The sequence below is a fragment of the Dyadobacter sp. SG02 genome (assembly GCF_900109045.1).
Taxonomy (GTDB): domain Bacteria; phylum Bacteroidota; class Bacteroidia; order Cytophagales; family Spirosomataceae; genus Dyadobacter.
This window is the reverse complement of the sequence record NZ_FNYL01000010.1, coordinates 57,672-288,357: the sequence shown is the minus strand read 5'-3', so window position 1 is coordinate 288,357 and position 230,686 is coordinate 57,672. Positions and strand designations below refer to the sequence as shown.

Below are 230,686 nucleotides of genomic sequence, written 5' to 3'. Positions count from 1 at the left end.
TAGCGGCCGAATTTACGGTCTTTGTAAGCAAGAAGCGGTTTTTCAATGTAGTTATACGAAAAAGTAGCCACTGCTACCGAGCCGATAAAGCTCAGCACATACAGTACCGCCTGATAACCCGCACCACGCCAGCCGGGCGCGTACATTTCAAAGAGATTAATGACGACTACGATCACCGCGACGTGGTACAGGTAAAGACCATAGGTGACCTTGCCCAGGTGGTTCATCACCGGGTGGCCAAGGCTCACGATCGTATTGGGGTTACACGAAACATTCAGCACGAAAAAGGCGAAGAACACGGCATATACTTCAAGAAAGCCGAAGAAGTGCACGCCTGAAAAGAACAATGCAAGCATGATTGCGTAAGCGGCTATTTGAATGTCTTTCCTGAAAACGAAGTTCAGTATCTGTGTTTTGTCCTTATAAACGAGCCACGCGCACAAGCCGCCCAGCGCCATTGTCTGAATGCGAAACTGCCCGAGGAACGTCGTGATCATCGATTTGCGGGTCTCTTCCGAAGGATTAACCATTTCAAGCCCCAGGTAAAGCAGGCCGGCCGTTAATGCGAGGAAGAAGATGAATATCGGAATGCGCCTTTTCGGATATTTGATCAACCACGGCCAGAGGTAATAAAACTGCTCTTCCACGCCGATAGACCACGTTTGCGCACACCAGTAGGGTAGGTCGTAGAGGACAAATGCGAAGTTAGGCAATACCAGTAACAGCAATGTAAGCCGTTCGGGGAGGTCTACGGTCAGTTTTTCCTCGATTCCGGGATAGTCAAAAATAGGTATGTGCGGAAAAACAAAAAAGGACAACCCGATGATGATGAAGTAAACAGGCCAGATCCGGAATACCCGGCGCAGATAGAATTTTTTGGCATCGACATCGCCGAACCGCCCGCGCTCTTCCAATAGCAAATAGGTGATCAAAAAGCCGCTCAGTACAAAGAACAGCCCCACGCCAAGCCGCCCGGCATGTTGGATAATGGGCATATCGTACACATTGGCAATGCCCAATGCATGTTTGGCCTGTTCGAGGTGGTGAAATACCACCAGTGTTGCGGCAATGGCACGGATACCGTTCAGATTCGGGAAATAGCGCTTTTTCTTATCCACTACCAAGTTTTTTATTCAAACCAGGCCATCCATTTTCCCTGCGCTTTCATGACCTGTTCGATCAGGTCGCGGACCGCGCCACGTCCGCCGTTTTTCGGGGAAATATAATCGGCGATTGCCAGGATCTCGTCGGCGGAATCGGCCGGGCATGCGCCCATGACGCTCGTGCGCATGACCTCGTAATCGGGCAGGTCGTCGCCCATGAATACGATTTCGTCTTCGGTAAGGCCGGTTTCTGCAAGGTATTTTTTGAAAACGGGCAGTTTGCCGTCGGGAGAAGTTCCTATGAAAATATCGGTGACGCCGAGGTATTCGAGCCGTTTGCGAACGCCTACCTGGCTTTGCGCCGAGATGATCGCCACGCGGTAGCCCATTCTGATCGCCCGGTTGATGCCGTAGCCGTCGCGCACATTGAAAATGCGGGGTTGCTCGCCGGTCTCGAGGGCGATGACGCTGCCGTCGGTCATGACGCCGTCGATGTCAAAAATGAAGGTGGTAATGCGTTTAAAACGTTCCGTTAAAGTCGAATTCATGAATAGCAGAATTGTGAATCCCGCAAATATAGCCGAACTTTTTTCGTGACGGTGCGGCTACTTATTATTTTGAAATGTAGAGGTTACGGATCTTGTCGGTGAGCAGGCGGTATATTTCCGTGTAATCCTCATTGGTTTCCTGCAAATATTCCAGATGGCGGGCCGTGGTTTTCCAGTCTCCGCGCCGCGCCGGGCCCGTTTGGCCGATGGAAGGGTCGTCGGAAGACAGGGCTTTGTAAATGGTGGTTTGGATGAGCGGTTTCAGGAGATCGAAGTCGAGCTGCTCGCGTTCGAGGAGATCGTGGGAGATCGTGAGCATGTAATTGGTAAAATTGCTCGCAAAAACGGCGGCCACGTGCAAAATAAAGCGCTCGTCGGAATCCATCCGGGTTACATTATTACTTACGCTCGATGCGAGCTGCATTAGTTTTCCTTCAATGAGCTCGTTTCGTGATTCAATGCAAAAGGGAAGTTCGCTGTAATCCATTTCGACATCCTTTGTGAATGTCTGTAAAGGATAAAACACACCCGTGTGGACATATACGTCGCTGTAAATCTCCACAAGTTTCTGAAATTCAGCAAGCGAGCGGGTGCCCGATGTATGCACGAGGATCACACCCTCAGGTAGCACAATGCGCTGGATCACGCTCTCGATCGCGTCGTCGGTCACGGCGATCACGATCACTTCGGCTTCGCTATCGGAAAAATTGAGGTCGGGCTGAATATTGGTATCATATAAAGACGATGCCAACTGACGCGCTTTCTGCGTGTCGCGGCTGTACACCTCGCAAATCCAATGCCCGGCGTCCTCAAACGCCTGTGCCAGATGCCAGGCGACGTTACCAGCGCCAATGAAGGAGATTTTCATACCTAAAAGATTGAAACCTTCACAAGATATTGGGAGAACAGCAACTTCCCAAATCACTCCACCACCGGCGCGACCTGCTCTGGCGTGGTAATCCCGCCCGGCAGCTCCATAATCCGCATATTCCTGAAATGGATCTCGGCGCCTTCGGCTTCGAGGCAGATGTAGCCTTTCTTGCGTTGGGAGGCGCGGAGGCCATTGACGAATTTGCCGTTGACGGAGAGTTTCACGGTACCGTCCACGGCTACGACCACATACTTATTCCATTCGCCTTTGCCTTTGCAGCGCTTTTCGAGCGATTTGCTACGGATGCCGCGTGGGTTGTCGGGGATGGCGGTCATGCCCATGGTAGGGAATAGCTCACCGTGTACGTAGTCGTCGGTCGCATTGTGCTGCGGGGCGTATTCCAGTTCGAGCATTTGGACCTCGATGGCTTTCGTGAGCGGGTCGTGCTCCTGCGGGGTGCCTTCACTCCATATAAATACACCCGAGTTGCCGCCGGCTTCCATATGCTTCCACTCTACTTCGAGGATGAAGTTTTCATATTGCCTGTCGGAGCGCATCACGCCGATCGGCTTGCCGGAGCATATTAAGGTGCCGTTTTTGACTTTCCAGGTTTCTTTGGAGGTATTAACATCCACCCAGCCGTTCAGGTTTTTGCCATTGAAGAGCGGTACGAATCCCAGCCGTTCGCCTGTTTGGGCATACAAACTGCCGATAGATAACCAAAACAATAGCATTATAGCCACTTGTAAACGCCTGAGGCGCGAATTCTTATGGGGATCAGTTATTATTGTGGGGAAGACGCTTCTGGTCGGTTTCCTATTCACATTCATCATCTAACTATGGGTTCAGCAATGAAAATTTTAAAAGGACTGGTTCTCATTTTATTACTGAATACCACTTTCACACACGCTCAATACACTTCCCCGATTGCTGGCGGTGTGGATGTCGGTACCGGTATTGGCAGCAATTCGTGGGCTCCTTCCATTATGTATCACGAGGAAATCGGTTCTCAGAAGCTGCCGTGGCTTCGGTTTGGGGTCGGTTTCAGGGCGTGGGGCTATTACGCGGGCAGGACCAATCTTTACACCGAACGCATTGCGGGAATCGAGGATTACCTGGAATTTCGGGATGTGTCGGTCAATGGGCTGAGCGTTCTCGCGAGCGTGAACGTGAGTTTCTGGAAGTTGGATATCGGTGTCAATACCGACCTGCTGGGCCTCACCTACGGTTCCAGGCGACATGGATATTACGAGAAAGCAGGCCGTCCGTCGAACGGCACCGGGAAGCCTTATTACGATTCATGGATAGCAGCTAAGCCTACGCTGTTCAATGCATTGCCACTGGCACTTCGCAGGAATACCGGGATGTCGGAGGCGTTCGTGCGCTTTAAGGCTGGCCGGAACGTGGGCGTGAAGCTCGGTTATACCTATGGACGGCTTACTTACACGACCAAAAAGATCGACGGGTTCAATGTTTACCTCGATAACAGCCAGCGACATGTGACCAGGGTTTACGGCCTTCCGTACGTCGCATTGGCCTTTGCGGTAGGGGATTGACAAATGAATTTTACAAACACACTTGTAATTCAATTTGTTAAACTCTATATTTGCACTCCCATTTTGCGATGGACTGTCTTGTTACAGTGTAAATTATTGAAAATCAATTAAATTTTTTGTTAATCGTGGATACGTTAAGCTACAAAACCATCTCGGCGAACAAAAACACAGTAAACAAGGAGTGGATTGTTGTGGATGCTGAAAATGCAATTCTTGGTCGTTTGGCCAGCGAAGTTGCCAAAATTATCAGAGGCAAACACAAAGCAAGCTACACTCCTCATGTGGATTGTGGTGATAACGTGATTGTTATCAACGCCGATAAGATCAAGTTGACAGGTAAGAAAATGACGGACAAAATTTATGTTCGCCACACAGGTTACCCGGGAGGTCAACGTTTTCAAACTCCCCGCGAGTTGCTCGAAAAACACCCTGAGCGTGTGATCGAGAAAGCCGTAAAAGGCATGCTTCCAAAGAACCGTTTGGGACGTCGTTTATTTACAAACCTGTTTGTTTACGCTGCCGCAGAACACCCGCACAGCGCTCAGCAACCAAAGCAAATCCAATTGTAATTCATGGAAGTGATCAACACAATAGGTAGAAGAAAAACAGCCGTTGCTCGTATTTACCTTACACCAGGTAAAGGCGACATTAAAGTTAACGGTCGTGATTACAAAGAATATTTTCCGTTTGAAGTACACCAGATCGTTCTGCAACAACCGTTCGCGACAATCTCAGGTGGAAATGGTTACGATATTAAAGTGAATGTTAGAGGTGGTGGAATCTCAGGTCAGGCGGAAGCGATCCGTATGGCGGTTTCACGTGCACTGGTTCAATACAACGGCGAATTCCGCGGCGCATTGAAAAAAGAAGGATTCCTTACCCGTGACCCACGTATGGTTGAGCGTAAGAAATACGGACGCGCTAAGGCTCGCAGAAGGTTCCAGTTCTCGAAACGTTAATAGAAAATGGTCATGTGTGGTCATTGAAAGTCAAGAATGGTCATGTGTTGTATTTTATTACTTAAAAACAATACCTGGCTACAAATGACAACCTTTGACAACCAATAGACCTGGAAATTGTCCAGACGTCGCTTATCGTGCCCGATGCTTCGTGCTGCGTAACAAGTCTAAAAAATATTTTTAAATCAAATTTGGCAATGGCACAAATAGAATATAAAGAACTATTGGATGCAGGTGTCCACTTTGGTCACCTTACCCGCAAGTGGGATCCACGGATGGCTCCATATATCTTCATGGAGAAGAACGGGATCCACATCATTGACCTGAACAAAACTTTGAGCTGCCTTAACGAAGCGGAAGCTGCGTTGAAACAGATTGTTCGTTCAGGACGTAAGATCATGTTTGTTGCTACTAAAAAACAAGCGCAGGAAATCGTAACGGAAGAGGCGAAACGCCTTAAAATGCCTTACGTGACCGATCGTTGGTTGGGTGGTATGCTGACAAACTTTGGCACAATTCGCAAGTCTTTGAAAAAAATGCAGACTCTCGAGAAGATGCTGAAAGACGAAGCCACGGTTAGCAATATTGCGAAGAGAGAACGCCTGATGCTTACACGTGAAAAGGAGAAACTGGAAAGAGTACTAGGTGGTGTAGCGGACCTTACTCGCCTTCCGGCAGCACTTTTCATCGTTGATGTAAAACGCGAGCACATTGCGGTAGCAGAAGCAAAAAGATTGAACATCCCTATTTTTGCGATCTGCGATACCAACTCAAACCCTGAATTGGTTGACTTCCCAATCCCATCGAACGACGATGCTTACAAAGCGATCTCGTTGATCACACTGGCGATCGGTAAGGCTATCGAAGAAGGTTTGATGGAACGCAAACAAGATAAGGACGATCAGCGCCTGGTAGAGGAAGAAGAAGCTAAACGCGCAGCTGACAAAGGTGAAGAGGCGGCCCCTCGCGCCGAAGTTGCAGCAGAAGCAGAAGTTGCTGAATCTGACGAAGAGTAAAAAGGGCAATATGGCGTAGTTTTCAAATGATTCGCCATACTTGACATATACGGTAGCCCATAGCCTCTTGCTATGGGCTACATTTTTTTAAAATTCTCCGAAACGGGATTCCTTAACCAATTGATAATCTCCGGTTAAAGCCCCTTTCAATACAAAACATTAATACATAATATTTATCACGATCATGGCAATTACCGCACAAGATGTAAACAAACTCCGCCAGATGACCGGCGCGGGCATGATGGATTGTAAAAAAGCCCTGCAGGAAGCAGATGGCGATTTCGACAAAGCCGTTGATATTCTCCGTAAACAAGGACAGAAAGTTGCTGCAAAACGTGCCGACAACGCCGTATCAGAAGGAACTGTCCTGATCAACATCAGCGAAGACGGTACCAACGGTAAACTCGTTGCGCTGGCTTGCGAAACGGAACCCGTATCGAACGTGGAAGATTTCAAAAACCTTGCGCAGTCTATCCTTGACAAAGCAGTAGCGGATAATATCGCTGACAAAGACGCGCTTCTGGCTGCAACTTTGGCTGACGGTCGTCCGGTAGCCGAGCACATGGTAGAACTGACAGGTAAACTGGGAGAGAAACTGGAAATCAGTGCTTACGAGAATGTTTCTGCTGACAAAGTAGTGCCTTATATCCACTCAAACGGCAAATTGGGCGTATTGGTAGCATTTGCCGGTGTAAACGGAACGGATGTTGCTGAGCTTGGCAAAGACGTAGCCATGCAGATTGCCGCTATGAAGCCGGTCGCTTTGGACAAAGACGGTATCGACGCTGCTATTATCGAGCGCGAAATCGAAGTTGGTAAAGAGCAGGCTCGCGCGGAAGGCAAGCCTGAGGCAATGCTTGAGAAAATTGCTCAGGGTAAATTGCAGAAGTTCTACAAAGACAGCACCCTGTTGAATCAGGAATTTGTGAAAGATTCTTCACTGACTATCCGTCAGCTGCTTGAGAAAACTTCAAAAGGTTTGACAGTGACCTCATTCAAACGTGTAGCGATCGGCGGATAAGCCTTTTTTGCAACAAATATATTGACAACGCCTGGTATCTAATTTGTATACCAGGCGTTGTTTTTTCATATTTACAGAAAGTTAAATGCAATTTAATTTTCAGCACACGCTATCGGCGGCTTTTCATCAGGCACAATGGTTGATTTACGGAGCAATTCCTGTTCGGAGCATAATTCGACAGATGAAGAATTAGTTAGACTATTTCTCGAATCAAGGGACAATCGTCACTTCCGGGAACTTTACGAGCGCTACGCTTTAAAAGTTTACCAAAGATGCCTCACACTCACGAAAGACGCCACTCGCGCCGAAGACATTATGCACGATGTCTTTCTCAAACTCATCCACAAAATGGGTTCCTTCAAGACCGGCGCTAAATTCTCCACCTGGCTTTTTACCATTACCCACAACCATTGTATGGACCTCGCTCGCGGGAGCAAGCGCAAGGTCATCCTCGTCCATGAGGCCGAAATGCCCGGTTGCGTCGGAAAAGAAGAGTTTAGTTTGCAAGGGCTTTTCGAAGAGGACGTGAATCTCGTAAAGCTAAGGGCGGCACTCGATCTGCTGGGCCTGGAAGACAAGGCGATGATTTATCTCAGATATCTCGACGACCGCAGTATCCGCGACATCGCAAATCTCTTCCGGACGACCGAAAGTGCCGTCAAAATGCGGCTGTTGCGGTCGCGCAGGAAGCTCCGCAAGTGGTATCATAAACTTTCTGAAGAGCGCAAATTTTTTTGAAAGCATCAGAAATTGCTTTACTTTGACCGCTACCTCCTCATTTGTTAGTTATTAAACGGTCCAAAATCAGATGAGTACGGTCCACTAAACACATTAGAAATGAATCAAAAACATCAACTCAAATCCTTTATTGCTCTAATTTTACTTGCACTTCTCACATTCCCGGCCGTTTCCCAAAATAAAGTGGATCTTTCCAACTCGATCAACTCCGGCCGGTTGAAAACCGCAAACGATACCGCCTGGCATAAGATAGAGTTCGGGGCTAACCTGAACCAGGGTTCTTTCAGCTCCAACTGGACGGGTGGTGGCGTCAACTCCATTGCATTGGGCCTCTTCCTGAATGCATTGAGTGAAAAGAAGGTCGGCAAGAACTCGTGGAGGAACGACTTCCAGGGCCAGTATGGTATCGTCCGTAACAAGGGGCAGCAAAGCCGCAAGAACGTCGATCGGATTTTCTTCGATACTAAATATAACCGCGAGCTGACGTCAAAATGGAGCCTTTTTGCGAATGTTAACTTCCTGTCGCAGTTTGGTAACGGTTATGAATATTCTGATACCAGTGAGGTCAAGAAAAAGGTATCAGGCATTCTTGCTCCGGCATACCTGACCGAGGCGATTGGTATCGAGTATCGCCCTGTTCCATATTTCTTCGTAGACCTTGCGCCTGGCGCGTTACGGCAGACGATCGTGATTGATGAGGATTTGTATGTCAACACGCCGGATCAGAAGAATTACGGTGTGCCCATTGGCAAAAAGGTGCGCACAGAAGCGGCGCTGATCCAGTTGGTTGCCAATTTTGACAAGGATATCGCGAAGGACGTGAACCTGAAATTCCGTTACCTGATGTTTTCCAGCTTCAAACATCCTCTGAATATAGATAACCGCCTGGATGCCCAGCTGACAGCCAAGATCAACAAATATGTCAATGTCAATCTCGGTGCCATTATGGTTTACGATGAAGACCAGAGCAACAAAATCCAGTTTGCTCAGGCTCTCAGCATAGGCTTTTTGTTTGCTTTTTAATCTATCAACTAACCTCATCTTGTTATGTTAAAGGAATTCAAGACCTTCATTGCCCAGGGCAACGTACTGGACCTCGCTGTCGGTGTCGTCATAGGTGCGGCATTTGGAAAAATCACTACGTCGCTCGTGGAGGACATTCTGAACCCGATTCTGGGCCTGATCCTCGGCGGAGTGGATTTTACGCAACTTAAAGTTGTGCTGAAAGAAGCTGTCGGCGAAACGCCGGAAGTAGCGATCCGATACGGCAACTTTATTCAGGTCCTCATCCAATTCCTGCTCATCGCCTGGGTGATATTCCTGATCGTGAAAGCGGCCAACAGATTGAAATTATCGGAATCGATGAAGAAAGAGTAGAACTAGTTAATTGTCCATAAATAGTAATCGAGAGGCATATTTCCTGTGCCTCTTTTTTTATCCGTGTTATTGGGAGGGCATTAAAAAAAGTTTTCGGCAAAAGATTTACCTTCGTGGTTAATGCAGATTGTTCAACGTTTTAATTCGATTCTTGTGCAAAAAAAGGTGACGATACTGGGTGGCGGAGAAAGCGGTGCGGGAGCTGCGATTCTTGCGAAATCCAAAGGTTTTGAAGTTTTTTTATCGGATAAGGGCCAGTTGCATCAGAAGTACGCAGACATTCTGAACAGTGAAAATATTCCATTTGAACAGGGACAGCATTCGGAGGAGCGCATTCTCGAAAGCGACCTGGTGGTGAAAAGTCCGGGTATCCCCGACAAAGTGCCTCTGATTGTTGCATTGAAGGAAAAAGGCATTCCCGTCATCTCCGAAATCGAGTTCGCCTCGCGCTATACGGACGCGAAGCTGATCGCGATTACCGGCAGCAACGGCAAGACAACGACCACGTTACTGACGTACCATTTGCTTAAAACCGCGGGCCTGAATGTAGGCCTCGCCGGCAATATCGGCGACAGTTTTGCCTGGGCCGTAGCTGAAAAGCATTTCGATTATTATGTATTGGAAATCAGCAGCTTCCAGCTGGATAATATCATCGATTTTCATCCTTATATTTCCGTTCTGCTGAATATCACTCCCGATCACCTGGATCGTTATGGGTATGATTTTCAGAATTATGTGAATTCCAAGTTTAATATCATTCGTAACCAGACGGCCTCGGATCATTTCATTTATTATAAAGAAAGTGAAGTGATTGAAAAGGAGCTCGAAAAGAAAAATTCGGCGGTGGGTAAGGTGGAAGTGTCGCTGGAAAATGTACTGGAATCAGGTTCATATCTTGATAACGGACAATTGATTTCCAATATCAGCGGCAATGCATTTGAACAGGCATTCGTTGAGTTGCCTATCAAAGGTCCCCATAATGCGATCAATGCACTGGCGGCGATTTCGGTGGCTCAGTTGCTGGGTATCGGTGCAGAAGAGATCCGGGAGGGTTTGAAATCGTTCATCAATGCACCTCACCGGCTTGAACAGGTGGAGGTGATCGGCGGGGTGACTTATATTAATGATTCCAAGGCTACCAATGTGGATTCCGTGTACTACGCGTTGGGTAGTTTCGATCAGCCGGTGATCCTTATTGCCGGTGGTGTGGATAAAGGGAATGATTATTCACAAATTGAAGGACTGGTTAAGGAAAAAGTAAAAGGACTGATCGTTCTCGGGAAAGATCCCTTGAAACTTGAAACCTACTTTTCGGGCAAAGTCCCGCAAATATATGCGACCGAGGATGTCCAGGACGCCGTCAACAAAGGACGGGAATGGGGCGTGCCGGGGGATATCGTTCTGCTTTCACCCGCCTGCGCGAGTTTTGATTTGTTCAAAAACTACGAGGATCGCGGTGACCGATTCAAAGCTGCCGTCAGAAACCTCATCCAATGACCATCCCTGACAATTCTGAACTATACCTGACAACAAATTCTTAGCCGCCAGATAATATGGATTTCCTGAACAAAACAAGGGAAGATACCCAGGCATGGTTTAGCAAAAACCTCAAAGGCGATCCCTGGATTTGGGGCATATGCATTATCATGCTCATGTGGAGCATTGTGGTGGTGTACAGCGCTTCCGTGAAGGACGCTTACAGCCAGATGGACGGTAACACCGAATATTATCTCTACAAACATGCATTGTTGTGTGTGCTGTCGCTGGGCGTGATGTATTTCGTGCACCGGGTGCCGTATATCAAATTCGTGTACGTGACGCGCCTGGCCGTTTGGAGCTCCATTCTGCTTTTGATATTCACGATGTTTTTCGGGACGTCGGTGAACGACGCCGCCCGCTGGATTGAGATACCCGTGCTCGGACAGCGTTTCCAGCCTTCGGAATGGGCCAAGGTAGCATTGGTAGCGCATTTGTCGCTGATACTGGCGAGGCATATCAAAGGCGGCTGGAATACCCGTGAACTCTTCATGGAGCCGCTCGCGCTCGTGGGCGTCGTGTGCGGGCTGATTTTCGTGAGTAACGTTTCGACGGCGGTGATGTTGGCCGGCATTTGTTTTTTGCTCATGTTCGTGGGCAAAGTACCGCTGCATTACCTTGCATTTACGGCGCTCGGCCTCGTGTTTTTCGCGACCATCGCTATTTTACTTAACTCCACACAACGGTCGGGAACAGCGCAGAGCCGCATTTCGACCTTTTTTGACAAGGACGTCGTCGTTTACCAATCCCAGCAATCCTACATGGCCATGGCCCGCGGCGGGTTGTATGGGGAAGGCGTTTCCAAAAGCCGCCAGCGCCGCTTCCTGCCCGAGCCGCAGAAGGACTTCATTTTTGCCGTGGCGGTGGAAGAATATGGCACCCTGGGCGGTACCGCATTGATTATCCTTTACCTGATCCTGCTATACCGCGGCCTGAAAGCCATCGAAGCGACCAAGCGACCATTCGGCGGGTTGCTATCGGCCGGGCTGACATTCATCGTCGTGAGCCAGGCGTTTTCAGCGATGGCGGTAACGGTGGGCCTGGTGCCGGTGACGGGACAAACGCTGCCGTTTTTTAGTCAGGGTGGAACGTCGCTGCTTTTTACGGGTATTGCAATGGGCATGATCCTCAGCGTGAGCCGGGGCGAGATCGTCGAGGAAAAACGCATTTAACATGGCAAAAAGAATCATTATCAGCGGAGGAGGCACCGGCGGGCATATTTACCCGGCCATCGCCATTGCCAATGCATTGCAGCATAGGGAGCCGGAGACGGAGATCCTCTTTGTGGGTGCTTTGGGTAAAATGGAGATGGAAAAGGTACCCCGTGCAGGTTATAAAATTGTGGGACTGCCTATTGCGGGGATTAAAAGAAGCCTTTCACTGGAAAACCTGACACTACCATTCAAAATGTTCCGAAGCCTGATGAAGGCAAAAGAGGTGATTAAGGACTTCAAACCTGACGTAGCCGTGGGCGTAGGCGGTTTTGCCAGCGGGCCGTTGCTCATGATGGCTTCCTTGGCGGGTATCCCGACGTTAATTCAGGAGCAAAATTCCTACGCAGGCATTACCAACAAGTTTTTGGCAAAAAAAGCAGCCAAAATATGCGTCGCTTACCCCGGTATGGAAGCATTTTTCCCGAAAGAGAAAATCACCATGCTTGGTAATCCGGTGCGGAGCGACATTACTTATGTGCATTTGAAGCGTGCCGCCGCATTGGAACATTTTGAATTAAATGAAGGCTCGAAAACACTGTTCGTAATGGGCGGTAGCCTCGGCGCACGCTCGATAAACGAAAGTATTACCGAGGGATTGAGCAAGCTGGTGGAAGCCGGGTACCAGGTATTATGGCAAACCGGTAAGAACGATATCGATAAAGCAAAAGCGGCCATCGAAAAGCTCGGTACGGACCGTGTGAAGGCTTTTGACTTTATCTATACCATGGATCTCGCTTATGCGGTAGCAGACGTGGTGGTTTCCCGCGCCGGTGCATTGTCGGTATCGGAGCTTTGCCTTGCGGCGAAGCCGGCCATCCTCGTGCCATTCCCGTATGCCTCGGAAGACCATCAGACGAAGAATGCGATGAATCTGGTCGATAGCAATGCCGCCATTCTCGTCAAAGACCCGGAAGCGCGCGAAAAGCTGGTGGACCAGGCATTGGCCTTGCTCGACGATGTGACACGCCAGCGCGAGTTGCAAACGAATATCAATAAACTGGCTCGTCCCAGCGCGGCCGACGACATTGCCGCGGAAGTTTTTAATTTGATTCAGTAACCCCAAGATTTGAATATGATGTCATCCTCTGTGACAAACTGGAAATATATCTATTTTGTAGGAATAGGCGGGATCGGAATGAGTGCGCTTGCCCGCTGGTTTAATGCCAATGGTTTCGAAGTGGCCGGTTACGACAAAACTATGACCCCGCTCGTAGGCAAGCTCATTGAGGAAGGCATTCCGGTAACGCTGGAAGACGACATTTCGACCATTCCGGCAGCATTTACCGCCGATCCGCAGCAAACGTTGGTGATTTACACGCCCGCCGTTCCGGTGCAGCATCAGCAAATGCATTATTTCCGGGATGAAAACTTCCTGATCCTGAAACGCTCGCAGGTATTAGGCATTCTGACCCAAAACCTGAGAACGATCGGCGTCGCGGGTACGCATGGGAAGACGACCACATCCTCGCTCGTAGCGCACATCCTGCGCCACGCGCATGTGAACAGCACGGCGTTTTTGGGTGGTATTACCCAAAACTACGGTACCAATCTGCTGCTCAATGAGCCTACCGACAAGCTGGAAGAGGTTTTCTGTGTAGTAGAAGCCGACGAATTCGACCGCTCGTTCCTGACATTGTTTCCCGAAATCGCAATCGTAACTTCCACGGACGCCGACCACCTCGATATTTACGGCAAACACGAAGCTGTGCTCGAATCTTTTCGCGATTATGTAAGCCAGATCGACGAGAACGGTGCATTGTTTATGCGAGAAGGTCTGGAAATAGCGGACAGCAGCAAGGCGAAGGTATTTACCTACTCGCTAAATAGCGGCCCGTATCATGCGGCAAACATCCACATCGAGAATGCCCGCTTCGTATTCGACCTGATCTATCCAGGCGGCGTGATCGAAGGCATTGCGATGAAAATACCGGGTTACCACAATATCGAAAACTCGATTGCGGCCAGTGCGGTAGCATTATATATAGGTGTTGAACCTGCGAGGATCAAGGAAGCGCTGGAAAGCTACGGAGGCGTGAAGCGCCGTTTTGAATACCAGGTAGAGGAAGAAGGGAATGTGTATATCGATGATTACGCGCACCATCCGACGGAAATCGAGGCATTTCTTTCGTCGGTGAAGGGATTGTATCCCGGCCGCCATGTGACGGCGATCTTCCAGCCACACCTTTTCACGCGCACACGCGACTTTGCAGATGGATTTGCAGAAAGTTTGTCATTGGCCGACCGCCTTTTGTTGCTGGATATTTACCCTGCACGCGAATTGCCCATCGAGGGCGTCAATTCGGAAATGATCCTGGGTAAAGTGACCTCGAATGATAAACAACTGGTTGCAAAAGAAGAAGTTTTACAACTTTTAAAGGAATTAAATACAGATATTGTAGTCACGATCGGTGCCGGTGACATTGATACTTTGGTAGGGCCGATCCGCGATTTGCTGCAAAATCCAGTTGCGAATAATTAGTCATAGCATTTTTAATATTACTAAGATGTTACGTAAATTTGACTATTCATGGACTTTGTTGAAGCGTAGTTTGTGGCTTATTCTGCCCATTGCCGGCATCGGTATGGCAGAAAGCAAGCTGGGTCAACAGCGTTGTACAAATCTCGTAATATCGATCCAGGGCGATTCGGGTACAAGATTCCTGAATCAAATGGATGTACAAATGCTGCTGACGGAGAACGGCGGCGATCCGCTGATCGGGAGCAGGCTCAGAGATGTGGCCCTGCACGATCTGGAAAATCGCGTGAGCCGTAACAAGCTGATCAAGAAATGTCAGGTTTTTCGTGACCTCAGGGGCAATATAGTAGTCGAAGTAGAGCAGGAGAAACCGCTTGCACGCTGGATTAACACTTCGGATAATGGGGAAATGCGGAACACATCGGGATACTATATCAACCATGAGGGCGTTTTTTTTCCTCTATCAGAAAGTTATTCAGCAAGAACGTTACTGGTTTCAGGGGCGTATTTTCAGAACCCTCAAAAGCTGAGGTCCGAAAAGGGCGCTCAGGTTTTGGAGTTATTGCGTTTTCTGAACACGGACCCGTTCTGGAAAGCACAGGTTACGGAAATGAATGTGGATAAGGATGGTGAGGTTGACCTCACGACATTGCTGGGCGACCAACGGGTCGAGCTGGGAATGGCGGAGGATTTCGAGTCGAAATTCAAAAAGCTGCGCATCTTTTATGATAAGGTGCTGAGCAAAGATTGGGGTAGGTATAAAAGGATTAGTGTTAAGTTTCAGGATCAAATAGTTTGTGAATAATAATTCACCATCAGCATGGCACACGATAAGATTGTAGTTGGGGTAGATATTGGAAGTACTAAAATAACGGTCGTGGCTGCGCAAGGCTCAGCGACGCGCCGGAACAATATCGAGATTTTGGGCTTCAGCGAAGTCCCTGTGCCAGCGGGAGCAGTGGTAAACGGCTCCGTTGAAAACATTAAACAGGTTGGCAGCGCGATTAAGGAAGCACTGGCGGAAGCCGGTTCACGATCGGATCTCGATATTGGAATAGTCAATGTAAGCTTTGGCGGCACGCACGTAAAAGTGAGCCCGCAAACCGACGGGGTGATCAGGCCGTCGGCATCGTCGGGCGAGGAGGTAACGCAGCGGGATGTAGACCAGTTGGTCGACGATATGTACCGTGCGAAAATCGAACCGAACTTCGATGTGCTGCATGTGCTGCCGATGGACTTTACGGTTGATAACTCGACGGGCGTGCGCGAGCCGGTAGGCCGTACGGGTATTAAGCTGGGTGGTAACTTCCTGGTGGTTTCTGCCAACAGCCAGTCGGTATTGCGTACCAAGAAGAGTCTGGCCGAAGCTGATCAGGCATTGAAATGCGACAAACTGGTACTGGCCCCGCTGGCGACCAGCCTGGCCGTATTAACCGATAATGAAATGAAAGCCGGCATCGCGATGGTGGATATCGGCGACCATACCACGGACGTGATCATTTACCACGACCGCATCGTGCGTCACATTGCTTCGTTTCCGATTGGGGGACGGCACATTACCTCAGACCTCGAAGTAGGCTGCGGCATTCAGTTCGAGAATGCGGAGCATTTGAAAAAAGAATATGGTGTGGCAGTTTCCGCGGATGTTCCCTTGAATGTGGAAATCCTGATTAATTACCTCGCAGGCCGTCAGCCGAAACCGGTTTTGAAAAAGAATGTCGCATTGATCATCGAAGAGCGTCTGAAAGAAATCGCGGCGATGGTTTATGCGGAAATCATTAAATCGGGTTATGCCGACAGGCTGATCGGTGGGCTCGTACTCACCGGAGGCTCGGCGAATATTCCGGAAATCGAAGCATTGTTCGAAAGGGTTACCGACATGTCGGTGCGCGTGGGCTATCCCGAAAACCTCGACCGCACCGCGAAAGCCGATGCGGTAAGCAATGCCTCGTTCAATACCGCCATCGGACTGGCATGGGCGGGATTGAAATTGGTTGATCCGCGGGTGAAATCGGTTTGCAAGCCTGCCTCGGCATTCAATACGGGTAATGTGGTTCAGAAAGAGCCTGTGAAGGAAACAAAAGAGACGCCGAAACGTAATGGAACGTTTTGGGACAACATTACCGGCATTATTGGTAAAAAAGACGAGAGTCTGGGAGACTATTAACAGGAATATCATCACGCATACTCAACCCCGGAAAGAATATGAACAATAGCTTGTTGCACGCATTAGACCAGGACTATATAGTGAACGAAATCATCAAAGACCCAAACGGAGAGGGCCACGGTGAGCCGGCTATCATCAAGGTGATTGGAGTCGGCGGGGGTGGTAGCAATGCTGTGAACTACATGTTTGAGAAGAAGATCAAGGATGTGGAGTTTGCGGTTTGTAATACCGACAGGCAGGCGCTTGCCAATAGCCCTGTACCTGTCAAAATCCAGTTGGGTGCGACTTTGACACAAGGCCTGGGAGCCGGTACCGATGCTACGAAAGGCAAGGAAGCGGCTTTGGAGACAATCGAGGAGATCAAAGGCCTCCTGGGAGGCTCTACACAGATGGTATTTATCACCGCCGGTATGGGTGGTGGAACCGGAACAGGTGCAGCGCCGGTGATCGCGCAGTTGGCCAAGGAAATGGGCAAACTGACCGTAGCCGTCGTAACCGCGCCTTATACCTGGGAAGGACTTGACAAGAAAGAGCAGGCGCTCGAAGGGATTGAGCAGCTAAAAGAATATAGTGACACCGTCCTCGTGGTTTTGAACGATAAGCTCGAAGAACTCTACGAGGATATGACATTGACGCAGGCTTTCGCGGAAGCGGACGGCATTTTGCTCAATGCAGTGAAAAGTATCTCCGAGATCATTACCACCAACGGTAATATCAACACCGACTTCAAAGATGTGGAGAAAGTGTTGAAAAGCGCCGGGCAATCGGTAATGGGAACCTCGGAATCTACCGGAGCCGACCGCGCACAGAATGCGATCAAGGAAGCGCTGGATTCGCCACTTCTGAACGACCGCGACATTCGCGGCGCGAAAAGGATCCTCGTAACGCTTGCTACCAGCAAGAAGAAAGAGGCTACCATGAGGGAGCAACGCGAAATCTGGCAATATGTACTTTCCCAGGTGGGCGGCGAAGCTCGCATGTTCAAGCTGGGTACGATCACCGACGATTCGCTAGGGGATAAACTCCGGGTGACCGTTGTGGCGGCCGGTTTCGACAGCATTGAATCGCCAATCCCCGGTATTCAGCTGAAAGGAGTCAAAGGACAGCCTCAGCCGGCCCCTGTGGTGGTGGAAGAGCCGAAAGAAGAACTTCCTCCTGTTGCAGTGGAAGAAGAAGAACTGGTATTGACAGGAGAACTGGAAGAAAATACCCCAACGGGCTCGATCGACCTCGTTCTGGACGATGAAAGGGTTACGCACGGATTCGAACCGATCAATATTTCATTGACGGAAGTAGAGCCGACGAACGACTGGACTGATGAAGACGCCCTGAAAATGGAAATGATGATCAAATCATTCCGCGACGGGCTGGTGAAATATTCCGACCTCGAAGGCCCGGCTTACCGCCGGAGCAGGGTAGAGCTTTGGAAGCGGCCCGCCATTCCGGCACATGAAATGGAACAGCATTGGCTGAAATAGCAAAAGGGAGCGATGAGCTCCCTTTTTTAATGTTCTAGAAATGGATGATCTGCCCGGCCTGTATTTCGAGCAGCTCTTTGTATAATGCGTTAGACATCACATTGTCGGCGTAGTGCGAGCGTATCTGCCCGAGCTTCACGCGCATCGCCAGCGTGTTCATGCCCAAGTAGCTGAAAACGTCGTTCAAATGGCTTAATGCAATAGTAGCACCTTGCGGATTTGACGACAAGCCTACCAATGCGGCCTTTTTATTCGAAAAACTATTTGGGTAAGGCAGGCCATCGATAAATGCTTTCAACACACCGGGGTAGGAGCCATTGTACTCGGGCACGATGAATACGAACTTGTCGGTTTGTTCCAGTAAGGATTTCAGATTGTTGAATGATTCGTTTTTGCCGGTATTGGCATACAATGCAGACACCGTGAAATCGTCGGGCAGATTTACCAGATCCAGGATAATGCTGGTGGCGCCGAGTTGATGGAGAATACCCTGGTAGTAGTCAGCAATTTTTCTGGACATCGAGTTGGGCCGGTTGGTGCCAACGATAATGACTATGGGCGACGTGGATGAACTCATTTGAAAACCCTGTTTGCACAGCTCAAAGCACTGCACCGGTTAATGTTAGTTATCATTAGTAACAAATAATGAATAGAATTGTTCTAATGTGGCATTTATGGCGACAAAACTAACCGTCAAACCGACACGTTACCAGGCAGTTTTCATGATACACAACAATTATTCTTATATTTGAGCCCGTTATTCATCTTGAAATCCAATTAATGGTCTGATTTTCAGATTGTTATATATAAATCAACCCACATACAAATATGTCCTGGTTTATTCGCAAAGAAAAAGGTATCAATACACCGACTGAAATGAAGCGCGAAGCGCCGGACGGTTTGTGGTATCAATGTCCTAATTGCAAAAAAATCACTCCTACCAGGGAACATAAGCAAAATGCTTTTACCTGTCCGCATTGCAACTACCACGAGAAAGTGGGGTCGGATGTGTATTTCAACCTGCTTTTCGATGACAATGAATTTATCGAGCTCGATGCCAACCTTGTTTCCGGCGACCCGCTGGGTTTCGTAGATACCAAGGCTTATCCCGACCGTATCAAGTCGACGATGAAGAAAACCGGCTTGAAAGATGCGGTTCGCACAGGTCATGGTAAAATGAATGGACTCGACCTCGTGATCGCTTGTATGGATTTCAGTTTCATCGGCGGTTCGATGGGTTCGGTGGTAGGAGAGAAAATCGCCCGCGCGATTTCTTACTCGCTCGAAAAGAAAGTCCCTTTCCTGATGATTTCGAAGTCGGGAGGTGCGCGTATGATGGAGGCAGGATTTTCGCTGATGCAGATGGCCAAGACCTCTGCGCGCCTGGCACAATTGTCGGAAGCTAAGATACCCTATATTTCACTGTTAACGGACCCTACAACCGGCGGTGTGACAGCATCTTACGCTATGCTGGGCGACTTCAACATTTCGGAGCCCGAAGCTTTGATCGGTTTCGCAGGTCCGCGCGTAATCCGTGAAACAATCGGTAAAGACCTGCCAAAAGGCTTCCAAAGCGCTGAGTTCGTGCTGGAACACGGTTTCCTCGACTTCATCGTCGATCGCAAGGATTTGAAAGATAAATTGACAAGCTTGCTGAGTATGCTCAAATAGGCAATACTATTTAGCAAAGCGGCCCGTCAGGTTATCTGGCGGGCCGCTTTGCTGTTATAATGTTGAATGCATTCAGAATGCCGGGTGCATTGGTCACGGGCAGGCGTCTTTCCGGCGGGTATCGGTAATGTCGTTAATCTTCCAGCCCGAGCTGGTTTTGATCAGATTGAAAACGTTCACGCCGCAATGCGAGAACTTCTCGCCGAGGTGAAACTTGTAAGGCGCCCATACGACTGCCATTGGGCCGTCGACCCAGACCTTGACGTCGTAAATGCGTTCGTCCCATTGCTCTTTATGCGGCGTTCCTACGGCTTTCACAAAGCCATCGACGCTGCCTTTGTGCGTGACGGTAGAATCTGCGGCGTTTTTAGAAATGGAGGTCAATGCGGCTGTTTTCGTAAATACGCTTCTGACGGCCGTTGAATCGCCATTGCGCATGCCGGTAAACAGTTTATCGACAGTCGCCCGTGCGTCCGCTGCTTGTGCATGTGCGCGATTTGCCGCTGATGCAGTGATCGTAATGAGTAATGCAAGTGTCAGGAAATGGCTAATACGTTTCATTGGTATAGTTTTAACAAAAACTTAATTTTGAGCCCCTTTGTAAAATTTTGGGAATCGATATGTCGGAAAAAATAGTTAAAAAAGTAGATATAAAGAACAGACGGGCTTCATTCGAGTACTTCTTCCTGGAAGAGTTCACGACCGGTATGGTGCTTACTGGTACAGAAATCAAGTCGATCAGGCAGGGTAAGGTCAATTTTCAGGACGCTTACTGTCTGTTTATGGATGGAGAGCTCTTTATCCGCAGCCTGCACATTTCGCCTTACACGGAAGGCACGCATTACAACCACGAGCCCATGCGCGACCGCAAGCTGTTGATTACCAAGCGCGAGCGCAAGAAATTGATAGAGGGTTTGAAGGATGTGGGCCTTACGATTATACCTGTCCGGTTGTTTACCAGCGAGCGTGGCTTAGCCAAGCTTCATATTGCATTGGCGAAAGGTAAAAAGCTTTACGACAAGCGCGACAGCATTAAAGAGCGCGACGTGAAGCGCGAGAACGATCGGGCAGGTTACTGAGCAAACGGTCGGTTTGGGTTGCAAATGTGCTAATACGGTGATCCTCGGGCTTTTCCGATGAAGCTTTTTGACAATATTTGAAAATACCGGAGCGTTTTTTCTGGTAAAATATTGTTATATTGTGGGAATTAACTACCACAGGGCTCATGGGTAAAGTACTGGTTCTGAATCAAGATTATAGCGCATTAAGTGTTTGCACAGTTCCGAAGGCGTTTCTGCTGGTTTATATGAAGAAAGCGGAAATGCTCGCTGAGTCTCAACTGGAGCATCTCAGGACTGTCAACGACAGGTATCCCATGCCGGTCGTGATACGTCTCCATCGCTACATACACATACCTTACAGGGGCGTAGTCATGACCAGGCAAAACCTCTTCAAGCGGGACGGCAACAGGTGCCAGTATTGCGGAACCCACGATAATCTGACCCTGGACCATGTGATGCCCAAAAGTAGGGGAGGGAAAACCACCTGGGATAATTTGGCCACCGCATGTAAAAGATGCAACTCCCGCAAAGGAGACCATACGCCGGAAGAGGTTGACATGCCGTTAAAGCAGCGACCGTTCCGGCCTTCTTTTTTAATGTTCATCCGTGATTTTTCAGGCATGGCCGATGACGAGTGGCTGCCGTATCTCGGATCGAAAGAGCGGTCGTGTTAATTGGTATCTTATCCACTGATTGTCAGGCATTGTCATTTGTTGTCAAGTGTTGTCAGGAGGTTGAAAAAATAATGTCAGGTACGGTCATTAATTGTCAACCTTACTCTGCAACATCTGATCAAATTCTTCTCCAATTTATCTTCCTGACCATCTCCTGACTACACCTTGCAACTTCCTGACCGCACCTGACTAGCCCTGACCATTTTACGCCGATTCGGCACCATAACTCCTCAGCGTAAAATTAAATCGCCTAACCGTTCGGATATTGCCACCGAATCGCGTAATTTTGCGTCCTAATTTTTCAAAAATACTTGTTGAACTAATTTTCAGCCGATTAGCTCGGCGGCTGATGTATCGAAGAGCCATTATTCCTATTTATGTCTAAGGAAAAACAAAATCAACCACTTCCCGAATTCGATTGGGATAAAGCATCAGACAAAGGTTTCGGAACCGCTTATTCATCTGCCGACCGTACCCGTCTGGAACAAATGTATGAGACTACCCTTTCTCCGGTTTCGGAAAAAGAAGTAGTTAAAGGTGTTGTAGTAGGTATTACAGACCGCGAGGTGATCCTGAACATCGGTTTCAAATCCGATGGTATCGTTTCATCCAATGAATTCCGCGACCTGCCAGGTTTGAAAATCGGTGACGAAGTGGAAGTTTACGTAGAGAACCAGGAAGACGCACAAGGTCAGCTGGTACTTTCACGCAAAAAAGCGAAAGTTATCACTGCATGGGATAACATCCAGAAATCATTCGACGAGGATGTTGTTATCGATGCAAATGTTAAGAGAAGAACCAAAGGTGGTCTTATCGTTGATATTTTCGGCATTGAAGCATTCTTGCCGGGTTCACAGATCGATGTGAAACCCATCCGCGACTTCGACGTATTTGTCGGAAAGCGTATGGAAGTAAAAGTTGTGAAAATCAACTACGCTAACGATAACGTAGTAGTATCTCACAAAATCTTGATCGAAAAAGATCTTGAAGCACAACGTCAGCAAATCCTGAACAACCTTGAAAAAGGTCAGGTATTGGAAGGCGTGATCAAAAACATGACCAACTTCGGTGTGTTCATCGACCTTGGTGGTGTTGACGGTCTGTTGCACATTACAGATATTTCATGGGGCCGTATCAACCACCCGTCTGACCTCCTTTCACTGGATCAGAAACTGAACGTGGTTGTTCTCGACTTCGACGAAGAGAAAAAACGTATCTCTTTGGGTCTGAAACAACTTCAATCTCACCCATGGGATTCTCTTGCAGAAGAAATCCAGGTTGGATCGAAAGTTACAGGTCGCATCGTTAATGTTGCTGACTACGGCGCTTTCCTTGAAATCAAACCGGGTGTTGAAGGTTTGATCCACGTTTCTGAAATGTCATGGTCTCAGCACCTGCGCAATCCACAGGAGTTCATGAACGTGAACGACGAGATCAGCGCTGTTGTATTGACGCTTGACCGTCAGGAGCGCAAAATGTCTTTGGGTATCAAACAATTGACCGAAGATCCTTGGACTCAAGGTTCATTGAAAGAGAAATATGCGATCGGTACCCGCCACAAAGGAGTAGTTCGTAACCTGACCAACTTCGGTCTGTTCATCGAACTCGAAGAAGGCATCGACGGTCTGGTACACGTTTCTGACCTTTCATGGACTAAGAAAATCAAGCATCCTTCCGACTTCGTGAAAGTAAACGACGAGCTGGAAGTAGTTGTACTTGAACTGGACGCGGACAACCGTCGTTTGGCTTTGGGGCACAAGCAGCTTGAAGAAAACCCATGGGATACTTTCGAAAGCATCTTCGAAGTAGGTTCGGTACACAAATCTACCATCGTTGCGAAAGGTGATAAATTCGCTACACTCGAACTTCCTTACGGAATCGAAGGTGTTGCTTCTATCAAAAACCTTGCGAAAGAAGACGGAACGTTTGCTGAAGTAGGTGAGAGCCTTGACTTCACTGTTCTTGAATTCCTGAAAGACGAGAAGAAAATCGTTTTGACTCACTCTAAAGTTAAAGGCGTACCGGCCGAGGAGAAAAAAGAAGCGAAAGCTCCGAAAGCTCCTGCTGCTGAATCAACGAAACAGGAAGTTGAGAAATCGACTTTCGGTGACCTGAGCGTTTTGTCTGCATTGAAAGAGCAGATGGAAGAGAGCGAGAAGAAAGGAAAAAAGTAAAATAAAATATGGTGCGGAAGAATTTTTTAATACTTTTGCACCCGGATTAGCTGCCAGCCTCGCGCAGGCAGCTAATCTTTAAAAAATGGTTCCGTGGCCGAGTGGCTAGGCAGAGGTCTGCAAAACCTCGTACAGCGGTTCGAATCCGCTCGGAACCTCCCCTTAAATTGTGGCCTTTTTCCCCGGATTTGGGACACAATAAAATGCCTGAAAAATACCATTTGGATCAAGCTTTTTTAACGAGCTCCAAATGGTATTTTTTTTGCTATTTACTTGAAAATCAGACTTAAAATATTTTGTAACCCTTGTTAATTTAGGGCTATAAATTAGACAAATTATAAATAAGAAGGTGGGGTAAAATATCCCTTAAATACTTTTGTGGATAAAAAATCGTGAGCTAGTTTTGTCTGTTGAAGAATAATGAATAGTTGATTATGAATATACCATTCCGAATGGACGCTAAGTTTTGTTCCTTCTTTAATTACTCAAAAACCTTTGTAGCTATCCTCTTAGCTATCTTATTAAGCGTACCTACTTTAGTATCTGCGCAGGATAGCACTGCGACTGCTGCGGCGCCTGCCGGCGGCGGAGACGCTGCGAAAGGTGAGTCGATCTTCAAAAACAACTGCGCCCAGTGCCACGCACCTACTGATGAGCGTGTAGTTGGTCCGGGTCTGAAAGGCGCAAGTTCCCGTCATGATTTTGCCTGGTTGTCGAAATGGGTACGTAACTCTTCGGCAGTGATTGCCTCAGGTGATGCTTACGCTGTTAAAATTTACAACGAATATTCGAAAGCTCAGATGACGAGCTTCCCGAACCTTTCGGACGATGATATCAAAGCGATCTTCGCTTACGTAGACCAGGCATCTGCTGCTCCCGCAGCGGCGGCGGCTGGTGCTGCCGGAGCTCCTGCGGCTGCTGCCGGAGATGCTAAGGGCGGTGCTCCTTCCGATCTGTTCGTGATCGTACTGGTTGCATTGGTAGTAGTAATGGTACTGGTGCTAGGCGTGTTGCTCGTTATCGTATCGCTTCTCTCCAAGGCTGTTAAAGGCGGAGGTGCTGAAACTGAGGCTCCTGCCGGTGAAGGTTTTGGCGGAATCCTTAAGAGACTGACTGTTGATCCGGCGATCCGCTCCGCGACGCTCTGGATCTTCGTTCTCCTCGTTTTGAAATCTACTTTGGACGGTGCGTTCAGTGTAGGCGTTCAGCAGGGATATGCTCCTAAGCAGCCTATTACATTCTCGCACAAATTGCACGCAGGCGAATACAAAATCGACTGTAACTACTGCCACACCGGCGTTAATCGTGGTAAATCGGCGCACATCCCTTCCGCTAACATCTGTATGAACTGCCACGGTGTTATCAAAAAGGAATCTCCTGAAATTCAAAAGATTTATACTTCTATCGAGAACAACCAGCCAATCGAATGGGTGCGCGTCCACAACCTGCCCGACCTGGCGTACTTCAACCACGCGCAGCACGTGAACGTGGGTGGATTGGAATGCCAGAACTGCCACGGCGAAGTTGAGAAAATGGAAGTAATACAGCAACGTTCGTCACTGACGATGGGATGGTGTATTGATTGTCACCGTAAAACGGAGGTTAATACCAAAGACAATCAGTACTACGATAAGCTGGTACAGTTGCACGCTTCTGAAAGCAAAGAGGCTTTGAAAGTAGCGGATATTGGTGGTTTGGAATGTTCTAAGTGCCACTACTAATCAAGAAATTAATACCGGATACAACTCATTGTATTGAATAGTTTTATGGAAAATACTAATAAAAGATACTGGCGGGGACTTGAAGAGCTGAGGAATGATGAGAAGTTTGTAAAAGAAGCAAGTTCAGAGTTCCCTGGCGCACCGACCGAAAGTCAGTATGAAAGCCTGGTGGATGGCGTAGGCACCCATCGTCGTGATTTCCTTAAAGTTCTGGGTTTTGGAATGGCGGCGGTATCCCTGGCTGCCTGCGAAACTCCGGTTAAGAAAGCCATCCCTTACGTTAATAAGCCCGAAGGCGAATTTCCGACCATATCTAACTGGTATGCATCCACTTACGCGGAAGGTGGAGATTACGCAAGTATCCTGGTCAAAACCCGCGAGGGCCGACCTGTTAAAATAGAAAGCAATTCCCTTTCAAAAGTATCCTGGGGTGTGAGCTCACGCGCACATGCTTCGTTGCTCGGCCTGTACGACAATGAGAAACTGAAAGGCCCCAAAAAAGGAGAAGATACCAAAGTAAGCTGGGAAACTGTTGACAAGGAGATCGGTGATCAGCTTGGACAGATCGCAGCAAAAGGCGGAGCGATCCGTATCCTTACTTCTACTGTATTGAGCCCGTCGACCAAGGCGGTAATCGCAGACTTCACTGCAAAATATCCAACCACTACCCACGTGGTTTACGATGCCAACTCCTCTTACGCGCTTGTAAAAGGTAACGAGTTGTCATTCGGTAAAGCCGTTATCCCTTCTTACGATTTCAGCAAAGCGAAAGTAATCGTAGGCATCGACGGCGACTTCCTCGGAACATGGCTTGCGCCCGATACATTCTCGAAACAGTTTGCCGAGACCCGTCGCGTAAGCAGCGATCATGACGGCAACAAGCAAATGTCCCGTCTATATCAGTTTGAATCTACGCTCTCACTGACCGGTGCCAATGCGGATTACCGTACTGCGGTGAAGCCTTCGCAAATCGGTCTGGTTGCAGCTGCGCTTTATAACAAAGTAGCTGCGAAGTTGGGCGGAGCTCCTGTTGCAACACCTGCATTGACCATCGATCACCTGGACAAAGCTGCTGCGGACCTCGTTGCGGCGAAAGGACAGGCATTGGTTGTTTCAGGGATCAACGATCCTTCGGTACAAGTAGTAGTGAATGCGCTGAACAGCTTGCTGGGAAGCTACGGTTCTACTATTAACCTTGACAAACCTGTAAACTACCGCCAGGGTAACGATATCGCTACCAACCAACTGATCGACGAGATCAAAGGCGGCAAAGTTTCTGCATTGATTTTGTGGGGTGCCAACCCGGTTTACGATCACCCACGCGGTGCCGAACTGGCAGGCGCATTGCCACAGGTTTCATTGAGCGTGTCGTTCAACGACCGTGCAGATGAAACATCATCTCTTTTGAAATACATCCTTCCTGCACCACACTACCTCGAATCATGGGGTGATGCGGAACCTGTTGCAGGATCATACAGCTTGATACAGCCGGCGATCAGTCTGATTTTCAGCACCCGCCAGGCACAGTCTACCCTTTTGAAATGGGCAGGCGCATCCGCTGACTACCACGAGTACGTAAAAGCATACTGGAGAAAGAACATCTACCCGCAAAGCGCAGGTGGAGATTTCGAGAAATTCTGGATTAAATCTCTGCACGATGGCGTGTTCGACGTAGCCTCGGCTGCTACGGGTGCTGGTGCTGCATTCTCCGGAAATATCGCTGCTGCTGCTGCCGGTATTGCAAAAAGATACAAAGCATCTTCATCAGGCCTGGAACTTACGCTGTTCGAAAACGTAGGTTTGGGAACCGGTTTCGCTGCAAACAACCCATGGTTGCAGGAAAACCCTGATCCGATCACAAAAGCTTGCTGGGACAACCACGCTGGTCTTTCACAAAAAACGGCAACTGAACTCGGCCTTGCGCAGGGTGATGTAGTTAAAATGGATCTGAAAGGCAAAACAGTAGAGTTGCCGGTGATCATTCAGCCAGGTCTTGCACAAGGTACGGTAGCGGTTGCTGTCGGTTTCGGTCGTGAGAAAGCTGGTAAATCTGCTAATGGTGTAGGTAAAAACGTTTTCCCGTTTGCTACGTTCGTCGAAGGCTTCCTGAACTTCACTCCTGGCGAAGTAACCCTGTCGAAAACAGGTGATACCCGCGAGATCGCTTCAACTCAGACGCACGGTACGGTGATGAACCGTAAGTCGGTTCTCCAAGAGACTGTATTGTCGCACTTCCAGAAAGATCCGATGGCCGGACGCTTTGTTCCGAAAATTCAGACTTCGGAAGGAGAAGTTGATGCAACTGACTTGTCGCTTTGGAACGGACACAAATACAAGAACCACTCGTGGGGTATGGTGATCGATTTGAACACCTGCTTCGGTTGCGGATCTTGTGTGATCAGCTGCCAGAACGAGAACAACATTCCGGTTGTAGGCCGTCAGGAGATCATCAACTCACGTGAAATGCACTGGCTGCGTATCGACCGCTATTACAGCAGCGATGCGGATGTTGAAGATCTTCGTGGTTTGGAAATTGCTTCTGAAAATCCGGAAGTTACATTCCAGCCGATGCTTTGCCAGCACTGTAACAATGCTCCTTGCGAAACGGTATGTCCTGTATTGGCAACCACCCACAGCTCCGAGGGCTTGAACCAAATGACTTATAACCGTTGCGTAGGTACAAGATATTGCGCTAACAACTGCCCATATAAAGTACGTCGCTTCAACTGGTTCAAATATTTTGATAACGACAACTTCGATTACGCATTCAACAATGACCTTGGTAAAATGGTCATTAACCCTGACGTAACAGTACGTTCAAGAGGGGTTATCGAGAAATGCTCGATGTGTGTCCACAGAATCCAGGAGGCTAAGCTTACTGCGAAGAAAGAAAGAAGACGCATTGTCGACGGTGAAGTAAACGTGGCTTGTGCATCTTCATGCCCTACCGACGCGATTACTTTTGGAGATATGAACGATCCGGAAAGCCGCATTTCGAAAATCCTCGAAGTCGAAAGAGAAGGACGTGCATTCCACATGCTGGAAGAAATCAACGTTCGTCCGCAAATCTCTTACCTCACCAAAATCCGTAACAAGGATGCAGCTGCCAAAGCTGAGAAGGTTGAGAAAGAGCACGCTTAATATCAGAGTTTAGAATTATTGACGATCCAATCATTATAAATAAATAGTAGTATGCATGTTACTTCACCTGTAAGAGAACCGCTGATTCAAGGTGGGAAAACGTACGCGGACGTAACGGAAGACATATGCCGCCACGTGGAGGCGACTCCAACGAAAGAATGGAAGATTGCTTTCGGCCTTTCGCTCATCGTGCTGGCGTACGGATCTGTGTGTCTTGCTTGGACCTGGTGGGAAGGCCTCGGAGTTTGGGGTTTGAATAAAACAGTAGGTTGGGCCTGGGACATCACCAACTTCGTATGGTGGGTAGGTATCGGTCACGCGGGAACGCTGATCTCCGCGATCCTCTTGCTCTTCCGTCAGAAATGGAGAACTTCCATCAACCGTGCAGCGGAAGCGATGACGATCTTCGCCGTTATTTGTGCTGCTTCTTTTATTTTGATGCACATGGGTCGTCCGTGGATGGCTTACTGGGCTCTTCCATTGCCAAACGCATTCGGTTCACTTTGGGTTAACTTCAACTCGCCACTCGTTTGGGACGTATTTGCGATCAGTACTTACTTCTCCGTATCGTTGGTTTTCTGGTACATCGGTCTTATCCCTGACCTTGCTACCATCCGCGACCGCGCTACCAGCAAAGTTTCGAAATTCATGTACGGAACATTTGCAATGGGCTGGGACGGTTCAGCAAAAACCTGGGCTCGTTACGAATACATCTCATTGATCCTTGCAGGTCTTTCTACTCCACTTGTACTTTCGGTACACACCATTGTAAGTATGGACTTTGCTACCTCGGTAATTCCGGGATGGCACACAACCATCTTCCCTCCGTACTTCGTTGCGGGTGCGATCTTCTCCGGATTTGCGATGGTACAAAACCTGATGCTTATCACACGTGTAGTTTACAAACTGGAAGACTACATTACATTGGAGCACATCGAGACAATGAACAAGGTAATCACGCTGACCGGTTCGGTCGTGGGTGTGGCCTATATCACTGAGTTCTTCATTGCATGGTACGGAGGTGTTGAATACGAATACTACGCATTCTTCAACCGTATGACCGGTCCTTACTGGTGGGCATACTGGGCGATGATGACGTGTAACGTAATCTCTCCACAGCTTTTCTGGTCAAGAAAACTGCGTCGCAGCATCACTTTTACATTCTTCATTTCTGTTGTGGTAAATATCGGTATGTGGTTCGAGCGTTTCGTAATTATCGTAACCTCCCTGCACCGTGACTATATTCCTTCAAGCTGGGCAATGTTCTCGCCTACGAGATACGATATCGGGGACTACATTTTCTCCTTCGGTTTGTTCTTCACTTTGTTCCTCCTGTTCTCGAAATACCTGCCGGTAGTAAACATGGCGGAAGTAAAAGCGGTATTGCGTTCAACATCTGCGCAATTGCCTGCTAAAATCGCCGGAGTTGCGAAAGTAAGACAGCGTGGAACTGCTGAGCCCGTATACAACAAGGATCAGGAATAAAAGCATAGCGAAAAAGCGAATTATAGAGATTATAATTAAGTAATAGTATGGCAGAATTATCTGGTAAATATTTGGTCGGAGTTTACGACGATGACGATACTGTTCTTCACGCGGTTCCCAAGCTGAGAAAGGCCGGTGTGAAAATTAAAGAAGTATACTCTCCATTCCCTATCCACGGGTTGGACGAAGCACTTGGACACCCAAGAACGCGTATCGGTATCGCTGCCTTTATGTTTGGAGTGACAGGATGCTGCGCCGTGCTCACCCTGATGATCTGGACAATGGGATATGACTGGCCGATGATCATCGGTGGTAAAGATCCTATCTCGATTCCTAACTATATCCCCATTACATTCGAAGGAACAGTACTTTTCACTGCATTCGGTATGGTGACTACCTTCTTGATTTCGAATGGACTCGGACCTGGTACACATTTCCACCCGAGGTTTGACGTACGCGCCACAGACAACAAGTTTATCATGGCGATCGAGATGAGCAGAAACTCAATGAGCGAAGAAGAAATATCGAGAGCGTTGAAGGATAGCGGCGCGGAAGAAGTCAACATTAAGCAATTCTAATGGCGTTTAAAGCAATGAAATTTAAAAGTTTATATAGATCTCTATTGGTTGCTGCCGTATTGCTTACCGCTGCTGCTGGTTGTAAGAAAGATCCTAACAACCCCGGAAAGGAATATGCACCAAACATGTACCTGCCAGTAGGTTATGAACCTTACAAACAGGAAAAAGCCAACCCGATCAACCCACAGGGATTGACCATGCGTTTGCCGGTGGCTGGTACCGTTGCGCGTCGTAACTATCACACGAGCTTCGGATCTTCGGATTCGGCGGTTGTTGACCTGATGGTTTACAACATCCCTGCGGACAGCATCGAGATCGCAGAAAGAGTACTTAAAAATCCGGTTCCTCTTAATGAGAAAACATTGGCGGAAGGAAAAGTACTTTACGACAGATATTGCCAGCATTGCCACGGCGCTACCGGTGCCGGTGACGGAAAAGTGGGAGCGATGTATAAAGGTGTTCCCAACTACGCGAGCGATGCTTACAAAAACCTGAATGAAGGACATATTTTCCACGTGATCACACACGGGAAAGCACGCATGTGGCCTCACGGATCCCAGATCAACCCTGAGGAACGCTGGAAGATCGTACATTACGTACAGAAATTGCAGAAAGGGGCTTAAGTACAATTTTGAAAACAGAGAAATAATTTAAATAATGGCATCAGGACATTCGATTCCTTCTATTGAAGAACGGTTTGAATTTACATCGGGAGCTAAGAGAAGTTTGCTCATTGGTGGCGGTGTAGGACTGGCTCTTGTACTATTAGGAGCATACCTCGCAGCCAATGGCGGTGGTGGTCATGAAGTGGCGGCGCACGGAGCAGAACATGCTGCGGCAGCTGGCCACGCGGCTGCTGAGCACGGTGCTGCTGCTGCGGCACATGGCGCGGACGCTCACGGCGCTGCGGCAGAAGGCGGTCACCATGCAAAAAGTTGGGTGGCACGCATTTGGGCCAACCTTTGGGTAAATGGTGTATATTTTACCGGAATGTCCGTTGTGGGGATGTTCTTCCTTTCTTATAACTACCTGGCGCAAGCGGGCTGGTCGGCGGTATTCAAAAGAGTACCTGAGGCGCTTCCTGCGTTTCTTCCTTTTACGGGAGCTGTGCTTTTGATTACTTTCCTTTTGGGCGGACACGACTTGTTCCACTGGACGCACAAAGGGCTGTACGAAGTAGGTGGTGCGGAGTATGACAAGATCATCGCCGGTAAACAGGGATATTTGAATACACCTTTTTTCCTCGGACGCCTTGTTATCTATTTCGTAGTTTGGTACCTGATGTGGAAAAAGCTTCGTAACCTGTCATTGCAGGAAGACGAGATCGGCGGAACTGAATTCTACGAAAAATCAATCCGTCTCGGGACTGCATTTCTCGTTGTATTTGGGGTTACTTCTTCTACCTCTGCATGGGATTTTGTGATGTCAATCGATACGCACTGGTTCAGCACCATGTTCGGTTGGTATACTTTGGCAAGCTGGCACGTAGCTGGTTTGGCGGTAATCACCCTGACTATCGTATTGCTTCGCGAGAGAGGTTACCTGAGAGCGGTTAATTCAAGCCACTTGCGCGACCTTGGCAAGTTTGTATTTGCATTCAGTATTTTCTGGACCTATGTGTGGTTCGCACAATTCCTTCTGATCTACTATGCTAACCTTCCGGAAGAAACGATCTATTTCATCGAGCGTTTCCGCGGACACGGTGGTTTCTACAAGGCGCCTTTCTTCATCACATTGTTCTTGAACTTCTTCTTCCCGTTCCTCATTCTGATGACCCGTGATGCGAAGTTCACGCATTCAATCCTGAAAGTAGCTTGCTGGAGTGTAATTGTCGGACACTGGTTCGATTTCTACACCAACGTTATGCCTGGAACAGTCGGTGCAGAAGCTTCGATTGGTCCATTGGAGTGGGGCTTCTTCCTGATCTTCCTTTGCGCATTTGCATATACCATCGCAAATCAGTTGACCAAGGCAAATCTGATCCCGAGAAATCACCCGATGTTGGAGGAATCACTGCATCACGATATCGCCTAATTGCAAAACCAGTAAATCATCATGTATATTATTATCGCATTAGTTGCTCTTGTATTTATTGTCCTCACCGGGGTTGTGATATCCAGGCTGCAGGGTGTTCTGAAGAGTATCAACAAAACCGATTCAGACGAGGTTGAAACATCTGGTAATAAAGTAAACGGTGCCATGTTTATCGTGATCCTGATCGGAGGCGCTGTTTCCATTACCTGGTCTTACCTGCATGCACGGGAGTTTTTCCTTCCCGAAGCATCTTCCATACACGGTAGAAGAACAGACGACCTGTTCTGGTTCTCGATGGGAATCCTGACAATTCCGTTTATTCTTGTAAACTTCCTGGTATTCTATTTTGCATGGAAATACCAGCATAAGAAAGGACACAGAGCTACATTCTATCCGGAAAACCATAAGCTTGAATTGGTTTGGACTATCATCCCTGCTATCGTAATGGCATTGCTGGTATTCACAGGCTGGAAAGCATGGTCGGATATCACTGCCGAGGCGCCACGCGATGCGGAAGTGATCGAAATCACTGGTAAGCAGTTCAACTGGATCGCCCGTTACGGTGGTGTCGATAATAACAAGCTGGGTGATTACAACTATAAGCTGATTGATGCACAAAACGAGGTAGGTATCGATTTGTCGGACGAGAATTCATTCGATGACTTTACCAACCCTTCTGAAATGCACATTCCGGTAGGCCGTCCGGTATTGTTGAAAATCCGCGCCCGCGACGTATTGCACAGCGTATTTATCCCTCACATGCGTGTGAAAATGGATGCGGTACCAGGAATGCCGACCAAATTCTGGTTTGTACCGGACAAGACAACTGCAGATATGCGTGCCGAAACCGGTAACCCGAAATTTGACTACGAGATTGCTTGTACGGAGGTATGTGGACAAGGTCACTTTTCAATGAAAATGAGATTGATCGTAGACGACGAGGCTACATACAAAAAATGGGTTTCAGAGCAGGCAACTTTCTTGTCGACTTACCCAGAGTATCTTGCGAAAGTTCCTGAGAACCTGAAAGCGAAGGCGATGAAATATGTGCCTGCCGAAGCAGCGACGCCTGCGGCCGATAGCTCAGCAACATCAGCTGGCGGTGCCGGAGCAAGTTCTAGTCTACGATAATTCTATTAATTAAATTACAATAAAAGTATATGTCAGCTATTGAAGGATTGGAAACAGCTCACCACCACGCAGACGAGCATGACCACCACCACGAAGCACAAAGCTTTTGGCAGAAATATATATTTTGTGAAGATCACAAGGTAATTGCCAAGCAGTATCTGATCACGGGTATTTTGTGGGCTGTTATCGGGATTACCATGTCGGTGATCTTCCGCATCCAGCTCGGTTTGCCCGATTCTAACCTGTCCTGGTTGAAGCCTGTTTTGGGTGGATGGATCAGCGACGCAGGCAAGCTTGATCCTAACTTCTACCTGGCTTTGGTTACAATGCACGGTACCATCATGGTATTCTTTGTATTGACGGCCGGTTTGAGCGGTACCTTCAGTAACTTCCTCATCCCGCTTCAAATCGGAGCGCGCGATATGGCGTCAGGCTTTATGAACATGCTTTCGTACTGGTTCTTCTTCCTGGCCAGCGTGATCATGTTCGCTTCGTTGTTCCTGCAACAGGGACCTGCTGCCGGTGGTTGGGTAATTTATCCTCCATTGAGCGCGTTGCCGCAAGCACACCCCGGCTCAGGCATGGGTATGACATTGTGGTTGGCGAGTATGGCGTTCTTCATCGTTTCGCAGCTGTTGGGTGGTATCAACTACATTACTACCGTTATCAACCTGCGTACAAGAGGTATGTCTTTCGACCGTCTTCCTCTGACGATCTGGTCGTTCCTGATCACTGCGGTATTGGGTCTGATCTCCTTCCCAGTATTGCTTTCGTCTGTATTGCTGCTGATCTTCGACCGTCACTTCGGTACCAGCTTCTATCTTTCCGACATTTATATCAATGGTGAAGCGCTGCCAAACGTGGGTGGTAGCCCGATCCTGTTCCAGCACTTGTTCTGGTTCCTTGGTCACCCTGAGGTATACATCGTACTCTTGCCGGCTTTGGGTATCACATCTGAGGTAATCGCGACAAATTCACGCAAGCCGATCTTCGGTTACCGCGCGATGATCGCTTCCATGCTCGGTATTGCATTCCTCGCGTTTATCGTATGGGCGCACCACATGTTCGTAACAGGTATGAACCCATTCCTCGGATCGGTCTTCATGTTCCTGACGCTGATTATCGCGGTACCTTCTGCGGTGAAAGGCTTTAACTACATCACAACACTCTGGAAAGGTAACATCGTATTTACCCCGGGTATGTTGTTTTCGATCGGTCTGGTATCCCTGTTCGTATCAGGCGGTCTTACCGGTATTATCTTGGGTAACAGCGCATTGGATATTCAATTGCACGATACTTACTTCGTAGTAGCCCACTTCCACCTGGTAATGGGTGCTGCATCGGCATTCGGTCTGTTCGCCGGGGTTTACCACTGGTTCCCTAAAATGTTCGGCCGTATGATGAACACCACATTGGGTCAGATTCACTTCTGGATGACATTCATCGGCATTTACCTGGTGTTTATCCCAATGCACTACGTAGGTATCGCGGGCTTCCCTCGTCGTTACTACCAGTTCACCAGCTACGATTTTACGCATAAGTTCATGGATATGAACATGTTTATCTCTATCGCAGCGATATTCACGTTCCTTGCGCAGTTCATATTCCTTTGGAACTTCTTTTACAGCATTTTCAAAGGAAGAAAGTCCCCGCAAAACCCATGGCGTTCAAACACGCTCGAATGGACTGCTCCTATTATTCCGGGTCACGGAAACTGGGAAGGCGAAATTCCTGCAGTATATCGTTGGTCATATGATTACAGTAAACCGGGTGCGAAAGAGGACTTCATCCCTCAGAACATCCCGTATTCTCAAACACCTGAATCGAACTTCCCTCATGAGAATGAGCTGATCGCGATCGAAAAGGTGATTGAGTCACAAAACTTCAATGACCAGTTCAAAACACATCATTGATCTTAAAGCGAATCGCCGGTTCCGGCGATTCGCTTTAAATACGCTCATTTCGCTGTACCTGGTAGTGATAGCAGGCGGCGTCGTGAGAAGCACAGGCTCAGGAATGGGCTGCCCCGACTGGCCTAAATGCTTCGGCAGATGGGTCCCTCCTACCGAAGCATCACAACTTCCTGCCAATTACAAGGAGATTTACGGTGCGAAGCTGAAAGGAGAAGTCGAGTTTAATGCGACGAAAACCTGGACCGAGTACGTAAACAGGCTTGTAGGAGCGCTCACAGGCATCATCATTTTTTTAATGCTGCTGGCCTCCATACCTTTTCTGAAATCGGGAAACAAGCAAATATTCTTTTGGAGCCTCGCGGCTTTCTTGTTGACGGGCTTCCAGGGTTGGCTCGGTGCGAAAGTGGTTTCTTTCGAATTGCATCCGCTGATCGTCACAGTACACATGCTGCTCGCCATAGTGATTATTTTCATCGTGCTTTACGTGTTTACGTGGGCCGGATATGTGGGGAAGGTACTCACATTGCGTGAAGGGAGCGAGAAAGTACTCAGTGGAATAGGGATCGTGGTAATGGCGCTGTCGTTGTTCCAGATTCTGCTCGGAACGCAGGTTCGTGAAGCGATGGATGTAGTGATCATGAAGCTCGGTTACGGTGCGCGGTCGCAATGGATCGATGAACTGGGAGCTAATTTTTACATACACCGGTCATTTTCAATTCTGGTCTTTGTTGTGAATGCAACCTGGATCAACAAGGTTTTGAAATCCGGCAACCAGGGAACGGTAGCTGGCAAAATTGCCAAAGCCTGCTTCTGGATATTGATAGCGGAGATCGCAACGGGGGTGATCATGGCATATTTCGGGGTTCCGGCATTTGCACAACCCATTCACCTGACATTCGCCATCCTTTTGATCGGCTTGCAGTTTATCGTCTGGCTGGTTGTGAATGGTAAGAAGTATTTAAAATATGAAGGCGTGGCCGCGACGGTCGGAAGCCGGTTTTAGAATTTTCAATTTCTGTAATAATGATTTCAGTAGAGGAAAGTGCCAGCGGGGTTGGGAAGATCAGAGAGAGAATAGGAGTTTTATTTGAACTATTGAAATTCCGGTTGGCGTCGTTGATCGCTTTCTCGGGCGCAATGGGATATTGCCTGGGCTCACGGGATGTCAAAGCCGGCGACATGGTGCTTTTCGTGCTGGCGTCGATCGGTATCACGGGTGCTGCCAACATTATCAACCAGATCCTGGAAAAGGACCTGGATAAAATGATGAAAAGAACGGCTTCACGGCCGTTGCCAAGCGGAAGAATTACCGTGGAGCAAGCTGCTGTCTGGGCAGTAATCCTCGGAGTAGCTTCGCTTGTGATATTTGTAACAGTATTTAACCTGACAACCGGGCTTATTTCCCTGTTGTCGCTTGTGCTTTACGGCTTTGTTTACACCCCGTTAAAGCGCGTCGGTCCGATCGCGGTGTTTGTGGGGGCATTCCCCGGGGCATTTCCTCCGATGATCGGCTGGGTAGCGGCTACCAACCATTTTGGTCTGGAACCTGGTATCCTGTTTGCGATCCAGTTCTTTTGGCAATTCCCGCATTTCTGGGCCATTGCATGGGTGCTGGACGAAGATTACAAAAGAGCAGGTTTCAAATTGTTGCCAGCCAATGGTTTGAAAGACTCAGATACGACATTGCAGATCATGATCTACACCTTGTTCCTGCTTCCGATCGGCTGGTTGCCGTACGAACTGGGAATGACGGGCATTAATTCGGCATTCATTGCGACGATTTTCGGGGTATTATTCCTTGCGCAGACGTTCCACCTCATGCGCACCTGTACGGACAAGACCGCGAAGCAGCTGATGTTCGGATCGTTCATTTACCTGCCTATCGTTCAGATTGCTTTTTTGTTGGATAAATTGTGATATTGAATCGGGAGAAAATGGAAAACGTTCAGCAATATAAATTGGAAAGAGGGCCACAGGAGACGCTGGCAATGGACCCGAAGAAGTTTATTCTTTGGCTTTTCCTGGTCACGATCATCATGCTGTTCGCTTCTCAGAGCAGTGCGTACCTCGTGCGCCGCGCAGAGGGCAACTGGCTCGAATTTGAAATGCCGCAGATTTTCTGGTATAGCACGGTGGTGCTCATAATGAGTAGCGTAGCGATGCAATGGGCCTATTTCTCGGCAAAAAAAGATCAGTTCCAACAATTGAAAATAGCAATTTCTATTACTTTTGTACTCGGCCTGATCTTCCTTTATATGCAATTTCAGGGCTGGAAAGAGCTGGTGGCGATGAATGTGTATTTTGTAGGAAACCCGTCCGGCTCGTTCTTTTACGTGTTCACAGGGCTTCACGGCTTCCACATCATTACCGGCCTGATTGTTTTGGTATTCGCGCTGGTTTCGGCATTCAAGCTGAATGTGCATTCCAAAAATCTGAGAAGAATTCAGATCAGTGCTACTTACTGGCACTTTTTGGATATACTCTGGTTATACCTTTTTGTTTTTTTATTGACCTTTAATTAAATAATTTCTTTTATCAATGGCGGCACATGTAACAACACCCGGCGCGGTAGAACCCAAAATGTGGTTGGGGGGTATTGAGCCTATGAAAGCGAGTTACGGTAAACTGATGATGTGGTTCTTCCTCATCTCGGATACCTTTACTTTCTCTGCCTTGCTGGTGGCATATGGTACAGCCCGGTTTAGTTTCCCTGCATTCACCGGAAAACACGAAGATTTTACCTTCTCCAACGCGTACTGGCCGGTACCTGAAAGGGTTTACGAATCCGTACCATTCCTGCACGGTGTTTCCCTGCCGTTGGTTTTCGTTGGTATCATGACATTCATTCTCATCGCGAGCTCCGTAACAATGGTACTTGCAGTGGAGGCCGGTCACCGCATGGACCGCGCGAATGTTGAAAAATATATGCTTTGGACAATTCTCGGCGGTTTTACCTTCCTTGGTTGCCAGGCTTGGGAATGGAGCCACTTCATCCACGGAACCGATTCAGGTTCGGTAATGAGCGTGATCGAAAACGGTGTTCGCATCGATAAGACGATCTTCGGCGCTAACCTGACGGAAAACCAATACGGTCCTCCCGCATTCGCGGATTTCTTCTTCTTCATCACCGGTTTCCACGGAACTCACGTATTCTCGGGTGTAATCCTGAATATTCTGATCTTCTTCCGTGCGGCGACAGGTTTCTACGACAAAAGAGGAAGCTACGAAATGGTTGAAAAAGTAGGTCTCTACTGGCACTTTGTGGATCTGGTTTGGGTGTTTGTATTTACATTCTTCTACCTGGTTTAATTATAGGACAATATTTAAAATTGAAGTAAAATGGCGGAAGTACATCATCACCACGTACATAACCAGGATCCCGAAGCAGGAGCTGAGCAGCGTAAAGCGATCTGGAAAACCTTTTGGATCCTTTTGATCATCACCTCACTCGAGTTCTTGATCGCATTTACAGTTCCCCATGGTGTTTTGAAGGTTTCGATCTTCATCATCATGACGATCGTGAAGGCATTCTATATCGTAGGGGAATTCATGCACTTGAAACATGAAACAAAAACGCTGATCTGGTCGATACTCGTACCGGTGATATTCGTAGCCTGGTTGATCCTGGCACTCCTGCTCGAAGGAAATGCGATTTTCGAAGCGATTTTCGGATAATAGAATAGAATGAAGAAATTTCCCAAAGCCGGATTACTGATTGTCACATTAGTAATACCGGCTTTGATTTTTGCTTTACTGAAACTGTTCGGGACGAACCATTACGACCTGCCTTATTTTGTGGCGGAGAAAGATGGTAACGGCTCGATTATCGTGCAAAACGGCGACACGCTGTTTCATCAGGTTTCAGCAGATTGCGGCGTGTTCGGAGGTGTGAACCTGGATGGCCGGCTGACCATCGTAAGCCGTATGCCCTCCGAATGTGGAGAGCCTTGCGAACGGGCAATGGATGAATTGCAGCGCATTGCGGCATTGAAAACTGCAGTTCCTGAATTGCAGGTACTGTCGATTGCGACGGACACTGTGAGGCGGGGAGAATGGCAGTCTGTCAAGGCGGATAGCGCTACGATAGCAGGCTGTTTTTCCAAAGAATTGACAGACACTGCAAAAGGAAGTGATGCTTTAAATGGTCGAGCCGGGCAAATTGTACTGATCGATCGTAACAAAAACGTGAGAGGCTTTTATAAGGCCGGAGATGGAGAGGAAACCGACCGGCTGATGGCCGAGATCAAGATCCTCGATTATGAAAAGAAGAATGAGAAATAAGTGAGTATGGCTACATTAACAATCGAAAGAAAACCAAAATACGAACGTCTTATCAATGTTCTGGCAATCGTCATTCCGGTGGTGGTTGCGTTGCTGCTGGGAATCCGGCAGAAAATTGACCTGGGTGCCTGGACAAAGGTTTTACCGCACGTCATCGGCGTCATTAATACGCTTACCTCCATGCTGCTGATCATGGGTTTCTATTTTGTTAAACAAAAGAATATTTCTGCACACCGCCAGACAATGACCGGTGCTTTCGTGCTCGGGTCGGTGTTCCTGGTTTGTTATGTGCTTTATCACATTTCAAACGAAGCTACCCCGTTCGGAGGGACCGGTTTTGTTCGCCCGGTTTACTACTTTTTGCTGATCTCGCATATCGTGTTGTCGATCGGGGTCGTTTGGTTTGTATTGCGTGCGGTGTATTTTGGATATACCAATCAGATCACCGAACACCGGAAAGCGGTGAAATGGGCGATGCCAATCTGGTTGTATGTGAGTGTTACCGGTGTGATCGTTTACTTAATGATTAGTCCTTATTACGTATGAAAAAGTTCTTGGCAATATTCGGATTGGTGGTTTTGTTCGTAATGAACAGCGTGGGCGCATTTGCGCAATGTGCGATGTGCCGCGGATCGGTGGAAAGCTCGATGGGTAACGGGCGTAACAATGTGGGCGTAGGATTGAATACCGGCATTATGTTCCTGTTTGTGGTTCCCTACATTCTCGTTGCGGTGATTGGCTACCTATGGTACCGCAATTCGAAGCGTGCGCAGGCCGAGCGTCAGTTCGTCGCGGCGCGGATACGATCTGCATACGAAAACTGATTCGCCGAAAAAGATATTCAAAGGCAGGGCCAATACGGTCCTGCCTTTTTTTGTGTATTCAGTTTTAACAAAATATTTCCTTGTAGTGGCGTAGATAATACATTGTGCGTCTTTAAAGAAAAACACTGTCCAACCCATGCGCCGGATTTTCCTCCTTTTCCTCTTGCTCCTCGCCGGGCTCGCCAATACCCATGCACAAACATTATCGACAACCAAGCCTTGGACCTATTGGTGGTGGATGGGAAGTGCGGTTACCAGGGAGGATATTACAGCACAGCTCGAATATTTCAGCAAATCGGGATTGGGCGGCGTGCATATCATCCCGATTTACGGGGTTAAGGGATATGAAAAAGCAGCGCTGCCTTTCCTGGGAACACAATGGCTGGAAGTAATGCAGCATACCATTCGGGAAGGCAAACGCCTGGGGCTGGGCGTGGACATGACCACCGGTACCGGCTGGCCCTTTGGTGGCCCGAATGTGACGACGGCTGCTGCCGCGCAGAGCATGACGGTCGTCGACGGTAAACCGTCGGTGAAGCCAACCGGGCAGAAGGTAAAGCGGGCTGCGCCGGGTGGGGAAGGGCTTGTACTGGACCCGTTCAGTTCAAATGGGATGGCTCAATACCTTTCCCGGTTTGACTCTGCATTCAGCAAGTCACCTGACAAACCCAGATCGATGTACAATGATTCTTACGAAGCCTACGGCGCTAACTGGACGGAGGATTTTGCACAGCAATTTCAGACGCGAAGGAAATATGATTTGCTGAGCAAACTGCCACTACTGAATGACTCAACCGGAAACCCGGAAGCTACATTAGTTAAAATAGATTATCACCAAACCCTCGCCGAGCTGCTGCTGGAACGGTATGCCAAGCCCTGGACCGATTGGAGCCGCGCGCACGGTTTCGTAACGCGCTACCAGGCGCACGGCTCGCCGGGTAACCTGCTCGATTTGTACGAAGCCGCCGATATTCCCGAAACGGAATCATTTGGAACCAGTCGCTTCAATATCCCCGGCCTGCGTGTGGACCCGGACTATTCGATCGATCAGTTCGGAACACCGAATCCGCTGGCGATGAAGTTTGCTTCATCGGCGGCCAATTTGTCGGGCAAGAAACTGGTCAGTTCTGAGACTGGTACCTGGCTTGCGAACCATTTCAAGGTTTCGTTATCTCAAATCAAGCCGCAAATCGATGAGTTGTTTACGGCAGGTATTAACCATATTTTTTATCACGGAACCACCTATTCGCCGGAAAAAGAAGGTTTTCCCGGCTGGCTGTTTTATGCTTCTACCAATTTTGGTAAAACATCGCATTTCTCGGAACATTTCCCGCTGCTGAACCGGTACGTGGACCTTTGCCAGCGGCTTTTGCAGAATAGTCAGCCAGATAATGATGTACTGGTTTACTTTCCGATCCATGATTTGTGGGCTACCAAGGCCAAATCAGGTGGCGGTGTGCATTTGCTGGAAGTGCATCATGTGGATCGCTGGCTGCTGGATTTGCCGTTTGGAAAACTTTCGGAAAGGCTTTGGAAGGAAGGCTATGCATTCGATTTCGTGTCGGATTTGCAGTTGAAGAAGTTTAGTGTTGATGCGAACGGTGTTTTGAATTCTGGAAATGCGGTTTACAAAACTTTGCTTATCCCATCGGCCACTTATTTGCCTGAGGAGACTTTGAAAGAACTGGAACGATTGGCTCATGCCGGTGCGAAAATTGTTTTTGACGGGAAATTGCCTGCTTCGGTTACAGGTTATGCAAATCATAACGAGCGGCAAGAGAAATTCAGCGAGGGTTCGGCGCGACTTTCAACCTTCAAAAACGTGAAGGTTTCAAACAGTCTTAATGCAGATCTGGCCGTTAATGGTGTTGTCAGGGAGCAACTGGCGGAGAAAGGCCTGACTTTTATCCGTAAAAAGCAAACCGAAGGCGTGCCATTGTATTTCGTGTCAAATCTCGGGAACACATTCACGGAAGGCTGGGTGAAAATTGGAAAGGGAGGCCAGTTTTTCAAATTGGAGCCACTCAGCGGAGTGTCGATACCGAAAACGCGTGGCAATAAAGGAAGTGAAGAGATTTACCTGCGGCTTTTGCCAGGGGAATCATGCTTCCTGACGACTTCGGCGGATGGTAACGATGCGCCCGTAGTGAGCAACACGGGCAAGCAGCTCGATATTATAGGGAAATGGGAGCTCGTGTTTTTGAATGGTAAACCAAATCTACCCGCTCCCGCGCAATTGACCGAACTTACATCCTGGACTTCTTTACCTGATTCAGCCGAATATTTTTCAGGTAAAGCAAAATACCGTATTACATTCGATCTGCCGGGTTCAACTGTCGCCTATGCAAATGCGGCGTTGGACCTGGGTGACGTTCGCGAGGTCGCCAGTGTAAAACTGAATGGCAAAGACCTCGGCGTTGCATGGCATATTCCATTCAGACTACCCGCCGGAAAGGCATTGAAAGCAAAAGGTAACGTACTGGAAATTGAAGTAACCAACCTTTCGGCCAACTATATGCGCCTCCGCGACCAGCAGCAACCCGACTGGAAGAAGTTTTACGATATCAATATTGTAGACATCACCTACAAGAAATTCGAGGCTACCCGCTGGCAACCTATGCCCTCGGGTTTGCTCGGTCCTGTGAAGCTGGTTTTCTAATGCATTATTCCCACAGTGGGTAATGTTCCAGCTGGATTTGCCGGCCAAAGAAAATGTTGGTTGACTGCTCGAATGATAGAGTATAATCCGAAACGTAGAACTGCCGCTTACCTTCTCCCTTCTCATTGATCAGGTAATGCTGTTCCAACCACGCTTTCAGTGACCGCGCTACTATTTCGGAGGTGTCGAGCGTTTCAATCGCTTCGCCGTAGAATTTACGGATCTGTGTTTTGATCAATGGGTAATGCGTGCAACCGAGTATCAATGCTTCGATACCATTCAGGGAAGGATCGGACAGGTAATTGGCGATGACACTTTCACTGATATTGTTATCGAAGAAACCTTCTTCGATCATCGGTGCCAGTAATGGTGTAGCCAGCGATTTCAGGTGAATGTTCCTGTCCAATGCATCTACTTTCTTTTTATATACATTGGAAAGGACCGTTTGCTTGGTACCAATGAGGCCGATGGTTTTTCCCTCATAATGCTCCTTCACATAATCCACCACCGGATCGATCACATTCAGCACCTTTGCTTTGCTTCCCACGTACTCGCGTACCAGCTCGTACGCGGCGGCGGAGGCAGAGTTGCAGGCGATAAGGATGAGTTTGCAGTTCTGCTGTAAAAGCATATTGCAGATTTTGATCGAATAGGCCTGGATAGCAGCTGTGGACTTATCGCCATAGGGCAAATGCGCCGTGTCGCCGAAATAGATGGTGTTTTCCTGGGGGAGTAGCTTGGTAACGGCACTGGCGACGGTCATGCCGCCGATTCCGCTGTCAAAAATTCCGATGGGCGCAGAGGAGTCAAGCATTGGGGAAAGTCCTTTTAATGGTCAATAAGTGATATTCACATCAAAGCTAAAAAAATATCAAAAAACTTTTCCCGCACATGCAACCTCACGCAGAGGAATGCGCATCTTGCTGTCGAAACCACCAATTAGAATGGGTCGAATTTTAGCACTATTTAGCCAGGAAGCACAGCTCATCAAAGCCCTGAGGAACGAAGATCCGAAGGCGCAGCGACAGCTCTACGACAAGTACAGCCATCGGATGCTGGCTTTGTGCTTCCGCTATGTATGCGACGAAATGGCGGCCGAGGATGTGATGGTGGAGGGTTTTTTAAAGGTTTTTGAAAAGATAAACCAGTTCAATAGCGAAGGAAGTTTCGAAGGATGGATCAGGAGGATCATGGTCAACGAGTCGCTGGGGTATTTGCGGAGACAGAAGCGACTACTGGAAGATAACCTTTCGGATGAAGCGAATAACATTCCCGATTACATCCATGCCGACCAAAACCTTGAAACCGAAGAATTAATGGCGCTGATCGAATCGTTGCCCGTAGGCTACCGGACGGTTTTTAACCTGTACGCCATTGAAGGATACGCACACATTGAAATTGCCGAGATGCTGGGTATTACTGAAAGTACATCGAAATCACAATTGCACCGCGCCCGGGCATTATTGCAAAAGATGGTGGCGGAATGGCAGAATGATTATAAAAAAAAAGTAGACTATGAAAAAGCATCCTGTTGATGATCTTTTCAAGCGCAGACTCGAAGGATTAGAGAGAACACCTTCGGAAAATGCGTGGCTAAAAATTCAGGGAAAACAACCGGCGCGAAGCCGCTCGGCTGTGTGGGGTTGGTATGCTGCGGCCGGTGTGGCTGCGGCGGTGATGGGAGGATACCTGGTTTGGCAAAATCAACAGGATGTTTCGCCGGGAGGGATCAAACCGCAACAGACGATTGCAGCGGCCAAGCCGATTCAGAAGGATTCTGCGGTTTCTCCGGTTGAAAATTTAAATGCACCGGTTGAACAGTTAATAGCAGTGGAGAAAAAAGGTAACGTCGTGGATGATAATGCCGGGAAGAGCTTGAAATCGGCTTATAAAGCACCTCGCAATCCAGAAATACAAGTAGCCAAGGCGAAGGACGGTAATGTGCCAAACGCGAAAACGCAGCATATTCAAACACCAAATTTCGAGCCCGAACCTGTTCGGAATGCGCCGATAGTGGCTTTGAATGAACAACCTTTGGTTCCGGTGAATACGATACAACCGGAACCTTTAACAAATCCTGTTACACGGGATATCAAGACTTTGCCCGATGAGCCAGCTGTTAGTCGGGTGAACAAGCCGGAGCCTGAACCGACAAGAACGATTGTCGCAGTGGTGGAGACCGGTACTAGTGAAGCGGAAGAAAAGCCACGTAATACCCGGTTTGCAAGGGTCTTCCGTCAGCTCAAAAATGCAAGAGCGGGCGAGAAGGTCGACTGGGATGAAGTGGGTTTTAATCCAAAAAACCTTGTAGCACGTGTGGACGATCGCCTGCGTAACAAGGATGAAAGAAGTTCAGAAAAAGACCACCCTAAAGACAAGACAAAACTGTAATCTATTGTGCCATGAAAAGTAAAATATATGCAATGGTTATGCTGGTACTGCTGGTTGCCATTGGCGCGCGCGCTGGTTCTTTGAAATCCAACGATGAGTTTTCCCGCTTCGAGGGCCATGATAAGGATTCGATCATCGTGACATTCGGAGATAAGACGAGGCTGATCATTTACGGCGAAAACCGCCAGGAGCTGGAAAAGATCATGAAATATGATTTGAATGCATTGCTGAAAGACCTGAAAGTAAGACTTGACAGTACAAATGCCGACACGACGTTTTTGCGGGAAGAATTTAACGGGAACAAATATTTGAAAAGCCCGGACCAGGCGGAGGATAAGGATTACGTCAGGATTGGCCTCCGCGGTATCCACATCAAGGACGGCGACACGAAGGTTTCTATTGACGGCTCGGGCGTTGAAGTGAAGGAAGGGGATGAAGTAGTCGGTTCGGATTCGACTTATCGTCGTGTTGGGAAGCGGTTTCACCGGAAGTCATGGGGCGGGTCCAGCCCGAGGAAGGGTTTTAATATCGCATTGGGCCTCAATACTTACGGTACCAATGAAACCACCGCTGGTTTTAACAAATCCGATTATGATCTGAAACCTTTCGGATCGCGGTATGTGAGCCTGGGTTATGTGGCAAGTGCGAATGTGGTCCGTGGGAAAGACGCGAGGTTAACGCTGGATTTCGGAGTCGATTTCTCCTGGTACAATATGATGTACGATGGGAACAAAACGATTACCAAGACGGACGACGGGGTCGAGTTTGTTCCGGTAGTGGATGACAACAAGCAGGAGGTTGAGGTGAGGAAATCGAAACTTGTGGTACCTTATGTAAACCTGTCCATTATGCCTACGCTGAGTTTTTCGAGATCGTTCATTTCCTACATCAGCGCAGGTGCCTACGGCGGTTACCGGATTGGCAGCTACACGAAAGTCCGCAAGGTCGGTACCAAGGACGTAGACCACGACAGACGTAACTTTTACATCGAAGATTTGCGCTATGGCCTGGCGGCGGAAATAGGCATCCGTAACTTTCCTGACTTCTTTGTGAACTATGATTTGAACTATCTTTTCGAAGCGAATCGTGGGCCTTCGGTCCGGATGCTGAGTTTCGGGGTGAGATTGTTTTAAGTCGAAAAAGTGCCCTTGCGGCTTGGAATCGGTGTTTTTGATTCCAAGCCGCATTTTTTTTTATTTTTTTTTCAAAAGAATTTGAGAATCTAAAAAATGGGTATAATTTTGCGACTCCAAATTGTGAAACAAACGGTTTTCACGCTTGTGTTGAAATGTTGTCTGGGGGTGTACCAGAGTGGCCAAATGGGGCAGACTGTAAATCTGCTGGTGTATGCCTACGGTGGTTCGAATCCATCCGCCCCCACAGTTTGAGTCTGAAAAAATGCTTCAAATCATACCAGTTTTGGAGTTTAAGACGAAGACAAATGCGGAAGTAGCTCAGCTGGTAGAGCGATAGCCTTCCAAGCTATAGGTCGCGAGTTCGAACCTCGTCTTCCGCTCAATTAGAAGCATCATCGAAGCGATTAGCGAAAACATTCAATAGATAACTTTCGCTAATCGCTTTTTGGTTCTAACAATAATGCTTTTGTAGCTCAGGGGTAGAGCACTTCCTTGGTAAGGAAGAGGTCAGGGGTTCAAATCCCCTCAAAAGCTCAGAAAGCAGGAAGTGTCCCTGCATTGGTTTTGATCCTGATTTGGTAAATGATTGCGGTGTTTGATTGCAGTAAAGCCAGCAGGATCAATTAGTAGTGTATAATAAATTCGTAATAACTTTTAATTTTAAGCGTACTTAAGTCATGGCAAAAGAGACGTTTGACCGCTCGAAACCCCACGTAAATATTGGTACTATCGGGCACGTTGACCACGGTAAAACTACCCTTACAGCGGCGATTACAACTGTGTTGGCTGATAAAGGTTTTGCACAGAAACGCGACTTCTCATCAATCGACAATGCTCCTGAAGAGAAAGAGCGTGGTATCACAATCAACACTTCCCACGTAGAATACCAGACAGCCAACCGTCACTATGCGCACGTTGACTGCCCAGGTCACGCTGACTACGTGAAGAACATGGTAACTGGTGCTGCTCAGATGGACGGCGCAATCATCGTGGTTGCTGCTACTGACGGTCCTATGCCACAAACTCGTGAGCACATCCTTCTTGCTCGTCAGGTAGGTGTTCCTCAGCTTGTTGTGTTCATGAACAAAGTGGACATGGTTGATGATCCAGAACTTCTTGAACTCGTTGAGATGGAAATCCGCGAGCTTCTGAGCTTCTATGAATTCGATGGTGACAACATTCCAGTTGTACAAGGCTCAGCTTTGGGTGGTCTTAACGGCGATCCGAAATGGGTGAAAACGATCGAAGAATTGATGGACGCTGTTGACAGCTGGATTCCAATTCCTCCACGTATGACTGATCTTCCATTCTTGATGCCTGTTGAAGACGTATTCTCGATCACTGGTCGTGGTACTGTTGCAACTGGTCGTATCGAGCGTGGTATCATCAACTCTGGTGAAGCAGTTGATATCCTTGGTATGGGTGCAGAAGGTCTTAAATCAGTAGTAACTGGTGTTGAGATGTTCCGTAAGATCCTTGACCGTGGTGAAGCTGGTGACAACGTAGGTTTGTTGCTTCGCGGTATCGACAAAGAAGATATCCGTCGTGGTATGGTTATCTGTAAGCCAGGTTCAGTTAAGCCTCACTTGCACTTCAAAGGCGAGGTTTACGTACTGTCGAAAGAAGAAGGTGGACGTCACACTCCATTCTTTAACAAATACCGTCCTCAGTTCTACTTCCGTACCACTGACGTGACAGGGGAAATCACTCTTCCTGCTGGTGTTGAAATGGTTATGCCAGGTGACAACATCACTATCGAAGTGAAACTGATCAACAAAATCGCTATGGAAAAAGGTCTTCGTTTCGCGATTCGCGAAGGTGGACGTACCGTAGGTGCTGGTCAGGTAACTGAAATTCTTGACTAATCAAGATAGCAATATTAAAACAAGTGCATTTCTCTTGAAATGCACTTGTTTTTTATAAAAAAGTCGTATCTTTGCAGCCCCGAATGGGTGATTGCACGATAAACGGGTGTAGTTCAAGGGTAGAATAGCGGTCTCCAAAACCGTTGATGGGAGTTCGAATCTCTCCACCCGTGCATAAATCGAAAAGGTGAAATGGAAAAATTTACTTCTTTTTTGAAAGCGTCCTGGGAAGAAATGACCCAACATGTAACATGGCCGCCTTTCAACGAACTGCAAGCCAACACCACACTGGTGCTTGTGGGTTCGCTCATTTTTGCCTTCGTGGTAGGTGTTATGGATCTCGTTTTCGAGAACGCACTGAAAGTGTTTTACCAGTCTTTCTAAGGCTATTTTAGTAAAGATAACCCCCTGAAAGGTATGAGTAGTCTAAATTGGTTTGTATTAAGGGCAGTGTCTGGGCAAGAGAAAAAAATCAAGTCCTACATTGAAAATGAAATAACACGCCAGAAGCTAAACGAATTCGTTCCGCAAATACTGATCCCTTCCGAGAAGATCTATGAAATGCGTAATGGCAAGAAGCGTGTACGGGAAAAGAATTTCTTTCCCGGGTATATTATCATTTCAGCCGATCTGTCCAAAGGGGAGGTTCTGCACATTATTACAAGTATTCCCGGCGTAATCGGTTTCCTGGGCAATGCCGAAGGAAATTCCAAAGTGCCTGTTCCATTGCGTCAGTCTGAAATTAACCGTATCCTCGGTAAGGTCGACGAAGCAGAGCAGCATGAAGAAGCGCCAAGCATGTCTTTCATCAAAGGCGAAACCGTGAAGGTGGTAGATGGTCCGTTCAGCGGATTTATCGGTCTGGTGGAAGAAGTATTCGATGAGAAGAAAAAACTCAATGTAGTTGTAAAAATATTCGGGCGTAATACACCCGTGGAACTCAGTTACGCACAAGTAGAAAAGGATAGTTGAGCGAATAGCGGGCAGGTAGGCTTCCAACTGCATGTGAGCCGCTAGTCAATCGATGAACCGACAAATTCCAAAACAATGGCAAAAGAAATAGGTGGATACGTCAAACTGCAGGTGAAAGGTGGCCAAGCCAACCCATCACCTCCAATTGGTCCTGCATTAGGATCGAAGGGTTTGAATATCATGGAGTTTTGCAAGCAGTTCAATGGCCGTACCCAGGATAAAATGGGTGTGGTATTGCCGGTAGTTATTACATACTACAAAGACAAGTCTTTCGACTTCGTCATCAAAACCCCCCCGGCCGCTATTCTTCTTCTGGAAGCCTCAAAAGTGAAAACAGGTTCGGCTCAGCCAAACCGTATTAAGGTAGGATCAGTTTCATGGGATCAGGTTAAAACGATCGCTGAAACCAAAATGCCCGACCTTAATTGCTTCACCGTAGAGTCTGCTATGAAAATGATCGCGGGAACGGCTCGTAGTATGGGTATCACCGTGGCTGGCAAGGCCCCATGGGAAGAAAACAACTGAGCGTAGATTTATAGATACGCCAAAGAAACAAAGAACATGGGAAAATTGACCAAAAAGCAAAAAGAAGCTCTTTCAAAATACGACGCAACCCAGGCATTTACCCTGGAAGCAGCTGCGGATGTTCTGAAAACGATTTCCTATACCAAATTTGATGCTTCCGTAGATATCGACGTTCGTTTGGGCGTTGATCCCCGGAAAGCTGACCAAATGGTGCGTGGCGTGGTAACATTGCCACACGGAACCGGAAAAGAAGTTCGCGTATTGGTGCTGTGTACTCCCGACAAGGAGTCAGAAGCGAAAGAGGCAGGAGCGGATTATGTTGGTCTTGACGAATACATTACAAAAATCGAGCAAGGCTGGACAGACATTGACGTGATTATTACAATGCCAAGTGTAATGGCAAAAGTAGGTAGACTTGGTAAAGTATTGGGTCCTCGCGGCTTGATGCCAAACCCTAAGTCGGGAACTGTAACACCGGATGTAGCGAAAGCTGTAAAAGAGGTGAAGGCTGGTAAAATCGACTTTAAAGTTGACAAAACCGGTATCATTCACACCAGCATCGGAAAGGTATCTTTCGGAACTGATCAGCTTGCACAGAATGCAACGGAGGTTATCAATACCTTGGTTCGCCTTAAGCCTTCATCGGCAAAAGGTACTTACGTAAAAAGCATTCACTTGTCAAGCACGATGAGCCCGGGTGTTATTATTGACAAAAACACGATTCCAGGACTGTAATATGACACGGGAAGAAAAAGCAGTAATTATTGACGAATTGAGTCAAAAATTCGCCAGCACGCCATACTTCTACATTACCAACGCGACCGGCATGACCGTGAGCGAGGTAAATACCCTCAGAGGCCTTTGCTTCGAGCGTGGTGTTGAGTATCGTGTTGTGAAGAATACATTGATTAAAAAAGCGCTCGAAACACTAGATACGGACTATTCTTCTTTCGACGAAGTGTTGAAAGGGTTTTCCGGAGTAATGTTTCACCCGGAGTCAGGTAAAGTACCTGCACAACTGATCAAGGATTTCAAAAAGAAATCAGGTAGCGACAAATTGAAGTTCAAAGGAGCTTCTGTTGACACTGCCCTTTTCGTAGGAGAAAGCCAGCTGGACGTTCTGATTTCACTGAAATCGAAACAAGAACTGATCGGCGAAGTGATCGGATTGTTGCAATCACCTGCCAAAAATGTTATCGGCGCTCTTACAAGCGGCGGACAGAACCTGGCTGGTATCTTGAAAACTTTGTCTGAAAAAGAGGACTAATTTGAATAACCAGGTTTAGCTCTCCGGGTTAAAATAAAATAGAGCTTTTTTAAATCATCTTATTGTATAATCAAAAAAATCAAAATAGAAATGGCAGATTTGAAAGCATTCGCAGAACAGCTTGTTAACCTTACGGTTAAAGAAGTGAACGAATTGGCTACAATTCTTAAAGACGAGTACGGCATTGAACCAGCAGCAGCTGGTGCAGTAGTAGTAGCAGGTCCTGCTGGTGGTGCTGGTGGCGATGCTCCTGCAGTTGAAGAGAAAACATCTTTTGATGTAATCTTGAAATCAGCTGGTGCAGGTAAACTTGCTGTTGTGAAGTTGGTTAAAGACCTTACTGGTCTTGGCCTGAAAGAAGCGAAAGAACTCGTTGATGGCGCTCCAAAACCTGTAAAAGAAGGTGTTGCGAAAGACGAAGCTGACGCTCTGAAAAAGCAACTTGAAGAAGCTGGTGCAGAAGTTGAAGTGAAGTAATTTGCTCAACAGCATTAGAAAATAAATTCCATGGAATAGGCCTGACAACCGTCAGGTCTTTTCCTGTTTTTGTATACAAACCAAACGAAAAGCTTTTTTTTATCGTTCTGGTTAGAGGTGGCGACGAGATCGCCCCATTATCTCCCCAAGCTGATTTGCCCGAAACACTTCTTTACTCGTAGGAAAGGAGAACAGGGGCGTCAACTTTACTCTTCTACGAGGCAATAGATTAGGTTAAAACTAATTAGTTTTTCTGCTAACCCAAATCACACATAGCCTTGGCTACAATTAATCCAAAAACACCAAGAAAGAACTTCTCTCGGATTAATCAGATTATCGATTATCCTGATCTTTTGGGAATCCAGGTACAGTCGTTCCGTGATTTCTTTAGTCTGGATACATCGGTTGAAGACCGTTCCGGAGAAGGATTGTACAAAGTTTTCGCTGAAAACTTTCCCATCGCCGACTCACGCGAGAACTTCGTTCTTGAGTTCATCGATTATCTCCTTGAACCACCAAAGTACTCCGTTGACGAGTCCATCGATCGCGGTCTGACTTACGCAGTGCCTTTGAAGGCGAAACTGCGTTTGATCTGCAACGACGCCGATCATGAAGAATTTGAAACCATTGAGCAGGAAGTATTCTTAGGAAACATTCCTTACATGACCGAACGCGGTTCGTTCGTGATCAATGGCGCTGAGCGCGTAATCGTTTCTCAGCTTCACCGTTCACCGGGCGTGTTCTTCTCCATGAGCAAGCACACCAACGGTTCTAAACTATATTCTGCGCGGATTATTCCATTCAAAGGTTCCTGGATCGAATTCTCTACGGACGTGAACAACGTGATGTACGCGTACATCGACCGTAAGAAGAAGTTCCCTGTAACTACCCTTTTGAGAGCGATCGGTTTCGGATCTGATAAAGATATCCTCGACCTGTTCGGCTTGTCAGAAGAAATCAGCGCAACACCTGCTAACCTGAAAAAGGCAGTAGGACGCCGGTTGGCGGCAAGGGTTCTCCGTACATGGACTGAGGACTTCGTGGATGAGGATACCGGCGAGGTAGTTTCAATCCAGCGTAACGAAGTGTTGCTGGAACGTGACTCTACGATTTCTGCGGATGATATCGATGTAATCCTGGAATCAGGACAGAAATCGATTATCATGCATAAAGAGGACATGAACGTTGCGGATTATAACATCATTTATAATACGCTTCAAAAAGATAGCTCAAACTCCGACAAGGAAGCTGTTGAGCAAATTTACCGCCAGCTGCGTAACGCGGAAGCACCGGATGAGCAAACTGCACGCGACGTGATCCAGAGCTTGTTCTTCTCCGACAAACGTTATGACCTGGGTGATGTAGGCCGTTACCGGATCAACAAGAAATTGGGATCAGATACCAGCCTCGACGTTCGCGTCCTTACAACCGGCGACATCGTTTCGATCGTGAAATACCTGATCGGTCTGATCAATGCGAAAGCGGTAGTCGATGATATCGACCACTTGTCAAACCGTCGTGTACGTACCGTAGGCGAGCAGTTGTACGCTCAGTTCGGCGTGGGTCTAGCACGTATGGCGCGTACCATCAAAGAGCGTATGAACGTACGTGACAACGAAGATTTCAAACCTGTTGACCTGATCAATGCAAGAACATTGTCATCAGTAATCAACTCGTTCTTCGGTACCAACCAGCTTTCTCAGTTCATGGATCAAACGAACCCATTGGCTGAGATTACCCACAAGCGTCGTATGTCGGCATTGGGGCCAGGTGGTCTTTCCCGTGAAAGAGCAGGTTTCGAGGTTCGTGACGTTCACTACACCCACTACGGTCGTCTGTGTACAATCGAAACTCCGGAAGGTCCGAACATCGGTCTGATCTCGTCACTTTGCGTATTCGCGAAAGTGAATGGAATGGGCTTCATTGAGACTCCTTACCGCGTAATCGACAGCGCTGGTAAGCTGACCAACGAGCTTATATATATGACTGCCGAAGAAGAAGATTCCAAATATATCGCACAGGCAAATGCCTCTGTTGATAAAGAAGGAAACTTTACGGTGGAAAAAATCAAGACGCGTTTCGAAGGTGACTTCCCGATGGTGGATCCTTCGCAGGCATCTTATATGGACGTTGCTGCCAACCAGATCGTGTCTGTTGCCGCTTCGCTGATTCCGTTCCTTGAACACGATGATGCGAACCGTGCCTTGATGGGATCTAACATGCAGCGCCAGGGTGTGCCTCTGTTGCGCCCACAGGCTCCTATCGTAGGAACTGGTCTGGAACGTCGCGTAGCAATGGACTCACGTGCATTGGTAGTAGCGGAAGGCGACGGCGAAATCGAATTCGTAGATGCGAAGAAGATTGTCGTGAAATACGACCGTACAGACGATGATCGCCTTGTGAGCTTCATCGACGACAGCGTTTCTTACGATCTCGTTAAATTCCGTCGTACCAACCAGGATACTTGCCTTAACCTTCAACCAATGGTTCTTAAAGGCCAGAAAGTGAAGAAAGGCGAGCCACTTTGCCAGGGTTATGGTACAGAAGGTGGTGAACTTGCATTGGGCCGTAACCTTCTGGTTGCATTCATGCCTTGGCAAGGATACAACTTCGAGGATGCGATCGTAATCTCCGAAAAAGTAGTACGCGACGATATCTTTACTTCGATCCACATCGAAGAATTCGAACTCGAAGTGCGTGATACGAAACGCGGAGAAGAAGAATTGACCGCTGAGATCCCGAACGTAAGCGAGGAAACTGTTAAGAACCTCGATGAAAACGGTATCGTACAAGTAGGTACAGAAGTAAAAGAAGGCGATATTCTGATCGGTAAAATCACTCCAAAAGGAGAATCAGATCCTACCCCGGAAGAAAAACTTCTTCGTGCGATCTTCGGTGACAAGGCCGGTGATGTGAAGGATGCTTCTAAAAAAGCGCCGCCATCGATGAAAGGTGTGGTAATCGATACCAAACTGTTCTCGCGCCCAACCAAAGAAGAGCGTGCAAAACATAAAGACGAGCTGCGTCTGTTGATGAAAAAATACAGCCGTGACCTGACCGCATTGCGCGGACGTGTGATCGATAAGCTGGTAACATTGACAGATGGCAAAACCAGCTCAGGTGTTAAGCACAAATTCGGTGACGAGCTGATCAGCAAAGGAATGAAGTTCAACGTGAGAAACATTTCGGAGAACCTCTTCCCCGCCAATAACCCGTACCGTGACGAAAGCCAGTACGCAGTTCCCGAAGAGGTTAACCTTATCGGAGACGTTCTGACTGACTCATGGAGCGAGGATAGCAATGTCAACCTTCAGGTTTCATTGGTGTTGAAAAACTACCTGAATGCCCGCAGTGAAGTAATGGGCCGCTTCAAACGCGATCGTTTCGCATTAGAAGTAGGTGATGAGTTACCTGCCGGTATCGTGAAACTGGCGAAAGTATATATCGCTAAGAAACGTAAATTGAAAGTAGGGGATAAAATGGCAGGTCGCCACGGTAACAAAGGGGTTGTAGCCCGTATCGTTCGTGACGAAGATATGCCATTCCTGGAAGACGGAACACCGGTTAACATCGTGTTGAACCCACTCGGGGTACCTTCCCGTATGAACATCGGTCAGATTTACGAAACCATCCTTGCATGGGCTGGTCTGAAACTTGGTCGCCGTTACGCAACACCGATCTTTGACGGTGCTACCGAAGCGGAAGTTGCTGCCGAGTTGAAAGAAGCCGGTCTGCCGGATTGGGGACGTACTTATCTGTACAATGGTTTGACTGGTGAGCAGTTCGACCAGCCTGTAACCGTCGGTCTGATGTACATGATGAAACTGGGCCACTTGGTTGACGATAAAATGCACGCGCGTTCTATCGGGCCATACTCGCTCATTACCCAGCAACCATTGGGTGGTAAAGCGCAGTTCGGTGGACAGCGTTTCGGTGAGATGGAAGTGTGGGCGCTTGAAGCGTTCGGTGCATCGCACATTCTTCAGGAGATCCTTACTGTGAAATCCGATGATGTGGTGGGCCGTGCCAAAGCGTATGAAGCGATCGTGAAAGGTGAAAACCTTCCGAAACCAAATATCCCAGAGTCATTCAACGTACTTGTTCACGAGCTTCGTGGACTAGCATTGGAGATTACACTGGACTAATTTTTAGTCGTAAGCGGCGCATTGCAGAATGCGCCGCTTAGAAATGCAATCATTTAGTTTCGACTAACAGACAAACGACTCTTTATTATGTCTTTCAAAAAGAATAAAAAATTAAACAGCGACTTTTCCAGAATGACGATCAGTCTGGCGTCACCGGAGTCTATCCTAGAAAGCTCCTTCGGTGAAGTAACCCAGCCTGAAACCATCAACTACCGGACCTACAAGCCGGAGATGGGTGGTCTGTTCTGCGAGCGCATTTTTGGTCCTGTAAAAGACTGGGAATGTCACTGCGGGAAATACAAGCGCATCCGTTATAAAGGAATTATCTGCGACCGTTGTGGTGTAGAGGTGACCGAGAAAAAGGTTCGCCGCGAGCGCATGGGGCACATTGAATTGGTAGTTCCTGTTGCACATATCTGGTACTTCCGCAGCTTGCCGAACAAAATCGGTTACCTGCTGGGACTTTCTACCAAGAAACTAGATCAGATCATCTATTACGAACGGTACGCGGTTGTTCAGCCAGGTATCAAGGAAGAGGACGGCGTTAGCTACCTCGACTTCCTGACAGAAGATGAATACCTCGATATCATCGATAAGCTTCCACGCGAAAACCAGTTGCTTCCTGACACGGATCCCAACAAATTCATCGCGAAAATGGGTGCCGATGCATTAGAAATGCTGTTGAGCCGCATTAAGCTCGACGAACTTTCTTACGAGCTCCGTCACCAGGCTGCTACCGACACTTCTCAGCAACGTAAAGCGGAAGCTTTGAAACGTCTGAAAGTGGTAGAAGCATTCCGTGATGCGAATACCCGTATCGAAAACCGCCCTGAATGGATGGTGATCAAAATGGTACCGGTGATTCCACCAGAATTGCGTCCGCTTGTGCCCCTGGATGGTGGTCGTTTCGCGACTTCGGATTTGAACGACCTTTATCGTCGTGTAATTATCCGTAACAACCGTCTGAAACGTCTGATCGAAATCAAGGCACCTGAGGTGATCTTGCGTAACGAGAAGCGTATGTTGCAGGAAGCGGTTGACTCGCTTTTCGATAACAGCCGTAAAGTGAATGCGGTACGTTCAGAAGGTAACCGTGCATTGAAATCACTTTCAGATATGCTGAAAGGAAAGCAAGGCCGTTTCCGTCAAAACTTGCTTGGTAAGCGTGTCGATTATTCTGGTCGTTCGGTTATCGTGGTAGGTCCTGAATTGAAACTGCACGAATGCGGTTTGCCCAAAGATATGGCGGCAGAGCTTTTCAAGCCGTTCATTATCCGCAAGCTGATCGAGCGTGGAATTGTTAAAACTGTAAAATCAGCGAAGAAGATCGTAGACCGCAAGGACCCTGTGATCTGGGATATTCTCGAAAACGTACTGAAAGGTCACCCGGTATTGCTTAACCGTGCTCCGACACTTCACCGTTTGGGTATCCAGGCATTCCAGCCTAAACTGATCGAAGGAAAAGCGATCCAGCTTCACCCATTGGTTTGTACGGCATTCAACGCTGACTTTGACGGTGACCAGATGGCGGTACACGTACCACTGGGTCAGGAAGCCGTTTTGGAAGCGTCTATGCTGATGCTTTCTTCACACAACATCCTTAACCCAGCCAACGGTGCGCCGATCACGGTACCATCTCAGGACATGGTTTTGGGTCTGTATTATGTGACCAAAGGACGTGTAAGCACAGAACAATATCCGATCATCGGAGAAGGTAAGATTTTCTACGGTCCTGATGAAGTTATCATCGCGATCAACGAAGGCAAGCTTTCGAAACATGCGAATATCAAATGCCGCGTCCGCGTACGTAACGAGGATGGAACATTCGAGATCAAACTGATCGACACTGTCGCAGGTCGTCTCCTGTTCAACCAGGCTGTTCCTGAGGAAGTAGGTTATATCAACGAATTGTTGACTAAAAAGAAACTTCAGCAGATCATCGGTTTGGTATTCAAACAAGCTGGTGTGGCCCGTACGGCTCAATTCCTTGATGAAATCAAAGAACTTGGTTTCCAAATGGCATTCAAAGGCGGTTTGTCAATGGGATTGGACGATGTAATGGTTCCAAGTGAAAAAGAGAAACTCATCGAGCAGGCGAAAGGCGATGTTGAAAACGTCTGGAACAACTACCTGATGGGTCTTATCACGGAAAACGAACGTTACAACCAGGTAATCGATATCTGGACGCGCGTTAACTCACGCATTACAGAGACGTTGATGAAGCAACTGGAAACAGACAAAGGCGGATTCAACTCAATCTATATGATGATGCACTCCGGAGCCCGCGGTTCTCGCGAGCAGATCCGTCAGTTGGGTGGTATGAGGGGTCTTATGGCCAAGCCTCAGAAAAACATCGCTGGTGGTGCGGGTGAAATCATCGAAAACCCGATCCTTTCCAACTTTAAGGAAGGTCTCGACGTTTTGGAATACTTTATCTCTACCCACGGTGCGCGTAAAGGTTTGGCCGATACCGCGTTGAAAACTGCGGATGCGGGTTACCTGACCCGTCGTTTGCACGACGTTGCACAAGACGTGGTAGTAGTGGAAGAGGACTGCGGCTCGCTTCGTGGTATCGCGATCTCTGCGTTGAAAGACAATGAGGACATCGTAGAACCATTGTCGGAACGTATCCTCGGACGTGTAAGTGTACACGATGTATTCGATCCGTTGACAAACGAATTGATCCTTACATCGGGTCAGGAGATCACAGAAGAGATTGCTTCTTACATTGATGAGACGGCGATTGAAACTGTCGAAATCCGTTCGGTACTGACTTGCGAAACCCGTGACGGTGTTTGTGCAAAATGCTACGGACGTAGCTTGGCATCTGCCCAGATGGTGAATATCGGTGAGGCAGTTGGTGTAATCGCTTCCCAGTCGATCGGTGAGCCGGGTACACAGTTGACACTCCGTACATTCCACGTGGGTGGTACGGCTTCCAACATCTCTGTTGAAGCCAACATCAAAGCGAAATTCGACGGTTTGATCCAGTTCGAAGACCTTCGTCTCGTACAGTCTGTTAACTCGGAAGGCGACGAAGTAACCGTAGTAATGGGCCGTTCAGGTGAAGTAAAAGTCGTTCACCCTGAAACGAAACAACTACTGATCTCGAACAACGTACCTTACGGTGCGCATTTGCAAGTGAAAGAAGGCGACACCGTATTCAAAGGACAGGAACTTTGTACCTGGGACCCTTATCACGCGGTAATCCTTTCTGAATTCACAGGAACTGTTTCCTTCGACGCTATTGAAGAAGGTATCACATTCCGTGAAGAGTTTGACGAACAAACAGGCTTCCAGGAGTCGGTGATCATTGAAACACGTGACAAAACCAAAAACCCGGCTATCGTGGTGAAAGGTAAGTCTACGTTGTTGAAAGATCAGACTGAAAAAGGTTACAACCTTCCTGTTGGAGCACGTCTGGTTGTGAAAGCAGGTGCAGCTATCAAGGCTGGTCAGCCGCTGGCGAAAATTCCACGCGTTGTTGGTAAAACACGCGATATCACGGGAGGTCTGCCACGTGTGACCGAATTGTTCGAAGCACGTAACCCGTCTAACCCTGCAACGGTTTCCGAAATCGACGGTGTAGTATCTTACGGTGGCGTAAAACGCGGTAACCGTGAAATCCATATCGAATCGAAAGACGGAACACAACGCCGTTACATGGTACCTCTGTCGAAACACATTCTTGTTCAGGATGGTGACTTCGTAAGAGCCGGTGACCCGCTTTCCGATGGTGCGATCACTCCTGCGGATATCCTTTCTATCAAAGGACCAACCGCGGTTCAGGAATACCTGGTGAACGAGATTCAGGAAGTATACCGTCTGCAAGGTGTGAAGATCAACGATAAGCACATCGAATGTATCGTACGCCAGATGATGCAGAAAGTGGATATCCTCGACGCTGGTGACACCAACTTCCTGGAAATGCAGGCTGTTGACCGCGTGGTATTCCGCGAGGAAAACGATAAGATCCTGGATATGAAAGTGGTTGAGGACGCTGGTAGCTCCGAGACATTGAAGCCGGGTATGATCGTTTCGGTACGTCGTTTGCGTGATGAAAATTCAAGCCTAAAACGCCGTGACCTGAAACTGGTTACAGCCCGTGATGCGCAAGCTGCGGTTGCAAGACCAACTCTGATGGGTATCACACAAGCTTCTTTGGGTACTGAAAGCTTTGTTTCTGCGGCGTCATTCCAGGAAACAACCAAAGTATTGAGCGAAGCGGCTGTTCGTGGAAAACGCGACGAACTGAAAGGTTTGAAGGAGAATGTGATCGTAGGTCACCTGATCCCTGCCGGTACAGGTATGCGTACCTACGAAAACCTGATCGTTGGATCGAAAGAAGAATTCGATGCGCTGACCGATTCTCGCGAGAGACAATCACGCAAGAAAAAAGAGTTGGCGTAATCCAGCTGATTATAAGTAAAAAGAGCCGGCCTGCATCAGCGGGACCGGCTCTTTGCTTTCCAAGCCGCGCTTTCCCAAGCGGGGTATTTTTAGTAATTTCCCCGGTAAATTCAATAGCGCAGCTATTTAAAACCAACAATGAAAGAAGAAAACAAGGAAAACGAACAACAGATCAATGTGGAACTGTCGGAAGAGATGGCAGAGGGTGTGTATTCCAACCTGGCAATGATCGCCCATTCCAATAGCGAATTTATTCTTGACTTCATCCGCCTCATGCCCGGCGTTCCGCGGGCGAAGGTGAAAGCCCGCATTATCGTAACGCCCGAGCACGCCAAACGCCTCGTTGCCGCATTGCGCGACAATATCCAGAAATACGAAGACCAATACGGCCCCATTCAGAACTCGCAGGACAACGAGCCTACCTTCAATTTTCCGATTAGTTTCGGAGGCCCGGGAGGCGAAGCGTAAGCGCGGCTATATCGCTATTAATCAGGTACTTCGCGAATTAGGAGTTTGGCTTCCTTGATGATTTTTTGTAACTTTTGCCAAACTCTTAATCACCATGGCATCATTCAAACTTACAATTAACAACCGCGCATACAATGCAGAGGTAGAGGGAGATACCCCGCTGCTGTGGGTATTGCGCGACAATCTGGGCCTTGTAGGTACCAAATATGGGTGCGGCATCGCGCAATGCGGCGCCTGCACCGTTCACCTGGATGGCAAGGCTGTCCGCTCCTGTGTATTGCCGGTTTCGGCCGTAGGTAAGGCAAAGGTAACCACCATCGAAGGGCTGTCGGAAAAAGGAGATCATCCGGTACAGAAGGCATGGGACGAGGTCGACGTAGCGCAATGCGGATATTGCCAGGCGGGCCAGATTATGACAGCCGCGGCGTTCCTCAAAGAAAAACCCAAACCAACCGACGAAGAAATCGTCGGAGCGATGAGCGGCAACCTTTGTCGCTGCGGAACTTACCATCGCATTCGCGAAGCCGTTAAAGTTGCAGCTTCTAAAACCAACTAACCATGAGCACTTTAAATCAGACATCGCGTCGCGACTTCATGAAGATCGCGGCTGCGGCCGGTGGCGGTTTGTTCCTGGGATTCAACTGGTCGGATACTACTGCCGCGCCGGTTGTAGTAGACGCGAAGCACATCGCGGCCGGTTCGGTGAAGTTCAATAGCTACCTGTCCATCGGTTCCGATAACAGCATTACGATTATTTCGCCAAACCCGGAAATCGGGCAGGGTATCAAGACCGCATTTCCGATGGTGGTGGCCGAAGAGCTAGACGCCGATTGGAAATTGGTAAAAACCGTACAGGGGCATTTGGACAATGCGGCTTTCGAACGCCAGGTAACAGGCGGCAGCGGCGCCGTTCCGCATTCGTGGGAGCGCCTGCGCAAGGCGGGTGCGACAGCACGTCATTTGCTTATCAATGCGGCAGCTGCCAAATGGGGCGTGCCCGCTTCCGAAATCACCACTGCGGACAGCAAGGTGTTTCATAAAGCTTCCGGTAAATCAGGCAGTTACGGAGAATTCGCCGAGGCGGCGGGCAAGCTTACCGCACCGACGGATATTAAACTGAAAGACGAAAAATCCTTCAAACTGATCGGGCAGTCGGTCAGGAATGTGGATAACAAGAATATTGCCACCGGTAAGCCGCTTTTCGGTCTCGACTTCTATCGCGAAGGAATGCTTTTCGCGATTATCCAGCGGCCCAAGGCTTTTGGATTTAAACTGAAATCGGTTGATTCCGCGGCAGCCAAAGCAATGCCCGGCATTGTGGATGTGGTAACCTTTGAAAATAGCGTCGCGGTAGTCGGTAAATCTACCTGGCAATGCAAAAAAGCACGCGAAGCGCTCAAAATCGAGTACGAAAAAGCGGCCGACCTTGAAAGCTCGGAAGACCACAACCGCATTTTCTCCAACCTCATGGACAATGGCGAAGCCACCGTTCGCCGGAAGAATGGCGACGTGGAGGCCGCATTCAAAGGTGCTGCGAAAGTTATCAAGGCTGAATATCAATGCCCGTTCCTGCCGCATAGCCCATTGGAACCGATGAACTTTTTCGCACATGTACGCGAGGATGGCGTGGAACTCGTAGGCCCGACGCAGACACCCGACCGCGCACGTGGGGAAGCGGCGAAAATCACCGGCTTTCCACCCGAAAAAATCACCGTTGAAATTACCCGCCAGGGAGGTGGCTTCGGACGCCGGCTTTCGGCTGATTTTGCCATTGAAGCGGTACACGTGTCCAAACTGGTAAAAGCACCGGTGAAGGTAATCTGGACCCGCGAAGATGATATGACAGGTGGTACTTACCGTCCTGCAGTTCGCTACCGGTTTGAAGCGGCATTGGATAAAAATGGTGAAATGATCGGCTACAAACTCCGTGGGGTGGGGATTAACTCGGGTAACCCTACCCGCGAGGATAATTTTCCATCCGGTTCGGTAGATAATCTGCTGATTGACTCGGTAGAGCATAAATCGGCTATTACTACGGGGCCGTGGCGCGCACCGATCACCAATTTCCTTGCTTATGCAGAGCAATCGTTTATCGACGAAGTGGCGGAAGCGGCCGGGAAAGACCCCATCGAATTCCGTCTGGCACTTTTAGAAAAGGCGAAAAAGTCACCGGCTGGCGAAGTGAAATATGATGTCGACAGGATGATCGCCGTGATCAAACTGGCGGCGGAAAAAAGTAATTGGGGCAAGAAAAAAGGCGTTCACCAAGGCTTTTCTGTTTACTTCTCGCACCGGTCGTATGTGGCGCAGGTAGGCGAAGTAGTGGTTGAAAAAGGTAAGCCTGCATTGAAAAACGTCATTGCGGCTGTTGATTGCGGTATTGTAATCAACAAAAGCGGCTCGTTGCAGCAGGTACGCGGCGGGGTCGTGGATGGAATCGGTCACGCGATGTTCGGTAATATGACTTTCAAAGCCGGTACGCCCGATCAGAGCAATTTCAATGGTTTCAGGTTGATTCGCATGAACGAGATCCCGGAAGTCGATGTACATTTCGTCGACAATGGAATTTCGCCGACCGGCCTGGGCGAGCCTGCATTGCCGCCAGCAGGAGGAGCCGTTGCAAATGCATTCTATAAAGCAACGAAGCAACGCCTTAGAAATCAGCCTTTTATTAATGAAGAGGCATTTAAAGGCATTTCGTAAATATTAATTCGTACAAATTGTAAGACAGTAAGGTGAAAATGTGATACCGCATTTTTATCTTACTGTCTTTATTTATAGCGGGGTAGAAATGTCAGATATTCAGCCCTGTTTTTCTTCCTAAACCATTCAATACCAATGAAAAAGATCGTTACACTGTTTTCTGCATTGATATGCATTGCTATCACTGCATTCACAATCGCGGAATTTCCGCAAACCGACATTTCAAACGGAGTCATCAAAGCAAAGCTGTATTTGCCGGATGGAAATGAGGGCTACTACCGCGGCGTCCGGTTCGATTGGGCGGGTGTGGTGCCTAGTCTGGAATATAAAGGGCATACCTATTTTGGCACATGGAACCAGGCGCCATATGATCCCAAGCTACACGACGCGATCATGGGACCCGTGGAGGAATTTACACCGCTTAATTTCGATGACGCAAAGCCGGGCGAGCAATTTGTCAAGATCGGCGTAGGGGTCCTGACCAAACCCGATGATAAAAAGTATTCGTTTGCGACCAATTACGCGGTTAAAAATCCGGGCAAATGGTCGGTTACGAGGGGCAACGACCAGGTCGCTTTCATGCATGAATTGAAAGACGAAACCGGATATGGCTACGAGTATCACAAGACATTGAAACTGGTAAAAGGCAAACCACAACTCGTTTTGGAACACACATTGAAAAATACGGGTACCAAACCGATCGTGGCGAGCACCTACAACCACAACTTTTTCATGATCGATAACGAGCCATCGAATGAGAATATCCGCATTGTATTTCCTTTTGAAGTGAAGGGAGAAGGCAGAGGATTTGGAAGCATTATCAACGCCAATGGTAAAATGCTGAACTATTCGCGCGAAGTGGTCAAAGGCGACCAGGTTTTCAGCGCCGGTTTGCAGGGCTTCGGGCCTACTGCGAAGGATTATGATATTCGGATTGAAAATACCAAAACAAAAGCGGGCGTACGGATTACCTGTGACCAGCCGCTGGAAAAGCTGGTCTATTGGGCTTGCCCTACCACATCCTGCCCCGAACCTTACATTAAGATCGCTGCCGAGCCGGGCAAGGAGATCAAATGGAAGGTGACCTACGAGTTTTATACCTTTTAAAGAAAGCGGCCGGATTTTTCTAAATTCGCACCGCATTTCAACAAACTAGTCAATGGGTTCGCATAAACACCTGGATAAAGCATCGGCCGCGGGACTTCTGGTCGCATTAGGGATTATTTACGGGGATATCGGTACGTCGCCTCTTTACGTAATGCAGGCGGTGATCGGTACCAACAAGATTACGAATGACGTCGTTTACGGGGCAGTTTCCTGTATTTTCTGGACGCTTACATTACAAACGACCATTAAATACGTGATCCTCATTCTCCGGGCCGATAATAAAGGTGAGGGTGGTATCCTTGCATTGTTTGCGCTCGTTCGCAGGCGTGCAGCCTGGCTCACCGTCCCGGCCATTATCGGGGCGAGTACCCTGTTGGCCGATGGGATTATTACCCCGCCCATTTCGGTGTCGTCCGCGGTGGAGGGTTTGCGTATACTTTATCCCGATATTCAGACGATCCCGATCGTAATCGCCATTCTGACGCTGCTTTTCATTATTCAGGTTTTTGGAACGACCATTGTGGGCCGGGCATTTGGTCCGGTGATGGCGATATGGTTTCTGATGCTGGCCGTACTGGGTGTTGCACAGGTGATCGATCACCCGGAGATCATGAAATCTTTAAGTCCGTTTTATGCATACCAGCTCCTGGCAAACCATCCCGGCGGTTTCTGGATGCTCGGGGCTGTGTTCCTATGTACCACCGGTGCGGAAGCGTTATATAGCGATTTGGGCCATTGCGGTCGCGGGAACATCCGCATTAGCTGGGTTTTTGTGAAAACCTGTCTGATCCTGAACTACTTCGGTCAGGGTGCGTGGCTGATCGTGCATTCCGGCGATCTGCTGAATGGCCGTAAGCCTTTCTACGAAATCATGCCCGACTGGTGGCTGCTACCGGGGATCGGTATTGCCACTACGGCCGCCATTATTGCCAGCCAGGCGCTGATCAGCGGGTCGTTCACGCTTATCTCGGAGGCGATCCGTTTGAATTTCTGGCCGAAGGTCCGGCTGGTATACCCAAGCGATCAAAAGGGCCAGCTTTACGTGCCGAGCGTGAACTGGCTCCTTTGGGCCGGCTGTATCGGTATTGTCCTGTATTTCAAAGAGTCCTCACATATGGAGGCGGCGTACGGGCTCGCGATCACGCTTACGATGATCATGACCACGATCCTGATGTCGGTATACCTGTACGTGAAGCGCGTGAGCAAATCGATTGTGATCGTTTTTCTGGTCATCTACCTGGCTATCGAAGGCTCTTTCCTGGCCGCTAACCTGTTGAAATTCACGCACGGCGGCTGGGTTTCGCTGGTGCTTGCTACCGTTATCGGATTGGTGATAACTGTTTGGTTAAAAGCATATTATATCAAAATGCGATTGACCGAATACGAAAGCCTGGAAAAATACATCGGACCGTTAAAGGAACTGAGCAACGACATTAGTATTCCCAAATATTCCACGCATTTGATATTTATGTCGAATGCGTCGCGCGAGAGCGAGATCGAAAACAAGATCATCTATTCGATCTTTTACAAACGGCCGAAACGCGCGGATATTTACTGGTTTGTACACGTGGAAACGACAGACGAGCCTTACACAATGGATTACCACGTGAATATCCTTGCCGAGGACGATGTGATCAAGGTGACGTTCCGCCTAGGCTTCCGGATCGAGCAGCGTATCAACCTTTTCTTCCGTAAAGTAGTGGAGGATATGGTGCTCAACAAAGAAGTGGACATTACCAGCCGGTACGAATCGCTTAGCCGGCAGAATATCACGGGCGACTTCCGGTTCATTGTACTCGAACGTTACCTTTCGCTCGAAAATGATCTGCCGTTCATGGAGGAACTGATCATGAAGATTTACTTCGGGATTAAAGGAATTACTACATCGGAGGACAAGTGGTTTGGTCTTGACAGTAGCTCGGTGAAAGTCGAAAAAGTGCCTTTGGTGCTGACACCCAGCGAGAAAATCCGCATGAAAAGGGTGTATAGCTAAGAAGTTGACTGCGAAGTAGTTCGAGGAGAAAGCTTAATATTGAGATTCCCATTTATCCAAAGGCTTATCGCCCATTTTGGGTATATCGCTACGCATTTTGTGGATGAGCTCTTTGGAATTCACCGGTGAAAATGCTGTGACAGGCCTGAGCCTGTGCCTAATTTCTGGAACGCTTTTAGTGCGGACAAGTGCCTTAGTAGTGGTAACTTTTTTCACTAAAACAGAATGGACCATGAAATACCTTGCATGCATATTTACAATGCTTCTGGGGATTGCCGGGGTATTTGCACAAAATCCGGTGACACCGGAACCGTCAGTACCAAAGCCAGTACCGCAAACAAGTCCTGTTCCGACAACAGCACCTGAAACGAAGCCTGAATTCAATTCGCCGCAGTCGCCTAACCGACCCGCTCAGATACCATCGGAGGATACGCTTATTAAAGGACAAAAAAGCTCGGGGGCCGTTATACGCGACACGCTGATGCCGGCCGATAACAAACGGAATAACCGCTCAGAACGTAGGAAAAACCGCAAGGGAACCGCTGAAACCGATGATACCACTTCGGCTCAGCCACAAACCGATCCGGGAAGAAAGCCGTGAAACAAGTGAGATTGAAACTGAAAGCCCGGAAGCGATTCCGGGCTTTGGTGTTTAGTGTCGAGAAGAGAGAACAGGTTCCGGTGTCAGTGTGTGTGATTCAGGGAAGGATAGGTATGGAAGTCGTTCTGCCGCTGTGTAGCAGGTTCCAGGTCGTCTTCCCAAAACGGCTGTGTGATCACCGCTTTGTTCTTGTTGACCCAGGTACACCAAACCTTCCCGCTGAATACCCGTTTGGTAACGGGAAGCGTGGCCGATCCGTTGTGATTGACCACGGTCTCGACGATCTGGTATTCGTCAACCTGCATGAGCTGGTTGCCGTCTTTTTCCTTCACCCAATCGTCTTTCATAAACTTAAAAGTATCCATCGGTCTTGAGTTGATTTTACGTGAAGGGAGGGAATCAAATCCTGTGCCAGAAATTATACATTTTCAAGAATGCAGTAAGTTGAATAAGGTCTATCGAATTAACTAGTAGAAATATTTCAACAAAACTACGACAAGGAACAAGCGCCGGTAAAATCCGTTAACTAACCCGGATTTCGCGTTGGATGGACGGAAAGGGAAGAACTCGGCAGGGGATGTTTTATTGAGAATTCAAAAGACATTCGTTGGGATATGAAGTACTTCAAAACGGGCATTTCGCTTATTGTAATTTTACTGGTTGGGCATTACCTGCATGCGCAGTGGACCGCGCCCTACGCCAACAGCTGGATCGATGATGATCAACCCTATGTAAAAATCGGAATACTGAAAAAAGGCCTGCACAGGGTTCCATTCTCTGCTTTGCCCAAAGGATTCCCGGTAAGCTCTCCCGATAAGTTTCAGCTGTGGCGCCGGGGTAAGGAGGTGTCCATTATCAGCACGGCTAATCAGGAAATCGTTTTTTATGCTGGTCCAAACGACGGGGCCAGCGATTCGCTGCTGTACCGGCCTATGAGCGCGCGTATGAACCCCTATTACAGCTTTTATTCCGACGAAGGCGCGTATTTTCTGACGGTCGGCAATCGGCCCGGAAACAGGGCGAAAGCCGCGCCCGCTCCCGCGGACGGATCGATTCCGGTGGTAACGCATCACAATGAGCATATTACCAAAGTTTTTCAACAGGATTATTCCTTCGGAACGAACTACCCGATCAACCCCGGCTTTTGGAACAGCTATTACGAACTGGGAGCCAGTAGGACGAGCCTCGTATATAAGGATAAAAGCGAAGCGGTGATCGATTTTAAGCTGGACGATTTTGTAAGTAACGCAGGTACTCCGAAAATCAAACTAATGCTGCACGGACGGAGCAAGAATAGCCGGAAACTGGAACTCTACATCGGTAAAAACAAGAATGCGTTGCGACTGGTGAAGGCATTGGACAATACTGGTTTCGCTGCGGTTGAATATGCATTTGAAATCAAGCCGGAAGACCTGGATGCGGAGCAGAAAAGTGTGCTGGTGATTCGCAGTCCAAGCAGTGATCCATATGAGCGGTTTTCCATTGCCTATTATTCCATTGAATACCCCGGAAAGCTCAAAATGGGAACCCGGCAGGAGTACCTATTACCCGCAGTTTCGCATCAATGGAGCAGTATACCGGTTAAAGAGGTCCCGCTTGCATCGAGGATGATCGATATCACGGACGCCGATAACCCGGTGTTGCTAAACAGGGCCGGAGACAATTTGCCTTTGCCGCGCCAGCCGGGCAAGAGCGTGATTTTGCTCTCGACAAGTGAAACGATCGATGTCGCGCCTGCGAAAATCAGGGAAATGCATTTTCAAAATTACGATCCCAAGGCCGCCGACTACATCATTATCACAACCGAAGCACTACGCAGCGGCGCGAAAAGCTACGCCGACTACCGTTCTTCATCGGCCGGTGGAGGTTTTAAACCTGCCATTTTTGCAATAGAGGATATTTATGACCACTTCAATTACGGCGAGCCAAGTCCGGTCGCGATCAAGAAATTCATGGCCTACATGCTTTCCGGGGGCGTTCAGGATAAGTACCTGTTCCTGATAGGGAAGTCCGTCACCCAAAACGAGCGCATGGTGCGTGAGATTCCCGGCGAAGTCCCTACGATTGGCTATCCCGGTTCTGATGCATTGCTCGTAGAAGGGATAGCCGGAGGGGCGGTCAATGCGCCGGTAATTCCTGTGGGCAGGTTGTCGGCGGTAACCAATCAGAATATCACGGATTATCTTCAAAAAGTAAAGGCTTACGAGGCAATCGAGCCTGAGGAGGCGGGCTGGCGGAAGAAGGTCCTTCATTTGAGCGGGGGCAAAACGACCGGCGAAATTGTCCAGCTGCGCGATCACCTGCGTGCATTGGAGCCCGCGGTGCAGAAAGGCATTTTTGGCGGAACGGTGAAATCCTACGTGAAGCAGCAGCCGACCGAGGAAGTGGAAAACGTGGATATCGCTGCCGATCTGAACGAAGGGGTGGGCATGATTACGTTTTTCGGGCACGGGGGCACATTGATTACCGATCCGAGCATTGGGCACGTGCGGGATGCGAACCGCGGTTATCATAATCTGAACAAATATCCGGTGATGTATTTCAACGGTTGCGGGGTCGGGAACGTGTTCTGTAACCGGTTCAATCCGACGCCGCCGAATCCCAAGGCCGCCGACCGGATCACACTCTCCCTCGACTGGCTGGTAGCGCCTGACCGTGGCGCCATTGCGGTCATTGCCAGTTCGTTTGAAAGCTTCGTGAGTCCGGGCATTACGTATCTCAGTTCGCTCTACCATCATATGTTCGAAAACACCGAGACCGTTGGCCTGCCGATCGGGAAGATTCAATTGGCGGTGGCTAACGATGTTTTATCCAAACATAAAGATCAGTACAATATCGCCTACGTACATCAATCGCTTCTGCAAGGCGACCCGGCATTGCGGCTGCTTACCGTCGCCGGACCCGACTATGCCGTGCAAGCCGGGGAAGGCATTACATTGTATTCCGATTCGGTCAACAAGACGATCGGCGAATCGGATTCATTGCGGGTGAGCGTTGCGCTGACGAACCTGGGACGGTTTGTCGCGGGACAGGTCGTGCCGGTGGAGGTGATTTATACGGGTGAAAAAGCGCCGGTTTTCCGGAAAGTGAATATTAAATTCCTGGCTTCTAAACAGGTTTTTCAAATATCTTTTCCAAACGGCAAAGACGTTAAATCCATCAAAGTGCATATCGATGCAGCACAGACATTGAAGGAGCTTTCCCGCAACAACAATGTCTCCGAATTGGTAATCGACTGGAATCTGGTCAAGGACATGCAGGTCTTCTCGGACAAAACATTGAAAGACAATATCCCGCCTATCCTGAACGTCAGTACCGGAGGCCGTTTTCTAAAACAGGAAGAATCCCTGCCGCCAAACCCGGTATTCAACATCTCGCTCACCGACGACCGGGCACTTCCGGCCGACACCACACTTGTTGATATTTTCATACGGCCCTGCCGCAACGACGAATGCAATTTTGAACGGATGCCTTACGCAAGCAATCATTTACAGGTCCGCGCGTCGGGTAGCAATGCGCTGGAGGTCGAATACCCGGCAGCGCTTGCCCCGGGCAAATACGAAATGATGGTGAACGCCCGGGACGCCTCCGGCAACGAGGTTACCCAACCCTACCGGATGTATTTCAAAATTGTGAAGCCGGAGGATATGCAACATAGCCTCGTAGTAAGCCCCAATCCGACCACTTCCTACCTGCGCTTCGAATTGAAACGCGCTATGGCGCAGCCGTTAAAGTCGGTTCGGTATTTGATATACGACCAGCGGGGAAACCAGTTGTACGACGAGGATTTGTTGGTTCCCGACAAGAAGCCGGTAATGGAATGGTATTGGCAACCTAAAAGCAACGTGATGCCCGGGCTTTATAGTTACACGGTTCTGCTAATCGGGGCATTGGGTGAAACGCTGGACGTAAGGAAAGGCAAGGTCGTCATTCAATAGCGGTACCTCAGGTTTTAAGTAATTTAATTAAAGACAGTTACAACCAAATGCATTTCAAATACATCCTTCCCCTATATTCTAATCCACCTTAACGAAATGCATTATGAAAGTTTCTAAATCGGTATTGCAGGCTGTTGCCGTTGCGGTTACAGTTACTGCGCTTGCTACTGCTTGTACAGACAGTACTATCGGGCCAAACGGGGAAAAAACGACCAAAACCAAAACCGTGGACCCGTGCCCCGCTTGTGGAATGGGGTGATAATGCATGTCTGAAATCTACTCATCGATTGCCTGTAACCTGGACGCCCATATTTTACAGGCGTCCTTGCCCTTGTTCGAACAGGAAAGGGTGGAAGCCATTGAGTGGTCCTTCGATACACTTTTCAGATTTGATGAAATCCCGGCCTGGTTTACCGATCTGGTGAGCGAATTCAGTAATGGTAACCGGCTCATTGGCCACGGCGTGTACTTTTCATTGTTTTCCGGAAAATGGTCGTCAGGGCAGCAGGAATGGCTCGATAAGCTCAAAAAACTGTCTGACGAATTTCTGTTCGACCATATTACCGAACATTTCGGTTTCATGACCGGTGAAGATTTTCACAAAGGCGCGCCTATCGGCATTCCGTTTACTTCGCAGACACTGGCGCTGGGGAAAGACCGCCTGCGAAGAATCCAGGACGCATGCCGGTGCCCGGTGGGGCTGGAAAACCTGGCTTTTTCGTACTCGATGGACGAAGTGAAAAAGCACGGAGACTTTCTGAGGGAATTGGTAGAAAGCGTAAACGGTTTCATCATTCTCGACCTCCACAACATTTACTGCCAGGTTCACAATTTTGACATCGCTTTTGACGACATTATAAAGCTTTACCCGCTGGATAAGGTGAGGGAAATCCATATTTCGGGCGGGAGCTGGGAACACACGCTGATGAATTCGGGCAGGCCGGTGCGGAGGGACACGCACGACGATGCTGTTCCGGAAGTGGTGTTTGAATTCCTGGGTAGTGCAATTCCAAAATGTCCGAATCTTAAATATGTGGTGCTGGAACAATTAGGCACCGCGCTTGATAACGAGTCGAGCCAGGCGGCATTCCAGTCTGACTTTCTTCGAATGGACAGCATTATCAAATCGCTGACGCCGAAATCTCCTCAAATACCCGCAGATACATTTGCACCGCTGCCGGCAAATGCAAACACTACTCCACTGGAAGATCCCCGCCTGCACAGGCAGCAGGTTCAACTATCGCGCATTCTGGAAACGGCTTCGGATGTAAATGAAGCAAGAACCATGCTGCTTTCCTCCGATCTGCACAATACCGCCTGGAATGTTGAAAACTGGGCGCCTTACATGCTTGAAACGGCCATAGCCATTGCCCGGAAGTGGCGGAATGGCTTTGAATAAGGCGAGGGAATTTTAATTATAACATAACATTCGTGTAATTTGCTGACAAAAAATAAATTTGTGGGTATTCTTGTTTAAAGCAGTCAAGACCTGTCCCGGGTTGATTTCAAATGGAGATTGCAGAAAAAAAACGCACCCAAAGATCAGTTGCCAGCCAAACACCGTTCGAACGGTCTCTCGCGAAGAGAATTTCAAAAGCTTATGCAATTTGCGAGTTGCTAAGCGGATCGGAAATCTATACCCCGAGATCCGATATTGATACCATTGAGCGGCTACGCGAAGAACTGGCATTATTCGATATTTTAAGCATATCGTTTTTCGAGGCTGTTGACAACTACGTGGACGTGGCCCTGACGAGAAAGCAACTCTTCAAGGGGGCTAAGGATGGTATCAAGGAAACATCCTATGAGATAAAGAAACATGTCACACGCGATATGACTTCGAAAAAGCCGCATCAGGATGAGGTTAAAGAACTGTACGCTGCGATATATGCGCAAAATCCCCTGGCCCCTCCTTACGATTTTGCGAAGCCGACCCTGGATAAGGACCTCGGTGCATTTTTTCTTTCATACAGCACGCTGTTTGGCTATTTTAAGTTGTTGGTAGAAAAGGTTCGTAAAAATCAGTCGACACCCGAAACCTGCCCTTTTTCCGTCACACATTGCGAGACGCTGCTCTTGCAAGCCGAGAATCTGACAAAGGAAGTCGAGCACCTGCTTCAAAAGGTTTATGTGCTTAATGAAGAAAGAAGGTACATTTTCGAGCAAATCAAAAACCGGTGTACGGCCATATGCAACAGGAGCAGGCATGTACTTGGGTCTCATGACGACACCTATAAGTGGGTAAACAGGCACCGGCTGTCGATCATGTAGCCGGCGGCACTTAACAATAACTTAATATTAAAGACATATCGAAGTAATGTGGGCAGGATAGTTTTGTGTCAAAATATGACACCTGATTATGAAACACTTAATTACGACGATTACCCTTCTTTTAATTACAGCAGGTTTTACGTTTGCCCAGGTAGGGTCCATCAAGGGCTCTGTCAAGGATGGCAAGAACAATGAGGCCATTATCGGCGCGACTGTTCAGATAATCGGAACGACCGCTCCACTGGGCTCTGTTACGGATGTCGAAGGTAACTTCGAAATTCAGAAGGTCCCCGCAGGTTCCTACAAAATCCAGATCAGCTACGTTTCCTACGCAACGAAGGACATCGAAAACGTCCGCGTTGAAGCAGACAAATCTACGCTCATCAATGCCGTGCTTGTTGAAGACAACAAAACGCTTCAAGAAGTAGTGGTGAAAGGGCAACGCCAGACCAACACCGAAGTTTCGGTCATCACGGAGATCAAACAGGTTCAGCAGATTGCGGTGGGTATTTCGGCCCAGCAAATCCAGCGGACACAGGACCGTGACGCTTCTGCGGTTATCCGCCGCGTGCCAGGTATTTCCATTTTCGACGACCGTTTCATTGTAGTACGCGGTTTGAACGAACGTTACAATACCGTACTCCTCAACGACATTATCACTCCTTCTACTGAGGTAGACACTAAATCCTTTTCCTTTGACCTGATCCCTTCTTCGGCCATTGACCGGATGCTGGTTTTCAAGTCGGCTTCGGCAGACCTTCCGGGCGACGTAAGTGGTGGGGCTATCAAAATTTACACTAAAACCATCCCCGACGGCAACAGCTTCTCCGTGAATTTCTCGACCGGATACCGTGCAGGAACTACTTTCAGCTCGGCTACCAGTCACAAGGGAGGCGGATTGGAATTCCTTGGTATCGAGAACGGTACGCGTACATTGCCTGATAATTTCCCGAACAGAAGAGGGGTTATCCTGAATGCGAAATCGCCAACCATTATCCAGAAGTTCCAGGATTTGCCGGATTACTACGCACCAAAGCAGATCAATGTATCCCCCGATTGGAGAGCGGGTATCAATTTCAGCCGCAGGTTCTATATCAAGGATGTCGAGGTTACCAATACTTCCTATATCAACTATTCTTTCTCACGTATAAATAATACCGTTAGTCAGAACCGCTTCAATTTCCCAGGCCAGAAGACGGAGTTTTTCAACGACCAGTTCTTGCAGGAGAATGCGCGTTTGGGTATCATGTCGAACTGGGCATTTATTCTCAATCCTAAAAACAAGATCGAATTCCGCAACCTGTTCAACCAAATGGGTAACAAGGAAACGGTTGTCCGTGGCGGTGGAAACATTGAAAATAACCTGGATTACAGCAACGGAGCTTTCCGTTACGAAGCCAGGAGCATTTACTCGGGCCAGCTGAGCGGTACGCACGAACTGACTGCGAAATCGAAACTTCGCTGGATCGCCGGTGCGGGTTATACCTACCGTAACGAGCCTGATTTCAGAAGGTTTACCTCGACACGCCAGACTGACACTAACGAGCCATTCCAGATCAACCTGCAACAATTCGAATCTCCGACATTGCAACAGGCGGCGCGTTTTTACTCACGTTTGGGTGAGATCGTGGGCACCGGAACCGTTTCCTACGAGCAGCTGATCGGCGCGAAAAAGGATGAAGCGGAGCAACAGGCGAAACTGAATGTAGGTACTTATGTTGAATACAAAGACCGTAAATATTCGGCCCGCTGGTTTGGTATCGTCAACCCGAACCGCGTAGGAGACGAACTCCTGACACAAACTCCGGCGCAATTCTTCCAAAAATCGAACCTGGCTTCCGACAAAGTATATTACACGGAAGGAACGAACTTTGACGATAAGTATTCGGCACAAAACCTTCTCACAGCGGGTTATGCATCGTTCTACTGGCCTATCACCGAGCATTTGAATGCAACCGTAGGTTTCAGGGGTGAATATAACCGCCAGCAATTGCAAGGTTTCGAGCGTGGAGGTGGTATCGAGGTAAATGTAGACCGTCCGGTTTTCACTCCCCTGCCTTCTGTTAACCTTACTTACAAATTCAATGAACAGCACGCCGTAAGAGCAGCTTACAGCACGACTGTCAACCGCCCCGAATTCCGCGAGCTTTCACCAAGCACGTACTACGACTTCAACTTCGACGTATCACGCAAAGGAAACCCGAACCTGGTAAATGCAACGATTCAGAACTACGATTTGAGATACGAGTTCTACCCAAGCAAAAGTGAGCTGATCACATTGTCGTTGTTCAACAAGACATTCAAAAATCCGATCGAAGCGGCGATTTTCTACAACGGCAGCACGGTGGCATTTACCGTGGCCAATGCAAAAACGGCTTATGCCAGAGGGGTTGAACTGGAAGTTCGCAAAGCCCTTTCGAACCCTGACAACGCAACCTTCCTGAGCAAAATGCTCGTGACGTTGAATGCATCGCTCATCACCAGCGACGTGAAAACGAACGTAACTACCGGTAGTACCGACCGTTACCTGCAAGGACAATCGCCTTACCTGATCAATGCCGGTCTATTCTACAACGACGACGAGCGTGGCTTGCAGATCAACGCATTGTACAACGTGATCGGAAAGCGCATTTACATTATCGGCGACAACGTTATCAGCGCCAATATCTTCGAAATGCCGCGTAACGTGATCGACCTGAACATTATCAAATCTATCGGCAAACGCCTCGAAATCCGTGCAAGCATCCAGGATCTGCTCAACCAGCCTTTCCGCTTGTACCAGGATACCAACCGTGACAATAAGATCGATACCAAAACGGACGGTTTGTATCAGAAATACCGCAGAGGAACCTATTCAATGATTGGCCTGCGCTACACACTTTGATCATAAAAATTAAAAACAAATCAATTAAACGACCTGTTAAATGAAAAAGTTAGCAACTTGGTTATTGGCAATGCTGGTATTATCCGCATCGTTCGTAGTTGTGTCATGTAAAACTGATGATGATGGACAAGATCCGGGACCAACGAATCCAGTGGGTGAAACAATTACCGTAAAAGGAACAATTTCAGCTTCGACAACCTGGAAAGCTGCCAACAAATATATTCTCGAAGGTTTTGTATACGTTGACAACGGCGCGATACTGACCATCGAACCGGGAACGATCATCAAAGGTGATAAACTGACAAAAGGTACGCTGATCATCAAGCCGGGAGCGAAAATCATGGCGGAAGGTAATGCTACCAAGCCTATCGTATTTACTTCTTCACAGGGAAAAGGCGCCCGTAACTACGGCGACTGGGGTGGTATCATCCTCCTTGGAAAAGCTCCGGTAAACAAAAATCCGGCTACCATCGAAGGAGAAAACGTATCGACTTTCGGAGGAACGGATGCAGCTGATAACTCAGGTACTTTGAAATATGTACGTATCGAGTTCGCTGGTATCGCTTTTGAAACGGATAAAGAAATCAACGGTCTCACTTTTGGCGGCGTAGGTTCAGGAACCACAATCGACTTTGTACAAGTTTCATACAGCGGTGACGATGCTTACGAATGGTTCGGCGGAAACGTAAACGCAAAACACCTGATCTCATACCGTACATTGGACGATGACTTCGATACCGACTGGGGTTTCAGCGGAAACGTACAGTATGCAATGGCTTTGAGAGACCCTGCTGTTGCTGACCAATGCTCATGCTCGGATTCAAATGGTTTCGAATCGGACAACGACGCTTCCGGATCAGGTGCTGCACCTAAAACAAGCGCTAAATTCAGCAACGTGAGCATCTTCATTGCTCCTGGCACTCCTAATGCCAAATACCGTTCGGCATTCCGTATCCGCAGAAATTCAGCTGTCAGCATCTACAATTCAGTTGTTTCAGGAGCTTATCCCAAGGGCGGTCTTGAACTCGAAGGCGACTCTACACAGGCTAACTTCAAAGCTGGAAGAGCGGATTACCGCGGATTGGCTTTGGCGGGTATGTCGAAAGCAATCGTGTCAGGTGATACTACCCTGCTGAAAGATGCGGCCCGCAAAAACATGTTCGGTGCCGACATCGCTACTTTGAAACTGGATGCTGCTTACAATACGCTTGGCGCAGGTTTGAAAGTACTTCCTCAGGCTGGTTCTCCTCTTTTGACAGGCGGTGTAACATTGCCGGCCGGATTTGAAGCCAACGCATACATCGGAGCATTCGGTACCACCGACTGGACAACCGGCTGGACCAACTTCGATCCACAAAACGCAGATTACTAAGATCTTATATAATTGGTGTCAGAATTTAATAAAAGCCGGGGGCATTGCTCCCGGCTTTTTTATGTTAAAGTTGTAAAGCAACTGCGCCTCTATTTGCGAGTCTTTTCAAGCCGTTTAGCACTTAAATACTTCCTCACAGGCATATCATACACCACCATGACCAGATACGCAGCGCCAACCAGCAGGATGATCCCGCCAACAACTATGAAGGCTAACTGCATTGTACCAGGTTTATGACTGGTATAGTAATTCCCGAACATCCATAACACGGCGTAATGCGTCATGTACAAGGGGTAGGAGATTTGTCCTGAAAAAATACAGGCCTTTTTCAGGACAGGTGCCAACGTTGCTCCCGCGCCTAATGCAATCAGCAAGGGAAAATAAAACAGGACTACCAGTGTTTCGGATAGCCAGTTCCATTTGGAGTAGGGCATCAGAAAAGCCAGCAGTAATAATGCCGACAGGCCGATAAATCCAAGCTTGTTACGGATAATCCAGTTGGAACGATAAATAAGTAATCCCGCCAGAAAGGAATACGAAACGCGGGCGCCTCCATCCCAGAAAGTAGGGCCGCTCCAACCGCCCAATAAATTGCCGGAGCGATAAGCTACAAAGCAAATGGCCATCGCCGAGAGTATAGTGAGTAGTGCCAGGAAACCGCGGCTGATCCGGCAAAGCACGAATGCGTAAACGATATTGGCAATATATTCCCAGAACAACGACCAGGCCGGCGCATTGAAGCTAAAAAGATTATATGCACGATCGGCTATCGCAGGCATCGGAACGAGCAATAGCGAAGATAGAAACGCCAGCGCGATTTTGCCGGTGCTGTACTGCTCGGGATGGCCTCCGAACGGATCGAACAGGAACGCCAGCAAGCCCAGGATTGACCCTGCGATAACCAGGGGATGCAGTCTGATAATTCTTGATATGAAAAACGTGCGGAGGCCCATCTTGGCAATGCGATCGTCATAAGCGTACCCGATCACAAATCCCGAAAGGCAGAAAAAGAAATCGACGGCCAGAAACCCATGGCCGATGAAGTTCATGGAGGGATCGGGAAAGACCCATTCCATAAAGTGGAAGATTACAACGGCCAATGCGGCAACGCCCCGCAATCCGTCGAGGATTTCGAAGTGTTGTTTTGATTGTGGGAGGGAGGTGGGTTTGCTCACAGTTTATGTTTAATGAAAAAAAGCACCTACAACTTGCGTCGTAAGTGCTTTTTGTGTTCGTCGGGATGACAAGATTCGAACTTGCGACCCCTAGCACCCCATGCTAGTGCGCTACCGGGCTGCGCTACATCCCGAACTTTTATAAATGCCCTAAGGCAATTCTTTGGGGTTGCAAATCTAAGAATGTTTTGGATTATTGTTCATTTCAGGCCGAAAAAAATTGATTTAACCTGAAATGAACAACAAATCTGAGTTTTTTCTAGATCGACTCGCTTTGCCAATTCGGATTCACTACCTCCGGTTTGCCCTTGCGGAACCATTTGTCGCGGACGCGCTCGTTGACGTAGTACATACATGGTACCATGATGAGCGTCAGCAAGGTAGAGAATGTGAGACCGAATATGATCGTCCATGCGAGGATGTTCCAGAACACGGAGCTCGGGCCGCCGACGATCAGGTGTGGTTCCAGGTCGCGGAAGAGGCCTACGAAATCGACGGTGATACCTAATGCGAGCGGCACGAGACCGAGTACCGCCGCGGAAGCCGTGAGGAGTACGGGTGTGAGACGGATCGCGCCGCCTTCGATAATCGCTTCGCGCATCGGGTACCCGCGCCCGCGGAGCTCTTCGATGAACTCGATGAGCAGGATACCGTTTTTAACCACAATACCAGCCAATGCGATGATACCTACGCCGGACATGATGATCGAGAAATCTTTGTGGAAGATCACAAAACCCAGCAACACCCCGATCAGCGAAAGCACAATCGTGAAGAAGATAATGAATGGCTTGATCACCGAGTTGAACTGCGTGGCCAGAATCAGGTAAATAAGCATGATCGCGGCACCGAATGCGGTTCCGAGGAACGCCATGGATTCGGCCTGTTCTTCCTGCTCACCGCCCATTTTGATGATGTAGCCATTTGGTACTTCCATTTCCTGGATCACGGTCTGGATCTGGGCAACGATTTCATTGGCATTGTAGCCCGGCAATACGTCGGAGCCGAGGGTTACGATACGGCGCTGATCCTGGCGGTTGATCTGGCTGAAAGTAGTCGAATAGTGGATATTAGCCACGGAAGTGATAGGCACCTGGCGCAATGCACCGCCCATATTCATATCGCGGTACACGACATTCAGACTCAATAGCTTCTCGATCTGTTCGCGGTCGTCCTTTTCAAGCCTTACCATGATCGGGTATTCGTCCTTATCATCACGGAATTTCGAGACTTCCAGACCGAACAATGCCGTACGGACAGCTAATGCAATTTGTTGCGAGCTGATACCTTCACGTTGCGCCTTTTCACGGTCGATATCGATCACGATTTCAGGCTTGTTGGTAACGAGGTCGGAGCGAAGCTGGTCGATACCTTCGATACCCGAATCCTGCACCTTTTTCAGAACGTCTTTTTCCAGTTTTTGCAGTACTTCAAATTCATCACCGGAAATCTCGATCGAAATGGGTTTACCGGTCGGCGGACCTACCGCTTCGCGTTCCACGGAGATTTCAGCACCCGGGATACCGGCGACGGCATCGCGGATCTTGCGGAGAATTGCCTCGGAAGACCTGCCGCCACGTTCGGTACCATATACGAATGCGACGGTTACCTTCGACTTGTGCGGCGTGGCAGAGCGGTCGGGGTTGTACGGGTCACCCGCGTTTTTGCCGACGTTGGCAATCACCGAATTCACCATATCCATTGCTTTTTCCTTTTCCAAAACATCAAAAACACGTTTTTCGATGATCTTGGTCACGGAGTCGGTCACGCGGGCGTCGGTTCCGATGGGTAATTTGTTATAAACGTATACATAATCAGGATCACCGCTTGGGAAAAACAATACCTGGGGTTGCGCAATGCCGGTGATCACGAAGGTGGCGATCAGCAGGATGAAAACCCCGATAATGGCGAATACCGGTCTCCAACCTCTCAAAAGCCAGTCGATGAGCTTGCGGTAACCGTTTTTCAATGCAGGCAGCAAGTTGTCCTGGAACGGTACGAGAATGCGTGGCGTCAGAATGTAGTGGTTGAAAATCCAGAGTATCAATATAAATACAAAGAAATTACCCACACCGCGGTCGATCAGGTAACCGATTGCGGCGGCTACCACGAGGATAAACACCGGGCGGCGGATCGCTTTGAAACTGGTATCATGCGCTTCTTTCTCATCGTCGTGGCGGCCCATGAACGACACCGCAAATACAGGGTTCATTACATAAGCCACAAAAAGCGAGGCCCCGAGCGTGATAATGAGCGTTAGCGGCATGAATTTCATGAATTCCCCGACTATCCCTGTCCAGAAAAGCAACGGGAAGAACGGCGCAATGGTGGTGAGCGTACCGGAAAGTACGGGAATGAACACCTCGCCGGCAGCCGCTTTTACAGCCTGCTGGATCGTCCAGTCCTTATGCATGTTGAACAAGCGGTGCGTGTTCTCGATTACCACAATCGCGTCATCCACCACCAGACCAATACCGAGCAGGAATGCGAAGAGTACGATCGTATTCAATGTAAATTCGGTGCCTACCATCGGACCGATGATCGGCATTAATACAAATGCGACCAATGCGGACAACGGTACGGAAAGCCCCACGAAGATCGCGTCGCGTACACCCATGAAGAACATCAGTACGAGTACCACGAAAATAAAGCCGAGTACAACGGTGTTGATCAGGTCATGCAAATCGGCGCGGGTCTGGATCGACTGGTCGGCCGTGATTTTAACGTCCAGACCGGCTGGGAAACGATTTTCCTTAAAATCCGCGATCACGTTTTCAATTTTATCCGCTGCGTCTACGAGGTTTTCTCCCGAACGTTTGATCACGTTCAGTGTGATTACCGATTTGTTAGCGAGGCGCGCAAAATCCTGCTGCTCTTCGAAGCTGTCGGCTACTTCCGCAATGTCGCCCAGGCGGACGGTCGCGCCCGTGGACGTACGAATGCGAATGTTTGCCATATCGGCTACATTGGTATATTCTCCCTTCACGCGCAGCGTACGGCGCACGCCCTGCACGTTCAGCTCGCCGCCCGAAACGTTGATATTTTCACTCTGGATCGCCGTTTGTACATCGTAGAATGTCAACCCGGTCGATTTCATGCGGTCGAGGTTCACGTTGATCTGAATCTCGCGGTTCAATGCACCGAGAATATCCACGCGGGTAATTTCCGGCAATGCTTCGATCCCGTCCTGCAAATCTTCGGCATATTGTTTGAGTTGTTTCAAAGAATAGTTACCCGCAATGTTGACGTTCATGATCGGGAACTCCGAGAAGTTCACGTCCTGGGCCGTCGGGCCGGAGTCGAGGTTTTGGGGCAAATCGGTTTTCGCCTTATCCACGGCGTCCCTTACTCTTTGCAAAGCCACTTCCACAGCCACATCCGGTGTAAATTCCACCAGGATTACCGAAACGTCCTGCAATGCATTGGATTTGATCTTTTTAACCCCGTTGAGGGATTTGAGCTGTTTTTCGATCGGTTTGTTGATCGTGTTTTCGATATCGGCCGGCGCGGTCCCGAAATACACCGTATTGATGTAGATCTGCGGGATTTTAATATCCGGGAACTGCTCCTTAGGCAGGTTATTGTATACCATGAACCCCGCCAGCGTAATGATGAACGTAAAGATGTAGATCGTCGTCCTGTTCTCTACGCACCAGTTGGTGAAGCTTAGGGTTTTGTATTCGCTAAATTTCATAGGACTAATTTTGAATGAGTGAATGGCACTAGTAGCTAATCGGCTGGCCGTCCGACACTTCCTGGTAACCCAGCGTAATCAGCGCGTCTCCTGCCGACAAGCCTGAAAGGATTTCGACCTTGCCATTGTAGCTCAGGCCGGTCTTCACTTCTTTCGCTTTGGCTACTTTCTTGTTGCCTTCGGTCACGGCTACATACACCACGTTTCCTTTCTCGGTGCTCTGAACATAGTTCTGATCGATCGCCAGTGCGTTTTTGCTGGTGGCGTCGTTGATCTGCACCTGTGCCATCATATTAGGCTTGATATCGCGGTCGGAAGGTAAATTGGCCTCGATCGTGAATGTCCGTGACAATGGATCCACAGCAGTGCTCACAAATGTTACGCGGGCTTTGAACTCCTTTTTCAGATCAGGAAACTTCACGATTACCTCATCACCCTTTTTCACGCTGGCCGCATAGACGTCCGACACTTTGGCCGACACTTTCAGGTTGCCCAGGTTTACCACGCGCACGACGCCTACACCCGGGGAAGCCATTTCACCTACCTTCACATTCACGAGGTCCACCACACCGGACATGGGCGATACGATGTTCGTCTGTGAAAGCTGGGTATTCAGCGTAACCAGTTTCTTTTCCAGCGATTCTTTGTTGTTTTTTGCTTGAAGGAATTGCAGCTCGGTACCGATCTTCTGGTCCCAGAGGTTTTTCTGCTTTTCAAAAAGCGTATTGGCGAGGCTCAGCGATGTTTTTAGTTCCTCGATGGATTCGGTCAGAATGCTGTTATCGATTTTTCCGATCACGCTTCCGGCCTTCACCCCGTCGCCTTCTTTGACATACATCGCCACGATCACGCCGCCTGTTTTAGGTGTTACCAGGACGTTGTTTTTTGCATCCACGGTGCCTTGCAGCTCCACATAATGCTTGAATGTCTCGGCATTCAACGTATCGATGGATACCGGCTTTATCTTGGCTTCCGTCGTTTTCTTCGGGTCCAGTTTGCCGATCTCGATTTCGAGCGCCTTGATCTTCTTTTCGTTATCGACCTGCTGGGCTTTCAGCGCGGCGAGTTCTTCTTTTTTGCCTTCCAAACCTTCTTTCTTGGCGGAGCAGGAGGCCAGAATGGTGGCAATAGCGGTTATAATCAGAATATTGCTTTTCATGGTATTGGTAAGTAGCTGTTTCAAATTTTGTAAAGTGTTAATGGTATTATTCGGAATAAAGCTCGCCTTTGGCCTTGCTTAGATCTACTTTGGCGATCATCAGGTCGTACAATGCGGTGAAGTAGTTCGTCTGCGCTTCTTTTAAAGAGGATTCGGCGTTGACCACCTCGATGTTCGAGCCTACGCCTTCTTTATATTTGATCTTCGTGACGCGCACAATCTCTTCGGCAAGCGTCAGGTTCCGTTTCTGGGTTTCCAGTGTGGCAAATGCATTCTTGATATTGATGCCGGCCTGGTTGTTTTCCAGATCGATCGACTGTTTCAGCAAGTTCTGGTTGTTCTTCACCTTGTCGATGGCGATCTTTTTCTGGTTGATCTGGTATTTTTTGGTAAAACCGTCGAAGATCGGGATGTTTAGGTTCACGGCCAGTACCATGTTGTTGAACCACTGATTTGTGAACAGCTGGGAAAACTTATCCATACCCGCATTATACCCATAACCCAGCGAGGCCGACAAATTGGGTAAATAGCCGCTTCGCACATTGCGCAGGTCCAGCATCGCCAGTTTTTCCTGTGTATTTAATAAAGAATACTCGATGCGTTTTTCGTAGCTCACATCCAGACTCGACGACTCCGACCGAAGCTCGGCTACATTTACCGCATTAATGTCGTCCGTTAGCTTAATAGGCTCGTTCACAGGCATTCCCATCTGATACCTTAGCAATGCATAGCTCAACTCGATCAGGTTCTGGACTTTCTGCCGTTCGGTTTGCAGGTTGTTGATCTGCACTTCGAGGCGGTTTACATCGAGCAATTCCACAAAACCGCTCGCATTCATCGCCTTTGTTTCGCGCATGGACGAGTCCACACGGGCAATGTTCAGGTCGAGCAACTTGGCGCGTTCTTCGGCTACCTGGGCTGAATAGTAAGCCTTGGTAACAGCTTCTGCAACTGTCACTTTCGAAGAGGTAGTGCTTTTTTGCGCCAGTTCGCGGTAAGTGGCAGCTGCTTTCAGTCCAATAAAATAGGACCCGTTGAAAATAAGCTGGTTCAGTGTTGCGGAGGCTGAACCTTGCCAGGGAATACCGAATTCAACCGCTACCGGTGGTGCGTCCACGGGTTGCGAGGGGTCGAAGGTATTGGCGGGAAGGAAGAACCTCGGGATGATAATGTTGTTGGTTAACGAAACGGCACCTGTTACCTGCGGTAAACCTGCCGCACGAATCTCGCCAATGCGCGCCTCCGCCGAGATCGCGTCGAGCTGCGCATTCTTAACATTCAGATTGTGCTTGATCGCGTAATCAACGGCTTCTTTGAGCGAGTAGCCGGTTTGTGCATGAAGTGGTACAAAATAGATCAGTGCCGCGAGCAGCATCAAAGTGCTACGTATTGTTCTGGCATTTTTCATGGATATTGAGTTCAGTTGCTGGTTTATCTTTTATGGTGTTGTAGTATTCAAAGCCTTTTTCCGAAAGTATCCCCCTCAAAAAATGCCCGAGAAACTGGGTTTGCACGTGCATCATATTGAATTTCTTGGCGGGGTAAACGGTCGGGTCGAAAGCGAGGACGATCTGCTCCACACGGAGGAGCGAAAGTACCTCCACGTCGATATCGGAGCGGTACAGGCCCATTTCAATGCCTTTTACCAGGTTATCGCGGATATTGCGGATGATGAACTCGTATTTGAAGTTCTGAAAAAGCTCCCAGGCATTGGGATAATACTTTTTCAGATCGTACAAAAGCGTGGGGTTCATGTCCGCAAGCGTTTCCTGCATTTGTACCGTGGCATACATTGCTTCCTCGATCGGGTTCTCGGCCAGCTTTTCCAGTTTTTCAATCTCGCATTTCTGCGTCCGGATCTCTTCCTGGATCACAAGGGCGAGAATGGCCTCCTTGTCGGAGTAATGCTGGTAAATGGTACGCTTCGAAATTCCCAGGTCGCGGGCAATGTCATCCATCGTAACGCTGCGGATGCCGTAGCGCCAGAAAAGGTTCAGTGCCGATTTGATAATTCGCTCTTTCACAGCGACAAATTTGAAATTTTCGAATGACAAAAACTAAGAAAACTCTGAGAATGTTTAAAGTTTTCTGCGCATTAGTAGTCGATTATCGGCAAAGACGGCACTAGGCGGGAGGTAAATGGCCCTTATACGCTGATAATTAGCAAATTTGCCCGCTTTTCGGTCGTTTAACGAGCGCTGCTGTTTGAAGAAGAATCATAGGAATGGTTTTTAGCTGTTGAGAAATGTATAAATCTTGAATAGGATTATATTAAGAATAAATAGTCGGATGCAAGAGACTGGTAATGAGCCGGGAAGCCTGGTAATGTGTTCCGGTATCCGGATTTAAGGCCTGAAAATAGGCAGTTGACAACCGGCTGGTCAATTAAAAAATTATTAAGCGGGCATTTTCGGGTATGAACTTGGCAAATAGAGCGATAAATTGCTTTCGAATGGGAATGATTTGACAGTGATCCGTGTTTGGAAATGACACATATTCTGCCCAATTTTCGGGTCATTTTCGTTCCTATTTTTTAACACCCAATTCACTAATTGCCATCGCGACAAACAAATCAATGAAAAGCTACATTGACCTGATTCAGCAGACGTTCGAGTTTCCGACCATGGAGTTCAACGTCGATAATAATCAATTGCTGTTCAACAATGTACCTCTGATGGATATCATCAAGGAACATGGTACGCCGTTAAAGATCAACTATCTGCCCAAGATCGGAGAACACATTGAGAATGCCAACATGTTCTTCCGGAACGCCTTCAAAAGACATAATTACAAAGGCACCTATACCTATTGTTACTGCACGAAATCGTCGCATTTCAGCTTCGTGCTGGAAGAGGCTTTGAAGCACAATATCCATATCGAAACGTCTTCCGCTTTCGATATTCCCATTATCCGGGAGCTTTATCGTCGCGGCAAGGTGAACAAGGGTACGTACATTCTCGCGAACGGCTACAAGCTGCCGCGCTACACGCAATACCTGAGCGAGCTGATCAACGAAGGTTTCAACGTGGTGCCCATTCTGGATAACCTCAAAGAAATCGAATCGTACGAGCAGCAGGTAACTGCGGACACGGTGCAGTTCGGAATGCGCATCGCGACGGACGAGGAACCGAATTTTGCATTCTATACTTCGCGTCTGGGTATCCGTTATAACGATGTACAGCAGCTGTATAAGGAGAAAATCGAGCCGAATCCCCGATTCAAGCTCAAAATGCTGCACTTCTTTATTAATACCGGTATTAAGGACAGTGCCTATTATTGGAGCGAATTGACCCGCTTCATGTTCAAATACTGCGAAATGAAGAAACTCTGCCCTGATCTCGATTCGATCGACATCGGTGGCGGTCTTCCGATCCAGACTTCATTGCAGGCAGGCTACGATTATCAGCAGATGATCGACGAGATCATCGAGAACATCCAGTGGATCTGCAACAAGAACAACGTTCCCGTACCGCACATTTTCACGGAGTTCGGAAGCTATACCGTCGGCGAAAGCGGCGCGGTGATCTACGAAATCATCGACAAAAAGCTTCAAAACGACAAAGAGCTCTGGTACATGATCAACGGGTCGTTCATCACCCAGCTACCGGACTCGTGGGGTATGAACCAGAAGTACATCATGCTGCCGATCAATAACTGGGATAATCCTTATCAAAAGGTAAACCTCGGTGGATTAACGTGCGACTCGCAGGATTTCTACAACTCAGAAATGCACAGCGCCGACTTGTACATGCCGATTTTCGAAGATAACGAACCGCAATACATCGGTTTCTTCCACACCGGCGCGTACCAGGAATCACTCGGAGGTTACGGGGGTATCCAGCACTGCCTGATCCCCGCGCCGAAACACGTGCTCGTGGACCGCGACGAGGAAGGCCGCATTACCACCCGCGTTTTTGCCGACGAGCAGAACAGCGACTCGATGCTGCGGATTCTGGGTTTTAAAGAGGAGCCTTTCGGAGCGCAGGATGGCAAGCCGGTGGTGGAAAAGCCGAAGGTGGAACCTGAGGAGGAGCTGGCAGAAACAAAAATCTGATGCCGTATATAAAGTTCTTTGAATGAGTTCGTTATTAGTCAGGCTAAAACGCTCATTCAAAGAACTTAATTTTATATTTTTGTAGTGACAAAATCTTATACGAACTGGAAAATGAAAAAGATCTTACTTCTCCTGGCTGTTTGCGGAACATTGGCGGTGGCATCATCCTGCACCAAACACGCCTGCCCTGCCTACGGATCAGTACAGAAAACCCAGCCTGCGCCGGTAGTAAAAGCTTAGTCTACTGCTGCAATATCAGCCTGGCGGCTTCCAGCAAATTTTCAGCGGCATAATCTCCCGTCGACTCTTCTGCATTCGGGATGATATGAACCGTTTTCAATTCCACATTCTTTCCTGCTTCCATGTCCCGGTCACGATCGCCGATCATCCATGACTGTGCGGGATCGATATTGTATTTGGCCATAGCCTTTTCGATCAGCAACGAGCCCGGCTTCCGCGATAACGAATTGCCGGAATAGGCCGGATGATAAGGGGAAAAATACAAATCATCCAACGCATTGTCAGAAGCATTTTGCATGGCCTCGTGGATCGCATAAACATTATCAGCGGTGTAAAGTCCTTTTGCGATGCCGGCCTGGTTGGTAATGACAATCAGCAGGTAGCCTGCCTTTTTCAGCATTTGCAATGCCTCGGTAACGCCTTCGGGAATCACCAGTTCTTCCAGCTTGTACAGATAATCCGGGCAATCCTCGTTCAGTACTCCGTCGCGATCGAGGAATACGCATTTGTTATGAGCAGCCATATTTACAGGGAAGAATATTCTTTAACCGCCTCGATAAAGCACCTTACCTTGTCGGGATCGGTATCGGGGTACACGCCGTGGCCGAGGTTGGCAATGTAGCGTTGCGTACCGAATTGATCAACCATTTTCTTTACCTCCTTACGTATCTGGTCATAAGAAGAATAGAGCACGCAAGGATCGAGGTTACCCTGCAATGTCTTGTTCGGGATCAGCTCGCGCGATTCGGCGATGTCCATATTCCAGTCGAGGCCAACCACGGAGCAATTCAACTCGCCGATTTCTTTCCTGGCGAAGAATGCGCCTTTGGCAAAAACCGTTACCGGCACTTCGGTAATTGCATCGCAGATCTGTTTGATATAAGGCAGCGAGAAAACGCGGTATTGCTCCGGCGAGAGAATGCCTGCCCAGGAGTCGAAAAGCTGAACAATGTCGGCACCGGCGGCGATCTGCGCTTTCAGGTAGGCGATCGTACTGTCGGTAATTTGTTGTAATAATGTATGCGAGAATTCAGGATCGGCGTACAAATGCTTTTTGGCCACCGAGAAGGTTTTGGAGCCTTTGCCTTCCGTCATGTAGCAGAAGATCGTGAAAGGCGCGCCCGCGAAACCGATCAAAGGAACGCGGCCGGCGAGGCCTTCTTTGGTTATTTTAATGGCGTCCAATACATATTTCAAATCCGTTTCCGGCTCGGCGATATGCAGTTTTTGGAGGTCATCCAAAGTGTGGACCGTGCTTGGAAACACGGGTCCGCGCTGTTCCACCATTTCATAAGGCAAACCCATTGCTTCGGGGATTACCAGAATGTCGGAAAATATAATGGCAGCATCCACGCCCAGCAAGTCGACAGGTTGCAGGGTCACTTCCGCTGCCATTTCAGGCGTAGTAGCCAATTTGATAAAACTTCCGGCCTTCTCACGAACGGCCCGGTATTCAGCAAGGATGCGCCCTGCCTGGCGCATCATCCAAACAGGCGTGCGTTCGGTTTTCTCCCCCCGCGCCGCCCGAAGCAAAAGGTCATTTTTCAGATTCATGCGGCAAAGGTAGGGAGAAAGTGGTTAAGGCGGAGTGGTGGTTTGGATTTATAGTCTCTCGAAGTCGGTGCTTCGTGAAGTGCACCTGAATGCGAACGGCCGTTGTGCTTTGCAATGTTTTTTGATATCACGCCATCGTTTGACAATCTGTTCTACCATTTCCCAATATTGATAGCCGGTTTTGGAAGGTGGGCTTAAAAAGAATACCCCTACATTATATTGTTGGTATAGCGCCCGTTGGTACGCGTTCCGGTGGATATTGAAGTCCTGCGTGATGACGATGGCATTTTCCTGGCCAATTTTGGCAAGCCAATCTTCATCCGGGGTGCCTTTACCAAAAACCGATTTGATAGACAGCACTTCAAACCCTTCACGATTGGGAGCTTCGAGTATGTTTAAACCTTCTGCAATACTTGGTGAAAGATTTTCGTCGATATAAATTTTTGTCATGCTGCCTTACGGTAATAGTTGATAGCATCATTTACTTGTTCAACTGTTAATGCGTACAGACTGGTGATCATTTCTACCGACTCTCCGCCACGGTGGAGTCTGTAAACAGTTTCAGCCAGTACATTGGTATCTCCGATTACCGGCTGACCGAACTGCCTCCTGGGATCAACGACAATGCTGTGTTCTCTGCCCATTGGGTAAAAGCGCTTTACAACATTATCCTCATTGAATTCAACCTTTTTACAAAACGGCGCGAAAGCTTCTTTGATAGTTATTTGCAGTGTTTCATCAGCCCTGATGATTTCTCCGACTTCACCGCTAAACAGGATTTGTTTGCCGTCGGTGAGAAGATTGGATTTGGCAAAGGGATATTTTGTGCGGAATGCTTTCGAGAGAATCTGATGTGCCTTCACGATCTTTTGTGCACTAACTCCCTCCTGCCTAAGCTGATAGAATGTAAAGAATTCTATCAATGTAAGAAAGTTGGTAACAAGTTCTTTCCCCGACCCATGAGAAAACTCAGATTCTGCTGATGAACTGAAACGGAGCTGCCAATATTCGTGCATCCACCTTCGAACCCTCACGGCAGGCAGATGCAGAATTTCAGCGATGTCGGGAAGCGTGTAAATTCCGGTGCCAACACCAACAAGACTTTGTGTTTCGAAGGGCTTCATATTCATGGAAAAGGTGTGTGAGAATGTAAATGGTCTGCCAATTTAAAGAAATTGACAGACACAAAAAAGCCCCGCGGTTATGTACGGATCGGCAGCTCTATTCTATCAAAACCTGAAATTAACCCCGATCAGAAAATTCCGCCCCGCCTGAGGGAAGTAGAAATTTTCCTGCGTAAGCGCACCGCCTGCAATGTAGCCGTAGGTATAACCATTCGATTCGTACTTCTCGTCAAGCACATTATTGACGAGCAAATTGAATGCAATTTCATTCGCCCACGATGGTTTGATCGTCCATGAAAGACGGATATCGTTGGTAAGGTAGCCGTCGAGTTTGCGGGTTTCGGTGGAGGTGTTGTCCAGATATTGTTTACCGACGTATTTGGTCAGCAATGCGAGTTCCAGGTTTTTGCGGAGTGAATAGGTGAACTGACTGCCCACAATGACGTTCGGCGAGAAGGAAATATCCGATTTGCCGTGGTCGATGGTTTGATAACCGCCGTTATCATAGTCGACGACGTATTCCGTAAAGTTTTTGATTTTGTTCTGGCTGAAAGTCGCATTCGCATTCCATTTCAAATGGTTATTAAAAACCACAGCACCTTCGAGCTCGATACCGGTGCGGTAGCTTTTCGGCACATTTACGCGTACCGAGCCGCCTACGTCATTGATCTGGCCGGTAAGCACAAGTTGATTTTTATAACTCATTAAGTAATAGTTCGCAGCAAATGCCCATTTGCCCTGCTGTGTACGGAAACCGGCTTCTACATTCTGCAAGCGCTCGCTTTTCGGGAAAAGGTCAGCTGTGGAATTGGTAAAATCATCCCGGTTTGGCTCACGGTTCCCGATACTATATGAAGCGTAAACGGAACTCCGCTCAGCCAGTTGGTAAGTCAAGCCTGCCTTTGGATTGAAGAAAGAATACGAGTGATCAAATGCGAGCTGAACGAGGTCATTGTCTGTCCCGTGAATGGCGTGGCTTACCCGGCGGTATTGCAAGTCGGCAAATGCGGTCAGCTGATCGGTGAAAGAATAGTATAACTTTCCATATAGGTTGAAATCCTTCTTCTTACCCGTACTGAAATAATATTGATGCTCATTCTCGATGTTCCCGGCGTTGCGGGCCCAGATGATCTGGCCATAATGGTCACCGTCGTATTGGTTCCAGCCGCCGCCGAAGCTGGCGGTAAGCTTTTTGAAGCTGTTGTAATCAAATGAAAATGTGGTTCCGTAAAAGTAATTATCCAGCCAGCGGCGACGGATAAAATCGGTGCTCGTAAGCGTGTCTTTGCCCACGACTACATTCGGAAGATTGTATTTGCTGTAATCGTCACCCGCGCGGTACTGCTCGTAATAGCCCAGTCCGCGTACGAGGAAGGCATTCAGGTTAAACGTTAGTTTATTACTCAGGTTATGGGAAGAAACGATCTGGTAATGGTCCTGGCGGTAGTTATCTACCTCGTTTTTATAAGTATAGGAGTTATAAGTGCGGTTATCGGAATTGAGCAGGTTTTCAGCGTCTTTTTCACCCAGACTATTCCGGTCGATATAAGCCAGAATACCCTCACGATCTCCGCGCAGCTTAGCTTCCGGCACCCCGTTCCACGACTGGTAGGTACGTTCTTTACCGGAAAACACATTCACCCGCACAAAGCTTTTCTTGCCAAAATACCCGCCGGAAAGGTAATAGGAATGCAATTCCGAAGAAGCACGGTCCACAAACCCATCCGAAGAAACCCGCGAAAGACGCGCATCGAATGTAAATTTGTCTTTAATCAAACCCGAGCCTACTTTCAGTGTATTTTTAAATGTATTGAAAGACCCATACGAGTTATTCAGCTCAGCATAAGCCGTTTCGCGAAATGCATTGGTATTGATATTTACCGAAGCGCCAAACGCGCCGGCGCCGTTGGTCGAAGTCCCCACGCCGCGCTGGATCTGTATGCTGCTTACCGACGACGCGAAATCCGGCATATTGACCCAGAAAACGCCTTGACTTTCGGCATCATTATAAGGAATGCCATTCACCGTAACGTTAATGCGCGTCGCATCGGAGCCTCGTATGCGTATGCCCGTGTAACCCACGCCCCCGCCTGCGTCGCTTGTGCTCACGAGGGAAGGTGAGAAGTTGAGGAGTACCGGAAGGTCCTGGCCCATATTCTGCTTGTCAATTTGGGCGGCAGTGACATTGGTATAGGCCATACCCGTCCTGTCGTTCACACGGGTGGCGTTGATAATCACCTCATCGGCCTGGTAAGTGCTTTTGTTTAGCTTGATTTCCAGTTGGTTAGAGTTAATGGCTGCTTTTGCGGTTTGGTAACCGATGTAGGAGATGTCGAGTACAACGATACTTTCGGAGATATTTTTCAGGACAAAATTTCCGTCTTTGTCGGTGCTGGTACCACGGATTTCGCCGGCTTTAATGGTCGCGCCGGGGAGCGGCTTGCCATCTTCGGCATCGGTAATGCGGCCGGTGACAGTCTTTTGAGCAAAAGAGAGGAGTGAGTTGGTGCCGAGCAGCAGCGTCAGCAGATAGGTCGTAATTTTTCGCATTGCGATACATTATTACAACAGGCAGGGGCCACCTATCAGAAAGTTCGATAAAATGTTAACAGAAAACAGCCGGTTCCGGCTTTCTCTCCCTACGCCGGCATTACCCGGATCAGGTTAAATGGGTATGATCTCAGCCCGTTCGGTAGGGCACCCCTTGAGATTATGCTGCAAAATTAGTACGCTTTTCCGTATTTTTACATATCTCAAGATGAAGTTCCTAACTATTTGAATACCAAAATGAAAAGCTATACAGACACGACCGATATCAGTGCCTCGCAGCACGCCATGGAACTGGAATACCGCTACGGCGCGCACAATTACAAACCGATGCCGGTAGTGATCGAACGAGGCTCGGGTGTTTTTTTGTGGGATGTGGAGGGGAAGCAGTATTTCGATTTCCTTTCCGCTTACAGCGCGGTGAGCCAGGGGCATTGCCATCCGAAAATTGTAAATGCAATGGTCGAACAGGCGCAAAAGCTGACCCTGACATCGCGGGCTTTTTACAACGACCGCCTCGGCGAATGCGAGAAGTTCCTTTGCGATTATTTCGGGTATGATAAGGTATTAATGATGAACTCGGGCGTGGAGGGCGGCGAGACGGCGCTGAAACTGACCCGGAAATGGGCATATAAAGTAAAAGGTATCGAGCCTGGAAAAGCCAAAACGGCGTATGCGGCCGGTAATTTCTGGGGCAGGACGCTGGCGGCGATATCTTCGTCCACAGACGCTTCTTCCACCAATGACTACGGACCGTTTCTTCCGGGCTACGAAATCATTCCTTACAACGACCTTGGCGCGCTTGAAAACCTCCTGAAAAATGACCCGGACATCGCCGGTTTCATGGTAGAGCCGATCCAGGGCGAGGCAGGCGTGGTAGTGCCGGAGGAAGGTTACCTGAAAGGCGTGCGCGATTTGTGTACAAAATACAATGTCCTCTTCATCGCCGACGAAGTGCAAACCGGCATCGGACGCACGGGTAAGCGCCTTGCGTGTGACTGGGAGGGCGTGAAGCCGGATATCCTGGTCCTCGGAAAAGCATTGTCGGGTGGTACCATGCCGGTTTCGGCTGCATTTGCCGATGATGAGGTAATGCTGACGATCGCACCCGGCGAGCACGGTTCCACGTACGGCGGAAACCCGCTGGCCTGTGCGGTGACGATTGCCGCATTGCAGGTGGTACAGGAAGAAAATCTCGCCGGGAATGCCGAAAAAATGGGACAAGTATTCCGCAGGAGAATGCAGGAACTTCAAAAACAATGTTCTCTGATCGAAAGCGTTAGAGGAAAAGGGTTACTTAATGCGATCGTGATCAACGATTCGGAGGACAGCAGTACAGCCATGGACCTTTGTTATAAAATGATGGAAAAAGGGCTGTTGTGCAAGCCTACCCATGGCAACAAGATCCGTTTTGCGCCGCCACTGGTCATTAATGAACCGCAAATGGAAGAAGCTTGCCGCATTATTGAAGAGGTATTTTTAGAAATGAACGGAAATCTATGAAACTGAGACTTTTCCTGCCTGTCATTTTACTCGCCGCGTTTGTTTTTTCTTGTAAGGAGAAAAACGCGGATCCCAAAAACGATACAGAGACCAACCAGTGGATTTATACCAACATGAAATACTGGTACTACTGGACGGATCACATCACCGCGTCGCCCGATTACAACAAAACACCGAGCGACTTTTTTAACTCACTCTTATACAAATACGATGCGACCGCACGCCCGGACGGCGACCGGTTTTCGTGGATGCAGGAAAGCGCCAAGGAACTGGAAGCATCGTTGGGCGGGGAGTCGAAAACCAGCGGAATGGAGTACAAGCTCGTGTACTTCCCGGCCAATACCAGCAATATTGTCGGTATTGTGCTGTACGTCATCCCCGATTCGCCCGCCGCTAAGGCCGGTTTTGTACGGGGCGATGTTTTCAGCAGCGTGAACGGACAGAAAATGACCGATTCAAACTATTCGAAATTGCTAAATACGGAGGACAAGGCGACCTACACCCTGGCCGATATTAAGGATGGGACTTTGAAGGAAACGACTACTACCAGGGAGGTTACGCCTGTTGTATTGCAGGAAGATCCGGTATTTTTCGATTCGGTTTACACAATCGGTGCCAACAAGATCGGCTATGTGGTTTATCACCAGTTCATCCCCGAACCTTTTCAGACCAGTAACAAGGCTTACGATAAAAAGCTGGACGCGATTTTTGCTGAATTCAAAAACAGCGGTGTCAATGCACTGGTACTCGACTTGCGCTATAATCCGGGAGGTTATGTAAGTTCAGCGACAAACCTGTCGAGCCTGATCGGTAAGGTTACGGCCAATGATGTGTTTTACTACAAAGAATACAACAAACAGGTCACCGAAACGAACCTCAAAAAATATGGCGAATCCTATTTCTACGACAAGTTTGTATCGAAAAGCCAGAATGTCGGAGGCGACCTGAAACATTTTGTCGTGCTCGTGTCGTCGCGGACGGCTTCTGCGAGTGAGCTGGTGATCAATGGATTGAAGCCATTTATGAATGTAACATTGGTAGGAGGTAAAACAGTCGGCAAGAATGTGGGCTCGGTAACGATCAGCGACGAGAATAATGGCATTAAAGTGGGCTTGCAGCCGATCGTTTCCAAATCTTTGAACAAGGATAAAAAATCGGATTACCATGTCGGTTTCGAGCCGGATGTGAAGGTGAGCGAGGGTAATATTCTCTATCCTTATGGCGACCCGCGCGACCCCTTGCTGGGCGAGGCGCTGTTCCAGATCACAGGTACGCACGTGACACGCCAGCTCCGGAGCGCACGCGTACTGGCGGAAGAAGCGAGTGCGGAATTGTCGTCGTCGATCAGCCGGAAGGCGGGCGGCAGCAATATGTTCTTCGACAGATAGCGGTTGGAAGAGAAAATTTTTTGAATGGTGCGAGAACGGCTTCCGACTGTTCTCGCACCATTTTTTATTGCTATTTTTACAGACTTGCGTATTTCTAACTAATGGATATTTATGAAGCTGGTAAATGATATGACTGTCTGGTTTTTGAAGCGGCGCTTCGAACGGATCGAACAGTTTATGAAGTACCCCATTGAAACCCAGCAGCGTATATTCTCCGAATTGATCGAAACCGCCCGCTATACCGAATGGGGCGGCCGCTATAACTACGGGCAGATCAAATCGGTGAAAGAATTTCAGGAGCAGGTACCCATTTCGGCTTACGAGCAGCTTTACCCGTACATCGAGCGCGTGCTGAAAGGCGAGCCTAATGTGCTCTGGCCGTCGCAGATAGAATGGTTTTCCAAATCGTCGGGCACAACGAATGCGCGGAGCAAGTTCCTGCCCGTGTCGCCCGAAGCGTTGGAAGAATGCCATTATGAAGGCGGTAAGGATATGATGACCCTGCTGATCAACAACCGCCCCGATACGCGCGTTTTTGACGGAAAGGGCCTTTCGATCGGTGGGACTTTGCATGCCAATCCATTTGACGACTATACCCAGATCGGCGATGTGTCGGCCGTGATCATGCAAAATCTGCCTTCCTGGGCCGAATTTATGCGCACGCCGCCTTTGGAAGTTGCCTTGATGGACCACTGGGAAAGCAAGCTCGATAAAATGGCGTCGATCTGCTCGCAGGAGAACGTGACCAGCATTCTCGGCGTGCCTACCTGGACGATCGTGCTCCTGGATCAGATTCTCGAACGTACCGGCAAAAAGAATATGCTTGAAGTCTGGCCCGATTTCGAGGTTTTCGTGCACGGAGCGGTGTCTTTCGAGCCGTACCGCGATCTGTTCATGACCAAATATTTCCCTTCCGACCAGGTGCTGTACCTCGAAACGTACAGCGCATCGGAGGGCTTTTTCGCGATCCAGGACGACATCAACCGCGTCGGGGAAATGCTCCTGATGCTCGATTACGGTATTTTCTATGAATTTATACCCATCGAAGAATTAGGTAAGGAGCATCCCAAAGCATTGTTATTGGATGAAGTGGAGGTTGGGAAAAACTATGCGATGGTGATTTCGACCAATGCGGGACTCTGGCGCTACCTGATCGGCGATACCGTGAAATTTACGTCTGTCTACCCCTTCCGCGTGAAGGTAAGCGGGCGTACGAAGCATTTCATCAATGCATTCGGCGAGGAAGTAATCGTGGAGAATGCCGACCATGCGATTAAAGTAGCGGCGCACCAGACCGACTCCCTCGTAGCCAACTATACCGCCGGCCCAGTGTACATGGGCGACGGCTCGCGCGGCTGCCATGAATGGATTATAGAATTCACCAAAGAACCGGAAGACCGCGAAGCATTCATCATGGCATTGGACGCCTCCCTGCGCGAGGTGAACTCCGATTATGATGCCAAACGTTACAAAGATATGGCTCTCACGCGCCCGCAAGTACATTTCGCACCCGCAGGTACCTTCTACGCCTGGATGGGCAAGAAACATAAGCTCGGCGGCCAAAACAAGGTTCCGAGGCTGAGCAACACGCGGGAGTATCTGGATGATTTGCTGGCGGGTTTTTAAAGTACCACACCGCATGATCCCCAAACGCTTAAAAATCAAAGGACTATATTCTTACCAAACCGAGCAGGAAATTGATTTCGACCCGTTGACCGACGCGTCGTTGTTCGGGATATTCGGGGCTGTCGGGAGCGGGAAGTCTTCCATTCTCGAAGCGATCACATTTGCATTGTACGGCGATACCGAGCGGCTCAACAAGTCGGGCGACGACCGGACTTACAATATGATGAACCTCCGCTCGGACGATTTGCTCATTGATTTTGAATGCATTGCAGGCAAAAACGGCGATCGCTACCGGTTCACGGTGCGAGGCAAGCGCAATAGCAAGAATTTCAAGGATGTAAAAACCTTCGACAGAAAAGGGTATATCTGGCAGGAAAACGACTGGGTGCCGCTGGCGGAAAACGAATCTACCGAAAGCATTATCGGCCTAAGCTACGACAATTTCAGGCGAACGATCATCATACCACAGGGACGTTTTCAGGAATTCATCGAATTGAAAGACGCTGAGCGGACGCGGATGATGAAAGAGCTTTTCCAGCTCGAAAAATATGACCTCAGCCGCAATGTAGGCTCGCTGAGCAACAGGAATAACCTTGCATTGTCGAATGTGGACGGCCAACTGATGGGCCTGGGCGAGGTAACGCAGGAAATGCTTACCGAGGGTGAGCAACGATTGGAACTGCTCCGGGCGCAAATTCAGCAGATTTCCAATGAGCTGACGATCCAAACGGAGCTCGAAAGCAATTTTCAGAAACTGAAACTCGTCGGCGAGAAGATTCAAATGCTGCAAAACAGGCTCGCAACGCTCGATTCCCAGCGTGCGGCAATGCAGGAACGCGAGGCTACATTAAAGACTTTTGAAACCTGCTCGCTGCATTTCAAATCCATTTTTGACCAGAAAAGCAATCTCCTGACGGCCATCGCACGCGACGAACGCATTTCGGCCGCGAACCAGGAGAAACTGACCGAACTGGCGGCGTTGCTCGGCAAGCAGCAGGAGACATTGCAGCTCCTGAAACCGAGGTATGAAAAGCGCGAGGAACTGCTTGCTACCGCGGAGGAACTCGAAAAGGTCATTCGCATTATCGAACATTCGCAGGCGGTTATCAAAAGGAAAGACGCGCTGGCACGTGGGGAAGAGCAGTTGAAGGAGAAAGAAAGCGCCATTGAAATACAAAAACAACAAAAACAGGAGCTGGAAGCGGCCAATGAGCAACGCAAGGGCAGTATGGGCGATGTGCTCGAAATGGGGCTTGTGAAGTCCTGGTTCACGAAAGTGGACGACCTTGCAGCGGACCGTCAGGCGATAAAAACGGAGGCGGAAGTACTTGCCGCAGAGATTAAAACTTTGACCGAAGGCCTCGGGCAACGCTTGCAGGAGATAACGGGCGATTTCGGCATCCGGTTTGGCGAAGGGCATTCACTGGAAGTTTTTCAAAAGGGTATTGTCGATTACCTGGAAGCAGGTGAAAGTAATCGGAAGGAGCTGAACCGGCAGTTATTGCATATCAATACCCGGGTCGCATTGCACCAGTATGCCGGTAATCTCGAAGACGGGGAGCCTTGTCCACTTTGCGGCTCGCTGCATCATCCGGATGTATTGACTGCCGACGGCGCATTAACGGCGGAAATAGCGGCGATTGAAAAGCAGTTGAATGCATTGGATGAAAAAGAAAGGCTGCTAAGGCGCTTGCAATCCCCGATCGAGCGTGTTTTTAATCAAATAGAAAGCCTTGAAAAACAAAAAGGTTCGATAAAACAGCGCTATACGGAGGCACAGGGTAGGTTGAGAGCGCATGATGAAGCGTTCTTTTGGCCTGCTTTTAACAAAACGGATCGGGAAGGGTTTGATAAGCGCTTTGCGGAAAGCAGTCGTTTGCAGGCTGAAATCAAAGCCGGGGAAACGGCATTGAAAGCATTGACGGAGCAGATCGAAACCGCCGCGAAAGAAAAAACCGAGCAGATCGAAAAGCCGCTGCAAGTGTTGAGAGATGATATTTTGAGGTTTGAAAATACAATACAAACGCTTTCCGACCAGTTGTCAAGAGTTAGCCTGGCGGAATTTGAAACAGTTGAAAAAAATACTATTTCAGAAAAGATAGCAGCTCTCAAAGACGATTACCGGCAGCTTTCGGCCGCATTTGCCGAAGCTGAAAAGCAGGTGGATGCGTTGGAAAAAGATCGGAATACGCTTTCCGGAAGTCAGGCAACTTTGCTGACTGCATTGGAGGGAAGCCGACGGGAATTGTTGACGGTTCAGGAGAAAATCGACGGTGAATTGGCTGCATATGCATTCGAATCGGAAGCGCAAGTGACGGGGATTTTGCAAATGCCTATCCGGATCGGGGAAGAGCGAAAAGCGATCGACGAGTTTAAAATGTCGCTCGAAACAACCGGCGCCGAGTTGAAAAGCCTGCTCGAAGATCATGCCGGGGAGCAATATGATGCAGCCAAACACGAGGAGGTAACTGCATTAAAAAATACGCTGAACGAAAACCTGAACTCGCAGCGGAAGGAAGAAGGAAATATTGGCGGGCGGCTGAAACAAATGGCCGAAGACCTGGGCAAAAAAGCTGCGCTCCTGGCGGAAAAAGGCCGTTTGCAGCTCAGAAAAGAGCATCTCGACGATCTCGCGAAACTGTTCCGTTCCAGCGGGTTTGTAGATTATGCTTCGAGCATTTACCTGCAAAATCTGATTCAGGCAGCCAACCACCGGTTTCATCAAATGACCCACCAGCAGCTCCACCTCGAACTCGGGGAAGGCAATAGCTTCTGGGTGAGGGACTTGCTCAACGGCGGGCATATGCGGTTGCTGAAAACGCTTTCGGGTGGGCAGAAATTTCAGGCGGCATTGTCGCTCGCGCTCGCGCTCGCGGATCACATACACGTACGCAATGAATCGAAGCACAACTTTTTCTTCCTCGACGAAGGGTTTGGCTCACTCGATAAAAATGCATTACAAACGGTCTTTGAAACGTTAAAATCATTGAGAAAGGAGAACAGGATTGTAGGAATTATCAGCCACGTCGAGGACCTGCAACAGGAAATCCAGACATACCTGCGCATTACCGAAAGCGAGGAAGGCAGCCGGATCGTGCCGAGCTGGAAATGAGTATCACACATTAAATGTATATTTGAGCCTATTTGCCCACGCCGTCCTATGCTTTTGGAAAATTTTTACGGGTCGACTCTCCTTTGGATTGAAGCACAGTTATCGGGAAAGAACTGGTTATGGAAACTTACTTTTTTTGCTGTCGCACTGTCGCTTTTTCTGGCTTTTCCGCCCTATTCGCTGCTGTTTGATCATTTGAAAAATAATGGGGTGAGCCTCGATGCCTGGGTTTTTATCCAGAACCAGGCCCAGGACATTCTCCATCCGAAAGACATGGACTACGACGTCCGCCGGGAGAATATGATCTTCCGCTGGACATTACCGGCACTTTCCTTCCTGACCGGCCACAATGTGTTGCTGATCCTGATCATCCAGGCCGTTTTGGGGGTATTATTCCTGTATAAAGTAGCTGGCTACGTCTATTCCGTTTCAGGCGACAAGGTCATCACCGCGCTGTTTGTGACGGCCATTGCCAATATCTTCGTAAGCGTATGGGCGTTCGCGGATGTGCACGGGTATGGCGACGAATTCGCGTTTTTCTTCCTGTTACTGGCATTATTGAGTAAAAATCCGCTCGTGATATTCCTCTCGCTTCAAATCGCATTCTTTACCGACGAGCGGGCCGTGGTGGCGGGAGGTTATCTGTTGCTCTGGTGGATGGGTACGAAGGCTTACCGCAGCAATAATTTTGGTGTTCCGGGTTTGCTTAAATCGGCCTTTACCGGCGAGAGCCTGATTGTTTGGGTGGCCTGGGCGATTTATTTCGCGATCCGGGAGTATGTGCAGACGACTTATTTTCCCCATCATTCCTATTCTACGCTCGGTACGCCGGTGTTGCTCGCCAATGCCCACCGGAACGGGCTGGGCAGCAGTATGTGGGGGGCGTTCGAAGGAACCTGGCTACTTTTGCTCGCGGCGTTCGCTGTGCTGTGCCTTACCCGGCGCTACTGGCTTCTGCTTGCACTGATGGCCGGTTTTGTGGTGCTGGTGGCTACCGGTATCTACGTCCACGACATCGACAGAGCGCTGTCGTACGGCTTTCCATTCATTCTGCTGGCCGCTTTTATATTAATCGAAACCTCCTCTACGTCAACAGTGCGGCTCATCCTGTTTTTTACGATGGTCGTCTGCGTGGCCCATCCGCAGGTTTTTTATATGGGCTACAACAAAATACTCTGGCTCGAACCATTCCCGGTCAAACTGTTCATGCTGATCGACCACCGCCTGCAATGGGGGCTGTTCAGTTAGTGGCCCGCATAGGGTGGCCCGCATAGGGTCGCCCGGATAGGGGTCTCGCCGATTATTTTCGTCCTTTCCCAACCAATACCTTTCGACATTGGTCAACGCCAAGGTGTGGCGTTAACGGCCGGTATGCGTTAAATGATCATTAAGCCTTGCCTGAGGGTAACCGATTTTTTTATGTGAAAGGTATTTTTGTATTTTAAAGGAAAAATATCTGACATTTACTAAACGGTTACTTTTGAAGAAGATCGCGTACATGAAAGAGTTTTAGCCACACCCTAACAACTTAGAAATTGCCTTATGCCGCTTTTAGTAAAGCTCGATACATTTAATACCGGATCGGGTAACCTCACAGTCTTTGAAAAAATCATCCCTGGCACGATCAAACGCGTATTTTACATTTACGGCGCGAGTGAGACGCAGAGAGGTGGCCACAGGCATCACAAAACCTGGAATGCCCTGGTTTGTATCCACGGGAGCTGTCGTATATACTCCAACGACGGGGAGAAAGAGGAGATTTTCCTTCTCGACAATCCGGTGTCGTGCCTGATCCTCGAACCCAAAGACTGGCACATCATGGATTCTTTCTCGGACGATGCCATCCTTTTGGTACTGTCCAATGAATATTACGACAAAGCCGATTATATCGACGAACCTTATCCCCTGAACCAGCTAATCCAGACAGTGTCTCAATGATCCCATTTCTGGATTTAAATCAGGTAAATGCCCCTTATCTGCAAGCGATCGAAGATGCTTCCCTTCGGGTGATCCGCTCGGGCTGGTACATTCTGGGCAATGAATTGAAAACATTTGAAAAAAACTTCGCAGCCTACTGTGAAGCGGCGCATTGCGTCGGGACGGCCAATGGGCTGGACGCGATCACATTGATATTGCTGGCGATGGATTTACCCAAAGACAGCGAGATCATCGTGCCGGCCAATACTTACATCGCTTCGGTACTGCCGGTGAGTTACCTGCACCTGACGCCGGTCTTCGTAGAGCCCGATCCGCACACGATGCTGATCGACCCCGCGCTGATCGAACAAGCCATTACGCCGCGGACGAAAGCCATTATCACCGTCGACCTTTACGGAAGAAGCTGTGAAATAGCGGATATTCTTGACATCGCTGAAAAACACGATCTGAAAGTGATCACCGACGCCGCGCAGGCACACGGGGCTACGCATGCGGGCAGGAAAGTAGGTACGTGGGCGCACGCGACGGCATTCAGTTTTTATCCTACCAAAAACCTGGGTGCCCTGGGCGATGCCGGAGCCATTACGACCAATGATGCTGCATTGGCCGAAAAGATACGTTACCTGCGTAACTACGGTTCGGTAATCCGGTACCAGAATGAGTATCAGGGCGTAAACAGCCGTCTGGACGAAATGCAGGCAGCTATTCTCAGCGTGAAGCTACCTTACCTCGATCCTGAAAATGCCCGACGCCGCGAAATAGCTGGCCGGTATTTGCAGGAGTTGAAATGCAGAGAGCTCACATTGCCTCCCGCCGACCGGATTTCCGAAGACGCGTGGCACCTCTTTGTGGTACGGCACCCGCGGCGCGCGGAGTTCATCACGTTCCTCGATGCGCATGGCGTGCAAACGAACGTCCATTATCCGCAGCCCATTCATAAGCAATTGGCCTACAAAGAATTTAAAGATTTACATTTGCCTTTGACCGAGCAGATTCACCAGCAGGTGATCAGCTTGCCGCTCAACCCGGTTCTGACGGACGAGGAGGTGGCTTATATCATCCAAACCGTCAATCAATTCGATCTTCAATGAAGCTATCGGTCATCATCCCGGTTTACAACAGCGAAAAGACCATCCGGCCGCTGATCGAAAAGCTGCAAGCGACTTTGTCGGAAATATCCTTTGAAATCGTGATGGTGAACGACGGCAGCCGGGACCGCTCGGAGCAGGTATGCCGCGAGTTGTCGGATGCCTATGCCAATGTGCGTTTCATTTCGCTGCGCCGGAATTACGGTGAATTCAATGCGGTGATGTGCGGGCTGAACTGGGCTTACGGTAACTATTGCGTGATGATCGACGACGATTTTCAGAACCCGCCGGAAGAGATATTGAAGCTGGTGGAAACCGCCGAATCGGGGGATTATGACGTTGTTTACACGCATTACGCCAAAAAACAGCACTCTGTCGGCCGGAATATGGGCAGCCGGTTTGTGAACTGGCTTACGAGTTACCTTTTGAATAAACCCAAGGACCTGTACTTGTCGAGCTTCAAACTGATCCGGCAGGAAGTGGTGCAGGAAATTATCAAATACCACGGGCCTTATCCTTACATCGACGGGCTGATATTCCGGATCACACGAAATATCGGTACCGTGCAGGTAGCACACGAAAAGCGTGAAGAAGGCGCTTCGAACTACACATTTCACAAGCTGATCTCGCTTTTCCTGAATATCCTTTTCTGCTATTCGTCGCTGCCGATCCGCCTTTTTGTACCGATCGGTGTGGGGCTGTTCAGTTTGGGTTTCTTGCTTTTACTTTTCCTGACCTTGCAGTGGATCATCGGGCCCGACCCAAAAGGCTGGCAGGTGGTAACGGCCACTATTATTTTTATCGGCGGTATTCAATGCATGCTGCTAAGTGTTTTGGGGGAATATATCGGCAAAAGTTTTATGGCGCAAAGCGGGCAGCCGCAATATGTGATTAAGTACAACAGCTCCGAGAACGTATGATCGACAACCGGCTCGAATACCAGCGCATGTACGAAACCGAGCGCAAGCTGTGGTGGTACCAGATACTCCACGGCAAGGTGTTGGGTCAGATTCGCAAGCATTTCAGGGCCTTGGACCCCGACCTGAAATTCCTGGATGCGGCTTGCGGTACGGGCGGGTTGTTGTCGTTTTTGAAGGAAAATGGGTATTCCAACCTGCGGGGCTTCGATTATTCGCAGCATGCCATTGATTTCTCGAAGGAACGCGGCCTGAACGTCGTTTTCGGCGACCTCCGGAATGTAGATGCATTCGAACCGGGCGAGACGTTCGATATCATTACCTGCAACGACGCGCTCTATTTCCTGACCGACGAAGAAATCGTCCGCGCATTGACTGCATTTAAAAACCGCCTGAACCGCAACGGGCTGATCATCATCAATATACATGCGTTCGAAGCATTCTCAGGCACGCACGACCTCGCGGTAGGCAGCTCGCGACGTTTCAAATTGGAGCAGTTCCAGGCATTCGGCAAAGCCGCCGGGTTGCGGATCGGTTACACAACTTACTGGCCATTCGCGCTTTCGCTACCGATTTTACTCGTGCGCCAATGGCAGAACTATCGGATTCGGAAGAAGAAAATTAATGTTGAAGAGCTCGATTCGGATGTCGAATATCCCGGCGATGCCGTAAATGCGGTTTTAAAAACCATTACCAAGGCAGAATCGGCCGTCCTGAGTAAGGCACCATTCGGCAGCTCGCTCTTTATGACTTTCCAACCAGCCTGATTTCCTACTTTTTCGAATACCCCGATGAATTCACGGCATCGAACAACGCCTTGGTTTTGGGAATGCCGTCTTCTCCATTAATCGCAAAATACCAGAACACTTCCAGGTCGCCACGGTGCATGGCCTGGTTCATATCGCCGCTTTGCGACTTGTGGGCAGCCTTCACCCAGTCGGCGACGACCATATAGCTGTGTTTTTGATCCTCTCCGAAGCTGTAAGAACGGTCGAACTCGAATACGGGAGCATTTTTGAGAAGATTCGTTTCAGGATAGCCGGGAAGGCCGGTGAATTGGAATGTATATGCTTTATTTTGCGACTGGCCGCCCAGTACGATCGGTTTTTTTGAGCCTTTGTAGCGCTGAGCAGCCCTTATCGCGCTGATGGACGCTGTTTTGTGGTGCGCATGCTGGCCCTCGTGCGGGATGAGGCAGAATATGAAATCGTAGTTTCCGCTGGCCAGAATGTTGTCCAGTTTCCTTTCCACGTATGCAATATCCCAGTTTTTGCCTTGTAAATAAGGTTTCTCGTCGCGGTTATAGTAGTCGTCGAGCTGATCCAGAAAGAAGAAATTACCGATGCCCATCACCTCGCCGGAAGCCATGAGCTCTTTTTTCCGGATTAATGGTAAATGCTTTCTGCCCGTGGCCGAGTCGACGAGGTTCAGGCCATAGTAGCTGGATGCCACCAGGCCATTGTAGCCGCCGGATGCATCGGTAATCAATGCGAGGTCCGCGGAGCCTTTCAGTTCACGGGTGATTTTGAAAATCGTCACCGGGAACATCGTTTCATCATCCGGGTGCGCTGTAACGATCAAAATGCGTGGGCCTTGTGCATACAAGTTCAACGAAAGCAGTAATAGTGACAAAAGATAAATGTGTCTCATGCGATCATTTTGTTAGGTGATGTGTTATAAAATTATCGATTGTTCAAACATTCCTCACGCTCTTATTATTAAAGTTTTATGGATTTGAAACTCAATGGGAAAACTGCATTCATCAGCGGTTCTACGCAGGGTATAGGTTTTGCCATCGCGCAAAGCCTCTTGAATGAAGGTGCCAATGTGATTATCAACGGCCGTTCGGAAAGTAAGGTGGCCGAAGCCGTTCAAAAATTAAGAGAAGCGTCGCCGGGCGGCGCGAATGCCAGTGGTGTTGCAGCCGATTTTTCAAAGGTTGAAGAGGTAAATGCATTGCTGGCACAGTTGCCGGATATAGATATCCTCGTCAATAATGCGGGTATTTTCGAGCCCAAGCAGTTTACGGAGATTTCGGATGAAGAATGGTTAAGATTCTTTGAAATCAATGTGCTGAGTGGCGTGCGCCTTTCAAGGCATTTCTTCCCGAAAATGATTGCCAAAGACTGGGGCAGGATTATCTTCATTTCCAGTGAATCGGGGGTAAATATCCCGGAGGAAATGATTCATTACGGCACTACCAAAACGGCCCAGCTGGCAGTAAGCCGCGGTTTGGCGGAATTGACTAAGGGTACGAACGTAACGGTGAACACGGTAATGCCCGGCCCGACCAAATCGGAAGGTGTGGCTGATTTTGTGAAACAGCTGGGTGAAGCCAACAATATGTCCGCGGAACAGGCCGAGAAGGATTTCTTCAAAAATGCCCGTCCGACATCGTTGTTACAACGTTTTGCGTCGGTGGAGGAGATTGCCAACCTGGTAACTTACGTAGCGAGCCCGCTTTCGTCGGGGACCAACGGTTCGGCCCTGAAAGTGGATGGCGGCGTGGCCAAGTTTATCATCTGACGCTTGGCGTAGCCTAATTTTAATGCATTAACCAGAATGTTTGCTTATTCTGGAACGTTCGTTCTGAAATAATTGTCTGATAGTCATGGCACGCAACAAAGCATTCGAACCGGAAGAACGGCTGGAAAAGGCGAAATGCCTTTTCTGGCAAAAAGGCTACAACGCCACCTCCATGCAGGATCTCGTCGAAACGATGGGGCTGAACCGTGGAAGTATTTATGACACTTACGGCGACAAGCACAGCTTGTTCCTCCAATGCCTGCGGAGTTATACGGAAGGAATGTTCGAAGACTACCGAAAAGTAGCGGAGGAAACGAAATCGCCCATTAAAGCGATTGAAAAAATTATCAAAAAGGCGGCTATCCGGACCATTGAAGAGGAAAGGACTTGCCTGGGCGTCAAATCGACGTTCGAGCTGGGTTCTGTCGATGAAGAAGTGCATGCCATATTGAAAGAAAACACCACCAACCTGACGGCCCTGCTGAAAGACCTTTTGAAAAAGGCGCAGAAAGCGGAGGAGATTAGCGGCAAAAGGGACCCGGCAATGCTCGCAAACTTTGTCGTATCGAATTTTACCGGGTTCTGGCAGGCTTACCTGGTGTACGGTGATGGCGGGCTGGTAGAGCAGCAAGCCGAATTTTTAATAAAATCTATCAAAAAATAATTTGTCCAATGATGGAACAAGCATTCCATAATGACAATGCTTACGGACATGTCAGGGTTAATTACAGAAATCGCAAATAAATCGGGTATAGTAAAAATCTACAAGCAAGGAGCGCCTTCGGTGCTGGGTTACGAAAGAGAGACCATTACAGAACCGGGCCCGGGCCAGGTAAGAGTACGCCAGGAGGCTATCGGACTGAATTTTGTAGACACTTATTACCGCGACGGCAAGTTTCCCGTCAGGTCGTTTCCTTACACGCCAGGCGTGGAGGCCGCGGGCTTCATCGAAGCTGTCGGGCCCTGGGTGACGGAATTCAATGTCGGAGATCGGGTGGGTTACCACTTTATCCCAGGCGCGTATGCGGAAAGCCGCGTGGTATCGACGCAACAGTTGGTCCATATTCCGGATGGAATAACCTTGGAAGAGGCGGCGGCCATGCTCGTGAAAGGGTTTACGGCCAGAATGCTCGTCAAAGTGATCCATCCCGTTAAGCCCGGCGACGTAGTGCTGGTACATGCCGCAGCTGGCGGCGTGGGTACGCTCGTGACCAAATGGGCGAAGGCGCTGGGCGCGACGGTAATCGGGACGACCGGTACGGAGGAGAAAAAGGAGGTTGTACTCGCGAACGGTGCCGACTACGTTTTCCTGGCTGAATGCCGGGAGTTTGTAGATTCGATACTGGAAATCACGGAAGGCCGCGGGGTGGACGTTGTGTTCGACGGGGTTGGTAGGGATACTTTCAACCATTCGCTTGACCTCATCCGGAAAGGCGGTCAAATCGTGCTCTACGGATCATCATCGGGGCAGCCCGAGCATATCGACCACGCATTGTTGCGCGAAAGGTCCATTGTGATGGCTACGCCCACGCTCAGCGCATACATCACCGACCGCGAAGTGCTGGACGAATATGCAGCCGATCTATTCGATGCATTCGGCAGTGGGATATTCGGACAGTTGGCTATTACGCGGTACCCGTTATCAAAAGCAAATCAGGCGCAGGCCGATCTCGAAGCGCGAAAAACGACAGGTTCCGTAATTTTGGTACCGTAAGTTTTTCGAATCAATCCCACGTTATGGCCAAGGTACTTATTCAGTTTGCGCATCCCACGCACAGTAAATCCAATGTACAGAAGACACTGGAAAAATATGCGCGTAAGGTAAAGGGAGTGACTTTCAATGATCTCTATGAACATTATCCCGATCTTTTCATCGATATCAAAAGAGAGCAGCAACTGCTGGCGAAGCACGATATTGTCATTTTTCAGCATCCGTTCTATTGGTACAGCAGCCCTCCGATCCTGAAACAATGGCAGGACCTCGTGCTGGAATACAACTGGGCCTACGGGCCGAAAGGGCATGCATTGAAAGGCAAAAAGATTTTCAATGCAGTCTCATGCGGGGGCGGGCGGGATGCTTACACCTCCGAGGGGTATAATCGGTTCCCTGTCGGTCAGTATCTCTTGCCATTCAATCAGACGGCCTATTTGTGCCGGATGGAATACCTGCCGCCATTTGTCGTGCATGAAACTTACACGATCGAAGACTACACGTTGAAAGCATTTGGCGAACAATATGCCGAACTGCTGGAAGCATTGGTGAATGATCGGATCGATCCGGCGGAACTGGCCGGGGTAGAATATCTGAACGAACTTTTTCCACACTAAACAACCCTCGACGATGCAAGAATCCTTCTTTTTCCAGGCAATGATATACCTCGCGGCTGCGGTGGTAATGGTCCCCATTGCCAAACGGCTGGGGTTGGGTTCGGTCCTGGGTTACCTGGTGGCCGGGGTGATCATCGGTCCGGCGGGCTTAAAATTCATTGGAATGGAAGGCCAGGATATTATGCATTTTGCAGAATTCGGGGTGGTGATGATGCTTTTTGTGATCGGCCTCGAACTCGAACCCTCACGCCTGTGGCGCATGCGCAAGAGCATTGCCGGGCTCGGGGGCTTGCAGGTAGGCGTCACGACCGTCCTCGTGGCAGGTATTGCCATGCTTTTTGGTGTGAGCTGGAAGGAAGCGCTCGCGCTGGGGATGATCATCGCGATGTCGTCCACGGCCATTGTCATGCAGACGTTGAATGAAAAAGGCTGGCTGAAAACCATGGCGGGACAAAGCTCGTTCGCGGTACTATTGTTCCAGGACCTGGCGATTATTCCCATGCTTGCATTATTCCCCTTGCTCGCCGACCACGCAGGTTTGGCCGACGGGCACGGAGGCGGTGGTTCGCTGGTGAGTGCATTGCCCGCGTGGCAACAAACTATTGTGGTATTGCTATCCGTTTCGGCCATTGTGCTGACGGGGAAATACCTGTTACGCCCGGTCTTCCGGATGATGGCCCGCACGGGGTTACGCGAAATGTTTACCGCAACCGCATTGCTGCTCGTCGTGGGAATCGCCGTACTGATGACTTCGGTAGGTCTTAGCCCTGCGCTCGGTGCATTCGTAGCCGGTGTGGTACTGGCCAACAGCGAATACCGCCACGAACTCGAAAGCTCCATCGATCCTTTTAAAGGGTTGCTGCTGGGGTTGTTCTTCATTTCGGTAGGCTCGTCCATTGATTTTGGATTGGTGACGTCCAAGCCGCTGCTGATCATCGGGCTGGTGGCCGGGTTGATGTTGCTGAAAATGGCTATTCTCTTTGTTTTAGGTAAAATATTCGAAGTACGTAATGCGCAAAACTTCATATTCAGCATTGGTTTGAGCCAGATCGGAGAGTTTGCATTCGTACTGCTCAGTTTTTCAGTTCAGCAGGGTGTATTAGGGAAAGAAGTTTCGGACACGATGACAGCCGTGGTGGCGATCAGCATGGCTATGACGCCGCTGGCGATGATGGTGAACGAGAAGTTTATCCTCACGCGTTTCTGCCTCGTGAGTGCGGGGCTGCAAACCGCGCAGCGGCCAAGCGATGTGGAGGAGGAGGATAACCCGGTGATTATCGCCGGCTACGGGCATTTTGGGAATATCGTCGGACGTTTCCTGCGCGCTAACGGTGTGGAAGCGACAGTCCTCGATAACGACAGCGATAATGTAGATTTCCTCCGCCGCATTGGCCTCAAAGTGTATTATGGCGATGCTACGCGTTACGAACTCCTCGACATTGCCGGCGCAAGCCGTGCGCAGATGATCATTATCGCGATCAGTGACGAGGAAAAGAGATTGGAATTAATTGAAACAGTAAAAAAACACTTCCCTCACCTGCATATGCTCGTGCGCTCGACCAACCGCAACGACGCGTACGACCTCATGAACGCCGGTATGATGCATATTTACCGGGAGACGTTCGATACGAGCCTCCGATTGGGCGTAGATGCATTGAAACTGCTCGGGCATCGCGCGCATGAAGCGACGCGCATGGCGAAAACGTTTTTCGTACATGACGAACGGACGTTAAAGCATTTGTCGAGCATTCGAAACGACGAAGAGTATATCAATGCCGCCCGGCAGCATATCGAGGAACTGGAAATGATCATGCAGGCCGACCGTGAAGCGGTGAATTTGAATGCATTAGCCGGATGGGATCGCAAGGCAGAAGCCGAAACGGCATAGAAAAGGCCTGATAATGTGCACTAAGCCACTTTTATCAGGCCTTTTTCTTATCTAAAAAATAGGTCAATTATCTTCTGTGTCCGCGGTGGCGTCCATTGTTTCCGTAGTGGTCGTTCCGGCGGTATTGCTTGCGGTAAGCCTTGTTATCATGCCGCCGGTAATGGTGGCGATCGGCATAGATCACCCGAGGCGGCGCCGGTCTGACTACGACACGGGGTGGCGGAGGCGGTGCATGATAGTACCTGTAACCATGCCGGTAGCCATAATCATAGCCCGGATCATAGGAGCGATAGGTACACGATGAAATGGATATAGCTGCGACCAGCGTCACGATGACCGACAGCAAAACTCTGTTCTTTCTCACGGTTCTAGTTCGTTTTGTACTGTTTAAAGAACGAATAGGACGGTCGAATAGTGCCGGAAAGTAGGGCTAAGTCGGAGTTGGAAAAAGTTATCCACACTGTGGACAATGCTTAAAAGTAGCTTAACTGGCTGATAATGTAGACTTTTGTGAGTTGTTAACAAGTTATACACATTTTGCGTGTGGATAACTTGTTAACAAATATTAGGGATTATGCTTCTACATCATAGATCAGAACTTTCTCCCAAAGATGCGCGCATTCTTCCACGAATTTCTTGTGCAGCGGGTGAACCTGGTACACGTCGTGCGCAGCCTCATCCTTGAAAATCAGGATCTCCGCGAAATCGTAAGTGGCGTCGATAACGGGCCTGCGGGTAGCGGCAGGAGGGCCGATATAGGCCGATTCGATGGATTCGATCGCTTCAAGAGATTTGATGCCGGCGAGCAGGGCTTGTCTTGCTTCTTCGTTGTCCTTCTCCTTCAACCAGAAGAATACATTGTGGATAAACATGGATAATGGTTTATGGTGTTAGAAATTGATTATGGATTCAATTGACTGACGACATCGTCCGTTTTCGCATCCGGTAACTGGTGGTAATACGCTTTTTCGAGCTTGAACGAAAACGTGGTACCCTTTTCCGGTTTCGACATCACGGCGATCTTCGTGTCGTGGGCATTCAATATATGCTTAACAATGGCAAGTCCCAAACCGGTACCGCCGATTTCTTTGCTCCGGCTCTTGTCGATCCGGTAAAAGCGCTCGAAAATGCGGTTCAAATGCTCGTGCGGGATGCCCGGGCCGTTGTCTTTCACCTCTACTTCGATGTATTTTTTGCTCTCGCTGAAATGGACGATCACCTTGCCGTTCTCATTGCCATATTTGATCGCGTTTTCGATCAGGTTCAGCATTACCTGTTCCATCCGGTCGGCATCGGCTTTTATCCACACTTCATGCATATCGTCCGGCTTGACCTTTAATGTCACATTACGGTTTTTGGCAATGTGTTCGAGGCGGCTGAAAATGCTGAGGGTCAGTTTGCGCAGATCAGTGGGGACGATATTCATTTTGATATCCCCGGTTTCCATTTGCGACAGTACGAGCAGGTCTTTGACGAGCACATCGAGGCTATCGAGGTTGTTGGCCGCTTTGCGTAAAAAGCGTTCGCGTACTTTCTCGTCGTCCATAGCGCCGTCCAGCAGCGTGTGGATAAATCCCTGGGCGGCAAAAATCGGTGTTTTGAACTCGTGCGAAACGTCGGCGAGAAATTCCCTGCGGAACAATTCGAGCTTTTTTAACTCATCGATTTCCTTTTGTTTTTTGGTTACATAAACAAAAATCTCATCGTTGATCGTCTTCAACGGATTCGACTCCCGGATGAGCTTCTTGCGCGGGGCCATATTGAAATCCCGCATTTTCAGCTTGTGGATCGTCCGGTACATCTTGTTCACCTCGCGGAAAACCAGGATGTCGACGGCGTAAAGCACGAGGAAAAACGAAGAAATGAAGGAGGAAATGGCCGAAACGAACAACATCCCTGTTGAAACGCCATCCACAAATGCGAGAAATGTGGTGGTAATGAGGGAAATCAGGAATGCCAGGATGACGGCAATGAAACGGGGACTTAACGACATGTTACTTTAAAGCTTGCTTCACGCGGAAACTCGTTCTTCCGCTTGAAGCGAATCTGTTGAAAATTTAGCCTTAAAGTTAACACTTTGAAACCGGTTTAGATTCGGTTTCGCCGCCGAAGTGGCTTGTTAAGAAATTGTTAAGTGATCGGGATGTGGAGTATCGTCAGGGTTGGAGTCAGGAAGGGTCATTTATTGTCAGGGGTGGTCAGGAGTGGTCAGGAGTGGTCAGGGGTGGTCAGGAGTAGTCAGGGGTGGTCAGGAGTGGTCAGGAGTGGTCAGGGGTAGTCAGGAGTAGTCAGGTGTAGTCATTTGTTGTCAACGGATGTCGGTTATTATTGAGGTGAAAACAATAACTGACTACGCCTGACCAATGACAATCCCTGACTACTCCTGACAGCGAATGACAATCCCTGACTACTCCTGACAGCGAATGACAATCCCTGACTACTCCTGACAACGAATGACAATTAGAACCCTCCCCGATACTTGTACGTACTTGCGACCTTGTCGATCGCCACAATGTAAGCCGCGATGCGGAGTGATACCTTGTATTTCAGCGAAGTTTCATAGACTTTGTCGAATGCGTCCTTCATAATGCGGTCGGTACGGCGATTAATGCGTTCCAGTGTCCATTTGTAGCCGATCCGGTTTTGCACCCATTCGAAATAGGAGACCGTTACACCGCCGGCATTGGCGAGGATGTCAGGGACAACCATAATACCCTTGTCGTTGATAATGTCGTCGGCTTTGGCGGAGGTAGGGCCATTTGCACCTTCCACGATCATGCGTGCCTGAATACTTTCGACGTTCTTGCGGGTGATCACGTCTTCTTTCGCGGCAGGGACCAGCACGTCGACGGGGAGTGTGAATAACTCGTCGCCGGAAATTGCTTCTGCCTTGGAGTAACCTTCCAGCGAACCTTTGTTGGCATCGCGGTAAGCGACGGCATCGGCCACGTCTATCCCTTTGTCGTTATAGTATGCGCCGGAAATGTCGCTGATCGCGTGGATGGCCGTCCCACGCTCGCGCAGGAGCAGTGCCGCGTGCGAGCCCACATTGCCGAAGCCCTGGACCGCCGCGGTAGCGCGGTAAGGGTTGATGCGCAGCTTTTCCATACCCGCCAATGCGGATACCATTACGCCCCGGCCCGTTGCTTCGGTGCGGCCCAGCGAGCCACCCAGTACCAGCGGCTTACCAGTTACGACAGCCGGAATTGTCATGCCTTTTGATTTCGAATATTCATCCATGAGCCAGGCCATCTCGCGCGGGCCGGTGCCCATATCCGGGGCGGGAATATCCTGGTCCGGACCGAAAACGTCGAGTAATGCCGTCGTGTACGCGCGCATGAGGCGCTCGATCTCGCCCGGGGACATTTCGCGCGGGTTACACGCGACGCCGCCCTTGGCACCGCCGTAAGGAATATCTACAACGGCGCATTTCCAGGTCATCCATGCAGCCAATGCACGCACTTCGTCCAGGTTTACGTCCGGATCGAAGCGGATACCGCCCTTGCTGGGGCCGAGAATGGTGGAGTGGATCACGCGGTAACCTTCGAACGTCCGGATCTGGCCGGAATCCATCATCACGGGCAGCCCGACTGTCACCTGTTTGCGGGGTACTTTGAGGATATAATACATCTCTTCTGATATTCCGAGGAGGTCTACGGCTTTATCAAATCGCTGCATCATTGACTCCAACGGATTGTCTTTATCCTTGATCGGAGCCGGTTCTATGTAAGACATCATTTGATCTTTAAAATGTTGATATTAAAATGGTTAGCTAAAATTAGTCTTGCTAACAATACAAACTACGCCATTTGTTATTATAAAAACAAAAAACTAGTTTTTCTTGAAATAGTAATAAAATAGTACTGGCATAGAATGTTCCAGGGGAGTGACAAACATTAAAATTATACCGCAGGTTTTAGCTGGAATCCCAAATATTCTGACGGAATCAGGGGAAATATTGAAATGCTTGAAAAATAGAAAAAGAGGCAAAAATTTGGTTGGAGAAGCATTAGAAAGAAATTATTGGCGTGGATTAATTGCCGTTAAAAAACCAGGCCGCGCCTCCTGCTGGTTAGGAGGAATTGTCAGGCAATTTTATGGTGGTTTAGAGATAATTTGTTGAGGGTGCTCAATCTAAATCACTATCCAAATGAGAAGATTTTTTGCTTTCACCTGTTTACGGGTTCTGATTGTCGGCATGACAATATCCTGTAATGAAACCAGAAATGCGATCCCAGTAAGCCATCCAGGGGCTGGTAGTGCGGCTCCTGAACATAGCTCAATAAAATCCTCCGATCTCACAGAAGAAGAGCTGGTAAGGCTGGTAGCTGAGTATGTGTGGTTTATCAGAGAGAATCTGATCAAAAGAGACCGGACATACTCTCTGACCGAGAATGAATTAAATGCCTTGCGGGACGCCCAAAGTGACCAGGAATTAAACCGAGCCATAAGCAGCGTGGGAGGAAATGGCGGAGCCATTGTCAGGAGCTTTCCGGATTACCGCCAGCTGTCAAAGTCTTTCGAAGACCAAAACCTGGATGTGGAGCACATTTCTAAACTCGTTGCGGAGAAAATAACGGAGAAAATGTATCAAAATCGATTTGGTACCGCAAATATGCCTCATTGTGCGGGGCTGTGCAGTCAGCAATTGAATATCGACATGGAATCGTGTGAGAATGCATTGGCTTTGGAGATCGGAGCGACTTTGGTAGCGGGCGCTATTTCGGTTGGAATGGTAAGAGCTGGCGGATTTATTTTTGCAGTCGGAACCTATTTCAATTGCGAGAGCACCGCATTTGCGAGCTTCGATGTTTGTTCTATCAACTGAGGGATGAACAAATCAGCGCACTTACTGATCTGATCAAAAAGCTTGAAAAATAAAAAAAGGAGGCAAAAAATTGCCTCCTTTTCGGGTTTGGAATGTCGGGCTTAAATTAAGCCATTTCCATTTTGGACGCGTAGCGCTTGCGCTCGTTCTCGTCCAGGTATATTTTACGCATACGCATGCTGGTAGGCGTTACTTCAAGATATTCGTCTTTTTGGATGTACTCCATCGATTCTTCCAGAGAGAAATTGATTTTCGGAGCGATACGCAGACCGTCGTCCGTACCGGAAGCACGCATGTTGGTCAATTTTTTCGCTTCCTGCAAGTTTACGACGATATCGTTCGGGCGGTTGTGCTCGCCGATAACCTGTCCACCATAAATTTCATCACCCGGCTCTACGAAGAAACGTCCGCGATCCTGCAATTTATCAATGGTATAACCCGTAGCAGGTCCTGTATTTTTTGAAATGATAGAACCACTGATACGTCCAGGGATTGGTCCGCGGAAAGTACCGAATTCTTTGAAGCGGTGCGTCATAACGGCTTCACCTTGTGTCGAAGTCAACACGTTGGAACGAAGCCCGATCAGACCTCTTGAAGGAATGAGGAATTCAAGGTGTTGCAAATCTCCTTTCGGTTCCATGATCAGCAACTCGCCTTTACGCTGTGTTGCCAATTCGATTACTTTACCAGCAGTTGCTTCCGGTACGTCCACCACCAATGTTTCGATTGGTTCCAGGCGCTCGCCGTTTTCATCTTCTTTGAAAAGAACCTGAGGCTGACCTAATTGCAATTCGTAACCTTCGCGACGCATTGTTTCGATCAATACCGACAAGTGAAGGATACCACGTCCGAAAACAAGGAATTTATCTTCCGTATCCGTAGGCTCTACGCGGAGTGCAAGGTTCTTTTCAGTTTCTTTCATCAAACGGTCACGAAGGTGGCGTGATGTTACAAACTTGCCTTCTTTACCGAAGAATGGAGAGTTATTGATCGTGAAAAGCATGTTCATAGTAGGCTCATCCACGGCAATACGAGCGATTGGCTCAGGATTTTCAAGATCGGCAATAGTATCACCAATTTCGAAATCTTCAATACCTGTTACGGCACAAATATCACCCGCAGAAACTTCCGCAACCTTCACGCGTCCAAGACCTTCGAAAGTCTGAACTTCTTTTACTTTCACTTTCTTGATCACACCGTCGGCTTTGCAAAGAGACAATGTAGATCCTTCTTTGATGGTTCCTCTTTTCACACGACCGATGGCGATACGGCCAACGAATGCGTTGTAGTCAAGCGAAGTGATTTGCATTTGCAAAGTACCTTCGTCGATAACCGGTGCAGGAATGGATTCGATGATCGTATCCAGCAAATAGGTAATATTATCCGTTGGTTTCTGCCAATCCGGGCCCATCCATCCTTGTTTTGATGAACCATAAACGGTCACGAAATCCAATTGGTCTTCGGTAGCGCCCAGGTTAAACATCAAATCAAAAACGTTTTCCTGAACTTCTTCCGGGCGGCAGTTTTCTTTATCTACTTTATTGACAACCACGATCGGTTTCAACCCCAAATCGATGGCTTTGCCCAATACGAAACGGGTTTGTGGCATCGGGCCTTCGAATGCATCGACCAGCAACAATACTCCATCCGCCATTTTAAGTACGCGTTCCACCTCTCCACCGAAGTCTGCGTGACCTGGTGTATCAATTACATTGATTTTTACATCTTTGTAACGCACCGATACGTTCTTGGAAACAATTGTAATCCCACGCTCACGTTCCAGATCGTTGTTGTCGAGGATCAGGTCGTCGAACTCCTGATTGTCGCGAAACAGCTTTGACGCGTGGATGATTTTGTCGACCAAAGTCGTTTTACCGTGGTCAACGTGCGCAATAATTGCGATGTTACGAATGGCTTGCATTGTTTTATAGATCAGTTGTTTACGGCATTGCTACGAAATGGTTTGAACTACGTGCAATGGCCGCTTGGCTTTTGTCTGGATGGAATTCGGCCAAACAGGGTGCAAAGGTACGTACTTTTCCTCTGAATAACAGTATTTTACAATTAAATAATTGTTATCCTGTGAAAAAGAGCCTTTAAACTAAAAGAAGTGCAAAATAGGGAGGGTATGTCAGAAGTCGGCCGCTTCCTTTTCCGACATCCGGTAAAGGTTGTCCGGATCGAAGTCGACGCCATTGCCCCATGTGAGGGTGCCGTATGAGTCGAGTTGGCATAACATAGTGTGTAAGTTAGAATGTCAAAGATACGAAGAATCCAGGTTGCAACCCATTTTGCATTCGCCCGTGCGTTTCGTTAATTTGTAAGGATTGAAATACCATTAAACCTCATGATGAACAAAAACATTCTGGCTGGATTATTCCTGTCTGTCAATACTTTGGCTTTGGCACAGGACCACCTGCCGCAGGACGATGCAGCCAAATATGCGGCAACCATAACGCCCTCCGATCTGAAAAAGCACCTTGTTATTATCGCTTCCGATAGCCTCGAAGGCCGTGATACCGGCTCGCCGGGCCAGAAAAAGGCTGCCGAATATGTTTCGAAATATTATAAACAATATGGATTGCAGCCTATTGCAACCGATACCGACGGTTCTAAAAGCTTTTTGCAGAAATACAAATTGTACAAACGCGGCTGGGGTGAAGTGTATGTGAAGGCAAATGGAAAGAAATATGAGTTCAATAAGGACTTCTATTTGAACGGCCTGCTCGATGTTCCCGAGGAAGCCAGTACGGATCTGGTTACGGCGGGTTACGGAATCGAAGACGGAAGCTATAACGACTATGCCGATCTGGATGTGAAAGACAAGTCTGTCGTGATCTTCGATGGGGAGCCGAAAACTTCGGGCGGCAAATACCTCATCACCGGCAATTCCGAGAAAAGCAAATGGAGCGGCTCGGTTTCCTGGCAGGTGAAAGCCAAGCTGGCGCGCGAAAAGGGCGCGAAATATGTATTCATTATTACCGATAAAACGGGAGAGGATCTCGACAAGGAAATCCGTCAGCGCGCGGTAATGGCCCGCCGTTTCAGCGCACCTACTTTGAAACCGGTGCAGGAAAACCCGTCGGGAACGGCGGCGTTTGTGGTTTCGGCGAAGGTAGCGGCAGAAATGCTCGGTACATCGGTTTCGAAACTGAACAAATTGAAATCCGGGATCGATAAGTCGGGTAAGCCGGTTTCGAAGGAATTTACCGGGATGGCTGCATTGAAGGTCGGCCGCGTGAGCGAAACCATCGACACCGAGAATGTAGCTGCATTCATGGAAGGCTCCGACAAAAAAGACGAAGTACTCGTGATTAGTGCGCATTTGGATCACATTGGTATTTCCGAAAATGGTGAAATCAACAACGGCGCGGATGACGACGGATCTGGAACGGTGTCGCTGCTTGAACTGGCGGAGGCATTCAGCAAAGCCAAAGCCGAGGGTAAAGGACCGAGGAGGAGCATTCTCTTTCTGAATGTTACAGGGGAAGAAAAGGGGCTTTTCGGCTCGGAATATTACTCGGAAAATCCGCTGCTGCCGCTCAAAAACACAATTGCCGACCTGAATATCGATATGATCGGCCGCGTGGATGAAGCGCATAAGAACGATCCAAGATACGTGTATGTGATCGGCTCGGACAAACTTTCTTCGAAACTGCACGAGATCGGCGAGGAGGCTAACAAGAAATACGTCAACTTCAAACTCGACTATACGTTCAACGATCCGAAAGACCCCAACCGGTTCTACTACCGCTCCGACCATTACAATTTTGCCAAAATGGGCGTTCCGGTGATTTTCTATTTCACCGGGGTGCATGAAGATTACCACCGTCCGGGCGATGATGTGGAGAAAATCCTTTTTGACAAGCAATCCGAAATCGTGAAGTTGGTTTTCCATACTGCCTGGGAGTTGGTGAACCGTGATGAGCGCATTGTGGTGGATAGTCACAAGGAATAGTGTTACGGAGAAAGGAAGGAGGAAGGGTGTTTTTAAACTAATAATAGGGATATGAACCGGTTTTTGTTGTTGCTCGTCTTTTGTGCGTTAAGCATCGTCTCGCGGGCGCAAGTGCCTGCGGAGAATTCGTTGCTTTGGGAAATCAGCGGTCGCGGGTTGGCAAAGCCTTCGTATTTGTTTGGGACCATTCATCTCATTTGCCCGACCGATTTTTCGCTGAGCGATTCCCTGAAAAGCACCCTTGCGCGCACGCAGCAGGTGGCGTTGGAAATGGATATGGACGATCCGGGCATGATGGCCGGGATGATGAAAGCGATGAATATGACTGCCGGTAACGAGTTGAAAAAGCTCGTTACCGAACAGGAATACCAGCGACTCGACCGTTTTTTCAAAGATTCCGTACATGTGGGGCTTGCGATGTTCGAGCGTGCGAAGCCATTCGTGCTGATGGGGCCGCTATTCAATGCGGTGCTGGATTGTCAACCGCAATCTTATGAAATGGCGCTGGTGGAGCTGGCCGGCAAACAGAAATTCGAAGTGATCGGTATCGAGACATTGGAAGAGCAAATGGCCATTTTCGATACGATTCCTTACAAAGATCAGGCGAAAATGCTCCTTACACTTGTTGACAGCCTGCCTTCCGCCCGCAAGGAATTCAAAAGCCTGGTTGCATTGTACAAGGCACAAAATATCAACGAACTATACGGTATGACAATGAAAAGCGAGTTCGGAATGGAAGGCAACGAGGAAGTAATGCTCTTCTCCAGAAACCAGAAATGGATTCCCCGCATACGCAGGATCGCCAGCGCGAAACCGACGTTTTTCGCCGTCGGAGCAGCGCATTTGGGCGGGGAAAGAGGGGTGATTGCGTTGTTGAGGAAGGAGGGGTTTGTGGTTAGGGCGGTGAAATAACAGGAATATTTTTTGAAATCAGGACTGGAAGAAGTTAAACAGCATATAAATCGTTCGTTGGTAATTCTTAGCAAGCCATTTGTACATTGGTAATGTTTTGGAGTGGGTTATGAGTATGTAAGTAGCTAAATTGATTTGTTGAAGCGCTTACTTATCTACACACACAATGGATACAAATCAGGATAGCTATGACCTGGTGATTGATGAGGATCGCCATACATATAAGTTTGTCAGTGAAGGTCCGCGGGGAAAAATTCAGAAGGTAATTGCTTTTAAACCGATTTCGGGGATTGAAGGTTATTATAACCTGTCTTTCGGAGATTGGAATGAAGTGATGCAAAAGATAAATGATTCGGTTGTTACAAATAATCTGGATACCGTAAAGGTCCTTGCGACTGTTGCGCAGGCAATCGATTCTTTTCTGGCGGCGAATCCTGGTGCGATAATATTCGCCTCAGGCAGAGATCCCGCGAGAAACAGGTTGTACCGGATGAGTATTCAAAAGTATCTGGGAGAAATAAAGAACCGTTTTGTTCTGAGAGGTTGCTGTAACAAAAAGTGGCGGCCTTTCAAAAAGGGACTCGACTACGATGCTTTCACATTATTCCGCAGATGACAGTTATTTAAACCAGCTAAATGAACGAGTATGGAAAATCAGCAAACCGAGGTTCTGGAAGGAAGCAAGGAAAACTTTGCGCATTCGTTTCCGGATTTGTCAAATGACCCTTTTATACTGAGCAAGGAAAAGTTTGCTATTGAGTTTTTGACAAAATATCCTATCCCGAAGCACCTGTTGCCGAAAAACAGGAATCGCGCGGATACTAAAATCAAAACGCCGAAATCCAGCGGGTAACCCACTCGGGACTAAAAAATAGCATGAGTAACGCAACCAGGAACAACCCGGCGACCAACTTGCCGGACGCGCTGTTGTTGCTCACGACCGCCTCGGCCCTCACCGTTTTGAAAAACAGCAGGTAGGGTAACCGCATATAATAGGCCAGAGAAACGGCAGCGTTCAGAATGCCGCCGACGAGCAGCCACAACATCCAGGTCAGTTCCTGGTCGTGGTAGCTTTCCCAAAGGGCAGAGAATACGAGTAATTTAGAAGTAAAACCGCCGGTAGGAGGCAAGCCTGCCAATGCGATCATCACGACCGTGAGAATACCGGAAATCCACACGTAATTGCGGCCCAGGCCTTCGTAATCTTTGAGTTCGGTTTCTTGCCTCGGTTGCAGGAGATCTACGAGGAAGAAAGCGGCGAGGTTAATGACGAGATATGCGGCAGTGTAAAACACAGCAGCTTCGAAGCCGAAGCGACTGTATGCGGCAATGCCCACGAGCAGGTAACCGGCTTGCGCAATGGAGGAATAAGCCAGCAAACGGCGTGCATTACTTTGCCAAAGGGCAGCAACATTGCCGATGGTCATGCTGATCAACGCGATTCCGCCTAAAACGGGGAAATATTGGGCAGGTAAAATGCCAGCCAGGCGCATCAGTACCAATATAACGGCCGCTTTGGGCGCTACGGACAAGAATGATACCAATGGCGTTGGCGCGGCTTCGTAAACGTCGGGTGTCCAGATGTGGAATGGTACCAGCGACAGCTTGAAAAGCAGGCCGGCGAGGGTCAGTACAATGGTCACCGTTACCACGAGATCGGAATTGTTGCTGAGGGCGACGGTCATCGCGTCGTTGGTAATGTCGAGCGTGCCGCTGAGGCCATAAATGAGCGAAATGCCGTATAGCATGACGGCAGAACTGGCAGTGCCGAAAAGCAGGTATTTAATGCCGCCTTCGGCTGCTTTTTTGTAGGGAGATAATGCAACCAGCAGGTAAGAGCTAATGGAAATCAGTTCCAGCGAGAGGTAAATCGACAGCAGGTGTGTGGACATTGTCAGCAAATGCATACCCGCCACGGCGGCGATCAGCAATGCGTGGTACTCAGCCGGAAACTCGTATTTCAGGATGCGGACGTGCAGCAAAGTGAAAATCCAGGCGAGTGTAATCAGGATTTTAAAAAATACGGCCTGCCGGTCGAGGAACAACAGGGGCTGGAAGCGGAACGAAGGTTCTACATTCCATTGACCGATAACTAGCAATAAGGCGATGAAACTGCCTGCAAGTGCTACATTTAACAAATAGGACGTCGATTTTTCTTTGCCGAAACGCTTGGTGAAAATCAGTTCGGTGAGCAGGAACAGACAAAAGAATAGGGCCAGAAAAATTTCAGGAATGATTCCGCCGAGGCTCTGGCGTATATGTATGAGCTGGTCGTTGATGTCCAAGAGAGCAGGTACAATTTTTGTGCAAAAGTACGGAAACAACGGCTTCCAATCCTCGAACTTATCAAATTAACCAACTTAAATCATGAAATATCTGCTAAGAATTTTCCCGCTGGCATTCTGCATCATGAGTATTCATGCAAACGCGCAGGATTCGACGGGATTGGCCGGAACGCCTTATCAGGAAACACAACTGGCGGCGGGGGATAAGTCCCCTTATCTTTTGAAAGAATGGTATTCGGGGACTGTGCGGACGAACGACGATCGTGTTCACGATGGCGTCCAGCTACGGTACGATTACCTGAAAGACGAGGTGGAGTACAAAGCCGGCTCGAATCTATACCGCGTTTCAAATGGTGTGACCGAATTCACGATCCCAAGCGGCGTAGAATTGTATACCTTCAAAAACGGTTATCCGGCAGTGGAAAATCAAACCGAAAAGAGTTTCTACCGGTTGCTTTATGATGGTAATACCAAACTTTTGAAAAAATACACGAGCCCTATTAAAGTGGAAAAAGCCAGCGCCACAAGGGAAATGGACGCCGGCGCAAAATTGTATTTGTTGAAGGACGATAAAATGAACCCGGTCCAGCTCAGTAACCGCAACAGTTTTCTCAAACTGCTTACCGATGAAAGGAACAAGCTGAACTACGTCATCAAAGAGCAGCAGCTGGATTTCGCCGGAGAAGACGACCTGATCCGCCTGCTGGAAGAATATGATTCCTACAAGGCCGGACGCGGAGGTAACTAGCCTACTTTTCCACAATCCATCTGTTTACACTATTATATTTCCCTTCGAGCACGATCTTGAAAAAGCCGGAAGGATATTTTGAAATGTCTATTTCGGCTTTTTCATTGGTCACATCCACCTCATCCATGAGGTAGTAGAGGTCGCGGCCACCTTTTTCGAATTGGTTCGTTGTTGTCAGCCAGATTTTTACCTTGCCTTCTTTGTCCACCGCTTTCCAGGAGACATTCACCTTGCCGCCTGATTTCTGCATAGCGGGTGCCGTTACCGAGAGCTTTCCTGTAAATGGAACGCCGTCTACCTCAAATGCCTGGTCTTTTGGAATATTGATATCCATATGCCTCGCCACCGTCGGGAAAATGTCGACAACGCCCGGTGTTTCTTTGAAATTAGTATTCAAATCTTTCGCATTGGTAACGATCCACGTGCTGCGCTCGCGGTCGCTCTGGCCGCCGTGACCTTTGCCGGTTTTGGCGTCGCGACCGTGGTCCGTGGTGACTACGATAAGCCAATCTTCGTTAAAAGTTTTCTCGCGGTATGTTACGGATTTCCAAAGGCGGCCCATCTGGTCGTCCATCATTTGGATCGCTTTGTGGAATTGCTCGCTATCGCCGTATTTATGGCCCATATCGTCGGTGTATTCGAGGTAAACCCACGACATATCCGGGCTATTGGCGTGAATATAAGCAGCCGCTTCATCCACCACTTTTTCGTCAATTTTGTGGATGTATTCGCTTTGCCTGTCGTGTTTGAAATGCACGGTATCGAGTTCAAAACCGTCGAACGAGTAATCGATTTGCAACTTGTCGGTTTGCGGCAGGTTGGTACCGACGAGCTTGGTGCGGTTATCGAGCCAGGTCGAGAAAATGGCGGTGCGTTTCTGCGGATATTGCGCTTCCATGAAGCGGAAAAGCGTCCAGTAATTGTAGTTCGGGTCTTTAATATCATTGTCCCAAACATTATGCTTGTTCACCCACGTGCCCGTCAGCAAGCTGTTGTATCCTACCGCCGAAATGGTGGGAGTTTGCGAGTAGGTACCCTTACCGCCGCCTACGTGTGCGCGTGTGTAGCCACCCACCTTCGCGATCGCGTCCAGGTGCGGGGTCGCGATCTTTTCCTTGCTGTCGCTGGAAATGCCGTCCACGATCACAAAGACGACTTTTTTGGATTTAGCAGCCTGGGAGAAGGCTTCCGGGGCAATGATTGCGGCCAACATTAGCCATAACAGAAAGGAAAAACGGGTTTTCATAAATTGAATGACTGTTTAATAAAAAATCCCTCAAATTAACGGCTAATTCGCCGAATTTGAGGGATTTTAAGACTAAGAAATTATTATTAAATCAAAATTTCTTTCCTATTTCTTATGGACTTACCGGTTGTTCCGGGGCTGTGCCTGTTTTCTTCTTTTTACCAAATGCATACACGATCCCGAAATGGGTTTTAAGCACGCCGCTGTCGAACTTGTCCTTTACATACGGATTGAGTTCCAGTGCGAGCATAATGCGGCGATTCACCGGAAGCGGGGCAATGCGCACTCCCACATTCATTGAATAGCCGTCGATCGTGATCAGATCCGCGTCGGCATCGGCAATGCGGTACAAGGGATTTAGCCTGAGGCCTCCGCCAATGTACCACTGTACAACCTCGCCTCTTTTCAGGTTGATCATCGGCAGCAAATCGATGCTGAGGCTGCTGAACAGCGAGTTGGTTTGCAGCCGTGTATCGAGCCAGATCACATTTTTTGCATTCGTGCTGACGGTCAGCAGATTGCTCCATGGATAGTAACCTACTGTGGCCTGTGCCCGGAGTTTTCCCAAACTTGCCAGCAGCATTACCGTCAGTACAAAAACAAGACGTTTCATCGAGGAGAGTTTATTAGCGGCGCATCGCTTTTCCCAGCTTGCCTGCCGCCTGCATGGTATTCATTTTCTTCATCATTTTCCGCATTTCATCAAACTGTTTGATCAGGTTGTTGACTTGCAGAATAGTGGTACCACTACCCGCTGCAATGCGTTTTTTGCGGCTACTGTCAATCATATCGGGGTTTTCGCGTTCCTTTTTGGTCATCGACTGGATGATCGCCTCGATCGGTTTGAACGATTCGTTGTCTATATCGAGGTTTTTGATAGCGCTGCCCATTCCAGGGATCATACCGATGAGGTCTTTTACATTACCCATCTTTTTGATTTGCTGCAACTGGCCGAGGAAGTCGTCAAAATCGAATTTGTTCTGACGCATTTTGGCGTTAATGCGCTTCGCCTCGTCTTCGTCGAATGCCTGCTGGGCGCGTTCTACGAGGGAGATCACGTCACCCATACCGAGGATCCGGCTCGCCATACGATCAGGGTAGAAGGAGTCGAGCGCCTCCATTTTTTCCCCGGTACTGATGTATTTAATCGGTTTTTCAACGATCTGACGGATAGAAAGCGCCGCACCACCGCGGGCATCACCGTCGAGTTTGGTGAGTACGACACCGTCGAAATCGAGTCTCTCATTAAATGTCTTGGCCGTATTCACCGCATCCTGACCCGTCATCGAGTCGACCACGAAGAGGATTTCAGAAGGTTTTACAGAAGATTTAATGTCTTCCACCTCTTTCATCATCACTTCATCCACCGCCAAACGGCCCGCCGTATCGACGATCACGATTTTCTTGCCCGACTTTTTCGCATAGGCAACCGCATTCTGCGCAATGTTGACGGCGTTTTTGTTCTCAGGCTCCGAATATACCTCCACGCCGATCTGCTCGCCGAGTACTTTCAGCTGGTCGATCGCCGCCGGGCGGTACACGTCGCAGGCGGTAAGAAGCACCTGGCGGCCTTGCTTTTTAAGTAATGCGGCAAGTTTTCCGGAGAAAGTCGTTTTACCAGAACCCTGCAAACCTGCGATCAGGATCACCGCCGGATCGCCTTTGATATTGATCCCCTCGGCATTCCCGCCCATCAGTTCGGTTAGCTCTTCCTGCACGATTTTGACGAACATCTGCCCTGGCTCGACAGAAATCAGGATTTTTCTGTCGATGGCCTTTTCACGGATGCGGTCGGTAATTTCTTTGGCTACTTTGAAGTTAACATCGGCGTCGACCAATGCCTTACGTACTTCCTTAGTGGTAGCGGCAACATTTATATCTGAAATCCTATCCTTTCCTTTTAGTGTACGAAAGGCGTTATTAAGCTTGTCCTGTAAGTTTTCAAACATGGAATAATATCTATGAATCTGAACCTGAATTTGAAATAAAACACAAAGGTATAAATAAAATGAGGAGTACAGGAAAGTAACCTCCCGTACTCCTCAATATTCAATGGTTCGAAGCTCCCGCTTCGGCCTTTTATTTTCGAAGCTCCTGCTTCGGGGATGCCTATTGCTTCACCGCAACACTCAATTCAGCTGGTTTCGGCGCCTGAATGCCGTCGATCGCGAACTGCCGGCTGATGCCCTCGTGCACATTATAGTAAGTTTCCCAATAGGTCGCGCTGGGCGTCCACACGCGTACGTCGAAGAAAATGGCGTTTTCGGTCAGTTTCGTTACCAGGATGTCGTGCTGTACATCTTTCAATGCCGTTGGGCAGGCGTCTACTGCCTTTTGCACCGAAGCCCGGATCTTATCCACGCCATTCTGGCTTCCTGCGGCAAATACCATATCGACGCGGATTTTACCTTTTCCTGAAATATTGGTGATCGGCGAAGTGGATAACGCTCCGTTCGGAAGGATAATGGTCCTGTTGTCAGGCGTTACCAGGATCGTGTTGAAGATCTGCACGCCTTCGACCGTTCCTGTAAATCCCTGGGCATTGATCAGGTCGCCTACGCGATAGGGCTTGAAAATCAGGATCAGCACACCGCCAGCGAAATTCGCCAGGCTGCCCTGTAATGCCAAACCCACCGCCAAACCGGCCGCACCGAGTACCGCCACGAATGAGGAAGTTTCGATCCCGACAATGCCTGCGATGCTCAGTAGCAGCATGACATTCAGCAACACGACGATCAGTGAGCTCAGGAAGGGCTGCACATCACGGTCAACCTTGCGTTTTTCCATCACGTTGCTGAGCATCGAACTGATTTTGCCCACAATAAAGCGGCCGATGATAAAGGCCAGGAGTGCGAGCAGGATCTTGCCGCCGTACACTGTCGCGAGCGTCCAGATCTGCGCTTTGATAAAGTCAAAGTCCATCCGTTGTAGAGGTTTTGTTGATAAGATGTGAATTGTGTGAAACGATGTGACTGCAATTTGCATTCGGTTGCAAAGTCACTTATTCCGGGGACATTATCAATGGGACAGGCAAAATCTTCCGGTAGAAATTGTTCTATTCGAGGTTGTAGCAGCATGAAAAAAGGGTGAGCGACGGCCGGTTACCATCTGCTCACCCTTTGGTGTATACTTTGAGTATTGCTTACTTCTTGAATTTTGCGGCGATCCAGCGGAACATTTTCTTTTCCTTTTCCCAGAAAAACGAGAACTGGCCCAGCAGGAAACCGTACAACAACAACAAACTCTGGTAGGTCGGGAAGATGAACAGAATGTAAGTAATGGTTTTAAGCCACATCGGCGTCGTGTCGTCGTAGCCGAGGAGGTAAAAAAGCCCTTTCCGGAGCCACACTACCGACGAGCCCGACAAACTGAAAACTGCGAGTACCAACAAAACCTGCCTGGTTGTTTCCAATCCCCATTTTTCCTGCATTTTGCCCAACCAGGGCTGCGCATTCTTTTCTCCGCTTTGCATATATGTTATTGTATTGACTGCGACTGAATTTCCTGCAAAGAAACAACGCGAATCGCAAAAATCCTTGGTTTTAATGAAGGTTTAATAGCTTAGTTCGTGAAAGGCGGACCATTTATTTAATCTTCAAAAACACCAGCAACCCCAGTACGCTTACAATCAAAACACTCGCCGCGGCGGCGGTCATGACGGCGTCACGCGCATTCTTGCCCAGGAAATCCAGGCCGCTGTATTTGTGCAGGAATGCGAAGCTGAAACCCTCGCGGCGGTTGCGGTCTTCCACTTTGGTCGAGAGGCGACTGGTGGTGGTTTCGATGTAATAGGTGGTGTGATCGGGCGTATCGTAGGCCAGTTTTACGACCGGCAGCCTTTTATTCACAAAACCATATTCACCGGCGAAACTCGTCACCAAAGACGCTTTTTCAACTTCCGCATCCGAAATGGGCGATGAAATCTGCGCTTCCATCAGATCACAGCAGCTTTCGGCATTGCGTTCTTCCTGCGCGGCGAACTTGCGCGCGAGGTATTTCGCGAAACGGATGTTGCCGTCGTCCAGCTTTTTGCCGTCTCGGATGTTGGTGTAGTCGATCACCGTTTTGTCGGTTTCCCAGTCTTTCCGTACAGTTTGCCAGAATATGTTTTCGCCCCATTTGATTAACCCAATATTGGTAACGCCTTTGAGGTCGATCATCGATGCCTGGGCGATTTCCCGGGTTTTGATCACCGGATCGTAAACATATTTCAGGCGCTGGTCGGGATCGAGTTTTTGCACCGCGTGATAGGCACCCGAGAATGCAAATGTAAATGTGAAAAGGCTGCACCAGATGCCGATCGAGCGGTGGTATTTACGCAAAATGCCCCGCTGATTGCCCGAACGTGCGGTTTTAAACTTTTTCCACATTAACCCGTAAACCAAAATTCCGGCGACTGCGGAAAGAATAATGAGGCTCAGGAATGTCACCATGACCGCAATGCGGATCGTATTGTTGGTGATCATATCCATAAAACCCCAGTTATGGAACGTACCGAATATCCAGATGAACGCTTTACGTCCCTTGTCGTTGAAGGTAGCGAAGCGGCTCTGGCCTGTTTCGACATAAATATCCATCTTCCGGTCGTCGTCGAAACTGACTTTCCAGACCGGCAAAAACCGGTTCACATATTTGTACTGATCCGTGAATTCGGTCAGTAATGTGCTGGAAATGAGCTTCGATTTCGGTTCGCCAAGCATGTAGCGGGCCATATGTTCGGCATATTTCCGGTCGCCGTCGGGCAGTTCGGCTCCTGTTGAAGTATTGAAATACCTCAACTTATCGTTGACGCCTTTTACCTGGTACCAAGCTTTTCCTTCAAACTTGATCAACCGGAAGTTCTTGAATTCGGTGATTTTATTTTGGGTGAAAACTTGTCCGGGTTGTAATGCAACGTCGCCCGGCGCCACTGGCTCGGCTTTGTAAAACTCGTGGGCAATGGTTGTTTTGAACCAATGCGACATGAACGGGTGCATGACGCCCGAGGCGGTCCAGAAAATGGTAGGAACAATCGCGAGCAGCCCCAAAATGCGGTGCCAGCGGTAAATGTTCCGGCGGATCGTTTTTTCAGCCCTTGCCTTGAACGACTCCTTTGGTTGAATAGCAATTTCCTCGATCATAATCCGCTACTTTTTGCCGGTGAAGGTGTATTGCACACCGAAAACGAATGTCCTTGGCGCCGCTGCATTGTAAGTCGTGCGGTCGGTAGCGTTATTGCCGCGCGTCGCATTGGTAGCGTACAACACGTCGGTGAGGTTGAGCACGTTCGTGAACAATTCGATGCCTTTCCAGTTGTAGCCCAATCGCATGTTCAGGATGTCGTAACCTTCGTATCGGACGGTGTTGACCTGATTTTGATAGTAGGAAGCCACGTGCTGCCATTCTACCGACGACCGGAAGTTTTTAAGCCATTTGGGATAATAGCTGAACTCTGTGTTCCACAGCCAGTGCGGCGACGAAGGCATATCCTTGCCATTCACATTCTTGACAGCATCCGACTCGCGGTTGCTCAGAATGAATTCCTCATACCGGTGAATGGCCGTAGTACCGCCAAAACGGAAGAAAAACTCCTTAGTAGGCTTGTAAGTCACGCCGAATTCCGCGCCGCGGTGCAAGGTCTTTCCCGCCGATTGATAATCGTAGGAGTTGTCCGGTAACCGCACATTCAAAAGTTCGTTCCGTCCATTCATTTGGTAGAATGCGAGATCGACGTAAATCTTGTTGTCGAGCAGCGATGCCCAGCCGCCGATTTCCGCATTGTTGAACTCCGCCGGTTTCAGATTGTAGTAAAACAAATCGCCGTTTTCCGCCGGTACTGTGCGTTTGCGGAAGACCGAGGTCAGCCCCGGAGGTGAGAAACCTCTCGAATAGTTGGCATAAATCCCTTTTCCTTTACCCAAATCATAAGTAGCGCCAATTTTCGGGGTCACTTTGCTGTACGATTTACTGCCCGTGGTATTGTCGAGGAAGTTGGTGTAGGTAAACGACATCCGGTCGTAACGCAAGCCCGCCGACACGCGGAGTTTCGGCAACAGCTCGAAGTCATATTGCGTGTAAGCGGCCGTGTTCTTGATATCGGCGTCGTAATCGGCATTTCTGATGTCCGGGCGCTCTTTTACGATGGTGTATTTTTCCACCGATTTCCCGTCGGGACGGAGCTGAGCCGCCAGATCGACCTGATACGACCAGTAATCCGATGGCGAGAAGTCGAAAACGGCGCCGGTAATCAGTTTGGAATTCAGAAAACTGAACCGCTGGCTGTGCTGCGCAAGTATTCCCAGACTTTTGAAATCACTCGAATTGATTTCCCCTTTCGCGGTCGTCTGCCCCGACGTCCAGCGTATACCGTAGTTCGGGTTCTGGCCATGCTCGTTTTTTCTGGCAAATGCGGTTACAAATGTCTGGGAGCCGTTTTTCCAATCTTTTTCAAGGGTAAGCCGACTGCGCAGCGAGTTCACTTTACGGTAGGTAAAATCGGTTGTACTCACATATTGACGGGAGTAGAATGCAAGACTGTCTACGCTGCCGCTGGTTTGCGAATCGTATTTGCTGTAAGCGAGCGTGTAAATGAGGCGCGTCGAGGGTGTGAAGTGGTATTCCAATCTTGCATTAATAGCATTCTTGTCATAATCCGTGCTTTTCATCCACGCATCGCGCTGGTTGGCGACGAACCCGCCTACGTACACGCCGAATTTTCCGATCATGCCGCCCGCACCATACTGAATGCGTTTGTAACCCCACTGGTCTGCCTGCACGCCGATTTTGGCAGTTGGCAATATCGTAGGACGCTGCGTGATAAAGTTGATCGCGCCGCCGACCGCTTCCGGGCCGTAAATCGAAGAAACCGGGCCTTTCACCACTTCCACCGAGCTAATCGCAAACTGGTTGAATTCCAGAATGGAGTTATGGTTGAAAACGCCCATCGGGCGGACCGGCACGCCGTCTTCCATATACAGGAAATACGCGTTGGTCGTAAACGGCTGGCGGATCGCCATCGAATGCTGCTCGTTGCCGAGGTTCACCATCATCACACCCGGTACCTTGTTCACGATCTCGTACATGGCCGTCGGTTTGGCCTCGTCGATCATCCGTGGAGTCAGTTTGGAAATCGCGATCGGGCTTTCGGTACGCAATGTGGCCTCGCGGTTTCCGGTTACCACTACCGATTGCAGGTTTTCCGTAGCCGCATCCAATCCGATCTTGATGCTTTTGATGTTTTCAACCTGGACTTCCCTGGCTGAAAAACCGATGCTGGAAATGCGGAGTACCGCATTAGAAACCGGACTGCTGAATGCAAAATGGCCGTTATTGTCGGTTGTAGTACCGATATTGGCGGACAGGATCTGCACCGTCGCCCCCGGAATGGGCTCTTTGGTTTGGGTATCGAATACATTGCCTTCGATGCCCTGCGCGACAGCCGCGTGCGCGCCCACATACAGGAATAGTGCCTGTAAAAATATTTTCAGGTTCATTATAATGCTTTAAGGGATTGAAATTCAGTTAGGTATCGCGAATTTATCTCCTGGGCGGGCGCAGTAATTGGGCGACTGGCGCGGTGTAGAAAAGCAATTGGTGGAAGAAGCGAACCGGCTCACGGAATGCTTTCACAGCCGGTTCAAAATCGTAAAAGTAAGGTTGTGGTGTAAAAAGCTGGATTACAGGAGTGTTGTGGACTTTTTCGGAAGTCTCCTTATCCTGTTTGTCCTGCTGCTGTTTGAGTTTTTTGGCCAGGTAACATTTTCCATCGCAATGCAGCTCGGGCCGTTTGCGGTTTTCACAAAGTACCCTGGTAATGTATTCCCGGTTCAGTTTAAAATACGCGATCGTTCCCCACGGGCTGAGCGTGGGTAGCATAATAGCTGCGAGCAATATGTATGCTATAAATGAGCGCATTAAAAAGAGGTCCCTATGCCGGGATCGGAAAAACGTTTGTCTTTGATAAAATCGTCGTCATTCAATGTTTTCAGAAATGCAATGATCGATTGCTTCTCTGCCGCCGTCAGGCTGATACCACGTTTTTGACCGGCTACATTCAGGAGCGGGTCGAGGGTCGGTGATACGTAGATGCTGTCCTTACTGCCCGGCTTGTCGTTGGCGTAATGGTCGAGCACCTGTTCCAAAGTCGTGAAACGGCCATCGTGCATGTAAGGTGCGGTCAGGCCTACATTGCGCAGGCTCGGTACCTTGAATTTTAGCCGGTCGTCAGCATTCAGCGTAATGTCATACCTGCCCTGGTCGTTGATGCGATTGGGCGCAATGCCGTTATTTCTGAATTTCTGATCCGTAAAAAGCTCGCCTGCGTGGCAGGAAGCGCATTTTTGTTTAAAAATGGATAAACCATCCTTTTCCTGCGTCGTTAATGCGGAGGCATCGCCCCTCAGAAAGTAATCGTACCGTGAAGTAGCCGAAACCATCGTCATCATAAACTGCGACAGCGCCTGCATCATGCGGTCGGCCGTAATGCTATCGCTACCGAACGCCGCTTTGAACATTTTAGGATAATCCACCTGCTTGGCCGCACCTGCTACCGGTGTTTTCTTCAACTTTTCAATCACATTACCGACCCGCTCGTCCATTTCTACCTTATTCTGAATGGGTACCGGCGGCACCATGTCCATGTCATGTACACCGCCATCCCAAAAGAAAGAAGTGTTCCAGGCCATATTCTGCACCGACGGCGCATTTCGGGTGCCGATCTTGTCATCCACACCGTGGCTGAGGTCGTGGCCATGATGGGTGAATGCGGCCTGCTGCTGATGGCAAGTACCGCAACCGATATTGTCCGTCCGCGAAAGAATGCCGTCGTAAAAGAGGAATTTCCCCAGCTCGACGCCTTCGACGGTCAACGGATTTTTGGATAAATCATAAACCGGGTCGGGGAAATACGAAGGTTTTGTCCATTCCAGGGGCGTCGGCTTATTGTCCGACGGCGGAACCGGCTCGGGATTGTCGGTTTTCTTGCTGCAAGAAACCGACAACGCCAGCAGTGCCGCCGTAATGGCCAATATGTCTTTAACCTTCCTCATTTGCGACGCGTTATTGCATTTTAATTTCCTTCACATGGAACATCCCGGCGTAGTTGTCGGCGACATACTTTGTAGAGTCGGTAAACATCAGCGAAGAGCTCTTTTTGATGCTTAACTGGTTAGGGCTATTGAAAATTTTCTGGATATCGGCCTGTATGAACACTTTGGAAACAATGCTGGTGGTAACGATCGCTTTCTGGCCGGGGAATGTCAGTTTTACTGTTCTGAGGTTGTTAAGCGTCCTTTCCGTCCTGCCTCCAAAAAAGCCGATGTGGTAATAGTATTTGCCGTTGGCTGTGGTAGATGAATCGGAAGAGCCTTCGAGTTTCATGAAAATGTAGCCCGGGTTCCAGTCCCAGTACATGGCTTCCTCGTTGGTAGGACCTGAATATATATCCAGAATGCCCTTTCGCCCGGGCGAATCCGGCTCCATCACACTACGTACACTGTCTACGCCCACCACGAATTCAATGCCGGCATATTCGCCTGTCAGCACATTCCGGATCGTCAGATTTTGCGATTCCTGGTTCGCCTCGCGGATAAGAAAGTAGCTCGAATCCTGCGGCACCGTGAATATGCTCCCGTCCATTCTGACGAGTTTGATATTTGAAATGTAGTAGTTGAGCTTGCTTACCGTAAAATCTTCACCCGCGGCATTTATGTATCTGGTGCTATCGAGTTGCAAATCCTTGTCACCGACGATATTGTCGAATTGCAGCTGGATGGTACCGGTTTCAATCGGGTCGGTATCGTCATCCTCATCAGGGAAAGCGCATGAAACCATCAGCACCCCCGAGGCAAACGCCCATGCCAATAGCCATGAAAATGTTCTTTTCATCATGTATATTTTGAAAAATGATAGTTTACACGCATTCGAGAGGCGTGTATTAAGCCGACAAAATTGCAAAGAGAATCTGTTCCAACTAATGCTAGAACTACAAACGGGGTGATTTTATGCTAAATCAGACGAGCGGGGGATGAAAAATATCGTCCACCGCGACGCGGGGTGTGAAGAATTCGCGAACGAAGAACCGGGGTTGGGGCAGGATTTCAACCAAAACAGGCTGCCGGTTAAATGAGAAACTTGTCCGCCGGTCCATCACCTGATCGATCAGCCTTGACATATAAGACTTTTCCGCCTGGCGTTTTTCCTGTTCGTCGAGCGACGCAATGCGTTTGGCGAGGTAGCATTTACCGTCGCAATGCATTTGCGGCCGGTTTTTGTTTTCGCAGAGGTTGTTGATGATGTAGTCTCTTCTGATCTCAAAGTCGAGGTACAACAAAGGAATCACCCACACTTTGACCAGCATAAGGCCAAGCAGGCTGAGGGATATCCATTGTTTCGCAGAATTTCTCACAATATCAGAAACGAACAAACGGGAGGAAATGGTGTTTCGGGTCAAAGGTAATGATGAATGTCCAGAAACAGCTGAAATATCGAAATGTCTTCGCCCTGCTAACGAATTTTATAGTGGATTTGCAATGACAAGCCGCCCGAGTACAGGAAGCGATTGTTCAATCCCTCAATTGTGTAGCCAAAACCCGGAAAATATTGGACATAAGTGTCAGCGGCCGTCCGTCGACCCATTACATTCCGAAAGGTCAAACGCAGGAGCCAGTTATTTGCCAGGTTGAAATTGAATCCGAAATAGCCTTCAATTCCAAAAGCGACATTATTCGTTTCCTTAAACCGGCCTTCGTAATCACCGAATGTGGGGCCGTTAAAATGGAACTTCCCATGGTAACCTGCAATGGAAATGACGGGGCCGTAGCCCGCATAGAGAATCCTGCGCGTGCTGCGCATTCGCCTTACTTCATACGCAGCGCGCAGATAAGTGCCTTTGAATGCCTGCGAAGGACTGAAATCGGTATATTGATGCGTGTCCCCACTGGCAAATCCCGCTCCGAAGTACAACCGCCTGCCGGGCTTTTTCAAATCGCGCATGTAGTAGGGCTCTATGATCGGCGCATTGCGGATGTAGTATTTATCTGGAAAAATAAATGAAGGCAGGCTGTTGATTACGTCGAGGCCAATGTAGGAAGCCCGTTTCGCAAGTGTGTCCTGCGCTTGCGTGGTGAATGATGCCAGGATGAGCGTAATAAGCACAGCTAATCTTCTCATGGCCGGATGAAGATTGACATCCCCGGAGCCGGTTCCGCATTTATCCAGGGTTGCAGACCCGTGTTGACGAAAGTGTCGTAGTGAATATCCGTCTCGGCGAAAGTAGAATAGTATCGGCTGGGTGTAGTAGGCTCTTTTGCATCGGTTATGAATCCGCACCCGCCTTTGTATCGGAATATGCGTTGGTAGTAAATGGATAGCGTATCAATGCGTTCGGTGAACCGGAAGACGTAAGTGGTGGTGTCGGAAACGAGAGAAATAGGCAGCGAAATGGAATAATAGTGTTGCGGTGTGAAATTATCCGTTTGCAGCCTGATGGCCTCCTGGCTCACCGCATTTAAGGCGTAAACCGAATCTAATTTCAGCGAGTCGCCTGTAAAATAGATCCGCGCCGACAGCTCCGCTTGCGGGCCGCAGTCAATGCAGCTTTGGGCAAAGATTCCTGATAAAATGAGGATAATGGGTAGAAGATGTTTCATCAATACGGTCCGGGAGGTTTTAGATAACCGGTGAGACACATTCTCATCAAAGATCGTTGCCGCCGCAGGATAATCGCTGTTTTAGAGCGCATTGGATTCGGGTTAATAAAGGTATATTTGAGAAAAAACACACTATGTCAGCAGCGCACGCATTAGCACTTCCACAACCGCCCATGTACTCAGAAGAGGAATATCTCCGGCTTGAAAAAGATGCATTAGAGCGAAGCGAATTTTTGGAGGGAATGCTCATCCCGAAAGATGCAGAAGGGCCGGATCACAATATAGTCAAGGAGCATGTGATCGGAGAACTTGGAATGATTCTCAAAAAAAGCATTGTCTGCAAAAGCTTTTCAAGTACGCAACGTGTTTTTGTCCCTTCAATTTGTTCATATTTTTATCCCGATATTTTAGTTGTTTGTGGCTCAAATAGATACGGAATGCTGGATCGTATCACAATCGTCAACCCATCGGTGGTCATTGAAATACTTTCGCCGTCTACCTGCGAGTACGACTGCGGTCCGAAATTTAAATTGTACCGTGACATTGAAACCTTGCAGGAATATGTGACGATAGATTCGCGCAAACCCTACGCGCAGGTCTTCCGCCGGATGGCCGATAATCAGTGGATTCTGGCCGATGACGCATTCTCCCTAGCCGAATCAATTACCATTCAAACAATAGGCGCTACGCTGCAAATGGCCGATCTTTATGACGGTACCGAGAATGTAAGCAGTCTCCTGCCGCCGCCCAAAGAGTAATTTTCCTATATTTGCCCTTTAAACAATAAGGGGCATTTTGCTCCGTTTAAGATCAAAATTGTTTTTGAATAGAATCGACCTCTGTTTCATTCGCTTAACCATTCACTTTTTATTTCTGATATGATGCTTCTGCAAGCACTTACTGACTCTACTGCGGCTGCACCCGTCGCTGAGCAGGGCCTTTCTGTAATCGATTTGCTCGCCAAAGGGGGGTGGGTAATGTTGCCGCTCGGGTTGTTGTTCCTGGCCACATTGTTCCTCATTATCGAACGTTTCCTCGGTATCGGCGCCAATGGCAAGATCGAACCGCAATTTGTAGATAACGTGAAGGATTTTATTCAGCAAGGAAACCTGAAATCGGCAGAGTCACTTTGCAGAAACCAGCGTAATGCCGCAGGCCGCATTCTGGAAAGAGCGATCGGTCGCATTGGTTACCCGATCAAAGACATTGAAACGACGATCGAAAACGCCAGCCAGATCGAGATCCAGCGTATGGAAGGTAACCTGCCATACCTCGGGGTGATCGCAGGTATCGCGCCCATGCTCGGGTTCGTGGGTACGATTTCCGGTATTATCCGTATTTTCTACGACATTTCGATCTCCAACGACTTCAACATCAGTACCATCGCCGGTGGTATGTATGAAAAAATGATCACGTCCGGTTCCGGTCTGATCATCGGTCTGATCGCCTACGCGGGTTACCACTTGCTGAACATGAAAATCGACCGTTTCGCATTGCGCCTGCAAATGGCCGCGTCCGATTTTCTGGATGTGCTGTCAAAGCCTGTTGCCGCAAAATAGCTATTTATGATCGCGCCGTTTTTTGAAAGCTGGGCGATTTAAAACCTCATAAAATATATGAAAATACGTCGGAAGAGCCGGTTTGCGCCGGAGGTGTTCACGCACTCGCTCAACGATATCATGTTCTTCCTGCTGCTGTTCTTTTTGATCATCTCCACGATGTCCAATCCGAACGTGATCAAACTGATGCTGCCCAAGGCGTCGGCTACGCAGCAGATGTACAAAAAACAGATTACCCTGTCGGTTGATGATAAGAAGGCTTATTTTATTGATAAAGAGCCTGTTCCATTCGATAATCTGGAAACGCAATTGCAAAGTATTTTCGCCGGTGTGGAAGAGCGTACCGTCGTTTTACGCGTAGATAAGAATCTTGCCGTTCAGGACCTCGTGGATGTACTTGAAATCGGGGCCAAGAATGATATTAAAATGGTGATGGCTACGGCTAAATAAAATTATGGAGAAAGGAGGAGGGAGTAAGAAGAAAGGGAAGGGTTTGAAGGTTTTTGATCTTCAAACCCTTTTTCTGTTTCTAATGGTTGGCTGCGCTTTGGTAGATCTGCTCTACGATGGATTGCAGGACCGCGCCTTGCTCGCCATCACAGATATTGGCTGACTTACCTTCGCAGAGGTCCAGGAATGCGGTTGTGTTTTTTAATTGAAAGTCGACATCGCCCAAATGCGGGAAATGGATATCGGCCAGCTCGCCCGCGATTTCCGTGTGTACCGACAACGGGAATAATTTGGCCCCGCCTTTTGTGCCAAATACTTCCAGATTGATCGTTTCCTCCTGATCCATATTCAATGCAAATGACGTGGATAATGCGATGCTCACATTACCCGGAAACGACAAATGTGCGAAACAGGCATCTTCGACTTCGAAAGTGGCGGGATTCCAGGCTCCCTTCAAGCCTTTTCCACCTGTTTTACCGATAAAATCATACGTATTGGCCACAATGCGTGTCGGCTGCTGATAGCCCGTCAATCCTAATGCCAGGTCGAGGATATGGACACCGAGGTCGATCAGCGCACCACCTCCCTGAATGCTTTTATTGGTGAAATTGCCCCAGCCGGGAATACCACGGCGGCGCAGGTAATTGGCTTTGATGTGGTAAATGTCGCCCAGGTTGCCGAGCGCATGATAGTTTTTCAGCGTCGCGTATTCCGGTGCATGGCGACGCTGGAAATTGTAAGCCAGGGTTAACCCTTTCTTTTGGGCGAGATCAGCCATTTCGCGTGCCTCATGTGCATGCATAGCAGGCGGTTTTTCGCAAAATACGTGACAGCCCTGTTCCAGCGCCTGCATCGTGAACGGGTAATGCAGGTTGTTGGCCGTGCAGTTGATCACAATGTCCGGCTTGCCTTCGCTTCGGTACATATCGTCGGGACTGTCGTATGCAAACGGCACACTGTGCTTGTCGGCCAGCGCCTGGGCTTTGTGAATGTCGCGGCTGCATATCGAAATGGCTTTGACGCGATCGGAAAGTTTGGCTAATGCCGGGAGATGGTTCTGGTCGGCAATATGCCCGCCGCCGATGATCGCGGCTTTGAGTACTGACATGGAAAGAATAGGTTGTGTTTATTCTTTCAAATATCCGTTATTTTTCTTTGAGATACTTCCAGGACGGCGTCGCATACACGCGGGAAGTGAGACCATAATTCATAATATAACGGTGGTTGCCGTTTTGTTCCTCTGTATTGCCTTCGGATTTTCTTCTCTTGAGCAAATTCCATGAACCTCCATACGCGATATCAGGTGCTTTTCCGGAAGCCGACAGGTCCAGCGTCCCATTCAGAAACGAGCCAATTTCATCCATCGTCGGAACAGTCGAGAATCCACTGGAATTGAAATTCAGAAACCCCTGCCGTTTCTCCTGATTATCCTTGTCCAGTTTAAAATTGACTTCCAGAGTATACGTCATTTCCACCGGCTTCCCGTTCTGCACCGCGGGATTCCACTTCGGCATTTCGTTCACCACCCGCAGCGCTTCCTTATCTATACCATAACCAATGTTTTTCAGACTTCTGGCATCCCGGATATCGCCGTTTTTATCCACTGTAAAAGACACCAGTGCGATCGCTTCCAGATTTATTTTGCGCGCCGTTTCCGGGTATTGCAGGTTTTGGAGCAGGTATTGCATCAGAGCCTCGTTACCACCTGGAAATGAGGGCCGTTGCTCTGCTATTTTCAAATCTTCATTGGTAGGGGAAGGAATTGAAACGGGAGCAACAGCATTGTCATCGGCTATGGGCCGACCCACGATTACCGGTCCTGTAATTTTGTTCTCCGCTTTTTTAATGATCAGTCCAAGCTCCTGATTGTTGTTTGTCAGCTCAAATTCCTGTGTGTCGTACGCAACGTGCGTGATCACGAGCCTGGAATTGGCTGGTACATCATGTAGTTCAAACCGGCCATTGCGATCAGTGGTTGTGCCACGGGTCGTTCCCGCTACGATAATGGTTGCATCCTCGACAGGTCCATCGATCTCGTCGATAATGAGACCTCTTACACGTATGGCCTTTTCGACCTCCCCTTTGAGTTGATCTATCGCCTGCAACGGCGACCGGGAAGCTGAGATGGCAACCGAGCACGCGACAACCGGTAGGATCATCAGATATTTAGTCAGCAACCACTGTGAACTACGTTTCTTGTAAATCATTTTGATCCGGCTTTTTAGCAATGATGAATTGAAAAAGTGATTCGCGATGGTAATGTCCGGGCTGCGCATGGCGTATGCGACGAGGAATGAAGCATATTCGTTCCGATTCGGCGCGGGCTGATCGGCCAGGTATTCATGGACGGTTTCAATGGAACGCTTGTACAACCATACGGCAGGGTTAATCCAGAAACATATTTTCAGGAGTTCAATCAATAGGACATCGACTGTGTGCCGTTGTCTGATATGCTCGTACTCATGCCGGATAACCGCGTCGGGATTGTGGTGATAGTCATGAGGGCTTAAAAACAACCAGCGGAAGAATGAAAATGAGCTTCCTGCCCGGCTAACGATGTTTTCAGGCAGCATCAGTAGTGAGTAATCCCCCATATCGATCTTTTCACTCCGGCGGGCCAGTATGCAGAGCCTGAAAACACCCGAAACAAATTTCCAGGTTAGAACCAACGAAATGGCTGCATACAACGCCGTAGCGACGAGCCAGATACTAATGCCTGTTTCCGGTGTTTGGTCCGCGATCACTTCCACGGAAATGGAGGCTTTCTCGTAGACGGTTTCCGGCACGTAAATGGTCGTGACCGGCTCTGCGAAATGGACCGCCGGCAATGCAAATGCGATCAGCAACGTGCCCAGCAGGTAAAAGCGGTTCCAGTGAAAGAAAGTATGCTTTCGAAGCAAAAGCCAATAGCAAGCATAAAACAGCAGCCAGTATGCATTGACTTTTGCGAGATAGAGGAGCGTTTCCATGCTAGGCAGCGTTCTATTTGCTTTTCGAGTTGATCACGACAACACCATTCACGCCTTTTGAACCATAAATTTTGGTCGCGGTTTCGCCTTTCAGGACATTAATGCTTGAAATCGTGTTGGGATCGATTGTTTTAAATATCGTAGGTTCCAACTCTTCGCCGTCGAGGATATAAAGCGGCTCGGTACCGACTGTGAATGGCCCTGCTGTGCCTCTTATCGTAACTTTGGTGTCAGATGGAGTCGGTTGCTCGACATTGCTTATGGCTTTGGCTTCGAAAGTTTCCCCGACCAGCGGAGCTGCTTCAATGCTTTTTTGTGAAATTGGTTTTGATACAGGTTTGAAATTGACAACCGTGGTCTCTTTCGCCTTCTTGGGGTCGACAGCTGTGTTTTCACCCACTTCCGCAATCATGAAATTGATCGGAACGGTATATTTCACACTGACAGCTTTGCCGTTCTGCTTACCAGGCGTCCATTTGGGGAATTTGGAAACTACACGGGATGCTTCTTCGTCACAACCATTGCCGATGCCTTTCGGTACCTCCACATCTTCAATTTCACCAGAAGAAGTTACCACGAAGCTTACGAAAACCTTTCCTTGCGTATTGGCGTCGGAAGCTTTTCTGGGATATTTGATGTTTCGGCCCAGAAACTTGAACATTTCCGCGTTTCCGCCAGGGAACTCGGGCTGTACTTCTACTTCGGAGAAAATGCGTGCATTATCGGCGGTCTGTGGATCGGTTTGCACCGCATTATTTTCCTTTGAAACCTGATTTTCGCAGCCGGCGACGAACAATGCGCTGGTTCCGATCAGTGTTGCGGCAACCACGTAGGTACCTAGCATCCATTTGGACGTCCGGTTTTTATAGATCATCTGAATACGGTTTTTTAACTGAGATGGTTTAAAAAAGTGGTTGGTCAGCGACGCAACAGGCGCATTGAGCGCATATGCGACGAGGAATTGAGCATAATATTCACGATTCGGGGCTTGCGCATCGGCCAGGTACTCGTGAATTTCTTGCAGCGACCGCTTGTACAACAGCAGCACCGGGTTGAACCAGAAAATGGTCCGTATAATTTCAATCAAAAGAATGTCCACACTATGCCGCTGCTGGGTATGCACCATTTCGTGCCGCAAGATGGCGTCGAAGTGGTATTCATAATCGTTGCGGTTGATGACGATCCATTTCAGGAATGAAAAGGAGCCCACCTGGTTGGAGTCAATCAGGATCACGGAGCAGTCTTCCAGTTCGATGACCTCGCCCGAGCGGAGGTATTTCACCAGTTGTGCAATGTTCCGGGCTAGCACGGTGGCTGCCACGAAAAGTCCCGCAGTGTAGATCAATGTCAGGATTTCCATCCATGTCCAGGCTTCCGGCTTTTCCGGCGCTTTGCTTATCACCGAGAATGCCGAGGCATTCACCTCGTATATCACGGGCAGTTCGGGTGCGGAAGCAGGATAAATGATCTCGGGTAGTGCGAAAGCAACAAGCAGGGAACCTAGCAGGTACCAGCGGTTCCAGAGGAAGAACGTATGCTTCCGAAGCATCAACCAGTAACAGGCGTACAACAATACCCAGTAAAGGCTCACCTTGCCGATGTATATGAAAATTTCCATGGCTAACAGACGGTTTACTGTTCGTTTTTATGTTGGTTGATCAGCTTCATGATCTCGTCCAGGTCTTTGGTATTCAGATCATTATCCTTTACAAAAAAGGAAACCAGGTTGGGCAGCGAATTATCGAAGTAGTTGCTCATCAACTGCTTCATTTCGTGGCGTTTATATTCCTCTTCCGAGATCAGTGGATAGTATTCGTGCGTTTTTCCGTAGGCATTGTAGCCTACCACCTCTTTCTTTTCGAGGATCCGGATGATGGTCGATACTGTGTTATAGGCCGGTTTAGGCTCCGGCATTTCAGCCAGAATGTCTTTCACAAATGCCTTTTTCAGTTGCCAGAGAATTCTCATGACCTCCTCCTCTGCCCGGGTCAGGTTACGGATTTCCATAATGTTTCTTTCTTTAAAATGGGTTATAAGTAATGGGTAATTCAAATATATGACTATTCTATTAGTTTCAAAACTATTTTATTAGTTATTATAAAAAAATAAAAACCGTCGAGATTGATTTCGACGGTTTTCGAAGATTCTTAGTGTTTTATGCTACGCATATTTTGACCCTTTACCTTGAAGATATTGACCGACATTGCATTGAGCGCCAGGCATTATCATCACCTCGTGATCCCAGTCAAAGGTGGTCCAGTTTCCAGGTGTAGCGATCATCACTTGTCTCGTTTCGGTAAAGAACCAGATCACCTTCTCCGCTCCAAATTCGAGGAGTTTTAAAGTTTTAACTGTTACATACTCGCTTTCCCTAACGTCTTCCAACTCCACGCGCGTATCTACTTCGATTGAGATTGTGGGTGGAACTTGTATATAGTTTAGATTGATTTGATCGATTGTGAGCACGTCTTTATCAAGGATCATAATATCGGAAGCTAGGTTATTTCGCTTGTTGATATGCAAACCCGGCTCATTCGTAGCAATTATGTACTTTCCTCGGTTGATCTGGTCATACAGGACACCAAGAATGTAACTAAGAATATACGTTTGTAGACCACTGCAACCCATAATGCCTTCTTCATTGATATTACCCGCAAGCACTTCGCGGTAACCTTTGTAGTAATAAGGTTTCCCATCGATGATATCTCGGATCAGTGATGTGGGAATGCTTTCTTCCAATGTAGTTTCCGGAATGTCGAAGCCGGGTCTTGGTGAGGCTATCATAGGTTGAATCGTTTAGCTCATAGTGTAATATACAAAAATTATCTCCTGATATTCAACCAAATGTACAAGGTAACAGGCTCGATGAGCCTTCGGTAAAATAAAAAGGCGACGGAATCAGATCCCGTCGCCCTTGCAATATGAATGCATGCGTCGCTTATTCCACCACGCTCAATTTCACTGTGTTCGTCTTGCGCTGTCTCGAAACCGGCATGCTCAATGTGTTGATGAACACGTCGCCTTTCTGCAATTCGCCTTTTTCGACAAGGAAAGTTTTGATATCCTCGATGAGGTCGTCGGTTGAAACGCCCTGGTCGCGATCGTAATAGAATACTTTGGTACCCCAATACAATGCGAGCTGGTTCATCAGCATTCTGTTCGAAGTGAAGATCAGCAGGTTCGCTTTCGGGCGGTGGTGCGACAGGCGGAAAGATGTGTAACCTGAACGCGTAATGCCGATGATCGCTGCCGCTTGTGTATCACGTGCGAGGCGGCATGCACTCATTACTACATTGTCGTTCAATTTATACGTACCCGGCGTATCGTTAACTGCCGCGTGGTGTCTGAAATAGATGGTTTTGCTCGAAGCTTCTACTTTCAGAATGGTGTTGGTCATGCTTTCAACGGCCAGGATCGGGTATTTACCGGATGCAGTTTCAGCTGAAAGCATCACCGCATCAGCGCCGTCGAGTACCGAGTTCGCCACGTCGTTCAGCTCGGCGCGGGTTGCGCGCGGGCTTTCGATCATCGATTCCAGCATTTGCGTAGCCACGATTACGGGCTTGCCAGCACGGTTACATTTCTCGACGATCATTTTCTGGATCATCGGAACTTCTTCCGCAGGGAGCTCAACCCCGAGGTCGCCGCGCGCTACCATGATCGCGTCGGTCGCTTCGATGATCTCGTCGATATTGAGAATAGCCTCTGGCTTCTCGATTTTCGCAACGACGCGGGCGTGCTTGCCTTTGTTGGCGATGTATTCTTTCACTTTCTGGATTTCCTCAGCCGTGCGTACGAACGACAATGCAATCCATTCCACATTGTTTTCCAGACCAAAGTCCAGGTCTTCCCAGTCTTTCTGTGTTACCGAAGGCATCGAAACCTTCGTATTAGGCAGGTTAACGCCTTTTTTAGATTTCAGATAACCACCATAAATAACCTCCGTGATCACATCCGTTCCATCGATGCCTGTAACCAGTACTTCCAGTTTACCATCATCCATCAACACGCGGTCACCGATTTTCACATCATTGTACATTCCGTCGTAAGGCGTGCTCACTTTCTCGGCAGTACCCAGTATTTCGGTGTTTGAAAGGATCAGTTTCTTTCCTGATTCGATCAGCACCCCATCTTTCTCGGCTACGAGGCCGATACGGATTTTAGGTCCTTGCAAATCTTGAAGGATAGCCAGGTTAAGGCCGTGCTCCTCGTTGATCTCGCGGATGTTGGTGAGTCTTTGCAGGTGGTCGGCGTGGGTGCCGTGGGAGAAGTTGAGACGGAACACGTTCACTCCTGCTTTGGCCAATGCGTATAATGTTTCTTTGGATTCCGAGGCAGGGCCTACGGTTGCAACAATTCTGGTTTTTTTGGAAGACATAAAGTTAATGTGCAGTAAAAATGATGTTTTTATAAACAATCCACGTCGATTATTACCTGGATGCTTTTTAGCGTCTTGTCAGTAAGAGTGTCAATTACTTTTTCCTGTATAAATGACTTTGCCGCCTTAAAATTAATCTTTTCTCGTTCAAGTTTGATGAGAATATCGAACAAAAACTGATTTCTTACTCTTTCGACCAGCGGCGGCTGCGGCCCCAGAACCCTGCTGGCACCTAAATGGGCGGTCAGTTTTTCCGCCAGTACTTTCGCGGCCCGGGCGGCGGTGCCCTCGTCGATATGCTTCACCGTAACCTTGATAAGCCGGGTAAATGGCGGGTAACTAAACCGCTCGCGCTCCGCGATTTCTGCCTCGTACATGCCCTCATAGTCGTTATTGATGATTTTTTCCAACAGTGGCTGCGACGGATTCGCCGTTTGGATCAAAACTTTCCCCGGCTTGTCCGCGCGCCTGCCTGCGCGCCCGCTCACCTGCGTGAGCATCTGGAACGCCCGTTCCGATGCACGGAATTCCGGGAAATGGATAATGCGGTCGGCGTCGAAAATGCCTACCACGCTCACATTGTCGAAATCCAGCCCTTTGCTCACCATTTGCGTTCCGACGAGAATATCGATCCCGCCTTCCTCGAAGTCCGAAATGATCTGCTGATAAGCATTCTTTGCGCGCGTCGTGTCGAGGTCCATGCGTTGCACGCGCGCCTCCGGGTACATGACATTGATTTCCTCCTCGATCTTTTCCGTGCCGTACCCCATTGTTTTTACTTTCGGCGAGCCGCAATGCGGGCAGGTACGCGGTACTTCCTCCTTATGCCCGCAATAATGGCAACGCAGTTCGCGAGCCTTCATGTGATAGGTAAGGCTTACGTCGCAGTTCGAGCATTCCGAAATCCAGTTGCATTCCTCGCATTGCAGGTAGGGCGAGTAACCGCGGCGGTTTTGGAAGAGGATCGTTTGTTCCTTGTTTTTAAGGTTATATTCCAAATGGTTGAGGAGCACGGAAGAAAACTCGTTCTTCATTTGCTTCTGGCGTTTCTCCTTTTTGGTATCGATCAGCTCGAAACGCGGCAATGCGGCATTTCCGTAGCGTTGCTTCATCTGTACAAATCCATACCGGCCGCTTTGCGCATGAAAATAGCTTTCCAACGAGGGCGTAGCCGAACCGAGCAGCGTTTTGCCCTTGTGCATGTACGACATGATCACGGCCACGTCGCGTGCATTGTAACGCGGGGCGGGGTCGTGCTGCTTATAGGAAGTTTCGTGTTCTTCGTCCACGATAATGAGCCCCAGGTTATCAAATGGAAGGAAAATAGCAGACCGTACGCCGACTACGAACTGGAATTTGCCATCCAGGATGCCTTTCCAGACCTCGACGCGTTCATTATCCGAGAATTTGGAATGGTAAATGCCCATTACATCGCCGAAAACTTTCCTTAACCGCACTACGATTTGCGTCGTCAATGCAATTTCAGGAAGGAGGAACAGCACCTGCGTGCCGCTTTCGAGCGCCTGTTTAATCAGTTCAATGTAAACTTCGGTTTTGCCGCTACCGGTAATGCCGTGCAGGAGCACTACTTCTTTTTCTGCAAACAGCTCGTGAATTTTCTGTGAAGCTTCTTTTTGCGTTTCACTAAGCGTTATGGTGCCCATATTGCCCATCGGGATATCGTCGAAGCGGGAGACGAATATTTCGAACTGCTCGAAGATGCCCTTTTTAATGAGGGTATTCAAAGAGGCATCTGAAATGGTATCGTCCTGGCTGAATATCGATTTATCCAAACCTTTATAATTCAAATCTGGGTTGTTGTAAACCGGGATGAAACTGAGGTATTTCAAAAGGATTTCCTGCTGCTTGGGCGTCTTGTCGAGGTCGCTGGCGAGCTGGGAAAGGGCTTCACCGGTAGTATACGCGGCCGTCAGCCTGATCTTCTTCGCTACTTTCGGCTTGTAGCGTTCTTTAACTTCTTCATATAAAATCACGGCCCGCTTCCCGACAAGCGATTTGATAATCGAGGTTATATTCGATTTCTGCAAAAGCCTTTCTACTTCTTCATAAGAAAGTGTCTGATGCTTCTTGATTTCTTCTATAACAAGGTGCTCCTGATCTGTCAGCAGGTCTTCGTGCTCAAATTCAGGATTAATCTGAATCCTCGACTGGCTGGTAATTTTCAATCCCGCCGGCAATGCCACATTCATCACCTCGCCGATATTACAGAGGTAATATTCCGCCACCCACGCGAAAAGTTCTAATTGCTGCTGGGTGACGATCGGCTGTTCGTCGAGCAGTTCGAGGATGTATTTCGCCTGGTATTTCACCGGCGGGTTGGAATGCAGCTGCGCCACCACGGCCGTAATGACCCTTTTCTGCCCAAACTGCACGATTACCCTCGCCCCGACCTTGATCAGCGAAGCCATTTCTCGCGGAACCCGGTATGTAAACAGGTTCGGAATCGGTACCGGAAGGATCAGATCGGCAAAAAGGGTGATTTCTTCCTCGAATAAGGAGGTCATTGGCATTAGTTCGTTAAAATCGGCCGCAAGTTCGGCATTTGTCGTCAAGCAATCAACGAAACATCGAGTGCAGCGGCATGCGCCCAGTCGACCATCGCATTGAAAAGCCGTATCTGGCTGAATGCCTCAATATCGCTTTCGCGGATTTCGGCGGTTTCGACAATGCCTTCGTCGAGCAGGAATGCGCGTTGCGTCCCGGGCAGTAGCGGGCTCGCGGGTGTGAACCACCGGCTGCCGTCGAAGAATGCGACATTGCAAAAAATGGAATCGGTGACTAGTCCTTTTTTGATGATCAGTATCTCGTCCGCATCGCCGCGTTGTGCGTAGAGCGCATTCAGCGTATCACGGTTGTCGTATTTATACCGGTAGTCAATTTCATCATGATAAACCCGCTTGATTTTCCGGATCGTGCGGCGGGAATAAGGCTCCCATTTGATGTTATCAATCTCCTTCGCGTAAGCCACGCGACATTTGTGCATACGCTCATCGACGAGGTCGGGTATTGCAAGCAGTTCCGATAAATCCCAGTTATCATCATACCCCCACAATTCCCGGCGGGTTTTGTTTAGGCGCGCTTCGTGATACGACAGGTTTTTCAATTGCCGGTTCTCGACACAGATCGTTTCAAAGCACAGCATGCGGGGCGTGGCTAAATGGGAGATAAACTTTATCGATCACTTCCTGGTATTCACTTTTCGCATTGCTCAATGCAGTAATGCCGCCGCCGCTTTTGAAAACCAATCCGTTATCCTGCTGTTCTATGAAACGGATCATTACGGCACTTTCAAAGTTCTCTCCATCGAAATAACCCATGACACCGGTATAATAACCGCGGTTATATTGCTCTGCCTCCTGAATGACTTCCAGCGTACGCGGTTTCGGTGCGCCGGTAATGGAACCTGCGGGTAATAGTTTTTCCAAAAGATCGCCATACTGACCATCGAAAGTATCCGGCAATAGCCCGGCGATTTCAGAACTTACCTGTAAAAGTGTTTTATCGGAAGTCTGAATGCGGTCGATATAGCGGTAGCGCTCCACCCACACTTTTTCGGCCACTATACTGATATCGTTTCTGATCAAATCCACGATAGTTGCATGCTCGGCGGCTTCTTTGTGATCTGAAAGTATTACCTGTTCCGCATTCGGTACCGAGGCGTCAATGGTGCCTTTCATCGGAAACGAGGCAATGCGGTTGCCTTGAATGCGCACGAATATTTCCGGGGAAAAGCATACGAACCGGTTCCTGACCAGCAGCCGGTAAGGCGCTTCACTGTGCCGGAATATCTGTTCCAATGTCAGGTTGGTATCGAGCGGAGTTGGCACCGACAGGTTGACCAGGAATGAATTACCCGCATTCAAATGGCGCAGTACGCAATCGAACTTGGGTTGATAGTCATCAAATGCAAGCGGATGTTTGTCGAACCGGATGTGCTCCGGCAGCTCATCGCGCAATACCGGCAGGTCATTGGCGAAACCGTTCAGATTGTAGAGTATCTCCTCCGGGTCGACGTCTTCGAGCTTCCACGCCAGCGGTTTTTGGAATTGGTAGTCCACCAAAAAAAAGAACGGGGTTTTTGCCTTGCCCCATTCATTCAGTTTCTCCGTAAAGTCCCCGGCCGCGTTTTCCAAGCTAAAAAGTGGTATTATCAGACTTCCTGAACAGTTAGCTAATTTACAAAGTTCAGAAACCAATAGCTAAATTAGAGAGTTAAAACACTAAGGCGGCCGCGAGCAAAAGGCCGTCAACCATACAATGCACATTTACGACGCAATCATTATCGGTGGTGGCCCATGCGGCCTCGCAATGGGTGTCGAGCTGGCTAAAAGCGGTCTCGATTACCTGATCCTCGAAAAAGGCAACCTTACCGAATCCATTCGCCGGTATCCGCGGCGGATGAAGTTCTTCTCCACAGCTGAAAATATCGAAATTGGCGGCGTTCCGTTTGCCATTTCGGACGTCAAAGCCAACCGCAACGAGGCTTTGCAATATTACCGGAAGGTAGCCGGCTATTACCACTTGAACTTCAAACTGTTCGTGGATATAGATCGCACGGAGAAACAGGCAGACGGTACTTTTCTCACGTATTCGAATGATGGTCAGGTATTTCAATCGAAAAATGTGATCCTCGCTACGGGCTATTTCGACGTGCCGCGAATGCTGAATGTGCCGGGTGAGAATTTGCCGCATGTTTCGCATTATTATGATGAGCCATTTAAATACTCCTATACCAATGTGGTGCTGGTAGGCGGTTCCAATTCGTCGGTGGAAGCTGCTTTGGAGTTGTATCGCCACGATGCCAAGGTGACGATCGTGCATAAGGAAGCGGATTTCCGCACAAAAGTGAAATACTGGCTCGTACCGGATGTGAAGAACCGGGTGAAGGAAGGAAAAATCCATACGCGCTTCAATTCGGTTACGCGTGCCATCGAACCGGGACGACTTTTGATCGAGAACCTGGAAACGGGCGAGCAGGAATGGTTACCGGCCGATTTCGTCTTCCTATTGGTAGGTTACCTGCCCGACGAGCATCTGCTGGCGCGTTGCGGCGTTACGCTCGATCCGGTTACGAAGGTGCCGGAATATGACACCGAGACTTTTGAAACCAATGTGCCGGGATTGTATTTGTGCGGGACTGTGCTCGCGGGAGTGTTTACAGAAAAGGTATTTATAGAAAATGGCCGTGAGCATGCGGCTGCTATCGCTGATCATTTGACAGGCCGTGAAGTCCGGAAAGTGAATGAGTTGATTGATCGGATTTAAGCTTATCCGTCCACCAAAACCAGCTTCTTCCTTTTCTTTTTAGACGAAATCTTCTCGATTTTACCGATCAAACCATTCGCGCCGACGCCGTAACCTACATTTCCGGCGAAGCTAAGGGAGTGGAAACCTTCGGTGCCGAGTGAAATCCAGCTTTTACCGCGGTCGAGGGAAACGCTGTTGCCCGATGGACCGGATGCTACTAATGCATAGTTGTCTGACCGGATCTGGGTATCACCGTTCCACGTCGCGTTTGTTTTGTGGTAAACGGCTACCGATTCTTTCAGGCCGGTGGGTTTGGTCATGCCGGATAGTGTCCAGGTAACGCCGCCGTCGGTCGTAAGGAGTACGTTTTGTGTTGAATCTGTCGTCTTTTTATAATTTCCGCCTACGGCTATTCCATTCTTTTTAGACCAGAATCTTAACCCGAAAATGCCGCTGGTAGGTCCGGCGGGTAATGGGGTGGAGGATACCTGCCAGCTTTGCCCGTAATCTTCCGTGCGAAAAACGCGGGCCATTTTGCTGCCGCCGGTACCTATGAATGCGGTTCCTTTGCCGTTAGTTAATATAGACGTGCCGCTGGCAGCGAAGCATGCTTCACCGGGTTCGGCATTCGGACGCTTGTCGAGGGGAAGTTCCTGCCAGGAGTTGCCGCCGTCGTCAGTTGTCAAAATGAATAGTTTGCCCTGAGTCGGATCGCCGAGGCAAATGCCTTTGTTTTTATCCCAAAAGTCGATTCCATCCAGAAAAACCCCATTTTGTGTAGTTTGGTACACAAGCTTCCAGCTTTCTCCTCCGTCTTCGGTCTTGTAAATTTTCGCTTTATCTTTCTCCGATTCGCCGGCGCTCATGGCGATGGCGACCTGCTTATCGAATGCGTGAATGTCGCGGAAGTCGAGCGAGTCGGCGCCGGAAACTTTGTAGGTTGTCCAGGTGTGGCCCCCGTTGGTCGTTTTCAAAACAGTACCCCGTGTACCGCCGATCCAGCAAATTGTGGGGGATACGGCGTGTACTGCGCGCATATGGATCTTCGTTTTGATATCGATGACCTTCCATTGCGCCTTGCTTTCGTCTGCCGTGCTCACGAAGAGGATAAAAAGTATTACGTTAAAAAAGCCGTTCACGGAAAATCGGCGCGCTGACTTGCGAAGTGGCACAGTATTTTGTTATTTTTCAGTTCTAATGTTTTATCAACACAAAATAGGGAATTCATATGAACAAGAACCAAAAATTTTTGATTGGCTCAATCGGAGCATTGTTGACAGGCATTGCGATTGGCCTTTTGGTAGCTCCCAAAAATGGAAAAGAAACCCGGAAATTGATTAAAAATAAGGCAAATGACCTTGGTGGAAATGCGAAGGATACATACGAAAAAAGCCTTGAAGAACTGTCTCATCTTGCCGACAGGCTCAAAGAAGGGTTCGTGAAAAATGTAAATTCCGCAAAAGAAAAAGCAAATGGCGTAGCTGACAGCGTGGCTGAAAAAGCACGCGGCGTAGTCAACAATAATGCTTAGTAACTCCGATATTCACGACATTGAAAGGGTTGTTTCCGATAAAGAAGCGACCCTTTTTGCTACGCGGTAGTCAGGGTATTTTCGCTATTACCTCGCCGATTACCTGATTGATATCTTCGGTAAAATTCTTGGTTTTCTCGGGAATAATGCCGCTTGCGCCGCCCTGCCATACCATCCGGTTATTAGCCGCATCCACCAGGTCGATCACGATCGTCCCCTCGCGGTATTTGCCGGTTACTACCTCTTCACTTTTCCAGGAATAGCGCCGCTGGCCCATATACCGGGGCAGGCCGTCGGTGCGGAAATCTGTTTGCCTGGTCTGCAATTGTTCCTGCACATTCAATGCGATATTGATTTTCAGGGTCGGGTCGCGCGCCTCGTCGAGCCCGCGGGCTTGCAGGTTTTTGGCGATGGCGTCTCTGATAATGCCGACATTTTTCTCAAAGTTTTTGGAAACGGTGTCCCCTTTTGCTTCGATGTCGTAAAAACCGTAAGTAGGGTAGTCGGCAAGCTTGAAAGTTCCTTCTTTCTTGACTTTCAGTAGTTTGTAGGATGGGCTGCACGCGGTAATCGAAAAAACGAAGCACAAGATGGCCAATGCATTTTTCATGACTGCGAATATTTAGGGTTCAATTATCCGATTACGCTTCCCAGTTCTTTGGCGGCTGCCATGCTAATGCCCTTGTAGAACATGAATTCGGTCATGATGGCATGTTGCTCCTCTTCCGTCTGCGCGTGTACCGCCTGTTGCAGGCAAACTTTCATCTTCTCTTCGATGAATGCTTTTTTCAGCCTGAGAATATTGTTAAATGCCGTTCTGTCCAGTACATCTGTCTCAAAAGGCACGTAAATCTCGTATTTTTCCTGCCAAAGTTCGCTGAGTTCGTGTTTCTGGGTCAGCCATTCGATGGTAAGATTCCGGATGTCCACCTCGTGGTGTTGCAGGAAGTAGTCGGTGGTGAGGACGTTATTCCGATTAAAATTTTCACGGAACAAAGTCAGCAAATGGCTGTATACCGGGTCTTTCAGCTCGATTCCCTCGATTTGGCCCAACACATACTGGCAAACCGTGATCGTCGGTTCCAGCTCGCGCGCGCCATGTACCACGAGCAGGCGCACGAATGCTTCTTCCTGGTAATGCAGTTTGGAACGCTGAAATGTTTCCGGGGCAACTTCCTGGGGCGCGAAAGGATTTTCTTCCGGCTCGCCCGCAAAAGGCCCGAAGCCATCGCTGAACAATGCGTCCAGATCGTCGGGACCTTCCGGACCCGATTTTTGTGAACCCGCTGGTCCCGGACCAGCGAATCCCGGACCTGTATTGGTCTGCCGCGGTTGCCGTTCGGCCGGTTTGGCGGTTTGCTGCTTCCGGAGTAACTTATTCCCTTCGGTGATCAGCATTTGCTCGTCCACCCGCATCATTTCCGATGTACGGTGGAAAAATACCTGCCTTTTGATCGCGTCGGGGATCTTGACAATGCTATTGACGACCTCCTGGATCACCGCCGCCAAACGGAAAGGGTCGTTTCCGGCATCCTGCAACAGGATCTCCGTTTTGAAAGTGATAAAGTCCTTCGAAGCCTTTTTCAAATGCGCTTTGAATGCCTCCGCACCCACTCTCCGTACGTAGCTGTCCGGGTCTTCGTTGTCGGGGAAAAGGACGACATTCACATTCAATCCCTCCTCCAAAACAAGGTCCAGCCCGCGCAATGCCGCTTTGATACCCGCCATATCACCATCATACAGAATGGTAACGTTGGGCGTAAAGCGGCCGATCAGCCGGATTTGCTCGACCGTAAGCGACGTTCCCGACGAGGCAACGACGTTCTCGATCCCCGCCTGGTGCAGCGAGATCACATCCGTGTAACCCTCTACCAGATAGCAATGTTCAAGGCTTCGAATGGCATTCTTGGCCTGGTAAATGCCGTAAAGGACTTCGCTTTTATGGTAAACTTCGGTTTCGGGCGAGTTGAGGTATTTCGGCTGATTTTTGTCAGTTTTCAATATCCGCGCGCCGAAGGCGATCGTCTTTCCCGCAATATTATGGATCGGGAAAATGACCCGGCCGCGGAAGCGGTCGTAACCCGCCGTTTGGCTGCCTTCCTTGTGAATGAGCAGGCCCGCCTTTTCGAGGATTTCGGCAGAATAGCCCTTTTCTAATGCTTCTTTGGAAAACGAATCCCAGTTGTCGAGACTGTAACCCAGCTCGAACTTTTTACGGATTTCATTCGTAAAACCACGCTCCCGGAAATAACTCAGCCCGATTGCCTGGCCTTCCTCGCTATTGTGGAGCTGATGCTGGTAGAAGTTCTTGGCATAATTGAGGATGATGTACAAACTTTCCCGCGCATTCTGCCGGATGGTCTCTTCATCGGTAAGCTCCTCTTCCTCAATCTCGATATTATACTTGCCGGCCAGGTACCGCAATGCTTCGCCGTAGCCGATGCCGTCGATGTCCATCACGAACTTGATGGCATCGCCCGCGGCGCCGCAGCCGAAGCATTTGTAGATTTGCCTTACCGGGTTAACGTTGAACGAAGGTGTCTTTTCGTTATGAAAAGGGCAACATGCGCCGTAGTTAGCGCCTTTTTTCTTCAAGGACACAAAATCCCCTACCACTTCCACAATATCTGCGGCGTGCTTGATCCTCTCTACCGTTTCGGGGTTAATGCGCATAATGTTCTGTTGTTCAGTTTACGCGGTCGCGCAGCTTCACCGGATTTTTCGTCTTCTTATCCAGTCGCATATTCAGCAGCTCCACCAGGAACGAGAATGCCATCGCGAAATAGGCGTAACCTTTCGGGATTTCATAGTGGAATGCTTCCGCTACGAGCAGCGTGCCAATCATCAACAAAAATGACAGCGCTAAAATTTTGATGGAAGGGTGATTATTTACAAAATCCCCGATTTTGCCTGCAAAAGCGATCATAATGAACGTCGACGCGATGACGGCTATGATCATTATCGGCACTTCTTTCACCAGACCGACGGCCGTCAGGACGGAGTCGAACGAGAAAATGATGTTCAGCAATGCGATCTGGACCAGCGCGCTGCCGAATGTCATGGATTTTTTGGTTGAAATATCGCCCGACGGCAGGTCTTCGGCCTCGCCTTCGAGCTTGTGGTGGATTTCCTTGGTGGTGCTGTAAAGCAGGAAAAGTCCGCCGCCTAGCAATATCAGGTCGCGGCCGCTGAAACCATGCCCAAACAGGTTCAAAACATCTTCCTTGAGACCGATGACCCACGAAATCGCAAATAATAGCGCGATGCGTAACACCAGCGCGATAAGCAAGCCGTTATTTTGCGCTTTCTTTCTTTGATTAACAGGCAGTTTGCCGGAAACGATTGTGATGAAGATTACGTTGTCTATTCCAAGGACGACTTCCAGTAATGTCAATGTTAGCAGACTGATCAGCGCGTCGGTGGTAAAAAGTGATTCCATGAAATGAGTTGGTGAGTGTTAATTGCACGAAAGTAATCAGGCAGAGTAGTTTGAGCAATAATTACGCCAAATTTCCGTAATTTTGGGCAATAGGATAATCTGCTGAAAATATTTTAGGGAAATGTCCATTATTTTCTGATTAGAATTTAGAAATTCGCATCCTAAAGTTTTTTTCTGATCACTTTAGTTTGTTATTTTGCGGTATTGAAATTCAACTTGAAATTTATCTGAGCGATATATAGATATTAAAAATATAGTGTGTGTATAGTGTGAAACAGGGCATGGAAATTTTTCTATGCCTTTGTTTTTTATGGACTGTTTATCAATTAATTAGTACTATTTTCCTTCAATTTCCTGATACAATCCGAGCAAAATGTTCACCGTATCGGGAGCCTCGCCGGGCAGCTTAATCAACCGCCGCGCTTCTTCTAGTTTTTCCTTTAAATCAGTTTTCAAAATATCCTGAAAAATGCTGCAAAATGGCGGTCGCCTCACTGCTGCGGACGCCAGGACGGGAATCCCGAGATCACGTGCTTCGTGGATGGATAGCGACACGCCGTCGGTAGTGGTATTTCGGATGAACGCGTCGGAAAGGAGTAGAATGTTTTTGAAATCGTGTAAGTGACTGATAAAAAAGATGTTGTCTGAAATTTTCCGTGAGCATCTTTGGATGTACGATCGGTAGTTACCCGATGGGTCGGATATAACGAGCTGGTATTCGGGATAATCGGCGAACCGGTCGATCATTTCTGAAATCCCGTAAATCTCCCTTCCGTGTTTATCGAATGTCACATTCCACGCATTCGTGCAGAAGGTCGCGAGGTAAAACTTGCGGCGGAATGCAATTTCGGATTGTAGAGATGCCGGAAGCGGTCGTATTTCAGGATCGGCGATGTAGGTTGAAATCTCGCGCGAGCGCGGGTTGCAACGTAGCGCCTGCACCAGGCCCGCACGCTCTTGTACGATGGGTATGTACGCGAGTCGCGCCGATAATTTTACGGCCCGGTTTCCCACTGCATCATATCTTCCCCAGGCGCCGTGGTAGGTGATAATCAGTTTCTTGCCTGCAAGTCGGCAGAATATCGCGGTTGCAAGCTGCACAGCGGGATTCGAGACATGGATATGAATGGTATTGTATTCAATTATTTTGATAAGAATTCTGTAAACGGAGGTTGTTCCGGTATCACAGAACCCGAAACCAAACTCCTTCCGGCGCAGACTTTCCGTCAGCCTCTTCACATGCATACTTACGCCCCCGATTGGCGGCGGCATTTTCCCGATAATCAGCAGCTTAGCCATGATCGGGAGTCGTGGATTGGTTTCTGATGCTTTTGGAATAGTAGTAAATGCAGATCAGCAGGAGCGGAGCAATGCAGTTGACCGTGAGACTTTTGGCAGGTATAATCACAAAAACGTACCCTACCGAATGCACAAACACCCAATAGGCCACTAATGCAGCCAGCAGCAGCCGGTGTCCGCGTTCCTGCTTTGATGTTTTGAATAAATAACCTCCCAGCACTGCGAACAACCCATAATGATACAGCATCCCGACCAGCCCCTGCTCAGCTAAGACCGTGAAAAACATCGAATGGGCTTCGCGGTAGCCGGGCCCGAGTATTTCAAAACTTCCTAACCCATGCCCGTAAAGAGGACTTTCGAGAAATAACCGGTACGCAAGCTTCTGAATCTCCATTCGGCCACTCGCCTCCCGAATTCGCTGTAAAACCGGCCCGGTAGCCTGAAAATCAGCGAAACGCAATTGCCAGGAATAGGCAAGCTCGGTATTTGCGAGGTCGATCCATTCGCGGAAGCCCGCACCTAGAACGAGGCCGATCAGGGCCAGCCACAATGCATTCTTCCAGGTACTTATCATCCATAATGAACCGAGCAGGTAGGGTAGCACGATAAACACCGCGCCGCGCGAGAACGACAGCATTACCACGAGTGCGAAAAGCAGGAACAGCAACGGTTTGAAGAGCCAGGAATGTGCCGTGCGCCCGGCGTAGCGCAACGCAAATGGCCAAAGGAGTATGAAATAGGCCATTGTCACATTGGTATCCGAAATATTTCGCGTTACCAGGAGGTTGCTGGCGCCTTTGTATTGCGCCCCGTAGAATACAAGGCCGAAAGTGCCGAGCGCGAGAATGACGAAGGTCAGGCAAAGCGACCGCTCCAAATCGGTCGGAAATGAGGGGCGTTTTGAGAGGATATTAAGGTAAAGGAAATACAACGGAATGGTGAAAAGGATCAACGTAAATGCGCCGGTGATGATCCCGGACAGGTTCGGAGAAATGGTGATGAACAGAAAATGCAATGCAAGCCACGACGCCAGGATGCACTTTTCCAGGATGTTAAGGTTCGTTGTGAACCGGATCACTACCGATAGCATGTACAGGTCGACCAATAGGAAAGGGAACAACCGCCAAAGCGAGTTGGCACCGGCGGGGAAATCGTATTTCTGAAATAAGTGCAAAAATTGGCTCAGGACCGGGATACTGAGTACATGAAAAAACTTGTGCTCCGAAGGAGTGACCAGCGTGACTACACAGTAGACATAAAAGCCGATAACAAGCACCGTTTGCAACCTGTTTTCGCCGAAAATAAGCAGTGAATCGAACAGCATCGTCGCGATTGAGACGATGCCGATCGATAGTAATGCTTTGCTGCCCGCACCGATGATCAGTCTAACCATTCCCGGATATATTTTGTGGTCAAAAACACAGAATCGGGTGTGAGGCGATCAATGATGGGATTTATCGTATTGATCAGATCAGTCGGTGTAGATGTACCAGCCAATGCTTCATCCAGCTTCGCGAACAATTCTACGCGATTGTAAACGATGTGTTCTTTCAGGCATTTTTGGAGCGGCAGTTGGTGAGAATAGTCATAAAACCGCCTCACCGAACCCGCATAATGTACTCCCGGATCGGCGTCGTAGGCGATACTGATGCACGGCTTGCCACATGCGGCGGCGTCCAGCAGCATCGTGGAAGCCACCTGCACGCATACATCGCAAGCGGCCAATTGGTAATGCAGCGTTTCAAGGAAGTCTGCCGGGGGTACCTGTCCTGTTTTTTCACTAAATGGCTGGAAAAAGGAAAGATTTCGAATTCCCCGGAAACATTCGTATCGCCTCGGATCATCGCAGGGATGGCATCTCACGAAGATGGTAATATCCGTCCGGCTTTCCGCATAGGCGAGAAGATCGCGGATAATGTAGTTTTGGCAGGAGTGATGCTTTACCGCGCCGGTCGAAAAAAGGATAGTCTGCGTTTTGGGATTCATTTCTGACAAGTCGGCTGAACGCAGGCCCGGCGGCTCCCGGAAATATCGGTCAAACCGTGGAATGCCCGCAATGCGTACTAGCGCATTCTCCCCGAAAATTGCGTGGAACCGCTGATATTCAAGCGCCATCGTTTTGTTCCAAACCAGTATTTTACCGGATTCGCTATTGATAATGCCTTTCGAGGTCAGATTATCCCAACTGACAATGATCGATATGCACGGGATTCCGTGTGGTTTAAATGAATTAGCAACCGCATTCTCGCGCAAGTCGAACGGCGACGTCGAAACCACTGCCTGAAAGTGGTGGTCCCTCAGCGATGCATAGAGATTCGGTCGTGTCGTGCGACGGATCAGCCAATTCCGGATAAGTACCATCAGCCAGCCACTCAGAAAGCTGAGCGCAGGGCTTTTCCGGGAAATGCAGAAAAGCCAGTGAAACAGGCGCCCGCGTTCCAAAAGCTTGATGCGGATCGTTCCCAGGCCGAAATAATGCCCGAAAAGTAGTGTCTGGACAGCTCGGAGCCATTTCACAAGCATGGAAATGGCCGGAACAGGCGTGGGTAACCAATGCATATCCAGTCGGAAGTGCCTGTTGAAACGGTCAATATCTTCGGCCGCCATTAAATCCGACATCACCGAGATCCGGTAATATTTGCCCAGCTCTCCCATCAATCCGGAATGGATCACATTGAGCATCGCAAACGGATTGGTAATTAGTATGAGAATAGGCTTTTGGTCTGATCTTTCCATTGTGGAAGAAGGGTTTCGGCCCGCGCCCAATCGGCAGGCGTGTCTATATTGATCCCGAATGCATTTTCATTGAGCCAGGCGGCTGTTTTACCGCCGGTTAGCACTCCCTCGCGGATGAGCGATGTGCGCGCGATGTAAATCTCGCCGTCTCGATAGTAGGCAGGCGGCAGGTCCTGGCGTCGTGTAACAGGTGCGCGATCCGGACTGTCTATCGCCTTTTCAAATCGGCCTTCCCTTAATGCATATGTCCAAAATGGGTTGAATGCGTCTGGAATTTTTCTGACCGTGATCAGGCTATCGGCGTTTTTCTGAATGATGTGACGAATGGTCGCGTCGATGATACCCGGCGCGCGGAACGGGCAGGTGGGTTGGAGCAGTACCACGTATTCAAAATCTCCCCAACCCTGCACGGCGAGATTCAGCGCATGAGCCAGCACGTCGATCATCGGTGAATGGTCCGTAGCGAGGTGCGCCGGCCTCAGAAAAGGTGCCGTCATTTTTTCAAAGCAATTGGCGAAAAACGCGGTTTCAGGGCAATCCGTCGACACCAGAATGGTATCCAGCAATTCCGATTGCCCGGCTGCTTCGAAAGTGTATTGTATGAGCGGAATTCCGTCGAGCAATTTCATATTCTTGCCAGGAACCCCTTTTGACCCCATTCGCGCGGGAATGAGGCCCAGGATTTTAGGAAATGATGTCGTCATGCCGGTAGGAGGTGTTTTTTGAGAATAAATGGGATGTTGGCAAGCTGTTCGGCGATCCGTTCTCCCGCATGGCCTTTCCCGTACAGCGTCACGGGCGGGTAAGGGCCGTGCGTGAGCTGGTGCCGAACGGCGGATATAATGGCCTCTGTGTCCGGAATGCAATCCATCACGTTCGGGCCGCGTTCCCGGCCGCGTTGTCTACTCCCGATATTCACGGCAGGCACACCCAACGCGCTGCATTCGCGTATCCCGACGCTGGAATTGCCGACAAAGCATGCGCAGTTTTTGAGCAGCCGGATGAAGTGAGCCGATTCCATGTTTTTGAAAAAATGAAAGGGAAGTTCAGGGTGCTGCTCACGAAATGCGCGTATACCCTGGGCGGTACCGGCTGTTCCGGGATCGGCGTTGGGCCAGAACCAGACGCTGGGGATATTCAGTGCTGCTATGGCATGTAATGTGTTGCCGATCTGCCATTTGGAATGCCCTGTCTCGGTGGTAACGGGGTGTTGCAGTACTACCAGGTACGGCTGATCCAGATCCGGCTCAGAGCCTACGCCTCCGTAAATTTCATAAGGATCAAAATCACGATCCTTATACCGATGTAACAGATCGATGGATGGGCAGCCGGTGTAAAAAACCTTTTGCGGGGAAAGTCCCATGTGAATGAGCCGTGCGCGCGCGTTTTCGGTAGCGACGAAATGCAGGTCGGCGAGTTGTGAAATGCTGTTCCTGATCCGGTCGTCGATGTTACCGGTCATTTCGCCGCCCTGAATGTGGGCAAGCGGAATATTCATGTTTACGGCTGCAATCGCCGTTGCAATGGTTTCGAACCGGTCGGCGACGGTGACCACGACGTCCGGACGATGGTTGGCAAAAAAGGTCGCCAGCTCGATCACGGCCAGCCCGGTCGTCTTGGCGGAGGCCGTATCGCTTTCTACATCCAGCAGATTAGGTATGATGGCTGAAACCGGCAGTGCTTCGGCTTCCAGATATGGAATGATATTGCCAAACCTGTCGACCAGCGCGCTGCCGGTTACGACTATTTGCAAATCGAGCCTTGGGTGAGCCTGAATGGCCGTCAGTACGGTTTTGATCCGGCTGTAACTGGCCCGGGCGGTGATTACGACGCAGATTTTACGCATGGGTGAGGTGGTTTTCGGTGAGAAATTCCCATTGCGCGATATCTCGCGTCAGCGTTTTACCCAGTACTTCCTGATAACGTGTAGGAGCCAGGCCGAAACCAGCCGGTTTCTTGGTTTCAAGATCGGTGCATTGGATTTGCTCTCCTTTCCGCAGGTCGCGATTTACGGCCAGGGATTTGCCGAACATGCTTTTCAGCCGTGAAAAATTTGCGTTCGTATCCTTGTTTACGGGAAAATTCAATGCGGTCTCTATCCTGCGAATGCCAGCGATGAGGGTGGCCGCCTGCCGCAAAGTCAGCGAGGATGTGGCATCGGGATTGCTCATCCGCTTATCGAATGTGACATGGAATTCGAGCAGGCGCGCTCCCAGTGAAGCGGCTGCAAGGCAAGCGAAAATGTCGCCCGAATGGTCTGAGAAGCCTACCGAAATCTGGTAGCGCTGACTCATTTCGAACATCACATTCAGCCCCCATTGATGTGGCTTGGCCGGATAGGCCGTTGTGCATTGAAGAATGGAAACGGTCGTGCCCCGCGCTTGCAGGAATGCCACGGCAAGGTCGAGTTCCGTCCATGAGCTCATCCCGGACGATAATATGACCGGTTTTCCCGTTGTGGCGATCTTGTCCAGCATCGGCAGGTTGTCCACTTCACCCGACCCGATTTTAAAACCGACCACCCCGATCCTGTTCAATAATTCCACCGCTGCCAATGAGAACGGGCTAGCCAGAAAGTCCAGCCCGGCTTTCTCGCAATGCTTTTTCAGCCCTTCCCATTCCTCCGCGCTGAATTCCATACGTTTCCAGTAATCATAGCGCGATCCATTCTGATAGGGCATCTGAACGCGAAAATCTTCGTAAATACTACTTTCGGCGTCGGCGATGTGAACCTGGAACTTGGCCGCATTAGCTCCTGCTTGTGCAAGCGCATCCACATACGCATGCGCGAGGCCGATGCTGCCTTCGTGTGCCTGGCCAATTTCTCCGATAACATAAATATGCTGTTTCATAGGTGTGTTTTTTTGGGTTGAATGAATGCTAATAGTAATTGTACTGATACCGGTGTAAGTCGCGGGTGCCGTTGATAACGATTTGTAAATCAGGCAATTGCTCACTTGCTTTCTGCAATTCCGCGAGTTGATGGATGAATGTGAAATGTTGCCTGACGATGTACAATGTCATGTCTGCATAGGGACCGAGTAGCCGCGCGTCGGCGACTAACCCCACGGGCGGGCTGTCGAGCAGCACATAGTCGTACCCAGCTTTGAGTGCCGGAATAAGCCCCGCGATTTTGGGCGAAAGCATAGTATCGTCCATCGACTGCATGCCGGCCGCGATAAAATCAAAAGGCGGCCCGTTGGCACATTGCTGAATGAGTAGGTCCTTTTCCAATGCGATGTGTTCCGTTACACCTTCGGGGCGCAGGTTCAATAGGGAGGCGAGTGTAGGCTTTCTCAGGTCGAAGTCGACAAGCAGCACCTTCCTGGATGCGAGCGCGAGCGAATGCGCGAGGTGCATTGCTACGAACGATTTGCCTTCATCCGCCATCGAGGAAGTCAGAAGTACCACGGTATTTTGCCGCTCGCCGACAACAAACTGGATATTCGTGCGTAATGAACGGAACTGTTCCCGAAGCAGGCTGCGGACGTTGTTCCTGCTTAACCTGTCCGCGCGGCTTTGCTGGCTGATTTCTCCGATAATCGTCACATCGCATTGCCGCGAGATATCGTCCTTCGATGTGATTTTGTTGTTGAAGATTTGCCCAACATAGATCACACAGGCGGGCGCAAGCAGACCTGCAAGGAAGGCAACGAGTATTGTAAGCTGCCGGTTGGGTGAGACAGGTAGCGGGCTGGCCTTTGGTGGATCGATTACCCTTGCATTGGCAATGTTAGCCGAGCGGGAAATCGCTGTTTCCATCCGCTTTTTAAGCAAAAACAAATACAACTCCTGCTGGATACCCTGCTCGCGTGATTGCGACAACAATGCACGCTGATGCCCCGGCAGCCGCGAGATTTCGGCCTCGAAACCTTTGCCATATGCATGAATGGCGGAAATGCTTAAAGCCAGTTCCTGTTTCTGATTTTGAATCGCGTCGAAAAGATTGGTTCTCAGCACCTCCATCTGCTTTTCGATAGACCGGATGTCGGGATGACCGGGAGCGAGCGAGGCCAGCGCCCTGGTACGCGACAGCTCCATTTCATTGTATTTCCCTATCAAAGCTTCAAAATTGCCCTCTTGCGGATATAATGCGGAGGGAATGGCCGCCGAGGGCTTTGCACGCAAATGTCCTTCCAGCAGCTTCACGATTTTCAAATGCACCGCCAGCTGCTTTTCCTCCGATGCATTTGTATTCAAATTTTGCAGCGCCTGGCGGCTGTCTTCCGCCATATCGATCACCCGGTGGCGCTTACGAAAATGCTCGATACGGGTTTCAACCTGAACCAGTTCGGATGAAATGCGCGCCAGATTGGCATTGATGAACGCGATAGTGTTGTCCGCGACTTTATTCTTTTCCCCGATACTCGCCTTTTGATATCTGGAAATCAATTGCTTCAAAATGGCCTCGCCTTTTCACGGTAAAACGTCCTGGACAGTTAGATTGACGAGACTGGCCGTTTTGTTCGGCGTCTGAATGCTCAAAAGGCGGGCATAATGGTCGAGTACCGTCTCGCTGCCTGAGATTTTAAAGGAATATTGATAGTCCGAAGCAGGTTTGAAACCGGTCGTATCGACGATTGCCAGGCCGTGCGGTAGCATCAATTGCAGGCCAAATTTGCCCTTGTAATTGCCGGTGGAAGTTTCAAGCGTAAATGTGCTGTCGGTATCCCGGGTAATGCGGTAAGTCCCAGGTCTTATGGGACGCGATTCGATGAACCTGATCTTGTAAGGTGTTTTCTCGTAGAGTTCGGTCGTTTTGAGGTGGCCGGAAGCGAGGTATTGTGTAGTTAAATGCAGGTCACCGATGACCTGGCTCAGTAATGTGCGGCTTTTAAGTATTTCAATCTCGTTCTCGACACTACTCGTAGCGTCGGGCAGCCCGAGTTCTTCCAATAAAGCTGTTTCATGAAAATCGCTTCCCCTCGAATCATCCCCTACCATCAGCGAGGCCGTGATGGTATAATGCGGCGTTTTGTATCGCAGGAATGCTAATCCGAGGAGGACCGACACCAGGGGAGCGATGAGAAACCAGTACCAGCGGAACCGGATGGCTTTCCAGAGCGGGTTCTCGGCCCAGTCTTGGAAGTGCGCGAAATCTGTATTTTTTGTTTTGTTTGCCAGCATTGCATACACGTGTCAGGTGATAGCATTTAGACGCAGGCTTGTAATTTTGGTAACGCGACTTCTACAAAAATTTTTTTGAAAAATTTCCGGACAAATAAAAAAGCCTGTCTCAACGGCTTGAAACAGGCTTTCTAACAATAAAATATTTTTAAGAATCGAAATGTACCTTCACTTTTTTGAGTGCTGAGGCTACCACCTGGTGCATATCGTAATACCGGTACTCGGCAAGTCGTCCACCGAAAATGACGTTCGGTTCCTCCGCTGCGAGCGCTTTGTATTGATTGAACACCGCCGTATTCTTATCGTCATTTACCGGGTAATAAGGTTCGGCGCCTTTCACCCATTCCTGCGGGTACTCGTGCGTGATCACGGTTTTGGGCTGTGTGCCGAATTCAAAATGCTTATGCTCGATAATGCGGGTAAAAGGAGTTTCACCATCTGTATAGTTCACCACCGCATTTCCCTGGTAGTTTTCCTGATCCAGCAACTGGTTATCGAAGCGAAGGCTGCGGTATTCGAGCTGGCCAAACCGGAAATCGAAATATTCATCGATAGGGCCGGTGTACACGATGGTTTCCGCCAATGCGGCAAGTGATTCCCTTTCTTTGAAGAAATCCACACCCAGGCGAACGTCTACATCTTTGAGGAGTCCTTCGGTCAGTTTATTGTAGCCGCCGATCGGAATGCCCTGGTAGCGGTCGTTGAAGTAATTATTGTCGAATGTAAATCGAACCGGGAGCCGTTTGATAATGAATGCAGGCAGTTCGGTGGCTTTTCTTCCCCATTGTTTTTCCGTGTAGGCTTTGATCAGCTTCTCGTAAATGTCGGTTCCCACCAGTGAGATCGCCTGTTCTTCCAGGTTTTGAGGGTCTTTAATACCTGCCTCTTCCACCTGCTGACGGATTTTTTCCTTCGCTTCTTCCGGCGTGCGCACCTTCCACAACTGGTAGAAAGTGTTCATATTGAATGGAAGGTTGTAGAGCTCTCCATTGTAATTCGCGACCGGAGAATTGGTGTACCGGTTGAATTCTACGAACGAGTTGACATAGTCCCAGATATCCTTATCATTCGTGTGGAATATGTGTGCGCCGTATTTATGGACGTTGATGCCTTCGACATTCTCGCAATACACATTGCCGCCGATATGGTCGCGGCGATCGATTACCAGACATTTCTTTCCGCGTTTGGTTGCCTCATGGGCAAATACCGATCCCCACAGACCTGCACCTACTACCAGATAATCATATTGTTTCATTAATTCCCTGTTGCGTTGTTATGATGTGGCTAACTGATTTGGTGTGTGAATATATTAAAAAGAGAAAGGCTCCCGACGGGAGCCTTTCTCTTTCAGTCGTTTCTTCAACTATTAGGGAAGAAGTTTCAATTCTACGCGACGGTTTTTCTGCAATCCTGTGCGGGTTGCGCTGTCTGCGATAGGTTTGAATGATCCGAAGTAGTCTACGATCACTTTGCTTGGGTCTGTCAGACCAGCTTCGTTGATCAGGTAGTTTTTCACTGCATCTACGCGGCGTTTCGAAAGCGAGACGTTGTAACGGTCAGATGCACGACGGTCGGTGTGACCAGCCAGTTGCAAGCGGCATCCGTTTTTGTTCATCAATGCTGCTACGTTTTTCAGCAATTCCTGGAATTCAGGTTTCAATACGTTTTTGTCGGTATCGAATGTTACGTTCGCAAAGATCTCGGAGCAAGCTGCGCCTGTTGCCAATGCGTTTTTCACGTAAGAATCGAAGTCGAGTACGCGACCGGCACCGTCAACAATGCTTCCTGCCGGTGAGTTTGGCTCTTTATCGAAGAAGTCGGATACACCGTCACCGTCGGTATCAAGCAACAAACGTGGGTCGATATCTTTTGGACGGTTTGCTTTTGCAACGGAGTCCATTTCTTCGAGTGTAAGGATTTTCGGAGGCTTAACCAGTACTCGTGGGTCTGTGTAACGCAGGTGGTAGTAACCGCCTTCTTCTGGTTTGTAATCCCATTTGCCGTCCACTTTCGCAACTTTCAAAGGCTTTTTGCCCAGTTTGTAAGTTACCTGGATTGCACCGTATCCGTAGCTGTCAAGCTCAGAGTTTCCTTTGTGGGAAGTTTTCTGATCTTTGATGTTGAAGCTGTTAGGCGTTCTGTCGTAGTCACCACCGTAAGTAGCGTCAAGGTAGTCAGAATTGGTGTGAGTCAAACGGAAGTCAACACCGATATCGATTCTTGGCGTTACTTCGTAGTTGATGTTCAAACCGGTTGGAACGATCCAGTCGTTCATGTTGCCTGTTTCACGAAGCTTCACACCACCTGTCAGGTCATATGCCGTAGCATCGTAGAACACCTGACCGATACCTGCATACGCATCGATTTTCCAGCGCTTCATTTTGTTGGGCCCCATCAGAAGACCTTTCAGGTTAACAGTTCCTGAAAGCGATACATCGAAGTAGTTTCCTTCAAAATAGCGGTTATAATTACGACGTTTCATACCTCTCAGGTTACCCAAAGATGCGTCCAGGCGAGCGCCGAACAGGTAGGAAAGTTGTTTGTTCAGTGTGAGGCCTCCTTGAAAAGTTCCGGATTCCTTGTGGCTGTCAGAGTTGGTTTTGGTAACAGGCCAGAAGTCATATTCTCTTAAATCACCAAAAAAGAGCGTCGGGCCAAAGTGTGCGGAAATTGACCAGGTGTTCAATTTGTAGGGGCCATCGTACGTCGCTTTTGGATTGTAATCCGGAGAATTCGGTTGCACCAGCGGCTGTGCGAATGAAGGCAGCGCCATCATTGCTCCCAAGGCAAACGAACCAATCAACTGGGATACTTTTTTCATACTATTCAAGTTAGCGTTATTAAGATTAACTAGGATTGATCTATATCCAATTTTATGAGTAAAGTTATATATTGTTTTCACGGCTAATCGCAACATTAACCAAATGCCTAGTGCGCACAAAAATAGGTTATCAATATCACTTAATCAACCGCAAGTTGATACAAATGGAAAAGTTTCCTGATATTTAATTCAAATTTTACCCGAAAGAAACCTCCTTTTTTGAACTTTCAAAGCCGTTGATTCAATTTTTTTTCCATTTCGCGCTTCCAGGAAGCGAAAGTTCCGTCGATAATTTTCTCTCTCGCGCTGTTAACCAGCCACAAATAGAACGTCAGATTATGGATGCTCGCAATCTGTGCCCCGAGCATTTCGCCCGACTTCACAAGATGCCTCAGATACGCCTTACTGTAAAATGTACTAACGTGTCCGCCAAGGCCTGCGTCTATCGGTGACAAATCATCCTTCCACTTTTCGTTGCGGATATTGATAATTCCCTCCGTTGTAAAAATCATGCCATTACGCGCATTACGCGTGGGCATCACGCAGTCAAACATGTCCACACCCAGGGAAATGCATTCCAGGATGTTCGCAGGCGTACCCACGCCCATGAGGTAACGGGGCTTATCCTTCGGCAGAATATCGCAAACCACTTCGGTGAGTTCGTACATGATCTCGGCCGGCTCGCCTACCGACAGACCGCCGATCGCATTACCTTCACGACCCGCGGAAGCGATAAATTCGGCTGATTGTTTCCGGAGGTCTTTGTAAACACTTCCCTGAACGATAGGGAATAACGTCTGGCTGTGGCCATAAAGAGGTTCCGTTTCATCGAATCTTCGGCAGCAACGAGTTAGCCATCGGTGTGTCATTTCCATGGATTTCCGCGCATACGTGAAGTCGCACGGGTACGGCGTGCATTCGTCGAACGCCATGATAATATCTGCACCGATCGTCCGCTGGATGTCCATCACGTTCTCCGGCGTGAATGTGTGTACGCCACCGTCAATGTGTGACTTAAATACCACACCTTCTTCATTTATTTTACGGCCGGTTCCAGCGAGCGAATACACCTGGTAACCGCCGCTATCGGTTAGGATCGGCCTGTCCCAGCCGTTGAATGCATGGAGCCCGCCAGCCTTCTCGAGAATGTCGAGCCCGGGGCGGAGATACAGGTGATAAGTATTACCTAATATGATTTGTGCTTTGACATCTTCCTTCAATTCGCGCTGATGAACCGCTTTCACGGTGCCCGCTGTACCCACAGGCATGAAGATGGGCGTCTGGATTACCCCATGATCCGTCTCTACCAATCCGGCCCTCGCTTTCGAATGGGGATCCTCAACTTGTAATGTAAACTTCATTAAAAGGTTTTAAATTGCTGGTGTGCAAAAATAGGGGTAACGTCTCGAACATTCCTGTCAATGACAGTATATTTGCATGAATATGGTAAAATTTTACATCTCTCTTCTGTTGTGGCCGATTCTTTACTCTATGCGCTAGGAGCGTTCGTAGTTGTTCAGTTATTCTATTATCTCTTCTTTTTTACAAGGCTGGCATTTTACGGAAAGGGCGCTAATTATGGCAATGCCATGCCCGGAGTAACCGTATTGGTGTGCGCCTGGAACGAAAGGGAGAACCTGACGGAGCTCATTCCGCTGCTGGACGCGCAGGAGTATCCCGAGTATGAAGTGATCCTGCTAGACGACCGGTCCGACGACGGGAGTGAAGAGTATATCCGCGAGCATATCAACAGCTGGAAAAACATCCGCTACATCCGCATTAACGACCAGTTCGACCACGTCACGCCTAAGAAATATGCATTGACCGTCGGCATGAAGCAGGCCAAATATCCCATAGCGCTCATGACCGACGCCGATTGCCGTCCCGCTTCGAATCACTGGATCACTGCAATGACCTCCCGGGTAACCGATGATAAGGATATCGTTTTAGGTTTTTCACCTTATTTCAAACAAAAGGGCTTGCTCAACTGGTTTATCCGCTGCGAAACCTTCTATGCGGCCGTTCAGTACCTGTCTTTCACACTGGCGGGAATGACGTACATGGGCGTCGGCCGTAACATATTATATAAGCGCTCCGTATTTTTTGCGAACAAAGGCTTTTACACACACAAGCACGTATTCGGGGGCGACGACGATATTTTCCTGAACGAAGTGGCCACCAGCTCTAACACCACCATTTCGATCGAAGAGGATTCATTTGTTTATTCCATTCCCAAAATCAACTGGAAAGACTGGTTCCGTCAGAAGCGCCGGCACATTTCCGTAAGCCGGTACTACAAGCCGCGGAACAAAATATTGCTCGGAATGCTCTCCGCGGCACACATCGGCAGTTGGTTGCTTGGATTGCTGACGCTGGCCTGGGGGTTGATCACGAAGGATATGTTGTTACTGCAATACCTCGGGATCGTTTTTGGCGTACGGTGGGCTATTCAGTGGTTTCTGCTGATCATTATTAATGTCAAGCTGGATAAAACCGTGGAGTGGTTCAGCTTTTTACTGATGGACTTTGCACTTTTTGTTTATTACCTCGTTTTCGGGTTTTTGACCATGACGAGCAGAAAACCCCGTAAATCATGGAATTGATTAATAAATACTTCCCGAACCTGACGGCAGACCAGCGCGACAAGTTCGGGCAAATGGGCGAGTTGTACGAATATTGGAACGCCCGCGTGAATGTGATTTCCCGTCAGGATATCGAAACCTTATATGAACGCCATGTCCTGCATTCATTGGGTATTGCCAAAGTGCAGCAATTTCGCGCCGGCACGGCGATTCTCGACGTCGGTACAGGCGGCGGCTTCCCCGGCGTTCCGTTGGCGATCATGTTCCCGGAAGCGCAGTTTCACCTCGTCGACAGCATTGGCAAGAAAATCCGCGTCGTGCAGGAAATCGTCGAAGCATTAAAGCTTGACAACGTGCGGGCGGAGCAGGTACGGGCCGAAAGGCTCGACGACAGCTATGAATTCGTGGTAAGCCGGGCAGTAACCCGAATGGCGCCGTTTGTAGGTTGGGTAAAAAAGAACATCAGCCGCAACTCCTTCCACGACCGCAGGAACGGTATTTTATATCTCAAAGGTGGCGACTTATCCGAAGAGCTCTCCGAGATCAGAGAAAAGCCGCAGATTTACGCGCTTTCCGACTTTTTCGGGGAAGAATTCTTTGAAACTAAGAAAGTCGTATACGTACCTTTGTAAGCATTCAATTAATAACCTATTCAAATATGAACGAGCGATTCAGCGCCAGCGGGCTCATGAACCCGTTTTTCCCCGACGAAATCACCTTCGGAGAAAAAGGGGTGACCTTCAAAGTCAGGAAACTTTTCAGAAGCAACGATAACTTCGTGTTTTACTCGGACATCTCGGGCGTCGAGATCGACAGCGGCATGTTCTTTTCTACGATCCGGGTCATTCCACGCATGCGTCCTGAAATAATTATCAATAATTTTACGAAGGGAGATGCCAAGAAAGTCAAGGAGTTAATCCTGGCGAAGGTGCAGGCGTAATATTTTTTTAAGTGCGACACTTGCGCTGTATAACTTGAATTACTAGATTTGCACCACAATTCGAGTACAACAACCGGATAATGATTCCCGAATAGCTCAGCCGGTTAGAGCATCTGACTGTTAATCAGAGGGTCGCTGGTTCGAGCCCAGCTTCGGGAGCTTGAAAATGAAGCGCTTAGCAAGAGATTGTTAAGCGCTTTTTCTTTGGTTGCAATACTTGGCGGATCAGGCATCAAGCGGAAAACTTTGCTTACCCTTCGAATCAGCATGAAGAATTTTGCCACACTGGTGCTGATTGCAGCCAATATCATTTTCGGTATCCATCTTGTCCTGCAGGAGGCGCTTGGAGCAGAAGACGTCATGTTTTTTGTGTCTTCGGCGGTTTGTTTGTATGGGATCAGAAATGGCTTGTTCAATCGCGATCTCAACTTCGACGTTGAATTTTTTTACCATAACAAGCGCACCAAAATTCCACTTTCCTCTATTACGGCGATTAAGCTCAGCCTGAGCTCCGACCTTCAACATAATCGTTATTGGAGAATCCAATATAAGGTAGATGGCAGTAATCAAAAGTCTATCACGGCTTTGCCGTCGTTGACCAACGATAATTTCGTGAAATTTCTCAGAGCGGTTGAAGCTAGAAATCCGTCAGTCGATATGGATATGTTTGAATTCGAGCTGTTGTAGGGTTTAATACCTAAAACAACTTGGCAGGTAGGGGGCAAATAGGATTAAAAAATAGGGCTATTTACAATTGTATCTCCAAGTTAAGTTTAAGTTTGCGTCTAGATTCTTATCAATGTGCCTTCCGGATATTGGATAGCCATCTTCATTGTAAACATAGGATCTTGTGCAATTGTCACCCGAAAAGCCTGAGAATTTACTAGTCTTTTCTAAGACGTTTCCAAGTTCAGGAAATCTATCATCATTTAGAGATCCCTTATTTATATAGATACTTATTGGGCGCCAATCTGCTGAATTATAAGGACTATTTTTTCCATCATATTTAGTTACTACCCATAACTCTTCAACTCGATCACCAAATTTATGACCTGGTGAGGTGCTTATCATGTTACGAAACTCACTGACCGTTGAACCCTTTTCATCGACTAAATATTTAGTACATATTGTTAATCCCAGGCCGCGGACAAAGCTCTCCTTTTTAGAATAATCAGTCACAGTATTAAATTTGGAGATAGCAGCTGATACAAAAGCTTCAAAATTGGGATTATACATGGTTTCTAAACCATGGTCTCCATCTGGAAACCACGTTGATTGGCTTAAATGCCCCTTTGAATCGTATTCGAAGAATTCATAAGCACCTCTCGCAGAGACAATTTTTTCTAAGCGGCCCTGGGAGTTATAAAAAAATTCAGGCGTACCATTGCGAAACCAGTCTACTCCTTTTATCTGTCCGTCATTGTTACGTTCAATATTGATATCTCTACTGCCAGTAACTACTTTTAAAATAGATTTTTCGTCGTATAGATAAACGAATGCATCACTGTCACTGCCATAGTCGACTTGAAATTCAATAACCTGACACTTCGATGGTGAGTGTTGGGGGCTTGGAGTATCACTATGTTTACAAGATGCAATAACTATAATGATAAGTAGAAAGTATCGCAGATTTAAGAGCATTGTGCTAAATGGTTCTTGCTAAGAGGACACTAAAATACAACTTGTTTTTAACTTAAAATTAGAAAAATACAATTTTTTTCTTTTCACGATGATTAATGAATTCTGCGAAATCAAGATAGATTTTAATAGAACCAGCGTGTCGCAATGAGAGACTCGGTTGAGGTAATAAAAGCTGGTTTCATGGTTCATACAAATGCGTATATCGTGCCAGATTACATCGCCAGATTCGCTGGCTCTTCGACCTTCTTCGCTTAAAAACCATCCATACAATGACTGACGAGATAAAATTTAGATGGGAAGTTTTTGATATCAATGCAGCGTGCCATGCTTGGGAATGGTTTCGACTATAAACCTGAGCAATTACTTCCTGAATGAGGACAGGATTTGTTTCATTATTAAAATACATATTCCGCGTGGAACAGGTGATTTTCGACAATCCGCCAATGTCCCAACCCTGCCCCAAAACGCCGTTTCCGCCCATCGAATGGTGGTTGATCGACACCGTCGGACTGACGTCGTTTGTTCCCGGCGGAACCACGAGCGCTATCGAATAAGTTGCCCCGCCCAAGGCTACATTACCGCCGCTGGAAATACTTCCAACCGGCAAGCTTTGGTTAATAGCCCGACCAATCGAATGTCCCGCCCGTGTTCAGGATTTGATAAGTAACATTCTGGGCGATGGAAGCGGAGTTTGAGAAGACTGTCAGGATCCATAACAGCCTTAAAAATGGATTGGATACCCCCGTTGTTCGTGCTTTCTGACCGCAATAGCTGTTCATAATACTAAGTGTTTTAAACTTAGATAGTGGTACGCCGAAACGATAGTCCTAATTAGTAGACTTAAACCGGATCCACGATTCGGCAAGGTCCCTGATGGCTGTGTAGCTATACGGGGCTAGTTTCAGTTTTTCGTAAGTGGTAAGGTTCACAATGGCGAACATCCGCATGTATATCGGAATGGGCATCCAGTTTGCCAGGCTATATTCTATGATGTAGAACTCTGAGCGGGTTTCGCCCACAGCCATATTGGCGGTGTTGATGCTAAATGAAAAGTCATGAAAATCCTCAGAGTCGATCCCGCCCTGCGTCATGAAGAGGCTATATTGATTATTCTGCCCAACCGGCGCTTCTGCGATCCGCTTGAAAGTCAGCCTCACTTTATAGCTGATCGTGAAATTTTCAGTGCCGGTTTTAGTCCACGAATAGTATGGCCCGCTCCGTTCGAAAAGCGAATCGGTAGGCGTCAGCGTGGCAAAGGCCGTGGTATTGGAGCTGCCCGACATAAAGTCCAGTTTTTGAATCTCAAATTCACAAGGGAATGCCCGGGGCTGGCCGTTGAGCCTGGTGCAATTATCCACCGGCTCGGGGATCACGTGGTCGTCGGTGCAGGACAATGCAAAGGTCAGTACAAATAAAAGGACGGCAGAAAGCGGTCGGATTGCGGAGAAGTTTAGTTTCATAGTGAATGTACGGCGGGTTTAGGCAAGCAAATGGTTTGTAATCAGCAAGATACATATTTTGCGCGAAAAGTCAAATAAGATGCATTTTCGTATACTTAATTCGGTCAGATTGATATCGAGAAGTAGACACATTTTCATTTTAAATTAAGAACTTTATCAAAATCATTTTCACCGCAAACCTTATTCCCAAACCCATGTCCCAGCTCAAAAAAGAAGATATCAAACAGGAAGTGTTCGACCTTTACGACGATTACGCCCACGACCGCATCGATCGCCGCAATTTTGTGCAAAGCTTGTCGGCCTATGCCGTGGGCGGCGTGACGGTGGCTTCGCTGATGGGTTTCCTGATGCCCGATTACCAGGGGCAGATTCAGGTGCAGGCGGGCGATCCGCGTTTGCAATCGGATTATGTCAATTATGATTCGCCGAAAGGTGGGAAAACGATCAAGGCGCTTCTGTCGAAACCTGCGGATGCCAAGGGTAAGCTGGGAGGAATTGTGGTCGTGCACGAAAACCGGGGACTGAACCCGCATATCGAGGATGTGGCGCGCAGGGCGGCATTGGCGGGCTTCATTTCCATTGCGCCGGATGCGCTTTCGCCGCTGGGCGGGTATCCGGGTAATGACGACGCGGGACGTGAGTTACAGAGCAAGCGCGACCGCAATGAAATGCAGGAGGACTTCATCGCAGCCTATGAATACCTGAAAAACCACAAGGATTGCAATGGGAAAATCGGCGTGGTAGGCTTCTGCTTCGGCGGCGGTATTGCCAATATGATGGCCGTGCGCATTCCCGATCTGGCGGCTTCGGTACCTTTTTATGGCGGTCAGCCGGCTACGGAGGACGTTCCGAAGATCAAAGCGCCGCTATTGCTGCATTACGCGGCCCTGGATACGCGCGTGAACGAGGGCTGGCCCGCGTACGAGAAGGCATTGAAGGAAAACAAAAAGGAGTATACGGCATATATTTATCCGGAAGTAAATCACGGCTTTCACAACGACACGACGCCCCGTTACGACAAAGCGGCCGCCGAACTGGCCTGGAAGCGTACGGTCGACTTTTTCAAGGAAAAATTAGTGTAACGAGCGCAGCGGTTACATTGGCATTCCGGTCTGTCATGATAGAAATATTTGTTTCATCATTACCAAAGACCCTATGAAATGTCAATTACGATTATTGTTAGCGCTTTGTTTTCTCGTTTGTTTGAATGCTTGCTCTACGCAAGACCATATCATTCCCAGGAGAATAACCTTGAGTACGCCCGCATTCGAATACACCGGTGATTTCAAAATGCAGTTCAAAGTGCAGGTTGATACGCTTGGCGATTTGCCGGTTACCGAGTACGGTATTTTATACCTGAGTTTTTTCCGGGCTTCAAACGATACGGACTACACGCCCCGGATCGAGCATGGCGCGAAAATGCCGTTCGATCAGCCGATTGTTTTGGGTATTAACAACTACGTTTACACCGGTAATGCTTTCCAGGGCAAATACTTCTTTTACTACCGTGCCTATGCGTTGCTTTCCGACGGCTCGGTTGCTTACGGAGACATTAAAAGTTATACATTCCAGCCATAGCATCAAATAAAGTCCTGAAAAGCAAATCGCCCTGTGAAATATGTAGTTTCACAGGGCGATTGCATTATGGTCTTTGTCTGTTGAGGTAATCGGTATGGTATTGCCGGAGCTTCTGGTCGAGCTGGTAGCCGGTGCGGTAGCGCTCGCCTATTCGGAAGCCGCGGGTGTAGCTGTATTCCCAGCGGAATTCGTCAGTGGTACGGAATCGGGCTTTCTTACCCTGGGCGATTTTCCCGGGTGGAATTGGGACAGCGAAATTGAAACCTGCGGTAGTGCCGTTATTGGTTTTCATTAAATACAGGCCAATCTCTACATTCGTAAATTGCCTGATCAGATCGAACCGGGCGCCCTCGTCGCCCGCGAGATACCTTCCGCCCGACAGTTTCAATGTCACGTCCGGCTTGGAAAGCCGGTAGGCGGCATCGGCGACGAGAAGCAGGTTATTCATGTTTTCGTAGTAAATCCCGCTTTTGGTATAATAATACAAGCCGGTGAGGCCACCTTCCAGCCCGAATGACCACGGGCCGCTGAGATCCTGGTGGCGGTACTGGACGTTTACTCCGTATTGATCATTGTAAAAATAACCGGCGGAGGCGCTGACGAAATGCTTGCCGAATGCCAGGAACTGGTTCAGGAAAATGGGCGCCGGACGGATGATTTTCGGGCGGTTGTCCATGTCGTTCGTAATCGGGAAGAGCACGCCTGCATTCAGTGCCAGTCCTTTCCAGAGGTAAAACTGGGTTTGGAGCAAAACACTGGTATTGCTTTGCAAGGTTTTTTCGCGGTAGCCGAAATTCGCCGCAAATACCGGTTGAAGCCAGAAATCGAATTTGTACTTGTTAAGCAGAAATCCCGGCGCATGAAATTCGCCTTTCGCAAGCGGGCGATAGCTGATCCGCTTGTCCATCCTGTAAGCGCCTATGGGCACACCCTGGAACATAGGAATGAACTCCCTGCTGTTGGAATCGGGTAATGCGCGCTCCATTTCGAGCATGCCAATGTGCGGGTTGCGGTACAGCCGCTGCTCGTAGGCTACTTTTCCCGAGGTAGAATCGATGCTCAGGTTTTCGAAGTTGTTGAGCAATTTTTGTTTTTCGGAAACGGGCGCGGGCCTGGCGGGCTTCGCACGGGCTGCTTCCTGGTAATTACGTAACCTTCTGGGAAGCGGCAGCATATTCACGGCGTAGGAAGTGCCGAAAGTCACCTGGTCGAAGTTGATGATGCCTGCCTGAACGGTCCAGCGTTTGAAAAGTGTGGCATACAGACCTGCATTGAAATGCTGGCTGTCCCATTCGGCCATGAAGCCGGCCTTGTTATCCAACCGCAGGTTGAAACCTCCGAACGGTCCCGAAAGGTATCGGTAGGCGAGGTCTTTCTTGTGAATGATTTCGAGGCTTTCGAAAATATTGTAATTGCTTTTTTCCGATTCGTCGCGCTGGACAAAAATGGGGCTGCCGAACCCGGCTGTCACATCTGCGTAAAACCGGTTACCCAAACGGAGCGTTTTGCTCGCCACAAGCGCATTGGTGGACAATGAATTGTCGATCCCGAAAGGCGCCGAGAGGATGACCGCCACGGAAGGGCGCCTGGCGGTTTCTTTTAAAAGGACATACTTAATGTCGAGTTGCCTGTCGCCGATACCCTTCTGGCCCCGTTTCAGCTCGTTGTTGATCCGCAGCAGGTTGACGTTGATTTCCAGCCTGGGTAGCAATGTGATATTGGCAGAGTAAATGCCCTCCGAATTTTTGCGGTTGAACCTGAACCCGTAATTGATCGGGTTGAAATGGTAGCCAAACTGGAACGCGCCGTCGGTCGTTTGTTGGGCTGATGGAATGTATATCAGGCCCGGCTTGCCCGAAATGTTCGTTTGTGCGTGTATGTGATAGCTCAGACATAGAGCAAGCAGAAAGGGAAATAAAGCACTCCCCCTTCTGCTTCTAACAAATTGAATCATCCGCCGTATCGTTATTTGCCGCTACCCTGGTTGTGGCAGTTTTGGATCATTTTATCTCTCAATTCAATCGCCTTCACAATAGCTTCGTTGTAGTTGGCTTCTACGCGGGCGGTGTTTGAGTTTTTGGTTTCTTCTGCACGCGCTTTCGCGATGGCAGCGATCTCGGTGCAGGTACCGATTTTAGCAGCTTCAAGCTCATTGACTTTGGCCAGGTAATCGAGCAACTGAACGTTGATCAATGCTTTCAGATATTCATACTGACCTGGTCTCAGGAATGGCTTCGCTTTTTCCAATGCAGCAAGTGCATCGTTTGCGATTTTGATACCCACCTGGCGAAGCGCTTCGAAATGCGCCGCGCTGTTTTCGCCTGTACATTTTTCAAGGTTGCGCTGGATGCGTTCCAGGTCCTTGTTGTAAGCGTCGTTGATCCTGTCGAGATCTTTGGCCTTGCTGTCGTCGAGGCGCTCCCTGGTTTTTTCGAACTTCTCGTTAGCACGGGCGATACAGTCGTCCGTATTGCCTGCTTCTACGGCCGCATTGTTCGAAGCGGTTCCTTCGGTAACGCCGCTGGTGCGTCCGCCGTCAGGAAGCCCGTCTACTTTCGCAGCAGTGAGGAGCGAGAGGTACGCTTGCAATTTAACGTCTCCCGTAGCTTTGTTCAGGATAGAACGCACCTGATCCGAGTTTACGACGGTTTTGGTTGCCTGTGCAGGTGTGATCTGGTTCAATGCCTTCACCTCCGCGTCGGTAAGCGAGGTAGAAACTTCCTCGGCCGCCTTGGAAACGCTTGCAGGGACATTTCCCTGGGTAACAGTGCTCAACGAATTGTTCAATTCTACCGTTTTGGCAGAAGGCTCCACTTTTCCGGGCACAAGTTTGATGTCCGGCGTTTCTTCAAGTGTGGTAGGGGCCATTTCCAGCTTGTCCAGTTGGTTGGAAAGCTCCGTGTTGGCTGGTTCGAGTGAATCCGCTTCCTTATCCTTACATTCATACAAGAAGAATGTGAAGAGCAAAAGAAGGGTAAGTAACCTCAGTGTACGTGTTTTCATACGAGTTAGATTTAGTGAAAAAGGATATTCGGCGGATTATTAAATTGGTTCAATAAGTACAATATTCTCCCGGGTCAGCGAGCCTGTTAAAGCCTGACCAAACGCTGGCTGATTACCGGTTGTAAACAGTCTGGTATCCCCAGTCGCACGACAATGCACGGCATTACCTCCGTAAGGCAAGCTGCATACGCGAACGGATACTCCTATATGTTTCCTGTCAAGCCATCCGGCAACCCATTTGGTTGTGAGCTATGATCAGGACCGCACGTGCCTTTCCCGCATTCCAAAAGGAATTTTCGCAATTATCAGTAAGAGGAAGATGACAAGACTTTCCCGAAACGGGAATCCTTGAAACAGAGTCGTTTAAAAATAGGGTAGGATTAACAGGATGCCCTGGTGAGAGCTGCCCCGGACAGAGGCCCATAATGCCTGGTGGCGAAAGCCGTCGGTAAGTATTTTCCATCATGTTTTTTAACGTTGAGTGAGTTACTATCCAGACAGAGTTTCCATTCAAATTTGGAATTCCACTAGCACTATGTAGATGTTATTTTACTTGTATTTTCTTTCATGTAAAATAAAATCTACAACAAGTTTAAAGGATAAGATTCCAATTTCAAAATAAAAATATCTCTACAATATTATAATGCATTGATAATGAGATAAATAAAATTTATTGAGAATGAATATTGAAACTTGTTCTTTTAAAAGTAACATCTTGGGCAGCCGCTCAGATGTCATTTTTTCTGGAATAATGAGCGAGCCGTTGCCGATCTTCGGTCTCGGGCAGCCGTGGTTGAATATTCATTGGTGGTACCGGCTTTGGGCAGTATGATAGTTGGTGTTTTGTAGTTTTTTCAAAATGAGTGACTATATTATTGTAACAGGATGCTTTTTTAAGCAGTTTTCAATTATCCTGAACCTCTCATGAACCTTTCCAAACTGCTCCGGCTCCAAACAGTATGCATCCGGTTCCCCGTTGCGTGGCTGCTCATTCTCCTGTTTTCCGGCCTATCCCATGGCCAATCTATCGACCTGCTGATTAAAGGCGGCCATGTAATCGACCCTAAAAACCGTATTGACGGCGTCATGGATGTGGCCGTTACGGGGGGTAAAATTGTACAGGTAGCGGCGGCTATCCCGGTTTCCGATGCCAAAAAGGTGGTCGAAGCCAGGGGAATGTATGTCGCGCCCGGCTTTATCGACATGCATGCGCACGTTTTCAACGGCACAACGCCGGACGCCTACATTGCCAATGCCGCCACGAGCGTCGCACCCGACGGTTTTACATTTCGCACGGGCGTTACCACGGTCGTCGACGCGGGTTCGTCGGGCTGGCGTAATTTCAAAGTTTTCAAGGCCCAGACGATCGATCGCGCGCAAACGCGGGTGCTGGCTTTCCTGAATATCGTCGGCACCGGTATGGCGAGCCGCTACGAGGAGCAGGACCTGAGCGATATGAACCCGCAAATGGTCGCCAACATGATTAAAAGATTGTATCCCAATATAATAGTCGGCGTCAAATCCGCTCATTACTGGGGCGATTACAGCCAGGTGCAGCGGGCCGTTGAGGCGGGAAAACTTGCCGACGTACCCGTTATAGTCGATTTTGGAGAACATCGTCCACCGCTGTCGATCGAAAAGCTTTTCCGCGAATACCTCCGGCCCGGCGATATCTTCACGCATACGTACGCACACGGGCCCGCCGACCGCGAAACGGTGGTCGACGAGCAGGGTAAGGTGAAACCGTTCGTGCTCGAAATGCAGAAGAAGGGCATTGTATTCGATGTTGGGCACGGCGGTGGCGCATTTGCGTGGCGGCAGGCAGTTCCGGCCATCAAGCAGGGTTTTCTCGCAAATGTCATCAGCACCGATCTCCATACCGATAGTATGAACGGCGGCATGAAAGGCCTCGACAATGTCATTTCCAAATTCCTGAATATGGGTGTGCCATTGTCCGAAGCGATATTACGCGTTACCTGGAATCCGGCGCAAGTGATCAAACGTCCCGAGCTGGGCAATTTGAGCGTAGGTTCGGAAGCCGATGTCACTGTTTTCAGTGTCCGCACAGGCGATTTTGGTTTTATAGATGCCCGTCGGTTGAGAATGAAAGGCGACAAAAAGCTGGAAGCCGAGCTCACGCTCCGGGCCGGCAAGGTGGTATGGGACCTGAACGGCATTGCCGCTGCGTCATGGGAATCTGAAATGCAGGGAAAATAAGTGGTATGAAAAAGGTGATCCACTTAATGAACTGGCTTTGTATCGCGCTCGTGTGGGCGCTGTCGCAGGCGGCTTGCGCACAGACTTACGAGCTGCTCGTCAGGGGCGCGCACGTAATCGATCCCGCCAATGCGCGGAATGGGAAGATGGATGTGGCGGTCAGTCAGGGCAAAATTGTGAAAGTAGCTTCGCATATTAACGAAACCGCCTCGCAAGTGATCGACGCCGCAGGACTTTACCTCAGTCCGGGTTTCATCGACCCTCATACGCACGTGTTCGTGGGCACGCAGGCGGGGCAATTTGCCAACGGGGTCAACAGCGTTTCGCCGGACGATTTTACGTTCCGGTCGGGCGTCACTACGGTTGTCGACGCGGGTACTTCGGGCTGGCGCAGTTTTCCGGTATTCAAAAAGCAGGTCATTGATCAGTCCAAAACCCGCATTCTGGCGTTTCTGAACATTTCAGGTGGCGGAATGACCGGCGCGGCGCATGAGCAGGACTTGCAGGATATGAATGTCGACTCCGCCGTCGCGCTCATGCGGCAATATCCCGACGTCATTGCAGGCGTGAAAATCGGGCATTACAACGCAAAGGAATGGACACCGTTCGACAATGCGCTGAATGCGGCCCGGCAGGCGGGCAAGCCGCTTTTTGTAGAATGCCATTTGCCCGAATATACATTGGAAGAGCAGCTGGCCAAAATGCGGCCGGGCGATATGATCACGCATACGTTCGAAAATATCAAAGAGCGCATGCCCATTGTCGGTGAAAACGGGCAGGTACGCCCGTTTGTGCTCGAAGCCCGTAAAAGGGGCATATTGTTCGATCTCGGCCATGGTGGCGCCGGTTTCTGGTTCGATCAGGCGGTACCGGCCGTGAAGCAGGGATTTTATCCCAACTCCTTTGGAACCGACCTGCACCGTTTCAGCATGAACTCGGCGATGAAGGATATGGCCAACGTGATGTCGAAATTTATGGCAATGGGTCTTTCCCTGGAACAGGTGGTGCAAATAGCGACCTGGAATGCGGCAAAGGCCATCGGCCATCCCGAACTGGGGAATCTCAAAGAAGGTAATCCGGCGGATATTGTGCTGTTCCGTTTGCGGGAAGGCGATTTCGGGTTTATGGATTCGGCCGGTAGCAGTATCAACGGCAATCGTAAGCTGGAAGTTGAACTGACGGTCCGGCAAGGCAAAGTCGTTTGGGACCTGAATGGCCTGGCGGCGAAGAAAAAAGGATTTTAACCGAAACTCACCATGCATTTTCATTATATCAAATTAAAAAGGGCGGGCACATACCTGAGCCTCGCGCTCCTTACCCTCGCGCTTGCAGGCGCCGCGCATTTGCGGGTGGACAAGCTGCCGTCCGGCGATCCCGATCATGGAGGCCTCACTACACCGGAAGGCTTCGAAACACTTGTCGTTGCCGATAGTACCGGCCTGGCCCGGCATATCGTGGTGAACGACAATGGCGATATTTATATCAAACTCCGCTATTTCGGCAAAGGCCAGGGTGGCGGCACCGTGGCGCTCCGAGATACGAATGGCGACGGCAAGGCCGATATTATGCGGAATTTCGGCAGCTACCGGGATCACAGCAGTCTCGCCAACGGCATTACCATCCGGAATGGTTACCTCTATTACAGCTCTTCCCTCGCGGTTTATCGCAGCAAACTCATTCCGGGCCAGCTTTTGCCCGAAGAAAAAACCGAGCTCATCCTCCAAGACGATCACGAGCACGGCGCGCATTGGCATATCACCAAACCGATGGCCTTCGACGACCAGGGCAATATGTACGTGCCTTTCGGCGCACCTTCGGATGCATGCCAGGATATGGTGAACTCGCCCGGCGGAAAGCCCGGAAGTCCGGGAATCAACCCCTGTCCGGATCTTGAAAAACACGGCGGAATATGGAAGTTCAGCGCCGATAAGCCCAACCAGACCCAGGCCGACGGCACATTATATGCTACCGGCTTGCGAAGCATTGTAGGAATGCGTTGGAATCCGGTTGATAAAAGTCTTTACGCGGTCGTTCACGGTCGCGATAACCTACATCGCCTGTTCCCGGAGCTTTTCAGCGCGTGGCAGAGCGCGGTGCTGCCGTCGGAAGAGTTTGTGAAAGTAACCCAGGGCACCAACGTCGGATGGCCGTATTATTATTACGACCAGATGAAAGGCAAGAAAATGCTCAATCCGGAATACGGCGGCGACGGGAAAAAGGAGGGAGAAGGTGCCAAATACCAAAAGCCGCTCATCGGATTTCCGGGGCATTGGGCACCCAACGATGTGCTCTTTTATCGGGGCAGCCAGTTTCCCGAACGTTACAAAAACGGGGCATTCATCGCTTTCCACGGGTCCACCAATCGTGCGCCCTATCCGCAGGCGGGCTATTTCGTATGTTTCGTACCGTTCAAAGACGGCAAGCCCTCCGGTGCCTGGGAGGTATTTGCCGATGGCTTTGCCGGCGTCGACCCTATTATCAACGTGAGCGACGCGAAGTCCAGGCCAATGGGGCTCGCCGAAGGACCTGACGGCTCGCTTTACATTACCGATTCGCGCAAGGGCAAAGTATGGCGGATCATGTTCAAAGGCGACAAAAAGGGCTTTGGGGCCAGCCAGCTGGCATCGATGGAAAAGCACAAGCAACTCGCACACATCCGTACGCCCGACGAGGTAGCCGACAACCTCGACATTAAAACCAAGGAGGTCGGCCAGCGCATTTACAATACCTATTGTACGCCCTGTCATCAGCGCAATGGGCTCGGAGACGGCAGCCGGTTCCCGCCGCTCGCCGGTTCCGAATGGGTGACAGGCAATAAGAAGCGATTGATAGAAGTGGTTGCCAAAGGGCTGGAAGGGCCTATTCAGGTGGCGGGCAAGCCTTATAACGACCTGATGCCGAAACACGATTTCCTCAAACCGGAGGAAATGGCCCAGGTGCTGACCTACATCCGCAAGAATTTCGGAAATGATGCCGACGCCATTTCAGTGAGCGACGTGCAGCGGGTGCTGGGTAATTGATATTGGCTCATTAATAATGCAAAACACCCGCCAAAATGATCCGGCGGGTGTTTCATGCGAATGCAACGGATTATGGCATCAGTACCTTTTTACTAATCGTGGCGGCATTGTTCCGTTGCAGTTTTAGAATGTAAATGCCCGAGGAAACGCTGTTCTTCGGCTTCAATGTAAACTCATTACCGGTTTGGCTCAGCGAGAATCTTACCGCTTTTCCCGACAAATCGAAAAGGCTCACATTCGCCGCACTTTCGTTTTTCAACAGGAACCTGATTTCCCTTCCCGAAGCCGGATTGCCCAAAAGCTCGAATGCCACGCTATTCGGCCCATTATCGATGGCGATCATGCGTGAATATTCGAATTTACCATCCGCATCGACCATTCTGAGGCGGTAGTAATTGTTACCTGCCAACGGTTTTGCGTCGAGGAAGCGGTATTGCAGTGTTGCCGAGGAATTACCCCTCGCCTCAATACGGCCAAGCTGAACGAATTCTTGCGCGTCGGCGCTTCGCTCGATGTCGAAATGGCTGCTGCCCGCTTCTTCGGTAGTTGCCCAGGAAAGGCTCACCGCGTTATCGAGCAGGGTGCCATTGAAGCGTGCAAGGGTTACCGGCAGGACCGTGTTATTGCCTTTGAGTAAGCAGTGAACCGGAGGGGTCGCCTTATCGTTTGAATTGGTTGCCCATACGTCGGCTGTGATATCGGGAATCAAAGCGCAGGCCCCCGTCACCGTAAGCGGAATATTGTCGACAGTAATCCTGAACTGGCCGCCTCCCAGATCCGTCTGGCTGATGGAAAGTCCGGCAAAAACAGGCGTTACCGTTTCGTCCGGGGCATATGTAGGAAGCAGCGAAACGGGGTCGTCGGAATTGATCGCCACCGTCGCCAGAACGGGGCCCAACTCGCTTTTGGTAGGCCCTTTTTTGTACTCCGGATTTGCGTAAGTGCTTGTTAACCAGAAGTGAATGTAGGCAAACTTGTTTCCGTTGTTCTTGTCGAATGTGAAAGAATATTTCACGTTGATAATGCAATTTCCACCCGAGTTCGTAACACTGTTTAATTCAATTAGTTCGTCGCTCAACGTGCAGGGGTCTGCTAGCGAAATGGATGCGGAGAGAAGTACAATCAGAACCCACTCCAAAATGTAAACTGCTTTCATAATAGAGGATGTTTAGTAATGTTTGTTATACATTAATATACCTCCTTAATATTGAAATAGTTAAAGTGTAAGTGGGCTTGGTAAAGTATTTTTTGCTAAACCTTCGGCGTGTATACGCTTTTGTATAAGTAATACTTCATGCTATAAATTTAGTTATTAACAGTGATAGAACAAGTAACGAAATCGCCATATGGTTATTCTATGTCGTTGAATAATAGGTATTTGATATTGTATCAAACTACTTTAAATCTGTTTTTGATCTTAATGAGACCATTTCCAAATAAATAATTCTGATGGTTTATCGGAATTACAGCCTGGGGTGGTTGGATTGGAAAAGTGCAATTTAATGCGAAGGCGTTCTCTTGACGGAATCCTACTTTGAACCTATGCTCCGACGACCCAAAATGGTGAAGTAATATTATTTTACCGATAGTTTTTCCATTGGTGTCGTTTACTCATTCTTTTCCGATCCGCGGCCGCTTTGTCTCTATTTTGCCGATACGTCGGGTTGTTCGGCGTGCACCGGCTTATCCACATGTCCCCATCCAATACGAGTGCAAAATAGAGGTTTGAAGATAGAGTTATAGCGGCGTTCAATTTGGATGCCGCTATTTTGTTTTATACAGATTTGAAAACAATGGAAATCGGCTCATGGGCCAGCTCCATTGTCACCCGGCCCTGATCCTTGAAATTAAACACATGCCCGTCCCGGCGTACTTCGTCGGCCAGCGAGAGGTCGAGCGTTTGAATGAGCCAGCCTTCTTCCTGTGGGGTTTTGGTGGCGATGATACCTTCTTCGGGCATTTCCCTGTCGGGCGTCGTATAGCATGCCGCATAACCGTAGTTGACGTCCACGGCAGGCGACCACGCAGCTTCGCCGATCGTTTGGGATACCACGGTGTAAGCCTGGTTTTCGAGCGCCCGGGCGCGGGCGCCTACATGTACACGGGTGGCGCCTCGGATGGCTTCGGTGCAGCTCGGCGCGAGGATTAGTTTGGCGCCGGCTTCGCAGAGCTTCTGCGCCCCGATCGGGAATTCGACGTCGTAGCAAATCTGAATGCCGAACTTGCCCCATGGCGCCTCAAAAACGGTCAGCTGTTTCGGGGCGCTGTCGATGCCCCACTGCTCGTTTTCGAAACGGGTCATGAAAAATTTGTCCTGGTAACCGGCCAATCCATTCGCGGAGAACACAAATGCGCGGTTAAGTTTCTGGCCGTTTTCGATCACCGGAATGCTCGGGGCGACGATGGTAACGCGATATTTTCGGGCAAGTGCGTCGAAAGTCGCGCAAAAATCCGCTTTCAGATCATTCAAGGCGTGTATCTGGCGGCGGATATCGCTGCGCAGCTCTTCGTTGAAAATGCTCACAAGCTCCATCGCTCCATATTCCGGGAAAAGAAGCAGCTCCGCGCCGCGGATGGCAGCATCGGCGACCCATTTTTCGGTATGCCGCTGCCAGGAGGCGAAATCCGGATGTTCGGTAATAGGATACTGCGCCGAAGCGACTGTTACTGGTTGCATTGTTTGTTAACGATTGAGCTGTTTGGTCCAGAAAACCATGGTTTTGGATGTAGAAAACGTTTCTCCCAGATCGGGCCATTCCATGGTACTTTGTAATGCCGGTTCTTGTTGATAGCCGCGTTTTAGCCAGAATGCGTCGTTCGGGCGATAGTCGGATGGTTTAAGCGGATGGTTATCGCCCCGGTCGACGGAGCAGAAGCAACAGGTTTCAAATTGCAGGCTTCGCGCGTGCGCCTCGCGCTCATCGAAAAAGCGGTGACCAAGGCCCAATCCGCGGTAAGCCGGCAAAAGAATGCTTTCGCCGAAATAGCAAATTGCATTCACGTCAAAACCGGCGTCCTCGAATGGCTTACGAATTTCGGCCGTTTCGTTTTGGAGCGGAATGCAAGTCGTAGCACCAACCATCGTGTCGCCGTCATAAACAGCAAAAAGAAAGGAGCGCTCCGCTTGCAGGTAGGTTTGCAAATAGCCCTTTTCGTATTCCACACTGCCTTCGTACAAATAAGGATAGTCCCTGAAAACAGCAATGCGTAGCCTGGCGAGATCGTCGAAAACTTCCCCGATACCCGCGCCGGTCTTCCGCACGAATGTCAGTTGGGCGGTCATGGTTTGGAGACGAGTTCGATCCAGAGCGGCAGATTATAGTAGGTCGTGACGCGGCTGATTTTGCCACCGGTTACTTCCAGGAACGCTCCGGCAGGTAATACGTACGATTGCCCATGCGCTTCGGGAAGGCCTTCTTCGGCTTGCTTATAAATACCGTTCACGACGAATTCCACCGCCACACGTTGGTCCTGCGGCTCCGTGAAAAACACCATGTTAGTCAGCGTTTCCTCATAGGCTTCGTCCATTTTTTGTAGGAATGCGGTGAATTTTTCCAATCCGACACGAACGTCGCCCTGGTTGGCTTCGTGCCTTACTTCCGGGTGAAGCAGCGCGAGCATGCCTTTCCAGTTTTTCGCGTTGAAGGCCTCATAGTATTGTTGTACGGTTTCCAGTGCAGTCATTTTTCGGGTATTTATTCAAAATTATTTCAAAACGGATTTTCATCCAGCGAAACCTGGCCGTTCGCGTCCTTGCGGTATACGGCCAGGCAATTAGGGCCGAATCGGGCATCGAAATGCGGCTCGGTGGCAGTCAGACTATTCGGGAACGGTTTTGCGGCGTTGAAAAAGTAAACCGTCGTGGTCCCGTATTTGGTGTAAGGCATCAGGTCGCCGTATTGGCGCATGTCCTTCGAAAGCGTGTCCTGCACACTCACGGCATATACCCGCACGATGGGCCCGGTATTATTCTTGTTCCGGTACATCGCTACTTCCTTAAAACCTCCCTGCAAATCGGACACGGTGGGTTGCGATGTAGCATCGTAGACGATGTAGCCGATAATCAGCGCCAGCACGAGCAACAACAGGTTCTTTTTGTTTCTAAAAAAGTTCATAACAATTCAATCGGGCAGCAAACTAACTATTTCGTCTTAAACAATCGCATTAAACAGCCGCGCCGGAATGCCCCGGCGATGGGAATAACAAATGTATTTGCTCAATAAGTGCCTGTACCGACGAAACTTTGAATGTCCGGTTTTCGAAGATTATTTCAGCTTCAAAACCGTTTCCAATTTCGAACGACCTGATCAGGCAGGCAGCGTCTCGGTACCTGCTGATTCCGATTCCTTCCCTTTGCAACGCCCGCTTTGCCCAGAAAAGAGGCCTTTCGGCGCCTTCCAGGTAAATCTGCGGTTGGTCCACCGGTTGATGGATGATGAATGTACCGGTAGTGCGGTCGAACGGAAAGCCGTTGCGGGCAAATGTGGCTTCGAAAGCACCATTTAGCACAAGATCTTCCGGCAGTCCGGAAAGTATCGTTCCATTCGGGTGCATGAGCCAGAGCTCGTCGGCGGTTTGCAATGCGAGGTCCAGCTCGTGCGTGCTGAGGAGGATCGCCTTGCGCGTGTTACGTGCGAGGGTGTGCAGGAGGCGCATCATTTCGACGCGGTTGGGGAGGTCGAGATGGGCTGTCGGCTCGTCGAGCAGGATCAGCGGTGTATCCTGCGCGAGGGCGCGGGCGAGCATTACTTTTTGCCTTTCGCCGTCGCTAAGCTGATGCATATGGCGGTCGAGGAGCGAAGTAATGCCGGTTTGTTCAATGCTTTGGCCTATTTTGGAATGATCGACTTTCGTAAGCGAACCGAGCCAGCCGGTGTACGGCGTGCGTCCCAATGCAACAACCTCCCGGGCTGTGAGGTTTCCGGCATCGACCCGGTCGGTCAGCACGAGACTGAGTTTCCGGGCGAGCTCGGCCGGTTTTAAGGCACCGAGTGGCTGGTTATCGACGCGTATTTCACCCGCCAGCGCCGGTTGGAGGCCGCCTAGCGTGCGCATTAAAGTAGATTTCCCCGCCCCGTTTGATCCTAACAAACATACCAGACTACCTGGGCCCAGCTGTAAATTCAGCCCGGCCGCTACTGTTCGTTCTGTTCCAGACGACCGGTAACCGATCGCCAGTGCGTGGGTTTCGACAATGGCTTGCTGGTTTTTCATGAAAACGAGGATCGTAGGTTATTACGCCGGATGATAATCCAGATCACCACCGGGGCGCCGAGGAGCGACGTCACGACGTTGATCGGGATGACGGTTTGGGTACCGGGAAGCTGGGCGATGATATCACAGAGCAATAGTAGCACCGTGCCGGTAAGGCAGGTCGCAGGAATGAGTATCCGGTGATTGGACGTCCCGAGAAGCGAGCGCGTAATGTGCGGGATGGCGATGCCTACAAAGCCGATCGGTCCACAGAATGCGGTAATGCTGCCTGTAAGCAGGCTCGTACTGAGCATGATAAGCAGGCGCGTCCGTCCGACGGTTAACCCCATGCTTCTCGCATAGTTTTCACCCAATAACAGTGCATTAAGGGATTTGGACGAAGCAAATGCAAGCAGCAAACCCCCTGTGACGACGCCCGAGAGCACATATAAATGATATCCGGTAACGCCGCCCAGCGAACCGAACGTCCACATAATGTATTCCTGTAATTGCTCGGGCTGACTGAAATATTGCCAGATACTGATAATCGAAAGTGTAATGGTGCCGATCATGACACCTACGATGAGCAGGATCACATTGTCGCGGATGCGCCCGGCGATGAGGAGAATCAATGCCAGAACGCCGGCGGAACCCATCGAGGCCATCCCGATGATCAGCCAGCTTCCCGAAATGCCCAGTTGGCTGATCGCGTACATGCTCGCGCTGCTCCCGCCCGCGAGCATTACGGCCGCCACGCCCAGGCCTGCTCCCGCGGTAATCCCAAGTTCCGATGGCCCGGCCAGGGGGTTGCGGAAGAGTGTCTGCATTTGTAACCCGCTGACCGAAAGGCCGCAGCCGGCAAGGATGGCGGTGATGGATTTGGGTAAACGTATTTTTTCAATGATAAAAAGCCACGCTTGATTTTCCGATTCGCCCCTTGTCACGATCCTGAATACTTCCTTGAATGGTATCGCCACCGAACCCAGCATGATGTCCAGGCAAAACAGGGCGATTGCGAGAATCCCTAAAAAAAGCAATGTCCAGCTTCTGTTTTGAGCGTGCTGCGTCATCAGGGAAGCTGTTTGTAGTAGACAAGCTGATGGCCGGGAAGCAGGTCGGGATGGAAAATCCGGATCATGTCGGCCAGCACGAGATGCGGGTTCACGCTACCCGATTCGAAGAAATCGTTGGAGCCCTGGTCGCTTACCAGTCGGTTGTAGCTGTACAATTTACCCGTTTGAGTCGCTTTGAAATCGGCATAGCGTGCATCCTGCGCGATAATGCCCTTCCGCGTATCGTGCGTGTCGAAACCGACATTCAGCCAGTAATCCGCAGTCAATGCAAACGGGTACACGGCTTCAAAACTGAGGGGAAGGCTTCCGGTAGCCGGAGCGTCGTGCCAGTGATAATCCGCGCCGGCATCTTTGAAAAAACGGGCCATATAACTGTTGCCTGCTGGCATAAACCAGGCATCTTTCGTATTCAGGCCGGAAAGTACGGTCGGCTTTTTTGCCGCTTTTTGGGCCAATGCCGAGAGCCGTGCGTACTCCGCTTCCGCCTGCGCGAATTTATTGTTGACCAGTTCTTCCTTATCCAGCAATGCGGCCATGAGTTTCACCCATTCGGCGCGGGCCAGGGGCGTCTGTTCCACCCATTCCGAATTGATCAGGACCGGTATCCCTGCTTCCCTAAGGATGCGGTAATGGTCCATTTTCCCGCCGGGGTTACCGATCGTCATTACTAAATCAGGCCGCATTTCGATCACTTTCTCGTCGTTCAAGCCCTGGTCACGGCCCACTTCCACTATTTTTCCGGCCTTAATCAAAGCGATAACCTTTGGAGAATACACATATTGCAGGCTGCCAAGGCCGGTCAGCACATTCTCCGCATCCAGAAATCCCAGCAAACCCACATGCATCGACGACATCGCCACAAGGCTTTTTACGGGTATTTCAATGCGTTGGGCGTGGGGATAGCCGTCGGGCATCGTGGCTCCCTTTTTTTGAAGAATGTATCGTAAAGTATCGCCCTGCCCGCCGAACGGGTTGATAATGCTGAGGAGTTTGTAGTCTTTGAAATACCCGATCTTAAACCCGCAGGCATGATGCACCTGGGTTTTGACGAACTGGGTAGTGGTATCGGAAGTGGCCGTCTGCTCTTTTTGTTCATTGCCTGAAGTGCGGCAACTTTGGATAAGCAAGCTCGTGAAAATGAGCAAACAAAGGATTCTGTGCATAGTTTGTAATTTTGAACGAGTAGACGACCCGTTCAAAATTACTCATTTATTGAGCGCTTTGCAGCGTAATGCAGATTTGTTCTGATCAAATGTAGTTCAGCATCAACCTTACATTATTAAGGCCTGTTTGAATCGTATTGACGGACTGTGTTCCGTGGTAGTAACCGGCAATATGCAATTCGTCATAAACGTCTACAAGCAACGTTAATAACTTTTTGTCGAATTTTCTGAGTCGGTTCCTGTAATCCTCGATACTCTTCGGTTTCGTAAAATGAATACCTTCTTTCTGCCGGAGATATTCATCCAAAATAAGCAAAGCAGCCGAATATGCCGTACCCGCAGCCATTTTGACATACTTGACATCGGCATACAAACCGTCTTCTTTGCCGGCCTTCTCGGTCAGGATCTGGCGTGCGTTTTCGAGGTAGCGTTCGGCTTCCTGCGCGGGTGTGGTGGGAGGATTGTGTTGTTTTGACATAGTGTTGTGTTATTTATCTAACCTTTATACGAACACGTTCGCTTAAAGTAACATTCAAGTTGCGAATAAATTTCGGAAGCTTTTGCGGCGGGGAGGGAAATAGTATTTTTGGTGAACTGAAATAATATATAAGTTACATCACCTCTCTCTTGAATGAAACATTTTTACCCTTCGCTTACAGTTTGCAGTATTCTTTTTAGCCTGTTGATTTTTTGTCGAAATGCGCTGCAAGCCCAGTCGGCTGATTCGCTGAAATCAGATTCTTCCAAAAATGTCAGCTTTCCAATCATTTCCGGTAATTCAGCTTGGACGAGCCGCAGGATCATTCAAAACGACCAAAAGCTGGTTGCAGGCACGCCCGAGCAACTCATGGCAGGGCAAATGGCCGGTGTGCGCGTGATCGAAACGAATGGGGCACCGGGTGGCGTTTTTTCAGTTCAGGTGAGGGGTGCGGCGGCATTGGCATCGTCCAACGAGCCGTTGTATATCGTTGATGGTATTCCACAGGATGTTTTTAATACGGATTATGGACTTGCGGAGCTGGGAGAGAACTACCCTTCTGGCGCACCGAATGTACTTTCGATCATCAACCCGTCGGATATTGAATCGATTGAGATAGTCAAAAACGGCTCGGCAATCGCCATGTACGGAAGCCGCGCGGGAAATGGGGCCGTACTGATCCGCACAAAAAGAGGCCGGACAAATGGGCTTCACGTGGATTTCGAATCGACGGCTTCCATTCAGCGGAAGAAACACGCGCCGGAGATTTTGAGTACTGAAGATTTCAAGGCATACCAAAAGCGGCTCGAATCGCTGTACCCGAAGCAGGCACAGCTTACGCAATACATTGAAGACCCTTCTTTTTCATACGAGAGCATTAACTGGATAGACGAAGCTACACAAACGGGCACCGCTTTCAGGCAGCAGTTGGGCATTAGCGGCGGGCTGGATTTTTTAAAGTTTTCGGTGCAGGGAAACCTGTCCGATCAGAAAGGGGTGGTGAAAAACAGCGGCTACGACCGTAAAGGCGTGCGGGTGAACCTGGATTTTAACTTTTTCAAAAACAGGCTGCGCTTTGGTACCAGCACCTATTATGCCAAAGCGAGGATGGATGTGCGAGATATCCAGCCGACTTACGATGCGTTGCCTTTCGGGCCGCCCGACAATGCGGACGGCTCTCGCGGAAATATCAAAATAGGGCCCTGGACACGGGAAAACCCGTTGGATGGGGTCGATCGCTCTGCCGATCGAACAGACGTGCGGAGACTTTTTACAGCACAATATCTGGAAGTGGGCATTGTAAAAGGCTTGACACTGAAAGCGCAATACGGGATTTCGGGCAGCCAGCAGGATCGCATCAACCCGCGGATCAACAACCCCTATGGTACTTACGCGTTCGTTGACCACGATGAGCGCACGCTCGATGCTACGCTCAATTACCGTTATGCCTGGAAAAACAATGTTTGGACGATTTCGGGTGGGTATGCACAACAGAAATTCGACAAGACCGCTGGGGAAGCGCACGGAAAAGACCAGGATCTGGTAAGCCGATGGCTGGAAGAGGCCAGAGATCATAACATTATCCCGGGGTCAGGGCCGACAATTCCTTTTTCATACTCCTATTTTAGAAGACGGGCGGACTCTAAATCGTTCTTTGCCCAAACCTCGTTTGCCACCGGAGGATGGGATTTTTATGTCAATGCGAGAAAGGATGACTGGGTAAAAAGTTTCGGCTCGATCGGCGGGAGCGTCGGCTGGCTGGTGCCGGATAAAGGGGGCCGACTGGCGAAAATTGGGATCAATTCGCTGCGGTTGGTGGTAGATTATGGTCATATCGAGCCTATTAGCAGTGTGTGGGTAAATAGTATTTCCGGATCAGCCAAATTGACTCGAAACATGATGAGCATCGGTAGTGAGCTGGGTTTGCTCAGTGGAAAACTGCATGTGGAGCTGGACATTTTCAATCAGGTTACAAACAATCAAGCTTATTCTGACCAGATTCGTTTGCCGGGAGGAGGGGGCGAATTTGGCTACGCTGGCGTGAAAGGTCTGTACAGTCGGGGTATTGAGCTATCGGCTACCGGGGAAGTGCTGCGGAGGAACGACTTATCCTGGAAGATATCGGGCAATCTGACGGCCATGGCGAACCGGATCAGGAAGCCACTGGATTTTTTTGGTTTTTTAACAGATGAGGACAAAACTAACCAACCGGTGGGAAGCTGGTTTTCACCCAGACTCGATGGTGTCTGGAACACGCCGCAGGAAATTCTCGACGCCGGATATGGCGAGAACAGAGTGCCGGAATTGTTGGGCGGGTCCAGAGAAGCGGCCGATGCCGAGTGGTCAAAGCAGATCGGAAGTGCCTTCCCCAATGTTTTCTGGGGACTTTCATCGATGCTCGAATGGCGGCGGTTTGATGTGACAATGCTGATCCGCGGGGAGCACGGGCAAAAGATATATAATGGGGCCGACCAGGTTTTGCACACCGGTTTTGTGTCAAACACCACCTACTATGCCGCCGAAAACGCATGGGCGCCCGACCGCCCCGACAACAATTTTCCACGGCAGTGGACACTCTATGGGGCGCAAAACAGGTTCTGGTACCTGCAAAAAGGCAGTTTCGTAAGATTGCAAAACCTCGCCATTGGCTATACTTTCCCTATTTTAAAAGAAAAAAGCGCCCGCGTATTCCTGAGCGGACAAAACCTGATATTATTAACCAAATACAAAGGCTGGGACCCGGAAGTGAGCCACTACGGGCAATCCATTCAGCAACGCGGTTACGACTATGGCGCGTATCCCCGCGCGATGACCCTTTCTTTGGGCGTTCAACTGCATTTGTAGTGAGGGGAATAGCTCGTTTGGCATACTTTTGATAATTTCCGGAGTATGCCAAAACAGCCGCTCTTACAGTTTACCGGAAAAAGTATATACTGCGCCGTTGCCGACGTCCATATCGATCCCTGGATACCGGTGGGCCGGGCGATCATCACGCACGCGCATAGCGACCACGCGCGCTGGGGAAGCCGGCATTACCTTGCTCACAAGGACAGCGAGCCCATTCTAAGGCTGCGACTCGGCCAGGACATTGACCTGCAAACCGTGCAGTACGGTGAGAAATTTATGATCAATGGGGTGAAATTTTCCTTGCATCCGGCGGGTCATATCATCGGTTCCGCGCAGGTAAGGGTCGAGTACCAGGGCGAGGTATGGGTGGCGAGCGGCGACTACAAGCTGGAAGACGATCATTTCGCAATGCCTTTTGAACCAGTTAAATGCAATGTGTTCATTACCGAGTCCACATTTGGTTTACCTATTTATAAATGGCAGCCGCAGCAACAGGTAATGTCGGAGATCGACGACTGGTGGGCGCAAAACCGTGCCGACGGGAAGGCCAGTGTGCTGATGGGCTATTCATTGGGAAAAATGCAGCGGATTTTGAAGAATATTCAATTGCAAGACTCTGTAATTTATGCGCACGGGGCCATTTACACGGTGAATGAGCGTTTGCGTGAAGCGGGTTTTGAGCTGCCGGAACTGACGCTCGTGACCAAAGAGACCGACCGGAAATTGTTCCGGGGCGCATTGGTACTGGCGCCGCCTTCCGCCGACGGTACTACGTGGATCAGGAAGTTTGCTCCCTATTCGGTGGGATATTGTTCGGGTTGGATGGCGCTGAGAGGTGCGAAGAACCGCCGGGCCGTCGATCAGGGTTTCGTGCTGAGTGACCACGTCGACTGGCCGGACCTGAACCGGGCCGTGCGGGAAACCGGCGCTGAAAAAGTATATGTTACGCACGGATATACGAGCATTTACGCACGCTGGCTCAATGAAAACGGCATTGACGCCGCGGAGGTGAACACCATGTACGGCAATGAGGATGAAAACGAGGAGGAAGAAACCGTACAGGACGCATCGGTCGGACAGGATGCCTATCAGGAGCATAAGCAGGAGCTTGACAGGGCAGTGAGTGCGGACAAAGACGGTACTGAGCCATGAAACAGTTTGCAGACCTCTTCATGAACCTCGACCGCACGAACAAGACGAATGCGAAAGTCGATTTGATGAAAAATTATTTTCTGACCGCTTCGGACGATGACAAGTTGTGGGCATTGACATTGTTCACCGGCCGCAGGCCATCTTTCAAAGTCAATCGTACGCAGGTAAAGGAATGGGCAGCCGGGGAAGCGGGAATTCCGATGTGGCTTTTTCAGGAAAGCTATCACAGTGTGGGCGATTTGGGCGAAACCATTTCGCTGCTTTTACCGCGCACTAGCATCGGTGGCTCGGATAAATCGCTTGCGGAGTGGTTTCGTTACCTGGGAATGCTGCCCGGCATGACCGACGAACAGAAGCGAGATCATATTATCCAGGCCTGGATGCAGCTTTCGCAGCATGAGACATTCGTGTTCAACAAACTGCTTATGGGGAGTTTCCGCATCGGCGTTTCCCAGACTTTGGTGGTACGCGCATTGGCGGAAGCCACCGAAACCGATTCCAATGTGATCGCTCACCGGGTAATGGGTCAATGGGACCCGCTGGAAACTACGTTTGAGCAACTCATATTGGACAAAGGCGAAAATGACAACGCGTCTCGCCCATACCCGTTTTTTCTCGCTTACCCGATCGAAGGTGACGTTGCGGACCTCGGTGAGGCCAGTGACTGGTTCGCCGAATGGAAATGGGACGGTATCCGTTCGCAGATTATTTACAGAAATAAGGAGCTGTTTATCTGGACAAGAGGCGAAGAGTTATCGACCGAAAAATTCCCCGAACTGCATTTCCTGGGCGAGGTCCTTCCCGAAGGCACGGTGCTCGACGGCGAAATTGTGACTTATATTAATGGCCGGCCGATGCCGTTTAATGTGCTCCAAACCCGCATTGGCCGTAAGAACTTGTCGAAAAAAGTACTCGAAGAAGCCCCCGTCGCTTTTCTGGCCTATGATATGCTCGAATCGAACGGCGTCGATATCCGTGGCCTCACGCAGGCGCAGCGCCGAACGCAGCTGGAAGCGCTACACGCAAATGTGCCCGCACAAAGCTATTTCAACCTGTCGCCATTGATCGATTTCAAAGACTGGCAAACCTTGCGCGACCTGCACCCACAGTCACGCGAGCACATTGCGGAAGGATTTATGATCAAACGGAGGGTCGGCACTTATCAGGTGGGGCGTAAAAAAGGCGATTGGTGGAAATGGAAAATAGACCCGCTGAGTGTGGATGCCGTACTCATTTACGCCCAAAAAGGCTCCGGCCGCCGCGCCGAACTCTTCACCGACTACACTTTCGCGGTCTGGGGCGACGACGGCAAGCTTGTGCCATTTGCAAAAGCCTATTCCGGCCTCACCGACGCGGAAATCGGCCAGGTGGATTATTTCATCAAACGCAATGTCCTGGAAAAATTCGGCCCTGTCCGCACCGTGAAGCCCGAGCTGGTTTTTGAAATCGGATTTGAAGGAATTAATGAATCGACCCGGCATAAGTCTGGAATAGCGGTGCGGTTTCCCCGGATTTTACGGTGGCGGAAGGATAAGAAGGCCGAGGAAGCGGATAGTTTGGGGAGTTTGCGGGAGATACTGGGTAATTATAAATGACCGATTGAACATCAATCGTTTATTTCACGCATCGTGCTGGATTTTTGGGTATTCTGGTCGGGGATAAATTGCTATTTTTGTAGGCAAATGAAACGGTATATGGAAAGTCAGCTGGATAGAATCACGATAGACGAGGCGGTTTGCAATGGTAAGCCTGTGATCAGAGGTTTTCGGATCACTGTAAAAACCATTTTGGAATACCTTGCCGCAGGTGAAACGATTGAAAATATACTTGCCGCCTACCCATTTCTGGAAGAAGCGGACATGAAGGCATGTATCGAATTCGCTGCTAAAACAGTGGATGGAGAGCATTTCTCCCTGACTGCTGCCTGATGTCCGACCCCCGTTTTCTGATCGACGTAAATCTTCCGAAATATTTCAGTTTTTTCAATTCTCCCGAATTTGAATTTGTCATCGATCTCAACGCTAGATGGCCTGACCGTGACATTTGGGACTACGCACGCGAAAACGATCTCGTTATTGTCTCAAAAGATACGGACTTCTATCATCGATGCCTTTTGGAAAAGCAACCTGTAAAGGTGATCCATTTGAGGTTGGGCAACTTGTTACTAAAAGACCTTCATGCCTTTTTTCATACTAATTGGGAGTTGATTATAGCACATCTTCAAGAAGCGCGGATGATTATCGCCACGGTGGAGGGGATTGAAGTTTTTCATTATTGAATTTCCAGTTATAAATGTTAATTAATCTTATTGTAAGTTAATATATAACTATTTTAATTTTCACTATGCAATTTTAATATTTAATGTTAGATTTGCATACATGATTAGCCGCAGGCTTGAAACGAAAATTAAGGAGGTATTAGCAAAAAGCTCCTCCGTTGCGCTGATGGGGCCACGTCAGATCGGTAAAACTACGATCGCGCTTGACGTCGTTGATTCCACTCCTGCATTGTATCTGGATCTCGAAAGTCGCCTCGATCTCGAAAAAGTGAGGGATATCCGGGCGTTTTATGAGGCAAATCAAGGGCAACTGATTGTGCTTGATGAGGTGCAAAGAATTCCGGAGCTTTTTACCGAGTTACGTGGGATTATTGACCAGGAAAGAAGAAAGGGCAACAGATCAGGTTTGTTTCTTTTTCTTGGGTCGGCGTCCATTGATTTGCTCCAACAGTCGAGCGAGTCACTTGCCGGGCGTATTTCTTACCTTGAACTCTTTCCCATAGACGTTCTGGAATATGCTGCGGAGAATTTTCAGGAAACAGCTACATTATGGCTCCGTGGAGGCTTTCCGGAAAGTTTGTTGGCAGCTTCCGACCGCGATAGTCTGGAATGGCGGCAGGATTTTATCCGAACCTACCTCGAACGCGACATTCCCATGCTCGGCCCGCGCATTCCCGCAACGACCTTGGAGCGATTCTGGACAATGCTTGCACATAACCAGGGCAGCGTGCTCAACGCAACACATTTGGCGAGAAATCTGGATGTTTCGGGCGTTACAATCGGGCGTTATCTAGATCTGATGGTCGATCTGCTGCTGGTGAGGCGCTTACAGCCATGGACTTCCAATGCCGGAAAGCGGTTGGTACGCAGCCCTAAAATTTATGTACGCGATAGCGGCATTACCCATGCTTTGATGGGCATTGAAAGTTTCAATAACCTGCTGGCACATCCGGTAGTGGGCGGAAGCTGGGAAGGGTTTGTGATTGAGAATATCATGAGTGTAGCGCCAGTCCGCATGCAGCCATATTTCTACCGGAGCGCAGGCGGCGCCGAAGCCGATCTGGTTCTGGAATTCGCTGATGGTAAAAAGTGGGTAATTGAAATCAAAAGAAACTCGGCGCCCAGCTTGTCCAAAGGATTTTACATCGCCTGTGAAGACATTCAACCCGATAAAAAGTTTGTCATTTATTCGGGAAAAGACACATTTCCAATGGGCGACGGTGTAATTGCTACTTCGCTCAATGCTGTTATGCAGGAGATAATGAATTACTGAACATAATTTGCGGAACCGCATGAAGCTGCTGTATTGTAGGCCAGCGTATCTCACCATATCACCTGTACATTCTCGTACAAAGCAAATTTCTCGTCGATTGAAATGATCGTCAAGGCTTCGGAAACAGCAGTAGCGATCAGCATTCTATCGAATGGGTCGCGATGGTTATCCCAAAGAGGTAGTTCATCATAAAGATCTAGGTGCTCCGGCTTTACAGGCAAAGTTTGAATACCGATTTTCTGTATTTCTTCGTGGTAGCGAGAGATAGGATGGAGCAATTCAAGTTTGCCTGTCTTCTTTTTGATGGCCATTTCAAAAAACGACACATAACTTGTATAGCAAATTGAGTCGGGATCTTCGATGATGCTTCTGGTCTTTTCAGAAAGTTTGTGTTGATGACCAAGGCTCCAAAGTATCGTGTGTGTATCTAGTAAATATGCCATTAAATATAGTCGGATAAGTCGTCTAAGCTTTCGTTGAAGTCGTCTGACATTTTGATGGTGCCTGTCATGCTACCCAACTTTCGTTTTTGACCATTAGTAGGCTGGTTGTCACTACCCATAAAGGTTACCAGAACTTTGCTGTTCTTCTTCACAGGCGGAGATTCCTTGAGAATAACCTTCCCGTTTTCATAAATTCCTTCAATTGTGGTAAGCATCGTCTCAGTTGGTTGATTCCTTTAAACAAATATAATAATTCAGGTAGACTAATGGTAGCGGCCTGTATTTGCAAGAGTTCGTGGCACGGATGTTGGATTGCTTTTGCATAACACATTTAGTTAATTTAGATCAAAAAACATACCCTTGACCAAATCCCGCGGACATATCATTGTTGAGCAATGGTTTAAAGATAAAAAGTGGAAGTGGGCGGCTTTTCAGAAGGAGGCTGCTGCGGCATACCTGGCGGGGAAAAGTGGGTTGGTAAATGCGCCGACGGGCAGCGGGAAGACTTATTCGCTATGGCTGCCCATTTTGATCCGGCATATTAATTCCCTTCCTAAAAAGCCGCTGAAAACTAAAAAGGGTCTCCAAGTGCTTTGGATCACGCCGTTGCGGGCGCTTTCGAAAGATCTTTTCCGGAATATGGAAATGGCGGCGCTGGAAATGAACCTCACGTGGCGCGTGGGCATACGCACGGGTGATACGGGTACGCGTGAGCGCAACGAGCAGAAACGGCAGATGCCCGATGCGCTCATTATCACGCCGGAGAGCCTGCACATGCTCTTTACGCAAAAAAATGCTTCCGAATTCTTCAAAAACCTGCATACGGTAGTCGTCGACGAGTGGCACGAGCTCATGGGGAGCAAGCGAGGCACACAGACGGAACTCGCGCTTGCCCGCCTGCGCACCATCAACCCAAGTCTTCAGACCTGGGGCATCTCCGCCACCATCGGCAATCTCGGGGAAGCCAGGCAAGTACTCCTGGGCATGCAGTTCCCGCAAGAAAACTCGGTGATCGTCCGCGCAAATACAGAAAAGAAAATTCTGGTTGAAAGTATTATCCCGGAGAGAGTAGAAACGTTGCCGTGGTCGGGGTACATGGGGATCAGGCTGGTAGACAAGGTGGTGGAAGTGGTGAACAAAAGCCGCACGACGCTGCTTTTTACCAATACGAGGTCGGGAACGGAAATATGGTACCGCACGATTATCGAGAAATACCCGGAGTTTGCAGGCATTATGGCATTGCACCACGCGTCGCTCGACCGTGAAATCCGCGATTGGGTGGAGGACGCGTTGCACGATGAGCGCTTGAAGCTGGTGATATGCACGGCCAGTCTGGATTTAGGGGTCGATTTCCGGCCTGTCGATACAGTTATTCAGGTAGGAAGCCCCAAAAGCATTGCGCGGTTCGTGCAGCGGGCGGGCCGCAGCGGGCACCAGCCGGGCGTCGATAGCAAGATCTATTTTTGTCCTACCAATGCATTGGAGCTGATCGAAGCCGTTTCGCTGCGGGAGGGGGTGATTAAGAATATGATCGAAGACCGGCCGCCGGTTGCTCATGCATTCGATGTTTTGGCGCAATGGATGATAACGCTGGCGGTGGGCGAGGGGTTTGATGAAGTACAACTTTTCGAGGAAGTCCGGAATGCATATGGTTACCAATATCTCAACCGGGAGGAATGGGAGTGGCTTTTGGGATACATAACTACGGGCAGTTCGTCGCTTACGGTTTATGACGAATACAAGAAGGTAGAGCGCGTGAACGGTCGCTATGTCGTGACGAGCCGGCGCATTGCGCACCGGCATTTGCTGAGCATGGGCACGATCGTTTCGGAGGTTTCGCTGAAAGTGAAGTTGCAGAGCGGCAAATACCTGGGGGCGGTGGAGGAATCATTTGTGACCTGGATGAAAGCGGGAGACGTTTTCTTCTTCGCCGGCATGAGCGTCGAATTTGTACGAATCCATGAAATGACTGTGACGGTGAAAAAGGCCGAAGGGAAGAAAGGTTACCTCGTCCGTTGGGCTGGTGGACGGATGCCGTTGTCCTCTCAACTCTCCGCATTCATCCGCGAGCGCCTGGCCGACGCGATCGAAAACCCGCATAAGGAAGTGGAACTGGCCAAAATGCAGCCGCTGCTCGAATTGCAGGCCAAGCGCTCGGTCATTCCCAAAACCAACGAACTGCTGATCGAGCAATGCGAAACCCGGGAGGGATATCATATCTTTATATTTCCGTTCGAGGGGCGGCTGGTGCACGAGGGCATGTCTATTTTGCTCGCCTACCGCATCAGTCAGTTACGGCCGATCACCTTTTCGGTGGCGATGAACGATTACGGTTTTGAGTTGTTAAGTGATCAGTACGTCGATTTGGCGGAGATCCTGGGAGAAACCGACCTCTTCTCGACCAAACACCTTGTGGACGACATTTACCAGAGCGTCAATGCGACTGAAATGGCGAAGCGGAAGTTCCGGGAAATAGCCGCGATCGCGGGGCTGATGTTTCAGGGGTACCCGGGGAAATATGTCAAAACGAGGCAATTGCAGGCGTCGAGCTCGTTGCTTTTCACGGTGATGAGCAAGTATGAGGATAATAACCTGCTGATCAAACAGGCATACCAGGAGGTCCTGACATACCAGCTCGAAGAAGTCCGCATGCGTGAGGCGCTTGCCCGAATCGAACATCAGAAAATAGTCATACAACACACCGACAGGCCGACACCATTTTCATTCCCGATCATGGTGGACCGGCTTCGGGAACAATTAACTTCGGAAAAACTGGACGACAGGATCCAGCGAATGATCAAACAGTACGGTAATGCAGATTGAGATCAGAGGCAACCATTTTTTACTATTGACACAAAGGGCGATTTTCTGGGAAGAAACGCAGACATTATTGATCGGGGACCTGCATTTAGGCAAAATCACGCATTTCAGAAAGGAAGGCATCGCCATCCCCAACAACGCCGCGGCCAACAACTTCCAGCGGCTCAACGAGCTTGTACAGCAAACCGGCGCGACCCGCATCATTTTTCTCGGCGACCTTTTCCACGCGCAATACAATGCTGAATGGGAAACCTTCCGTGAATGGCGCGCCGAACACCATTACATCGAAATGATCATCGTCATGGGCAACCACGATATCCTGCCCGTAAGCCTCCTGCTCGAATGTGACCTGGATGTATATGTGAATGATTACGAGGAAGATAACTTCATTTTCACCCACCATCCAAAAGTAGAATTCGACACCACCAAATTCGTTTTCGCGGGCCACGTGCACCCGGTTTTCACTTCGTACGGAAAAGGCCGGCAAAGCGTGCGGCTCCCCTGCTTCGTGATCGACAAGTACCAGGCTATTCTGCCAAGTTTCGGGGTGTTCACCGGTGGTTATCAAATGGGACTGGCAGATGACCGGAAGATTTATATAACGACCGAGACACGGGTTTTTTCTGTTTGTTAGGTTTTGATAATGAGTTTGTTATGGCAAAACCGGAAAAATATGGAATCTGATTCCATATTTTTCCGGTTTTGCTTATTTTTGATGTATGATAGAAAGAATTGCGGCATCAAAAGTTAAGCAACTCGCAGCCACGTTCAAATCGGTGGCTATCACGGGACCACGTCAATCCGGTAAAACTACCTTAGCCAAATCGCTTTTTCCCGGGAAAGCTTATCTATCGCTTGAAAATCCGGATGTTCGTCGGTTTGCATTAGAAGACCCGCGCGGGTTTTTGTCGAGATACCAATCCGGGGCGATTTTTGATGAAGTGCAGCGGGCGCCCGAACTGTTTTCCTATTTGCAGGAAATCCTGGACGAATCACCGGAGCCAGGCCGTTTCATCCTTACTGGCTCCAATAACTTTCTTTTGCAGCAAAATATCTCGCAAACGCTGGCTGGCCGTATTGCCATTCTTAACCTGTTGCCATTCAGCACTCGGGAGCTTTATGACAAGCCGAGCGATGTCGATGAAAACCAGATCATATTTCAAGGCCTTTATCCTCCGATTTACGAACCGGGCATCCCGCCGGAAGATTGGTTTCCCAATTACCTGCGCACTTACATTGACCGCGATGTGAGGCAGATCAAAAATATTACCGACCTCATTGTATTCGAAAGGTTTATAAGACTCCTCGCTGGTCGGAATGGGCAGGAACTGAACCTGACTTCACTTGCAGTAGACACAGGCGTCGACACTAAAACCGTGCAGTCGTGGATAGGTATTCTGGAAAGCAGCTTCATTATCTATCTGCTGCGACCGCATTATAAGAATTTCAACAAAACCCTCATCAAGCGACCGAAAGTCTATTTTTATGACACCGGGCTGGTTTGTTCCCTGCTTGGGGTATTGAATGCCGGGCAACTGCCGCTCCACCCATTACGCGGGGCGCTTTTTGAATCGCTGGTGGTTACTGAACTTGTTAAACAACGGACCAATGCCGGGAAGCCAGTCAACCTTTACTATTGGCGCGATAAAACCGGGCATGAAGTTGACGTCGTTGTCGACAATGGCCTCGCCTTGGTTCCTGTCGAGATTAAAGCCGGAAAAACAGTGAATAATGAGTTTTTCGGCAATATCGCCTATTGGAACAAGCTGAGCGGTGCGACAACGGGCTACATCGCCTATGCGGGGAATCAGATTGAAGAGCGTTCGAACGGCATTACCGTTCTGAATTGGTTTGAATTGTTGAAGCGGGGCGTTTAGGGCAACGCTGTGCGTGAAGGAGCCCGATTCCGCTATACGGCTCCGTCGCATTTGAGGACTCACATTTGGCAGATTTTCAGTAAACAAAAGACTTTCACTCATTTGTCGGATTTCCTACAAAGAGGCAATTGTAATTTTTGGCCAGCCGAAGCCAATTATTAGGTTTTTAAATTGGAATACCGTTCAATGCCTCTGCCGTCCGAATCGCCACCCAAAACTTTCCCTAATCAAACCATTAGACTCCCACCCTAGTCCGGTTTTATAACTAATCCCAACAAACCGGACACAAAACCATGGCTGAAATCATCGATATCAAAGTCAACGGCGAGCGGCACCGGGTGGAGGCTGAGGCGGATATGCCTTTGCTTTACCTGCTTCGCAATAAGCTGGAACTGAATGGCCCTAAGTATGGCTGCGGGATGGAGCAGTGCGGGAGCTGTATGGTGCTGCTGAATGGGAAGGCGATGCCTTCGTGCGTGATACCAGGCTCTGCGGCGGCAGTTTATGAGGTCGTTACGCTGGATGGGCTGGCGCGCGATGGGAAGTTAAGTGTTGTTCAAAAGGCATTTGTGGATGAGCAGTCGGCGCAATGTGGGTATTGTATGAATGGAATGATCATGTCGGCTACGGCATTGCTTGCGGAAAATCCGAAACCCTCGGATGCCGAAATCCGGCAGGCGCTCAATCGCGTGTTGTGCAGGTGCGGGACGCATACGAGGATTATTAATGCGGTAAAAAAGGCAGCTACGGAAATGAATGGGGCCAAAAGCGCCGGGAAGCCATGAAAGTATTCGAGGTATTCAAAACATACGGAGCATTCAGAACGGATCGCCGGGAGTTTCTTCGTAATTCCGGACGGCTATTGATCGGTTTTCAGCTGTTGCCATTGGCGGGGGCTGCGTTGGACGGTGAGGCAATTCCACACCCAGTCGCAGGTAACGGGAGGACGATCGATTCGTGGCTTCAATTCGATTCGGAGGGCATTTTGACAGTGATTACCGGAAAAATGGAGCTCGGGCAGGGTATCCGCACGGCCTTAATGCAAATGGCGGCCGAAGAGCTGGATATGCCGATGGATCGTGTGCGCATTATCATTGCGGACACTTCTCAGACGCAGGATGAGCGCTACACGGCGGGTAGCGGATCGATAGAGGGAAGCGGAAATTCGATCCGACAGGCAGCTGCGGAGGCGAGGCGGCATTTGCTGAAACTGGCAGCGGACAGGTTGAATGCGGTTCCCGAAAAGTTGACCGTTGAAAATGGTGTTGTCAGATATGGCACCAAAACGATCGCATACCGTGATCTGGTGAAGGGCCAAAAGCTGGAAATGGAGGTGACGGGTAATGCGCCATTGAAAAAACATTCAGAATACAAGCTGGTAGGGAAGGCGGTCGGCAGGACGGATATTGCATTGATGGCCGCGGCCAAGCCCTATTATATTCAAGACATGCGGCTGCCGGGGATGGTGCACGCACGGGTTTTGCGACCGCCGGTCTATGGTGCCAAACTGCTTTCCGTGCCCCGCGAAGAGGTTTTAAAGCTGCCGGGCGTGAGCCAATTGGTGGTAAATGGCAGTTTTGTGGCGGTAGTGGCCGCAGACGAGTTTCAATGCATTAAAGCAGTGCGGTTATTGCGTGAAAAAGCGAAATGGGAAAGCCCTGCATTATCGCCGCTGCCCGCCGCACTTTATGAGGATATTTTACAAAAAGGTGCAGGGACAGAGACGGTCGAAGAAAAGAGCGACGTCGTGAAAAACCTTTCCGAAGCGTCGGCCACGCTGGAAGCGGTTTACAAGCGGCCATATCACATGCACGGGTCCATAGGCCCGTCGTGCGCGATCGCGGAGTGGAAGGATGGGCAGCTCACAATCTGGTCGCATAGCCAGGGCGTTTACCCGCTTCGGAAAACGATTTCGAACCTTCTGAATCTGCCGGAGGCCAAAATACGGATCACAGGCGTGCCGGGGTCGGGGTGCTACGGGCACAATGGGGCTGACGATGTAGCCGGCGATGCTGCGCTGCTAGCAATGCAGGCGCCGGGCAAGCCCGTGCGCGTGCAATGGATGCGCGAAGACGAGCACCAATGGGAGCCTTATGGTTCGGCGATGGTTTTGCGATTGAAAGGCGGATTGGACGGCGATGGTCGGGTAAGTGCGTGGCAAACGGAAATCTGGTCGGATACGCATTCAACACGGCCGGGCGGTAATGCGGGGCATTTGTTGGCCGCCCGCGATCTTGAAAAACCATTCAATCTTAAAAGCGGTGGATTTTCGGGTGGTAGCCACCGTAATTCTGTGCCATTGTATGATTTCAATTCTCAGAAAATCATTTTACACAATTACAACGGTCCGCTGCGCACGTCGGCATTGCGAAGCCTGGGGGCGTATGCTAACATTTTTGCGCTGGAATCTTTCATGGACGAACTGGCGCATAAGGCAGGCAAGGACCCGGTAGCTTTCCGACTGTCCCATTTGAAAGACCCGCGCGCACGGGCGGTGATTGAGCTTTTAATCGAGAAAGGAGGATGGAGGAAAGGGGAAAAGGAGCTTGTGGGAGAGGGTTTTGCATTTGCGCAGTATAAAAACAATGCGGCGTATTGTGCGGTGAAAGCGGAGATTTTGATTGATCCTTCGGCGAAGACTTACAAGGTTACGAAGCTAAGCAGCGCGATCGATGCGGGGCAGACGATCAATAGCACGGGCGTAATCAGCCAGACTTCCGGCGGAATGATCCAGGCGGCGAGCTGGACGATCATGGAAGAGGTTCGTTATGATCAAAACGGCATTGTGAGCACATCCTGGGACAAGTACCCGATCCTGCGTTTCGGTGACGTGCCTCATACGGAAGTTTTCCTCATCGACCGGCCGGAGCTGGAACCGATGGGGGCCGGTGAAGCGGCGCAGGGACCCACGGCGGCGGCTATTGCCAATGCTATTTTCCACGCCACGGGCAGTCGTCTGCGCGAGATCCCATTGTTACCGGAAAAAATCGACTGGAAAAAGTTCAGCTGAGTGCAGCCTGAGCGGCAGGAGCTTGTATTTTCAAATGTTGGCTGATCACACGGATCAATTCTTCCGCTTTAAAAGGCTTCGTTACAAAGCCGCTGAAATTGCAGGCCGCTATTTCAGGGGTCTTTTCCGCGAAAGTATCGGCTGTGAGGGCGATGACAGGTACATTCTGGTGCCTTGGGTAGGAGCTTTGAATCTTCTTCATGGCCGTTACGCCATCCATTACCGGCATTTGAATATCCATTAAAATCAGATCGAAATCACTCGTTTCGAGCACGTGCAGCACTTCTTTGCCATTATTACAGATCACAAATTCGGCCTCCCATTTGTTGAGCAAATGTTTAAGCAGGATTTGATTTGCTAAAATATCTTCGGCCGCCAGAATGCGGTGACCTTTCAGGGACAAAGTCGAAGGCGCATCGGTTTTTTCCTCTTCGTAAGACGTGCTTCCTTTGCCAAAATTGAGCACTACCGTGAATGCGCTGCCTTCGCCGAGCGTGCTGCTGGCGGAAATGGAGCCATTCATGAGCTCGGTGATTTTTCGGGTAATGCTCAAACCCAGCCCGGTACCTCCAAAATTACGTACCGCATTGTTGTTGTGGGCTTGTGAAAAACTGTCGAAAATGACGCTCAGTTTGTTTTCGGAAATGCCTATCCCTGAATCGGTCACGGCTATTTTGAGGTCGATATCGTCGCCATGATCCTGTTCGAGCTGCACGGTAACTTTAACAAAACCGCCTTCTTCGGTAAATTTGATCGCATTGCCGATCAGGTTGACCATGATTTGATTCAACCGGTAGGGGTCGCCCATGACAATTTGCGGAACCTCGCTACTGCAATCGAACGTGAAATCGATCGACTTTTCCCTGGCCCGGATTTCAAAAGTTTTCATCAGGTACCCCAACTTCTCACGCAGGTCAAATTCGAAGCTTTCCAGTCCGAATTTTCCCGCTTCGATTTTCGAAAAGTCGAGAATGTCATTCAGGATAACCAGCAGATTATCAGCAGAATATTTGATGGTATTCAAATGCTGCTTCTCTTCTCCGGTAAACGTAAAGCCGCTCGACAATAGCAGGTCCGTAAATCCGATAATCGCATTCATCGGCGTACGGATCTCGTGGCTCATGGTCGAGAGGAAGTCGGATTTGATGCGGGTCGCTTCTTCGGCATCTTTTTTGGCCTGGATCAGTTCCCGTTCGGCTATTTTGCGTGAAGTAATGTCGATCGCCGTGCCCAATACTTCTTGCACACGTCCTCTCGCATTCCTTTTAAAAGGCACTTCGCGGGTGATGATCCATATTTCGGAGTTGTCCTTGTGTTTCAGCCTGAATTCCTTCTCCACCACTTCCGCGTCTTTCACCCGGTACCGCATATGATTGTAATGTTCCCGGAAAGTATGCTGATCCTGCTCGTTGATAATCCGGGACAGGCCTTTTCGCGTATCGGTTTCCACCTCGCATTCAGAGTAGCCCAGTATTTTCCAGATTTGTTTGTTATGAAAAATATTAGTCCAATTCTCGATGTCGATCACATAAATGATATTGGGAGAAAGTAATGCTACCTTATTGATAAACTCTTCTTTTTCAGCGAGCTCGTTCTCCGCCACTTCCCGGCCTTTCTCCATTTCGAGCATCTGGCTCATGGTATGGAAGGCTTTCGTCAGTTTTTCAGGCGTTACTTCCGATTTGGGGAAATAATCCAGCGCGCCCGCCTTCATCATTTCCACGGCGAGGCGTTCGTCGCCGTGCGAAGTGAGCACGATCACCGGCAGGTGCGGGGCGCGCTTTTTGACGGCTTTAAGGAGTTCCAGTCCGTTGGTTTTGGGCAACTGGTAATCGAGGAAAATGCAGCCGGGCGTCCAGATATCGAGCATTTGGAGCGCTTCTTCGGCATATTTGCAAACTCTGACCTCCCCTATTTCCACTTGCGCCCTGCTGATGGCACGGCTCAGTTTCATAGCGTCGATATCGTCGTCTTCAACAAGCAGGATGGATAGAGGGGGCATAAACGGAGGCTAATAGTGGTGAATGCGCGCTACTGGGGATATTCGCAAAGGGTCCAATAGCTGTTTAGTGTGGATACTGCGGCGATAAACCGGTCCATCGACAAGGGTTTGAGGATGTAACCGGCAACATTCAGGTTAAACGCGTCGATCTTGTCGCTGTCTTCGTTGGAAGTGGTCATCACAAAAACCGATAGCGAGCTAAGCGAAGGGTCCTGACGGATTTCTTTCAGGAATTCGATACCGCCCATTCTGGGCATATTCAGGTCGAGCAACACGATTTTCGGCTTGGGATACTCCAACGTTTCGGAACGGAGCAGCGCCAATGCTTCAATGCCGTTGGAGGCGACAACGAGCTGATTGGAAATATTGTTTTTCTTGAATGCCCGCTTGACATTCATTACATCAACTTCGTCATCTTCTACGAGGAGTATGGTCATCGGGACAGGATTGGTAAAGGACATTTCTTTAAATTGAATAGTAGTTAAAATGGGCTTTCCGACATGCTAGATGTCTTTTACTTCGTTTTTTGGCCAGGTAAAAAAGAACGTGGTCCCTTCGCCCATGGCCGTTTCAATCCTTATTTTGCTATGTTTTTCATCTAGAATTTTCTTCACAATGGCCAGGCCCACGCCGGTGCTTTCCACTTCGTCGCGGGCTTGCAGCGTCTGGAAAATTACGAATATCCGCTCGTGGAACTCGGGGCTGATGCCCGGGCCGTTATCGCCTACATAAAATTCAAACTGGCTGCCCAGGTCTTTCCAGCCGACAGTGATATCGATTTCCGGCTTGTCGTTGTATTTGATACCGTTTGAAATCAGGTTTTGCAGGATTTGAGTCAACGCGATTTTCTCCGCCTCGATCTCCGTATGTGCCTCTCCCTCGATATGGAATGAAAGCGGTTTTTTGGTACTGAAAGATTCGCATATTTCATCTACCAGGCTATTGATCAGGAACTTTTCTTTTACCGTTTTAATCCGGCCGGCCCGCGAATAGGACAAAATACCGTTGATCAGATTCTCCATCCGGTGTACACGCCCGCGCAGGAGCCTGAACTGGTCCCTGGTATCGCCTTCGAGCATGTCGGCAATATCCTCTTCGATCCATTCCGAAAGGTTGTTGATCGCCCGCAGCGGTGCTTTCAGGTCGTGGCTTACGACGTAGGCAAACTGGTCGAGCTCCGCATTGATGCGTTCCAGGTCGCGGGTGTAGGATTTCAGCTTCGTTTCGGCCGTCACACGCGCGGTCACATCCGAGAGCGTGCCCGTGAAACCGATATGCTGCCCATTTGCATAATAGGGGCTCACCGAAATCCCCAGCCATTTTTCCAGCCCGTCGGCGGTAAATATCCGGAGGGTTTCCTCTTTGCCCAGGGTTTCATTTTGTAGTATTTCAACCAGCTTTTCCCTGGATTCGAGCGGTGGTAAAAAACCTGTAAACGGCTGGCCCAGGCTGGCATTCACCGGGTAGCCCGTAATGGTTTCCCAAGCCTGGTTGAGATAGGTGAAATTGCCCTCGCGGTCGAGTTGCACCAGTACTTCCGAAATGCTGCCTACCACTTCTTCGAGCCTTTTGCTGGTGAGTGCGGCCTCTTCCGTTTTTTCCTGCGCAATACGGCTCAGCTCCCGGTTGGCTTTGAAGAGTTCCCCGGAGCTTTGTTCCAATATGAGCTCCATCCGCGTCAGATCGTCCTGGTATTCCGTATATGCTTGATTGACAGTCAATAAAAAATCCTGCATATCCGGATGTTCTGCCAGTTCGGGAGGTAATGATTTCCTGATCTGCCGTTTTAAAAGCCGGTGGTAATTGGTGTCGGTCAGTTCGAGCGTCTGCATCGGTTATTCGCTGAAAGTGGTAATGGTCATGGTTTGGTTATGCAGCTCGCATAACGAGTCGCGGTTGAATGGCGCCAGCTCCCCGTAAGAATAGAAACCGGTCATGATCGGACCGTCCAGCACTTCCGAGACGGATTCCACCTCTTCTTCCACCATTTGTTTTAACACTAGCTTACGCCCGACGCAGCTCACGAGAATCGCAAATTCAGCATTGTTATCGAGGCCGCGTGCCGCTTCCTGGGCGGCTTCCTCGGCGCCGTTGATCAGCCGGTCGTTGTTGGCTTTCATCAGTCGCACAAATGAACCTTCGGGAATGTCACCCGCGAATGTGAGGCTCTTTTCGTCTTCGTTAATCCCTAAAATCGTCCGTACCACCGGTGCGCGGTCCTCACTATCGCGCATGCTCAGCGGGAACAGCAGGCCGGATGCAGGCAATTCTTTCGCCTTGTCGCCCAGGAACGATTTATATAGGTCCAGCGCCGGTTCGCCGTCGATTTCGTAAAGGATATTGTCTTTAGAACGCGTTACCCGCCTGTCGAGTCCGAAACTGTCCCAGCCGCCGCGCGAGCCGTAACCTACGGAAAGTTTTTCGCCATAAAAGCCAATTGCCGCGACACTTTCGCTTGCGACTTTTCCATCGGGCTCGATAATGATCGTACGGGCGAAATGCGATCCGTCGCCTGCGAGGCCTCCGGTGATTGTCACGCCGTCCGTCAAACCCTCCGTCATGCCTTTTACCAGGTCGGTACCATTGACTTTCAGGCCGTCGGAAACGACGAAAACGTGTTTCAGGCCTTCCGACGGAAGTTTGGAAACGAGTTGCTTTCCGGCTTCGGAGCTGTCGAATGCAATGTCTTCAAGACTGATTTTAGAGCTTTTGATCGAAACCTCGTCGAAAGCGATACCCGTCACAATCACAGTATGATCCCTTACCGACTCGTTGGCGATCTCTCCGGCGGTAGAACATCCGGAAAATATGGCGTGGGGGTATTGCGACGCCAGCTGGCGCGAAATGCCCGTGTTTTCAAGCAGTTCCCGATCGCCGAAGATGAACAGCAATTGCGGGGAAAACGTGAACGGGATTTCAGATGACCTATCCGAATAGACAAACTGTTCAATCTGCATAGATACAGGTGGTTGCGGCGTTTTAAATCGATCTACAATTTACATAAAACTTTTGAGAACGAATTATTTTTACGCCAACCGCTGTACTACCGTGATAAATCGGTTTTTGTTACGAAATAGATGGGAACGAAATCCCCTTGATTTTACGGAATAGTTCTACGGCATAAAGATCTGTCATCCCCGACACAAAGTCCAGAACAGTCTGTATCCGGGCATACGGGTCAGTTTTGGTGGTGATAAACTGCTTGGGGATCAGATCGACCAGTTTGCGGGTGTAATGGGAATTGTTGTTGAGATAAGCCGGCACAAATTCTTCGAGTAAGCCGCCCATTACTTTGTATCCCGCCACTTCGATCTGCACCACCGACGAGTAGTTATAGATTTTCTGGATCGAAATCCGCTCGATCTCCTTCATCGCCGAGCGGTGAGGTTCCGGAATGCGGTCGATCAGGCTCGCATTGAAATCGCCGTTCAGGATCGTATCCTGTTCATTGATAAACAGTTCCGAGCAAGCGCCGATGAGCGTGCTGATCGATTTGGCGCGTAACAGGCCTATTTTGGCATCATCGTCGTCGATATCTGCGAGGCGGCCGGGCATCCGGGGATCGTTGCACAGCGCCAGTAGTAATGCTTCCACTTCCTGGTAAGAAAGGATTTTCAGCCGGTGGGCATCTTCCAGGTCGATGATATTGTAACAAATATCATCCGCAGCCTCCACCAGGTACACCAGCGGGTGCCTTTTGTAAACCACCGGCGATTCCGAAACCTGCGACAAGCCAAGTTCGGTAGCGATCTTTTGAAAACCCGCCTGCTCCGATTGGAAGAAACCATATTTTTTGGTGTAAATATTGGCTTTCCGATGTCCTGCAAGCGATTCGCAAGGGTATTTGGCAATCGCCGCAAGTGTGGAATAGGTTAATGCAAAACTGCCGTAGCCCTTGCCTGCGTACGGGTGCGTGAGGATGCGGATCGCGTTGGCGTTACCTTCGAAATGCGTCAGATCGGCCCATTGTGCTTCACTGACTTCATCTTTGTATTTCAAACCGTCGCCGTCCGTAAAATAATGCGAAATAGCGGCTTCGCCTGAATGCCCGAATGCCGGGTTGCCCAGGTCGTGCGCCAGGCAGGCCGCCGACACGATATTGCCGATCTCGCTGATCAGCGGTAACTCGTCGTCGATCTGATGGTTATGGGTTTTGAGATGATTATAAAATATTCGTCCGAGCGACTTGCCTACACTGGCTACTTCGAGGCTGTGAGTGAGCCGGTTATGAACGAAAATGCTTCCGGGAAGGGGAAATACCTGCGTTTTGTTCTGCAACCGGCGGAAGGGCGAGGAGAAGATCAGCCGGTCGTAATCGCGCTGGAACTCCGAGCGGGCCTCTGTCGGATCGGAATTATACTTGTCTTCGCTGCCCCAGCGTTTCGCCGACAGCAATTGTTCCCACTGCATCATATTGATTTCAAATAAACGGCAAAACTAATGGCTTTCGGGGAAAATGTGCAGCGAAAGATGGGTAATGCCCATTTCAGGTAGAAACCAGCGCTGCATGGGCTTTTAACGGAGTAATAAATAGGGATTATTTCAAACCGAAACGATATGAAGAAGCTAGCAGGATGCCTGTTTTTGGGGATTATTTCAATTGCATTGACAGTTTCACCGGCTTCGGCCCAGAAGAACGATGAGCTCGCCCGCGAAATGCGCGAGGCCGTAACCACATTCCTGAAAGTCCTCACACCGGAGCAGCGCCAGGAAACCGAACTTCCCTACGCCGATCTCGCCCGTTTCGACTGGAATTTTACGCCGCGTGCCCGCAAAGGCATTACTTTCAAAACCATGACGCCCGCCCAGCGCAAAGTCGCTATGTCGATGGTGCGTTTGGTACTCAGCCAGGAAGGTTATAGCAAAGCCGAACAAATTATTGATCTGGAAAACGTATTGCGGGTAGTCGAATCACGCCCGGCCAACGATACCTACCGCGATCCTGAAAATTATGCATTTCTCGTATTCGGGACGCCGGGCAACGATCCGTGGGGCTGGCGGATGGAAGGGCACCATTTGTCGCTGCATTTTTCGTCGATCGATAACCAGGTTACCTTTACGCCCAGCTTTTTCGGCAGCAATCCGGGCCAGGTAATGGCGGACGTCCCGCAGAAAGGGAAACGAATCCTTAAAGCCGAGCAGGATCTGGCATTCGAGTTGCTACATGCCCTCGACGCTTCACAGCTTGCCAAAGCGAACCTCGGCGCGAAGGCGCCCAACGAAATATTTACTTCCAATACCAGAAAAGCCTCGCTCGCCAAAATGGAAGGCATCGCCATGGGCGAATTGAATGCAACACAAAAAGCGGCATTCAAGAAGCTCATTATGGCATACCTGCAACGGTACCACGTCACGCTCAAAAACCAGCAATGGGCCGAGCTCGAAAAGAGCGGCCTGGACAAAATCCATTTCGCCTGGCTCGGCGACCAGCAGCCCGAAATCGGCACCGGCCACGGGCATTACTATCGGATTCATGGCCCTACTTTCCTGATTGAGTTTGATAATACGCAGAATGGTGGGAACCATATCCATTCCGTTGTGAGGGATCTGACTAGTGATTTTGGAGAAGATTTGTTGCAGGCGCATTATGAGGCAGGGCATAAGAAATAAGGAAATAGCTGCGAAAACAAGTATATTCGGATAACCAAACATTATTAAAATGGCTACAACGGGCTTGAAGGAGCGGCTGATCGATAAAATCAAAAGCATCGATAATGAAGATATTCTGGAAGAAGCCTATCGTCTTCTAGGCTTGGAGACGGACAATGAGGAGCCGCACGTATTGAATGCGGATCAGAAGGCGGCCATTGCCGAAGCGAGGGAGCAAATCAAGAGTGGGGATTATCTAACCAATCAAGAATCCGACAAAGAAATAGATGAATGGCTAAACAAATAATCTGGTCTGCCAGAGCACACACTGACCGAAAGAAAATACTGGAATACTGGATTAAACGGAATAAGTCCGTAGCATACAGCCGAAAGCTTGACCGGTTATTCAGGGAGGCTGTTCAGCTGATCGCCATTTATCCCGAAATCGGCAAAAAAACCGATGTAGAGCACGTTCGCATCAAGATCGTCCGCGACTATTTCATCATTTACGAAGAAACAGAATCCGAAATCCACATTCTGACCATTTGGAATAGTCATCAGGATCCGGAAATCTGGCGTGGGAATTTTAAATATCAAATGACTCCGACACCGCACCGCTACTTCATTATCAACAAGCCGCAAAACATGGTCTCCCAGTTCATCAGCTCGGATGACGTGCGGTTGCTGGGGGCGCTGGATTTTGAATTTCCGGAAGGGACGCACGCGATCGGGCGGTTAGACAGTAATTCCGAGGGGCTGCTGATCCTTACTACCAATAAAAAAGTAACCAATCTGCTCTTTCTGGGCGAGGTGCCGCACAAGCGTACCTATTGGGTGAATGTAGGCCATGTAGTTCCGCCCGAAACGGTGGAATTGCTGCGTACGGGCATTCCCATACGCGTGAAAGGGGGTGGTTACTATATTACGGCTCCATGCGAAGTCGAAATCATTGACCGGCCCGCGATTTTAGATAAACATCAAAATGAAACCCGGCCCGATGTACCGAATACCTGGCTGAGCATTACACTCACCGAGGGCAAATACCACCAGGTACGCAAGATGGTGCGGGAGGCTAACCACCGTTGCAGGAGGCTTATCCGTGCCAGTATCGAGGATTTGGAGCTGGGCGACCTGCCGCCGGGTGGGGTGAGGGAGATCGAAGAGGAGGAATTTTTCAGATTGTTGAAAATAGACAACTGGAAGTCCGCGATTTCGGCCGGTGATTTCCTGTTGGAGCCGTCCATCGAAAATCCGGCATAGTAGTTGGCGGTAGCATTAGTTTTAATCCACATTCACATTAAACTGATCGCTCATGAACCTCATTGGAAACATTATCTGGCTTATTTTCGGCGGATTTGTCGTTTTTATCGAATACATGGCCGCCGGGCTTGCACTTTGCCTGACGATCGTCGGCATTCCGTTCGGGATCCAGTGTTTCAAAATAGGCATTATGACGCTCTTCCCTTTTGGCCAGCATGTGCGCGAGGTGCCCGGAGATTCCGGTTGTTTGTCGACTGTCTTCAACATCATCTGGATTTTCCTCGGCGGGATCTGGATCGCGCTCACACATTTGGTTTTCGGTATTTTACTCGCGATTACAATTATCGGCTTGCCATTTGCGAAACAGCATTTCAAGCTGATGAGCCTCTCATTTGCACCTTTTGGTAAGGAAATTTATTCATGAAAGCCGTCGTAATCACCCAACCCGGCGGGCCGGAAGTACTGCAAATCCAGGAGCGCGAAACGCCGCGACCTGCCGGATCGGAAGTACTCATTAAAGTGTATGCCGCCGGTGTGAACCGCCCCGATGTTTTCCAGCGAAAGGGAAACTATCCGCCGCCGCCCGGTGCGCCGCAGGACATTCCGGGATTGGAAGTGGCTGGCATAATCGAAGAAATCGGGGCCGATGTGACGGGCTGGAAACGGGGCGATCGCGTATGCGCATTGCTTGCGGGCGGAGGTTACGTGGAATACGCGCTCGCGCAGGCGGCGCATTGCCTGCCCGTGCCCGAAGGTTGGGGTTTTAGCGAGGCCGCTTCGTTACCGGAAACGGTGTTCACAGTGTGGCATAATGTATTTCAAAGGGCGCGGTTGCAGGCGGGCGAGCATTTTCTGGTGCACGGCGGCAGTAGCGGCATTGGCATTACGGCCATTCAGCTGGCTAAGGCATTCGGGGCGAAAGTATTTGCGACGGCGGGCTCCGACGAGAAATGCGACGCTTGCAATGCATTGGGAGCTGATATTAGTATCAATTATAAAACCTCGGATTTCGAAGAAATACTGAAAAGTGAAGGCGTAGACGTTATCCTGGACATGGTCGGAGGCGATTACATTCCCAAAAACCTGCGATTACTACGCGAAGAAGGCCGACTGGTTTTTATCAACACTATGAAAGGCAGCAAAGTGAGAGGCGCAGATGAAGTGGATTTCAGCCTGATCATGCGGAAGCGCCTGACCGTAACCGGCAGCACGCTGCGCAACCGCGACCACGCATTCAAGGCTGCATTGACTGCCGATATTCTCAAAAACGTGTGGCCGGTTTTAGAAAAAGGCCTGTTCAAGCCGGTGATCGCGCAGACATTCCCACTCGAAGAAGCGGCCAAAGCGCACACATTAATGGAAACCAGCGACCATATCGGCAAGATCATTCTTCTGAATCAATGGAAGTAAGCCGTTGGTTGAGGATTTTCGAAATCTGATCGGCCTGGGCGTAAACCATTAAATGCCCACCACCTTCGATGATAATATCCGGTTTCACGATGATTATGGGGATGAGCTTGTCGGCCGTTCCGTGAATGTGGAAAAGGTTATCGATCCGTTCCTTACGGTTCCATCCGCTCATGCGCGTCAATGCCCATTTTAGGAATTTAGCGTCCGTATCATGCAGGATCTGTTTGAGGAGCTTTTTCAATTCGGGCGTATCTGCTCCGAAATAGCGGTAAGTAACCCGGTTTGCAGACTTCAATAGCGGTGCCGATAATGGCGACATCAGCAAAAATCTGATCATTACCTGATAGAACTTCGAAAGCGGAACGCCCGTTGACATACTCGAAATAAGGGTAACCTGCTGCGGGCAGGCGATATCGGCAATTTCAGACGCAACAACCCCGCCGAAGGATAGTCCTACCAATTGAAAAGGCTGGGAGGTGTCGATTTGCTTGCTTAGTCGGGCCGCATAATGCTGCAACGATTCTTTTTTCAGCGGCCTGACCCATTTGATATACTTCACATTCAACCTCTTGTCGAGTTTCAGCTTGGTAAACACGCGCTCATCGGCGCCGAGGCCGCTGATAAAATAGACATTCAGTCTTTTTGCGGCAGACGTTTCTGCGACAGACGTTTCTGTGGCGGATGCTTCTTCCGCCATATCGACCGTCACACTATCAGTCGCGCTGATGGCTCGCAAGGCGGAAAATGAAAGTAATACCAATAGAAAACAGGAGTTACGGATATTCGAAAACATGATGGAGTGCTTTCTCAATGAATATACGAACTCCTGCAAAAATGATGCCGCTATTTTGAAAAATTGAAACGCAAACCGCCCATTAGCCAACGGCCGGGCATTACGGAGCCCAGGATATCGCTGTATTGCTTGTCGAATGCATTGTCGGCCTGGACAAACACACCCAGCTGGCGTTTCAGGAAAGCATATTCGGCCCGGGCGTTTAGGATAAGGTAATTTTTGGAGATGGCAGCTTCGATAGCTGCTGCCTCGCGCTCTGCCCGTTTTTTGTACAATCCATTCAAACTCACTGAAAATCCGCCCACCTGGTAAATGGCTGAAAAATTGGCGAGGAATTTGGCGTGCGACGACAGGTAAAATGACTGGATCTGGCTTGTGTTATCGCTGTCAAGCCAGGTGAGGCCCGCGTTGAAAATGAGTTTCTGATTGTCGGAAATGGTATTCGCCGACTGGATATCGAGTTCGAAACCGGTGGTATTCACCTCGGCGATGTTTAATGCAAGGCCGAAGTTGCCGGTGGGCGAGAGGTTGTCTTTGCGGGGCATTTGTGCATAGGGTGTAGTCACGTAGTCGATCAGGTCTTTCTGGCGGCGCTGGAAAAACGTGCCCGAAACTTTGAGCTGGGCGGTAGGACTGCTGGTCAGGAACCAGTCGGCGCCCGCTTCGTAGCTGAACGAGCGTTCGGCTTTCAGGTCGGGGTTGCCGACGCTGCCGCCTGTGACGAGTGCTTTGGCGTAGTTATTGAACCGTTCCGTGAAATCGGCGTCGCGGATAGTCTTGCCCGCACTCGCCCGCAGCTGCCAGCCTGATTTTTTGTAGGATAAATTAATCTGGGGTGAAACTTCGGTACCAATGCTTTCACGCCAGTCCAGGCGCACGGAAGGCGTCACTGTAAAATCCTCACCGATATTCTGCACCACGGAAACGAATGGTGCGAGTTGGTTCAGCGTGTGGTTGCCGCGGTCATTGGATTTAATATTACGCTGCTGGAAGTTGACGCCCGCGATCAGGTTTGTGCCGGACGTAAGGCCCTGTTGCAAGGTTGCGAGCCCCTGCCAGAGTTTTGACTTGCTGCTGTTGGCAATGGAATTCGGGTTAAAAAGGTAGGTATCCTGCACCGATTTAAAACCACCATCGATCGAAAACGCCGTTTTGTTTTTCTGGTAACCCAATCTCACCTGGTTCCACGACATTTTGACTTTCTCGCTCGCTGTATCAGATTTCAGAACGGTGTAGAAGTTCTGCGCCGCGAAATCGCGGTGGTCGTAAGCGCTGCGGACGGCCAGGTTCCAGTGTTGGGAAATCGCGTAACTCAGCGAAAGCGACGCGGTATTATTGTGGAAATAGCCTTTGATACCCCGTTGCTGCACGCCAGAGGCATTGTTGGAAAGAAAGCCTCCCGAAACCGCCAGCTTGTTGCGTTGCACAAATGCACCGACATTGGCATTAAACAAGCCATATTCGCCGGCACTGATACCGCCGTTTACTTGCGTTTTCTGTACGGTATTACCCTCCGCCGCGTTCAGCCGCGCTGCGAAAGTTTTGGAAATCACGTGAATCACCCCGCCCACCGCATCGGAGCCGTACAAGGCCGACGAAGCACCTTTCAAAACCTCGATCCGCTCGATCTCGGCGGGTGAAATGGGGATATAGCTGTTGAAATGACCTGTATTGGGATCGTTGAGACGAATGCCGTCGAGGATCACAAGTACTTGCTGGAATGTACCGCCGCGCAAAACAATATCGCTCTGCGATCCTTGCGGGCCACGTGCCTGTATTTCAACGCCCGGCACGTAACGAAGCAGGTCGTCGATGCTATGCACCGGCAGCTGTTGGAAATACTCGCCTTTGATGACGGCAATGTTACGGCCCGTTTGTGACGCACGCTTTTCGACGAGCGAGGAAGTGACGGTGACGGGGTCAAGCGATATTTCCTGCGCCAGGGCCAGGTTTGTGATGAGCAGGAATAAGAGAGTGGTGCCTGGGTAATGTAGTTTCATAGATTGGGATGATTTCAATACAAAACTACTATCTTGCCGGCCCGTTTATATGCTCCGGTTTTAATCTTATGAGTAGTCCGGTTGAAATACCTTTTAAAAATGTGATCCTGCTGGACCGTGCGTCCGGGACACCTGTTTATCTGCAAATCGCGCATCAGATGATCAACGCCATTCAACGCGGCGTGCTCGTGACGGGTGTGCAACTGCCTGGTACACGCGCACTTGCAGAAATGCTCGATGTGCATCGTAAAACTGTCGTGGCCGCCTACAACGAGCTTGATGCCCAGGGCTGGATCGAAATGCTGCCGAATCGCGGGACGTTCGTGACGCGGAAGAGTCCGGTGGTAAGGGGCAGCGCGTTGTCGGCGAGCGTAAGCGATTTGAAACAATACCCGCAGCAAACCGGCTTTGCATTCGAGGAAAGTATGCTGCTCGACCGCCCGCTTTCACTCTCGCGCGTGGACCTGGAATTCACCGATGGCCTCCCGGACGTCCGGCTCGCGCCGATGGACAAGCTCGCGAAGGCGTATTCCAGCGTTTTGAGAAGAAATAATAACCGGAAATACCTGACCTACTCGCACGTGGAAGGCAATATCTGGTTCCGCGAGCGGCTCGCGACTTATCTGAACAATACGCGCGGCCTGCACATCGGCGCGGAGAATATTATCACGACGCGGGGCATTCAGATGGGCATTTACCTTGCTTCGACGTTGCTACTGAAAAAGGGTGATAATGTGGTAGTCGGAGACCTGAGCTACTATGTTGCTAATATGATTTTTCAGCAGGCTGGCGCAAATATCCTTTCGGTGCCTGTCGATGACCAGGGCATTTCGGTGGAAGCCGTGCGGCAGCTTTGCGAGCACACGCCGATCCGGATGCTGTACATTACCCCGCACCACCATTACCCGACGACGGTTACGCTGAGCGCCGAGCGGCGGGTAGAGTTGCTGAATTTGTCGGTGAAATACGGTTTTATCATCCTCGAAGACGATCACGACTACGATTTCCATTACAACAGCAGCCCGGTATTACCGCTGGCGAGTGCAGACGGAGCCGGGATGGTGGTTTATGTCGGGTCATTCTGCAAGGCACTGGCGCCTGGGCTGCGGTCGGGCTATGTGGTAGCGCCGCAGAACTTGATCAGGGAACTGGGCAAAATGCGGCGGATTATCGACCGGCAGGGCGATCTGATGATGGAACAGGCATTGGCGGAGCTGCTCGACGAGGGTGAAATCCAGCGCCATATCAAGAAAGCACAGAAAGTTTACCATCAGCGCCGGGATTTGTTTACCGGATTATTGGAAAACGATTTCAGCCCTTACCTTACATTCAAAGCGCCGCCGGGCGGACTGGCGATCTGGACTGAATGGCGGCGCGACATCAACCTCATGCGCGTGAGCAAGGAATGCCTGCGCGAAAACCTGCATTTGCCGCAAACGCTGCTTTTCCAGACCGGACGCCTCAGCGCGATGCGGCTCGGGTTCGGTAACCTCGACGAAAAAGAGTTGCGGGAAGCCACTTCCATTTTAAAAGAGGCCCTGCAAAAGACCAGCTAATCGGAAGCCGCCGTTGGAATGCTGATTTATTCAATTAATTTGGGATAAATTCCTATTCGTGCATTTCAACCTGACTACCGCATGAACAAACGTACTTTCATTAAACTTTCATCCGCATTAATGACGGCTCCCTTACTTTCCCCGCTGAGCGGCTGGGCCAACGGCGACAAGCTCCGTAACTGGGCAGGCAACCTTGAATACAGTTCCGAAAAGCTGGATTTGGGCAAAAATTTGCAGCAAGTTCAAACGCTCGTCAGGAAATACCCTAAACTGAAAGTACTCGGCACGCGGCATTGCTTCAATGACATTGCAGATACGAAAGACCAGTTCATTTCGGTGGTCGGTGCGGAGAAGGTGATTGATTTGGATACCAAAAATAAAACCGTGACCGTGAATGGCGGCCTGAAATACGGTCAGCTGGCGCCCTTGCTGCATGAGAAAGGTTTTGCATTGCATAACCTGGCCTCGCTACCCCACATTTCCGTCGCGGGCGCGTGTGCGACGGCCACGCACGGGTCGGGCGAGAAGAATGGGAACCTGGCAACGGCGGTGTCGGCGATGGAAATTGTAACGGCTGACGGGGAGGTGGTGAAATTGAATAGGGAGAAAGACGGGGAGAAGTTCAATGCGGCGGTGGTGCATTTGGGGGCGTTGGGAGTAGTGACGAAAGTGACGCTGGATGTACAGCCGACGTTTTTTATGGGGCAAGTTGTGTATGAGAATTTACCGATAACTCAGCTGAAAGAGCATTTTGACGAAATAGAGTCAAGGGGAGATAGTGTAAGCCTTTTTACAAACTGGGCTACTGATGACATTACGGAGGTCTGGATCAAGTTTAAGACTAATAGTGCCAAACCTTTGAAAGCCCGACCGGATAACGAGCTTTTCGGAGGAAAACTGGCTACGAAAAACCTGCATCCGATCCCGGAACTCTCCGCCGAAAACTGTACCGAGCAAATGGGCATGCCGGGGCCTTGGTACGAGCGTATGCCGCATTTCAAAATGGGTTTTACGCCGAGTAGCGGCAAGGAATTGCAAACGGAATATTTCGTGCCGCGGAAGAATGCGGTGGAGGCGATCCTGACCATTTCTAAAATGGGCGCCCAAATCAGCCCGCATTTGTTTACATCGGAAATAAGGACCATTGCGGCGGATAATCTCTGGCTCAGCCCCTGTTACAAGCAGGATTCGGTGGCGATACACTTTACATGGAAGCAGGACTGGCCCGCGGTGAGCAAGTTGCTGCCGGTGATCGAGAAAGAACTGGCGCCGTTTAATCCCAGGCCGCATTGGGGGAAATTGTTTACGATATCGCCTGGTTTGCTGGAAAAAAGGTATGAGAAGTTGCCGGAGTTCAGGGAGCTGGCCGCGCAAATGGATCCGAAAGGAAAGTTTCGCAATGCGTTTCTGAATTTGAATGTTTTCGCGAATTAAATAGCCACTCCGAGCGTTTACCTCAATGTGACTCATCTCCCATAAGTAAACGATACTTCTGATGGCTACCAAAATGAAGGCATTACCACCAGCCAGCGTGGACCTCACCGCCGACAAGATTACCGAGTTATACATGCATTACTGCCTGGAAAACCACAAGAAGCCGGAATCGGTTTACCTGTTTTCCAAAGAGCATGGTTTTGCGGAAAAGGAATTTTACAAGTTCTTCACTTCCATCGATTCGCTCGAAAAGCGTGTTTTTGTGAGTTTCCACAACCTGGCAGCTAACCTGATCAACCAGAGCGGCGAGATCGATGGCGTTGGTTTCCGGGACAAACTGCTGGCTTACTATTTTACATTGGTTGAAATCCTGACGGCCAACCGCAGCTATGTGGTTTTTGCCTTAAAGGAAGAAAAGAACAAGCTGAACGGCATTTTGAAGCTGAAAGAGTTCCGCAGCAGTTTCAAGGAATACATCCACGAAATCAGCGACGGTTATCTGAAAGCAAGGAGCGAACGCATTCGCAAGGCGCAGCAGGACGCGCTGGAAGAAGGTGCGTGGATACAGTTGTTGCTCACATTGAAATTCTGGATCGACGATGAGTCCGTAGGTTTTGAAAAAACGGATCTGTTCATCGAAAAATCGATCCGTGCTACATTCGACCTGATCGATACGACGCCATTGGAGAGCGTGATCGATTTCGGGAAGTTTTTGATTAAAGAAAAATTGAAGTAAGGAATGGAAACAATTGACAGTATCCCTACTTCCAAAATACGGCGTGCCACCCGGCTTATTTCCACAGGCGTCAAGATCGGGGGGAATTATCTGAAATATTACGGAGAAAAGATCACCAGTCCGGAAACGGCCAGGGATAACCTCAATAATAACAATGCGGAGGATATTTACGATAGCCTCAAAAGTCTGAAAGGCAGTGCATTGAAACTCGCTCAGATGCTGAGTATGGAGAAAAACTTCCTGCCGCAGGCATATGTAGAGAAGTTTTCACTTTCGCAATTTTCAGTTCCGCCGCTTTCGGCTCCATTGGTGGTGAAAACATTCCGGAAATATTTCGGGAAATCGCCGCTGGAATTGTTCGATACCTTTAATCCGAATGCGATCAATGCGGCGAGCATTGGCCAGGTGCATAAGGCCACGCACGAGGGCAAGGAGCTGGCGGTGAAAATCCAGTATCCCGGTGTGGCTGAAAGCATTTCATCGGATCTGGCGCTGGTGAAGCCCATTGCGATGAAGATGTTCAATATCCAGGCCAAAGATTCAGACAAGTATTTCAAGGAAGTCGAAACGAAGCTGACCGAGGAAACGAATTACATTCTTGAAATAGCACAGAGCACCGAAATCGCGGAGGCTTGCGAGCATATCCCCAACCTTCGTTTTCCCAAATACTACCCCGCGTTTTCAAGCGAGCGCGTGATCACGATGGACTGGATGAGTGGCCAGCATTGGTCGGAGTTTTGCAAGACGGATCCCGACCAGGCGACAGCCAACAAGATCGGACAGGCATTGTGGGATTTTTATATGTTCCAGGTGCATCAGCTCCGCAAAGTCCACGCCGATCCGCATCCGGGTAATTTCCTGATCGATGAAAACGACAACCTTATTGCCATCGATTTTGGTTGTATCAAAGAAATCCCCGAGGAATTCTACGTTCCGTATTTCGAGCTCGCCGAGCCGGAAAACCTGAATAATCCGGCGATTTTTCATGCCAAATTAGTCGAGCTGGAAATCCTCACAGACAAAGATACCCAAGCCGAAACCGTTTATTTCTCGAATCTTTTCCGGGAGATACTCGCATTGCTTACACAGCCGTTCCACGCCGAGACTTTCGATTTTTCGGACGAAGAATTCTTCCTGAAACTGGCCGCATTGGGCGAGAAATATGCCAACGACAAAGAGCTGCGCAAGATGAACATGAACCGCGGCTCCAAACACTTTATTTACATCAACCGCACATTTTTCGGGCTTTTCAGCCTGCTGCATGACTTGAAAGCGGTGGTGGATACCAAGCAATTTGTAAGCTGACATCAATAGTCAATAACCGGTTGTGAAGCATTCACGACTGGTTTTCTTCTTCTGTATGTTCGGCGCCGGGCTTTTTCAGATTGACGAAGCGGAACAGATTGTTGTTTGCCTGCTCGGGCGTTTGGTCGCCGAGCAGAATCCCCCAAGGTTCGAGCCCGGGCACCCGGTCGAAAATTACTTTCATCATCGCAATCGCCGGTATCGAAAGAAACATCCCCGACAATCCCGCCAGCGCGCCGCCCACGAGCACACCCACGATCGATACCAATGCATTGATACGCACTTTGGAACCCACAATGAACGGTACCAGGAAGTTGTTGTCGATCACCTGCACGGCGATAAATACCCCCACGACCCCTAACAGCACATCGATTTCGGGATGGCTGATGAACGTCACCATGACAGCCAATGCCGTTGCCACAAGGCCGCCGATGTACGGTACCAGGTTCAATATGGCCGCCATTACGCCAAGCAGAATGGCATATTGCACATTCAGTACCAATAAACCGGCGGAATTCAGCACGGCCACCGCGGTTGTTTCGAGCAACAATCCCACCATGTAGCTCTGAATGATCGATTTGATCTGTCCCAGAATTTCCAGCACACGATGCTTTTGCTCCTCCGCAAAAAGCACGACGGAAAAATGGATCAGCATTGCACGATAATAAAGCAGCAGGAAAGTGTAAATAGGAATGAGGATCAAAGTACCGAGCGGGCCTGTCACCGCGCCCAGCGTTTCCGGTCCCTGGAACGTTTCCAATGTTTTGCTCTGCGCATTTTTCAAATATTCGGCTTGCTGACGGTAGCTCACGCTGTACTCCCGCCTGATCCACCGACGTGCATCCCGATAAAAGAGGTCGATGTTTTTTTTCAGCTTCGGCCATTCATCCGAGAAATCCGCGAGCTGCATCGAAATAAGCACGGTAACCGCGGAAACTATCAGGATCGCTATCGTCAATGCGAGTGTTATGGACAGCAATTTTGGAATCCCGATGCGAATAAAGACCCGTTCGAGCGGCCGGAGGAGCACGGCCAGTAATCCGGCCAGTGCAAGCGGCACAATGATATCCTGGCCCAGGTAAATCGCCAGCATCATAATGCCGATCGCCAGGAGGGTTAGGGAAAGTTTTTGGTAGAAGGGAGGGGGTGGGGCGGTATTCATTTTACCATTTAAGAATTTATGATTCTGATTATGAATCTATTAGAGAAATTTGATTTTGCACACACACATATACGGTACGGTCATCATCAGTTTCGCAACTATCCGGGATTATGCGCTGCAATTTATCCATCTCAATTATGGTAGTCAATCCGGTATATAGCTTTACCTAAATCCTCTTCCCCAAACAAACACTGCGAGATTCTTCTGGAAATTGTCCGAAATGCGGAATGTCGGCGTAGCCCAATTTTCGGTACAATGCAATTGCCTCCGGCTGGCCAATGCCGGTTTCGAGAATGGCGGTTGGGTAGCCTAGCTCGTGGGCCCATTGTTCGAGTTCCCTGACCATCAGTGAAGCAATGCCTTTCCCGCGAAACCCGGGCGTTACAAACATCCGTTTCAACTCGATGCGCTCTGCGTCGAACTGCTTGAAACAGCCGCAGGCGATGGCCGCACCATGCTCATAGGCCACCACGACGGTCGGCAGGCCGGTAATGCGGTTGTACTCTTCGTAATCTTCCTTGTTGGTTTTGTAAATGCGGCAAAGCTCGTCGTCGAGCTCGTTGGTGAGGTTCTGGAAATCGGGATTGTCGCTGGTGGTGCGGATAACGTCGGGCATGTTGCTTACGGTGTCGATTCCGCGAATATACGTTTTCTACCAGAGGAAATACAGGGCTATCTGGCAACGACAATTCTGAACGTATCGGAAGTACCACTGTATTTGGCAATTTCAACGATGTAAAATCCCGGATAGAAGTGTTTCAGGTCGATGAACCCGTTGTTCAACGTGATTGAACGATACATTTGTTCACCCTTGTCATTTCTGATTGTAACAGAGCGGATTTTACTCCAATCCGTACTTTTGATATGCAGGACATCGTTGGCTGGATTGGGAAAGATATGCACATTCTGAAACTCGAATGTCAGATTACGTATGCCGCTGTACGCCGAAGTGCCGTCATTGTCGATCATGTGTAAACGATAGAGATTTTCTCCGGGCAAAGGGTCGGTGTCCGTTGCTTCATAGATGGTTTGGGTTTGACTGTTTCCTTTGGCAGGCACAGTTGCTATGGTTGTCCAGACTTTACCGTTTCCGCTGCGTTGCACGTCAAACCGGTCGGTATTTGTTTCTTCCGACGATATCCATTTCAAAATGGCGGTTTGCTGTTCTTTTCTTACCCCGAATTCTTCCAGTCTGACGGGTAGATTTATTTGAACCGGAATAGTGGCAATTACATTGTCGTTTGCAACGAAATTGCCTGGCGTTTGAGCTCCCGCAAAACCGAGCGTCGCGGTAATAACTCCTGTACCTGTACCGTTGCCGCTTACATGTACGAGAAAGCTGACACATGATGCATTAGGTATGGCAGCATTTGCTAGAAGCCGGATCGTGTGATTACCCGGCTCATTCTTTATGTCATGTATCACGAATCCCGTTATCGGCGATCCGTCTGTATTTGTAATCTCTTCAATAGTGAGGTTGTCCGGAAAACTGATTTGTGGCCGTGGCTTGTTCTCCTGGGAATTCACAGCTGCCGAATAGCAATTGCATATTTTGACTTCCAAAGCTCCTTTGGTTTGGTTCGGGATATACGCCTGCTGTGGATCTATATTAATGTCGAGGTCTTGTGCATAAGCGCAATTCAAGAAAAAGCTTAGCGCTGCGAGGATGAGAGAGACGATGACTTTCATTTTCATGATCAGAAAAATTGTGGAGGCGGCCCTAGACTGCCGTTCGATTCAACCATTGGATCTAGTTGGTAGAAACCGCAGTGACAACCGTATTGTTATGGACATTCTTTTCTCCACCTGAGCCGCTCACGACAACCGCGGTCAGGTTTTGAGTAATGCCCGTGGGTTTGTTTACTTTCCTTTTGATCTTAAACCCGAGTACGGCCTGCGTGTTCGCCGGCAGAATCGCATTTGAGCTAATAGTGATAAAGTTGGGGTCTTCCGAAAAAGTCCAGTTACCGTTCGTATTATTAATACCTCCCGAAACGTTCGAAGTGCCGCTGCTGGTGGAGTAGGTAATATCAAAAGCGCCGATCTTGCTGATCCTGATTGAAACATTACCTTTAGTACTAAATCCTGCGATCTCATGAATATTGACGACAAAGTCCCTTTCCGCATTCTCCATGAAACTCAATCCATCTATTTCCAGTGTCGGGGTCAACTCAGGTGCGGCGCAGGGCGTGGTAACATTTACAAATGACTGCGAAATAGTGGTATTGTAGCAGCCATAGGTGAGGTCGTGTGCAAATGCATAATAGGTGCCGCTTGTTACCGCGGTGGGGTCATCCACCTTACCGGTTGTATGGTCGGGGCTTGTAAACCATTCGATGACTGTGTTGGGAGGTAAGCTCAATGGTTTGGGCAGGAAGTTGGTCAGATTGGCCGTCTGCGTCGGACAAACGACATCTGCT

At 49.2% G+C, this 230,686-nt stretch carries 206 protein-coding genes, 7 tRNA genes and 1 riboswitch (2 of these 214 only partly in view); of the genes, 122 read left to right on the top strand and 91 right to left on the bottom strand.

Annotated elements, in window-relative coordinates:
• From BMW93_RS23530 to BMW93_RS23515, 4 genes are all read right to left on the bottom strand, one after another.
• On the bottom strand, positions 1–1,118 hold the 5' portion of the coding sequence (locus BMW93_RS23530; protein ID WP_229240723.1) for an acyltransferase. 1 nt of this gene lie to the left of the window's left edge; the window shows 1,118 of its 1,119 coding nt (coding positions 1–1,118); its start codon is at positions 1,116–1,118; only part of the stop codon is in view: it crosses the left edge, with 2 bases visible at positions 1–2.
• A gap of 11 nt (positions 1,119–1,129) precedes the next feature.
• A complete protein-coding gene (locus BMW93_RS23525) occupies positions 1,130–1,651 on the bottom strand; it encodes an HAD family hydrolase (RefSeq protein WP_090382095.1) in 522 nt (173 codons plus the stop codon).
• A gap of 64 nt (positions 1,652–1,715) precedes the next feature.
• Complete coding sequence (locus BMW93_RS23520) at positions 1,716–2,519, bottom strand: Rossmann-like and DUF2520 domain-containing protein (RefSeq protein ID WP_090382092.1); 804 nt, start codon at positions 2,517–2,519, stop codon at positions 1,716–1,718.
• 53 nt (positions 2,520–2,572) lie between these two features.
• On the bottom strand, positions 2,573–3,256 hold the full coding sequence (locus BMW93_RS23515; protein WP_090382091.1) for a DUF1080 domain-containing protein: 684 nt from the start codon (positions 3,254–3,256) through the stop codon (positions 2,573–2,575).
• A gap of 117 nt (positions 3,257–3,373) precedes the next feature.
• Between BMW93_RS23515 and BMW93_RS23510 the strand changes: the two genes are divergently transcribed.
• The 15 genes from BMW93_RS23510 (at position 3,374) to ftsZ (ending at position 18,060) form a co-directional block, all read left to right on the top strand.
• On the top strand, positions 3,374–4,078 hold the full coding sequence (locus BMW93_RS23510) for a hypothetical protein (RefSeq protein WP_090382088.1): 705 nt from the start codon (positions 3,374–3,376) through the stop codon (positions 4,076–4,078).
• A 125-nt stretch (positions 4,079–4,203) separates the two neighbouring features.
• A complete protein-coding gene (rplM, locus tag BMW93_RS23505; protein WP_090382154.1) occupies positions 4,204–4,647 on the top strand; it encodes a 50S ribosomal protein L13 in 444 nt (147 codons plus the stop codon).
• Between the two features lie 3 nt (positions 4,648–4,650).
• Entirely contained in the window at positions 4,651–5,037 is a 387-nt protein-coding gene (rpsI, locus tag BMW93_RS23500) for a 30S ribosomal protein S9 (RefSeq protein ID WP_015812950.1), read from the top strand.
• A 197-nt stretch (positions 5,038–5,234) separates the two neighbouring features.
• A complete protein-coding gene (rpsB, locus tag BMW93_RS23495) occupies positions 5,235–6,053 on the top strand; it encodes a 30S ribosomal protein S2 (protein WP_090382083.1) in 819 nt (272 codons plus the stop codon).
• Positions 6,054–6,237: 184 nt separating this feature from the next.
• Positions 6,238–7,074, top strand: a complete 837-nt coding sequence (gene tsf / locus BMW93_RS23490; protein WP_090382080.1) for a translation elongation factor Ts — start codon at positions 6,238–6,240, stop codon at positions 7,072–7,074.
• Between the two features lie 135 nt (positions 7,075–7,209).
• The gene (locus BMW93_RS23485) at positions 7,210–7,812 is read left to right on the top strand and encodes an RNA polymerase sigma factor (RefSeq protein ID WP_090382077.1); all 603 of its coding nucleotides are present in this window, start codon (positions 7,210–7,212) and stop codon (positions 7,810–7,812) included.
• A 99-nt stretch (positions 7,813–7,911) separates the two neighbouring features.
• The gene (locus BMW93_RS23480; protein WP_090382074.1) at positions 7,912–8,835 is read left to right on the top strand and encodes a DUF3078 domain-containing protein; all 924 of its coding nucleotides are present in this window, start codon (positions 7,912–7,914) and stop codon (positions 8,833–8,835) included.
• A gap of 24 nt (positions 8,836–8,859) precedes the next feature.
• Positions 8,860–9,189, top strand: coding sequence for a large-conductance mechanosensitive channel protein MscL (gene mscL / locus BMW93_RS23475; protein WP_090382071.1), 330 nt, complete (start codon positions 8,860–8,862; stop codon positions 9,187–9,189).
• 120 nt (positions 9,190–9,309) lie between these two features.
• The gene (gene murD / locus BMW93_RS23470) at positions 9,310–10,686 is read left to right on the top strand and encodes a UDP-N-acetylmuramoyl-L-alanine--D-glutamate ligase (RefSeq protein ID WP_090382068.1); all 1,377 of its coding nucleotides are present in this window, start codon (positions 9,310–9,312) and stop codon (positions 10,684–10,686) included.
• Positions 10,687–10,742: 56 nt separating this feature from the next.
• Positions 10,743–11,897, top strand: coding sequence for an FtsW/RodA/SpoVE family cell cycle protein (locus BMW93_RS23465; protein WP_090382065.1), 1,155 nt, complete (start codon positions 10,743–10,745; stop codon positions 11,895–11,897).
• Between the two features lies 1 nt (position 11,898).
• A complete protein-coding gene (gene murG, locus BMW93_RS23460) occupies positions 11,899–12,996 on the top strand; it encodes an undecaprenyldiphospho-muramoylpentapeptide beta-N-acetylglucosaminyltransferase (protein WP_090382062.1) in 1,098 nt (365 codons plus the stop codon).
• Positions 12,997–13,014: 18 nt separating this feature from the next.
• Entirely contained in the window at positions 13,015–14,418 is a 1,404-nt protein-coding gene (murC, locus tag BMW93_RS23455; protein ID WP_177194179.1) for a UDP-N-acetylmuramate--L-alanine ligase, read from the top strand.
• A gap of 25 nt (positions 14,419–14,443) precedes the next feature.
• Positions 14,444–15,220 carry a cell division protein FtsQ/DivIB gene (locus BMW93_RS23450; protein ID WP_090382056.1) on the top strand — a complete coding sequence of 259 codons (777 nt, stop codon included), beginning with the start codon at positions 14,444–14,446 and terminating at the stop codon, positions 15,218–15,220.
• A gap of 15 nt (positions 15,221–15,235) precedes the next feature.
• Complete coding sequence (gene ftsA, locus BMW93_RS23445; protein ID WP_090382053.1) at positions 15,236–16,582, top strand: cell division protein FtsA; 1,347 nt, start codon at positions 15,236–15,238, stop codon at positions 16,580–16,582.
• Positions 16,583–16,620: 38 nt separating this feature from the next.
• The gene (gene ftsZ, locus BMW93_RS23440; RefSeq protein ID WP_090382051.1) at positions 16,621–18,060 is read left to right on the top strand and encodes a cell division protein FtsZ; all 1,440 of its coding nucleotides are present in this window, start codon (positions 16,621–16,623) and stop codon (positions 18,058–18,060) included.
• Positions 18,061–18,094: 34 nt separating this feature from the next.
• Here ftsZ and BMW93_RS23435 read toward each other — a convergent pair whose 3' ends face one another.
• Positions 18,095–18,637: an NADPH-dependent FMN reductase gene (locus BMW93_RS23435; protein WP_090382048.1), complete on the bottom strand. Its 543-nt coding sequence runs from the start codon at positions 18,635–18,637 to the stop codon at positions 18,095–18,097.
• A 251-nt stretch (positions 18,638–18,888) separates the two neighbouring features.
• Here BMW93_RS23435 and accD point away from each other — a divergent pair, with 251 nt between their 5' ends.
• Positions 18,889–19,731, top strand: a complete 843-nt coding sequence (accD, locus tag BMW93_RS23430; RefSeq protein ID WP_090382046.1) for an acetyl-CoA carboxylase, carboxyltransferase subunit beta — start codon at positions 18,889–18,891, stop codon at positions 19,729–19,731.
• 93 nt (positions 19,732–19,824) lie between these two features.
• Here the strand turns inward: accD and BMW93_RS23425 are convergent, their stop codons facing one another.
• On the bottom strand, positions 19,825–20,292 hold the full coding sequence (locus tag BMW93_RS23425) for a nuclear transport factor 2 family protein (RefSeq protein ID WP_090382043.1): 468 nt from the start codon (positions 20,290–20,292) through the stop codon (positions 19,825–19,827).
• 59 nt (positions 20,293–20,351) lie between these two features.
• Between BMW93_RS23425 and smpB the strand changes: the two genes are divergently transcribed.
• From smpB to BMW93_RS23320, 21 genes are all read left to right on the top strand, one after another.
• Positions 20,352–20,810, top strand: coding sequence for an SsrA-binding protein SmpB (gene smpB, locus BMW93_RS23420; RefSeq protein ID WP_015812934.1), 459 nt, complete (start codon positions 20,352–20,354; stop codon positions 20,808–20,810).
• A 146-nt stretch (positions 20,811–20,956) separates the two neighbouring features.
• Positions 20,957–21,466, top strand: coding sequence for an HNH endonuclease (locus BMW93_RS23415; protein WP_019944881.1), 510 nt, complete (start codon positions 20,957–20,959; stop codon positions 21,464–21,466).
• A 377-nt stretch (positions 21,467–21,843) separates the two neighbouring features.
• Positions 21,844–23,640 carry a 30S ribosomal protein S1 gene (gene rpsA, locus BMW93_RS23410; protein ID WP_090382041.1) on the top strand — a complete coding sequence of 599 codons (1,797 nt, stop codon included), beginning with the start codon at positions 21,844–21,846 and terminating at the stop codon, positions 23,638–23,640.
• Positions 23,641–23,727: 87 nt separating this feature from the next.
• Positions 23,728–23,798 (top strand) — tRNA-Cys (locus BMW93_RS23405).
• Positions 23,799–24,092: 294 nt separating this feature from the next.
• Entirely contained in the window at positions 24,093–25,361 is a 1,269-nt protein-coding gene (locus tag BMW93_RS23400; protein ID WP_090382039.1) for a c-type cytochrome, read from the top strand.
• Between the two features lie 45 nt (positions 25,362–25,406).
• A complete protein-coding gene (locus BMW93_RS23395; protein ID WP_090382036.1) occupies positions 25,407–28,502 on the top strand; it encodes a TAT-variant-translocated molybdopterin oxidoreductase in 3,096 nt (1,031 codons plus the stop codon).
• Positions 28,503–28,553: 51 nt separating this feature from the next.
• A complete protein-coding gene (nrfD, locus tag BMW93_RS23390; RefSeq protein ID WP_090382033.1) occupies positions 28,554–29,987 on the top strand; it encodes an NrfD/PsrC family molybdoenzyme membrane anchor subunit in 1,434 nt (477 codons plus the stop codon).
• Positions 29,988–30,034: 47 nt separating this feature from the next.
• A complete protein-coding gene (locus BMW93_RS23385; RefSeq protein ID WP_090382031.1) occupies positions 30,035–30,565 on the top strand; it encodes a DUF3341 domain-containing protein in 531 nt (176 codons plus the stop codon).
• Entirely contained in the window at positions 30,565–31,188 is a 624-nt protein-coding gene (locus tag BMW93_RS23380) for a cytochrome c (RefSeq protein ID WP_090382029.1), read from the top strand. Before BMW93_RS23385 ends, BMW93_RS23380 begins: the two co-directional genes overlap by 1 nt.
• A gap of 34 nt (positions 31,189–31,222) precedes the next feature.
• Positions 31,223–32,599, top strand: a complete 1,377-nt coding sequence (locus BMW93_RS23375; RefSeq protein WP_090382025.1) for a quinol:cytochrome C oxidoreductase — start codon at positions 31,223–31,225, stop codon at positions 32,597–32,599.
• 21 nt (positions 32,600–32,620) lie between these two features.
• Complete coding sequence (locus BMW93_RS23370; RefSeq protein ID WP_090382023.1) at positions 32,621–33,730, top strand: cytochrome c oxidase subunit II; 1,110 nt, start codon at positions 32,621–32,623, stop codon at positions 33,728–33,730.
• Positions 33,731–33,759: 29 nt separating this feature from the next.
• Positions 33,760–35,643 (top strand): cbb3-type cytochrome c oxidase subunit I, encoded by a 1,884-nt coding sequence (locus BMW93_RS23365; protein ID WP_090382021.1) that lies wholly within the window; start codon positions 33,760–33,762, stop codon positions 35,641–35,643.
• The gene (locus BMW93_RS23360; protein ID WP_090382017.1) at positions 35,618–36,646 is read left to right on the top strand and encodes a heme A synthase; all 1,029 of its coding nucleotides are present in this window, start codon (positions 35,618–35,620) and stop codon (positions 36,644–36,646) included. The genes BMW93_RS23365 and BMW93_RS23360 overlap by 26 nt, the downstream gene beginning before the upstream one ends.
• A 20-nt stretch (positions 36,647–36,666) precedes the next feature.
• Entirely contained in the window at positions 36,667–37,560 is an 894-nt protein-coding gene (gene cyoE, locus BMW93_RS23355; protein WP_229240721.1) for a heme o synthase, read from the top strand.
• A gap of 17 nt (positions 37,561–37,577) precedes the next feature.
• Positions 37,578–38,165, top strand: a complete 588-nt coding sequence (locus tag BMW93_RS23350; protein ID WP_090382015.1) for a cytochrome c oxidase subunit 3 — start codon at positions 37,578–37,580, stop codon at positions 38,163–38,165.
• Positions 38,166–38,181: 16 nt separating this feature from the next.
• Positions 38,182–38,952, top strand: a complete 771-nt coding sequence (locus tag BMW93_RS23345) for a cytochrome c oxidase subunit 3 (RefSeq protein ID WP_090382013.1) — start codon at positions 38,182–38,184, stop codon at positions 38,950–38,952.
• Between the two features lie 30 nt (positions 38,953–38,982).
• Positions 38,983–39,318, top strand: coding sequence for a cytochrome C oxidase subunit IV family protein (locus BMW93_RS23340; protein WP_090149705.1), 336 nt, complete (start codon positions 38,983–38,985; stop codon positions 39,316–39,318).
• Positions 39,319–39,327: 9 nt separating this feature from the next.
• Positions 39,328–39,924, top strand: coding sequence for a hypothetical protein (locus tag BMW93_RS23335; RefSeq protein WP_090382010.1), 597 nt, complete (start codon positions 39,328–39,330; stop codon positions 39,922–39,924).
• A 6-nt stretch (positions 39,925–39,930) separates the two neighbouring features.
• The gene (locus BMW93_RS23330) at positions 39,931–40,470 is read left to right on the top strand and encodes a DUF420 domain-containing protein (protein WP_090382006.1); all 540 of its coding nucleotides are present in this window, start codon (positions 39,931–39,933) and stop codon (positions 40,468–40,470) included.
• On the top strand, positions 40,467–40,748 hold the full coding sequence (locus BMW93_RS23325; protein ID WP_090382003.1) for a hypothetical protein: 282 nt from the start codon (positions 40,467–40,469) through the stop codon (positions 40,746–40,748). Before BMW93_RS23330 ends, BMW93_RS23325 begins: the two co-directional genes overlap by 4 nt.
• A gap of 136 nt (positions 40,749–40,884) precedes the next feature.
• A complete protein-coding gene (locus tag BMW93_RS23320; protein WP_090382001.1) occupies positions 40,885–43,407 on the top strand; it encodes a glycosyl hydrolase in 2,523 nt (840 codons plus the stop codon).
• Between the two features lie 4 nt (positions 43,408–43,411).
• Here BMW93_RS23320 and murI read toward each other — a convergent pair whose 3' ends face one another.
• Entirely contained in the window at positions 43,412–44,221 is an 810-nt protein-coding gene (gene murI, locus BMW93_RS23315) for a glutamate racemase (RefSeq protein ID WP_090381999.1), read from the bottom strand.
• Positions 44,222–44,351: 130 nt separating this feature from the next.
• Between murI and BMW93_RS23310 the strand changes: the two genes are divergently transcribed.
• The 22 genes from BMW93_RS23310 (at position 44,352) to BMW93_RS23200 (ending at position 67,467) form a co-directional block, all read left to right on the top strand.
• Positions 44,352–44,942: an RNA polymerase sigma factor gene (locus tag BMW93_RS23310; protein ID WP_090381996.1), complete on the top strand. Its 591-nt coding sequence runs from the start codon at positions 44,352–44,354 to the stop codon at positions 44,940–44,942.
• Positions 44,923–45,798 carry a hypothetical protein gene (locus BMW93_RS23305; RefSeq protein ID WP_090381994.1) on the top strand — a complete coding sequence of 292 codons (876 nt, stop codon included), beginning with the start codon at positions 44,923–44,925 and terminating at the stop codon, positions 45,796–45,798. Before BMW93_RS23310 ends, BMW93_RS23305 begins: the two co-directional genes overlap by 20 nt.
• An 11-nt stretch (positions 45,799–45,809) precedes the next feature.
• Positions 45,810–46,931, top strand: coding sequence for a hypothetical protein (locus BMW93_RS23300; protein ID WP_177194177.1), 1,122 nt, complete (start codon positions 45,810–45,812; stop codon positions 46,929–46,931).
• 164 nt (positions 46,932–47,095) lie between these two features.
• Positions 47,096–47,178, top strand: a tRNA-Tyr gene (locus BMW93_RS23295).
• Positions 47,179–47,241: 63 nt separating this feature from the next.
• Positions 47,242–47,314, top strand: a tRNA-Gly gene (locus BMW93_RS23290).
• Positions 47,315–47,396: 82 nt separating this feature from the next.
• Positions 47,397–47,468, top strand: a tRNA-Thr gene (locus BMW93_RS23285).
• Positions 47,469–47,611: 143 nt separating this feature from the next.
• On the top strand, positions 47,612–48,799 hold the full coding sequence (gene tuf / locus BMW93_RS23280) for an elongation factor Tu (protein ID WP_090381988.1): 1,188 nt from the start codon (positions 47,612–47,614) through the stop codon (positions 48,797–48,799).
• Positions 48,800–48,901: 102 nt separating this feature from the next.
• A tRNA-Trp gene (locus tag BMW93_RS23275) sits at positions 48,902–48,972 on the top strand.
• A gap of 19 nt (positions 48,973–48,991) precedes the next feature.
• Positions 48,992–49,183, top strand: a complete 192-nt coding sequence (gene secE / locus BMW93_RS23270) for a preprotein translocase subunit SecE (protein WP_090381987.1) — start codon at positions 48,992–48,994, stop codon at positions 49,181–49,183.
• 33 nt (positions 49,184–49,216) lie between these two features.
• Positions 49,217–49,771 carry a transcription termination/antitermination protein NusG gene (gene nusG, locus BMW93_RS23265; protein WP_015812908.1) on the top strand — a complete coding sequence of 185 codons (555 nt, stop codon included), beginning with the start codon at positions 49,217–49,219 and terminating at the stop codon, positions 49,769–49,771.
• A 75-nt stretch (positions 49,772–49,846) separates the two neighbouring features.
• Positions 49,847–50,296 carry a 50S ribosomal protein L11 gene (gene rplK / locus BMW93_RS23260; RefSeq protein ID WP_019944910.1) on the top strand — a complete coding sequence of 150 codons (450 nt, stop codon included), beginning with the start codon at positions 49,847–49,849 and terminating at the stop codon, positions 50,294–50,296.
• 36 nt (positions 50,297–50,332) lie between these two features.
• Complete coding sequence (rplA, locus tag BMW93_RS23255) at positions 50,333–51,031, top strand: 50S ribosomal protein L1 (protein WP_090381984.1); 699 nt, start codon at positions 50,333–50,335, stop codon at positions 51,029–51,031.
• A gap of 1 nt (position 51,032) precedes the next feature.
• Positions 51,033–51,563 (top strand): 50S ribosomal protein L10, encoded by a 531-nt coding sequence (gene rplJ, locus BMW93_RS23250; RefSeq protein WP_090381982.1) that lies wholly within the window; start codon positions 51,033–51,035, stop codon positions 51,561–51,563.
• A gap of 90 nt (positions 51,564–51,653) precedes the next feature.
• Positions 51,654–52,040 carry a 50S ribosomal protein L7/L12 gene (rplL, locus tag BMW93_RS23245; protein WP_090381980.1) on the top strand — a complete coding sequence of 129 codons (387 nt, stop codon included), beginning with the start codon at positions 51,654–51,656 and terminating at the stop codon, positions 52,038–52,040.
• Positions 52,041–52,312: 272 nt separating this feature from the next.
• Complete coding sequence (rpoB, locus tag BMW93_RS23240; RefSeq protein ID WP_409013114.1) at positions 52,313–56,185, top strand: DNA-directed RNA polymerase subunit beta; 3,873 nt, start codon at positions 52,313–52,315, stop codon at positions 56,183–56,185.
• Between the two features lie 87 nt (positions 56,186–56,272).
• On the top strand, positions 56,273–60,595 hold the full coding sequence (gene rpoC / locus BMW93_RS23235; protein ID WP_090381972.1) for a DNA-directed RNA polymerase subunit beta': 4,323 nt from the start codon (positions 56,273–56,275) through the stop codon (positions 60,593–60,595).
• A 138-nt stretch (positions 60,596–60,733) separates the two neighbouring features.
• Positions 60,734–61,063 carry a DUF3467 domain-containing protein gene (locus tag BMW93_RS23230; RefSeq protein ID WP_090381969.1) on the top strand — a complete coding sequence of 110 codons (330 nt, stop codon included), beginning with the start codon at positions 60,734–60,736 and terminating at the stop codon, positions 61,061–61,063.
• A gap of 94 nt (positions 61,064–61,157) precedes the next feature.
• Complete coding sequence (locus BMW93_RS23225) at positions 61,158–61,619, top strand: (2Fe-2S)-binding protein (RefSeq protein WP_090381966.1); 462 nt, start codon at positions 61,158–61,160, stop codon at positions 61,617–61,619.
• A gap of 2 nt (positions 61,620–61,621) precedes the next feature.
• A complete protein-coding gene (locus tag BMW93_RS23220) occupies positions 61,622–63,766 on the top strand; it encodes a xanthine dehydrogenase family protein molybdopterin-binding subunit (protein WP_090381962.1) in 2,145 nt (714 codons plus the stop codon).
• Between the two features lie 135 nt (positions 63,767–63,901).
• Complete coding sequence (locus tag BMW93_RS23215; protein WP_090381960.1) at positions 63,902–64,873, top strand: hypothetical protein; 972 nt, start codon at positions 63,902–63,904, stop codon at positions 64,871–64,873.
• Between the two features lie 52 nt (positions 64,874–64,925).
• Positions 64,926–66,866, top strand: a complete 1,941-nt coding sequence (locus tag BMW93_RS23210) for a KUP/HAK/KT family potassium transporter (protein ID WP_090381957.1) — start codon at positions 64,926–64,928, stop codon at positions 66,864–66,866.
• Between the two features lie 103 nt (positions 66,867–66,969).
• Complete coding sequence (locus BMW93_RS23200; RefSeq protein ID WP_143061711.1) at positions 66,970–67,467, top strand: hypothetical protein; 498 nt, start codon at positions 66,970–66,972, stop codon at positions 67,465–67,467.
• Between the two features lie 83 nt (positions 67,468–67,550).
• Here BMW93_RS23200 and BMW93_RS23195 read toward each other — a convergent pair whose 3' ends face one another.
• Positions 67,551–67,832 carry a hypothetical protein gene (locus BMW93_RS23195; RefSeq protein ID WP_090381949.1) on the bottom strand — a complete coding sequence of 94 codons (282 nt, stop codon included), beginning with the start codon at positions 67,830–67,832 and terminating at the stop codon, positions 67,551–67,553.
• 249 nt (positions 67,833–68,081) lie between these two features.
• Here BMW93_RS23195 and BMW93_RS23190 point away from each other — a divergent pair, with 249 nt between their 5' ends.
• The 6 genes from BMW93_RS23190 (at position 68,082) to BMW93_RS23170 (ending at position 77,932) form a co-directional block, all read left to right on the top strand.
• Positions 68,082–71,405, top strand: a complete 3,324-nt coding sequence (locus BMW93_RS23190) for a C25 family cysteine peptidase (protein WP_090381946.1) — start codon at positions 68,082–68,084, stop codon at positions 71,403–71,405.
• Between the two features lie 103 nt (positions 71,406–71,508).
• Positions 71,509–71,664 carry a hypothetical protein gene (locus BMW93_RS35550; protein ID WP_177194176.1) on the top strand — a complete coding sequence of 52 codons (156 nt, stop codon included), beginning with the start codon at positions 71,509–71,511 and terminating at the stop codon, positions 71,662–71,664.
• Between the two features lie 6 nt (positions 71,665–71,670).
• Entirely contained in the window at positions 71,671–72,804 is a 1,134-nt protein-coding gene (locus BMW93_RS23185) for a DUF692 family multinuclear iron-containing protein (RefSeq protein ID WP_090381944.1), read from the top strand.
• Between the two features lie 110 nt (positions 72,805–72,914).
• Positions 72,915–73,676 (top strand): hypothetical protein, encoded by a 762-nt coding sequence (locus tag BMW93_RS23180; protein ID WP_143061710.1) that lies wholly within the window; start codon positions 72,915–72,917, stop codon positions 73,674–73,676.
• Between the two features lie 88 nt (positions 73,677–73,764).
• Positions 73,765–76,560, top strand: coding sequence for a TonB-dependent receptor (locus BMW93_RS23175; protein ID WP_090381938.1), 2,796 nt, complete (start codon positions 73,765–73,767; stop codon positions 76,558–76,560).
• A 40-nt stretch (positions 76,561–76,600) separates the two neighbouring features.
• A complete protein-coding gene (locus BMW93_RS23170; protein WP_090381936.1) occupies positions 76,601–77,932 on the top strand; it encodes a hypothetical protein in 1,332 nt (443 codons plus the stop codon).
• A gap of 89 nt (positions 77,933–78,021) precedes the next feature.
• Here BMW93_RS23170 and BMW93_RS23165 read toward each other — a convergent pair whose 3' ends face one another.
• The 6 genes from BMW93_RS23165 to BMW93_RS23140 all read right to left on the bottom strand — a co-directional run bounded on the left by BMW93_RS23165 (position 78,022) and on the right by BMW93_RS23140 (position 85,981).
• The gene (locus BMW93_RS23165; RefSeq protein WP_090381933.1) at positions 78,022–79,107 is read right to left on the bottom strand and encodes an acyltransferase; all 1,086 of its coding nucleotides are present in this window, start codon (positions 79,105–79,107) and stop codon (positions 78,022–78,024) included.
• A 60-nt stretch (positions 79,108–79,167) separates the two neighbouring features.
• Positions 79,168–79,241 (bottom strand) — tRNA-Pro (locus BMW93_RS23160).
• Positions 79,242–79,366: 125 nt separating this feature from the next.
• The gene (locus BMW93_RS23155) at positions 79,367–82,798 is read right to left on the bottom strand and encodes an efflux RND transporter permease subunit (protein WP_090381930.1); all 3,432 of its coding nucleotides are present in this window, start codon (positions 82,796–82,798) and stop codon (positions 79,367–79,369) included.
• 28 nt (positions 82,799–82,826) lie between these two features.
• Entirely contained in the window at positions 82,827–83,957 is a 1,131-nt protein-coding gene (locus tag BMW93_RS23150; RefSeq protein ID WP_090381926.1) for an efflux RND transporter periplasmic adaptor subunit, read from the bottom strand.
• Positions 83,958–84,003: 46 nt separating this feature from the next.
• The gene (locus tag BMW93_RS23145; RefSeq protein ID WP_229240719.1) at positions 84,004–85,365 is read right to left on the bottom strand and encodes a TolC family protein; all 1,362 of its coding nucleotides are present in this window, start codon (positions 85,363–85,365) and stop codon (positions 84,004–84,006) included.
• Positions 85,340–85,981: a TetR/AcrR family transcriptional regulator gene (locus BMW93_RS23140; protein WP_229240717.1), complete on the bottom strand. Its 642-nt coding sequence runs from the start codon at positions 85,979–85,981 to the stop codon at positions 85,340–85,342. Before BMW93_RS23140 ends, BMW93_RS23145 begins: the two co-directional genes overlap by 26 nt.
• A gap of 551 nt (positions 85,982–86,532) precedes the next feature.
• On the opposite strand from BMW93_RS23140, the gene BMW93_RS23135 reads away from it, so the two are divergent.
• Both BMW93_RS23135 and BMW93_RS36080 read left to right on the top strand, forming a co-directional pair.
• Positions 86,533–88,011: an arginine decarboxylase gene (locus BMW93_RS23135; protein WP_090381916.1), complete on the top strand. Its 1,479-nt coding sequence runs from the start codon at positions 86,533–86,535 to the stop codon at positions 88,009–88,011.
• A 111-nt stretch (positions 88,012–88,122) separates the two neighbouring features.
• Complete coding sequence (locus BMW93_RS36080) at positions 88,123–88,251, top strand: hypothetical protein (RefSeq protein WP_255372357.1); 129 nt, start codon at positions 88,123–88,125, stop codon at positions 88,249–88,251.
• A gap of 1 nt (position 88,252) precedes the next feature.
• Here BMW93_RS36080 and BMW93_RS23130 read toward each other — a convergent pair whose 3' ends face one another.
• The 5 genes from BMW93_RS23130 to BMW93_RS23110 all read right to left on the bottom strand — a co-directional run bounded on the left by BMW93_RS23130 (position 88,253) and on the right by BMW93_RS23110 (position 93,479).
• Positions 88,253–88,774, bottom strand: a complete 522-nt coding sequence (locus BMW93_RS23130; protein WP_090381913.1) for an HAD-IIIA family hydrolase — start codon at positions 88,772–88,774, stop codon at positions 88,253–88,255.
• 2 nt (positions 88,775–88,776) lie between these two features.
• Positions 88,777–89,805, bottom strand: coding sequence for a uroporphyrinogen decarboxylase (gene hemE / locus BMW93_RS23125; protein ID WP_090381911.1), 1,029 nt, complete (start codon positions 89,803–89,805; stop codon positions 88,777–88,779).
• 48 nt (positions 89,806–89,853) lie between these two features.
• Complete coding sequence (locus tag BMW93_RS23120) at positions 89,854–90,255, bottom strand: DUF5615 family PIN-like protein (RefSeq protein WP_090381909.1); 402 nt, start codon at positions 90,253–90,255, stop codon at positions 89,854–89,856.
• On the bottom strand, positions 90,252–90,929 hold the full coding sequence (locus BMW93_RS23115; protein ID WP_177194175.1) for a DUF433 domain-containing protein: 678 nt from the start codon (positions 90,927–90,929) through the stop codon (positions 90,252–90,254). The genes BMW93_RS23120 and BMW93_RS23115 overlap by 4 nt, the downstream gene beginning before the upstream one ends.
• 105 nt (positions 90,930–91,034) lie before the next feature.
• The gene (locus BMW93_RS23110) at positions 91,035–93,479 is read right to left on the bottom strand and encodes a TonB-dependent receptor (protein WP_090381904.1); all 2,445 of its coding nucleotides are present in this window, start codon (positions 93,477–93,479) and stop codon (positions 91,035–91,037) included.
• Positions 93,480–93,549: 70 nt separating this feature from the next.
• Positions 93,550–93,644, bottom strand: a riboswitch (TPP riboswitch).
• A gap of 72 nt (positions 93,645–93,716) precedes the next feature.
• On the opposite strand from BMW93_RS23110, the gene rocD reads away from it, so the two are divergent.
• The 9 genes from rocD to BMW93_RS23065 all read left to right on the top strand — a co-directional run bounded on the left by rocD (position 93,717) and on the right by BMW93_RS23065 (position 105,815).
• Complete coding sequence (gene rocD, locus BMW93_RS23105) at positions 93,717–94,979, top strand: ornithine--oxo-acid transaminase (protein ID WP_090381901.1); 1,263 nt, start codon at positions 93,717–93,719, stop codon at positions 94,977–94,979.
• Positions 94,976–96,367, top strand: a complete 1,392-nt coding sequence (locus BMW93_RS23100; RefSeq protein WP_090381898.1) for a S41 family peptidase — start codon at positions 94,976–94,978, stop codon at positions 96,365–96,367. Before rocD ends, BMW93_RS23100 begins: the two co-directional genes overlap by 4 nt.
• Before the next feature lie 111 nt (positions 96,368–96,478).
• Positions 96,479–97,993: a GH3 auxin-responsive promoter family protein gene (locus BMW93_RS23095; RefSeq protein ID WP_090381895.1), complete on the top strand. Its 1,515-nt coding sequence runs from the start codon at positions 96,479–96,481 to the stop codon at positions 97,991–97,993.
• Between the two features lie 13 nt (positions 97,994–98,006).
• Entirely contained in the window at positions 98,007–101,105 is a 3,099-nt protein-coding gene (locus tag BMW93_RS23090) for an AAA family ATPase (RefSeq protein WP_090381893.1), read from the top strand.
• A gap of 48 nt (positions 101,106–101,153) precedes the next feature.
• The gene (locus BMW93_RS23085) at positions 101,154–102,353 is read left to right on the top strand and encodes a hypothetical protein (RefSeq protein WP_090381889.1); all 1,200 of its coding nucleotides are present in this window, start codon (positions 101,154–101,156) and stop codon (positions 102,351–102,353) included.
• 294 nt (positions 102,354–102,647) lie between these two features.
• On the top strand, positions 102,648–103,043 hold the full coding sequence (locus tag BMW93_RS23080) for an FdtA/QdtA family cupin domain-containing protein (protein ID WP_090381887.1): 396 nt from the start codon (positions 102,648–102,650) through the stop codon (positions 103,041–103,043).
• Positions 103,040–104,134, top strand: coding sequence for a DegT/DnrJ/EryC1/StrS aminotransferase family protein (locus tag BMW93_RS23075; RefSeq protein WP_090381884.1), 1,095 nt, complete (start codon positions 103,040–103,042; stop codon positions 104,132–104,134). The genes BMW93_RS23080 and BMW93_RS23075 overlap by 4 nt, the downstream gene beginning before the upstream one ends.
• On the top strand, positions 104,131–105,051 hold the full coding sequence (locus BMW93_RS23070; protein WP_090381882.1) for a glycosyltransferase family 2 protein: 921 nt from the start codon (positions 104,131–104,133) through the stop codon (positions 105,049–105,051). The genes BMW93_RS23075 and BMW93_RS23070 overlap by 4 nt, the downstream gene beginning before the upstream one ends.
• Positions 105,048–105,815: a bifunctional 2-polyprenyl-6-hydroxyphenol methylase/3-demethylubiquinol 3-O-methyltransferase UbiG gene (locus tag BMW93_RS23065; RefSeq protein WP_090381878.1), complete on the top strand. Its 768-nt coding sequence runs from the start codon at positions 105,048–105,050 to the stop codon at positions 105,813–105,815. Before BMW93_RS23070 ends, BMW93_RS23065 begins: the two co-directional genes overlap by 4 nt.
• Positions 105,816–105,819: 4 nt before the next feature.
• Here the strand turns inward: BMW93_RS23065 and BMW93_RS23060 are convergent, their stop codons facing one another.
• Positions 105,820–106,698, bottom strand: a complete 879-nt coding sequence (locus BMW93_RS23060; RefSeq protein ID WP_090381875.1) for a PIG-L family deacetylase — start codon at positions 106,696–106,698, stop codon at positions 105,820–105,822.
• 78 nt (positions 106,699–106,776) lie between these two features.
• On the opposite strand from BMW93_RS23060, the gene BMW93_RS23055 reads away from it, so the two are divergent.
• From BMW93_RS23055 to BMW93_RS23035, 5 genes are all read left to right on the top strand, one after another.
• Complete coding sequence (locus BMW93_RS23055; protein ID WP_090381873.1) at positions 106,777–107,574, top strand: SDR family NAD(P)-dependent oxidoreductase; 798 nt, start codon at positions 106,777–106,779, stop codon at positions 107,572–107,574.
• A gap of 85 nt (positions 107,575–107,659) precedes the next feature.
• Complete coding sequence (locus tag BMW93_RS23050; RefSeq protein WP_090381871.1) at positions 107,660–108,238, top strand: TetR/AcrR family transcriptional regulator; 579 nt, start codon at positions 107,660–107,662, stop codon at positions 108,236–108,238.
• 48 nt (positions 108,239–108,286) lie between these two features.
• The gene (locus BMW93_RS23045; protein ID WP_090382149.1) at positions 108,287–109,288 is read left to right on the top strand and encodes a quinone oxidoreductase; all 1,002 of its coding nucleotides are present in this window, start codon (positions 108,287–108,289) and stop codon (positions 109,286–109,288) included.
• Between the two features lie 23 nt (positions 109,289–109,311).
• Positions 109,312–109,902 carry an NAD(P)H-dependent oxidoreductase gene (locus BMW93_RS23040; RefSeq protein WP_090381868.1) on the top strand — a complete coding sequence of 197 codons (591 nt, stop codon included), beginning with the start codon at positions 109,312–109,314 and terminating at the stop codon, positions 109,900–109,902.
• Between the two features lie 13 nt (positions 109,903–109,915).
• On the top strand, positions 109,916–111,790 hold the full coding sequence (locus tag BMW93_RS23035; protein ID WP_090381866.1) for a monovalent cation:proton antiporter-2 (CPA2) family protein: 1,875 nt from the start codon (positions 109,916–109,918) through the stop codon (positions 111,788–111,790).
• A gap of 67 nt (positions 111,791–111,857) precedes the next feature.
• Here BMW93_RS23035 and BMW93_RS35250 read toward each other — a convergent pair whose 3' ends face one another.
• From BMW93_RS35250 to BMW93_RS23020, 4 genes are all read right to left on the bottom strand, one after another.
• Positions 111,858–112,154: a hypothetical protein gene (locus tag BMW93_RS35250; protein WP_143061709.1), complete on the bottom strand. Its 297-nt coding sequence runs from the start codon at positions 112,152–112,154 to the stop codon at positions 111,858–111,860.
• 208 nt (positions 112,155–112,362) lie between these two features.
• On the bottom strand, positions 112,363–112,662 hold the full coding sequence (locus BMW93_RS23030) for a Dabb family protein (protein WP_090381864.1): 300 nt from the start codon (positions 112,660–112,662) through the stop codon (positions 112,363–112,365).
• A gap of 29 nt (positions 112,663–112,691) precedes the next feature.
• Positions 112,692–113,783 carry a cell wall metabolism sensor histidine kinase WalK gene (locus tag BMW93_RS23025; RefSeq protein ID WP_090381861.1) on the bottom strand — a complete coding sequence of 364 codons (1,092 nt, stop codon included), beginning with the start codon at positions 113,781–113,783 and terminating at the stop codon, positions 112,692–112,694.
• A gap of 467 nt (positions 113,784–114,250) precedes the next feature.
• Positions 114,251–115,525: a Glu/Leu/Phe/Val dehydrogenase gene (locus tag BMW93_RS23020; protein ID WP_090381859.1), complete on the bottom strand. Its 1,275-nt coding sequence runs from the start codon at positions 115,523–115,525 to the stop codon at positions 114,251–114,253.
• A 151-nt stretch (positions 115,526–115,676) separates the two neighbouring features.
• On the opposite strand from BMW93_RS23020, the gene BMW93_RS35245 reads away from it, so the two are divergent.
• Together BMW93_RS35245 and BMW93_RS23015 are read left to right on the top strand one after the other, a co-directional pair.
• Positions 115,677–115,913 carry a hypothetical protein gene (locus BMW93_RS35245; protein ID WP_143061708.1) on the top strand — a complete coding sequence of 79 codons (237 nt, stop codon included), beginning with the start codon at positions 115,677–115,679 and terminating at the stop codon, positions 115,911–115,913.
• A gap of 27 nt (positions 115,914–115,940) precedes the next feature.
• Positions 115,941–116,618, top strand: a complete 678-nt coding sequence (locus BMW93_RS23015) for a hypothetical protein (RefSeq protein ID WP_090381857.1) — start codon at positions 115,941–115,943, stop codon at positions 116,616–116,618.
• Between the two features lie 106 nt (positions 116,619–116,724).
• On the opposite strand, the gene typA is transcribed toward BMW93_RS23015, so the two are convergent.
• Positions 116,725–118,539, bottom strand: a complete 1,815-nt coding sequence (typA, locus tag BMW93_RS23010; RefSeq protein WP_090381854.1) for a translational GTPase TypA — start codon at positions 118,537–118,539, stop codon at positions 116,725–116,727.
• Between the two features lie 426 nt (positions 118,540–118,965).
• Between typA and BMW93_RS23005 the strand changes: the two genes are divergently transcribed.
• The 3 genes from BMW93_RS23005 (at position 118,966) to BMW93_RS22995 (ending at position 122,104) form a co-directional block, all read left to right on the top strand.
• Entirely contained in the window at positions 118,966–120,576 is a 1,611-nt protein-coding gene (locus BMW93_RS23005) for a M28 family peptidase (protein WP_090381852.1), read from the top strand.
• Between the two features lie 51 nt (positions 120,577–120,627).
• Positions 120,628–121,488, top strand: coding sequence for a TraB/GumN family protein (locus BMW93_RS23000; protein ID WP_090381848.1), 861 nt, complete (start codon positions 120,628–120,630; stop codon positions 121,486–121,488).
• A gap of 166 nt (positions 121,489–121,654) precedes the next feature.
• Positions 121,655–122,104 (top strand): DUF6934 family protein, encoded by a 450-nt coding sequence (locus BMW93_RS22995; RefSeq protein ID WP_090381844.1) that lies wholly within the window; start codon positions 121,655–121,657, stop codon positions 122,102–122,104.
• A 211-nt stretch (positions 122,105–122,315) separates the two neighbouring features.
• On the opposite strand, the gene BMW93_RS22985 is transcribed toward BMW93_RS22995, so the two are convergent.
• Complete coding sequence (locus tag BMW93_RS22985; RefSeq protein WP_090381840.1) at positions 122,316–123,773, bottom strand: NADH-quinone oxidoreductase subunit N; 1,458 nt, start codon at positions 123,771–123,773, stop codon at positions 122,316–122,318.
• An 82-nt stretch (positions 123,774–123,855) separates the two neighbouring features.
• Here BMW93_RS22985 and BMW93_RS22980 point away from each other — a divergent pair, with 82 nt between their 5' ends.
• Positions 123,856–124,521, top strand: coding sequence for a hypothetical protein (locus tag BMW93_RS22980; RefSeq protein ID WP_090381837.1), 666 nt, complete (start codon positions 123,856–123,858; stop codon positions 124,519–124,521).
• A 1-nt stretch (position 124,522) separates the two neighbouring features.
• Here the strand turns inward: BMW93_RS22980 and BMW93_RS22975 are convergent, their stop codons facing one another.
• From BMW93_RS22975 to BMW93_RS22915, 13 genes are all read right to left on the bottom strand, one after another.
• Positions 124,523–125,767: an alkaline phosphatase family protein gene (locus BMW93_RS22975; RefSeq protein WP_090381835.1), complete on the bottom strand. Its 1,245-nt coding sequence runs from the start codon at positions 125,765–125,767 to the stop codon at positions 124,523–124,525.
• Between the two features lie 112 nt (positions 125,768–125,879).
• The gene (locus BMW93_RS22970; RefSeq protein WP_229240715.1) at positions 125,880–126,380 is read right to left on the bottom strand and encodes a hypothetical protein; all 501 of its coding nucleotides are present in this window, start codon (positions 126,378–126,380) and stop codon (positions 125,880–125,882) included.
• Positions 126,381–126,393: 13 nt separating this feature from the next.
• Positions 126,394–127,716, bottom strand: coding sequence for a signal recognition particle protein (ffh, locus tag BMW93_RS22965; protein ID WP_090381833.1), 1,323 nt, complete (start codon positions 127,714–127,716; stop codon positions 126,394–126,396).
• A gap of 160 nt (positions 127,717–127,876) precedes the next feature.
• Positions 127,877–128,689 carry a mechanosensitive ion channel family protein gene (locus tag BMW93_RS22960; protein WP_090381831.1) on the bottom strand — a complete coding sequence of 271 codons (813 nt, stop codon included), beginning with the start codon at positions 128,687–128,689 and terminating at the stop codon, positions 127,877–127,879.
• Positions 128,690–128,909: 220 nt separating this feature from the next.
• The gene (locus BMW93_RS22955; RefSeq protein WP_019944969.1) at positions 128,910–129,239 is read right to left on the bottom strand and encodes a DUF6787 family protein; all 330 of its coding nucleotides are present in this window, start codon (positions 129,237–129,239) and stop codon (positions 128,910–128,912) included.
• Positions 129,240–129,351: 112 nt separating this feature from the next.
• Positions 129,352–130,887, bottom strand: coding sequence for a PepSY-associated TM helix domain-containing protein (locus BMW93_RS22950; protein ID WP_090381829.1), 1,536 nt, complete (start codon positions 130,885–130,887; stop codon positions 129,352–129,354).
• A gap of 6 nt (positions 130,888–130,893) precedes the next feature.
• Positions 130,894–133,239 carry a TonB-dependent receptor gene (locus BMW93_RS22945; RefSeq protein ID WP_090381826.1) on the bottom strand — a complete coding sequence of 782 codons (2,346 nt, stop codon included), beginning with the start codon at positions 133,237–133,239 and terminating at the stop codon, positions 130,894–130,896.
• 43 nt (positions 133,240–133,282) lie between these two features.
• On the bottom strand, positions 133,283–133,660 hold the full coding sequence (locus BMW93_RS22940; RefSeq protein ID WP_090381824.1) for a hypothetical protein: 378 nt from the start codon (positions 133,658–133,660) through the stop codon (positions 133,283–133,285).
• Positions 133,660–134,793 carry a cytochrome-c peroxidase gene (locus BMW93_RS22935; RefSeq protein WP_090381821.1) on the bottom strand — a complete coding sequence of 378 codons (1,134 nt, stop codon included), beginning with the start codon at positions 134,791–134,793 and terminating at the stop codon, positions 133,660–133,662. The genes BMW93_RS22940 and BMW93_RS22935 overlap by 1 nt, the downstream gene beginning before the upstream one ends.
• Before the next feature lie 10 nt (positions 134,794–134,803).
• Complete coding sequence (locus BMW93_RS22930; RefSeq protein WP_229240713.1) at positions 134,804–135,634, bottom strand: MbnP family protein; 831 nt, start codon at positions 135,632–135,634, stop codon at positions 134,804–134,806.
• 121 nt (positions 135,635–135,755) lie between these two features.
• Complete coding sequence (locus tag BMW93_RS22925) at positions 135,756–136,196, bottom strand: hypothetical protein (protein ID WP_229240711.1); 441 nt, start codon at positions 136,194–136,196, stop codon at positions 135,756–135,758.
• A gap of 53 nt (positions 136,197–136,249) precedes the next feature.
• Positions 136,250–136,915, bottom strand: a complete 666-nt coding sequence (locus BMW93_RS22920) for a hypothetical protein (RefSeq protein WP_090381817.1) — start codon at positions 136,913–136,915, stop codon at positions 136,250–136,252.
• A complete protein-coding gene (locus BMW93_RS22915) occupies positions 136,912–137,394 on the bottom strand; it encodes a hypothetical protein (RefSeq protein WP_090381814.1) in 483 nt (160 codons plus the stop codon). Before BMW93_RS22915 ends, BMW93_RS22920 begins: the two co-directional genes overlap by 4 nt.
• A 134-nt stretch (positions 137,395–137,528) precedes the next feature.
• Between BMW93_RS22915 and BMW93_RS22910 the strand changes: the two genes are divergently transcribed.
• The 3 genes from BMW93_RS22910 to BMW93_RS22900 all read left to right on the top strand — a co-directional run bounded on the left by BMW93_RS22910 (position 137,529) and on the right by BMW93_RS22900 (position 139,403).
• A complete protein-coding gene (locus BMW93_RS22910) occupies positions 137,529–138,152 on the top strand; it encodes a Uma2 family endonuclease (RefSeq protein WP_229240709.1) in 624 nt (207 codons plus the stop codon).
• A 120-nt stretch (positions 138,153–138,272) separates the two neighbouring features.
• The gene (locus BMW93_RS22905; RefSeq protein ID WP_019944977.1) at positions 138,273–138,953 is read left to right on the top strand and encodes a MotA/TolQ/ExbB proton channel family protein; all 681 of its coding nucleotides are present in this window, start codon (positions 138,273–138,275) and stop codon (positions 138,951–138,953) included.
• Between the two features lie 57 nt (positions 138,954–139,010).
• Positions 139,011–139,403: a biopolymer transporter ExbD gene (locus BMW93_RS22900; RefSeq protein WP_090381810.1), complete on the top strand. Its 393-nt coding sequence runs from the start codon at positions 139,011–139,013 to the stop codon at positions 139,401–139,403.
• 79 nt (positions 139,404–139,482) lie between these two features.
• Here BMW93_RS22900 and BMW93_RS22895 read toward each other — a convergent pair whose 3' ends face one another.
• From BMW93_RS22895 to BMW93_RS22855, 9 genes are all read right to left on the bottom strand, one after another.
• Positions 139,483–140,511, bottom strand: a complete 1,029-nt coding sequence (locus BMW93_RS22895) for a Gfo/Idh/MocA family protein (protein ID WP_090381807.1) — start codon at positions 140,509–140,511, stop codon at positions 139,483–139,485.
• 37 nt (positions 140,512–140,548) lie between these two features.
• The gene (locus BMW93_RS22890) at positions 140,549–142,372 is read right to left on the bottom strand and encodes a TonB family protein (RefSeq protein ID WP_090381805.1); all 1,824 of its coding nucleotides are present in this window, start codon (positions 142,370–142,372) and stop codon (positions 140,549–140,551) included.
• Between the two features lie 13 nt (positions 142,373–142,385).
• Positions 142,386–143,990, bottom strand: a complete 1,605-nt coding sequence (locus BMW93_RS22885; RefSeq protein ID WP_090381803.1) for a TonB family protein — start codon at positions 143,988–143,990, stop codon at positions 142,386–142,388.
• A 14-nt stretch (positions 143,991–144,004) separates the two neighbouring features.
• Positions 144,005–144,379: a BlaI/MecI/CopY family transcriptional regulator gene (locus BMW93_RS22880; protein WP_090381801.1), complete on the bottom strand. Its 375-nt coding sequence runs from the start codon at positions 144,377–144,379 to the stop codon at positions 144,005–144,007.
• A 153-nt stretch (positions 144,380–144,532) separates the two neighbouring features.
• A complete protein-coding gene (locus BMW93_RS22875) occupies positions 144,533–145,156 on the bottom strand; it encodes a hypothetical protein (protein WP_090381798.1) in 624 nt (207 codons plus the stop codon).
• Positions 145,157–145,310: 154 nt separating this feature from the next.
• Positions 145,311–146,750 (bottom strand): pyruvate kinase, encoded by a 1,440-nt coding sequence (gene pyk, locus BMW93_RS22870; protein WP_090381796.1) that lies wholly within the window; start codon positions 146,748–146,750, stop codon positions 145,311–145,313.
• 29 nt (positions 146,751–146,779) lie between these two features.
• Positions 146,780–149,275: a primosomal protein N' gene (gene priA / locus BMW93_RS22865; RefSeq protein ID WP_090382142.1), complete on the bottom strand. Its 2,496-nt coding sequence runs from the start codon at positions 149,273–149,275 to the stop codon at positions 146,780–146,782.
• A gap of 44 nt (positions 149,276–149,319) precedes the next feature.
• On the bottom strand, positions 149,320–149,913 hold the full coding sequence (locus BMW93_RS22860) for an aminotransferase class IV family protein (RefSeq protein WP_090381793.1): 594 nt from the start codon (positions 149,911–149,913) through the stop codon (positions 149,320–149,322).
• A complete protein-coding gene (locus BMW93_RS22855; RefSeq protein ID WP_090381791.1) occupies positions 149,900–150,904 on the bottom strand; it encodes an aminodeoxychorismate synthase component I in 1,005 nt (334 codons plus the stop codon). Before BMW93_RS22855 ends, BMW93_RS22860 begins: the two co-directional genes overlap by 14 nt.
• Before the next feature lie 124 nt (positions 150,905–151,028).
• Here BMW93_RS22855 and BMW93_RS22850 point away from each other — a divergent pair, with 124 nt between their 5' ends.
• Positions 151,029–152,036 carry a YpdA family putative bacillithiol disulfide reductase gene (locus BMW93_RS22850; RefSeq protein WP_090381789.1) on the top strand — a complete coding sequence of 336 codons (1,008 nt, stop codon included), beginning with the start codon at positions 151,029–151,031 and terminating at the stop codon, positions 152,034–152,036.
• Positions 152,037–152,038: 2 nt separating this feature from the next.
• Here the strand turns inward: BMW93_RS22850 and BMW93_RS22845 are convergent, their stop codons facing one another.
• Complete coding sequence (locus BMW93_RS22845) at positions 152,039–153,118, bottom strand: YCF48-related protein (protein WP_229240707.1); 1,080 nt, start codon at positions 153,116–153,118, stop codon at positions 152,039–152,041.
• Between the two features lie 128 nt (positions 153,119–153,246).
• On the opposite strand from BMW93_RS22845, the gene BMW93_RS22840 reads away from it, so the two are divergent.
• Complete coding sequence (locus BMW93_RS22840; protein WP_090381786.1) at positions 153,247–153,549, top strand: YtxH domain-containing protein; 303 nt, start codon at positions 153,247–153,249, stop codon at positions 153,547–153,549.
• 70 nt (positions 153,550–153,619) lie between these two features.
• Here the strand turns inward: BMW93_RS22840 and BMW93_RS22835 are convergent, their stop codons facing one another.
• From BMW93_RS22835 to tgt, 14 genes are all read right to left on the bottom strand, one after another.
• Positions 153,620–154,159 carry a DUF4136 domain-containing protein gene (locus BMW93_RS22835; RefSeq protein WP_090381784.1) on the bottom strand — a complete coding sequence of 180 codons (540 nt, stop codon included), beginning with the start codon at positions 154,157–154,159 and terminating at the stop codon, positions 153,620–153,622.
• 23 nt (positions 154,160–154,182) lie between these two features.
• The gene (dnaG, locus tag BMW93_RS22830) at positions 154,183–156,222 is read right to left on the bottom strand and encodes a DNA primase (protein ID WP_090381781.1); all 2,040 of its coding nucleotides are present in this window, start codon (positions 156,220–156,222) and stop codon (positions 154,183–154,185) included.
• Positions 156,223–156,235: 13 nt separating this feature from the next.
• Positions 156,236–156,988: a TerC family protein gene (locus BMW93_RS22825; protein ID WP_090381779.1), complete on the bottom strand. Its 753-nt coding sequence runs from the start codon at positions 156,986–156,988 to the stop codon at positions 156,236–156,238.
• Between the two features lie 336 nt (positions 156,989–157,324).
• Positions 157,325–158,287, bottom strand: coding sequence for a glycosyltransferase (locus BMW93_RS22820; RefSeq protein ID WP_090381776.1), 963 nt, complete (start codon positions 158,285–158,287; stop codon positions 157,325–157,327).
• Positions 158,280–159,680, bottom strand: coding sequence for an O-antigen ligase (locus BMW93_RS22815; RefSeq protein ID WP_090381774.1), 1,401 nt, complete (start codon positions 159,678–159,680; stop codon positions 158,280–158,282). The genes BMW93_RS22820 and BMW93_RS22815 overlap by 8 nt, the downstream gene beginning before the upstream one ends.
• Positions 159,668–161,023: a hypothetical protein gene (locus tag BMW93_RS22810; protein WP_143061707.1), complete on the bottom strand. Its 1,356-nt coding sequence runs from the start codon at positions 161,021–161,023 to the stop codon at positions 159,668–159,670. Before BMW93_RS22810 ends, BMW93_RS22815 begins: the two co-directional genes overlap by 13 nt.
• Positions 160,987–161,727, bottom strand: coding sequence for a cytidylyltransferase domain-containing protein (locus BMW93_RS22805; RefSeq protein WP_090381769.1), 741 nt, complete (start codon positions 161,725–161,727; stop codon positions 160,987–160,989). Before BMW93_RS22805 ends, BMW93_RS22810 begins: the two co-directional genes overlap by 37 nt.
• Entirely contained in the window at positions 161,724–162,869 is a 1,146-nt protein-coding gene (gene neuC / locus BMW93_RS22800) for a UDP-N-acetylglucosamine 2-epimerase (protein WP_090381766.1), read from the bottom strand. Before neuC ends, BMW93_RS22805 begins: the two co-directional genes overlap by 4 nt.
• Entirely contained in the window at positions 162,862–163,875 is a 1,014-nt protein-coding gene (locus tag BMW93_RS22795) for an N-acetylneuraminate synthase family protein (RefSeq protein WP_090381764.1), read from the bottom strand. Before BMW93_RS22795 ends, neuC begins: the two co-directional genes overlap by 8 nt.
• A gap of 28 nt (positions 163,876–163,903) precedes the next feature.
• Positions 163,904–165,424, bottom strand: a complete 1,521-nt coding sequence (locus tag BMW93_RS22790; RefSeq protein WP_229240704.1) for a polysaccharide biosynthesis tyrosine autokinase — start codon at positions 165,422–165,424, stop codon at positions 163,904–163,906.
• Positions 165,425–165,439: 15 nt separating this feature from the next.
• Positions 165,440–166,150 (bottom strand): Wzz/FepE/Etk N-terminal domain-containing protein, encoded by a 711-nt coding sequence (locus tag BMW93_RS35915; RefSeq protein WP_229240702.1) that lies wholly within the window; start codon positions 166,148–166,150, stop codon positions 165,440–165,442.
• Positions 166,151–166,298: 148 nt separating this feature from the next.
• Positions 166,299–167,405, bottom strand: coding sequence for a UDP-galactopyranose mutase (glf, locus tag BMW93_RS22785; protein WP_090381762.1), 1,107 nt, complete (start codon positions 167,403–167,405; stop codon positions 166,299–166,301).
• A 111-nt stretch (positions 167,406–167,516) separates the two neighbouring features.
• A complete protein-coding gene (locus BMW93_RS22780) occupies positions 167,517–168,971 on the bottom strand; it encodes an OmpA family protein (protein WP_090381759.1) in 1,455 nt (484 codons plus the stop codon).
• Positions 168,972–169,198: 227 nt separating this feature from the next.
• The gene (gene tgt, locus BMW93_RS22775) at positions 169,199–170,332 is read right to left on the bottom strand and encodes a tRNA guanosine(34) transglycosylase Tgt (protein ID WP_090381757.1); all 1,134 of its coding nucleotides are present in this window, start codon (positions 170,330–170,332) and stop codon (positions 169,199–169,201) included.
• A 60-nt stretch (positions 170,333–170,392) separates the two neighbouring features.
• Between tgt and BMW93_RS22770 the strand changes: the two genes are divergently transcribed.
• The 5 genes from BMW93_RS22770 to BMW93_RS22750 all read left to right on the top strand — a co-directional run bounded on the left by BMW93_RS22770 (position 170,393) and on the right by BMW93_RS22750 (position 173,180).
• Entirely contained in the window at positions 170,393–171,574 is a 1,182-nt protein-coding gene (locus BMW93_RS22770) for a glycosyltransferase (RefSeq protein WP_229240700.1), read from the top strand.
• Complete coding sequence (gene rsmG, locus BMW93_RS22765) at positions 171,565–172,185, top strand: 16S rRNA (guanine(527)-N(7))-methyltransferase RsmG (protein ID WP_090381754.1); 621 nt, start codon at positions 171,565–171,567, stop codon at positions 172,183–172,185. The genes BMW93_RS22770 and rsmG overlap by 10 nt, the downstream gene beginning before the upstream one ends.
• Before the next feature lie 26 nt (positions 172,186–172,211).
• The gene (locus tag BMW93_RS22760; protein WP_090381752.1) at positions 172,212–172,493 is read left to right on the top strand and encodes a hypothetical protein; all 282 of its coding nucleotides are present in this window, start codon (positions 172,212–172,214) and stop codon (positions 172,491–172,493) included.
• Between the two features lie 85 nt (positions 172,494–172,578).
• Positions 172,579–172,652, top strand: a tRNA-Asn gene (locus tag BMW93_RS22755).
• A 108-nt stretch (positions 172,653–172,760) separates the two neighbouring features.
• Positions 172,761–173,180 carry a hypothetical protein gene (locus BMW93_RS22750; protein WP_090381750.1) on the top strand — a complete coding sequence of 140 codons (420 nt, stop codon included), beginning with the start codon at positions 172,761–172,763 and terminating at the stop codon, positions 173,178–173,180.
• A 57-nt stretch (positions 173,181–173,237) separates the two neighbouring features.
• Here the strand turns inward: BMW93_RS22750 and BMW93_RS22745 are convergent, their stop codons facing one another.
• From BMW93_RS22745 to BMW93_RS22735, 4 genes are all read right to left on the bottom strand, one after another.
• The gene (locus BMW93_RS22745) at positions 173,238–174,134 is read right to left on the bottom strand and encodes a hypothetical protein (RefSeq protein WP_090381747.1); all 897 of its coding nucleotides are present in this window, start codon (positions 174,132–174,134) and stop codon (positions 173,238–173,240) included.
• A 178-nt stretch (positions 174,135–174,312) separates the two neighbouring features.
• Complete coding sequence (locus BMW93_RS35910; protein WP_229240727.1) at positions 174,313–174,672, bottom strand: hypothetical protein; 360 nt, start codon at positions 174,670–174,672, stop codon at positions 174,313–174,315.
• Between the two features lie 76 nt (positions 174,673–174,748).
• The gene (locus BMW93_RS35905) at positions 174,749–174,913 is read right to left on the bottom strand and encodes a hypothetical protein (RefSeq protein WP_229240698.1); all 165 of its coding nucleotides are present in this window, start codon (positions 174,911–174,913) and stop codon (positions 174,749–174,751) included.
• Positions 174,914–174,961: 48 nt separating this feature from the next.
• The gene (locus tag BMW93_RS22735) at positions 174,962–175,594 is read right to left on the bottom strand and encodes a hypothetical protein (RefSeq protein ID WP_090381745.1); all 633 of its coding nucleotides are present in this window, start codon (positions 175,592–175,594) and stop codon (positions 174,962–174,964) included.
• A 194-nt stretch (positions 175,595–175,788) separates the two neighbouring features.
• Between BMW93_RS22735 and BMW93_RS22730 the strand changes: the two genes are divergently transcribed.
• On the top strand, positions 175,789–176,676 hold the full coding sequence (locus BMW93_RS22730; RefSeq protein ID WP_090381742.1) for a dienelactone hydrolase family protein: 888 nt from the start codon (positions 175,789–175,791) through the stop codon (positions 176,674–176,676).
• Positions 176,677–176,845: 169 nt separating this feature from the next.
• Entirely contained in the window at positions 176,846–177,172 is a 327-nt protein-coding gene (locus BMW93_RS22725; RefSeq protein ID WP_090381740.1) for a hypothetical protein, read from the top strand.
• A gap of 64 nt (positions 177,173–177,236) precedes the next feature.
• Here the strand turns inward: BMW93_RS22725 and BMW93_RS22720 are convergent, their stop codons facing one another.
• On the bottom strand, positions 177,237–179,126 hold the full coding sequence (locus BMW93_RS22720; protein WP_090381738.1) for a YjbH domain-containing protein: 1,890 nt from the start codon (positions 179,124–179,126) through the stop codon (positions 177,237–177,239).
• An 11-nt stretch (positions 179,127–179,137) separates the two neighbouring features.
• Positions 179,138–180,175 (bottom strand): hypothetical protein, encoded by a 1,038-nt coding sequence (locus BMW93_RS22715; RefSeq protein WP_090381735.1) that lies wholly within the window; start codon positions 180,173–180,175, stop codon positions 179,138–179,140.
• Between the two features lie 924 nt (positions 180,176–181,099).
• On the opposite strand from BMW93_RS22715, the gene BMW93_RS22710 reads away from it, so the two are divergent.
• From BMW93_RS22710 to BMW93_RS22700, 3 genes are read left to right on the top strand one after another with little or no spacing between them, the layout of a single operon-like run.
• A complete protein-coding gene (locus BMW93_RS22710) occupies positions 181,100–182,392 on the top strand; it encodes an amidohydrolase/deacetylase family metallohydrolase (RefSeq protein WP_090381733.1) in 1,293 nt (430 codons plus the stop codon).
• A 5-nt stretch (positions 182,393–182,397) separates the two neighbouring features.
• Positions 182,398–183,636, top strand: a complete 1,239-nt coding sequence (locus BMW93_RS22705; protein WP_090381730.1) for an amidohydrolase/deacetylase family metallohydrolase — start codon at positions 182,398–182,400, stop codon at positions 183,634–183,636.
• A 12-nt stretch (positions 183,637–183,648) separates the two neighbouring features.
• Positions 183,649–185,412: a c-type cytochrome gene (locus BMW93_RS22700; RefSeq protein ID WP_177194174.1), complete on the top strand. Its 1,764-nt coding sequence runs from the start codon at positions 183,649–183,651 to the stop codon at positions 185,410–185,412.
• A gap of 70 nt (positions 185,413–185,482) precedes the next feature.
• Here the strand turns inward: BMW93_RS22700 and BMW93_RS22695 are convergent, their stop codons facing one another.
• From BMW93_RS22695 to BMW93_RS22655, 9 genes are all read right to left on the bottom strand, one after another.
• On the bottom strand, positions 185,483–186,568 hold the full coding sequence (locus BMW93_RS22695; protein ID WP_090381728.1) for a T9SS type A sorting domain-containing protein: 1,086 nt from the start codon (positions 186,566–186,568) through the stop codon (positions 185,483–185,485).
• 618 nt (positions 186,569–187,186) lie between these two features.
• Positions 187,187–188,089 (bottom strand): carbon-nitrogen hydrolase family protein, encoded by a 903-nt coding sequence (locus BMW93_RS22690; protein WP_090381726.1) that lies wholly within the window; start codon positions 188,087–188,089, stop codon positions 187,187–187,189.
• Between the two features lie 6 nt (positions 188,090–188,095).
• Positions 188,096–188,695 carry a GNAT family N-acetyltransferase gene (locus tag BMW93_RS22685; protein ID WP_090381724.1) on the bottom strand — a complete coding sequence of 200 codons (600 nt, stop codon included), beginning with the start codon at positions 188,693–188,695 and terminating at the stop codon, positions 188,096–188,098.
• Positions 188,692–189,096, bottom strand: a complete 405-nt coding sequence (locus tag BMW93_RS22680) for a nuclear transport factor 2 family protein (protein WP_090381722.1) — start codon at positions 189,094–189,096, stop codon at positions 188,692–188,694. The genes BMW93_RS22685 and BMW93_RS22680 overlap by 4 nt, the downstream gene beginning before the upstream one ends.
• A gap of 26 nt (positions 189,097–189,122) precedes the next feature.
• A complete protein-coding gene (locus BMW93_RS22675) occupies positions 189,123–189,527 on the bottom strand; it encodes a hypothetical protein (protein ID WP_090381719.1) in 405 nt (134 codons plus the stop codon).
• A gap of 49 nt (positions 189,528–189,576) precedes the next feature.
• Positions 189,577–190,626, bottom strand: coding sequence for an ABC transporter ATP-binding protein (locus BMW93_RS22670; RefSeq protein ID WP_090381717.1), 1,050 nt, complete (start codon positions 190,624–190,626; stop codon positions 189,577–189,579).
• A complete protein-coding gene (locus BMW93_RS22665; RefSeq protein WP_090381715.1) occupies positions 190,623–191,675 on the bottom strand; it encodes an iron ABC transporter permease in 1,053 nt (350 codons plus the stop codon). Before BMW93_RS22665 ends, BMW93_RS22670 begins: the two co-directional genes overlap by 4 nt.
• Positions 191,675–192,841: an ABC transporter substrate-binding protein gene (locus BMW93_RS22660; RefSeq protein WP_090381712.1), complete on the bottom strand. Its 1,167-nt coding sequence runs from the start codon at positions 192,839–192,841 to the stop codon at positions 191,675–191,677. The genes BMW93_RS22665 and BMW93_RS22660 overlap by 1 nt, the downstream gene beginning before the upstream one ends.
• An 85-nt stretch (positions 192,842–192,926) precedes the next feature.
• Complete coding sequence (locus tag BMW93_RS22655; protein WP_090381710.1) at positions 192,927–193,319, bottom strand: DUF5618 family protein; 393 nt, start codon at positions 193,317–193,319, stop codon at positions 192,927–192,929.
• Between the two features lie 153 nt (positions 193,320–193,472).
• Between BMW93_RS22655 and BMW93_RS22650 the strand changes: the two genes are divergently transcribed.
• The 6 genes from BMW93_RS22650 to BMW93_RS22625 all read left to right on the top strand — a co-directional run bounded on the left by BMW93_RS22650 (position 193,473) and on the right by BMW93_RS22625 (position 200,869).
• Positions 193,473–196,163: a TonB-dependent receptor plug domain-containing protein gene (locus BMW93_RS22650; protein WP_090381708.1), complete on the top strand. Its 2,691-nt coding sequence runs from the start codon at positions 193,473–193,475 to the stop codon at positions 196,161–196,163.
• A gap of 45 nt (positions 196,164–196,208) precedes the next feature.
• Entirely contained in the window at positions 196,209–197,318 is a 1,110-nt protein-coding gene (locus BMW93_RS22645) for a ligase-associated DNA damage response exonuclease (protein WP_090381704.1), read from the top strand.
• Entirely contained in the window at positions 197,315–198,913 is a 1,599-nt protein-coding gene (locus BMW93_RS22640) for an ATP-dependent DNA ligase (RefSeq protein WP_090381701.1), read from the top strand. Before BMW93_RS22645 ends, BMW93_RS22640 begins: the two co-directional genes overlap by 4 nt.
• Before the next feature lie 99 nt (positions 198,914–199,012).
• Entirely contained in the window at positions 199,013–199,246 is a 234-nt protein-coding gene (locus BMW93_RS22635; RefSeq protein WP_090381699.1) for a DUF433 domain-containing protein, read from the top strand.
• The gene (locus BMW93_RS22630) at positions 199,246–199,596 is read left to right on the top strand and encodes a DUF5615 family PIN-like protein (protein WP_177194173.1); all 351 of its coding nucleotides are present in this window, start codon (positions 199,246–199,248) and stop codon (positions 199,594–199,596) included. Before BMW93_RS22635 ends, BMW93_RS22630 begins: the two co-directional genes overlap by 1 nt.
• A gap of 100 nt (positions 199,597–199,696) precedes the next feature.
• Positions 199,697–200,869, top strand: a complete 1,173-nt coding sequence (locus BMW93_RS22625) for an ATP-binding protein (RefSeq protein WP_090381697.1) — start codon at positions 199,697–199,699, stop codon at positions 200,867–200,869.
• A gap of 50 nt (positions 200,870–200,919) precedes the next feature.
• Here the strand turns inward: BMW93_RS22625 and BMW93_RS22620 are convergent, their stop codons facing one another.
• Positions 200,920–201,312 (bottom strand): type II toxin-antitoxin system VapC family toxin, encoded by a 393-nt coding sequence (locus BMW93_RS22620; RefSeq protein WP_090381694.1) that lies wholly within the window; start codon positions 201,310–201,312, stop codon positions 200,920–200,922.
• On the bottom strand, positions 201,312–201,527 hold the full coding sequence (locus BMW93_RS22615) for a DUF2281 domain-containing protein (protein WP_090381693.1): 216 nt from the start codon (positions 201,525–201,527) through the stop codon (positions 201,312–201,314). The genes BMW93_RS22620 and BMW93_RS22615 overlap by 1 nt, the downstream gene beginning before the upstream one ends.
• 145 nt (positions 201,528–201,672) lie before the next feature.
• On the opposite strand from BMW93_RS22615, the gene BMW93_RS22610 reads away from it, so the two are divergent.
• The 5 genes from BMW93_RS22610 to BMW93_RS22590 all read left to right on the top strand — a co-directional run bounded on the left by BMW93_RS22610 (position 201,673) and on the right by BMW93_RS22590 (position 209,019).
• Complete coding sequence (locus tag BMW93_RS22610) at positions 201,673–204,135, top strand: ligase-associated DNA damage response DEXH box helicase (RefSeq protein ID WP_090381691.1); 2,463 nt, start codon at positions 201,673–201,675, stop codon at positions 204,133–204,135.
• Positions 204,125–204,766 (top strand): ligase-associated DNA damage response endonuclease PdeM, encoded by a 642-nt coding sequence (pdeM, locus tag BMW93_RS22605; protein ID WP_090381689.1) that lies wholly within the window; start codon positions 204,125–204,127, stop codon positions 204,764–204,766. Before BMW93_RS22610 ends, pdeM begins: the two co-directional genes overlap by 11 nt.
• An 85-nt stretch (positions 204,767–204,851) precedes the next feature.
• The gene (locus BMW93_RS22600; protein WP_090381686.1) at positions 204,852–206,009 is read left to right on the top strand and encodes an ATP-binding protein; all 1,158 of its coding nucleotides are present in this window, start codon (positions 204,852–204,854) and stop codon (positions 206,007–206,009) included.
• Positions 206,010–206,302: 293 nt separating this feature from the next.
• Positions 206,303–206,794: a (2Fe-2S)-binding protein gene (locus tag BMW93_RS22595; protein ID WP_090381683.1), complete on the top strand. Its 492-nt coding sequence runs from the start codon at positions 206,303–206,305 to the stop codon at positions 206,792–206,794.
• Positions 206,791–209,019: a molybdopterin cofactor-binding domain-containing protein gene (locus BMW93_RS22590; protein WP_090381680.1), complete on the top strand. Its 2,229-nt coding sequence runs from the start codon at positions 206,791–206,793 to the stop codon at positions 209,017–209,019. The genes BMW93_RS22595 and BMW93_RS22590 overlap by 4 nt, the downstream gene beginning before the upstream one ends.
• Here the strand turns inward: BMW93_RS22590 and BMW93_RS22585 are convergent.
• The 5 genes from BMW93_RS22585 to BMW93_RS22565 all read right to left on the bottom strand — a co-directional run bounded on the left by BMW93_RS22585 (position 209,012) and on the right by BMW93_RS22565 (position 215,434).
• Complete coding sequence (locus BMW93_RS22585) at positions 209,012–211,021, bottom strand: response regulator (protein ID WP_090381678.1); 2,010 nt, start codon at positions 211,019–211,021, stop codon at positions 209,012–209,014. The genes BMW93_RS22590 and BMW93_RS22585 overlap by 8 nt on opposite strands.
• 29 nt (positions 211,022–211,050) lie before the next feature.
• The gene (locus BMW93_RS22580) at positions 211,051–211,458 is read right to left on the bottom strand and encodes a response regulator (protein WP_310590243.1); all 408 of its coding nucleotides are present in this window, start codon (positions 211,456–211,458) and stop codon (positions 211,051–211,053) included.
• Positions 211,459–211,524: 66 nt separating this feature from the next.
• Entirely contained in the window at positions 211,525–212,853 is a 1,329-nt protein-coding gene (locus tag BMW93_RS22575) for an ATP-binding protein (protein WP_090381673.1), read from the bottom strand.
• A gap of 3 nt (positions 212,854–212,856) precedes the next feature.
• On the bottom strand, positions 212,857–213,978 hold the full coding sequence (locus BMW93_RS22570; RefSeq protein ID WP_090381670.1) for an FIST signal transduction protein: 1,122 nt from the start codon (positions 213,976–213,978) through the stop codon (positions 212,857–212,859).
• A 109-nt stretch (positions 213,979–214,087) separates the two neighbouring features.
• On the bottom strand, positions 214,088–215,434 hold the full coding sequence (locus BMW93_RS22565) for a deoxyguanosinetriphosphate triphosphohydrolase (protein ID WP_090381667.1): 1,347 nt from the start codon (positions 215,432–215,434) through the stop codon (positions 214,088–214,090).
• A 144-nt stretch (positions 215,435–215,578) separates the two neighbouring features.
• Between BMW93_RS22565 and BMW93_RS22560 the strand changes: the two genes are divergently transcribed.
• From BMW93_RS22560 to BMW93_RS22535, 5 genes are read left to right on the top strand one after another with little or no spacing between them, the layout of a single operon-like run.
• Entirely contained in the window at positions 215,579–216,631 is a 1,053-nt protein-coding gene (locus BMW93_RS22560) for a DUF3500 domain-containing protein (protein WP_090381664.1), read from the top strand.
• Between the two features lie 49 nt (positions 216,632–216,680).
• A complete protein-coding gene (locus BMW93_RS22555) occupies positions 216,681–216,917 on the top strand; it encodes a hypothetical protein (protein ID WP_090381662.1) in 237 nt (78 codons plus the stop codon).
• The gene (locus BMW93_RS22545) at positions 216,902–217,870 is read left to right on the top strand and encodes a pseudouridine synthase (RefSeq protein WP_229240696.1); all 969 of its coding nucleotides are present in this window, start codon (positions 216,902–216,904) and stop codon (positions 217,868–217,870) included. Before BMW93_RS22555 ends, BMW93_RS22545 begins: the two co-directional genes overlap by 16 nt.
• 52 nt (positions 217,871–217,922) lie before the next feature.
• On the top strand, positions 217,923–218,294 hold the full coding sequence (locus BMW93_RS22540; RefSeq protein WP_090157140.1) for a YccF domain-containing protein: 372 nt from the start codon (positions 217,923–217,925) through the stop codon (positions 218,292–218,294).
• The gene (locus tag BMW93_RS22535) at positions 218,291–219,280 is read left to right on the top strand and encodes an NAD(P)H-quinone oxidoreductase (RefSeq protein WP_090381658.1); all 990 of its coding nucleotides are present in this window, start codon (positions 218,291–218,293) and stop codon (positions 219,278–219,280) included. Before BMW93_RS22540 ends, BMW93_RS22535 begins: the two co-directional genes overlap by 4 nt.
• Here BMW93_RS22535 and BMW93_RS22530 read toward each other — a convergent pair.
• Together BMW93_RS22530 and BMW93_RS22525 are read right to left on the bottom strand one after the other, a co-directional pair.
• Positions 219,255–220,073, bottom strand: coding sequence for an alpha/beta hydrolase (locus tag BMW93_RS22530; RefSeq protein ID WP_090382130.1), 819 nt, complete (start codon positions 220,071–220,073; stop codon positions 219,255–219,257). The two genes, BMW93_RS22535 and BMW93_RS22530, sit on opposite strands and share 26 nt — an antisense overlap.
• A 50-nt stretch (positions 220,074–220,123) precedes the next feature.
• Positions 220,124–222,073 carry a TonB-dependent siderophore receptor gene (locus BMW93_RS22525; RefSeq protein WP_090381656.1) on the bottom strand — a complete coding sequence of 650 codons (1,950 nt, stop codon included), beginning with the start codon at positions 222,071–222,073 and terminating at the stop codon, positions 220,124–220,126.
• Between the two features lie 68 nt (positions 222,074–222,141).
• On the opposite strand from BMW93_RS22525, the gene BMW93_RS22520 reads away from it, so the two are divergent.
• The 4 genes from BMW93_RS22520 (at position 222,142) to BMW93_RS22505 (ending at position 227,104) form a co-directional block, all read left to right on the top strand.
• Positions 222,142–223,629 (top strand): PLP-dependent aminotransferase family protein, encoded by a 1,488-nt coding sequence (locus BMW93_RS22520; RefSeq protein ID WP_090381653.1) that lies wholly within the window; start codon positions 222,142–222,144, stop codon positions 223,627–223,629.
• An 81-nt stretch (positions 223,630–223,710) separates the two neighbouring features.
• Positions 223,711–225,063: a D-arabinono-1,4-lactone oxidase gene (locus BMW93_RS22515; RefSeq protein WP_090381651.1), complete on the top strand. Its 1,353-nt coding sequence runs from the start codon at positions 223,711–223,713 to the stop codon at positions 225,061–225,063.
• Positions 225,064–225,124: 61 nt separating this feature from the next.
• The gene (locus BMW93_RS22510) at positions 225,125–225,799 is read left to right on the top strand and encodes a TetR family transcriptional regulator C-terminal domain-containing protein (RefSeq protein WP_090381649.1); all 675 of its coding nucleotides are present in this window, start codon (positions 225,125–225,127) and stop codon (positions 225,797–225,799) included.
• 3 nt (positions 225,800–225,802) lie between these two features.
• Positions 225,803–227,104 (top strand): AarF/ABC1/UbiB kinase family protein, encoded by a 1,302-nt coding sequence (locus tag BMW93_RS22505; RefSeq protein ID WP_090381647.1) that lies wholly within the window; start codon positions 225,803–225,805, stop codon positions 227,102–227,104.
• Between the two features lie 31 nt (positions 227,105–227,135).
• Here the strand turns inward: BMW93_RS22505 and BMW93_RS22500 are convergent, their stop codons facing one another.
• From BMW93_RS22500 to BMW93_RS22485, 4 genes are all read right to left on the bottom strand, one after another.
• Positions 227,136–228,266, bottom strand: a complete 1,131-nt coding sequence (locus tag BMW93_RS22500; RefSeq protein ID WP_090381645.1) for an AI-2E family transporter — start codon at positions 228,264–228,266, stop codon at positions 227,136–227,138.
• 166 nt (positions 228,267–228,432) lie between these two features.
• On the bottom strand, positions 228,433–228,882 hold the full coding sequence (locus BMW93_RS22495; RefSeq protein ID WP_090381643.1) for a GNAT family N-acetyltransferase: 450 nt from the start codon (positions 228,880–228,882) through the stop codon (positions 228,433–228,435).
• Positions 228,883–228,938: 56 nt separating this feature from the next.
• Entirely contained in the window at positions 228,939–229,961 is a 1,023-nt protein-coding gene (locus BMW93_RS22490) for a T9SS type A sorting domain-containing protein (protein WP_090381640.1), read from the bottom strand.
• A 55-nt stretch (positions 229,962–230,016) separates the two neighbouring features.
• Positions 230,017–230,686 carry the end of a hypothetical protein gene (locus BMW93_RS22485; protein ID WP_090381638.1) on the bottom strand. 1,205 nt of this gene lie beyond the right edge of the window, so only the last 670 of its 1,875 coding nucleotides appear in the window; the start codon falls outside the window, past its right edge; its stop codon occupies positions 230,017–230,019.

Excerpts from the sequence above, each read along its gene's own strand:
- BMW93_RS23525 (WP_090382095.1), bottom strand. The coding sequence starts at position 1,651 with ATGAATTCGACTTTAACGGAACGTTTTAAACGCATTACCACCTTCATT.
- BMW93_RS23520 (WP_090382092.1), bottom strand. The coding sequence starts at position 2,519 with ATGAAAATCTCCTTCATTGGCGCTGGTAACGTCGCCTGGCATCTGGCA.
- BMW93_RS23515 (WP_090382091.1), bottom strand. The coding sequence starts at position 3,256 with ATGCTATTGTTTTGGTTATCTATCGGCAGTTTGTATGCCCAAACAGGC.
- BMW93_RS23510 (WP_090382088.1), top strand. The coding sequence starts at position 3,374 with ATGAAAATTTTAAAAGGACTGGTTCTCATTTTATTACTGAATACCACT.
- rpsI (WP_015812950.1), top strand. The coding sequence starts at position 4,651 with ATGGAAGTGATCAACACAATAGGTAGAAGAAAAACAGCCGTTGCTCGT.
- rpsB (WP_090382083.1), top strand. The coding sequence starts at position 5,235 with ATGGCACAAATAGAATATAAAGAACTATTGGATGCAGGTGTCCACTTT.
- tsf (WP_090382080.1), top strand. The coding sequence starts at position 6,238 with ATGGCAATTACCGCACAAGATGTAAACAAACTCCGCCAGATGACCGGC.
- BMW93_RS23485 (WP_090382077.1), top strand. The coding sequence starts at position 7,210 with ATGGTTGATTTACGGAGCAATTCCTGTTCGGAGCATAATTCGACAGAT.
- BMW93_RS23480 (WP_090382074.1), top strand. The coding sequence starts at position 7,912 with ATGAATCAAAAACATCAACTCAAATCCTTTATTGCTCTAATTTTACTT.
- mscL (WP_090382071.1), top strand. The coding sequence starts at position 8,860 with ATGTTAAAGGAATTCAAGACCTTCATTGCCCAGGGCAACGTACTGGAC.
- murD (WP_090382068.1), top strand. The coding sequence starts at position 9,310 with ATGCAGATTGTTCAACGTTTTAATTCGATTCTTGTGCAAAAAAAGGTG.
- BMW93_RS23465 (WP_090382065.1), top strand. The coding sequence starts at position 10,743 with ATGGATTTCCTGAACAAAACAAGGGAAGATACCCAGGCATGGTTTAGC.
- murG (WP_090382062.1), top strand. The coding sequence starts at position 11,899 with ATGGCAAAAAGAATCATTATCAGCGGAGGAGGCACCGGCGGGCATATT.
- murC (WP_177194179.1), top strand. The coding sequence starts at position 13,015 with ATGTCATCCTCTGTGACAAACTGGAAATATATCTATTTTGTAGGAATA.
- BMW93_RS23450 (WP_090382056.1), top strand. The coding sequence starts at position 14,444 with ATGTTACGTAAATTTGACTATTCATGGACTTTGTTGAAGCGTAGTTTG.
- ftsA (WP_090382053.1), top strand. The coding sequence starts at position 15,236 with ATGGCACACGATAAGATTGTAGTTGGGGTAGATATTGGAAGTACTAAA.
- ftsZ (WP_090382051.1), top strand. The coding sequence starts at position 16,621 with ATGAACAATAGCTTGTTGCACGCATTAGACCAGGACTATATAGTGAAC.
- BMW93_RS23435 (WP_090382048.1), bottom strand. The coding sequence starts at position 18,637 with ATGAGTTCATCCACGTCGCCCATAGTCATTATCGTTGGCACCAACCGG.
- accD (WP_090382046.1), top strand. The coding sequence starts at position 18,889 with ATGTCCTGGTTTATTCGCAAAGAAAAAGGTATCAATACACCGACTGAA.
- BMW93_RS23425 (WP_090382043.1), bottom strand. The coding sequence starts at position 20,292 with ATGAAACGTATTAGCCATTTCCTGACACTTGCATTACTCATTACGATC.
- smpB (WP_015812934.1), top strand. The coding sequence starts at position 20,352 with ATGTCGGAAAAAATAGTTAAAAAAGTAGATATAAAGAACAGACGGGCT.
- BMW93_RS23415 (WP_019944881.1), top strand. The coding sequence starts at position 20,957 with ATGGGTAAAGTACTGGTTCTGAATCAAGATTATAGCGCATTAAGTGTT.
- rpsA (WP_090382041.1), top strand. The coding sequence starts at position 21,844 with ATGTCTAAGGAAAAACAAAATCAACCACTTCCCGAATTCGATTGGGAT.
- BMW93_RS23400 (WP_090382039.1), top strand. The coding sequence starts at position 24,093 with ATGGACGCTAAGTTTTGTTCCTTCTTTAATTACTCAAAAACCTTTGTA.
- BMW93_RS23395 (WP_090382036.1), top strand. The coding sequence starts at position 25,407 with ATGGAAAATACTAATAAAAGATACTGGCGGGGACTTGAAGAGCTGAGG.
- nrfD (WP_090382033.1), top strand. The coding sequence starts at position 28,554 with ATGCATGTTACTTCACCTGTAAGAGAACCGCTGATTCAAGGTGGGAAA.
- BMW93_RS23385 (WP_090382031.1), top strand. The coding sequence starts at position 30,035 with ATGGCAGAATTATCTGGTAAATATTTGGTCGGAGTTTACGACGATGAC.
- BMW93_RS23380 (WP_090382029.1), top strand. The coding sequence starts at position 30,565 with ATGGCGTTTAAAGCAATGAAATTTAAAAGTTTATATAGATCTCTATTG.
- BMW93_RS23375 (WP_090382025.1), top strand. The coding sequence starts at position 31,223 with ATGGCATCAGGACATTCGATTCCTTCTATTGAAGAACGGTTTGAATTT.
- BMW93_RS23370 (WP_090382023.1), top strand. The coding sequence starts at position 32,621 with ATGTATATTATTATCGCATTAGTTGCTCTTGTATTTATTGTCCTCACC.
- BMW93_RS23365 (WP_090382021.1), top strand. The coding sequence starts at position 33,760 with ATGTCAGCTATTGAAGGATTGGAAACAGCTCACCACCACGCAGACGAG.
- BMW93_RS23360 (WP_090382017.1), top strand. The coding sequence starts at position 35,618 with ATGACCAGTTCAAAACACATCATTGATCTTAAAGCGAATCGCCGGTTC.
- cyoE (WP_229240721.1), top strand. The coding sequence starts at position 36,667 with ATGATTTCAGTAGAGGAAAGTGCCAGCGGGGTTGGGAAGATCAGAGAG.
- BMW93_RS23350 (WP_090382015.1), top strand. The coding sequence starts at position 37,578 with ATGGAAAACGTTCAGCAATATAAATTGGAAAGAGGGCCACAGGAGACG.
- BMW93_RS23345 (WP_090382013.1), top strand. The coding sequence starts at position 38,182 with ATGGCGGCACATGTAACAACACCCGGCGCGGTAGAACCCAAAATGTGG.
- BMW93_RS23340 (WP_090149705.1), top strand. The coding sequence starts at position 38,983 with ATGGCGGAAGTACATCATCACCACGTACATAACCAGGATCCCGAAGCA.
- BMW93_RS23335 (WP_090382010.1), top strand. The coding sequence starts at position 39,328 with ATGAAGAAATTTCCCAAAGCCGGATTACTGATTGTCACATTAGTAATA.
- BMW93_RS23330 (WP_090382006.1), top strand. The coding sequence starts at position 39,931 with ATGGCTACATTAACAATCGAAAGAAAACCAAAATACGAACGTCTTATC.
- BMW93_RS23325 (WP_090382003.1), top strand. The coding sequence starts at position 40,467 with ATGAAAAAGTTCTTGGCAATATTCGGATTGGTGGTTTTGTTCGTAATG.
- BMW93_RS23320 (WP_090382001.1), top strand. The coding sequence starts at position 40,885 with ATGCGCCGGATTTTCCTCCTTTTCCTCTTGCTCCTCGCCGGGCTCGCC.
- murI (WP_090381999.1), bottom strand. The coding sequence starts at position 44,221 with ATGCTTGACTCCTCTGCGCCCATCGGAATTTTTGACAGCGGAATCGGC.
- BMW93_RS23310 (WP_090381996.1), top strand. The coding sequence starts at position 44,352 with ATGGGTCGAATTTTAGCACTATTTAGCCAGGAAGCACAGCTCATCAAA.
- BMW93_RS23305 (WP_090381994.1), top strand. The coding sequence starts at position 44,923 with ATGAAAAAGCATCCTGTTGATGATCTTTTCAAGCGCAGACTCGAAGGA.
- BMW93_RS23300 (WP_177194177.1), top strand. The coding sequence starts at position 45,810 with ATGAAAAGTAAAATATATGCAATGGTTATGCTGGTACTGCTGGTTGCC.
- tuf (WP_090381988.1), top strand. The coding sequence starts at position 47,612 with ATGGCAAAAGAGACGTTTGACCGCTCGAAACCCCACGTAAATATTGGT.
- secE (WP_090381987.1), top strand. The coding sequence starts at position 48,992 with ATGGAAAAATTTACTTCTTTTTTGAAAGCGTCCTGGGAAGAAATGACC.
- nusG (WP_015812908.1), top strand. The coding sequence starts at position 49,217 with ATGAGTAGTCTAAATTGGTTTGTATTAAGGGCAGTGTCTGGGCAAGAG.
- rplK (WP_019944910.1), top strand. The coding sequence starts at position 49,847 with ATGGCAAAAGAAATAGGTGGATACGTCAAACTGCAGGTGAAAGGTGGC.
- rplA (WP_090381984.1), top strand. The coding sequence starts at position 50,333 with ATGGGAAAATTGACCAAAAAGCAAAAAGAAGCTCTTTCAAAATACGAC.
- rplJ (WP_090381982.1), top strand. The coding sequence starts at position 51,033 with ATGACACGGGAAGAAAAAGCAGTAATTATTGACGAATTGAGTCAAAAA.
- rplL (WP_090381980.1), top strand. The coding sequence starts at position 51,654 with ATGGCAGATTTGAAAGCATTCGCAGAACAGCTTGTTAACCTTACGGTT.
- rpoC (WP_090381972.1), top strand. The coding sequence starts at position 56,273 with ATGTCTTTCAAAAAGAATAAAAAATTAAACAGCGACTTTTCCAGAATG.
- BMW93_RS23230 (WP_090381969.1), top strand. The coding sequence starts at position 60,734 with ATGAAAGAAGAAAACAAGGAAAACGAACAACAGATCAATGTGGAACTG.
- BMW93_RS23225 (WP_090381966.1), top strand. The coding sequence starts at position 61,158 with ATGGCATCATTCAAACTTACAATTAACAACCGCGCATACAATGCAGAG.
- BMW93_RS23220 (WP_090381962.1), top strand. The coding sequence starts at position 61,622 with ATGAGCACTTTAAATCAGACATCGCGTCGCGACTTCATGAAGATCGCG.
- BMW93_RS23215 (WP_090381960.1), top strand. The coding sequence starts at position 63,902 with ATGAAAAAGATCGTTACACTGTTTTCTGCATTGATATGCATTGCTATC.
- BMW93_RS23210 (WP_090381957.1), top strand. The coding sequence starts at position 64,926 with ATGGGTTCGCATAAACACCTGGATAAAGCATCGGCCGCGGGACTTCTG.
- BMW93_RS23200 (WP_143061711.1), top strand. The coding sequence starts at position 66,970 with ATGAGCTCTTTGGAATTCACCGGTGAAAATGCTGTGACAGGCCTGAGC.
- BMW93_RS23195 (WP_090381949.1), bottom strand. The coding sequence starts at position 67,832 with ATGGATACTTTTAAGTTTATGAAAGACGATTGGGTGAAGGAAAAAGAC.
- BMW93_RS23190 (WP_090381946.1), top strand. The coding sequence starts at position 68,082 with ATGAAGTACTTCAAAACGGGCATTTCGCTTATTGTAATTTTACTGGTT.
- BMW93_RS35550 (WP_177194176.1), top strand. The coding sequence starts at position 71,509 with ATGAAAGTTTCTAAATCGGTATTGCAGGCTGTTGCCGTTGCGGTTACA.
- BMW93_RS23185 (WP_090381944.1), top strand. The coding sequence starts at position 71,671 with ATGTCTGAAATCTACTCATCGATTGCCTGTAACCTGGACGCCCATATT.
- BMW93_RS23180 (WP_143061710.1), top strand. The coding sequence starts at position 72,915 with ATGGAGATTGCAGAAAAAAAACGCACCCAAAGATCAGTTGCCAGCCAA.
- BMW93_RS23175 (WP_090381938.1), top strand. The coding sequence starts at position 73,765 with ATGAAACACTTAATTACGACGATTACCCTTCTTTTAATTACAGCAGGT.
- BMW93_RS23170 (WP_090381936.1), top strand. The coding sequence starts at position 76,601 with ATGAAAAAGTTAGCAACTTGGTTATTGGCAATGCTGGTATTATCCGCA.
- BMW93_RS23155 (WP_090381930.1), bottom strand. The coding sequence starts at position 82,798 with ATGAAATTTAGCGAATACAAAACCCTAAGCTTCACCAACTGGTGCGTA.
- BMW93_RS23150 (WP_090381926.1), bottom strand. The coding sequence starts at position 83,957 with ATGAAAAGCAATATTCTGATTATAACCGCTATTGCCACCATTCTGGCC.
- BMW93_RS23145 (WP_229240719.1), bottom strand. The coding sequence starts at position 85,365 with ATGAAAAATGCCAGAACAATACGTAGCACTTTGATGCTGCTCGCGGCA.
- BMW93_RS23135 (WP_090381916.1), top strand. The coding sequence starts at position 86,533 with ATGAAAAGCTACATTGACCTGATTCAGCAGACGTTCGAGTTTCCGACC.
- BMW93_RS36080 (WP_255372357.1), top strand. The coding sequence starts at position 88,123 with ATGAAAAAGATCTTACTTCTCCTGGCTGTTTGCGGAACATTGGCGGTG.
- BMW93_RS23130 (WP_090381913.1), bottom strand. The coding sequence starts at position 88,774 with ATGGCTGCTCATAACAAATGCGTATTCCTCGATCGCGACGGAGTACTG.
- hemE (WP_090381911.1), bottom strand. The coding sequence starts at position 89,805 with ATGAATCTGAAAAATGACCTTTTGCTTCGGGCGGCGCGGGGGGAGAAA.
- BMW93_RS23120 (WP_090381909.1), bottom strand. The coding sequence starts at position 90,255 with ATGACAAAAATTTATATCGACGAAAATCTTTCACCAAGTATTGCAGAA.
- BMW93_RS23115 (WP_177194175.1), bottom strand. The coding sequence starts at position 90,929 with ATGAAGCCCTTCGAAACACAAAGTCTTGTTGGTGTTGGCACCGGAATT.
- BMW93_RS23110 (WP_090381904.1), bottom strand. The coding sequence starts at position 93,479 with ATGCGAAAAATTACGACCTATCTGCTGACGCTGCTGCTCGGCACCAAC.
- rocD (WP_090381901.1), top strand. The coding sequence starts at position 93,717 with ATGAAAAGCTATACAGACACGACCGATATCAGTGCCTCGCAGCACGCC.
- BMW93_RS23100 (WP_090381898.1), top strand. The coding sequence starts at position 94,976 with ATGAAACTGAGACTTTTCCTGCCTGTCATTTTACTCGCCGCGTTTGTT.
- BMW93_RS23095 (WP_090381895.1), top strand. The coding sequence starts at position 96,479 with ATGAAGCTGGTAAATGATATGACTGTCTGGTTTTTGAAGCGGCGCTTC.
- BMW93_RS23090 (WP_090381893.1), top strand. The coding sequence starts at position 98,007 with ATGATCCCCAAACGCTTAAAAATCAAAGGACTATATTCTTACCAAACC.
- BMW93_RS23085 (WP_090381889.1), top strand. The coding sequence starts at position 101,154 with ATGCTTTTGGAAAATTTTTACGGGTCGACTCTCCTTTGGATTGAAGCA.
- BMW93_RS23080 (WP_090381887.1), top strand. The coding sequence starts at position 102,648 with ATGCCGCTTTTAGTAAAGCTCGATACATTTAATACCGGATCGGGTAAC.
- BMW93_RS23075 (WP_090381884.1), top strand. The coding sequence starts at position 103,040 with ATGATCCCATTTCTGGATTTAAATCAGGTAAATGCCCCTTATCTGCAA.
- BMW93_RS23070 (WP_090381882.1), top strand. The coding sequence starts at position 104,131 with ATGAAGCTATCGGTCATCATCCCGGTTTACAACAGCGAAAAGACCATC.
- BMW93_RS23065 (WP_090381878.1), top strand. The coding sequence starts at position 105,048 with ATGATCGACAACCGGCTCGAATACCAGCGCATGTACGAAACCGAGCGC.
- BMW93_RS23060 (WP_090381875.1), bottom strand. The coding sequence starts at position 106,698 with ATGAGACACATTTATCTTTTGTCACTATTACTGCTTTCGTTGAACTTG.
- BMW93_RS23055 (WP_090381873.1), top strand. The coding sequence starts at position 106,777 with ATGGATTTGAAACTCAATGGGAAAACTGCATTCATCAGCGGTTCTACG.
- BMW93_RS23050 (WP_090381871.1), top strand. The coding sequence starts at position 107,660 with ATGGCACGCAACAAAGCATTCGAACCGGAAGAACGGCTGGAAAAGGCG.
- BMW93_RS23045 (WP_090382149.1), top strand. The coding sequence starts at position 108,287 with ATGTCAGGGTTAATTACAGAAATCGCAAATAAATCGGGTATAGTAAAA.
- BMW93_RS23040 (WP_090381868.1), top strand. The coding sequence starts at position 109,312 with ATGGCCAAGGTACTTATTCAGTTTGCGCATCCCACGCACAGTAAATCC.
- BMW93_RS23035 (WP_090381866.1), top strand. The coding sequence starts at position 109,916 with ATGCAAGAATCCTTCTTTTTCCAGGCAATGATATACCTCGCGGCTGCG.
- BMW93_RS23030 (WP_090381864.1), bottom strand. The coding sequence starts at position 112,662 with ATGTTTATCCACAATGTATTCTTCTGGTTGAAGGAGAAGGACAACGAA.
- BMW93_RS23025 (WP_090381861.1), bottom strand. The coding sequence starts at position 113,783 with ATGTCGTTAAGTCCCCGTTTCATTGCCGTCATCCTGGCATTCCTGATT.
- BMW93_RS23020 (WP_090381859.1), bottom strand. The coding sequence starts at position 115,525 with ATGTCTTACATAGAACCGGCTCCGATCAAGGATAAAGACAATCCGTTG.
- BMW93_RS23015 (WP_090381857.1), top strand. The coding sequence starts at position 115,941 with ATGAGAAGATTTTTTGCTTTCACCTGTTTACGGGTTCTGATTGTCGGC.
- typA (WP_090381854.1), bottom strand. The coding sequence starts at position 118,539 with ATGCAAGCCATTCGTAACATCGCAATTATTGCGCACGTTGACCACGGT.
- BMW93_RS23005 (WP_090381852.1), top strand. The coding sequence starts at position 118,966 with ATGATGAACAAAAACATTCTGGCTGGATTATTCCTGTCTGTCAATACT.
- BMW93_RS23000 (WP_090381848.1), top strand. The coding sequence starts at position 120,628 with ATGAACCGGTTTTTGTTGTTGCTCGTCTTTTGTGCGTTAAGCATCGTC.
- BMW93_RS22995 (WP_090381844.1), top strand. The coding sequence starts at position 121,655 with ATGGATACAAATCAGGATAGCTATGACCTGGTGATTGATGAGGATCGC.
- BMW93_RS22980 (WP_090381837.1), top strand. The coding sequence starts at position 123,856 with ATGAAATATCTGCTAAGAATTTTCCCGCTGGCATTCTGCATCATGAGT.
- BMW93_RS22975 (WP_090381835.1), bottom strand. The coding sequence starts at position 125,767 with ATGAAAACCCGTTTTTCCTTTCTGTTATGGCTAATGTTGGCCGCAATC.
- BMW93_RS22970 (WP_229240715.1), bottom strand. The coding sequence starts at position 126,380 with ATGAAACGTCTTGTTTTTGTACTGACGGTAATGCTGCTGGCAAGTTTG.
- ffh (WP_090381833.1), bottom strand. The coding sequence starts at position 127,716 with ATGTTTGAAAACTTACAGGACAAGCTTAATAACGCCTTTCGTACACTA.
- BMW93_RS22960 (WP_090381831.1), bottom strand. The coding sequence starts at position 128,689 with ATGGACTTTGACTTTATCAAAGCGCAGATCTGGACGCTCGCGACAGTG.
- BMW93_RS22955 (WP_019944969.1), bottom strand. The coding sequence starts at position 129,239 with ATGCAAAGCGGAGAAAAGAATGCGCAGCCCTGGTTGGGCAAAATGCAG.
- BMW93_RS22950 (WP_090381829.1), bottom strand. The coding sequence starts at position 130,887 with ATGATCGAGGAAATTGCTATTCAACCAAAGGAGTCGTTCAAGGCAAGG.
- BMW93_RS22945 (WP_090381826.1), bottom strand. The coding sequence starts at position 133,239 with ATGAACCTGAAAATATTTTTACAGGCACTATTCCTGTATGTGGGCGCG.
- BMW93_RS22940 (WP_090381824.1), bottom strand. The coding sequence starts at position 133,660 with ATGCGCTCATTTATAGCATACATATTGCTCGCAGCTATTATGCTACCC.
- BMW93_RS22935 (WP_090381821.1), bottom strand. The coding sequence starts at position 134,793 with ATGAGGAAGGTTAAAGACATATTGGCCATTACGGCGGCACTGCTGGCG.
- BMW93_RS22930 (WP_229240713.1), bottom strand. The coding sequence starts at position 135,634 with ATGATGAAAAGAACATTTTCATGGCTATTGGCATGGGCGTTTGCCTCG.
- BMW93_RS22920 (WP_090381817.1), bottom strand. The coding sequence starts at position 136,915 with ATGAGAAGATTAGCTGTGCTTATTACGCTCATCCTGGCATCATTCACC.
- BMW93_RS22915 (WP_090381814.1), bottom strand. The coding sequence starts at position 137,394 with ATGAAACATCTTCTACCCATTATCCTCATTTTATCAGGAATCTTTGCC.
- BMW93_RS22910 (WP_229240709.1), top strand. The coding sequence starts at position 137,529 with ATGTCAGCAGCGCACGCATTAGCACTTCCACAACCGCCCATGTACTCA.
- BMW93_RS22905 (WP_019944977.1), top strand. The coding sequence starts at position 138,273 with ATGATGCTTCTGCAAGCACTTACTGACTCTACTGCGGCTGCACCCGTC.
- BMW93_RS22900 (WP_090381810.1), top strand. The coding sequence starts at position 139,011 with ATGAAAATACGTCGGAAGAGCCGGTTTGCGCCGGAGGTGTTCACGCAC.
- BMW93_RS22895 (WP_090381807.1), bottom strand. The coding sequence starts at position 140,511 with ATGTCAGTACTCAAAGCCGCGATCATCGGCGGCGGGCATATTGCCGAC.
- BMW93_RS22890 (WP_090381805.1), bottom strand. The coding sequence starts at position 142,372 with ATGGAAACGCTCCTCTATCTCGCAAAAGTCAATGCATACTGGCTGCTG.
- BMW93_RS22885 (WP_090381803.1), bottom strand. The coding sequence starts at position 143,990 with ATGGAAATTTTCATATACATCGGCAAGGTGAGCCTTTACTGGGTATTG.
- BMW93_RS22880 (WP_090381801.1), bottom strand. The coding sequence starts at position 144,379 with ATGGAAATCCGTAACCTGACCCGGGCAGAGGAGGAGGTCATGAGAATT.
- BMW93_RS22875 (WP_090381798.1), bottom strand. The coding sequence starts at position 145,156 with ATGATAGCCTCACCAAGACCCGGCTTCGACATTCCGGAAACTACATTG.
- pyk (WP_090381796.1), bottom strand. The coding sequence starts at position 146,750 with ATGTCTTCCAAAAAAACCAGAATTGTTGCAACCGTAGGCCCTGCCTCG.
- priA (WP_090382142.1), bottom strand. The coding sequence starts at position 149,275 with ATGACCTCCTTATTCGAGGAAGAAATCACCCTTTTTGCCGATCTGATC.
- BMW93_RS22860 (WP_090381793.1), bottom strand. The coding sequence starts at position 149,913 with ATGCTGTGCTTTGAAACGATCTGTGTCGAGAACCGGCAATTGAAAAAC.
- BMW93_RS22850 (WP_090381789.1), top strand. The coding sequence starts at position 151,029 with ATGCACATTTACGACGCAATCATTATCGGTGGTGGCCCATGCGGCCTC.
- BMW93_RS22840 (WP_090381786.1), top strand. The coding sequence starts at position 153,247 with ATGAACAAGAACCAAAAATTTTTGATTGGCTCAATCGGAGCATTGTTG.
- BMW93_RS22835 (WP_090381784.1), bottom strand. The coding sequence starts at position 154,159 with ATGAAAAATGCATTGGCCATCTTGTGCTTCGTTTTTTCGATTACCGCG.
- dnaG (WP_090381781.1), bottom strand. The coding sequence starts at position 156,222 with ATGCGCATTAACCCCGAAACGGTAGAGAGGATCAAGCACGCCGCAGAT.
- BMW93_RS22825 (WP_090381779.1), bottom strand. The coding sequence starts at position 156,988 with ATGGAATCACTTTTTACCACCGACGCGCTGATCAGTCTGCTAACATTG.
- BMW93_RS22820 (WP_090381776.1), bottom strand. The coding sequence starts at position 158,287 with ATGGCTAAGCTGCTGATTATCGGGAAAATGCCGCCGCCAATCGGGGGC.
- BMW93_RS22815 (WP_090381774.1), bottom strand. The coding sequence starts at position 159,680 with ATGGTTAGACTGATCATCGGTGCGGGCAGCAAAGCATTACTATCGATC.
- BMW93_RS22810 (WP_143061707.1), bottom strand. The coding sequence starts at position 161,023 with ATGGAAAGATCAGACCAAAAGCCTATTCTCATACTAATTACCAATCCG.
- BMW93_RS22805 (WP_090381769.1), bottom strand. The coding sequence starts at position 161,727 with ATGACGACATCATTTCCTAAAATCCTGGGCCTCATTCCCGCGCGAATG.
- neuC (WP_090381766.1), bottom strand. The coding sequence starts at position 162,869 with ATGCGTAAAATCTGCGTCGTAATCACCGCCCGGGCCAGTTACAGCCGG.
- BMW93_RS22795 (WP_090381764.1), bottom strand. The coding sequence starts at position 163,875 with ATGAAACAGCATATTTATGTTATCGGAGAAATTGGCCAGGCACACGAA.
- BMW93_RS35915 (WP_229240702.1), bottom strand. The coding sequence starts at position 166,150 with ATGCTGGCAAACAAAACAAAAAATACAGATTTCGCGCACTTCCAAGAC.
- glf (WP_090381762.1), bottom strand. The coding sequence starts at position 167,405 with ATGAAACAATATGATTATCTGGTAGTAGGTGCAGGTCTGTGGGGATCG.
- BMW93_RS22780 (WP_090381759.1), bottom strand. The coding sequence starts at position 168,971 with ATGAAAAAAGTATCCCAGTTGATTGGTTCGTTTGCCTTGGGAGCAATG.
- tgt (WP_090381757.1), bottom strand. The coding sequence starts at position 170,332 with ATGAAGTTTACATTACAAGTTGAGGATCCCCATTCGAAAGCGAGGGCC.
- BMW93_RS22770 (WP_229240700.1), top strand. The coding sequence starts at position 170,393 with ATGACAGTATATTTGCATGAATATGGTAAAATTTTACATCTCTCTTCT.
- rsmG (WP_090381754.1), top strand. The coding sequence starts at position 171,565 with ATGGAATTGATTAATAAATACTTCCCGAACCTGACGGCAGACCAGCGC.
- BMW93_RS22760 (WP_090381752.1), top strand. The coding sequence starts at position 172,212 with ATGAACGAGCGATTCAGCGCCAGCGGGCTCATGAACCCGTTTTTCCCC.
- BMW93_RS22750 (WP_090381750.1), top strand. The coding sequence starts at position 172,761 with ATGAAGAATTTTGCCACACTGGTGCTGATTGCAGCCAATATCATTTTC.
- BMW93_RS22745 (WP_090381747.1), bottom strand. The coding sequence starts at position 174,134 with ATGCTCTTAAATCTGCGATACTTTCTACTTATCATTATAGTTATTGCA.
- BMW93_RS35905 (WP_229240698.1), bottom strand. The coding sequence starts at position 174,913 with ATGAACAGCTATTGCGGTCAGAAAGCACGAACAACGGGGGTATCCAAT.
- BMW93_RS22735 (WP_090381745.1), bottom strand. The coding sequence starts at position 175,594 with ATGAAACTAAACTTCTCCGCAATCCGACCGCTTTCTGCCGTCCTTTTA.
- BMW93_RS22730 (WP_090381742.1), top strand. The coding sequence starts at position 175,789 with ATGTCCCAGCTCAAAAAAGAAGATATCAAACAGGAAGTGTTCGACCTT.
- BMW93_RS22720 (WP_090381738.1), bottom strand. The coding sequence starts at position 179,126 with ATGATTCAATTTGTTAGAAGCAGAAGGGGGAGTGCTTTATTTCCCTTT.
- BMW93_RS22715 (WP_090381735.1), bottom strand. The coding sequence starts at position 180,175 with ATGAAAACACGTACACTGAGGTTACTTACCCTTCTTTTGCTCTTCACA.
- BMW93_RS22710 (WP_090381733.1), top strand. The coding sequence starts at position 181,100 with ATGAACCTTTCCAAACTGCTCCGGCTCCAAACAGTATGCATCCGGTTC.
- BMW93_RS22705 (WP_090381730.1), top strand. The coding sequence starts at position 182,398 with ATGAAAAAGGTGATCCACTTAATGAACTGGCTTTGTATCGCGCTCGTG.
- BMW93_RS22700 (WP_177194174.1), top strand. The coding sequence starts at position 183,649 with ATGCATTTTCATTATATCAAATTAAAAAGGGCGGGCACATACCTGAGC.
- BMW93_RS22695 (WP_090381728.1), bottom strand. The coding sequence starts at position 186,568 with ATGAAAGCAGTTTACATTTTGGAGTGGGTTCTGATTGTACTTCTCTCC.
- BMW93_RS22690 (WP_090381726.1), bottom strand. The coding sequence starts at position 188,089 with ATGCAACCAGTAACAGTCGCTTCGGCGCAGTATCCTATTACCGAACAT.
- BMW93_RS22685 (WP_090381724.1), bottom strand. The coding sequence starts at position 188,695 with ATGACCGCCCAACTGACATTCGTGCGGAAGACCGGCGCGGGTATCGGG.
- BMW93_RS22680 (WP_090381722.1), bottom strand. The coding sequence starts at position 189,096 with ATGACTGCACTGGAAACCGTACAACAATACTATGAGGCCTTCAACGCG.
- BMW93_RS22675 (WP_090381719.1), bottom strand. The coding sequence starts at position 189,527 with ATGAACTTTTTTAGAAACAAAAAGAACCTGTTGTTGCTCGTGCTGGCG.
- BMW93_RS22670 (WP_090381717.1), bottom strand. The coding sequence starts at position 190,626 with ATGAAAAACCAGCAAGCCATTGTCGAAACCCACGCACTGGCGATCGGT.
- BMW93_RS22665 (WP_090381715.1), bottom strand. The coding sequence starts at position 191,675 with ATGACGCAGCACGCTCAAAACAGAAGCTGGACATTGCTTTTTTTAGGG.
- BMW93_RS22660 (WP_090381712.1), bottom strand. The coding sequence starts at position 192,841 with ATGCACAGAATCCTTTGTTTGCTCATTTTCACGAGCTTGCTTATCCAA.
- BMW93_RS22655 (WP_090381710.1), bottom strand. The coding sequence starts at position 193,319 with ATGTCAAAACAACACAATCCTCCCACCACACCCGCGCAGGAAGCCGAA.
- BMW93_RS22650 (WP_090381708.1), top strand. The coding sequence starts at position 193,473 with ATGAAACATTTTTACCCTTCGCTTACAGTTTGCAGTATTCTTTTTAGC.
- BMW93_RS22645 (WP_090381704.1), top strand. The coding sequence starts at position 196,209 with ATGCCAAAACAGCCGCTCTTACAGTTTACCGGAAAAAGTATATACTGC.
- BMW93_RS22640 (WP_090381701.1), top strand. The coding sequence starts at position 197,315 with ATGAAACAGTTTGCAGACCTCTTCATGAACCTCGACCGCACGAACAAG.
- BMW93_RS22635 (WP_090381699.1), top strand. The coding sequence starts at position 199,013 with ATGGAAAGTCAGCTGGATAGAATCACGATAGACGAGGCGGTTTGCAAT.
- BMW93_RS22630 (WP_177194173.1), top strand. The coding sequence starts at position 199,246 with ATGTCCGACCCCCGTTTTCTGATCGACGTAAATCTTCCGAAATATTTC.
- BMW93_RS22625 (WP_090381697.1), top strand. The coding sequence starts at position 199,697 with ATGATTAGCCGCAGGCTTGAAACGAAAATTAAGGAGGTATTAGCAAAA.
- BMW93_RS22620 (WP_090381694.1), bottom strand. The coding sequence starts at position 201,312 with ATGGCATATTTACTAGATACACACACGATACTTTGGAGCCTTGGTCAT.
- BMW93_RS22615 (WP_090381693.1), bottom strand. The coding sequence starts at position 201,527 with ATGCTTACCACAATTGAAGGAATTTATGAAAACGGGAAGGTTATTCTC.
- pdeM (WP_090381689.1), top strand. The coding sequence starts at position 204,125 with ATGCAGATTGAGATCAGAGGCAACCATTTTTTACTATTGACACAAAGG.
- BMW93_RS22600 (WP_090381686.1), top strand. The coding sequence starts at position 204,852 with ATGATAGAAAGAATTGCGGCATCAAAAGTTAAGCAACTCGCAGCCACG.
- BMW93_RS22595 (WP_090381683.1), top strand. The coding sequence starts at position 206,303 with ATGGCTGAAATCATCGATATCAAAGTCAACGGCGAGCGGCACCGGGTG.
- BMW93_RS22590 (WP_090381680.1), top strand. The coding sequence starts at position 206,791 with ATGAAAGTATTCGAGGTATTCAAAACATACGGAGCATTCAGAACGGAT.
- BMW93_RS22585 (WP_090381678.1), bottom strand. The coding sequence starts at position 211,021 with ATGCCCCCTCTATCCATCCTGCTTGTTGAAGACGACGATATCGACGCT.
- BMW93_RS22580 (WP_310590243.1), bottom strand. The coding sequence starts at position 211,458 with ATGACCATACTCCTCGTAGAAGATGACGAAGTTGATGTAATGAATGTC.
- BMW93_RS22575 (WP_090381673.1), bottom strand. The coding sequence starts at position 212,853 with ATGCAGACGCTCGAACTGACCGACACCAATTACCACCGGCTTTTAAAA.
- BMW93_RS22570 (WP_090381670.1), bottom strand. The coding sequence starts at position 213,978 with ATGCAGATTGAACAGTTTGTCTATTCGGATAGGTCATCTGAAATCCCG.
- BMW93_RS22565 (WP_090381667.1), bottom strand. The coding sequence starts at position 215,434 with ATGATGCAGTGGGAACAATTGCTGTCGGCGAAACGCTGGGGCAGCGAA.
- BMW93_RS22560 (WP_090381664.1), top strand. The coding sequence starts at position 215,579 with ATGAAGAAGCTAGCAGGATGCCTGTTTTTGGGGATTATTTCAATTGCA.
- BMW93_RS22555 (WP_090381662.1), top strand. The coding sequence starts at position 216,681 with ATGGCTACAACGGGCTTGAAGGAGCGGCTGATCGATAAAATCAAAAGC.
- BMW93_RS22545 (WP_229240696.1), top strand. The coding sequence starts at position 216,902 with ATGGCTAAACAAATAATCTGGTCTGCCAGAGCACACACTGACCGAAAG.
- BMW93_RS22540 (WP_090157140.1), top strand. The coding sequence starts at position 217,923 with ATGAACCTCATTGGAAACATTATCTGGCTTATTTTCGGCGGATTTGTC.
- BMW93_RS22535 (WP_090381658.1), top strand. The coding sequence starts at position 218,291 with ATGAAAGCCGTCGTAATCACCCAACCCGGCGGGCCGGAAGTACTGCAA.
- BMW93_RS22530 (WP_090382130.1), bottom strand. The coding sequence starts at position 220,073 with ATGTTTTCGAATATCCGTAACTCCTGTTTTCTATTGGTATTACTTTCA.
- BMW93_RS22525 (WP_090381656.1), bottom strand. The coding sequence starts at position 222,073 with ATGAAACTACATTACCCAGGCACCACTCTCTTATTCCTGCTCATCACA.
- BMW93_RS22520 (WP_090381653.1), top strand. The coding sequence starts at position 222,142 with ATGAGTAGTCCGGTTGAAATACCTTTTAAAAATGTGATCCTGCTGGAC.
- BMW93_RS22515 (WP_090381651.1), top strand. The coding sequence starts at position 223,711 with ATGAACAAACGTACTTTCATTAAACTTTCATCCGCATTAATGACGGCT.
- BMW93_RS22510 (WP_090381649.1), top strand. The coding sequence starts at position 225,125 with ATGGCTACCAAAATGAAGGCATTACCACCAGCCAGCGTGGACCTCACC.
- BMW93_RS22505 (WP_090381647.1), top strand. The coding sequence starts at position 225,803 with ATGGAAACAATTGACAGTATCCCTACTTCCAAAATACGGCGTGCCACC.
- BMW93_RS22500 (WP_090381645.1), bottom strand. The coding sequence starts at position 228,266 with ATGAATACCGCCCCACCCCCTCCCTTCTACCAAAAACTTTCCCTAACC.
- BMW93_RS22495 (WP_090381643.1), bottom strand. The coding sequence starts at position 228,882 with ATGCCCGACGTTATCCGCACCACCAGCGACAATCCCGATTTCCAGAAC.
- BMW93_RS22490 (WP_090381640.1), bottom strand. The coding sequence starts at position 229,961 with ATGAAAATGAAAGTCATCGTCTCTCTCATCCTCGCAGCGCTAAGCTTT.